This window comes from Pseudomonas sp. H2_A10, assembly GCF_054680085.1.
On record NZ_CP162821.1, the window covers coordinates 4,742,963 to 4,973,648 of the forward strand.

Sequence of the window (230,686 nt, forward strand, 5' to 3'; positions counted from 1 at the left end):
CAAGGTGGGTGACCCACGCGAACCCGAGGTGCAGATGGGGCCGGTGGCCAAGAAAGCGCAGTTCGACCGCGTCAACCGCTACATTCAGTTGGGCATCGATCAAGGCGCGACGCTGTTGGCCGGCGGGGTCTCCCCTCCTGGGCAAGGCTGGTTCGTGCGACCGACGATCTTCGCCGACGCGCGCAACGACATGGCCATCGCCCAGGACGAAATCTTCGGGCCCGTCGGTACGGTGATCACGTTCGACAGCGAAGAAGAGGCCGTGGCACTGGCCAACGACTCCGCCTACGGCCTGGCGGCCACGGTCTGGACCACCGACCTGGCGCGCGCGCACCGCGTGGCCGCGCAGGTCAAGGCCGGCGCCATCGGCGTCAACTGCTGGAGCCCGCTGGACGCCAACCTGCCATGGGGCGGCGTCAAGGCCAGTGGTCTTGGTCGTGAAGGCGGGTTGAGCGGCGCGCTGGCCTATACCGAGGAAAAAGTCATTACCGTGCTGCTGCCCGACTGACCCTATACCGCCCCAGCCACTCTGCGGCCCTGTGCCCGCGGGGTGGCCACCCAACCGTGCATTCCTCACGCCGTTGAGGATCAATGGAGAGCCCACGATGAACCCAATAGATCAACCGACAATAGATCGGTATCCGACCTCCCTGCGCGCATTGCACTGGGTACGTGCCGTGCTCGTCCTGGGCCTGCTCTGGGCAGGCTGGCACATGACCGGCCTGAATGATGAAGTGGCGAGCAAATACGAGTTCTATTACCCCTGGCACAAGTCCTTCGGCGTGCTCACGTTTTTGCTGATACTCACCCAGATCGTCCTGCGCTGGCGGGCGCCGAGCATTCCCCAACCACTGGAAACACTGGCCCCGTACGAACGGGTGTTGTCCAGGCTCACACAACGTGTGATGTATGCGCTGTTGGTGATCGTGCCGCTGATGGGCTACTCCATGTCGAGTACATACACCATGAGTGACGGGGTGTTCTTTTTCGGCGTGAACCTGCCGGAGCTGCTGGCCAAGAACGACGATTGGTTTGTCGTCTTCCAATGGCTGCACAAAGTGCTCGCCTACACCCTGCTAGGGCTGATCACGCTGCATGTGGTGGGCGCCCTCAAGCACCGCTTTTACGACCCAGACCCTCGCAACGATGTGCTGCGCCGCATGCTCTGATCGGCACGCCTATTGCGTTCGCGAACTCGAGGGAGCCGGACGCAAGCATGCCGGTGTACCGCTTTGAATCGCCGGCATTGGCACCCGCACGTCTTGATCATCGACGCGCATCAAGCGACTCAGCTGAGCGCTGCATCGATTACCGCGCACGTCCAAGGTGACTTCGTATTCAGCGTAGGCTTGTGGGGTTAAATCGAGTTGCAGACCGCACGACCAGTTGTATCCGTCGGTGCTGAGAAAGATATAACCCGGGATGCGCGGCCTGACCTTGATTTCCAGAAAGCCTCGGGCTTTGGCCGGTGGCGCAATGATCATGTCTGCACGGCGTGGGGTGTCAGGCACGTATAGGGTGTTGAGCTCGCCCGTCGCACCCTCGCAGCGCTGGTCGTCAAGGTAATAGAGTTTTGCGTTAGAGGTATTGGCAACGAATCGCAGTTTCGCCGCGTCGGGCTCTACGGCGTCAACGTAGGTGTTCCTGGCTGCACACCCAGCCAGCAATGTGGAAAACAACGCGGCGACGCCAATGGCGGCGGTGAGCCGAAGCGAAAAAAACGGCATGGGTTTCATCCTTGAGGCGCTAAAGCGAACGCGTGATGCTACGGAAGGGCATTAGCGCTGTCCACTTAAGCTATCAAGGCCGCAGGCGCAGGCATTGCAGCAAAGGACTACAAACCAAACGGAAACGGCCGACTGGAACGCGTACAAAAAAAGACTTCTTACTAAACGCCCACCACCCCAACAGGTGGGCCGATAACAATAAAAAGAGGTCTGTGCCATGAACGTATCCACGAGTCCCGTGCGCGTCGCCGTTGTGCAATTCGATCCGCAAGTCGGTACGCAAAACCGCCCCGCCAACCTGAACACCAGCCTGAGCCTGGCCCTGGAAGCGGTGAATAACGGCGCCAATCTGATTGTGCTGCCGGAGCTGGCCAATACCGGTTACCTGTCCTCGTTGCTGGGGGTGCTGGTGTGGCGTCAGCAATGGCGCAAACGGGGCTGGTACCCGACCTATGTGCCCTTGGTGTCGGTGGTACCTGCGGTGGTATTGGCCTATGGCGGCAGCATGACGGTGATTGTGAGCAGTGCGCTGCTGGGGGCGCTGGTTGCTCCGCCGCTGGCGTGCTCGATTGCCGGACGGCTGCCGAGTTATCTGCATCCGTATATTGGGAATGTACTGTCGATGGCGATCAGCACGGTGTTGATCGTGCCAACCATCGGCTATTGGCTCGCCCAGTGACCCGCTGACGGGCTCGCCCATTTTCACCTCCGCCGGTCGCGTGCGCTGCCCTGTTTGAGTGGCAGCGCATCCAGGCCGGTATCACCGGCTCATTTACCCCCCGTCACATCCAGGAACGTCCCGGTGACGAATGACGCCTCGGCGCCGGCCAGCCATAAAATGGCCTGTGCCACTTCCTCCGGTTGGCCACCCCGCCCCATGGGGATCGAGTCCTTGACGCGATCGACCCGCCCCGGCTCGCCGCCGCTGGCATGCATGTCGGTATAGATGTGCCCAGGGCGAACACCGTTGACGCGTATCCCCTCCCGGGCCACCTCCTTGGCCAAGCCTATGGTAAATGTCTCCAAGGCGCCCTTTGATGCCGCATAGTCGATGTATTCATTGGGGCTGCCGAGGCGCGCCGAGGCCGAAGACACATTGATCACCACGCCGCCCGGGCCGTTGTGGCGGTAAGACATGCGCTTCACCGCCTGCTGGGCACAGAGTATCGGCCCAATGGAGTTGACCGCGAATATGCGCTGCATCCGCTCGAAGCCCAGGTCCTCCAGGCGTGACTGCTTCTCCAGCATCCCGGCGTTGTTGACCAGTACGTCGATGCGCCCGAACGAGCGGTCGATGGCGGCAAACAAATCGGCCACCTGTCGAGGGTCCGCACTGTCGGCGCGGACGGCCAATGCCCTGCGCCCCATTGCTTCGACCTGCGCCGCCACCGCCAACGCCGCCGGCTCGTTGGCAACATAGCTGATCGCCACGTCATAGCCCTTTGCGGCGGCCAGCCGGGCGGTCGCCGCCCCCACTCCGCGCCCTCCCCCGGTGATAAGCATCAGCGGAGCCTGCAAGACGTTAACCATGGAAAATCCCCCAGAGCAGTGGGCTGCATCAGCCGATGATGATGGCGCCGCTGACGATCACGACGCACGCCAGGATCCGGCGAACGGTGAGCGTCTCGCCGAGAAACAGGTAACCGATCAGTAGCGCAAACAGCACGCTGGTTTCGCGCAATGCCGATACCGCGCCCAACGGCGCCTCGTTCATGGCGTAGATCACCACGCCATAGGCGAGCAGCGAGACCAGCCCGCCGACCACGGCGGTCACGGTGCCGGGCCGTACGGAAAACAGGCTGCGGGCGTCGCGCAGGCCGATGTACACCAATGGCATCAGCACGCCCCACAACGCGCACATCCACACCGTGTACGCCAGCGGCGCGCCGGAAAGCCTGGCCCCCATGCCATCGACGACGCTGTAGGCCGCGATAAAGCAGCCCGTGCCCAGCGCATACGGCAAACTGGGCACCGACAGGCTGCGCCCCCTGAAGGCCAGCGAAATAATCCCGCCTGACACCAGGGCAATCCCGAGCAACTGGCCGGGAGCGATGCTTTCCCCGGCAAAGGCCGCCGCCCCCAGAGTGACCAGCACTGGCGAGGACCCACGCGAAATCGGATAGACCTGCCCCAAATCGCCGACCCGGTAACTGCGCACCAGGAACAGGTTGTAGCCCACATGCAACAACCCCGAAAGCAGCGCATAGCCCCAGCTTTCAGGCGCGGGGGCGCCATGAATGCGGCGGCGACCACACAGGCAATGGCGATGGCGATGCACATCACCGTCATCGACCAAAGCCGATCGGCACCGCCGCGCAGCAACGCATTCCAGCTGGCATGCAGGAGCGCGGCAAACAGAACGAGGACAACGAGATGGATAGGCATGCGCCATCTTAGGCAACCCAGCCCCCGGACAACAGAGAAGTCTCCTCATCGCAGCATGAATAGATGCTCATGCATCATTCATCCGCCCGCCGCACTTTCAGCGCCTCGCCGATCAACCATTGGCGAAAGCTGACCACGTGCGGCTGCGACTCCAGGCCCTTGGGGCACACAAAATAGTAGGCAAGCGGCGATGGGAACGGCACATCGAACAGTCGCACCAGACGGCCATCGCTGATTTCGTTCTCGACATGCCCGCTGCGCACCAACGCGACGCCCTGGCCGAGCAAGGCGGCCTCGACCGTCATGTTGGTATCGCCGAACCTGACGCTCTCCTTGAGCGGCGAAAACACCAGCCCGACCGCTTGAAACCACACCTCCCATTTCGGCACCAGCTCGGCGCCATCCCGGGTCAGCAGCGGAAACTGCAACAGTTCGGCGGGGCTGCAGGGTGTGCCGAGGCGCTGCAGCAGTTCGGGACTGGCCACGGGAAATACCTGCTCGCCGAACAGAAACTGCGCATGCAGGCCAGGGTAATTGCCCTTGCCGAGCCGGATCGCGACATCTGCCTGGGCATCGGAGAAGTGGATGATTTTGTCGGTGGTGTCCAGCGAGACCAACAGTTCGGGGTGTTGGCGAGAGAGACTCGGCAAGCGAGGCAGCAGCCATTTCAAGGCGAACGAATAGGTGGTGCTGACGCTCAGCCGCACCCGGCCTTTTTGCTCGCGCAGGTCAGCCAACGTCGCTTCCAGGCTCATGAAAAACTCGCGCACGATAGGCGCCAGCGTGGCCCCCGCTGCCGTGAGGCGTAACGCCTTGCCCCGTTCAAACAACTGCAACCCCCACAGCGCCTCAAGGTGCTTGAGCTGGTGGCTGACCGCGCTCTGGGTCACATGCAGCTCCTGGGCGGCAGCCGTAAAGGTCGGGTGCCGGGTGGCGACTTCAAAGGCGCGCAGTGTCGCGGTCGGCGGCAGGTCTTTCATGGGTAGGGCATCCGGCGAGTGGTAAGGGCAATTGCACACATGAGCATTGGCTCATAGTAGAGCAGATCCGTCACCTATCGCCGTTGGCGAGAGACGCGCACCGCCGGCAGGCACCGGTTTGTTTTAGGGGACACGGGGATGAGCAGCGTTGGCGTATTGCTCCAGCAGCCAGGCCAAGTCCTGGTAACAGATCGCCAAATCAGGCGCCCCAAGCCTTCTCATCGACCTTGCTGTGCGGCGCGCCTGCGCGGCGCTGATCGCCGGGTCGTAAGCATATCGAGCCATCCGCCGAGCGCCGGTTTGCGCGCATTGGGCCACCGGCGATCCAGGGGCAATGCCGCTCGCTTCACGCTGTAGCCGGCTCAATTGCTTACTCAGTTGCAGCGACAGGTAGCCCGCCTGGTCATCGTGCTGGTGATCGGCGCCCAGCACTGTTGTGAGCGCGACGATCCGGTGGTGTTGTGTGGCTTGCCATCTAGAGTGATCGACAGCACCCGCCTGGCGAAGTAGCCGACGGGTGTCCTGATGGAGCGAACGCCTCAATGCCTGAATATGTTTAGCCGGGTCCTTGGGCAATATCTGGAACGCCAACAGGCAGATAAGCATGGCCGCGAACCAGGCCAGCGACTGGTTCGCGAAACCGGCGAAATCATAGAGGGCGGTATCACCGGTACTCACCAAGGTGTTAAACCCGATCAGGTAGGCAACGCCTTGCAGGGCGCTGCGTGGTTGGCTCGTCGCGTGAATCCCGAACGACCAGAACATCGCCAATAGCAAAAATAACAGCGGGAACCCGTTGATCTGCGGCATCAGCAGGAACTTGCACAGCGCTGCCGCCAAAACCGCATAGAGCGTGCCGCGTATAAAGCTGGCAATGCCTTGGGCGGGTGCGGGCGCCGTTGCCAACAGCGTGCAGCACGGGCCAAGGACCGCCAGCAGTGTGGGCCCTTGATCCCAGCCGCTGATATACCAGACCCCACCGGCGGCCAGCGTGGCGAGCAGCGCCCGGATGCCGTTTCGCGCCGCATCGGCGTAGTTGCGGTGATAGCCCACGGCGCGCACCCGCTGTGGGCGCGCGTGATCGAGGCTGGAGAAATTCAGCAGGGCCTCGCTCAGGTCCGTCAATTGCTCGTACAGGCGTTCACCGGGCAAGCGTGAATCAGGGTTTGAGTCAGCCAGAGCCTGCGCCAAGCCACGCAGTTGTCCCACCGTATCGGCCGCGGCCAGAAAGTCGCAGCGGGGGTCGAGCATCCGCTCACTCAACTGTTGTAGCGCGGTGCTTATTTGAGCCCGCGACGTGAGGTCGATGCCGGGGTATGGGTCGCCCGCCTGCACGTCGAGCACAGCGGAGCGCAGATGCGCCAGGCCTGCCTGAATCGCCAACTGCCGGGAGCGAATCAGCGACGACTCGCCCCGTGCGAGCCCCAGTTGGTCGTCCACCTTGCCAATCTGCATCGCGAGCGGGCGACCTTGCTTTGCCCGTTCCGCAGGCTGCTCGCCAGACAGTCTCGCGGCAATCAGCCGGGCACTGCGGGCACAGACGTCGACCAGCGAGCGTCGAACTGCATGCTCCATCGTTTTGGCGCTGAACAGCGTGACGACCAGGCTCAGGCTCAGCACCCCTAACGCCACCGCCGTGCCACGGGTGATGATGTGGTCGAACCCCTGCTCAGGCGCGACGATGGCCGGGCCCAACGCCAGGCACACCGTATAGCCCGCCACCACGGCCGCCGTGGCCTGGTAATGGCGCAAGACGGTCATTGCCCCCACACACAGGCCCAGCCACAGGCCGATGCCGAGGATGAACAACAACATCTGTTGCGCGAACAACCCTGTCAGCAGCAAGGCCGCGACCAGGCCGATCAGGGTGCCGAGCATCCGGTGGACGCCCTTGCCACGAACCGCCCCCTGGATCGGCTGTACCAGCAGCAGCACGGTGGATGCGCCCGAGAACGGCGAGTCCAGATGCAGCTGGAAGCCGAGCCACAGCGCCAGACCCGCCGCCACGATACTGCGCAGCACGTAAAAAAAGGTGGCGGGCGTCCAGGGCCGGGGGATCGCCGCGAAAAGGCGTGTCGCCATACGCGTCATCACATGAAGGCCTGTAACCATTGCGTGAGCCGCCAGCGCGGCGCGGCGTTGGGCTGTGTCACTTCGACACTGGCGGTCATGCCGGCCGCCAACTCAACGCCGTCCGGTACGTTGTCCAACTCGATGCGCACGGGTACACGCTGTGCCAACCGAATCCAACTGAAGGTAGGGCTCACCGTGGGCAAACCGCTGTCGTTGCGCAGTTCATTGGCGTCGGCGATCCCCCGGCCCATGCTTGCCACATGCCCTTGCAACAGTGCGGCAAACCCCATGAGCTTGATTGACACCGGCGCGCCGATGCGCACGCCCGGCAGCTTGGTCTCCTCAAAATATCCGGTGACCCAGAAACTATGGCCATCGACCACGAACAGGTTGGTAGTGCCGGCCTGCGCATAGTCACCAGGCTGCAGCCGCAGTTGAGTGACGTAGCCGTCTACCGGCGAACGCACCGTCGTGTGGTCCAGGTCGAGCTGCGCCTGGGCTAACTGGCTTGCCGCAGCGTCCAGGCGCGCCTGGGCCACCGCCAAGTCACGCGCCGCATTGTCAATTTCTTCCCGGGCGATGGCGTCGGCCAACTGGGCTCGGCGCTTGAATTGCGCACTGCGCTGCTCGAACACACTGCGCGCCTCTGCGAACTCCGCCGTGCGCAACTGCACCGCCAGCCGATAGGCGCGCGCATCGATGCGATAGAGTAAATCGCCCTTTGCCACCCATTGGTTGTCACTGGCCGACAACCGATCGATCTGGCCGGAAACCTGCGGCGCAATACGGATAACCTGCGCGCTCACCCGCCCGTCCCGCGTCCAGGGCGCCAACACATACGCCCGCCAGAGTTGCAGGCAGAACACCACAGCCAGCAAGCCAAGCGCCAGCGTGGCGGCAGGTTTGAGAATTTTGACGATAACCATGGCCGACCTCGCTCAGCAGTTGACGACCATCGCCGACACGACGATGAGTGAAATAAAAAAACGCGCCAGCGCCGGGTGCCACGCCGCGTCCAGCCAGCGACGGCTCAGGCGGTCGATAAGCGTGTAGACCAGCACCGATACGCCCAGGTAGATCAACAAGGGCGGAAAATAGAGGTTGGCAATGGAGATTTCGCTGAGCATGGCAAGCACCGGATTCGCAGGCTTCTGACATTCGCCCGCATCCAGAAGGGGCTTGCCGGGGATGCTAAGTGATTAGCATCGCTGCCGATATTGAGTAGACTGCCAAAATATAATCAAATCCAGACACGCTTCGATTGCACGCCATGGCCCAGATCCAGCCCTTACCCACCGATCAGCTCGAGTACGACAACCTTGCGCAACCTGCCGTAGCGCTGATGCTCGAAACCCAGCGCAACGACAGTGAGTCCGCCGTACATACGCACCGCAAGGGGCAACTGGTAGTCGCCTATGGCGGCGGCATTGTGTGTACGGGAGAAGATGGCGTGTGGATGGTTCCGTCAGGGTTCGGCGTGTGGATACCGGGGGGCGTTGCTCATAGCAACCGTGTCACGGCCAACGGCCAAGTCTGTTTTTTGTTCGTGGAACCCGGCGCCGCGTCACTGCCGGATCGCTGCCGTACGCTGGCGCTGTCACCGCTGCTACTGGAGCTCATCCGCCACTTGAGCGGCCAGGCCCAGGACTACCCGCCCCACTCTCGCACCGCACGCTTGGCCAGCGTGTTGCTCGAAGAACTTGAACTGGCCCCCACTGAACAGCTCTACCTGCCGTTGCCCGCCTCTACCCCGCTGCGCACCATCGCCCGGGCGCTGGCGCAAGCCCCCTCCGACCGCGCCACCATGGCGAGTTGGGCACAGCAAGTGGCCATGAGTGAACGTTCACTGGCCCGCCTGGTAAAAAGCGAGACCGGCCTGACCTTCGGCCAATGGCGCAAGCAATGGCAGATCATTGTCGCGTTGCAAAGCCTGGCCGAGGGGCTGTCGGTGCAGAGCACCGCTGAAACGCTGGGCTACGAGTCTGTCAGCTCGTTCATCAGCATGTTTAGAAAGACACTGGGCACGTCGCCGGCGCGTTATGTGCGCAATACCCGGCTACGGCAGTGAGCCGGTGTGCATCGATACCGCGGCCACTTTGCAGTCGCCGGGCTTCAGAGGTCAGCTACATTGCATTAAGATGCGCCAGCCAACGCTATTCAGAACCGCGGATTTCAGCCGATATCAAAAGCAATCGGAATTCCTGACCCCGCTGGGGGCTTTCGCAGGTTTGGCACACAAAAGAACTGCAGCGGATGCAAACATATAATTAATAAGGGACACCATGCTGTCGGAAAAACACAACACACTGTTCATTCACATACCCAAGTGCGGCGGAACATCAGTCGAGTCGGCCATCTGGGAAGAACATGAGAAGACTGAAGAAAACCTTTGGATGGGATTTCTTGATCAGTACCACAACAAGTTCCAGACCGGAGGTTTGCAACACCTGAAAGCGATGCAAATCAGGCAGCAGATTGGCCGCGAAAAATTCGACAATCTATTCAAATTCTCAATCGTCCGAAATCCATTCGCTCGAAGTGTTTCGCAATATCTATACATGTCCTCCAGGGCTGACTTGCGAGACTACATAGGCATGGAGGCAGGCGATAGTTTCTTGACGTACCTGCATAAAATCCAAAGAAGAAGCCACGTCCAATGGCAGCAGCAGGTTTCGTTCCTGTATGACTATAAAGGCAACCTTCTGGTTGACCTGGTTATTCCCTTGGAGCAAATAAGTGGTCTTCCCGAGCTCTTGAGAGAAAACACATCAATTAATATAGAGCGCGTCCCGAAGACAAATACCTATACGAAAACGTATGACTACCAAGATTACCTTTGCAATGAATCCGTGGCGCTAATCTCCGATCTGTACCTGGAAGATTTCGAAGCGTTCGGCTATTCCATTACGCCTTGATTTATCAACATAAGTAATACGGCTCTTTACCACTCTATCAAGACACTGTGTACACCTCGAGCGACGCATTGAAGGTAGCAAAACACTTTACGATAGCGTCGGCGGGTCTGGGCGTAGCTTACTCACGACGGAGCACCTTCGTTTAGGTCTCCTATTACGAGAACATAGGGCATTGTGCGCTCTGTATGTGTGACCAATTCTGAAGCACTACCCGCATGCGTTTGTGCTTCACGCTAAGTTAAGATCCGTCAATGCTGCTTATTTCAATGTATGTCGCACAAGACAGCGGGGTTGTGAGCGTTTCGCAAGCGCGGGCTTAAGTACACCGACAGATAGCAACGTCTGTGTTTCTCTTGGGGGCATTTCGTTCAGGCTAGCGTGATGGCTACGGCAGCCCGACGCCCCCAAGCGCGATCAGTTAGCACATCTGTACTGCCAGGTGTTGCCTTGGCAAGACAGGCATGGAATGTTGCAAGCAAATACTGTAGATTTCGGCCCTTCTCGAAAAATTGTTCTTTCAAAAATCGAAGGCGCTTGGGGATATGAGTCATCGGAAGACAGCTACAGCGAGGCTTAATCGTTGGCGGTACAGAGTGTCGATGGTTATAGTTTGTGCAGTTTTTATCGTTAGTTTTATCCCTACGCTGCTGGCGATCTTGCCGTCGCTTACAGAGGGCAATCGGGTCACTTCGACAGTTAGTAGTAATTATCTCAATAAATTTTCGGACTGGTATTCAGCTAAAGTTGAGCCTGTCCAAGAGCTGAGAAAACTGCAGACTTTTCCTAGTACTTGGGTGGGCGGCCCCGTTGACCTTGACAAAAACTACGCGAATTTTGAGAAGTGGTTTTCTGACAACTTAGGTCTGCGTAATCTAATGATTCGGGGAAAGAACGAACTGGACTACCAGCTTTTTCGATCATCGTCCAGGGTGTACTTCGGAAAGGATAATGAAATCTACGGAAGAAACCTCGTTGATCGGCGAATTCCAGCAATGGAAGCAATGTTAAGAACCCAGGCGAATAGAGACATCATTCATCGAGGTATTGTATATTTTTCCGATGAAATGAAAGCGCAAGGGGTTACAGTGATAGTCGTAATGCCGATGCAGAAGCCCTATTTCTATAGTGCAAGGCTTCCTTTTTTTGCTCCGGAGCTCCCAGAAAAAACTAATTTTATGGCGCTGTATAAGGATCTTAGCGTCGACTCCCAGCTGCACATGGTAGATGTCTACGGAATCCTTAACTCGATCAAGGATGATTACCAAATATTCTACACGCAAGATTTTCACTGGACTGAGGCAGCTGCGCTCTCAGTGTCTAAAGACGTGGTCAATCGAATCGCTGCGCTTGAAGGCACCCCTAACCGATGGAATCACGACATAAAGATAGAAGAGAAACCGTACGTCGGCTCTGATGCCAGGTTTTCTGCTCGTCTAGACTCTTCGCGCACGGCTACAGAACCATTTATCGTCCCCGACTGGCCCGTAACTCATCAAAAAATACAGCTCAATCCGAAGGTTACAGGCTTTGAATTTGAGACTGATGATTTAAGTGACAAGGGGCTGCTGCCAGCCACCTGCATGTATGGGAATAGCTTTAGTGATGGGATGGTCCAGTCAGGCATTTCTGAATACTTTCAGAGATTTACCAAAATTGATCGAGAGCGACCACTCTCGGACATCCCTAAACTGGTGAGTGGCAAGTGCAAGTATTTGATTGTCCAGATATTGGATATATCTACTGGGCACTGGATGTCGTTTAAAAAATAGCGTCTGTGCCCATACAAGAAATCACAAAAGAGCCTTTGCATTATGGTCTTCTCATCCCCGGCATTTCTGTTTATCTTTTTCCCTTTGTTTTACGGGATATATTTCCTAGCGCCCAAGTCGCTTAGGAATGGCTTTGTATTGATTGCTAGTTTCGCGTTTTATGCGCTTGGCGCAGGAGCTTTAACGCTAGTAGCGCTGCTATTGTTACTGATTAACTGGATTATCGCAGGTGTAATATCTCGATTGCTTGAGCGCAGCGAAAAAGCCGCACTTGCAAAGATTGTATTCATCATTTCCATCATTACGAATCTTGCGCCCCTCATATTTTTTAAATATCTATTGTTCTTCGCACAGATGGTCAGCGATGTAACCGGCATGCCTGCGCAGTCTGTAGTGGGTGGATGGGAGATTGCACTACCGCTTGGGATATCTTTTTACACGTTTCACTTTATTTCTTATCTGACCGATGTTTATCGTCGTCAAATTTTGCCCGAGAGAAGCCTTCAGAAATTCGCAATTTATATATTTCTGTTCCCTCACCTTATCGCTGGCCCCGTGGTTAGATTTTCTGAGGTCAAGCAACAACTGGATGTGAAACGTCGAGTATTGGTTAGCCGTGATATTTTCTGGGGAATGGTTATTTTCGTAATCGGCCTTGCGAAAAAAATCCTGATAGCCGATCCATTGGGCTCTGTTGTCGATGCTGTGCATGTACCGGGGCATGTGCTTACTACCTATTCAGCATGGCTGGGCGCAGTCTGCTATTCCTTTCAAATTTACTTCGACTTTTCCGGTTACACAGACATGGCCATAGGCATGGCGCGGATGATGGGGTTCAGGTTTCCTCGAAACTTCAATCGACCTTACGCGGCCCAAAGCATCACCGAGTTCTGGCAGCGCTGGCATATGACGCTGTCACGGTGGTTTCGCGACTATGTATATATTCCACTTGGTGGAAACCGTACTACTTCATTCAAGATATACCGTAACTTGTTCGTTGTGTTTGGCCTGTGTGCGCTTTGGCATGGTGCCGCTTATACGTTTCTAATATGGGGTTTCGGGCATGGGTGCCTGATAGCGCTGGAACGTGCAGGCGTATTGAAAATTCACAAGTGGAGAATGGCAAGTTTTCCTGTGTTTGTTTTCGCTACCCTGCTGTGGGTACCGTTCCGAGCGGAAAACGTGTCTCAGATGAATTCATTCTGGCGAGCAATGACAGGCCTGGATTCCACTATCCCCTTTTGGACGGCGGCCGACATGGGCCTGGCCGATATCAAGGTGATCTTCCTGCTTGCGCTTGCTTTTCTGATTTGTCTTGTTGGCGACAAACTGTTCTATCGCTTGAGAAGGCGAAGCTTCAAGATGCCTGTCACTGTGGGAGCCTACGTATTCGTGCTGTATGTGCTCTCTTGCATTTCAGTGGTTGAGCGCGGCTTCAATCCGTTTATCTACTTCAAGTTCTGACTTGGTCTGGCCGCGAGGGAGGGCGGCATGATGCCGGCTCCATCCTGCATTGCATACGGCAACTGCTCCAGTACGTCCCGCAGTGACATATAGGCTCTTGGCCGTTGAGCTGCTTGGCGGTCTCAAACAGGCCTAGTTCCGAACGCATGCCTGCTCTTGTTGAGGAAGACGAAAAATACAAGCTATCACCGCCACCTTAATGCCCAACTCGGCCAGCGCGGCGAGGCCATCGACGGACTTTTCAGAAGTCCGCAGGCCTGAGATAGAGATAGATTTTTTCGACGTTTGCGTGGGGACGCATCTGATTTACTGGCCCAGGAGGGAAGCAGGAACACAGCATCCGGTTGCAGCCAAGTGCGTTGAACGCGGGTTCGTGAAGCGGATACGCGTATCCTGCATGCGTTCAGCTCCTTCCCTTTATTGATTACGACGTGTCTGCGATACTCTGGACAACTCGCCCAAAACCAGCCGCTGACAGAGAGGTGAGCCCCATGTGCGTTGGTTCACTGATGTATTAAGGAACCCTTGCGCCAAGCGCACCCTGTGATAGCACCACTGTCAAGCGGATCTGCATCCGCAGGAATTCAATGCAACGAAGTCTAATTCAGTTCGCTCGCTACCTGCTCGTAGGGGGCCTAACTTATGGCGCAGACCTTAGCGTATTCCTTCTGCTATTTAATATTTTCGGTATGGACTTACTCCTTGCCAATATGATCAGCAAGGTTTTAGCCGGGCTATTCTCGTTCGCGGCACACCGAGCCTTCACTTTTGGCGTGATCGACGCCAAGGGCCGGACGAGGCAAGCGGTACGTTATTTCACGCTCCTGGCGCTGAACATTCCAATTTCAGCCTTGATTCTGTCTGCCATGCTATGGATCACATCGCTGGAAGTCGTCGCCAAAATTCTGTCCGACGTACTTCTTGTGCTCATTAGTTATGCACAATCGAAATTTATAGTTTTCAAAAGGAACGAAATTTCTCATGAGTGACTTATTGGATGATGGCATTCATATTGTCAGGCGTAACAGCTATAGCAATGATCTGATTGCGCAATGGACTCGTTTATTCCAGAGATGCTTCGGAGGCTCCGAGGACAATGCGACCCGCGTGTTTCAGAAGTACTTGCTCAACGACTCGAGAATTTGTTATTCGGTCAAAGAAGGCACCATGGTGGCTGCGTACTGTGGGTTACGACTAAGCCACGAAGACGGCGCCGTTTTTCTTTCGACAGACACGATGTCCGACGGCACCCAAAAAGGGTCGTCGGTGATTCTTGGGAAACGGCTGTATAAATCCTTCGTTGAGGAAGGTATTGATATCGTTTGTGGCTACCCTAATAAGAACATCAGAAGAATACGCGAGAAAGGCCTGGGTTGGACGCTGAATGGAAACTTGTACTTGTACATGGGCATTCCCTTTCTTTGGCGTTTTTTCAAAAAACCGATGAACCAGAATGCTTTATGGAAACTGGCAAGACCCGCCGGTGGTTGGTTCACTAGAAAAAAACCACCCTTGGTCAATCTGCTCGGCAGTGATGGGTTGTACTCCTCCAATCCCGGACTTGTCATTACCTTGTCTGCCTACCGGCCTGGCGTCTTTTTTATCAAAGTTCCAGGTTTTCTTTTCGAACCGAGAAGTTTTGGCTACAAATGCCTTACCGAGCAGACAGAAAAAAACAATGCCTTCTTGGAAAAAATCAAGTACCTCAATATCGACACCATTGATATACCTTGATAGCGGGTACCGACATGAAGCCAAGTTCTATATTTTTGATGGCCCACCAGGACGACGAGTTCGGGGTATTCCATCAAATCGAGCACGAGTTGAAAGCTGGCCGTTGGGTCCGTTGTGTATATGTCACCGATGGGGCTGCCACTGCTGATTCCGACCGTCGAGATCTGGAATCGCGAGCCGTCCTCCAAAAATTAGGGGTTGCAACAACCGACATCCTTTTTGTTGGCCGACAATTGTCAATTGGTGATGGTCAGTTACATCAACATGTTGGCGTATTTGCGGACTGGCTGGATGGTTTCTTTAATGATCATTCAACGCTTCAGTCGTGTTTTGTGCCTGCCTGGGAAGGCGGTCACCCTGATCATGATTTGTTGCACGCTATTGCGGTGGAGTTACTGACGACTCGTGCGACCTCGGTCACCGTCAGGCAGTACTCCCTTTACAATGCTCGAAATTGCAAGGGGCCATTCTTCCGCGTCTTATCACCACTTCCAGAAAATGGGCCCGTTGAACAACAACCTATTGCCTGGAGAGATCGGCTTCGATACATAAGGCTTTGCCTGTCATACCCTTCTCAATGGAAAACTTGGCTGGGCTTATTTCCATTCGTGGGCGGGCATTATCTGTGTCATGGCGTCCAGCGCTTACAAGATGTCAATCGCCAGCGACTGGACCAACCTCCGCACCAGCAACCTCTTTATTACGAACGACGCGGCTTTCTCGATTGGCCTACGATGCAAAAAGCTATTGCTGAGTTGCAGCAAAAATTGTCGGGTTTGAACCCACCGTAAGTGATCGCCCCATTGAGCCGGGGGGTCGAATCCACCCTCTCGGCAGCGGGCATTCGCCTTCAATGGGCCTCATTGCCGGCACCGCATGCCTGCATCAGCAAAAGCACAAAATGTCGCACTTTGCTTTACTGCTTCAAAAAAAAGCGTAGATTGCTTTTTACATGCAGAGAAAGCAGGTCAATTTAGAAATGGCACATTTTGCGACACCCGCTGACGCCGCGTTGCTCGGCTTGGACAGTGAAGACGTCTGGGATACCGAGCGGGCCTTTGCGCACCTCAAGGCGTTGGGCGAGGCGGATACCAAGCGCACCGCAGAACGACGCCTTCACACGCTGGGCCTGCTTCCTAACGAACTGTCAGAGCACGACCTGCGGGACGAACTGGATCGCCCTGCGAACCAACTCATTCTGCATTGGGCTCTCGAACAGGCGCGCAAACGGCGCGACCGTGTGCTCTTTGCCCAACTCTACCCTCTGCCCAGCGGCAAGCCGGCACTGCATGCCAACGATGCCAGGGGCGCACGCTTCTGGGTACCGCTCGCCAGCGCCGAAGATGAAGTCATTCAAAAAGCCTTGGGCGCACTTCAGCAGCACCTGGGCAAACCCATTGCGCTCTTTGCGCATGGTCAGTTGGTCGGCGTAACACGTTCAATGCATCCGAACGCCAACATCCATTTCTGCCCACAAACCTTCAAACCCGTGCTCCCCGCGCACTTGCACCTCCCCAGCCCTCACGCCGAGGTGCAGCGTTTTGCGCACCTCAAACGCCTGGAAGCCGAAAGCATCCACGTTATTCGCGAGGCTGTCGCAGAGGCGCAAAACCCGGCCATGCTGTACTCCATCGGCAAAGACAGCGGCGTCCTGCTGCATTTGGCGCGCAAGGCTTTCCTTCCTTCTGCGCCGCCCTTCCCTTTGCTGCACATCGACACGCGCTGGAAATTCCAGGAGATGTACCTGTTTCGCGATTTCATGGCGCGCGAAACCGGTATGGAGATGCTGGTGCACACCAACGCGCAGGCGATCGAGAAGAACATCAACCCCTTCGACCACGGCTCGGCCCTGCATACCGATATCTGGAAGACAGAGGGCCTCAAACAAGCGCTGGACCATTACAAATTCGATGTGGTTTTTGGTGGTGCCCGTCGCGATGAAGAAAAGTCCCGCGCCAAGGAGCGGTTTTTTTCCTTCCGCAGCGCCACTCACTGCTGGGACCCGAAGAATCAGCGCCCGGAGCTCTGGAACCTGTACAACACCCGTAAAAAACAGGGTGAGAGTATCCGGGTTTTCCCGCTTTCCAACTGGACCGAACTCGACATCTGGCAATACATCTACCAGGAAAAAATCCCGGTTGTACCGCTCTATTTTGCACAGCCTCGGCCAGTGGTGGTGCGGCCCGAAATGACCATGATGGTAGACGATGACCGGTGTCGGCTGTTACCGGGCGAGGACATTCAGATCAAGAAAGTGCGCTTTCGAACGCTGGGCTGCTACCCCCTCACCGGCGCGATAGAGTCTGATGCGCAAACCCTGGAAGACATCCTGCTGGAAGTTGCCAACACCCGACAGTCCGAGCGCCAGGGCCGCGTGATTGATGCCGACAGCGCCGGCTCCATGGAGAAGAAAAAAAGGAGGGATACTTTTGATGCCCACACATTCGACTTCAATACTCATCGTCGGCGGGGGATTCAGTGGCACGCTCACTGCGATTCATCTATTGCACGCCACCGCCGGTCAAAGCCTCTCGATCACGCTGGTCAACCCCGCATCGGCACTGGGTCGTGGCCTTGCCTATCGCAGCAACGACGACAATCAGATTCTGAATGTGCCTGCCGGCAATATGAGCGCGTTTGCCGAGACACCCTCGCACTTCGTCGAGTTCTGCCAGGGCATTGACCCGTCGATCAACCCAGGCAGCTTTGTATCGCGCCGCCTCTACGGACGCTACCTGGAGCAATGCCTGCACACAGCGGTTTCAGCACACCCCGAGCGCTTTCATGCGGTGGAGGGGGAAGTCGACGAGGTTCACGCGCTCCCGGTCAAAGACGGGTTCACGGTCAATCTCGCGTCAGGACACTGCTTTATTGCCGCGCATGTGGTCCTGGCCATGGGGCATCAGTTGCCACGCTTCCCACTGGCACTGGACGAGAAGACGCGTGCTTTCGTGATAGACGCCTGGGACTTCGACAGCATGAACCGGCTTGCGCCCGACGCATCCGTTCTGATTATCGGAACCGGCCACACCGCAGTGGACGCGCTCTTTCATCTGACGCAGCAAGCTCAACCGCGCATGATCACGATGCTTTCACGGCATGGGCTTTTGCCTCAACCTCATCAACTGAACCCCAACCCGCCCCCCGTTGGCCAGTACCCGGAATACCTGGGTGAGGCGCCATTGCGTATGCGCACGCTGCTGCGCCGACTGCGGCAAGAGGTCGCGCGCCACGCCGACTCAGGGGGGACTGGCGTGATGTACTCAACCAGCTTCGCCCCCACACGCCACGGCTCTGGCAAGCACTATCGCTGGTCGAACGGCGGCGGTTCCTACGCCATGCGGTGGCCTTCTGGGACGTGCATCGCCATCGCCTGGCGCCGCAGGCCGCCGACCGCCTGAACGCTCTGCTCCAGACACAGAAGGTGCAGGTGCTGCCGGCACGACTATTGGCCATGCACGTTTGCGCCGCTGGTGAGCTGAGCATTGAACTCAGGCCACGGGGCCAACACGCCGCGCAAACACTTGCGGTGACAGCGATCGTCAATTGCACCGGCCCGAGTATGGCGATTGGCCCGAGATCGCAGCGCTTGTTTCAACAACTGGTCGCAGACCAACTGCTAACCCCTTCCCCTTGCGGCTTGGGCCTCCAGATCAATGACCGATATCAACTCATCGGTGCGCAGGGGCATGCAGTAAAGGGGTTGTGGTACGTGGGCCCGATGCTCAAGGCGCGCCACTGGGAAGCCATCGCCGTACCTGAATTGCGCGTACACGCACAGCAGCTTGCACGGGAACTGGCCAAGCAATTGGCTGCATGTTCCGCGCTGCCTGCTCAACCCGAGTCAGTCTGAATATGCCTACTATCAAATCGCGCCTGCGCAAGCCTCAACCCGCGCCACACACACTGAGCCTGGCTGACCTCTTCGAGCAGCAGCGCCATCAAGACTTGCTGCGCTTCATTACCTGCGGCAACGTGGACGACGGCAAGAGTACGCTGATTGGCCGCCTGCTCTGGGAATCCCGGCACGTCTTCGACGACCAGCTACGTGACCTGCAGATCGACTCCAAACGCCATGGTACGCAGGGCAATGAGCTGGACTTCGCACTCCTCGTCGACGGGCTGACTGCCGAGCGTGAACAAGGTATTACCATCGATGTGGCCTATCGCTTTTTCTCGACGCCTCGGCGCAAGTTCATCGTCGCCGACACCCCGGGGCATGAGCAGTACACCCGTAACATGGTCACAGGCGCCTCAACCGCCGATGTTGCGGTGTTGTTGGTCGATGCTCAACGAGGCGTGCTCACCCAGACTCGACGGCATGCCTACCTGGCGTCGCTGCTAGGTATCCGCCACATCATTTTGGCCATTAACAAGATGGATCTCGTGGCTTACGACCGGCAGGTCTTTGACACAATCCGGGCGACCTTCCAAACGGTGGCCGAATCACTGGGCTTTCAAACCCTGACGGCCATTCCGTTATCGGCGCTCAAGGGCGACAACATCACCACTCGGTCAGCCAACACGCCCTGGTACACGGGCCCAACCTTGATCAGCCACCTGGAAACCATCGAGGCCCCGCGCTCCAGCGGCGATAAAACGGTGTTTCCAGTGCAATGGGTCAACCGCCCCAATGCCGATTTCCGGGGCTTCAGCGGCACACTTGCATCCGGTGAACTGGCCCTGGGTGACCAGGTACGCATTACCGCCTCAGGGCAAACCGCAAAAATCGCGCGGCTTTTAACCGTTGATGGCGACCAGCCCAAAGCCAGTGCTGGGGATGCGATAACGCTGGTGCTGGATCAGGACGTGGACGTCTCTCGTGGGGATGTGATCGCGCGGGCAGATCAGCCGTTGGAAATGACGGATCAATTCGAAGCCACGCTGGTATGGATGGCCGACGAAGCAGGGCTGATCAGCCGGACTTATGATCTGAAGCTCGCCACCCAGTGGGCCGCTGCCAGCATCACCACCTTGAAGTTCCGGGTGAATGTAAACACTCAAGCACACGAAGCGTGCCGACAACTCAGGCTCAATGACATTGTCGTGGCGAACCTGGCCCTCAGTAAGCCGCTGGTATTTGCGCCCTATGCACAATCGCAGACGCTGGGTGGCTTCATCCTGGTCGACCCTTTTACCCAAGCCACCGTGGCCGCCGGCATGATCCGGCACAACCTGCGCCGGGCCCAGAATGTACATCGCCAAGCGTTGAGCATCAGCCGTATAGACCGCGAGCGGCTCAACGGGCATACCGCGAAAGTTATCTGGTTTACCGGCCTTTCCGGCTCCGGTAAGTCAGCCCTTGCCAACGCGCTGGAAAAAGAACTCCACGCTCAAGGCAAGCGCACCTACATATTGGATGGTGACAACGTTCGCCAAGGCCTGAACAAGGACTTGGGGTTTACCGACGCTGATCGGGTAGAGAACATTCGTAGAGTGGCCGAAGTCGCCAAACTGATGATGGATGCCGGCCTGATCGTAATGACAGCCTTCATCAGCCCCTTCAGGGCCGAGCGCGAGATGGCGCGGCAATTGATCGGAGAGGACAACTTCATCGAGGTGTTTGTGGACACGCCACTGGACATCTGTGAGCGACGTGACCCCAAGGGGCTCTACAAAAAAGCGCGAAGCGGTCTGTTGCCGAACATGACGGGTATCAACAGCCCCTACGAAGCGCCCGAACAGCCAGCCCTCAAGCTTGACACGTCGGATCTGGACATCGAGATGACGGTCAAACACTTAATGGCACTGCTGCTCAATAATCGATGAAGCCAACCTGCCGGCCAGGCGCCGGGCAATCAGTTCCAGGGCGGGCACGTCTTCCGACTGCCCGACCTGACTTGCCCCCTGCCCTGCAAATCGCAAGGCAGCTTATACGCGCGGCCCCACATTATTGACGCCGGGTCTGCGAATACTCCGGTGAAGGGGGCGCACGGGAACCGAAGCTACGTCGTAACTGATAAACCCCAGCAGAAACTGTATGCCGGCGATAATCGGCAGCGCCGACATCATTACCGTTCCAGCCGGTGTGGGCACGCCCATCTGGGCGGAACTCACCCAATGGTAGCCACCGTACAAAAGCCCGAAACCCAGAAAGAGCAGGCCCAGCGGCAACTCCAGGGAAGCGACAGACATGTCTCGCAGGTAATAGCTGTAAAAGATTCGCTTGTTGAAGTTGCGCACGTGCTTGACCAGAAACTCGCCGACAATCTTGGAGATTTTCAGATTGCTGACTTCGTCGACATACTTGGCATTCATCGGCACATCCACCACCACCGCGCGGATGGTGTTCAGCCGAAACAGCATGTCCGTTTCGAAAAAGTAACGATGGCTTATTTTTTTGAAAGGCAAGTGCCTGGCCACTGTCACATGAATAGCGGTATAGCCATTGGTGGGATCGAACAGATCCCAATAACCTGACGACAGCTTGGTCATGAACGACAACATTGCATTGCCGAACAAGCGCATACGTGGCATTGCCCGAATTTCTTCCAAATCGAAAAAACGATTGCCCTTGGTGTAATCGGCTTCACCGGCGAGGATCGGCGCAATGAAATCAGGGATCAGGCTCGGGTCCATCTGACCATCACCATCGACCTTCACAATGATTTCCATATTCTCGTCAATGGCGGCTCGATAGCCCGTCATCACCGCACCACCAACGCCCTGATTCTCGGAATGTCGTAGAACAGTCACCCGTTCATCGGTGCAGTTGGCCTCGATGAAATCACCCGAACCATCAGGGCAGCAATCGTCGATAGCATAGATACGCACCACTTCAGGACCGATTCCGCCAATCACGCCAAGAATATGGTTCTTGACCTTATAGCAAGGAATCACCACGGCTACTTTGGGTGGAGAACTATTCGTCATGGTCATAATTTTTCCGTTTGCAAGTACGAGACTGACCGTTAGCCAAGCGTGCGGGCAGCGTGCTCCGCAAGGTGCATCCGCCCTTGCACATCATTGGGTGACTTCATACATTTCCACACCCCACAACTCCGCCATTCGCGGGAAATGCTGTTGGATGTAGGGGCCAAGCGCCGCACGTACTTCTGGCGTCGTACAGCCATCCATAACGATGTGGCTTACTTGGTTTTCCGCCAGGTAACGTGCGAATTGCGCAGTATCGAGCAACTGTGATTGCCGGCTCGCCCAGCTGTAGTTGTGCCACGTCGTGTAAATGGTTCGACCTTTGAAATAGGCGCCATAAGGGCAACCCAGCAGCAATACCGTGGGGGTTTTGCGCAGCGAAGCAGCGAGGATATTGCCCATGTATTGGTGGGCGTTGAGCATTTCTTCGGCGTAATTTGCCGATGTCACTCCACGATAAGGGCTCGGCGATAGCATGTTCATCGCTGGAATATGCATCATCCCGTTAACAAAGCGGCTCGCCGGCAACCCGAACAGATTCGCGGCAAACAGGCAACCGAGGATGATCATCCACAATACGTTTTGTGGCCGCTTGATAACGATATGCAGGTAGTAGGCGATGCTCATCGCCAGCAGGGCCATACCCGGTAAAAAGTAACGCAGATACTGGATCTGGGCACCAACCGCAACCAGGTAGATCACCCCGATACCCAATGGCACCAACGCCAGCAGGTTGCGCCGGCACACCGCAACCAAACTTCCCGCACAGGCCAACAAAAACAAGATTATCAGCCCCATGGAACCATCACTGGATTCCTCGTAGCGGGACGATTCAAAGGTCATTTTCCAGGGCAAGTCCCAGCTGAGGTGACCAGCCCAACGACCATCCAGGAAGTTGATAGGATCCCAGTAGGGTGATTTGAACACGCCGTTAAAGAACGGAAAGAGTGGGTTGCCGGTCTTCAGCCACGCCACCACGTAAAAAAACAGTGCCAGCGCCAATGCAGCCAAAAGGATCAGCGACAAACGAAGCCGATCGGTGGTCTTGCCGATCTCGCGCCAATTGACCACCAGCACCGCCAGGATCACTGGCGCCAGCAGCAAGCCGAACGTCTTGGTCGCACTGGCGCCTGCCGCGCACAGAGCCGCCAACAACGCCAACTCGATGGATTTGTGACGCAGCGAAGACGTTAACAGGACCGCCGATGCGAGGATGAAACCACACAGGGTCACCTCGATGAACAACCCCGAAACCTCACGCACGAACATCGGCACAAAGGCCAACACCGCCGCCATGGCCACGCCGGTGGGGCGCAAACGGAAACCGCCGCCCGTAGCGACGAGCGCCAGCATGACGAGAAATTGCAGTACAAGCTCAACCTTGACCGCCTCGACGTTCCCGGCAATGAACATTGCGCTGAAATTAAGCTGAGGCGCGAGTGGCATGACCGCAAATACGTACTCACGGACGTCGTAACCCCACATGCCCTTACTTTGCATCTCACGGGCGATGCGCATATGCATCGTCATCGCGTCCCCGTCAAACCCGGGATGCACGGACGCCACAATTAACAGCATGATGGACAGAAGCAGGAAGAACCGCGGAACTTTCCAGCCCCCCACCGCTCTCAATTGCCTTGGACGAGAAACGAGAAGCTCGCGCAGCACACGCACGACCTCGCCACGCCCAATCGGAGAAAGCAGCAACAGCGCGCCCATCAGCGCGCCTTCCATGAAACGTGTATTGATCGGGAAAAAACTGAGTGCGGCGAGGATGAGCAAAAACATCGCTTTTCCCACCCAGAATGCCAGCGCTATACGCGCCAGGTCCGAGCGGGCAAGCTGCGCGCGTGCCTTCAGCCCAATAAGCTGATACCCCAACGCGGCGGCAACGAAGCTTGCGGCCAATGCCCATAACGTTGCGACCGGCCCCGCCATCAGGACAAACGCTGCAAGTACCGCCACTACGCCATTGACCGGATGAGGCCGAAAGGTAGCGACAAATGCAACGAGGGTGAGCACCACTACGATGGTTGCGGCGTTGCGTACCTCATAGATATTGCCCCAAAGCGCGGTCAGAGCGCTCGCAGGCTTACCGGTAAGGAACACGATGAGAACTACGCACATTAAACAGGCCAGCAGGACCTGGAGCCCCAGCGGAAAAGTCCCGTTTGCGCGCCACCAGGGAGCCTTGGCACTCAGCTTATTTCGGATAGAACTCACGTACTCGCATTCCTTTATATTCACGGGACATTGGGTAACGTCCACGCCAAAGCATCCATTGACGATATCGGCTGACAGGACGGTACCGCGCACCCACTTCTGCGACCCTTGCCGCTTGGGATAAACCGGGCGCCGACCAGATCATTCAACGGTTCAACAAGCCAATCAGCGAGCGACGTGGCTAATACGCAAGCCCACGAAATGCTTCCCTGACTCTTGCCTGGAAATTGGCACGCGCGAAGCGCTCGATGGACTTTTGCGCTCGTTCACCGATTTGCGCCAGCATTTCAGGCGAAGCGTTAACCAACATCCCCATTTGAGTCGCCAGCATTTCGTAAGTCGAATAACGAAACCCAAGATCCTCACTGGCGACGATTTCCCGCTGGTCGGCCGCGTCGAATACTACCGGAACACAGGCACAAGCCATAGCCTCGCAGGTGGTCATGCCAAAGTGCTCGAAGCGCTCCGGAAATTGTTCGACGCGCTCTCCCCAGCCAGCACCGTGCCAATATATCGACGCCTTGCGATAGTAGGTCAGCAGATCAGCAAAAGGCAGGTCGGGAAGAATATCAATGGGGTGGCCCGCGCACAGTTCCGTGAGGCGATCAAAGTAATCAAGATGCATCTGGTGCTCACGATGCCGAGAGCCAACAAATACCAGGCGCCAGCCGTCTGGAATGACGCCTTCCTGCCGCAGGCGAATAAATGCGCTCGCGATCTCGTGGTGCTTCTTGTTATGGCCCCCGGCAAAAAAACGCCCGACGGTAAGAATGATTTTTTCTTTTGCAGGCGGACCGTCGAGGCCAAAGAGTTTAGTGTCGATCGGCGGCTGCAATTCGGTGGAGGGCAATTGCCAGCGCCGATCAATCCACTCCGACGTGAAATTCGATATGGATATGATCCGGTCATAAGCTCGCAGCGCATCACGCGGACTGTGTCGTTTAAGAGCCCCTTCACTTCCCCATTTGAGCGAGCGCGTGTCGATACAAGCGCCCAACTGTCGAGAGTCGGATGAAAGCGCCAGTTCGCTCATCACGACCGGCTTGCAAAAAATCGAAAGAAGACGGCTATGGCGCTTATCATTCGGCTTGCAGGGCACGTGCAGGATATTGCCTTCCATGTGCCAAGGCAGCTCTTCGCCATCCAGTCGAATCATTTCAATACCGTTGTAGGCCTCTGGCCACAGAGGAATCCTGACAGGGCGGGACTGTGCGCCAGCCACCATCAAAATAGCCTCGGCACTGATCCAGGCACGCCCATCAGGCTCAACGTCATACACCCCGGCAACTGGCGTAATGACGTCACCTCGCCGACGGCCGATACGCAGTAAGTCTCTCTTGCTGCCGCGCACAAGTTCGCGAACCCATTGCACGGCTCGCCCACGCATCGACGACAAGGCATCGACACGATGTGGAAAATAACAAATCAATGCCGACTTCTTCGCGCGCGGCATCAGCGATGATGAGTAAGTGCTGTTGACGAATAAATCGTAATGCGAAGAACGGGGCGACAATCGCTCGCATGGCTCGTTCGGCCATTCCCGCATGGTGCATCGGGACAGATCCAAGTGAAGCCTTGACTCCAGACGGCTCCAGTCCACAGGTTCAATCGATATCAACTCAACTTCGTGATCTCTGGACAATATTTCAGCTACCGAACCCGTGTAGTTTTCGCCGCCACCAAACGTATTCCAGTATCGATTGTAAATGCCGATTTTCATTAGCGATCCTTTCGCATTAGTACCCGCAGACGCTTCCCTAAAATAGCGGGAAGCATCAACGTCGCTTTCAGAAGTGCCTTGAACTCGATTTGCTGAGGCGTCATCTCATTCAATGACCTTCCGCGCCACGACAATAAGCCGAGACGTCTATTAACTCGAACTGCCCGCACAAGCACACGGATAAACCGAGCGGTTTGTACCACCAAGTGGCTCGCCCCGGCATTTTTAAAAACGTTAAGCCAGTAATTACGCGTCACGTGGTAGCGAAAAACCGGCGACCACTCACCACTGCTTCCCGCATGAATGTGACGAACCACCGAACGGGGCTCATACAGAAGCTTCCAGCCCGCCTTGCGAATGCGCCAGGAAAGGTCGGCATCTTCGTAATACATGAAGAAGCGCTCGTCGAATCCGCCATGGTCGATAAACAGCTTGCGGGGTATCAGCACACTGCAACCGCAAAAAGCCTCCAGCTCCCGAGGCTGATCAAATTGCCCGGCATCGGGCTGATTGATCCCGATATCCGCAGCATTCCCTCGGCCATCAAGGGCGCTGCCCGCATTGTTGACAACCCACTCGGCGTTATTTGCCACATCGGCGGGGACATCGAACTGGAACTGCGCGAACCCTTCATGCACGAGACAAGTGCCGAGCGAATGCCCGTCGCATTCAACTTCCAGGCAAACGCCTTCAGGCCGTCCAACGGCAGTCGCTACGACACTCAGCGTCAGTGGCCCGCCCAGTTGCGCCTCTCCTACAGGTAGCATCAACTCGGCCGTCTCGCCGGTCCAACGCACGACCCGGCCCTCGGGCCAGCGCTCCTCGTGATAAAAACCCTGGCCGACGATAGGCTTTATGTAGGCAACGCCCACAAATGCAGTTTCCGATAGATCGACCGCCACCCCGAGCATCCGCCCATCGTCACCGCCTGGCGATTGAGTCGGCGCACGCAGCTTGATCTTCAGGAACCGTTTGAAATAAACAATTTTAGGAGATACGGCACCCACCTTCTCTCCCGCTGCGGTGCCTTGCGTCCAAGTAGCCACGAGCCCTTCAAGCCACGTGTCGGAAACCACCGTATCGTTGTTGATCAACGCCAACAACGGAGAGGTGGCGGCACTCACGCCCAGATTGTTACCGCCTGCAAACCCGAGGTTGACTTCGCTACGCACAACCTTGACCGAGGGAAACTCCTCACGCAGAAACTCTACAGAGCCGTCATGAGAGGCGTTGTCGACCACAATAATTTCTGCAGGCAGATAGGTCTGGCGCAGGAGGCTCGCGATCAGCTCGCGCAAGAACGCTTTACCGTTGTAGTTGACCGTTACCACGCTGACGTTGGGCGAAATCCGCTTCATCATTTCGGTACGCCGCGCCTCGACGTAGGCAAAATGTTCTTGTCGCGCCGACCAGACTTTATCCTTGTCCTGAAGGATCAGATCCCGCTCATGTGAAATTCGCTGAACCTCTGCGACATGTTCCGTTGCTACCTGCCCGAGGCGCTCGGACCATATCCGATCCTTTTCCGTCAGCATTACATCGCGCTCGTGCGCCAACCGCTGAATCTGCGCGACATGATCAATTTCTATCTGCTCGACACGCTCCGCTAGCGTCTCATCCTTGGCGATCACAATTTGCTGGGCCAGCGCGGCATGATCAGCCACCACCTGCTCGACCCGGGCCGCCCAGATACGGTCCTTCTCCTGCAACTGTTCATCACATTCGGCGACACGCCGCTCCAGCCTTACGGCCAGCCCCTTGCTGTCGCGCAGCGACGAGGTCAGTCGGTCGACAATACTCTGGCTCAACGGCCCCAAGGCATTCAGCAGCACTTCTGTATCAAGTACCGAGACGATCGAATAGATTTCGAGGGCATCCAAACTGATGCGCCCCTTCTCCACCCACGTCGTAACGTCCAGCGCCACTACCGTGGCGGACGAAAGGTGAGCTTCGTCGATATTGCGCGAGCAACTCAAGCCGACATAGAGCAGCTCACCCACTACGCAGATACCCCGCGTATACCCGTCCAGGACTGCGGCGCGTACAAGCTTGCCGTCCGACGAGTACTCACGGATTTCCTTGGTCTCGGAGTTCGCAAGCAACAGGTTGTTGCCGTAAGGAACCAGGCTGTGGGGTTGCGACAGGCCCTCGATATATTTTTGCCCAGAGAACAAATCCTGAACAAACCCGGCGCCCTGGGTGTTGCCTTTATATCCACGGGTTGTTTCAGACATTCCGAAGGCGGAAAAGACGATGGTGTCTTTCCAGCGGTCAAGCAGTTCAGGTGCCAGGAGTCGGGCTGCTCAGAAAACGTCCAGCGCTGCGTCTCGATGCCTGCCTCGTTGAAGCAGACAACTTCGTTTCCGGTGGTGCCAACGACGTAGCACAGCTCGCCATCAAACAGGACGTCATGCACGTCATCGACCAACTTCGCGTCACCTGTCAGCGACCAATTGCGATGGCCTGTCAACGACAACCCGGCGGGCTGAAGCCCCAGCAGAACGGAAGCCCCGCTGACATCAAGGCCGGTGCAACCCGCAGAGTCCAGACGGTTTGCCTTCCCCCCATGAACCAAGAAAAGTCCACCGTCATTCGGGCACGAAACCAGCAAACCATCAAACAAGCTATGCATTCATTTCCACCGAACATTCAAAGCCAAAATCGATCAGTTCCGTTGCTCGATTATCGACGACAGGCAATACACGGAAGGCGACCACATCAACCTTGCGATGCAGCACCATTTCTTCTTTCGAATCATCGCAACCGAACACACCCGCATTCAGGAAAAACACGCCGGGGTTCAAATGACATTTAAAGGAGTACTCGACCGATATCCGGGTGCCCGGCTCGACCACTAAAATCGCGTCGGTGGGCCTCGAGGCAGATAATCCACCGCCCAAGGGCATTCCGCTGGATGACCTGATCGACATCCCAAAACGGACATTGGTCACAAGCTGGTCGAAGGATACGTCGTAACGGAAAAGGTAGGTGCGCCCCCGCACCAGCCCATTTACCTGGACGCCTTCAGGGGTAAAGATCCGCGTATCGCCGATCGTCGCCCCACGGGATTCGAACACGATCGTACTCTGGGGTACGAACTCAGGATCAAAGGACTCTTGATCGGCGTCGGCGCTCTCGCTGACGCAAGCGCTGCCCGTCACGACCGGCGCGTCACCTTCCTGCTCGGCGCCGATCGGATCATGGCGATTGGCACGCATTGCCTCACGAAGCTCTTCTCGCGTAGCCGCCGGCGCATAAAGGAGTTTTTGGTAGCTACCGACAATACGTTTCGGCTCTCCGACCGCGAGCAGCTCCCCAGAGTCCAACAGGATAGCGCGGTCACATAAGCCCACGACTGTTGATGCGGAGTGAGAAACGAATAGAATCGTCGCCCCCGAGCTTCGTATGGTTTCTATGCGTGAGAAACATTTGCGCTGAAACAACTCGTCGCCAACCGACAGCGCCTCGTCAACGATAAGAATGTCCGGGTCAACGTTGATGGCTACCGCAAACGCCAACCGTACGATCATTCCGCTTGAATAGCTTCTGATCGGTTGCTCGATAAACGTCCCGATTTCGGCAAAAGCCGCGATATCGTCAAAGCGCTGATCGGTTTCCTCTTTGCTGAGGCCCAATATCGCCGCGTTCAGATAGACGTTCTCACGCCCGGTAAACTCCGGATTGAAACCCGCCCCCAACTCCAGTAACGCGGCAACTCGCCCCTGGGTTTGAATGCTGCCGTCAGTCGGGTTGAGCGTGCCGCAGATCATTTGCAGGAGCGTCGACTTGCCACTGCCATTACGGCCGACTATTCCGACGGTTTCTCCTTTTTTTACCTCAAAATTCACCCCTCTGAGCGCCCAGAACTCTCGATAATACTGGCGCGAACGCATACCGAGCGTGCGCTGTACGGGAGGGAGCACAAACTGCCTGAGCCGGTCGCGAGGCTGGTCGTAGATGTGGTAGCACTTGCTAAGGTTCTCGACCTTAATGGCAACTTCAGAGGACATCAGCAAACCCCTTGCGTGTTTTCTGGAACCAGGCAAAGCCCAACCAGGCAACAAGGCAGGTAGCCGCCAAATAGGCCGCCAAGAGGGCAAAGTCCGGCGACGCTCCGAAGTAAAGTACCGCCCTGGTCTGCTCGATGACGGTAGTGAGCGGATTGAGGTAGAGCAGATAGCGATAGGTTTGCGGCAGTGCCGTGACTGGATAAAAAATCGGACTTAAAAACATCAGCGACATCGTGACCACGCCAATGAGCTGCGAGACATCCCGCAGATACACGCCAAGCGATGCCAGCGCCCAACTCAGCCCCATGATCAACAACGCCAGCGGTAGCAGGATGAGCGGCAGATAAAGCACGGTCAGGTGAGGCGGCCCGATCAGGATCACATAGGCCAGCAACCACACCACCAAGCTGACGCCCATGTGAAACAGCGCCGACAGCAGCGTGACGAAGGGCAGGATTTCCAGCGGAAACACCACTTTCTTGACGTAGTTGACGTTGGAAAGAATAAGGCCCGGCGCGCGATTTATGCACTCGGAGAACAGGTTGAAGACCATCAACCCGGCAAACAACACCAAGGCAAATTCAGCTTTTGAATCACTGCCGCTGCTCCATCGGGCCTTGAACACCACGCTGAAAACAAAGGTGTACACAACTAGCATGAACACGGGATTGAAGAACGACCAGAGTAACCCCAAGGCCGACCCGCGGTACCGCCCGAGCACTTCTCGCTTGGCTGAAGCCCAGATAAGTTGTCGGTAGCGCCATAAGTTGACCAGCATTGCCGTAGGACCCGCAGAATGCACTTGCATCAGGCTATGTACTCCCTGATCGTTACAGGCACATTGCCATCACCCGACATCTCGGTAAAAAAAATCGCGGGGCTTTTTTGACCGCTTAAAAAGATGCTGCCGTTGTGTTTCATGCTGATCCTTAACCTAATAATCTTGCATCATTCAGGGCTATGGCGTTCCCAGCGAAGCTCGCCGCAGAGCTTACCAGCAGCAAACACAAAGCTGTTGGACGCCATGCCGGCTTGTTGCAGAAAATGGGAATACTTTGCCGCGGCACAGTGCCGCTCGATTTCAGGAGTAAGGTTTTCGCCAATGATGCATCTGGCAGAGGTCTCACCACGAGCCTGGCTGGCATGCCCACGCAAAGCGCTGCCGCAGGTTAATCGAGCAGCAAATGGCTTTCCGTGAAGACACTACTCATGATTGCCATTGATTAAATTTTCCCGAAGACGGCTGCCGTGATAAGCCCGATATTTCCGAGCAACGTTTGACGGTAAATACCCGTGCGTTTCAGACAAATCAAACGTGGGATCAAACTCATTTTGCGGGCTGCCATAAAGCGGTGAAGTATTTTCCGGTTTTCGGGAGTGAGTCGATGCTCGAGTGCGCTCAAGATGACAATATTGCTATCGCCCCACTGTTTAAAACGCCCCTGAAACAACATGCGAATACGCTTGAAGCGAGACATCCAGCCAGAGTTGGTGCCCACCAGGTTACAACCATGTTGACGGTAACGCAGAGTCGGCTCGGGGTCGTAAAAAACCTGGCCACCACAGCCCGTCACTAACATATATGCCCACCAGTCATGGGTGACGACCGGTCTGTGTTCCCCGGCCTCACGCAGGAGCTGCCTGGCACAGTTATTGAACACCATGGTGTTACCACCACCGATGTTTTGCATCAGCGCATTGGCGAAACTGGGAGGTTTGGAAAAGAGTGGCGAAAAGCCGATTTCATGGTTGTCGGCATCAACCAACCGGGTGCGGGAGCAATATAAGCCAGGTACATCTGCGGGTAAGGTTTGCAACCACTGCACTGAGCGGGCCAGCTTATCCGCCTCCCAAATATCGTCCTGATCGGAATAGGCGTAAAAATCCGCTTGGATGGTGTCATTACACGTCAGCGAGACAAAGTTGGCGGCAAAGCCCTCCGCCGGCCCAGAGAACACATGCAACGAACCTTCAGGCCACTTTTGCTGGTACGCCGCAAGAATCCCTCGCGTGTCATCCTTTGAACCGTCATCGGAGGCCCAAACGCTCCAATTGGAGTGAGATTGGGTCTCGAAAGAAGCCAATTGCTCAGCCAGATAGCGTTGCCCCTGGTAGGTACAGAGCAAAATAGCAACTGTGGGCAAAGCTGTGCGCGCACCCGTCCTGGAATCCAAGTCGGAATTAGGTTGCTCACCTGAAGGGTTTGAGTCGCAGTTCAATTGATCTGCCAAATTAAACTGAAGCATCCATTTATCCGCCTTAGCCGCTTGATTTCATACCGACAATGCACCTTCCGTGGCCCTTTAAACCCATCAAAGTCCAACACTTACCCCCCAATACGAAAAGGCGCATGAGCTTACCTTTACATATACGGTCAGGCAACCGCGCACTTTCCCACCCGCTCCAAAGCAGCGTCCCATGTCAAACGCCGCTCTTCTCGCAGCCTAAGCCGCTGTAATACGAGGAAATACTTTATGCAGACACCGCCCGATCAAATAAGTTGCGCATGGTTTCCGGTGTTTGTGCGATGAGAGTAGACGCACGCCGCAATGGGGCGCCGGCGCGGTCCGCGCCGGCCTCTCATCACCTGCGCGCCGCATCAAGCATTCAACCCGATCCAGCCATGAAAGCCCACGTACAGGTCAACACCGATGATCAACGCACTGGACAAGTATGGCGCCCGGCGAGCCACGGTACCCAACCATGGCCAACGGCTGGAAGCCTGCCTGGCACCCACCGCCGCCGCAGCGCCGACCGTAACCAAGGTGAGCGCCAATCCGATGCTGAAACACAGGACCAGCATGCCCCCCAGGGCAACCTCTTTAACCTGCAGACACAGCAACAGCACGGTGATGGCTGCCGGGCAAGGAATCAGGCCGCCCGTCAGGCCGAACATGACGATCTGGCCGGTCGTGACTTCGCGGCGGGTGAAGCGCTTGCGGATATCGTTGGCATGGGCACGTTCATGCGCATCCTGATAGCCATCAGTCGACAGCTCCAGTCCGGCATGCGCATGGTCATGCTCCTGGTATTCCAAATCGTAGTCGTGGGAGTGGCCCGCATGCCCAAGACTCAAGCGTGCGCTGAACTCATGAGGCTCCGGGACATCGATGGCAGACTCCAGGTAGCCGTCGCGCTCTACGAAAGAGAACGATTGCCTGGCGCCGTCCGGACGGGTTGTCATCAGGCGAACATCGGCGGCGCCCCACGCATGGCCGGTCAACGTTGTCAGGCGCCAGCGCGGCGGAACGCCGTCTTCGAAGATCGCCAATTCAACACGGCCATGGCCAGTATCGATCCGGTGGGTCTCATCATGAGGGTCATGGGAATGACCAGCGCCCTGCTCGGACATAAACATCCGCTCACCACGCCAGGTGCGCCACAGCATCCAAAGCGCAATCCCGATGATCAGTGCCGCAGACGCAAGCTGGAAGTAAGGTTCGGTGGTTTGCGCGTCCAGCCCCTTGCCCAGGTACATGCCACCGATGGCGACCAACCAGACCACGGCCGTGTGCGACAACGTCGCGGCCAGCCCCAGTAAAACCGCCTGTTTGACCGAGCCACGGATGGCCACGATGAACGCGGCCATCATGGTTTTCGAATGGCCCGGCTCCAGGCCGTGCAGCGCCCCCAGCAAAATAGCGCTGGGGAAATACAACCAGGCGTTAGCCCCGCCTTGTTGCAGCAGTTCAGCAAAATTAGGCATGTCGGCTCAAAGGTACTTAGTGATTTGTTTGAACGCTTCCAACGGACCGCGCTCGCCGGTGCCCAGCGCCGAAACGGTATCTTCCAGGCAATGATCGATGTGGTCCTGGATCAACGTGCGCTTGGCCTGGCACACCGCTTTTTCCACCGCGTGCAGCTGCTGGGCGATGTCCACGCATTCACGACCTTCTTCGATCATGGTGATGATGCTGCGTAGATGGCCGTCCGCGCGCTTCAGGCGCTTGATGATCGCCTCATGACTTTGATGGGTATGTGGGTGGCTGTGTTCGTGCTCACTCATGACTTGACCCTCGGGAATCAGTGAATTGCGCCGGCATCCTATCCCCCCTGGGGGGATATGGTCAAACCGATCATCGTTGACCTGGCAGGTTTCTATCGCTGCTCCCGATCGCGCCGCGCGATGACGTTTATTGCCGACCGGGCTATGCTGATGCGCCATCCGCCCGGCTGGCCTGGCTTGCAAGGAATGCGTCATGGAGTTCGTGGTTCATAGCTATTGCCTGAAAGGCGCACGCCAGGAGCTTTTGCTGCCGCCTGTCACCCTGATACCGGCCTCCCTGACCTTGACCGTCGCCGAGCTTATTCGCCTGACCGTTACCGAACAGATTGCCGCGCTGTCGGTGCAGCACTGGCTGGAACACCTGTCGGTGCGCGAAGTGCTCGACCGCCAATACCTGAGCGAGCACGACATTCGCCAGCAAGCCGGTGCCGGCGCGATTGCGATGCCTCAGGCCAGCGCGCCTGCGCAGTTGGATGTCGGTGTTGAGGTCGAGCGCGCCTTGAAAGGGTTTGAAACCCGTGCGTTTCGCGTTCTGCATAACGGCGTCATGCTGCAACGGCTTGATGAGTCGATCCAATTGGGCCCACCTTCCACCCTCGCATTTATCCGTCTGGTGCCGCTGATTGGCGGTTGATCCTCGTCGCTCACTTTCTCGGATACCCATCATGCACTCACGCCGCCCTGCGCCCGACCAAGCCACCCGCCTCGCTGCGCTGCGAGCATTTTGTGACAGAGCGCTGGATGACTATCCCGAACTCAGCCGATATGACGAATTCGAACTGGACTTCTGGGACGGCATCGACTTCCTGCGCATCGCCGATGACTGGGTCAGGCACCAGCCCAAGGATGGGCCCAAAGCCCTGGCTGATGGTTTTGTGTTCCCTACCGTCTGGGACGACCTGGAGGATCGCCGCGATCAACAGCGCTATGGCCTGCAATATCGAGTCTGTGATGCGTGGGTCACGGCGCATCCGGACGCCTACGCGCTGGAGCAGATCTGCGCGCGACTGCGGCACATGCTGCAATTTGCCTTCGAAGACAGCGACTACCCACTGCCCACTGACGAAGACGGCCCCGCCTATTACCGCAGGCGCCCGGACCAGGCCTGGGCCTTTCCTGACGTTCAAGCTTGCATCAACCGCCTGAGCAACTACCCGCCAACCGCAGCCTGGCAGGCGTTCGCCGAATGGTTGCTGGACGGCGACTGGAACCGCGAGCAGCCCCCTTCAACGCCAGACGAGGAGCCTACGAAAGTCGCCGACGCGTATCCCTACGTGCACCAGGAAATCGAGCGCATCGCGCTGGGCCTGCTCGAAGCCGGCCGCCTCGATTACCCGCGCTTCGTGCGGGCGGCCACTACCTGGGGGCGCGCCATGATGTTCTACACAGACGACACCGGGCTGGACAGCGATGATGTGGACATGGATCGGTACGCCGATGACGTGCTCGACGATGACGAATCATCCCACAGCGATGCCCCCACTACGCGAGCACCCGCAGCCAGCCATCCTGAGCTGGCACGCTTCACCGTTCGCTATATCGAGGACGCCTTGGCTGGGTTGCCCGATAACGCCCAGAAGCTGGCCGACACGTTCCGTTCGGTTGAGGTGTATCAGGCCCGCTGGCTGCTGCAGGCCCTGGCGGTCGTCGAACGACTGCGCATGACGCCGGAGGATTTTTTCGAGCGTTGGGCCGATACCGCCGCAGTGCTCGAGCGCTTCCTGTTGCTTCAGGCATTGCCCAAGCCCTCGTCGGCGGAGCTGCTCGCGGCACTCGGCGGGTTTTCAAGAAACAGCCTGCTGACCGCCCTGCCCTATGCCGGGCAAGCCAGCCGAGTGGTACTCGACGCTCTCGGCTGGAGTGACCTGCAAGCCTTCCAGCGTGAATACCTGAGCATTGCCCTGGCACCTCAGTCCGACTGGGGCACCGACCTGCCCAATACGCTAGATGAAACCGTGGGCGTGGTGGACCGTTACCTGCTGGACAAGGCGCTGGCCGAAGCCGACCCAAACCACCTGCGCGAGTACCTCGCGGCACTCGCCCCCTCGCCCTGGGCGTTTCCCGAGACGCGAATACTGCTCGACGCCTACCAGGGCATCGGCCGAGCGGCGCTGGAAAAGAAGTTGACCCGCCACGCACAGGCGGCAATGCGCATCTACGGCGTGCTGCCCGTCACGGAGGCGGACGATGTACGCCAACGCTATCTGACATTCAAGAAACTGCATAAAGACGTGCGTAAATACGGCGCCGAACGGCAGGCCAACTCCCATGCGGCGATACAGGCTGGCCTGGAAAACCTCGCACGCGTCGCCGGTTACCCCTCGGCAATCCGCCTGGAATGGGCCATGGAAGCGCAGATCGCCGAAGCCGCCGTAACGGCCGCCCACATCGATGGCTACGACATCACCCTGCTTATTGACGGTTTGTCGCCCACGCTGCACATCGGCAAAGCCGGAAAAACGCTGAAAACCGCACCGCCTGCGATTCGCAAACACACCGCCTTCATCGCGCTCAAGATGCAGCAAACCGGGCTCAAGGAGCAGATCGCGCGCTTGTGCCGCACCCTCGAAGCGATGATGAGCAGCGGCGAAACCCTGGCGCTCGAAGACCTCAAACCCCTGTTGAACATGCCGGCGGTTCGCCTGCTGATGGAACAACTGATCGTGCAGGCCGACGACACTGTGCTGGGCTGGCTCGATAGCACAACGCTGACGGTGACTGACCTTGAGGGCCGCCAACATCTCGCGAAAAAGAACCTGCGTATTGCTCACCCTTTCCATCTGTTCACCGCAGGCCAACTCTCGGCCTGGCAAAAAGAAGTGATCACCCATCGCCGCGTGCAGCCGTTCAAACAGGCCTTTCGCGAGTTGTACTTGTTGACGCCTGCCGAGCGAGACAGCGGCCTGTGGACCCACCGTTTTGCCGGCCATCGCCTCAAAAGCAAAGTCGCCGCCCGGCTGCTGCAGGTCCGTAACTGGTCGACCTCAAGCGTCGAAGACATCTATTACGAGAGCAAGGAGCACGGCATTTACGCCCTGTTCAACTTTTTGGACACGGGCCATTACCTCTCGGAAACCGAGCACGTCACCTTCGACACGATCGCGTTCTACCGCGACCATAAAGCTATCCCCCTTGAGCAAGTGCCGCCGCTGTTGTTCTCGGAAGTCATGCGTGACGCCGACCTGCTGGTCTCCGTGGCCCACGCCGCAGACGACTACAGCAGCAGCAACGAAACCCTGCAACGCCGCGCCGAACTGGTCGGCGAATTGATTCAGGGGCTAGGGTTGAGAAACGTTAAATGCGCAGGGCATTTTCTGTACATCACCGGGCAGCGCGCGAACTATCGCATTCATCTGGGCAGCGCAGCCATCCATATCGAGCCCGGCAATTACCTGTGCATCGTGCCCGTCGGCAGCGGCGTCAAGGAGTTCTACCTGCCGTTTGCCGACACCGATCAGAAAATGGCCGAGGTGCTGAGCAAGATGTTTCTGTTACTGGACGACATGAACATCACCGACAGCCTGATACTGGAGCAGATACAACGCCGCGAGTGAGTCGGTTTTTATCCCTGACTCAGCGAAGCATCCAGGGGAATAACCAGGGTAAACGTCGCGCCCTGCCCGGCGCCGTCGCTGTGTACAGTCAAGCGCCCCCCCATTTCCTGTGCCGCGAGTGCGCAGCTGTGCAGACCAAAGCCGTGACCGTCTTTGCGAGTGGTGAAGCCATGCGAAAAAATCCGCGCCAGGTGCTCCGGGGTAATTCCGCTGCCGTTGTCGGCCACTGAAATGCGCAGTGCTGATGCGTCATCCAGGCACGCTTGGAGCGTGACGCTCGGGCTACGATCGACCACGCCCTCCAACGCGTGCTTGGCATTGCCGATCAGGTTCACCAAAATCAGCAGCACCCGGTGCCGGTCCAGCGAGAGCAGGGGCAACTCGGCAATCGCCTTAACCACCGCTACCCCCTGGCGCTCCAGTGAGCCGGCACTCATGCGCAAGGCATCATCGATTAGCGCCGTGACCGAGACTGCCTCCACGACACTGACAGCAACGGCGTAGGACTGCTGGGCCGCAACTATGGTTTTGATGTGGTCGATGCCCTTGGTGAGTTGCCCGAGCTCTTGGACAATGCCTTGCTGCTCTGCCGTCACCGCCTGCGCCAGCTTGACCAGGTAATCGGGCAGCATCTTGCCTTTGGGGTCTTGGGTGAGAAAGTCGCCCAGGTCGTTGGCGTGCTCGCTCATCAACTGAGCCACCCTGCTCAAGCCCTGGGCTTTCGAAGCGCGCAACTGGTTGCTGACCAGGTCTGCCGAGACGTTCACGCTGTTAAGAACGTTGCCGACGTTATGCAGCACCGCCGTGGCGATTTCGGCCATGCCCGCCTGGCGGGACTTTGCGTGCAGTTCGGTTTGTACCTGGCTCATGCGTAGCGCCGCGCGGACGCGAGCCTTGAGTTCCAGCGGCGAGAAGGGTTTGGCGAGGTAGTCATCGGCGCCACTTTCCAACCCGGTTACGCAGGCATCACTACCGCCGCGGGCGGTCACCAGGATCACGGGCAAATGGGCAAAACCCGCGCTGGCTTTGATCCTGGCGGTCAGGCCGAAGCCGTCGAGCAGCGGCATCATCACATCCGAAACGACGACATCGATGGGTCGACGCTGCAGGAGTGCCCACGCCTGTTCGCCATCCGTGGCGGTGGCGACGAGGTAGTCGTCGTGCAACAGCTCGCGCAGATAGCTGAGCATTTCCGGGCTGTCGTCGACCACCAGCACTCTGGATCGCGAGGCGTGTTCCGGCAGCTGCTCGTCGTCTGCGTCATGCGTCGAACCGTCCTGGCGGCCGTCGTCGAAACGCAGCTGGCGCTGCTCGGCCGAGCCTGTCGCGCTCGGTGAAGACTGCTCGCGCAGCGTGCCGGCGTCGGTCGGCACGGTGTTTTTCTCAACCCCCAGCGCCAGTCGAACGAAGAAACACGAGCCGCGTCCGGGTTCGCTGTTGACGCCGACTTCGCCCCCCATCAATTCGACCAGATCCTTGACCAGCGCCAGGCCGATGCCTGTGCCGCTGTAGTGGCGCGTGGCGGAATTATCGATCTGGGAAAAACGCTGGAACAGCAGCGGCAGTTTGTCGGCAGCAATGCCAATCCCCGAGTCTTGCACCGCCAGCTCAAATCGCTCGCCATCGATCGGCGTGACTGCCACGTGCACCGTGCCGCCAGCGGGGGTGAACTTGATGGCATTGCTCACCAGGTTGAGCAGGATCTTCTCGAAGTGCCGGGGGTCCAGGAACACCGTGCCCAGCGAGGGATCGATGCTGCACGTCAAGGTGCAGCCTTTGCTCTCGGCCACCAGAGCGGCATCCTCGGCCAACACGCCCACTGCTTTGTTCAAGTCGACGGGCGCTGGGCACACTTCGAACTTGCCCGCTTCGGCCTTGGAGAAATCGAGGATGTCGTTCACCCGGTTCATCAAGCGCAGCGCATTGCGCTGGGCGCGCTCGATCTGTACTCGCCAGTCTGCGGGCGGGGTGGCCGCCGCCGAAAGCTGCTCCAGAGGCGCGAGAATGAGCGTCAAGGGGGTGCGCAATTCGTGGCTGACGGTGGCCACGAAATCGCTTTTCGCCTGGTTGGCCGTATCGGCCTGGTTGCGCGCCTCAATAAGCTCGACGGCCTGCGCCTCCAGCACCTCGGTCTGGTGATGCAGGGTGTCGGTGCGCTCGGCGACCATGCGCTCCAAAGAGGCCTGGACTTGCTGTCGTTCGGCTTCGGCCTCGGCCTCCAGCACGCGGATGCGCAGGGCAGTTTCCTGGAACACCCGAACGGCGCGGGTCATGATGCCAATCTCATCACCGCGCCCGGCGCTGGCGATTTCGGCGTGCAGGTCGCCCGCCGCAAGCCGGCGCATGACCGAGGCCAGGGCCACAATGGGCTGCGCGATAAATCGTGAGGTGCTCCAGGCAATGGCGCCGGCCAGCAGGATAGCGACGGCGACCGCAATGATCGTCGCCAGCATGCCGCGATCATTGTGGACCAAGGCGTCGGAGCGCGCTTGGCCCGCAAAACGAGCAACCAACAGGCCCGCGCTGCGTGCTTCATTGCGAACCTGGTCGCGCGCGTCGCTCAAGGCGTTGCTCGCTTGATGGAACCTGGCGAATGCCGCCCGATAGCCGGCAATCTGTTCGCTGACCGTCAGCGGCGTCGCCGTGGCTTGCAGCCCCACGGAGGATGGAAGCACCCGAGAGAGACGGGATAGCTCGTCCAGGAGGGTGACGACGGATTTGGCGACCTCGGCCGACGGTGACAGACGAAACGACAAGGTCTGCGCCTCCAAGGTCGCCACGCGCTCGGCGAAACGCTTGGATAGCGCGGCGGCATTGTGCAGCAAGCCGGTGGCCGCCTGAATATCGCTGGCGTCGTGGGCGACGTCGCCATCCACATCATCCAACATCGTCTCGAGGCGTCCCGCCACATCTGCGACGGCGGCCAGATGCCGCAAGGCTTCGCCCCCTCGCAGCCTGGGCGCCTCGCCAAGGCGCTCAACCGCCACGCCAGCCGCCGCGAGCGCTGCGGCCAACTGGTCGAGGGCCTCGCTCTGCTGCGGCGCCCCCATCACCTCGCGCAATTGTTCGACCACGGGCTGGAGCGCGACGCTAGCGCTATGCGCCGCAGCGGCGGCTGCCGCATCCCCGGTCACCAGCACCCTGGCGACATTGGCGGTAATGATCCGTTCGCCGTTGCGCAGGACATTGAGGATGCGGTGGGCACTGTCGATGTCGCTCACCCGCGCCTTGTGCTCAACGGCGCGAGCGTCGAGCCCCTTCAACCCATCGGCGATGCCCTGTTCGACCAGGGTCGTTGCCTCTCGCATCCGGCCGTAATGGGCGGTCATGTTCTCGGTTTCGCCATCCATGGTCAGGCTCGCCACGCGCAAGGCCGTGATCGCTGCGGCGAGCCGCTCCAGGCTGCCGTTGAGCGACTGCGCTTCGGCCACCGGAATAGCGGTGAGCCCGGCGATAGCCGTCGCAACCATGCCTTCGGCCTGGGCCAGGCTTTGCTGGTCGCGGGTGGCGATGAAGTTTTCCACGCGACCGGTGGCCGCGTTGACCGACGCCAGAATTTCTGCGGAATGGCTGGCAGAATCCACCGCGCGCACCATGCCTCGCAGCCCGTAGAGGTTCACTAGCGAAACCGCCAGCATCAGGAACACCAATGCGGCGACCGCCAGGCCAATTTTGACGGCAATGGGCCGGTCCACGACCGGTTTGAATGTCAACATGGCGCCCCGCATCCTCGCTCCCTGCCCGCCATTACTGCTTCATCACCTCCGGCAAAGGCGCCGGCGGCGCCGTATGGTTGATGGCCGCGTCGATCATTGCCGCAACGGAAGCCTGGCTGTAGAACGGATTGGCGGCCCCCCCCACCGGCATGTCGGCAAGCCAGGCGTCCAAGTCTTTCGCATCGATACGCACCAGAGGCACCTCGACGAATTTGGGCACCTGCTTGCCCGCCAGAACCTGCTGGGCGACCCAGAACCCCACTTGGGAGACACTGGGGGAAGCCGAAACAGAGACGGTCTCGTAGCCATTGGCGTCGCGTTCCTGTTTCCACAGGGCAAGTTCATCCTGACGGTTACCCATCACGATGATCGGCAATGGTCGGCCCGCCGCCTTGAACGCCATCGCCGCGCCATACCCGTCGCCCCCCTGGGTCGCGACGGCATCAATGCCGGGCAGCGACGGCAGCGCCAGCGCCACCTCCTTGCGCGCCACAGCGCCTGTCCAGTTCCCGTACACGGTCTTGGCGAACTTCAGGCCCGGATACTCACTGGCGGCCTGGCGAATGCCGTCGCTGATATTTTTATCGGTGGCATCACCAGCAATGCCGCGGATCTCCAGCAGCGTGCCGTTACCCTTGAGGCGCTTGGCAATGTAATCAACTTCTATGCGGCCCATGGCGGACCAGTTGTAGTCCACGGTATAGACGCAGCCTTCGGTGACCAGGCTGGCCATGACCACCACCACGATGCCGGCGTTACACGCATCGCGGATCACCCCATCGAGCGCCGTGTCGGACGCGGCCAGGATGACGATGGCGTCGACGCCCCTGACGATCAAGTCCTGGATATGGGCCGCTTGTTCCGACGCCGAATTATTGGCACTGACCACCGGCGCCTCACGGATCAAACCCTCCTTTTGCGCTTGCGCTGCTATCTCCTGCCAATTGCGCACCATCACCTTACGAAAATCGCTGCCCGCGTATGAATTGCTGAAGGCAATGCTATGGCTTGCGGTCGGGCCGCCGGCGATACCGCTGTCGGCAGCGTGGGCCGGACTGGCGGCAATCATCAGCAACCCGCCCATGCAGGCGGCGAAGCGCCAGAGGATTGTGTAGATCGGGTCAGCCTTCATACCGATCTCCATCGTGCCTGGGATTGACTGCCTGTGGGTGAGGCCACTGCGGCGCTGCCGGCCAACGCTTCTTCGGCGGGCCGGACGGCTCATGAGGCCATTGCGACAATAGAACCGGGTATGAAGAACCAGACACGTACAGACTCCTTTCCTTGGCGGACGACAACTCAAACCAGTACATGGCCTGCAGTGGCGATTAGCATAGTCTTAACATGCCCACTGCGCGCAGACCCTGCGGATTTTGGGGGTCGGTGCTGGCGTGCCATGCATTCTGGAACTGCGTTTTTACACAGCATGGGCCGGAAAGACCTGTAGGCATGGGCGAAAGCAATTTTCAGGCACAAAAAAAAGCCACTCATCTGAGTGGCTTTTTTTCTGAATCTTGGAGCGGGAAACGAGACTCTTATCTGGCGTCCGACTCGTTGAAATCTAAGGGGTTTCTTTTCTTGCCGGGGCGGAAAAGACTTGATTCTGGACTTGTTTTCAGGGTGTATCAAGAGCAAAAAAAGATGACTCCAAGCCATGCTAGCGAGCTCTACCTACAGCCACTCGGAAGAGCAGTCGTCCGGCCGACGGTATCAATTGCGTAGGACCAATTCGAGACGAGTCCTAAAGCGAGCACGAAGCGGCAGGCCGGAGGACTCCACATTCCGGCTCTGCCTGTAGTGAGCGGCGTTAACTACTGTGCAGCGTGTTTGAGGTACCAGTGCTGTGTCGCATCCAAAGAAGCCGCAAAAACTCCAAGGATTTCATTTATATCCTTCTCCGTTGAGATCAACGGAGGACAGAATGCCAATGCATCTCCCATGACTCGGTTGATCATTCCGCGCTCCTGGGCCTGAGAGGACAGATACCGCCCGAGTCTGCCAACAGCCTCAAAAGGCTCTTTTGTGTGCCGGTCGGCTACCAACTCAACGGCAGCAATCAACCCCACACCACGAACCTCCCCAACCATTGAATGATCAGCAAACTGCTGAAGCCCTTTGCGAAGGATAATCCCCATTTCAGCAGCATGCTGAACCAGGCCCTCCTCTTCGATAATTTTAAGATTCTCTAGGGCGACTGCAGTAGCTACCGGGTGCCCGCTACCAGTGAAGCCATGACCTAAGGTGCCAATCGACTGGCTCTGGTCGGCAATACCTTGGTAAACGGCATCGTTAATCAATATGGCTGCAATGGGCTGATAGGAGGACGACAGCTGTTTGGATACAACCATGACGTCTGGTTTGATATCAAAAGTTTCGCAACCGAACATATTGCCGGTTCGACCGAAACCGCAGATGACCTCGTCCGCGACAATCAAGACGTCATGCTTGCGGCACACCTTCTGGATCTTTTCCCAGTAAGTTTTCGGCGGAACGATCACCCCCCCTGCGCCCATCAGCGGTTCGCCATAAAACGCTGCGACCGTCTCAGGGCCTTCCTTGATGATCAGATCATCCAGTTCTCGGGCGAGGCGATCGGCGAACTGCTCTTCTGTTTCACCCGCTCGACCATATCGGTAAAAGTGCGGGCAGCTGACATGCAGGAAGCCCGGCAGGGGAACGTCAAAACCGCGCTGATTTGCCGGCAGCCCAGTGAGGCTCGCACTTATGGTAGTGGTACCGTGATATGCGTTCTGCCGACTGATGAACTTTTTCTTGGCGGGGTTGCCCAGAGCATTGTTCCGGTACCACAAAAGCTTAACTACCGTGTCGTTTGCCTCAGAGCCGGAGTTGGTGAAAAACACTTTGCTCATCGGCACCGGAGCCATCTCCACCAATTTTTCGGCGAGCTCAATGCTGGGACGGTGTGCCTTACTGGAAAACACGTGATAGAACGGTAGTGTACGTAGTTGCTTTTCGGCAGCCTCTATCAGCCGTTGGTTGCTGAAACCAAGCGCTACACTCCATAGCCCTGACATCGCCTCGATGTATCGCTTATTTTGGTTGTCATATACATGAACTCCTTCTCCACGCTCGATGATGAGGGGGCCATCCGCTTCATGAAGTCGAGCATCCGTATAAGGGTGGAGGTGATTTTCAACATCTTTTTGTGCAAGCAAATCCGTCATGATTTTACCTCGAAGTGAAAGAGGATTCGTTAAACCAAGGGCTGTGTAGAAACCCAAATTAAATACCCAGGCAACCGCACCAGGCTCCACAGCTACAACAGCTAACTGTCGCCAATAGCCATGGAGTAAAAAGCGGCATAAACACCGTAATCGGTGTCCGGACTTACTTGACCAATTCAGGCTCGCCTACAGGTTGTGCGCTAAACCTGTGGGCGAGCCCGCTCGGGGAAAGGACTTTAGGGTTGTTGCCAAAAATCCGGATCAGAAGTAATAACCGATGTTCATGTACAACTGGTTTTCCCACTGATCACTACCACCAGCCCCCAGACTCTGGGTGAGGCTGCTGCCACCGATGACCGGATCATTCTTGCCGTACAACCATTCCGTGGCGATCCACAGTTTGCTGAGGGAGAACGAGGTGCCGAAAATCATCCGTTGCGAGGTCTTGAAATCGTCTGCGGATTTATCGAAGGCGCTGTAGTTGGCGTACAGCTGCACACCGCTGATCTGATCGAACAGGTACTTGCCGCCAACGTCGTAGCTCACATCCGCCACGTACAAGTTGCCGCGACTGGCGACGTTGTAAGTGGCGTCGTAACCGCCGAAAGTCACCAGTTCATCAGTGCCGGGGTTGCGCGGTGACATCTGCTGTCGCGCAGCTTGCAGTTGCACGCCCCATGGTCCGTTTTTACCGATGTAGTGCACCGCCACGGCATTGCGCCGGCCGTCGTTGTTGGTGTCGCGGTTCTCCAGGGATGAGGTCAGGCCAGAAATCCCGACTTCGGACTTCCACGGCCCCAGGTCCAGCGCCTTGGCCACCCGCAGTACCAAGGTGTTGCGTTCCTGGTTGTTGCTGCTGTCGATGACATAGCTGTCCGCTTCAGAGACAACGCTGGAGTAGGTTTCCCCCTTACTCGTACCTTTGCCCTGCGAGGCCGGGCGAAGGTAGTACCCAGCCTGGATGTTCCAGTCACCGCTTTGCTGGATGTACTTTGCGCCCAGTTCTTCCAAGTCTTCCAGCCCCACGACGTTGCCCAGGGTTTGATAAAACGTGCTGCCGAAGTACGGCTGCAAACCGAACGGTACTTGGTTCAGGCCGACTTGGACCTGCTGGTCGGGGTTGAACTTGTAGCCGATCCAGGCGAACTCGGCGAACTGGACGTCCCCGACGTTTTCTGTGTACTGGTAAGGGTAGGCTCGGCCGTAGAAACGGTACTTGACCTGGCCGATCCAAGTGTCGGAGTTATACTTGGCGGAAAGGATCACGGTATCAAAGTTGAACTTCTGGATATCGCGATCCGGGTCATAGTCCCAACGCGCCCGGACAGCGCCACCGAGATCGAGATTGTCGGTGACCTGGACCGCCTGCGCGTGGATGGAAAGTGCACCCGACAGCGCCAGCGGGATCAATGAGCGCAAGGCCCGAGTGGTGTTCAATTTCATGGTCGCTCCGTCTTTAAGTTTTATTTTTGGCAACAACCATCCCGGCCACGGCAAAGCGCGGTCTGGATGAAATAGGTATGGCCCGCCGAGACTGAAGCTGGAACAGCGTCCAGGTGCTAGCGGGCTAAACGCTGTTTAAGAAGCCGCAGTCGTTTAAACTTCGGCGTCAGTTGCGTTGAAGTTCTTCAACTACAGCGGCACAAGCACGGAAGGTATCCAACGTCCACTCCGGATTGATGAAGTCCGGCCAGCTGGAAAGCTTTACGATCGCCACTTCAGCAGCCGGATCCCAATAGATACTCTGACCAAATACTCCGCGCGCCGAGTAGGTGCCTTGCTCACTGTCCAATACCCAGCACTGATTACTGTAAGCCGCGGTCGGAAAGTGCTTGGTGTAGTAGCCGTATAGGACTTCAAAAGCGGGTGTGGAACCACGTCCGCATGCACGCACAAACGTCTCTGGGACGATCTGCTGGCTATTGAAATGTCCACCCTGCAAATACATCTGGGCAAAACGCCCGAGATCACGCAGCGTGGCGCTCATCCCGCCGTCGGCCAATGCAGTTCCAACACAATCGAGGGTGATATTCGCGTCTTGCTCTGCCCCTAGTCTTGACCAGATCTCCCGACTCAGCAAAACGGGGAGCCGCTCGCCGCAGGCCCGCTCACAGACCCAGGCCAACATGTCGGTATCCACCGAGCGATACTCGAAGAACTGATCATGCTCACGATCTTTACTCAGCGATTTCAACAAACCGTAAATGCTGTCAGGAGACTCTCGCTCTCCCCGTTCACGCCAACCCGAGGCGATATCCAACTGGATGAATTCAGCATCTGGATCGGTGTAGTCCTCCCTGAATCTCACGCCCGTTCGCATATCCAGCAGATCCTGCACGCGGGCGTCGCCGTAGCCGCTTGCCGACAGCTCGGGCACATAGTGGCTGACATGCGCTTGGGGATCGATTTTGCCCTGGCCTATCAACCTGCCGACCAGGCTGCCGACGACGGTCTTGGATACCGATTGCAACAGATGCAACGTGTGCGGCTGCATACCGTTGAAATACTGCTCGGAAACCACCTTGCCTTGATGCAGCACCAAGAAACCATCGGTGTAGCTATCGGTGAGGAAGGTCGCCAGATCGGTTTGTCCGCCGTCGACCCGCTGGAACGTGACATTGTCCAGGGAGCGTTCATTGCGCTTGAATTCACTGACCGGTCCGGGACCGCGATGAATGGCTGCCACCGGAAACAGCTGGCTCATATGCTGGAAAGACCAACGGTTATACGGCGGACTGTCCCAATTATGCTGACGGACTTGCTTTTCCTGGGGTGGCGGATAGCCCTGCATCAGCCTTAGGTCCTGATAACCAATACCAGGAGCGGTCATGTCGTTTTTATTGTACATAGGGGTCAGTTCTCATCGTTCAGAGGGTGGTGGCAAGAAAAGCGGTGGCCGTGATCCTCGATCTCGGCTGGCACCTCTCGGCGACAACGATCGCTAGCCCTCGGGCAACGGGGCGCGAAATGGCACCCGGTAGGCCTGTTCAAGGGGCTCGGGATCTCGCCGCTGAGGATTTGCAACTGGTCACGGCGTTCCGGGTCGATGGAGGGCACTGAATCGAGCAGAGCACGGGTGTAGGGATGACGCGGTCGACCGAACACCTGCCCCACAGGCCCGGCCTCGACGATGCGCCCCAAGTACATCACCAGCACCTGCTGCGCCAGGTACTCGACCGTCGCGAGATCGTGGCTGATAAACAGGTAGCTCAGTCCATTATCGGTCTGCAGCGTCTTGAGCAATTGCAGCACTTGGGCCTGGACCGACACGTCGAGCGCCGCCGTAGGCTCATCAAGGATCAGCAGTTTAGACTCCAGCGCCAAGGCCCGGGCGATAGCGATACGCTGCAACTGGCCTCCAGAAAATTCATGGGGATAGCGCTCCATGTGTTCCTCGCCCATTCCAACATTTCCCAACAGCGAAAGGATGCGCGCGTGCAAGGCGCTGCCGCGTAAACCAAAGGCAACCTTCAGCGGCTCGGCAACAATCGCCTTGATTGTCATTTTTGGATTCAGCGAGGCGTAGGGATTCTGGAACACCATGCTCAAGCTTCTGCCCCGCGCCCTGGCATCAGTCGGCAGCGGCCGACCTTCGACCAGAATCTGCCCACTGTCGGCTGGCAGCAGACCGAGCAAGGTCGCGGCAACCGTACTTTTGCCACAACCGGATTCCCCCACCAGCGCGACCGTCTCACCGGCCTGCACCTCCAGGCTGATGTGGTCGATGGCGGTCACCAGGCCGTCACGGCTGGCGTAGGTCTTGTGAAGCTGAGTGACGCTCAGCAGTACGGGCTGTTTGTTGTTATTCATAGCCGTTTTACCTTTCAAAGAAGCCTCACACCTTGACCAACGTGTTGTGGCAAGCCGCCCAGTGGTCCTTGCCGATCTCCACCCTCGGTGCAGCCTGGACGCATCCCCCGGTGGCGCGTTCACAACGCGGGTTAAAGGCACAGCCAGGCGGGGGTGCCGCCATGTTCGGCACCTGCCCAGGGATGAAGCCCAGGGGCTGAGACCCCTGCCCCAACCTTGGCACGGTGCCCATCAATTTCAGGGTGTAAGGATGCGCAGGTCGCTTGAACACCTGGCCCACCGGACCGCTCTCCACCACTTCGCCGGCGTACATCACGGCCACCCGATCACAGAGCGAAGCCACCACGCCAAGGTTGTGGGTGATAAACAGAATCGCCAGGTCCTGCTCCTGCGCCAGTTTGCGCAACAGGGCGATGATCTGTGCCTGCACGGTGACGTCCAGCGCCGTGGTCGGTTCATCGGCGATCAGCAGTTTTGGTCGACAAGCCAGCGCCATCGCAATCACCACGCGCTGCAACTGGCCGCCAGACATCTGGTGCGGATACTTGGCTAACGTCAGAGAAGGATCGGGCATACTCACCGCTTCCAGCGAGCTCAGCGCCTCAGCGCGGACTTGTGACTTACTCAATTGCCGATGGCAGCCGATGACATCGAACATCTGCCGGCCGACCGTGAAGAACGGGTTGAGCGCTTTCATCGGATTCTGGAAGATCATCGCAGCACCGCCGCCGCGCAAATCCGCCAACTGCGATGCCGACGCACCGTTGACCTGCTGTCCGGCGACCTTGACACTGCCGCCCAGCCGAGCGGCCTCAGGCATCAATCCCAAGCAGGACATGGCCGTCATGGACTTGCCCGAGCCCGACTCCCCGACCAACCCGAGGATCTCACCGCGCCTGACCTTGAGGTCGATGCCGCGTACGGCCTTCACGGTTTTGAACAAACCTGGGAAAGACACCGTCAGCCCTTCCACTTCCAGCACCAGGTCTTGAGCTGCATCGTTATTCGAAGCGGCGAGCTGTTCGAGCGTAGAAGGTTGCAAGGATTCGTTAATCATCAGCGCGTCCCCTTCTTTGGATCGAGCACATCGCGCAGCCCATCACCCACCAGGTTGACGGCCAGCACCAGGACAAAAATCGCCACGCCGGGAAACAGCACCGTCCAGGGATTTTCGAGCAATTGCGAGCGCGACGCCGCGGCCATCAGCCCCCACTCCACCATGGGCGGTTTGGCCCCCAGCCCGATAAAGCTCAGCGAGGCAGCAGCGAGAATGGTGTAGCCAAAGTCCATGGAGCCCTGCACGATCAACGGTGTGGTGGAATTGGGCAGTACATGGCGAAGCAAGATGCGGCAGTGACTGACGCCCATGGAACGAGCGGCATGGATATAGGTCTCCGAGCGAACCCGTACTACCGCGCCACGCATGATCCTCGCGTACCAAGGGAACCACGAGATTGCGAGCGCCAGCATGGCGTTGGTCAAGCCCGATCCCAGCGCAGCGGTAATAGCGATCGGCAACAACAGCGGTGGAAAGGCCAGAAACACGTCTGAGACGCGCATCAGCAGCGTATCGATTCGACCGCCGAAGTAGCCGGAAACAAGCCCGATCGGAATTCCGATCAGCATCGCGATCAACGTCACGCTCACTCCAATGATCAGCGAGGTGCGTGCGCCATAAAGCACCCGAGAAAGAATGTCGCGACCAAACTCGTCCGTGCCCATCCAGTGTGCCCAGTTGGGCGCCATTAATTTTTGGGAAAAGACAATCTTGTTCGGTTCATAAGGCGCGAGCCAGGGGGCGAAGATGGCCGCCAGGATGATCAGCAGCAATAACAGCGCGCCGAATACAAACAACTTGTTATCGCAGGCAAACGCCAGGGCCTTGATGCGCCATGAGGGGGCTCGCGAGGGCATGGCCAGGGATACGTCTTGGATACTCATTGGACTCGCAACCTCGGATCAACAAGGTGATACAACAGATCAACAATCAGGTTGATCGACAGATAGGTCGTGGCCAGCACCAGGGTGGCCCCCATCACGGCGGGAAAATCATTCTGGGCAATCGAAAACACCACGAAGCCGCCCAGACCGGGCCAATCGAAAACGAATTCGACAACGACTGCGCCTCCAAGCAGGTAGCCGAAGGTCAGGCCCACCACGGTCAGGAGCGGGATCATTGTCGCCTTCAAGGCATAGGCATAATGGATACGCCACTTGGGTACGCCGTAAGAAACGGCCGTACGGATGTACTCTTCGGAGAGCACCTCGACCATCATGTTGCGCGTGATACGGGTGACAGTGGCTAACGTCACGACCACCAGGGTGAGCACCGGTAGCGCCAGGTGTTTGATGGAGCTCCAAAGTGCTCCGAAATTGCCGGCCAGCAGCGTGTCGATCAAGTAAAAACCGGTCACACGCTCGAAGGGGCTATCGAGGAGAATGGAGGCATCGATACGTCCTTGCAGGGGCAACCAATTGAGCTTGCCGTAGAACAGCAATTGCAAGCCCATGGCCAGGATGAATACGGGAAATGCCGTCCCGGCAATGGACCCCGCTCGTGACACATTGTCGACCACTGAGTTCTGCCGCGCCGCCGAGATGACACCGATAGGCACCCCGAGCAGCACCACCCAGAACATCGCAAGGAATGTCAGTTCAAACGTCGCGCCTACCCGCCTGATGACCTCCTCCGCCACCGGCCGCCCGGTGCGCAAACTGGTGCCAAAATCACCCTGGAGAAGATCGCCAATGTAATTGAAGTATTGGATAGGCAGAGGTTTATCCAACCCCAGTTTTTCCCGCGCGACGGCTATCTGCTCCGTCGTGGGATGGTTCCCCAGCATCATCTCTACCGGAGAACCGGGAAGAGCTCGGCTCAAAACGAAGGTGATAGTCAACACACCCAAAAGAATGAAGAACATGACTATCAATCGCTGAGCTATATACTTCGCCATTTATACTACCTTTTGTGGCTAATAAACTTGACCCTGACTTCTTACGCCCAGCATAAATCCTCAAAAGCGAATTAACTTTTGAGGAATGACCAAGCCAATCAACCAACTATCGGATTACAGGGCAAATTAGGCATTACACCTATAACTTCATCGAGAACAACTCAGCATTCAACGATTTAAGTTGTAGTAGAGAATCGCCTCATAAGCCGGATTCAGGCTCTTTTCTATGCCCTTGATGTCTTTGCGGGAAACACGTATCTGCTGCACGTCTGCGTACCAGATCGCCGGGGCGTCCTTCGCCAGTATCTGCTGGGCCTGCTGGTACTTTTCAGTGGACTGAGCCCGATCACTGCCTTCTAACGCCGCCGCCTCTTCGATCAACTGATCAAAACTTGGATTGCTGTAATGAGACAGATTGAACAGCGTCGTTTTCTCTGTATGAAATTCACTGAATAGCCAATCACTCGGCGTCGGATACGTCGGCCACCAAGCCATGGATTGCAGGTTGGGAGCAGTTTCCAGCTTCTTCGCCTTATCCCAGATCACACCCCACTCTCCGGGGCGTAATTCCACTTCCACGCCAACCTGAGACGCCGTTGCCTGGAACAGCTCAGCGGCGTTTGCATAGATGCCACTGATGTACTGCATCGAGACCTTCCAGTCCTGCTTGGGCACACCAGAGGCTTCCAATAATTGTCGGGCTTTCTCCAGATCGTAAGAAGCCATGGGCACGCTGGCATGCCCCCAGATGCTACTGGGCAAAGGTCCCTTGGGGACACTGCCGTAGCCATGCAGAATATCGTTGGTGACACCTTCATAGTCCCAGAGATATTGCAGCGCCTGACGAAATGCCACGTTATCCGTAGGGTACTTCTGGGTATTGATCAAGAACTGGAAGTTCTTCCACGAAGGCGCGGTGCTCACCTTGATGGCGGGGTTCTCTCCCAACACCTTGAGCTGATCAAGAGGGATATCCCAAGCGACACCGGCCTCGCCATTCTTGATCATCTGGGTACGAGTCGAGGCTTCGGACACGACTTTCACGATGACCCGATCGAATTGCCCTTCTTTCCAGCCCCCCCAGTAGCCATCGAAACGTTCAAGCACCACTTGCTGGCCCTGTTCGACCTGCCCAAGCCTATAGGGACCGGTACCGATAGCGTTGGGAGCCATCATCCAGTCATGCCCCTTATCCACCGCCGCCGGGGCAATGATATAAGCAGCGTATTGACCTGCCGCGATCAGATTGGCCGGAGTGGGATTCTGGAACTTGAGCACCACGGTGTCATCAGCGACGACCTCGATGGAATCCAGCGCTTTCCATACATACGCAGCGCCTTGTTTTAGCGCTTTGACGTAGTCAATGGATTTTTTGACCGCCGCGGCGTTGAAGGGCGAACCGTCATGAAATTTAACACCGTGCCGCAGCTTGAAGGCCCAGGTCTTGCCGTTGTCGCTGCTTTCCCAAGACGTGGCGAGCCCAGGGGAAAATTCCTCGGCACTGCCGGGCGCGTTATAGACGAGAAGTGTCTCGTAGATATTGCCCAGCACTCGCACCTCTTCCGAAAAAGCCGAGGCCGGGTCCCAATCCTTGAAAGAGGCCCGATCAGCGACAACCAAGGTATTGTTTGCCGCACACACCAAGCCACTGGTCAACGGTGCAGAAACGGACAGCACCATCAACCCTGCCATCAATGTTCTTTTGAAGTTCATCGGTGTTCCTCTTATTTTTATGATGGGCGCAGCGGGTCACTTGCACAAACAGGCAGTAATCCAACTGGAATAAACGACAAGACGGGCCGTTCGTAAAACTGCCTGTTAAGCGGTGTGACCCATTATTCATCTGCCTCACGGCCAGCTCAATTTCGCGAGCGCTAAAAAAATAACGCCTGATGACGCTTGAAAGCGTCACCTAGCGTCTATTTTTAAAGCTGAGTCAGAACAACGGCGGAACGAGGTTGAACTCACCCTCGGATGGGCGAATCAGCAGCCGCGCCCTCACCTCGCTGGGGATTTCAGGGGAATCAATCGGGAAGCAGCTGCAACTGGAGAGTGCGTTACGCAGATCAATCGACTCGCCCAGATGTTCAAACACAATCTGAGCACCAAAAGGACGGCGAAAATTGTCGCCCGATACGCCGAGCACCAAGCCATTGAGAAAGCGGAAACGACTGCGATAGGAGGGGTAAAGCGCCGACCAGATATAGCCTCGAGACGATAGGTACTCACGCTCGACGATGTAAATCAAATCGGATGAAGCAAAGCAGAACCCCCGATATTTATTGATGCCAAAACTCTTCAGTTGGTCATCACCTAACCTCATTCGTTCGTAGGTTTTGCTGAGGATCTTGTTGCCGGAACGGGACAAGCGGGTAATCGACTTAATGACTTCGCCAGACCCGGAGGGCGACATCAAATAGACAAAGTAGTAACCCTGATACTTCGACAGCGCCTGTGCGGAGCTTGGAAAAAAATCGGCCGGTACCGCGCTGTCCGGCTCGCGCGCCGCGCGCTGCCTGCTGAGCAAAGCCCGGAAGGACTCATGTTCGGAGAAGATCTCGTCCTCATCTACCCCAAAAAAGGCGCATATCTTACGAAGGGTGAAGAGCGAGGGAGCCGCCTGCGCGCCCAAGTATTTGTTGAACTGCTGGCGGTTGATATCGAGGGAGCGGCACACCATCGCCACCGACTTATAGTACCCGCAGAGAAGGCGCAGGTTTTGACTGAAATCCTGCATCGACCGGGGTGAATTGGAACTCACCATTAAAATATTCCTAACGCCACCATTGACAACACACTGGACTGATCGTCGCTTGGATCAGGGCCTCAGAGCTTGGCCTTGCCAACCCGTGATTCGTCCGAGCATCAGCCCGACCATAGCGCCTGGTCGGAGGAGTATCCAACAAATACACGCCACGGTGTTTGTTTGATCACGTTGAGAATGCTCCAACTGACAACAAAGCAGTAAACCGTCGTCAGTAACACGCCTTTGCTTTGCGTCACGCCCCCTGGTCTGCATCGTCCCGCCTTTGACCATGTTTTTGCGCGATACCTACCAGCACGAATACCGATTGGTTTGCGGGATATCCACGGCCTTATATTTGGGTGTTGAAAAACAATCAGATGAATAACGACGCACTAAAGTGCATTTAAGTCAAAGATCCGTTAACCCTGCCAATAGCGAGAACGCCTCATGATCAAAATCCTAGCCGCTGTACGCAGAAAACCAGGAATGACGCATGCCGAGTTTATAAACTATGTAGAGCACACCCACGGAGAAATCGCTAAAGCCAAACCGTTAGGCGTCAAACGGTACGTGCAGAACCATGTCATCGACGCGGCTTTCGGGGTTGACGCCGACAGTGCCTACGCACAGTCCTTCCACAAAGACTCCATTACGGAGCTGTTTTTTGAAGACGTGCCAGGCTTGATTCGCACCTTCAGCGATCCCTATACCCAGCAAACCGTGGGCCCTGATGCAAAGAACTTCGCTGACCTTTCCGAGCAGCTCGCTCAATTGATGGATGAAGCGGAGACGGCTAGCACCGCTACAGCGCCTCTCCCATGGAAAGTGATGATCCTGCTGAAGAAAAATCCATCCATGGCGCTCGATCGTTTTTTCGACGCTTGGGACGCAGCTCACGAGAGCATTACCCGCGAACAGCCCGACTTCCAGAACGCCCTACGCCGGTATGTTCGCTCCCGGTATCTGCCCGAGGGTGACAAGGTGACGGCCTATTTCGGGCCAAACATCGCCGTATACGAAGGCGCCTCTAGCCTGTGGTTTGAAAATGAAGCGGATTTTTCGACCTTTCGGCAGTATCAGCGAGCGCTGTTTCAAAAACTTGCCGAGGACGGCGTGGCGCTGACGTCGGCGTCTTTTTTCGCTTACGTCAAAGAGGTCGTTATTTTCGATCACTGCTCCTAACGACCAGAAGCGCGACCCTTCTCATCCAGCAGGGTCGCAATCAATCAGATAGGCTCAGCCAGCGTCGCAGTGGACTCACGCATGATCTGCGCATGCTCTTCCTTGTCCCCGCCACTTTTCTCTATCTCGCACAGACGCGCGGAGTTCTCGACCACGAGTTGGCAACGCTCCCAGCGCCGCGTTTCGAACCGGCTCAGGGCCGTCTGTAGATTGCTATTGCCGAGCAACTCTTCGGCAAGCACGATGGCGCTCTCAATACCGATGCCAGCCCCGGAAGCCAGGTGCGGTGTGGTGGCATGCACCGTGTCTCCGATCAGCACGATTCGGCCCTTGTGCCAGGGCAACGGCACCAACAGATTGGACAGCGGACGATAGTCGATATTGGCGTCCGCCTCGTACAGTTGCGGCACCAGCGTTTGCAGGATCGGGGCTGGGAACTCACTCAACAGGCGCGCCATTTCACCCGGCCAACTGGCCGGGTCGATCCACTCGGAAAACTCGCGGCTTTCCATGAGGAACATGTACATGTGCGTTTCGGAGATTGGATTGACGCCAACCTTGGTGCTACCCAGCCAATGAGTGGGGCGCACGATTTCCGGCGGACGCTTCAGCACCGCGCGCCAGACGCTCTGATGAATGGGTTTTGGCGAGGGTGCTTCCGGGAAAAACTCCTTTCGCGTGCGCGAATGCACGCCGTCAGCGGCGACGACCAGGTCATAGCGTTCAGTGGTCCCGTCGGTGAAAGACACATCAATGCCATCATCAAGCTCGATGACGCTGTCGTAGGTGATGCCCAGGCGCACACGGGTCCCCACTTCCCGCGTCCTGTCGGCAAATATTCGAGCCAGTACCGGGCGCAGGATGCCGCCACCACAGGGAATCGGCTTATCGCTGACCGGCGGTCGAAGCGCCAATTGCACGATCAGGTCGCCCACCGGTGAAAACACATCGAAATTGGTCGACAGGTACCCTTCCCCGGCGACCCTTTCCAAAATCCCAACCGTATCAAGCGCTCGCAGCGTGGGCCCACTGAGCGTAATCCCCGCTCCCAAAGGACACCACAATGGATCGATTTCGACGAGGTCCACTTCGATGCCCTGGCGGGCGAGCTGGATAGCCGCGGTCATACCGGAGAACCCTCCCCCGATCACCAGGACCTTGTTGACTGCTGCAATCATCACGCTCTCCTAATTATTCTTATTCACTCGGGCAGACATTGCATGGCGCACCAACGAGCGCTGCGGCGTCATTGCGTCAATGCCGCAGCAACATGGAATGCCGACGAAAAATGCCGGATCAGCCACGAGACTATCGAATCGGCTATCAGGGCTGAAATCGCTTTGCACAATCCGAGGTATCGCTGGCGGCGATGGGTCGCGCAGGTAAGCCGGGGGCATTGCTCGGAGTGCCTGTCTTTGCGGCAGAACAAATACAAAAGCCGATGAACGACGGCTCACACGAACCGCCGTCCACCGGCCTTTAACGACGGTTGTTTACACGCTTTCCAAGCCATCCCAGCAGAGGTATTTAACCTCTAGGAACTCGTCTATTCCCAGGTGAGATCCCTCTCGCCCAAGACCGCTCTGCTTCACGCCACCGAAAGGTGCGACCTCATTCGAGATCAGGCCACAGTTGATGCCCACCATGCCCGACTCGATGCGCGCGGCGTTGCGCCAGATACGCGCCGCGTCACGGCTGAACAGATACGCGGCCAGGCCAAACTCGCTGTCGTTGGCCATGGCAATGGCTTGGTCATCGGTGTCGAAACGCACCAGCGGCATGACCGGGCCGAAGATCTCCTCACGAGCAACCCGCATCCCATGGGTCACATCAGCCAACAAGGTGGGCTCGAAGAAACACCCGCCCAGCGCATGGGGCTTGCCGCCAGACAGCAGTCGAGCGCCTTGGGCCAGCGCATCATCAACCAGCGCCTGGGATTTCCGTACCGCCGCGTCATCGATCAGCGGCCCGACCTGTACACCCGGCTCCAGACCATTTCCCACTTTCAGGCGTGCCATGCGCTCAACAATGCGCTCGGCCAATGCGTCATAAACCCCGGACTGCACCAGCACCCGATTCGCGCCGATACAGGACTGCCCACCGTTGCGAAACTTGGCCAGCATCACACCGTCAGCCGCCGCATCCAGATCAGCATCGTCGAAGACAATGAACGGGGCGTTGCCGCCCAACTCCATGGAACATTTCTTGACCGTCTGCGCCGCTTGCGTCAGCAGCAGCCGGCCCACTTCCGTGGACCCCGTGAAGGTGAGCTTGCGCACCAGCGGGTTGGACGTGAGCTCACCGGCAATGTCGCGGGTGTCATTGCCGGTAATCACACTGAAAACACCCGCCGGTACCCCCGCGCGCAGGGCGAGCTCGGCGAGTGCCAGCGCGGTCAGCGGTGTCTGGCTGGCCGGTTTCACCACCATCGTGCAACCGGCCGCGAGGGCCGGAGCGGCCTTGCGAGTGATCATCGCAGCGGGGAAATTCCAGGGCGTGATCGCGGCGCAAACCCCGATGGGTTCACGCAGGACCACAATGCGCTGAGTGTCCTTTACGCCCGGAATCAGATCACCGCGCACCCGTGTAGCTTCCTCGCCAAACCAGCGCACAAAAGACGCCGCGTAATCGACTTCACCCCGCGCCTCCTCCAGGGGCTTGCCCTCCTCCAAGGTAATCAGCGTGGCAATGTCCTCCCGATGTTCAACCATCAGCTCATACCAACGGCGCAACACCTCGCCACGGCGTTTGGCCGTCAGGCGACGCCATGGGCCAAAGGCCTCATGCGCCGCGTCGATGGCGTGCCGGACTTCAGTTTCACGGCAGCGCGGCAACTCGGCCAGTACCGTTTGGTCCACCGGATTACGCAGCGTGTAGTGACCGTGCGGCGTCTCGGCCAGCCACTCACCGGCGATATAGGCACCGTCACGCCACAGCGTAGGATCCTTAAGTAAATGCTTCACTGTGCAATCCTCCCGATCAGCACGGATGACGCCCGATCATGAAGGCGCTGTCAGGATCCGAAGTCACCGGCAACCCCGACGCGACCAACCCTTGACGCAGCGACTTCATGAAGCGATCCGGCACACGCATCGCCGGGGCACGCAATGGACCGCCATTGAAGCCGGCGAGCCAATCCTGGTATTTCCACATCGTGCGGTTGAGCACACCGGTACCGCCGGCATAGCTTTGCGCGGCGGCGCCGTTGGCGCTGCGGGCCGGATTGACCTTCCAGTACAGTTCCATCGCCTCTTCAAAGCGGCCCGTGCGGGCCAGTTCGAACGCTTTCGGGTAGTAGTCGCTCATCCAGGCGGTGTTGCTGGTGCCGGAAAACTGCAACTTCATCAGGCTCATCAAGGGGATTGCGTCGCCTTCGATCGGGCAACTGATCACCACCTGGTCACGGAAGTGGTAATACATCTCGCAAATGCCCGCCGGCAGCGGGAACCCTTGCTCGGACTTGATGGCCGCGATATTCGGGCAATCGGCCAACAGCCGACTGACCAACTCCAAGGACATCCCTGCCGGATGCACGCGCTCAAAGCCCCAGAGCGGAATCGGGAAGAGCATGACGGCGAGGTCCGTCGCGTCACAGAACGACTTGGTGTAGGCGTAGATTTCCTGCTCGCTGGTCGGCCAGAACTGTGGTGGATAGGAGAGTAGGACGATGTCCGCACCGGCATTCTCGGCGAGCTTCACCGCCTCGATATTCTCGGCAAGCGTGCCAAAGGCCGCATGGAAAAACAGGATCAGGTCTTTCCCTGACTCACGGGCCCAGGCAGTGAACTGGGCATTCTCCTGGATAGAAATCGCCAGCTCGCTGCACAGCAACGTAGCACTGTAGCCCAGGCCAACCGTATGTTCGATGTCGTGGCGTATGCCACGCTCATTGAGACGCTTCAAATCAGCACTGAAACTTGGGATGGTGACAGCCGAGCAGCCCACCAGGTTTTCCCGCGCCCAGGCACGGGCATCCGCTTTCTTGTATGTGGCCATGATGATGTTCCTTTGCACAGTGAAGGGAGTTATTTCGAGACAGGGACAATGCTGGCGGGCAACTCGATGCCGAGGCCTTGTTGCCGGGCGCGCTCGTACAGCGCTTGGGCGATGACGACGTCCTGCAGCGCCGAGCCAACAGACTTGTAGAGAACGATGTCGCTTGCGTGCTGGCGCGGTATGACACGGCCCGCGACGAGGTCCGACAGCGCGACCAATTTGTCGGCGACATAAACGCCGGCACTGATCGCCGCAATGGCGTCACCGGTATCGTGAAGCACCTCTTGCGGCATATCGGCGACGATGCAGACGGCTCGCTCCATCGTGACCGGGTCAACTTCCCGTTGCTCAGGCAAGGTGGAACCCAACGACACAACCGTGGCCCCCGGGCAAAGCCAGGCGCCTTGCAGGACCGGAGATTCGTCACGACTGCGGGCGGCACAAATCACCACGTCGCAATCCTGCACAGCTTCTTGCGCGCTGTTCACCGCTTGGATCTCCAGCCCTGGCCTGAAGCTCTCGGCAAAACGCTCGCGGCTAGCGGGCGTTGGACTGAATACCCGGACATGCGCCACATCGCGCACGGACTTGAGGCAGTCCAATGCGCCACGGGCCTCAAACCCCGAGCCAATCACCCCCACCCGCAGCGCGCGCTTGGGCGCCAGTAAATCGACTGCCAGCGCAGCGGTTGCCGCGGTGCGCAAACCTGTCACCCGGTTGCCGTCGATCAGGGCACTGAGCGCCATGGTTTTCTGATCGAACAACGCAATCAGGTAGCTGGCGCAGCGCGCCCGCATGGAGGCTGCGATCAACTTGCAGCCCATATGGCCGCCAGCCGGAGGTACGGCAGTCAAACTGCGCAGCCAGATGCCATCGCCCCGGGCCATGGAGCGAGGCGGCACCATGGCATCCGATGCAGGGCGTGCATACGCCTCGGCGAGCGCGGCGACGGCGGTGCTCCAGTCGGCGAGCGAGGCCACATCGGCGTCACTGAGAAAAAGCGTCGGGGCAATGACTTGGAGTTCTTGGGCGTGATGCATGGCGCAAACCTCGCAATCGGGGATCAGTCGTTGGTTGACTGACACCCTACGAGGCGCGCCCCCCACCGAATACTGCTGGGGATGCAAAGCAGCTATCGCTTAAATCGATGGCATGGACAGATTGCAAATCAGCCGTCGCACTTCACGGGAAGCACGGGTCAAGGGGCGCCGGGGCGATTCGACCAGCACGACAAAGCGCTCTAACACGGGCTCTATAATGCGCGATGAAATAAGTCGTTGATCCAGCGAGCCCGGCAACACCGAGGCAATCGCATAGCCTCCGCCGGCCGCGACGACTTCGTACTGTAGCTGGACCGAGTCGGCTTCCACAGCCACGCACAGTTCCACGCCTTGCTCCGCAGCCAAATGATCGAGCCTGGCCCTCAGCAGATGCGGCCGCCCAGGCACGACCAATGGCAACCCAGATAGATTTTCCAGTGCAATATCTCGATTGCCGAACAGCGGATCGGCGGCGGGTCCGACCAGGTGCAGCGGTAGCCTGGCCAACAGATGAGCTTGGCCGATGCTCGCCTCGCTCTCGCGCAGCACCAGCGCCATATCCAGACGACCATCGTGCAACTGCTCTTCGAGCTGAGCACTCGCGCCTTCGATCAGGTGCAACCTCACCCCTGGCATCTGGGCACGCACCGCAGCAAAAAGCGTCCCCGCAAACCGACGCACCGCGGAAGGCAACATGCCCACGACCACCTCCCCCACCGGTTTGCCTCGCAGGTTGCGAATGTCATCGGCAAGGCTTTCAGCGTTCGCCAAAAGCGCCGATATACAGGGCAACAACTGCTCGCCAAATTCGGTCAGGACCACCCCGCGCCCGGTACGATGAAACAGCCGCTCCCCACATTGCGATTCAAGCAACGCAATGTTGCGACTCACCATGGACTGCGGCATGTCCAGCAGTACGGCCGCTTTGCTCAGGCTGCCAGCCGCCACGACCCGGACGAACAAGGTCCAGCGCGCATCGATTATTGTCAGAGCGGATGCCGGAGAGGGCGAGGCGTTGTCAGGCCTATCGACGCTCGTCATGTCATCAGCTCCTGGCGGGCCTGATGCAAGTATTCGCGACTGTCTTGAAGGTGCAGGCGCATCGCAGCGCGTGCGCATTCTGTGTCCTGATGGAAGATCGCCTGGTAAATCTGTTCGTGCTCGCTTTGCATCCGCTGCTCATAGTGCAGAGGCTCATCGTGAAACAGGCGCGCAGAATCCAGCCGGCTACGCGGGATGATCACCTCGCCCAGGTTGCGCAATGTGTGGGCGATGTAGTGATTGCCGGTCGCCTGGGCAATACCCAAATGGAACTGAAAATCCAACGCGGCCCGGTCATTGACGCTGACATTGGGCTGCCCGAGCTGATCGAGAAGCGCCCGCAACCCCGCCAACTGATCCGGGCCACGTCGCTGGGCGGCGAGCCCGGCGGCTTCCACCTCAAGACCGATCCGAAATTCCATGATCGCCAGCGAATCATTCAGGATGCCGATCGTCGCAGGGTCGATGAAGGCCTTCAGCGACAGGGTGCTACCGCGCACGAACGTGCCGATACCGTGGCGCGTCTCAACCATTCCAGCGGCCTGTAGACGCGACATGGCCTCGCGCACCACCGTCCTGCTGACCCCATGCTCCAGCATGAGGGCCGACTCGGTGGGCAACTGCTCACCGCCGCGCAGTCGCCCCGCGACAATGTGCTCCGACAGCAGCGCCTCAAGCCCCCGGGACAGGCTGGCGCGCTTTTTTTCACCGGCCGCCGGCGCGTTCATTCCTCGAAAATCGCGACGGCGCGGACGAAGCCGGCCGAGGCGTGCCTGATCTTGTAGGGGAAACACGACACCTGGAAGCCGTGGGCCGGCAGGGATTCCAGGTTGGCCAATTTTTCCATCTGGCCGTAACCGATGTCGCGTCCGGCCTTGTGCCCTTCCCAGATGATCGAGGCGTCGCCCGTGGCGGCGAAGCGTTCGCGGGTGTACTTGAACGGCGCGTCCCAGCTCCAGGCATCGGTGCCGACCACGCGCACGCCGCGTTCCAGCAAGTACAACGTGGCCTCGCGGCCGATGCCTACCCCGGCGTCCAGATACCCTGGCTGACCGAACAGCGCGCCGGCACGGGTGTTGACCAGGACAATGTCCAACGGCTGTAGAACATGGCCAATACGCTCCAGCTCGGCTTGCACTTGGGCGGCGTTGACCACATGGCCATCCGGTAAATGACGAAAGTCCAGCTTCACGCCGGGTTGCAGGCACCAGTCCAACGGCAACTCGTCGATGCCAAACGCCGGCTTGCCACCGTCCGTGGTCGAGGCGTAGTGCCAGGGAGCGTCCATATGCGTACCGCTGTGGGTGGTGATCTGCAGGCGCTCAGCTGCCCAGGATTCGTCACCAGGCAGTTGCGCCTTGGACAAGCCGGGAAACATCGCGGCCATCTCCGGCCAGCCTTGCTGATGGTCCATGTAGTCGATTTTCGGCAGCAACGGCGGCGGATCGGTGTAGGGGTTGTTGTCCAGGGTCACGGACAGGTCCACCAGGCGGCGTTTAGTTGATTGCATGTTCGCTCACTCCAAGTCCCACCCGCCCACGCGCACGACGCGTCGGGGTAGCGGCATTCAAACTGTTACGTATCAAGGCAGCTGCCGAGCCGTCATGGCGAAAGCCAAGGGCACGGGCCAGAGGGGTTTTCATTGCGGGAAAGCTGCCGAATAACGCTTGCAGCCCCGCGTCCGGTGCGAAGCTGATCAGCGCGCGGCGTTCCTGGCCGTAGGCAGCGGCCAGGGCATCGATGACCTGGGCAATGGACAGGCGCAACAGCGGCAGTTGCCAGACGCGTGACGCGCCGAGCTGGGCAGACGGCAGTTCGGCGGCCCGTAGCAGGTTATCCACGCAACACCGCACCGACATCCACCATGCCTGCGCCTGCGGCGACACCGGGCAGCAATAGGGCTGGCCTTCGGCGAAGGCGTGCAGCACGTCGCTCATAAACGCCGAGCGCAGCCCATTGGGTTCACGTGGACGGGCAACGATGCCGGGCAGACGCACGGCGCGACCGTCCACCTCGCCTCGTCGGGCAAGGTCATTGATCGCCATTTCCACCATCGCCTTGTGCGCACCGTAACTCAACTGCGGGTGCGGCACGGCACGCTCATCCATGCGGGCTGGCAGGTCGCCGCCGTACACCGCCACGCTGCTGGCGTACACCAGCACCGGCGCGCCTGGCTGTTCGCGCAACTGGTCAAGCAACTCCAGGCTCGCCTGCAAATTGACCTGATAGCCCAATGAATAATGCTGCTCGGCCGCGCCCCCCGGAATGCTGACCAAGTGAAAAACCACATCGATGCCATCGGCCAAGGCGCGGCGCAATAACGCGGCGTCGGTGACACTGCCGCAATGCCGGCGCAGGCGCTTGTCCTCGGCAAACCCCACCAACTCTTTATCCAGCAGGATCAACGCGCTGATCGAGCGGCCTTGTAACGCATTGGTTTCGAGCAACCGTTTCACCAGCGTCCGCCCAACAAAACCATTGGCCCCGGTAATCATCACGCGCATGGGAGGCCTCCGCGCACGATGCACTGGTCTATCGCCCCGAACACCGACTGACCTTGCAGATCGAGGACCTCCATGCGCACGCGGTCGCCAAAGCGCATGAAGGACGTCCGTGGTACGCCGTGCTCGATCATCTCAACGGCACGACGTTCGGCGATGCAGGCAGCGCCCACAGTGGGGTCAGCATTGGAAACCGTGCCGGAACCGATCAGGCAGCCCGCCCTGAGGCGCCGGGTCAGCGCCGCGTGAGCAATCAACTGATGAAAGCCGAAATGCATGGCACCGCCCTGGGCATGACCGAACCACTGACCGTTCCATTCAACCTTCAACGGCAAGTGCACGCGCCCGTCGCGCCAGGCCTCGCCCAACTCGTCGGGGGTGACCGCCACCGGGGCAAAACTGGACGCGGACTTGGCCTGGATAAAACCGAAGCCGGTCTTCATTTCTCGGGGGGCGAGCGCACGCAGGCTGACGTCGTTGACTTGCACAATGAGCCGAATATGCTCGACGGCGTCTTGCGCCGAGCAGCCCATGGGAACCTCATCGACCAACACCGCAAACTCGCCTTCGAAATCGATACCGTGGGTTTCGCTGGGCAGCTTGATGTCGTCGTGGGCGCCTAGAAAGTCGTCGCCACAGCCCTGATACATCAGCGGCGTATGTTCAACACCTTCGATCGGATCCAGCCCAAAAGCCTTCTGCATGCGCTCGCCATGACTGAGGAAAGACGAGGCGTCCAGCCACTGCCAGGCACGTGGCAGAGGCGCGGCGGCTTGCTGAGGATCGAAGGCGAAGGCACCGGCCAGCGTGCCTTCGTTCAAGGCGTCATACCGCGCGCGTAAAACGCTTTCGACATGCGCCCAGCGCTCAACGGCCTCCTGCAGCGTCGCGGCAATATCGCCGGCATCCACCGCCCAGGCCAGGTCGCGCGACACCACCACCAGGCGACCGTCGCGATTTAGGTTCTTGAGGGTGCTGAGCTTCATGGGTGTTCTCCTTGCAGTTCAGGAGCAAAGCGGCCATCGAGCAGCACAAAGAGCATGCGGGCCATCTGCTCGGTGCGATTGCTCCAGGCGTGGTTGGTGCCGCGCTGCACCACGATGTCGCCGCGTTTGAGATGCACCTCCTCGCCATCGAGCACCAGCCAGACCTCACCCTCGGTGACCACGCCGTAATCCAGCGTTTGGGTGCGATGCATCAGCTTGTGCCTGGAATCCGCCTGCCCCGTGCCGGCATGGGCCTGGCCAATTTCGGCGAAGGCCGCCGCGGCCTCCTCGGCGCTGACCTGGTTCTGCACACTGTCCGGGGGAATATCCACCACGCGGATGACACTGCCCAATGGCGCGGGGCTCAGTTGAAGCGGCTGGTGGGTGGGGTCGTCGCCGTTATCCAGCACGGCCGGGCTGGCGCCGCTGTTCCAGATCTCATGGAAGACCGTGCCGGGCACGGCCTTGAGCGGGAAACTGTTCGGCGTTGGCCCGCTGAGCGCGACCACCGCCTGGCCCTGGGCATCGTGCCCGGTTACCACGCGTTTGAAACCAGGAAGCTGTTGCATATTCGAGTCCTCAATCTGTTGGCGAAACGCGCCAGCGGGTAACGATGAATTCATGAAAAAACCTTAAAGATCGAGTACCAGCCGCGCGCTCTTCGCACGGGAGCAGCAAGGCGTGAACTGGTCGTTGCGGGCTCGCTCGGCATCGGTCAGGAACATGTCACGATGCTCCGGCTCGCCGTCCAGCACGCGCGTGATGCAGGTGCCACAGATGCCCTGTTCGCAAGACAGCGGGATGTCGATGCCAGCCTCCAGCAATACCTGGGCAACGCTGAGCGTGGCCGGCACTTGGAAGCACTGCCCGGTGCTAGCCAGTTGCACCTCGAACCCGCCCGCTTCACCCACCGGGGCAGCGGCGGCGGTAAAGTACTCATGGTGCAGTTGCGCCTCGGCCCAGCCTTGCGCGCGCGCCGTGCCAAGCACGTGGTCCATGAAACCGTTGGGGCCACAGACGTACAGATGACGGTCACTGGCCGGCGTGGACAGGACCCGAGCACTGTCCAGGCGCTGGGCATCCTCGCCATCGTCCATATGAACGTGCACGCAATCGGCGAACGCCGAATGACGCAGGTACTCAATAAAGGCCATGCGCCCGGCCGAGCGGCCGCAATAGTGCAGCTCGAAAGGCGCGCCGATCCGCGCCAGGCGCTCGGCCATGCAAAGGATCGGCGTGATGCCGATACCGCCGGCGAACAGCACGCTGTACCCGGCCCCATGCTCAAGCGGGAACAGATTGCGAGGTTCGCTGATGCGAAGTGGGCTGCCTTCGTGCACCTGCTCGTGCATGGCCTGCGAACCGCCGCGAGACGCCGGGTCGAGTAACACCCCCAGCAGGTAGCGGTGGCGTTCTTGCGGGTGATTGCACAGCGAGTACTGGCGCACCAGGCCATTGGGCAGATGCACGTCGATATGCGAGCCGGCACTGAAAGCCGGCAACATGGAGCCCTCGGCGGGGGCCAGTTCGAAGCTGTAGATGCCTTCGGCTTCGAGGCGCTTGCGAGTGACGATGACTTCAATCATCACTTGGCACCCGCAGGCTGCTCGGCAGCAATCATGCGGTCGAGTACACGCCGCGCCCGGACCGCTCCTGCATCACCGATCAGCAGCACCGGTTTCAAGTCCCAGAACGATGCAGCGCCCATCATGCGCTGCTGCGCCTCGAGCATTGGCAAGTCTTCATCGGCAAAGGGCCGGCTGATCGCGGCCGCCTGCTCATCAGCGAATCGCTCGGCAAATTTGCCCATTGCCTTGGGGAAACAGACTGAGAACCAGTAGTGAGTCGTGGTCTCGGTCTCTGGAGTGAACAGATGCGGAATCGGTGTGGAAACGCCCTTATCTCTTGGGAGACCGGTCGCCACTGCACCGGAAAACAGCAACATGTTCGCAGGCGCATCCCAACGTACATCGATCCAACGATCCACCGGCGTACCTTGGGGGATGTTCCAGGCGGTGTAGAGGAACTCTGGCATAATTTCCGCAACCGTCTGGCGGTTGGACCAAACGGTGTTGTCCTCCTCTTGCACGCTAGTCAATGCACCCTTGACGCCATCGCCACCCAACGTAGACGGATGCAAAAATTCGATATGACTCAGGTCCATGATGTTGTCGGTTTCCAGCACGTAGTTGGCTTTTGCGTGCAGGTAGCGTTTGCCGACATACCAATGGTCTTCATCCATGCAATTGAAATCCGGAATCAGCGCCGCATCGGCCAAGTGAGGATCCCCCATCCAGATCCACAGCAAGCTGTAGCGTTCAACCAGCGGGTAGGCCTTGACCTTAGCCGCCTTGGGAATGGCACCATCGCCGTGGGGGTTATGCACACAGGCGCCACTGCCATCGAATTCCAGGCCGTGGTACGGACAACGCACCGCATCGCCTTTGAGGATGCCCATGCCCAGGGGCGCGAAACGGTGGGGACATCGATCGGCAATGGCTTGGGCATTACCTTGGGTGTCGCGAAAAAACACCACGGGTTCATTGAGCAAGGTTCGTTGGAACAACTCGCCAGCCTTGATCTCGTTTCCCCAGGCGGCCGCGTACCAGACGTTGCGTAGAAAGCTCATCGCAGTTCCTCTTTTTCATAGTTTGATGACCGACTGGCTTGCGTCTCCGCTCGCTCGGCTTCCATCAATCGACGCAGAACACGTCGACAGCGCACGGCCCCTGCATCGACTGGCAGCAACACAGGGTTGAGGCCAAGCAGTTCAACCTCACCAATCTGGCGCTGTTGAGCCTCGACCATGGGTTTGTCTTCACCGGCGAAAATACCGATCAACATCTCCTGGACGAAGGCATTCAACTGCGCATTGTCCTGCTCGAAACTGCGCGTGTTGGCAAAGAAATAATGGGTGTTGGCCGCGTCCTGCGGCGTCATCAGATGCAGGTTCCATGTCACTGGTCCCTCCGCCCTGGGGCGCCCTGGCGCCGTGGCGCCACTGCCGAGCAGCATCAGGCCGGGGGCGTGCCAGATGACTTCGGCCCAGACGTCTGCCCGGCTCGGATCTTCAAGGTGAGCGCCGAAAGCCGGCGGGGGCACATCGTCCGGCGCCCACCAACTGATGCGTACGCGATCGTTGGGCAATTCCTCGATGGTGGCTCGGGTGTGTGACAACGCCCCGCCACCGAGCGTATCCGGGTGCAGGAAATCAACATGGCTCAGGTCCATGATGTTGTCGGACAGCAACTCGTAGTGCGCACGGGTCGGCAAATACCCATGCCCTTTGGCATGGGTGGGCGCCTGCTCGAAAAAGGAAAAATCAGGAATCAAGGCATCGCTGGCCAGGTGACGATCGCCCGGCCAGACCCAGATCGCCCCGTGGCGCTCAACGGCCGCGAAACCGCGAACACAGGCGGCCTTGGGGATGTTTCCTTCGCCATGGGGATTGTGCGTGCATTGGCCACTGCCATCGAAACGCAGGCCGTGGTACGGGCACTGGACGCTGTCGCCGACAACCTTGCCCCTATGCAGCGGGGCAAAACGGTGCGGGCAACGATCGGCGAGCGCCTGGATCACACCGTGGCTATCGCGAAAGAACACAATGGGTTGCTCGACGATGGTTCTGCCCAGCATGCCACCTTGCGCCAGCTCGTCTGCCCATCCAGCGATGTACCAGGTATTGAGCAAATAACTCATGCGGTTCTCCTCGTTGTTCTTATTGTGTTGAAGCGTCGAATGGGCAGGTCAGTGCTCAGGGTCTGCGGCCACCGCCGTGGCAAAAACAGACCCGCTGCCACGCAACCGGAGACAGGCCAGGGCTACCATCAATTGAACGCCCGCGACGATGCCCAAGGCCGCTGGCAAGGCGCCGATTACGCCGCCGGTGATCGCCAGCACCACCAGCGGGCTGGCGAACTCCCCGGCAAAGAACATCGCCGTGAAGCCGCCGGCGGCGCGGCCGCGCTGTTGGAAGTCGACCTGGCTCATGATCCAGGTGAGCAGGGTCGGCATCATCAGGCCGATGCCCAGACCGTTGATCAGGACGGCGATCACCACCAGCCCGTGACTGTCGGCTACCGCCAGCAGCCCGCCACCGATCCCGGCCGCGACGAAGGCCAGGAGCATCTGCCGCTGCGCCGGCACACCGCTCAACAGACGAAAACTCAGGGCGCCGACCAGTACGCCGAACTGACTGGCGCCCATGGTCAGGCCGATCTGCTGCGAACCTTCGACATGCAGCAGGTTAAGCAGGTAACCGACTTGTACCGGCACGATGAACAGGCTCAGGCCCGCCAGGAATGCCAGGGCATACAACGGTGCCAGCGGGCGCCAGGGGAATGCCCTGCCCGCCGTTGTGAGGGTGGCCGCCTGCGCACGCGGCTCCCACAGCAACCATGCCATCAGCGGCAGGAACACCAGCCCCAGCCCATACAGGGCAAACGGGGTACGCCAGCCGTGCTCGCCGAGCACTCCACCGATGGCAATGAAGATCGCCGCCGACAATGAGGTCGCGACCATTTGCAGGGCGAACATGCGTTCACGTCGCGCGCCGCTGTAGTAGTCGCCCATCATCGTGGTGCAGCAGGTCATGATCGCCGCTTCGGCCACACCGATGCCGGCGCGGCTGATCACGATGACCTGCAGCGACTCCAGCCATAGCGGCAGCACGCCGCAGACGGTGTAGAGCACCATCGCACCGATCAACAACGGTTTGCGCCCCAGTCGGTCAGCGATGATTCCGGCCACGGGAGCCAACAACGCAATCATCAACGCCGGCAGCGTCAGGGCAATGGGCACCAGCACGGCCACACCCGGTGTGTCGGCGAAGTGTTGCTGCATAAGCGGCAGGACGGGGGCCAGCAGCACCGCACCGAGCACTGGCAGGCAACTGCCGAGCAACAGCAACAATGATTGTGGCAAACCTGCCTGGCGCTCAACGCTCATCGTGCACCTCCGCAGGTTGCGCCGCGCAAAACGCCATGCCAAAGGCGCTCAGACCGGCGAAGAGGTCAAGCCATAGGGACCGCTGGAACAAATGCACACGAGGCATGGGAACGTCCTTTCTTGTTGTTATGACGCGACGGGATTGGCGTCTTTTATCGTTTGATCGTGCTCTGAAGTCAGGCGTAGCGAGTGCTTCACGCAAGCCCCCTCCTCGGCTACGGCAGGCATCAGCGGCAAGCTCGTCGAATGGCTGGGGTTGGCCTCGGCCGGCCCTGTACTTATCCGCTTGCTCGGCAACAGAAAGTGAGCCAGGGCCGGCAACAGGACCAGCGCGCCCACCATGTTCCAGACGAACATAAAGGCCAGCAGCACGCCCATATCAGCTTGGAACTTGATCGGCGAAAACATCCAGGTCGCTACGCCGATCGCCAGGGTCACACCGGTCAGCATCACCACCTTGCCGGTGGACAGCAGTGCCCGGTAATACGCCTGCGACAGGCTTGTGCCCTGGCGCATATGACCGAGCAGGATGCTCATCACATACAGCGCGTAGTCGACGCCGATGCCCACGCCGAGGGCGATTACCGGCAAGGTCGCGACCTTGACGCCGATGTTCAGCCAGACCATCAACGCCTCACAGAGGATCGACGTAAGCATCAGCGGAATCACCGCGCAAATCGTGGCGCGCCAGGATCGGAAAGTGATCAAGCAGAGCAGGATCACCGCGCCGTAGACCCAGAACAGCATTTCGCGATTGGCCTGCTTGACGACGATGTTGGTCGCGGCCTCGATCCCGGCATTGCCCGCGGCCAGCAGGAACTGGACCTCGTCGGTATTGTTCGCCGCGGCGAATTGTTCGACGTGATCCACCAGACGGTTCAGGGTTTGCGCCTTGTGGTCGGAGAGGTAGACGTACAGCGTCAGCAGGCTGCAATCTTCGTTGTACAGCCCGCGCGGCGCCCCGGCGGTGACCATGTTGAGCATTGCCTGGTTGTTCTGCAGCTCATACCACTTCGGGCTGCCTTCGCTCAGGTCAACCAGCATGCGGCGGTTGAGCAGTGCCAGGGAATTGGTCGAATCCACCCCTGGCAAGGTGCGCAACTGCCAATCGAGGGCATCGACCTTGTTCAGGATGTCATAGCGCGAACAGGCGCTGGCGGGGGTCTTGATCATGACCGCGAACAGATCGCTGCTGGCGCCGTAATGCCGGGTCAGGAATGCATCATCCTGGTTGTAGCGCGAGTCGGCCCGCAGCTCGGGCGCGCCGGCGTCCAGATCACCCACTTTCAGTTGCAGGCTGACGATGAAGCCGAGCGTCGCCAGCGCCAGGCTCAGCGCGATGCACAGCGCCGCCCACCGGCGCTGGGTGAACAGGTCGAGGAAGCGCCAGAACCCGTGGCGATTGTGGCCAGCCAGCTCGGCGTGCTCGCTTTTCAGGCTCAGTTGCGCCGCGCGGCCGCTGACCCCGACATAAGAAAGCAATATCGGCAGCAGGATCAAATTGGTGAAGATCAACACCGCCACGCCGATACTGGCGATCATCGCCAGGTCCTGGATCACCTGGATCTTGATGATCATCAGCACCGCGAAACCGACCGCATCACACAGCAGCGCGGTGAGCCCGGCAAGGAACAGGCGGCGGAAAGTAAAGCGTGCGGCGACCACCCGGTGCATGCCGCGCCCGATGTCCTGCATGATGCCGTTCATCTTCTGTGCGCCGTGGCTCATGCCAATGGCAAACACCAGGAACGGCACCAGCACCGAATAGGGGTCCAGTTGATAATTGAGCAGCGGCAGCAAGCCGAGCTGCCAAACCACCGCCACCAATGAGCAGAACACCACCAACAGAGTGCTGCGAATGCAGCGGGTGTACCAATAAAGCACCACCGTGGTGATCAGGATCGCCACGGCGAAGAACATCAGGATTTGCCGCAGGCCGGCAATCAGGTCACCGACTTTCTTGGCGAAACCGGTGATGCGGATGTCGATGCTGTCGCTCTGGTATTGGCTGCGCAGCGATTCCAACTGTTGCGACAGTTGGCTGTAGTCCAAGGGTTTGCCGTCGGGGGTGCGCTGCAACAGCGGTACCTGGATGATGCTCGAGGCCTGGTCGAACGCCACCAACTGGCCGATTTCGTTGGACAGCTGCACGTTGCGCCGCAATGCCGCAAGGCTCGCTGCGCCGCCATCGTAGTTATCCGGAATGACCGGCCCACCCTCCAGGCCCGCCTCGGTCACCGCCACCCAGCGGGTGGCCGGCGTCCATAGCGACTTCATGTACGCCCGGTCGACACCGGGCAGCAGGTAGATCTTGTCGCTCAACGCCTGCAGGGTCTTGAGGTAGGCGCTGTCGTAGATGTCGCCCTGCTTGTTGACCACCGCAATGCGCACCGCATTACCCAACCCGCTCAACTCCTTCTGGTGCTCAAGGTAGTTGGCGATGTAGGGCTGATGGGTGGGGATCATTTTTTCGAAACTGGCATTGAGTTCAACGCGAGCGGACTGCCAGCCCAGCACCAGCGTGGTCGCCAGGCACAGCAGCAACACCCACAGACGATGGTTGAACAATGCGCGTTCGAGCATCGAACCGGAGCGCGGATCAAAATCATCGAGCGCATTGGCAGGGGGCTGGAAAAACTTACCAGGAGACGTCATAACCTCACTCCGAAGCGGCAGTGGCTGGCCGCGCAAGACGCTGCAGCCCGGTGAAACCGGCAACGATCAGGCTGCCATCGGCGGCCTCGATCACACTTGAAACAGGTTTGCCCAAGGGCGCTCCCAACGGCAGCATCGCCGCGCCGGTCTGCTCGCTGTGGCGAAACAGCATGCCGCCCTGATTGACCAGCAACAGCTGGCCGTCGGCCAAACGGGTGGCATCGTTGAAGGAGATCGGTACGGGCACCGACAGACGCTGGAAACTGACGCCGGCGTCGCGGGAGACAAAGGCATTGCCCTTCAGCCCGGCAACCACCAGCGCGCCATCGTCACGACGTTGCAGCGTGAAATAGCTGCCTTCGTAAGGGCTGTCCAACTGACTGAACGACACGGCGTCATCGTCCGAACGGGCCAGGTAACCTTGCTCGCCAGCCAGGAACCAGCGGGTGCCCTGGTGACTGATCGCGTACAAGTGCATCCCGTTCGGGTTGGCGATATGCCCCATCAGCGAGTGCCAGGTAGCACCGCCATCGGTGGTCTGCAGCGCCACACCGTAGGCGCCGACGATGAGCCCACGGTGCGCGTCGACGAAATCCAATGCCAGAAAGGGTTTGTCCGGACCATCGGCCACCAGACGCTCGGCATTTTGTACCCGCGCCAGGGCGGCATCCGGGTCGGCAGCCGTGGCTTGCTCCGCCTTGGCGGAGTCCAGCTCCAGCTGTGCCACGCGCGCGCCGTCGAGCTGCAGCGTCCAGTGCTCGCCGCCATCCAGCGTCGCCAGCACCACGCCCGCGTGACCGACTGCCCAGCCCTTTTGCGCATCCACGAAGCGCACCGCCGTCAGGCTGACCGAAACCGGTACCCCAGCCTGTTGCCAGCTTTGCCCGTTGTCGTCGGAGAACAGCACCAGGCCGCGCTCGCCCACGGCCACCAGACGTGTGCCGGCACGCGCCAGGTCGATCAACACGCCGTTTTGTGCAACCGGTACCCGCATGGCCGGGGTATTGAGCGGCACGCCCACCGCAGCCGACCCGGCCAGGCACTCGCTCGTGGCGAAGGGCAAATACAGGGCCAGGAGCAACGCGCTCGCCTGATTGATTCTGTTCATAACCTACCTCGGACAAACACTCGTATCCCAAAGGCAGGCGACCGGCCTGCCCTTCACGCTCGGCTCAGGTCTAACGCACGCCGCGCCCCGCCATCGCTGCCGGCGAGAACTCCGAGGCCTTGTAGCGATCCACCGCGCGGTACTGCTCCGGCAACCCTGCATAGAGGTTCTGGATAAACCACGCACCGGACGTCAGGTCATAAAAACCTGAAGAGAGCTGCACCAGCCCCGGCAGGTCGGGCAATACCGACGGCAGCGACCAGAGGGTTTTGGCCAGTTGGCCGCTGGCATCCCAACGATCGCCGAGCAGCGCTTGCCAGGTGTCTTCATCGAGGTAGTAACGGCCCTTGGGCAGCTGGTGACGCTTGCCGGCGGCCACCGTCGATTCAAGCACCCAGACGCGGTGCAATTCCCAGCGCACGTAATCGGGGTTCAGATGGTGCTTGCCCAGCAGGTCCTGCGGCTGGGCAGCGTTTTGCACCTTGTTGGTGTTGTAGGGGACATACATCTCCTGCTTGCCCACCAGCTTCCAGTCGAACCGGTCTGTACGCCCCCCCCACACACTCAACTCATCGAAGGACATGACCCCAGCGGTGGACGGCGTCGGCGTGTCGCAGCAAGCGTTGGGCAGCGTGCGTACCCGGCGTTGGCCGCTCAGGTAGACATGGGCCTGGGATTTGTCACCGTTGATGTTCTCGCGCCCCAGGATTTGCTCGCCGGCACGAATCGCCGGGCCGAGATTGACAAAGTGCACCTGCCAGTAGTCGCCCGAGTAGTTTTCAGGGCCGCCCTCCTGGAAGTAGTAGGGCATTTCCTGGGTCAACAGGCCGTCGCTGGTCATCACCTGGTTGCCGTCGGCCGTCATCAGATAGTGGCGAAAATGCCCCGCCACCGAAGTGCCGCGCCAGTTCAGCACATGGTTCCAGATGGCTTCGGTACCGTTTTGTGGAATCGGAAACGGGATCCCGCCATAGGCGCCATCCGGGATCAGGCCGGCGCTGCTATTGACCAGCTTGGCGCGGGTCGCATTCTTCAGCGTGTTGTCATAAACCCACTGCGGCGCGGCCGCCGTGCGCCGGGTCGGATACACGTCGATGCGATAGGTGTCCGGAAAGCGCTTGAACAGCTCCTTGGTGCCGTCGCTGAGCTTGTCGGCGTACTTGGCCAGGTTCTGGGCGGTGATGCTGAACAAGGGTTTGTCTGCGGCAAACGGATCGCCGCGCTTGCCGCCCGGAACATAAGCCGGATCGACCTTGGTGTAGCCACCGTCCCAGGCCGGAATGCTGCCGTCGGAATTGCCGGCTTTCTCGGCACCGAAGGGCGTCAGGGTCTTGCCCAGCGCGGCCGCTTGTTCGGCGCTGGCGGCCAAGGCCATCGGCGCGGCGGCGACCAGCAGGGTTAAGCACAAGGCCTTTAGAGTGAACTGAATGGTCATGCGCAAATCCTCTTAGAACGTGGTCTTGACGGAGAAAGCCAGGTAGTCCCGGTCCTTCAACGACTGCTTGTAATTGAATTGGTTGGCGGCGTTGAGGCTGGTGTCCTCGGGACCGTAGAAGTGGGTGTAGGTCAGCCCCACGGTCACTTGGTCCAGGTAGGTGGCGGAGACGCCGATGTTCATGTCCCCTCCTCTGTCGGCGCCGAACCCGCTGATCACCGCCGACTTGCCCATGGGGAAATAGCTGATGCCCACCGGCAGGCTGATATCAATGCCTGGGAAGAACTGGCGGTAGGTTGGCGTGTACACCAGCTTCAAGCCCAGGCCGTCATCGGTGGCGTTGGGGTCCAGGGCTGCGCGATTGCGGGTCACGGCCAATAGGCGGTTCCAGGCCACCTCCGCTGTCAGGCTGGCTTCATTGGCGACGAAGGAAGGCCCCAGCGATGCCAGGACGTTGAGGTTGACGTGAGCCGTTCGGCCGACGGCGTACAGAGCGTCATCGTTGTTGTCCGCGTCGACACCCGCCAGGACGGTCTGGGCGTTGGAGACCAGCGGCATGTTCCAGCGCATCGATGCCTCGCCGGCAAAGCTGTACTCGTCCACGGAGGTGGCGAAACTGGCGCCCAGAACCCGGATGTCTTCCGGGTAGACCCAGGAATATTCGCCGATTTGCCCGGTACTGAAGTTCGGCCCGGTGGCATTCGGCTTCAAGTACAACGTGGGCGTTTTTTCGTGATACTGCAGCGCGTACAGGCCGTAATCCGTCGTCCCGGTGTTGTACTTGAGCTGCAGGCCGCCCTGGCCGGAGTTCCTGGCTTTCTTGTCTTTGCCATGGAAAAACGCAGCCGGGCTGTTGGCATTACCGCCCAGGAAATCCGGGAACGGCGCTCCGGTGATCAGCCTTTCATTGCCATCACCGATGGTATCGCTGGTGGAGAAATAGCTGCCGGCGCCCGGCAAGCGGGTGGCTTCCCACTCCAACTGATAGAAGGCGCCCAACGACACATCGTCGGTCAGTTGGTAGGCGGTAGACAGTTGGTTGACCGGCCGGGTGATTTCCTTGAATTGCGTGTTGGGCACCGATTGCGCCTTGACCACGTCCACCGGTGCCATAGCACCGGCAATGCCGTTGCCGCCGAAGAATAGGCTCTCGCCCCAGATCAGACCGTGGCGCCCCGCACGTACCGACAAGGCACGGTCGGCCAGTTCACCGTTCCAGTAGACAAAGGCATCCAGCAGTTCACTATCACCACCGTGCAGTTGACGGGTATCGCTGGTGAATTCATCGAAGCCCACCGAGCGCTGGTTGGCACTGGCCGCGTCGTGATTGTCGTTGCGTTCCTGGTAGACGGTGTCATACCAGGCGGCACCGCTCACACGGGCACCGAAGTTGTGAAAACCGATGTCCAGCTCGGAAAGAATATCCAGGCGATTGGAGATCAACCCCTTGCCGAAGTTGTGATCACCGTCATTCTGGTTCAGGGCCGTTTGCCCCTCGCTGAGTTTGCTGCTGGGCGCCTTCAGGCGCCAGGTCGCGCTGTACTTGAGCGTGTTGTCCCAGCGCAAGCTGAGATCGGGATTGCCGGTGTCGATCTGAAACGCCTGGGCTGCCGAAGCGCCAAGCCCCAGGCTTGCCGCAAGGGTCAGGGTGAAGGGGACGCGCCGCGACGCAGCGAACTTGCGAGTAGCCATCGAAGTAACCCTCTTATTGTTGTTGTATGTCAGCTCTTCTGGTGAAACGGCGCCCGCAGTCGAACCGGGCCAAGCCTGCACAGGCATGAAGCATCTATGGGAGAGTGAGTTTCAGGTTTGTCGGCGCCTCAGATGGGCGCAGCCGTGACGTCGAGAATCCGTCTGCGTTCATGCTTGTCTCACTCTTATTCTTGTTATTCACGCCAGCGTTCTGCCGGGGCAACCCCAGGCTTCACCACCGGCTGTGTTTGCACGCACTCGCTAACGCGTTGTGTTCACTTTCTCGGCAAAGCAGGCGTTTGACTAATCGCATGTAGGGATACGATGTATCAGCAACCGCGATACGTTAATCACGATGCATCGGCCCCCAGCTGACCCGCTTCGAGCACCAGCCAATCAGCCTCGGCACGCCATTTCAGCGCACTCAGGCGTTCCCCCAGGCACGGCCCGTAGACGCACAGGCCTGTGCCGGGAAGAAACCGCGCACCATGGGCGTAACAGACGATCTGGCGGCCATCGGCGCTGAGGAAACGATCCTTGCGGTACTCCAGGCGCACCGCCAAGTGCGGGCAACTGTTGCGATACACCCGCACCTGGTCGTCATGGCGCAGGGCAAATACGCTGTCCTTGCCCGACTCCAGAGGGTCGAACCCGCGAGCCTGCCCTTCGAGCAACTCATCCAGGCGACAGAGAACCATCGCGTCGTGGCTCATGGACGACCTCCGCATTCAGCCCTGCTTGGGCGGCGGGCCGCTCGGGAACCATTTTTCCCGGGACGTGAACAGGAACAGTTGCGAGTTATCCGCCGACAACGGTGCCTGGCGCGCTTGCCAGGCGTCATCGTGCTTGTCCATGTCGGCGTCGTATTCGATGTGACAGCCCAGCGGACTGTTGAAGTACCAGAACCAGTTGGAACCGAAGAGGTGGCGGCCCGGCCCCCAGAAACTGGTCCAGCCCTGCTGCTCGAAGCGCCGCCCGGCCAGCAGCACTTCCGTACCGCTGCCCATGTGGAAGGTGAAGTGCTCGCAGCCTTTCATGTGCGGCGGCGTCTGGATCATGAACAGGCAGTGATGGTCATCGGAACCGGCCGGCCGCATAAACGGGCCGGCGCCGACAAAGGTGTCGGTGGTGACGAAACCCAAGCGTTTGTAAAAAGCCTCGGCCTTAGCTGCATTCGGCACGAAATACACCACGTGGGACAGGGTCCGTGGCAGCGCCTGCATGTCGGGATTGATGCCAGGTTGGTTGACCGGGCGTTGAGGCGCATGGCCCGGCGCATTGGTCAGATCGGCTGGCGCGCTGTACGCACGCCGCACGCTGACCTGGAAAGCAAGGGCAAAGCCCATATCGTCCACACTGTGCACGGAGCCATCGGCACCGCGGGTCACCGGGCGATCGCGCCCCAGCTCATCAGCGATGGCCTCAAGATCAGCCTCGCTGGCCACGCCATACACCGTTTCACGTATCGAAGGCGCCGGCCCGATGGCCGCCGGCAGGCTGGCATCGTCTGCCCGGCGGATAATCACGGCAGTGCCGTCCAGCGCTTCAAAACGGCCCCCCTCGCTGTCGACATCGACAGGAAGCAGGCCGTAGTCACGCAGGCAATCGGTACAGGCTTGAATGTCGTCGACACCAAAAATAAGCGCGTCTAGGCCAATGATGCTCATTGAGTTACCACTCCATTGTCATTATTCAGCGCAGGCCTGGCGTCCCGCTATGGGAGCAGTGCCCGGCGGTACGCTGCCGAGGCGGGTCTTGGAGCCGATAAAGCGCCACGGCCAACCGACTGTGGGCTGATAGTGAAGGGCTAAAAACTCACTGACTAATCGCTTGTCAGGATGTGACCTATCGGCAAATGCGATACCTGGCCGCGAAGCGCAAAGGGCTTGAAAATCGAACACGGACCGCCCGATTCGCCCATTCACGCCTCTTGACGCCGCGATGGGAAGGTCGGAAGGTATTTACAAAATAAATACAAAAATCGAGACCGCCATGCGTTTTAACCACTTGGACCTCAACCTCCTGGTGGCGCTGGATGTGTTACTGGAAGAGCAGAACATCACCCGCGCCGCCGAACGCCTGCATATGACCCAATCCGCCACCAGCGGTGTACTGGGCAGGCTGCGCCTCTACTTCGAAGATGAGCTGCTGGCGCAGGTCGGACGCAAGATGCAGCCCACGCCTTATGCCCGTGAACTGGCGGCGCCGGTGCGCCAGGTGCTGCTGACGATCCAGTCCTCGATCACCGCCAAACCGGTGTTCGACCCCGCCACCAGCAAGCGCCATTTTCGCCTGATCACGTCGGACTATCTGATCAGCGTCCTGTTTGCCCGGGTGATCCAGAAAATCTCCCTGGAAGCGCCGCACATCACCTTCGAACTGCTGGGCCCCGGCGACACGTCCACCGAGATGCTGATGCGCGGTGAGGCCGACATGATGATCGTGCCTGAGCACTACCTCATTGAAGGTCACCCCTCGCAACTGCTGTTTGAGGAAGAGCACGTTTGCGTGGTGTGGGATGGCAACACGTTGGTTGGCGATAGCATCAGCCTCGATCAGTACATCGAGATGGGCCATGTCTCGGTGATTTTTGGGCGCAACCGGCAACTGAGCGTCGAAGAATGGCTGATGGGCCAGTATGGTTTTACGCGCCGCATGGAAGTTGTGACCCACGACTTTAACACCCTGCCGCAGTTGATCGTCGGCACCCAACGCGTCGCCACCATGCTCCAGCGCATGGCCAGGCTATACGCCAATTACCTGCCGCTGCGCATCGTGCAACCCCCGGTGAAAATCCCGGTGATGCGTGAGTTCATGCTCTGGCACCGGACCATGGAGGGGGATCCGATGCACCGCTGGCTGCGGGCAAAAATCAGTCAGATCATCAATGAGCTGGAGCAGTAGTCGACTCTATCTCCATTCGCAATACCTCCCATCCCGACTTGCGATTAGCCAAACTATGGGACTGCCCTTAGCCTGCTTCGAACCGTCAGGTCTAGCGATTCCCGTTCAGAACCTGGCCGCCTGCCTTTGCTTGCACAAGGACAATAACAATCATGTTTCGCTACTTCCCGACCAATTACGTGTGGAATCTTTCAGTCGACCTGGCCATTGAAATGGGCGCCCGTATCGGCGAAATCGAAGAGATGTGCGCGCCACTGCAAGAGGCCGCCAAACAACCGGACGCCGCCGGTAGCAAGGCCTTCCGTGAAACCTGGGCAAACATGGCCGACAAGCTGTGCAGCCTGGCGGAAGAAGACGAAGGCAAGGGGCGGATGCTGTCCGCCGGTGAAAAATATAACCGCGCCGCAACGTATTACCTGAGCTGCGAACGCCTGCAGGCCCATGGCGCCCCAGGCCGCACGGAGCTGTACCAGCGCTTTCTGCAGACGTTCCAGCGCAGTATCGAACTGGCACGAGAAAACTGCGAGCGCGTGGAAATCCCTTACGAAGGCAAACATATTTCCGGCCTGCTGGTGCGTGCCGAAGGTGTCAGCGGCCCGGCGCCGATTCTGGTGCAGGTCAATGGACTCGACTCCACCAAAGAAATGAAATACCGCGTCGGCCTGCCCGCCTGGCTGGCCAAACGTGGCGTGTCGTCGCTGATCATCGACCAGCCCGGGACAGGCGAAGCGCTCCGGCTACATAACCTGACTGCGCGTTTTGACAGCGAACATTGGGCCAGTCGCGTGGTGGATTGGTTGGAAACCCGCGACGACGTCGACGTCAAACGCATTGGTCTGGAAGGTGTGTCGCTTGGGGGCTACTACTGCCCGCGCGCGGTAGCCTTCGAGCCGCGTTTCGCGTGCGGTGTCGTGTGGGGAGCCAACCATGACTGGCGCGACGTGCAGAAACGCCGCTTGGAAAAGGAAGGCAGCTTCCCGGTTCCGCATTACTGGTCGCACGTCTCATGGGTATGGGGCGCCAAGGACACCGACGAATTCATGACCATCGCCGAAGATGTTCATCTGGACGGCATCCTGGATCGCATCAAGGTGCCTTTCCTGGTCACCCACGGTGAAAAGGATTCACAGATTCCCTTGAAGTGGGCACACCGCACCTATGAGCAGTTGGTCAACAGTCCCAAGCGCGAACTGAAAATTTTCACCGAACGCGAGGGTGGCGTGCAGCATTCGAGCTTCGACAACAGTATCAATGCGGGTCACTACATTGCCGACTGGGTGGCTGAAGTCCTCGGTGGTCGCATTGCGTGACGGGCATGACGTGGATGTTCCGTCACGCTGCGAGGGGTTGAGCTGCACGGTGTCACTGCGCAACCGGGCGATGGGCGTCAATGGGTTGGTTTGATCACCCCAATACTGCGCCGACTCATTAATCCGTAGTAGCGCATGCCGGGAACAGCAGACCAACAAGCCACGCCAGATCGATACCCTGCAGTGCGGAGGCAATAGGGCCGACGTAGAGGGAAGTATTCATGAATGGAATTTCCAACACGATGGTCGCGAGGAACACGCCGATAGCAATCCCGTTCACCCGACCGTAAATCCCCGACGGGTCAAAGATATCCGCAATCTTGTATACGCCTTTGCGTAGCGCGTAGTAGTCGACCAGGTTGATTGCCGTCCAAGGGATTAAAAAATAGCTCATGAAAAAGATGAAATTCAGGAAAAATTGAATGAAGTCATCTTGAGCCATGGTGCATAACGCCGTTGCAACAGCACAGATAACGAGCATAAAGCTGGCGCGCACCTTCGGAGTGACCTTGAGCGCAGCAAAACGCTCGATAACGGTAACCGTCGACATGAAGGCTCCATAGAGGTTGAACACGTTGATGGCGATCTGACCATAGAGCACGAAGGCCACGGCCAGCAAGGTGCTCCCCCCCAGAACACCGAGCAAATGGAGGCCAACGTTATCTGAGAAACCTGTGACGCCCTTGGTCAATACCGCACCCAGCAGCATCATCCAGCTTCCACCAATAACCGTGCCCGTGTAGCTGTACCAAAAGACCTGGCGTGCAGAAGTATAGGTAGGTAAATAGCGAGAATAGTCGGCCACATAAGGGGCGTAGGACAGTTGCCAAGTCACCGCAATGCTCACCGAGGCGAGGAAGCTCGCCAAGTTGAAGCCCTGCGCCGTCCATTGGTCCGCGTCGACTGGCAGTGCAAGGGCGAGCAGGGTCGCGATCCCGAAAAAAACAACCGAAACCAACGACAGCACTTTTTGCAGGCGGTGGATGAGCGTGTAGCCAAACAGCGCTACCAGAAAGCAGAGTAAACCAAGCAGCACAATGTTCGCCTCACTGCTGAGGGGGCTTGAGGCGGCGACCGCTTGGGCTGCCAACAAGGTATTACTCACAAAAAAAACCAAGTAAATGAGCATGACGAACAACAGCGGAACAATGGCTCCAAATACCCCAAACTGCGCACGACTCTGAATCATCTGCGGGATGCCCAACCTCGGCCCCTGGGCAGAATGCGAAGCCATGAATACCGCCCCGATCAAGGAACCAAGCAGGATCGATAAAGCGCTCCAGAACAGATTCAGTCCCAGGCTGACCGGCAGCACACCGGCCGCAATCGTGGTGATGTTGGCGTTCGCCCCAAACCACACGAAGAACAGAGAACGGGGTTCGCCGTGACGTTCGGTTTCCGGGATGAAATCGATGCTTCTTTTTTCTACGTTCATCATGCTCTCCGCTCAGTCTTGGCAACGAGGCAGCTTTCCAGGCGCGCAATGGCTTGCATAAACTCTTCCGGCTGGAAGGCAAGGTGGTCTGGTTCCATCGTACGAAGTGAAGGTGCTGGCTCGCCCCTCCAGCGCCGCAACAGCTGTTCGGTAGAAAGCATGTCCAGTCCGTAAAGCCAGTTGGAGAGAATAAACAAGGCCGATTAATGGGCTGCGGAAGTTGTCGCCGTACAAGCGTCGGCCACGAGGCTCAAGTGGAAGTCGTTCTGATAGGCATCGAACAGGCTACTCATCACACAGACGTCAGTCAGCACGCCCATCACCACGAGATGTTTGATGCCGCGCTCCTTCAGCATCGGAGTCAGCCGAGTACCGTGGAAAGCACTGTAGCGTTGCTTATCAATGACAACGTCACCGGTTTGTGGGGCTAACACATCGATGATCTCTATGGCAGATGTGCCAGCGCGATAGCTTGTCGGTTTGCCCTCGGCATCTACGGGCTCGCCCAACGCCAAGCCGAAACCTTGGGCATCGTTGACATGACGGGTGTAGAACAAAGGGATGTTGTTTTTTCGAGCGCGATCAACCAGCGCTGTTGCGTTTTTGATTACTTGATCGAACCGCTCCAGAGGGAAGCCGTCTTCTTTCTGAAGGTCGATCACGAGCAAAGCCGTGTCTTGGGTCATCAGGTTTCTTCCAATTGCAGAGCACCAGGCGATAGCCGCAAGGCTCGCTGATAGCTATGAATAACCAGGCGCAGGCACCGCAATCGCGGGCTACGGAAAGTACGAGAAATATTCTCTAGGAAGGACTATCTGACTATTTGCCAAAAGCCGTTTTGCTTGGCGGCAACGCAGGAGGGAAGACGCTTCAGAGTCACATGGGAAGGCGCAACCGAACGACGTAGAAAGTTCTTCATGGCTCCGCACGGGACTAACGTTGCCCAGCCAAGTAGGCTGATGCACGTTATGCCGGGTCGAAATGCGAAACTGACCATGACGTAGACTCTTGGGGTAAGTCCCATCAGACAAGTAATATGCACGCCATAATATCGGAAGGCTCGGAAAGCGGCGGGATAGAGCGATATCAGAAATATCGTGATGTCTTATGGTATTCGGTATGCCGTAACACCACGCTACGAAACGTAGCACGCAACGCCGAAGTGCATCTTTGTGAACTTCCCGCTACAGGTGGGCAGCTTTGGCCACTTCTGTTCCTGGAGGTTTTGTCAGGCGCCCAGCATTGCGCTTCATACGCCGATAGTGTTTTCACGGGACGGCGCGGCAAAAGTCAAAGGGAGACTTTTCTTTGGACGAAAAAAATGGACCTCTTTTCAGAGATCCATTTTTTAATACTTGGAGCGGGAAACGAGACTCGCATCTGGCGTCCGACTCATTGAAATCTAAGGGGTTTATTTTCTTGCTGAAGCAGAAAAAGACTCAATTTTGGACTTGTTTTGGTAGTGTTTCAAGAGCGAAAAAGGGTTAATTCTAAGCAAGGCTATTGGATTCTGCGCATAGACTGCGGATTCCATGACCATCCGGACATGTAGTGGTCAACTAATCCCGGACACGACGTCAAGTTTTTCCTCGGCCCGCGCTGGCGCCAACCCATCGTTGAATTGGTGAGGCCGAATCCAGTTGTAGCGATGCATCAAAAAATGGCTGATATCGCGCTGTGCTTCCTGCGCAGTTCGATAGCCCGCGGTCGGTATCTATTCTGTTTTCAAGCTGCGAAATACGCGCTCCATCGGTGCGTTATCCCAGCAGTTTCCTCGTCGACTCATGCTCTGGCGCATGCGGTATCGCCACAACCGCTGGCGAAAGAGTCGGCTTGCATATTGCGATCCCTGGTCCGAGTGCAATAGCAGATCGGAAGGCCTGCCACGCTGCTCGTAAGCCATATCCAGCGCTTTGATCACCAGCTCAGCGTCTGGCTTTTCCGACAGCGCCCAGCCCACGATCCGACGCGTACAAAGATCCAGGACGACAGCCAGGTAATGCCACTTTCCTTGCGCCCAAATGTAAGTGATATCGCCGCACCAGACTTGATTGGGCGCTGGCACGTCGAACTCGCGGTTCAATGTGTTCGGGATATCCAGTCTTTCTATTGTTGCTCGCTTGTAGGCATGGGAGCCGGGTTGTTTGCTGACTAAATCAAGCTCGCGCATCAAGCTACGCACTTTGAATCGACCGAGTTGCTCACCGTCTTCACGCATCAGCGACAGGATGCTGCGACTGCCCGAAGAGCTGCGACTTTGCGAGAACAGCTCACTGACGCGACTACGCAATCGAAGCCGTTCAACATCGGGCGTGCGGCGCCGCAGGCACTGGGCGTAGTAACACGAGCGAGTGACGTCAAACACCTTGCACAGCCAATCAACCGGTTCATGGGCGTTCAACTGGTCAATCAGCGCGAACGCTCGTGATCTTCCGACATCAAGAGCGCGGTAGCCTTTTTTAGTATTGATTTCTCTCGCTCAAGCCGAGCAATCCGGGCTTCCAGCTCCTGAATTTTTTGCTGTTCCGGAGTCAGTGCCTTGCTCTGCGGGGTGACGCCTTTATGTTCTTTCTGAATCTGGTCAACCCAGCGGCACAATGCCGATTCACCAACGCCAAGTGAACGGCTGGCTTCGATGTAGCTGTAGTTTTGTTTGAGCACAAGGTCGGCAGCCTCGCGCTTGAATTCTGGAGTAAAGGAGCGGCGTTGTTTGGTCATCTGACACCTCGATCTGGCGAGCATTCTCGCCTAAATGGGTGTCAGGGATTAGTTGACCACTACAGCTCGATGTCGCGGCGACGCTGTCAGGAAAGTCGATTGGGCTAAAATCGTGGGTGCTCCAGACGAAATAATCTTGCGCCACGCGACGCCAGAATAAAGCAGCCAAGAGCCGCTCAAAAAGAGTGGCTGTCTAAAAAGGGTGCCCTCGAGAACGAAGGCACCTCCACCAAGGAGCAGAAGTGGAAACTATTCCAGCCGAACGGATGAAACGCTCTGCCGGGTTCTATCACTGACTGCGTTATTTACGTCATGCATTTCTTTTATCAAGCTAGATCTCGCAAGAAGTACAAAACGTTTGCCAGGCAAAACTCGGCGATCCGACGGTGGGCTATGGAGTGTGTATGGATACAACTTTATCTAAACGGCCTGGAACAAAAGCAGGTGACATTAGCCACCTGTCAGGTATCAAAATGTCGTAGCAAACACCAGCTGGGTGTACACATTTGTATTGTTGTTACCTAACTGCGTCCCCCCCTTCTCTGCGCTCTTGTCTGGCTGGTAGATGCCTAACAACGGCAAAACGGTCAAGTGCTGATTAACCCGCCATTCGGCATACAGGTCGATTTCATGACCATCGGTGTTACGCACGTTACGATCGATGGTGTCGTAATTAAAGTACATGGCTCCGAGGGTCAGGCTTTCCAAAGGATTGACCTTGAACGTAACATTCTGGATACGAGCATTATTGTTGAAGGGGCCGGCATAGTTACTGGCCACTTCACCCTGGAACCATGTGCCGTAGCCCCGACCCGTCCCATAAAACAAGGTGTCATAACCTTCTGAAAAGCGGCTGTAGCGATAGCTGGCGCTCGGCTTCCACGGAGCATCAGCAAAGGTCCACCCTGCTTCCAGATACCAAGCGTCCTCATTCGCCGCATTCGGTTTGTTTTGCCTGGCGTACTCACCCGACAAAAACAGGTTTTCCACGCCCGCATTACCCACTGCGCGCACGCTGTAGGTCTTCATGCCGTCACGCTCAAGCTGCAGGGGCGAAGCGTACTGTTCAGAAATTTTCGTGGTGTTGACGTACGTCAGGCCAACCGTTCCGGCTGCAGCCACGTGTTCCAGCGTACCGACGTACATCTCGGTATTGGCCTGAGAGGGGTTATCGGATTTAAGCCACATCAGATCGCCACGCCAGCCCTCTTTACCGCCAATGCGCAACACGGCTGTCTTATCGAACGCTTTGCGGGCAGCCACGTAGAAAGCACCTCCACGATTGTACTGTCCGTCGCCGAGGCCGCGACCCGCACTGAAGGCATCGCCCTGAATAAGGAAGCCGTCGCCCACTGCAATATTCTGTCGACCGAATGAAAAGTCGATGCCGTCTTTGCCAAGGACTTCAAACAGGTTGCCCGAGCGCCATCCCAGATAAGCATCTTCAATCTTGGTGGTGCGCTCAGATCCATCAGTGTAGCCTGCAGCGTCCCCGTCCCCCCAAGTGGCCGAACTGACCAGTGAGAAGGCACCATAGGCCGTCCCTGCGCCTCGCAATCCCTGATCGCCGCTCATGCCATACTTGACGTAGCCCTCTCTCCATGAGGACGCTCCCTGTGTTAACCGGCCAGAGGCTGGATAACTTTCACGACTGTGGAAAACGCCAAAAACCGCATCCAGGTTAGCATTGAGATGGGTGTCATCTCGGGAAAAAAGCTCGTAAGCGCCCGCGGGAGTTGTTGCATTGAACAGTGCAGCGAGGGTACAAAAGTGAAGCAGGGAATATCGACGCATGGTTGCATTTCCATTTTTTTATTGGATTAAGCGATACACTAAATGGGCTATTCCTCACCTGCATTTAAATATCGCCAGGATTCTGCAGTCGTTGGGGTAGTCAATGCGAGTTACCGATTAATAATTGCGCAGTCTATTTTTAAACATCTGTTGCGTTTTTTTAAATCTTCACCTCCTCGCGATAGCCTGCTTGAATAACTCTCTACCAGGACTGACATGAGCATTATTATCTGTACAACAATCGCATGAGTCTGACGTGCTTTTTCTTTAGAGCATGTGGCAAGTATAGGAAGGGATAAAAACTTAACTATGCTGACCCAACATAAAACACCCGCTTCTACATAGACTGATATTTGAATTTATAACCGACATCCTCAGCAGACGCTGTTCAACCCCGACAAAGTGCCTTCCGATCAAAACGCTTGGCAAGTTTCAGAAGGCACCGCTCTTATAGCCGGCAGAAACAGTGCGACACTCCTCGTCCCCGGCACCCGAGCTGTTAACTTAAAGTATATAACCTATCCCGGCGAGCGCGTCGTCAGCGTTGATCAAACGAATCAACTTACGCTGAATCTTGAAAGTGTCACTGACGCGTTCAAGCTCGTAGACGATGTCCGCGCTGTAATGTTTGAGCGAGTCCTTACGGAACTCGCGCACGTTTTGCGCGCAACGGACCGTCACTTTTTCATCGCTTTCGAACAGCACACGAAAACGTGACAGGGTGCGCACGGTACGCGGCTGCGGGCTGGTGGAAATCGAATCACCTCCGGTCAGACGCTGGATTCGTAACTGACGCATGTGATGATCGTCATAGGCGTAGTTGAGGGTGTTTTCGAAGTCTTCTTCCTTGGGATTGATCGGGATAATGTAAGTACCCTTTTCGTCCCACAGGCTCAACCAGGTGTCGAATTCGCCATGGTCGAGCATGTCGCCTTCAGCCCAGATAAAAGCGGTGACTTGGTTCAGTAATTGCAAGTTCATTTACTTAGTCTCTGCCGTCATCATCTTTTTCCACTGCTGGTAAGCAGCGCGCATGCCGGTCTCGGCGCTTACGTCACTGACCAGCCCGTCTTCGGTCGGTATCTCACCCGGCAGGCCACGGTTCAACATGATCCACAGGTCTTCGCCAGCACTGGCGCCTTTCTGCACACGCTCCCAGGCTTCGGAATCGTCCGGAGTACCAAAGCCCATCGGACCCTGGAAGTGCTCATGCAAACGCAGGCGGTAGCGGTTGGCTATAGCAGGGCCGCCGTCCATGGTGATTACCGAGTGATGAATTTCTGTCTCTGTCACCGATATCGGTTGCAGCGCGCGGAAAAACGCCATGGAACAGGCAACGTTGGGGAACAGGTTAAGATTGAAACCCGAGCCACCGACAGCACGAACAATACGGCGCACTTGCTGCTCTTCGATACCGTCTTCGCGCAATTGCGCAGCAAGCTCCTCGAAGCGCTCCGGAATCGGTTTGTCGAGATCGGCTTCAAGATCCACTAGGTCGGGGATCATCACCATTACGCTGTGCCCGTTACCAAGGTCTTCGACGTAACCCGGCCCTTCAACGAAGTCGAACAGTTTGAGGGTTTGCTCATCAACCGATGCCAGGAATGACTTGTGCACCAGCGGGAAGTGGTAAGCGTCTGTGGTATTTTCCAACTGGATTTTCCAGTTGCCCGGAAAGCGGAAACGGTGCTCGCCTGGGACCTTGATCGGGTAACCGGCGCCCTGCTTCATGAACAGGTCGATCCATTTCTTGGCAGGCCCGAGGAAGTCGACCAGTGGTTCGATGTCATCCTTGAGAGTGGCAAACAGCATGCCCGCATATTCTTCAACACGCAGGCTGACCAGAGGCAGCTCGCCCTTATCCAGGCAATCACCGTAGCTTTCAGGGCTCGGCACACCACGCAGTGAACCATCCAGCGCGTAACTCCAGCCGTGATATGGGCAGACAAAGCTGTTGGTCTTGCCCTTCTTGTGTTCGCATACCGTAGCGCCGCGATGGCGGCAGCGGTTGAGGTGCACATGGACCTGTTTCTTGCGGTCGCGCACCACGATCACCGGCTGCTTACCGATGTAGGTGCTTTTGTAGCTGCCCGCCTCCGGGATCTCGCTGACGTGCGCGACCCAGACCCAGGTACTGTAGAAAATCTTTTCCAGTTCCATGTCAAACAGCTTGGCGTCGGTGTACAACGAGGTGTGCACGCGGTCGTGCTTGATCAAGCTTGCGGGTTCCATATCAAGCCCGACAACGTTAATTAAATCGCTCACAATTAATTACCTTTCTATCGCAATGTGACGAGAGTTATTTTGAAATAACCTTAAGCCCGCACCCACAGCTCATCAACCGCCGACCGCGAGAGGTTTATTGTTTTAAAGACAACAAGCGTCAGCCCACCTGGATCAAGCTAAACGGTGGTGTAGGCATGGCCTATATCATTTGATCCCGGACGAGTCGGCTTTCCTGAAGCGTCCCTTGATTATCCCGTAGAGAAACAAGACAACCAGAAGTAATGGAGTGCCATTGACCCAGGCAGATTCACTGCCCGTCAGCATGCCGTAATTGTCGTAGATGAGATAAACGGCTGTACTAAGCCCAGCCAGTGCGATGAGTGGGCTGAATAACGTTTTAAAATACCGTTTATCGTTGGCTTTTTTGAAGTGAACGACGACCCCCAATGTGACAAATGTCTGAAGCCCTATCAATCCAAGCGTCGACAATGCCACCGTTACGGGAAACAAAAATACAAAGGCGTCATAGCCCAGGGAGGAAGAGACGATAATGGTCAGTGCAACGAGCACGGTCACAAGCAGACTTGCATTGGCTGGAGATTTTTTCGTTTCATGAACATGTGAAAGAACATTCGGCAAGTGCCTGTCTTTGGCCAAAACTTGAACATACCGCGTCGCAGCATTATGCAGTGACAACAAACAGCAAAAGTTGCTGGTGCACAGCATGAGAGAAACAATTGTCGCCATCGTGCTACCCAAACGAGTCGTGAACAAATTAATGACCAACCCGCCCTTCGCTATTGCCGCCTCGTCCTTGATGGAGTCAAACCCAACCTCACCGATGATCAGCCAGATAATGATCAAATAGGCGACGCCTACCAAAACGACCGCCAAACGAGTGGCATGCGGAATGGTTTTTGCTGGCTTCCTGGCTTCCATCGCATAAAGCGCGGCGGACTCAACACCGAGGAATGATGCCAGCGCCACCATGAGCCCAACCCCCAGCCCCGGCAGCATTATTGCGTCTACCGAGATGGCTTGAACCGGGAAGGCGTTAAGACCTTTATCCAAGAATATGGAAATACCCAGTAGAAAAAGCACAAAGAACTCTGCAAGCACCAAAGGCACGAGGATCTTTGCGGCAAAATCAATATTCGCCCGACCCAGGTAACAGATCGCCCCCACGTATAAGACGGTCCATGCTGCCCAGCCGATATCAATACCAAACCCTTGCATGGTCATATTCGTGTAATACCCCGACGCCACGGCAATCGCCGTGGTAATCGCCAGATAAGAGGCTAAGGCAACCCATGCAGCCCCCGCTCCTACGCCCCGCCCAAAGATCACCGTGAGGTACTTGTAAAATGCGCCGGCCCCCGGGATCGCCCGGATTAACTCGCCATACCCTATCGAGAAAAAAATCATCAGAATTCCTGCCAGCAGGAATGCTCCGGCAAGGTCAGCGCCATTACCGTGCTCAAAAGCAATGGGGGCTGCGGTAAGAACGGCCCCTAACGGTCCTGCGGCTGCAATCACCAATAACGCGATTTTATAAGCACTTAGATTACCTTCTAATTGCTGGCCGCCTGCAGGCACATCTGCAGATAGGGGCTCGGATAGCTCTGTCATCCCAATTCTCCACTCTAATTATTTTATGAATAACGGAAATAAATCGATGCAGCAGCGTCCTTGCGGACCAACGCGAGCGCTCCTCAAGCGCAAGCGATACCTGCCCGCTGCCCCTGAAAACCGCAGCCTGGCCATTCTTTATATCGCTCTTCACTCGTTGCCGAGTTCATCAAACTCTTATCTTGCCAAAAGGCGGGTACTCAGAAACTCAAACCAATCACTTGTCTTCGATGACACGATTCATGACGCCTATTCAACGAGGCATCAATGTGCAGTGTATATTCCTGGCCTTGGCAAGCGGATTGAATCTGGTTCAAGCGTATCCTTCTAATTGTCGGCGCGATGTAGATTACGCATCACATGTAGCCGGCTTCATAGCGGTATACGGCCTACCGGTATCCTTGCAGTACTTCGCCGCGAAAACGATGACACCGTAAGCGACATTCGTTGTACAAATTGCAACGCTGCAACCTTTTGAGTGACATCCCTGATCAGGCCCTTGGTCGCCCGAGAAGGAACTGAGTCACTTTTTGCTTGCGCCGCCTGCTGATTGCATCGCCGGACCCGCGTGCTTGCTGCGCTCGATGACGAACGCTGATTTATTCAAAGGAACGCGCCACCAATGGCACACAGACGTGCGTCGTCACCCTTTGCTCCGATGAGTTGCAGGCTGGTTTTAATGGAGGAACCCGGATAGGGAATTGGCACACTCAATGCCGGGTGCCCGCTCAAGTTGAACGGCCTGAGGAAGCGCGTCAGATCGATCACCGATTCACCCTTGCATACATCAACCAATAGCGGTGGCAGACGAGGCAAACTCGGAAGGACGAGTGTATCGAAGCGTTCCAGCAAATGGTCTACTTGTTCGCTGAATGCCATGCGCACCGCATGCGCAGCTTGTACGGCTACGGCATCAGTGTTGGCCGCACGCAGTAACCTCGCCTCAATATCGGCACCCAGTAAAGCCTGGCCGGTGTAATGACCATAAGCAGCCCACGTTTCAGCATTAATGACGGTCAATGCAGCTTCGAATGCCTGATCAAGAAGCGGCAGCGTGACGACTTCCCAGGCCCAGCCGCGACGATTCATCTCGTCCCGTATGGCTTGCTCAATCGCAGGATCGCAAGAGACATTGACTAACCCTATCCGGAATTTCCCGAGAGGCTTATGCGCCGAGAAAGTTGAGTCCATTGAAGTCATCGCAGCCACGAGCGTCTCGAGATCACGAGCCATGGGTCCTACAACATCAAGAGAACTGGAAGCCGGATACACACCGTGACGACTCAAACGACCGAACGATGGCTTGAGACCCAAGACCCCACAGCAGGCAGCCGGCATGCGCACAGAACCTCCTGTATCAGTACCCAATGCCACATCCACACTTCCCTGAGCAACGATGACCGCTGAGCCACTGGAAGAGCCACCAGGTATCCGATCCGGTGCCTGTGGATTAATTGGCGTTCCAGCCCACTCGTTGATACCGGTCACACCGAAAGCCAGCTCATGCAGCACAGTCTTGCCAATGATTTGCCAACCATCGTCGAGAAGCGCCTTCACAACAGTTGCATGGTTTTGGGCTGGCGGGGCGTGTTCGAAAGCACGACTCCCACACCGTGTTGGCCAACCTGCCACATCCAAAGAATCCTTGATGGCGACCGTCCGACCTGGCCCCCCGATGCAACCTTCAATGACCAGCGGGATCACAGTGACGCCCCCCTGGACATTCTCGAGACGAAAGGCATCAACGCGTTCAGTTGAAAAAGAGGAGATGCGCCAGGCGTCTGCCTCCCAGAGAAATTCCACGGTGAGGGCGGCGACAATTGATCCTGATTGGCCAGACTCGTAGCGACTGAGTTGCTGCATTACCCATCGGCCTTTGGCTTGAAAACCATCGACAGCTATCTGCTCACCGGAAAGAAAGTGCATATTTGACAGAAAGTGTGGAGCCGGTGGCAGGTAACTCATGAGCATCTCCACTATCGCTTTGCGTCCGCCTACACGACCAAACTTAAGGGCATACCGAGATCCGACCCCCTGCCAAACTGCGTCCTGGCAGAACAATTGGCCCAGCTCGCTTTCACGTGTTTCAGGCCCGGGAACGTCGCACAAAAACATATACCGATTCAGTAAATAGCGAACCGCAGATTCGGCCTCAAGTACCCGAATACGCTCTTCCAGCAGGGAAATGTCAGAAATGGGGGAAATCATGAAAAGGCTCCTGTCGAATCTGCAAAAACAAGACAAGGAAATTACTGACATAGAAATCGGGCCACAATCACAGCAACCAGGGATCATGTTGCTTTTTAGGCAATGATGTTGATCGGTGCTTGACCGGAATAGCCGCTATACCCTGCTAGCGCAAGCGTTGTCATTACCACAACAAGTGTCGCCTCGAATGTCATCGAGTTCAAAAAAACGAACTGTAGGATAAGCGTGGTCTGTTACCTAGTTTAGCTTGAGCGCCAGAACTCATGCCGAATGCTCCAAGGCTGATTTGGAGCAGTTAAGCGCCGAAAAAAGCGCATAACCGTCATGGCTCACCCGATTATTCGAAGGCCCTGCGATTTGGACCGTTCGATTCAGAATGACAACGGCGTTGAAGGTTAGAGCGCAACCGGTCAGATCACGTCCCCGCTGAGAAAGGTTCGTATCAGCGGCAAGAGCAGTATTTCAAAATGAGCATCAACGACTATGCACAACTTACCAAATATTGATTTCATTTACCTCTCCGAACCGGACATGATTCAGGCGGGCGTCACCAATATGGCAGCCTGCGTTGACACGATGGAAGAAATGTTTTCCCTGATGTACCACGGCGACTACCGGATGGCAGGTCCCAATAACAATTCCCACGGATCTGTGGTGGTATTTCCCGAAGACTCACCTTTTCCGGACATGCCCAAACCTACCCCCGATCGACGCTTCATGGCGATGCCTGCGTACCTTGGCGGTCAATTTCGAACAGCCGGGATGAAATGGTACGGATCCAACATCGCGAATAGAGAGAAGGGCCTCCCCCGCTCCATCCTTCTGTTCATACTCAACGATGCCGATACGGGCGCTCCTCTGGCAATCATGTCAGCGAATCTTCTTTCTGCTTATCGAACAGGCGCCGTGCCTGGCGTAGGCGCCCGCCATCTGGCCAAAAAGAATTCGAAGGTGGTTGGCATCCTGGGTCCAGGTGTGATGGCGAAGACCTCACTTTCGGCATTCGTTGCCGAATGTCCTGAGATTGACACAGTTAAAGTCAAGGGACGCGGCCAAAAAAATATCGATGCGTTTACATCGTGGGTTCGTGAGACTTTTCCGCAGATTGTCAACATTCATGTGGTTGACACCAACGAAGCTGTGGTACGCGACTGTGACATCGTCACATTCTGCAATTCCGGAGCAATTGGTGATGCCTCTGCCTATCCTGTGGTGAAGCGTGAATGGGTAAGCCCTGGTACGTTTCTGTCCATGCCCGCCTTGACGAGTATCGATGAAGGCATGCAGTTACCCGACATCCGCAAGGTTCTGGACAATCCTCCTCTCTACCAGGCATGGCATGAAGAAAATCCCAAGCCAGTGCACAACATCGTGCCAGTAGTGGGCATCCAATTCCTGGATCTGATAGACGAAGGAAAAATGTCACCTGACCAGCTCGAGGATCTGGGCAAGATTGTTGTCGGTGAAGCACCTGGCCGCAAAAACGACGATGAAATCATCATCATGTCGGTCGGCGGTATGCCGGTAGAAGACGTTGCGTGGGGCACCGTGATTTATCGCAACGCCTGCGAAAAAGGCATAGGCGTCAAACTTAATCTCTGGGAAGCCCCAACGCTAAGTTGATCCCGCACGGCCACCGCGCCTTCTGAGTTTTCATTGAATATCGGACACTCCACATGAAAGAAGTTATCGACGTTATTAAAGTTAAAACCGGATCCAAGTTTGAGGAACTGGGTAGCTATTCGCGCCTCATCGCCGTCGGCGATCTGATTTTCGTATCCAATACCGCCGGCCGCAATCCCGCCACAAAGGAAATGCCCGAAGACCCGGCTGAGCAGACCCTTCAAGTCTTGGCCAATATAGAACATGCCCTTTCGGCCGTTGACGCTTCGCTTGGCGATATCGTTGCCGCGCGCGTGTTCATACCGTTTGCGAAGGACATAGATATCGTAATGGCCACCTACGCAGAAAAAATGCGCGGTATTAATCCAACGCTGACGCTGACCAGCCCTCCTCTGGGATCTGAGATATACAAAGTTGAAATTGAAGTCACCGCCTATCGCGGGGTCTCAAAGGCCAATGTCAAAGAAATCACGATTACTCATAACAATACGTGACACTTAGCAGCCTCAGGGCGTAGCGATTCAGTGCACTTTCGATAACGTATACAGTATCAAGGACAAGAAACTTGGCCCCCTCTATCTCTCCCGTTCAGACTTCTGTCGTTCTTCCTGCCGCCACGACAGTGGTGGTGATCGGAGGGGGCATTATCGGACTCACTGCGGCATTGTCGCTGGCAGAACGTGGCATCCCCGTCGCAGTACTTGAAAAGGGCCGAATTGCTGGCGAACAATCTTCGCGAAATCTGGGGTGGATCAGGAAAATGGGGCGGGCCAAACTGGACCTCCCTCTTTCAATCGCCGCAGAAAAACTGTGGGGCACCATGGCACAACGGCTCAATGCCGATGTTGGCTACAGACAGACCGGTATTTTGTATACCGCCAGCTCAGCCGGGGAAATGGCTTCACATCAAGAATGGTTGAACTCAGTCGCTGATGTCTCGCTCGACTCACGCCTGGTCACGGCGAGAGAAATCGCTGATCTTTCTCCAGGGTGCACCGTCGATTGGGCAGGCGGAATTTATACAGCCTCTGATGGCCGAGCAGAACCTACTCTTGCCAGCAGTGCCATCGCACGGGCGGCTATCGCTAAAGGCGTTATCATCGTGGAGAACTGCGCGGTGCGAACGCTATCCATGTCGGCAGGCAGAGTAAGCGGTGTTGTAACCGAGCGGGGGGAAGTGCGTTGCGACAACGTAATCCTTTCCGGCGGCATGTGGTCGAGACGCTTCCTGGCTACCTGCGGTGTTCCCCTCTTGACGTTACCGGTAGTCGCCTCAGTCCTTCGAACGGCTCCTCTGACGATAGAGGGCATGACTGAAGTCGCAGTAGGCACTCCAGATATCTCTTTTCGCAAACACCAGGACGGCGGATACATCATCACGAACCGGGGAGCTTTCATGGTGCCGATCGTACCTGACAGCTTGCTGATCGGGCATCACTACTTTTCCACACTGCGTTCCCAATGGAAAAACATGAATCTTTCCCTGGGACGAGAGTTCATGACAGAACTGGCCCTGTCGCGACGCAGTTCTGACCAAGGTACGTCTGCTTTCGAGCAGAGACGGACAATAGACCCAAAGGTCAATCACGGACTGAATCGGGCTGCATTACGCAATCTCACTGAAGCTTGGCCCGCTTTTAAAAAAGCCACCATAGAGCTCGAATGGGCTGGCATGATCGATGTAACGCCGGACGGCCTCCCAGTGATATCCCCCGTGGATAAAATCCCGGGCTTGACGCTTGCTTCCGGATTCTCAGGGCATGGTTTTGGCACCTCTCCAGCAGCCGGACAACTGATCGCTGATCTCGTCACTGGCGACACACCCATAGTTAATCCCGCACCGTATCACCTCAAGCGCCAGCACAGCTGATCAAGCCAGGAAATCAGGGGTACCTCAGCAATCAAGAGCTCCATAGAACGTTAAACGTGCAACCTGGAACCGCAAATTTCGGCGCAGACAGAAACGCCCTCTTAGATCAAAAAGCTATAAAAATATTGTAGGTCACTGACCAAAAAAACTAGCCCGCAGTATTGCTTCCCGGCATTCGCTAGCATAGATTCGTCAGCATAATAAAAACTTGATGATGCGAACCGTGCGAGGCACCCATGATGAATTCCCAAACTGAGCTTCAAGATCAACGCTTCAAGTATCTGTATTTGAGCTCCAGACTGGGAACCATGCGCGCGGCGGCCGAAGAGCTGGAGCTCGCCGTCTCCTCCATCAGTCGCCAGATTGCGAAACTGGAGTCCGATCTAGGTATTCAGCTCATACAAGAAGGTACTCACAGGATCTGCCTGACCGCCGCTGGTCAGGCTGCAGTTGATTATTATGTTGAGCGTATGGGTCATCACAATCAACTTTTGAAAAAACTCGGCCAACTCAAAGAAGGATATTTAAATAGAACCAGCATTGCGGTGGGCGAAGGACTACTTAGTACTCAGGCCATAGGTGAGCTTTATCAATTTTTCAAAACTAACCGACAATCGCACACTGAGCTGTTGATTGCGCCCTCTCACGAAGTTGAGCGAATGGTCGCTGAAGACGAAGCAGACATAGGGTTGGTGTTTTCCCCTACAAAGACCACCAACATCAATAGGCTCCATTCTTTCGATCAACCCATGAGAGCTATTGTCCACCCCGACCATCCGCTGGCGGGCAGATCGATACTCAGTCTTCAAGACCTGGCTGACGAAGATATTGTTCTACCCCCGCCTGAGTACCGGATCAGAGGAATTATTGATCAGTTGCAAAGTGAAAGCAGCGCTCACTTCCAGCCTTACATTACTTCAAACTCACTGAAGATAATGTTGGACCTCACGCGCAATGGCATAGCCTCGACAATACTCAGTGACTTTCCCGTCATTGATGAGTTATGCAACGGCACATTAAAAGCTATTCCTATCGATTATCACGCATTGAATGTAACACAAGTACAAATTATTTCGCGCCAATCCAGGAAGCTGTCCCCTCTTTCGCGTGATTTGGTGCATTACTTGGCAATGGCGATAAACGCACAGATTCGGCGCATTCGTGACTGCACCAGCAGAAATCCCAATAAGATTTTCTTGGTTCGGAAAAATGCCATAGCTACGGCAGTTGACTAGCCTCTTTTTTCTGAGCGATATTTTCCATGATTCTCCATATGATGGATTTAGCGTCTTGAACTATTCGCTCATAATTCTGCGCATCCGGCCAATCCACCATGTAAAGCACCATAATGCCATCGATGTGTAACAGCACCTGGGTTGCGACCCGCTTGATGGTCTCACGCGATGAATCAGGGTAAACCCTGGTAAGGATTGTCGAAAATTTTCGCCTATTGACTCTGTACAGTTTACGCTGAAAAAGGCGCGCCTCTACATCCCGGAGTGCCATCCCCCAGAGCTCGACGAAGATGGCTGTAACATCCAGTCGCATGAGATCGCTAAACAAATAATCCAACACAGCACACATCTGTTGTTCGGGACTATTATAGGACTCCATCATGATGATTTTATAATTTTTCAGATAGTCATTTACGGTATACCTGACCATCTCCAAAAATAGTTGATCTTTGGTCGGAAAAAAATATTGAAGATGACTCAGCGACATATCGACTTTTTTAGCCACGCTTCTCATACTGAATCCAGCATTTCCCGAGTCGAGAAATACCATCCTTGCCTCGACCAAAATAGCAGTACGTTTCTCTTCAGTCTTTTGATTGTTTTTAGCAACCCTCATTGAGAATTTCCTTTTCACCTAAAAAATTGCAGAAATTATACAACACTCTTAATTCTCCTTAAAGACCATACTTGCTTGTCTTCCATACAGGCCAGATATACCTGTCCGGTCAGATGCACTACTGTTTTACCCGATATCGTCATCGTCTCAGCTTAGTGCAGTCGTGGTCCACGACCTAGGGCACGATCAGCAAAAACCAATCCGCCCTACACGCAAGTGAGACATTGGACGCACCACCTGGATGATTCGCCTTTGTTGCAGCAAGGGCAACAATAGGTACCTCTGCTGTCATTGTCCAACTCGTGACGGTGCGGGATATTAATTTCCTTTATATTCCGCTAGTACGATAGCGGCCCCTGAAACAATAACAATGGGCATTCGATCATGACATTGGCAAATAACTACGAACACCTCACCGCTGGGGCTAAATCCAGGATCGGCAAACGTACCCAAATCTTCATTAATGGTGAGTTCAGGGACCCGCATTCAGAAAAATACTTTTCTATCGCCGATCCTAGTAACGGTCTTGAATTAGGTCAAATCGCACAGGCAGACCAATTTGACGTCGACTTGGCAGTGGCCGCTGCACGCAAGGCATTTGAAGACAGCGCCTGGTCCAGAATGAGACCCTATCAACGTGAAGCTTTGATGCTGCGGCTCGCTGATTTGATTGCGGAAAATGCTCAGGAGCTTTCTGAACTCGAGACGCTCAGCAGTGGCCGCCTTATTCGAAACACTCGCGCATTCGATGCGGACCTGTCGGTTTATACGCTGCGTTATATGGCCGGGTGGTCCACCAAAATATCTGGAAAAACCCTGGATCTGTCCGTTCCTTACTTGCCGGATCAAAAATTCTTTGGTTTCACAAAACGATCGCCACTGGGTGTCGTCGCAGCAATTACCCCGTGGAACGTTCCGCTTTGCCAAGCGGTCTGGAAATTGGCACCTGTTCTTGCAACGGGGTGCACTGTTGTTCTCAAGCCCGCTGAGCAAACCCCGTTCACTACTTTGCGCCTGGCGGAGCTGTGTAATGAAGCTGGCATTCCACCTGGAGTTGTCAATGTCATTACCGGCTCTAGGTCATGAAGTAGGTGCGGCGCTTGTTGAGCACCCTGGCGTGGACAAGATAAGTTTTACAGGCTCGACTGAGACAGGGAAACGAATCGCCGCAATAGCAGCGCCCCTGATGAAAAAATACACGCTTGAACTCGGCGGTAAGTCACCGGTCGTCATCGCCGAAGATGCCGATCTGAACATCGCTATTCCCGGCGCTGCCTGGGCTATTTTCGGCAATCATGGTCAAAACTGCTGCGCAGGTTCTCGGCTGTACGTCCACGAACGCCACTACGCCGAAGTCACTGCGGGAGTCGCTGAAATCGCACGGACCATCAAAATTGGCCCGGGTCTGGATTTAAGTTCGCAGATGGGTCCACTCGTTCATCACGCCCACCGCGACAAGGTGATGAGCATGATCCACCAGGGCCTTGAGTCCGGTGCAGAATTACTGTGTGGGGGCGAAACGATCAACAGCCCTGGCGCTTATATTCAGCCTACCATTTTGACCGACCTTACAAACAACAGCATCACATCCCAAAAGGAGATTTTTGGGCCGGTGCTAACAGCCTTTTCCTTCAAGGACGACCGTGAGGTTATCCAGCGCGCCAATGCGACCTCATTTGGTTTGGGGGCCAGTATCTGGACCAAAAACGTTGATCGGATCACGAGCTTCTTCGGCGGCGTGAAGGCAGGCACTATCTGGATCAATAACCACAATGTGCTGGATCTCAGTCTCCCCTTCGGCGGCATGAAGGATTCAGGCGCAGGTCATGAATTGGGTGAAGAAGGCTTACTCGCCCACACGTCACTCAAGGCCGGTGTTATGCGTGTTTTTGATCAGGCTGAATGAAGATTGGCGAGCTTTTTTAAACCATCAATATGAATTGTCTTCCCGCGTACGTACAGGTATTACCCGATGAATGAACTCCTAAACGTAGTCGTGCTTAAACGAGTGCTGCAAGGTGATGATGTGGTCGTCATCGAGCTGGCGCGGGCAGACCGCGGCAATTTACCGACCTTTGAGGCCGGTGCCCATATTGATGTGCACCTACCCTCAAATGTGATCCGCCAATATTCGTTGTGCGGCGATCCCGCTGACGCAGGCATTTATCGGCTTGGGGTATTGAGAGATCCTCAATCCAGGGGTGGGTCCATTGCAGTCCATCAGGAATTACTTGAAGGCGTAAAGGTAAACATAAGCCTGCCTCGTAACCATTTCCCGCTGGACTTGAATGCCGAACGTTCAATCCTGCTCGGAGGGGGTATTGGCATCACACCGATGCTGGCCATGGCCTATGCGCTTGAAGCCAGGGGCAAGGCGTTTGAAATGCATTATTGCGCACGCTCACGTAGCCGAAGTGCGTTTCTTGAAGAGTTGGAGCTCTCCGGATTTTCCCAAGCTGTCCAGCTGCACTTCGACGATGAACCTGAAAGCCAACTGGACCTCAAACGCGTATTAGGAGGCAGCCAGGACACGGCTCACATCTATACATGTGGACCGGGAGGTTTTATGAAGTGGGTTATCAATAATGCTCTCGAACTCGGCTACCCTGATGCACACATTCACCGCGAATACTTTCAGGCCGACATTGATACCAATGGGTCTGGTTTTGAGGTTGTGGCGGCGCGCAGCGGTAAAACCGTCAATGTCATGACCGGGCAGACCATTTATCAAGCACTGGCTGAAGTAGGTATTGATATCGAAATATCCTGCGAGCAGGGTGTTTGTGGCACATGCCTCTGTGATGTTTTAGAGGGTGAACCAGACCATCGCGATGTGTATCTCACTGCTGATGAAAAAGCGGCGAACGATACGATATTGGTATGCTGTTCACGATCAAAATCTCCACGATTGGTGCTGGACATATAACGTCAAAAGCGGTGCATCGCCGGCGTCATTTGCCTTGGCCGTCCTCAGCAATGTAATGACACACAGGCTATGGCGCAGGGATTGTCATGCGTTGCCGCTCAAGCAAACCCATTGAGCCCACCGGGATTTTTTCTTGCCGTATCGGCGGTTCAAATCCCCCTGTCTTACACATGACTACTGCTTTGCGCCGGTTAGTGTTGGCGCTAGCCATTCGGCAGTTTCAATCCAGCGCTGCCTGACAACGTGCAGCTGAGAATTTTATGCTTAAGAATAACCTTCAGGGTTTATGGAAATATCGAGTGCCGTTGTTGGGCATATTCAGTATCGCGACTGCTCTTGTGCTGGCTTTTGCCTGGGCAGGAGGATTCTTAGGCACCGGCGTTACCACAAAAGAGTTTCTGGGTGACTCCCTAGATAATTTTCCACCAGGCTATCGACGGGCCCACGGTAAGGGTATGTGTTTCAGTGGGACTTTTCATGCGAGCGGCGAGGCCGTCCCTCTGTCGACCTCACGTATTTTTCTACCGGCCAACATCCCCGCCGTCGGGCGTTTTTCAATCGGCACCGTGGACCCGCATGCGGCGGACAATTCGACGGCGACCGTCAGCATGGCACTCATGCTGGTAGGCGACGACAAGTCACAGTGGCGAATGAAGCTCAACAACGAACCCTACTTCGCGACTCGGGATGCCGAGGGTTTCCTGGCGCAGGTCGAGGCCTTTGAACCGGTGGCTGCCACTGGACAACCAGCCCCGGACAAGGTGGCCGCGTTTTTTCAAAAATATCCAGAGGCTCGCAAGTCTGTAGAGCGAGAGGCGAACGCGACTTGGCCGGCCAGTTTTGCAGGAACCGAATATAATTCCATCAACGCCTTCGTACTCATTGCAGCGGATGGAAAACGTCAACCTGTGCGCTGGTCCATGCGCCCTCATGCGGCGGTAGAGATGTTGAGCATAGAGGCTCATGCGCAAGCCAGTCATGACTTCCTGTTTAATGAAATAACTCAGCGTGTGGGTGTAGCACCCTTGTACTGGGATCTGGTATTCCAACTGGCCGAGGCGGGAGATCCGGTGAACGACCCTTCTCAACCATGGCCGAGCAACCGCAAGGAGGTAATCGCTGGGACGTTAGAGGTCAACCAGGTGGTAGAGCAAACTCATGGGGCATGTCGTGACATTAACTTTGACCCGACGCTTGTACCTTCAGGAATAGCGCTTTCAGACGATCCGGTGCTTGCAGCCCGTGCGGGTATTTACTCCCAGTCCTATAACGCCCGATTACGAGAAGTCGGTTTTGGTAAAGCCACTGACGCGGTTGGCAAAAAGGAAATCAAATAATGCATACCCAGCAGAAGCACACCGGTGTGCAAAGTTTCAACTTCGCGGCACGGCTTCTCCATTGGCTCATGGCTGTCCTTATCCTGGCTATGCTATTTATAGGTGTAGGCATGATGGCTTCTCTGAGCCTGCGTCCCTGGCTCATTGATCTTCATAGGCCTCTGGGAATCGCCATTCTTCTTTTGGCTATCCTGCGTCTAGGCAATCGGCTTTTAAGCACCACGCCGCCATTGCCTGCCAGCGTACCGTACTGGCAGGCAATGGCGGCGCATGTTTCGCATCTATTGCTCTACTTGCTGATGCTCTGCCTGCCACTGCTCGGTTGGGCGACGCTCTCTGCCGGAAATTGGCCTGTCACCATGTTCGCGGGCTGGAACCTTCCACCTATTGCTCCTGTCAGCTCCGCGCTTTACGCTTGGTTTCGGGCCGCACATGGGTTATTCGCCTGGGCTCTGTTTCTGCTTGTGTTAGGACATCTTTGCGCAGCGCTGATACATGCTTGGATATACCGCGACGGCGTCTTTTCCAGCATCACGCGTAAGGCTCGTGGTAAATAAATGACGCACATCAACATGGCCACGATCGATCTGAATCTTCTCAGGACTTTTGTGGCTATTTGGGAACACCGCAGCCTGACAATCGCGGCCGAACGCCTACACCTCAGCCAGCCCGCCGTCAGTCACGCACTGCGTCGACTACGCGATGTGTTTGACGATCCGCTGTTCGTACGAACAGCAACGTCGATGGAGCCGACTGACGCAGCTATTCGCCTGCACGGACCCATTGAACATGCGCTGATTATTATTCAAAGCGCATTAATGATGTTTTCGAACTTTGAACCGAAAACAGCGGATCGTACTTTTCGCATCTCCATGTCGGATATGTCGCAACTTTATGTGCTACCGACGGTGATGGAAGTGCTAGCGCGCGAGGCGCCGAAAGTACGCCTGGATGTGCGTCAAATGCCTATAGAGCAACTGGCTATGGCATTGCGCAAAGGTGATGTAGATATCGCGATAGGCTATCTGGTAGAACTTGGTGAAGAGTGCATCCACGAAAACTTGCTAGACGACGAATTCATTTGTCTGTTGCGCGACGGCCATCCTTTTCAGGAAGATGAATTGAGCGTTCTGGACATACTCGCCCTGCGCTATGTTGACGTTTCGAGCAATATTACCGGCCATGGCGTAACCGCCGATGCAGCATTCGGAAAGGCCGGCATTGCGCGCGAAATCGCTCTGAAAGTGCCTAACTTCACGATTGCCCCGAAAATCGTTGCCAACACTGATCTGGCATTGATTCTGCCGCGTGCCATTGCCATGCAGCTAAACCACGACCAGCGCTATCGGCTGCTGAGTCTGCCCATCGAATTGCCAGCCATCTCGGTGGGACTTTATTGCCATAGCCGTTTCCTATCGGATGCCGGGATAACCTGGCTGCGCGGGTTAATCATTAGTCTGTTTGCCTCCGGCAGCCATACTGGAGTTCATATCAAATGAGGCGTGCGAGCATTCTTTATAAACCCTGTAACCCACGAATGGGGAACTGCAATTATTCAGGATCCCGACGTCTGTACGTTGACGGCTGCAGCCCGCCCCAGACGGTGGAAGTTTCTCCCAAAGTAAATCAGACTCTCCCCCTCTTCACGGACCTGAATTTGGTTAATTTCGACAAATAATACCGAATGCGATCCGACTTCCTTGATATCTACTATGTTTCCTTCGAGGCTTGCTAGGGCGTCGTTCAACACCGGTAAGCCCGAGGAGCCTGTCCGCCAATCCTGGCCGGCAAAACGTTCAGCAGGCGGCAGGTCGGTCATGCCAGCAAACTTTCGCGCAACACCCTCCAGATCACCGGTCAGTATATTTACGCACAACGCCCTGTTGCCCAGCAACGCTTCATGAATTGAACTGTTACGGTTGATGCAAACCAATAATGTTGGGGGCGTATCAGTGACCGAACAGACCGCACTCGCAGTTAATCCGAAGCGACCATGGGGGCCATCGGTAGTAATGATATTCACCGCCGCAGACAACAATGACAGCGCTTGCCGAAAATGTTGTTTTGATTGATCGCTAACCATAACCTTCACCTTTTAATTATTGACTTGGTGAATCCATGTTGAGAGGGATTGTTCATTCGGTCAAATTCGCTTTACTCATACGCACTATTGACAGCAGGAATAGCCATCGCCCTTAAACGCCCTCCCCTTTAGAGGCGCATGGCACGACAGTTAATTCCCACGGATTATTTAGCTTATTCATATTCCGAATTTGATTTTTTCTTATCATCCCACGCATTCTGAACGTGTATGCAATCACCCTAGCCAGAGAACAATAAACATGAACAGCAAAAACAATTTCGATGATCGTGACACACGTGAAGGCGCTCCAATCAGCATCAAGGCGATTTCCCTGGATGATGTGATTGCGGAGATTGCCGAGCGTCGCAGCGAGTTTAACCAGCGCTCCCATGTCCCTTTAGACATGATTGAAAAAATGAAAGCAGTGGGTATCTTCCGCGCCAGTACTCCCAAATGTTTCGGTGGCGATGCGCTGCCTCCAGCCGAGTTCCTGCGCATCGTAGAGCGGGTTTCCGAAGCCGACGGTTCGGTCGGTTGGGTGACCGCGTTCGGCTCAGCCAACATCTACCTGGCGGCACTCCCCCCGGCAACCCAAGCATTGATTTATGCCAACGGGCCAGACCAGGTCTATGCTGGCGGCCTTTACCCTCTACAACCTGCCAAAGAGACTGAAAATGGCTGGGAAGTCAGCGGGCACTGGCGGTTTGCTAGTGGGTGCAAAGGTGCCAACTGGATTGGTGTCGGCATCGGTGGCACATCGACCAACGGTGGAGGACCGACGGCAGGCAAACCGCTGACCGCTGTGTTCCCGGCAAGCGAAGTGCAGATCGTCGACAACTGGAATGTTGTCGGGATGCAAGGCACGGGGAGCCATGACCTCAAATTGCACCAAAAGAACGTCCAACGCGAGTGGACTTTCGTGCGGGGCAGTGCCTCCACAATTGACGAGCCCCTCTATCATTACCCGTCTGTTTCCTACCAGGCGCAAGTTCACGCCGCCGTTAACCTTGGGCTGGCACGCGCAGCACTGGACTTGGTGATCGCAATGTCGGGCAGCACCAAGACTGTCACCGGTGCCCCGCGTTTGGGTGATCGCGCTTATTACCGCAGCGAACTGGGTAAGGCAGAGGCGATGCTGCGAAGCGCCCAGGCGTTTTTCTACGAATCCGCCGAAGCTGTATGGGCCTCGCTCATCGCCGGTAATCCGGTGACCCTGCAGCAGACTAACTTATTACGCCTCAGCGCCACCCATGCCGCTCATACCGGAGCGGACGTAGTCATGAAGGCTTATCGACTGGCGGGGACTGCAGCCATCTTCAATGACAATCGTCTGCAATGGATCGTACGCGACTCCATGGTAGTGACACAGCATGCTTTCCTCGGCGAAGCGACTTACGACGGCGCTGGCGCGGTGTTCGCGGGCATCGAACCGACCATCCCCTATCCTTGAGCACCACTATGCACAGCAGCTTCTGTCACGCTGCTGCAGCCTCTAGAGCTGATTCTGTAAGAGAAATATGCAACCTTGTTAGCGAGTCTCTACCAACTGAACGAAAATCGCGTCCAGGTCGTCTGGGTTGAAGATTGTCGCAATCGGGCTGCATCGGGCCGACATCAGTCGATGTATGTAAGTTGGTGAGTGGGCAATATCAGTTTTAATATGCGGCACACAGCTGTTTTCGCTCAAGTGTGTCATCAAGCGACCGATAAAAACTTATGCGCTGGGCCATCCGCCGCTGCTTGCGGGGAGCACATTCCACGCTCTGGGAAAACCATGACAATAAGAACAATGAACATTGCTCCGCGCGCATTTCTGGGGTTCTCCCTCATAGGCGCGCTCATGCTGATTCTCGGCCTCTTCGCCCTGTCTCAGATGAGCAAGATCCGAGCAGCTGGCGACGACATCGCGATAAATGGCGTCCCTAGCTTTCAGACCCTGAATGCTCTAACGGTGACGGGCGTCCGCATGCGGGTTTTATCGCATCGGCTGTTAACTGATCGCGAACCAAATATTCAGAACAGGACCATCGAATTACTTGCGGAACAAAACCAACAACTTAACCAGTCGCAGGCAGCATACGCCAAACTGATTTCATCCCCTGTAGAGCAATCCGACTACAACGACTATATGCGGCTGATGGGTGAATATCGCAAGATTGAAACGCGCCTTGTTACCCTCAGTCGGGCTGGCGATCTGCAGGAGCTAACGCGCGTGCTGAACGCCGAGTCTGCGGCTAACGCTGAGCAGATAAACGTGGCGTTGGGTAAGCTTACTGACTTCAATAACGCCCAGCTGGCTATCATCAATCAATCCGCTGCTGACCAGTACAGCTCTGCGTTCAACTGGGTTGTCGGCCTCCTCATTATTGCCTCGCTGCTGACCATGCTGTTTGCCTGGCTGCTGACCAAGAGCATCACCCAACCTATAGCGTTGGCACTTGAAGCGGCTGAAACCATAGCCGAAGGTAATCTGACCCGACCGATAAAGGTTGATGGCACTGACGAAGCGGGCAGGTTGCTGCTCGCCATGCAAAAAATGCAGGAGAAACTGCGCGATACCTTGATGCGTATTTCCGGATCCGCAACACAACTGGCTTCCGCTGCCGAGGAGCTGAACGTAGTTACCGATGAAAGCGCCCGCGGCCTTGCGCAGCAGGACAACGAAATAGAACAAGCCGCGACTGCAGTCAACGAAATGACCAGCGCCGTCGAAGAAGTGGCGCGTAACGCAGTGAGCACTTCAGAGGCGTCAAAAAACGCGACGGCGTCAGCAGGCGATGGCCGGGATCTAGTTCACGAAACCGTCAACGCTATCGAACGCATGAGCGGGGATGTGCAAAGCACCGCCGATCTGATTGGTAATCTTGCGGAGGAGTCCCGCGACATCGGCAAGGTTCTGGACGTGATTCGTGGCTTGGCGGATCAGACCAACCTGCTGGCGCTGAACGCAGCTATCGAAGCGGCCCGGGCCGGTGAAGCCGGTCGCGGTTTTGCGGTTGTCGCCGATGAAGTACGCGCTTTGACCCATCGCACCCAACAGTCCACAAGCGAAATTGAACGTATGGTTGGCAGCATTCAAGGCGGCACCCAAAAAGCGGTCAGTTCAATGCGTAACAGCACTGACCGTGCTGAATCTACCCTGAGCATCGCGAAAGGCGCAGGCTTGGCGCTGGAAACCATCAACACCGCAGTGATCGAGATCAACGAGCGTAACCTGGTCATCGCCGCCGCTGCGGAAGAACAGGCTGCAGTCGCCCGTGAAGTGGACCGCAACTTGGTCAACATCCGGGACCTGTCGACGCAATCTTCCAACGGCGCCGCCCAGACCAGCGCCGCCAGCGGCGAGTTGACCCGCCTGGCGGTTGACCTGAACAGCATGGTGTCGAGGTTTCGCTTGTAAGAGGTATCGGAGGCCATCTGTTGGATCGAGGCTTGCACGCGCGTACGATGAAGAGGTCTGCCTGATACACCAAGGCGCCTAGTTCGCAGGCAAGTCTGGCTCTCATAGAGTTCAATTTGAACCCTGATCCCGCCCACAAAGTTACGGCCATTGGCGCTAAGTGTCCCGTTGGCGTGTGGGCCACCCGTGGCGCTGGATAACGGCGCCAGGTGGTCCTCTGTGTTGCCTCCAAATTGCCCCGACTACAACGAGATGGCCACCCTCTCCGCCCCATAGCTGGTGCGGAAGGTGACGGCGTCTGTCGATACATCCAGCGCGCCAGGCTCGAACGCAGCGTGATCGATTTGGCCAACCCGTTGCTGCGCACTGAGTCGCTTACCTCGATCGCTTAAAAATGATGTTTCACAGATTCCGCTCATTTCAGCCGCTTCTTGAAAAAACACTTTGAACTGAAGCCTAAAACACTTTCGTGCGCATGCATTGCGCGGAGCGCTGGCAGGTGCTGCCTGGCCACTAAGAAAATAACCGCTTGACCTTGCCTCTCGGTTCTCGTTAACTTCACGCCACTTTCCTACCTTCCGGTAGGAAGTCAATCATGAGTTTGTTATGGAAAAGAGTCATTTCGGCAATCCTTCACTGAAGTTTGCCATTGCCTTGGGGGCCATCGCCGCACTGGGGCCCTCAGCCGTCGATATGTATTTGCCTAGCCTGCCCGAAATGGCGGTTGATTATTCGACCAGTGTTGCCAGCATTCAGCTGACGCTCACGGTCTTTTTATTGGCAATGGGGCTTGGACAATTGCTGTTCGGGCCGGTAGTCGACGCCTTGGGCCGTCGACGTCCACTGATAGCAGGCTTGTTGCTGTTCAGTTTGAGTGCGCTGGCTGCAGGAGCGGCACCAACCCTTGAGTGGCTACTCGTGGCACGATTTGCCCAAGGGATAGGCAGTGCTTTGACGTTGGTGGTCATCATGAGCATGGTGCGTGACGTCACTCAGGGCGTTCAGGCAGCAAAACTTTTTGGCCTGCTGCTGACCATTCAAGGTGTTGCTCCCATCATCGCCCCGGGGTTGGGTGGTTACATTGAGGCGCATTTCGGATGGCGGGCCGTCATGCTGGTACTGGCTGTTCTCGGTGCGCTGGTGGCGGTGAATTCGATGGCTGTTTTGCCTGAAACACTACCAATGCAAAAGCGCGAGCCATTGAATATGAGCCTTGCGATACGCACGTATGCGCGCCTCGCAAAAGACGGTCGTTTTCTAAGGCCAGCTTTAGCGCTGTCAGCCGTGTTCTTCTTTCTCTTTGCCTATGTGGGCGGCGCTACATTTGTTTATCAGAAGGAATACGGACTGCCTGCTGCCCAGTTCGGTACGCTGTTTGGCGCAACCGGCATCGCGATTCTCATAGGGGCCGTCGTGGCTACCAGACTGGTGGGCAAGTACGGTTTGGTCCGCATGGCAACGGCTGGAGCTTTTTGCATCTTTGCAGGTTCTGTCATGGCCTACGGCGCAGCAGTATCTGGTTCTAGTTTGTACTGGCTGGCTGCCGGTGTCGCGGTAGCACTGCTTGGATTGGGGATTGCAGAAACCTCACTGATGACGCTGGTGATGTCTTCGCAAACCACTGCCCTGGGTTCAACGGCTGCATTGCTCGGCGCGTTTCAGCTTGGCATCTCGGCCTTCGCCACACCGTTGACCGGTTGGGCGAGCAGCTATGGCGCCATTGCCTGGTGCGCATTCCTGTTAGTCTGCGCCGTTATGGTGGGTGCGCTGACCTGGGTCAGTGTGCGCGAAGGCAGGGCCGAGCACATCACCGCGTTAAATCACTGAATTAAAAGGTCATCCCGATGAAAGTGCTGAGTCCTTCCGCAAGCAGAATCTGTGATATCGCTCTGGTGCATTTCGCTGAGCGGGGATACGACGCCTCGTCGCTCAATGAAATCGCGGTCGTGGCAGGTATGCGCAAGCCCTCGTTATACGCGCACTTCAAGAGCAAGGATGATCTGTTCAACGCCGTGCTGAATCTGGCGCTGGCGACGGAGAGGCACTATATCGAAGAGATGTTTGCAAGCGTCCCGGCGAATGATGACGAGCCCGGCAAGCTGTACACGGACAATCTTTCAAACCGCTACGAGTCTTCCGCTGCCCTGCGTTTCCTGCTGCGAACGGCATTCTTTCCGCCTTCGGAGTTAAAGGCATCGGTGACAAGTGGCTTTGAAGCCTATCTGGACCGTCTTCGTGAACGCTTTGGCGCAAGCCTTGAGAACAGGTATCCAGCCCTGTCGGCGAACGAGATTTCAATGTTTCAGGATGCTTATATAGCGGTTGTCGACAGCCTTCATGTCGAGTTGATTTACTGTAGTGAAGGCACCTACTGTCGGCGTCTTACCGCTTTGTGGCGCATTCTTGGTGATTCGCTGTCTCTGGCTGTGGGGAAGGTGGCGCATGGATAAATCAACCATTCAAATTTTGCAAAAACATCTAAACGCTATCATCCGCCTTGCTCCCTTGCCCGCCTCCCGTGCTGCCTTTTTAATGAGAAACACACTCAGACAAGCACACTCTTTGCAGTACGGCCATCGCCTCTACGCATCAATGAAATAGCTCTGGCAAGATGGCGTATCAACGCGTGGCTCACTGGGGAAAGCTTGCGGGATGGGCGAACGATGATTCGCATTTCGGTACTGCTCATTGCCTCACATGCTAACGGGATCGCCTTGAACAACCCTGATGTCAGCTCGGAAACCAAGGGCAGTTCTGGCAGCACGGTACTGGCTATCCCTGCGCGGACCAGGTCCAGGATGACCTGTAGTGAGTTGGCGGTAACCACCGGCTCAATCGTAAACGGCTCATCCTTGCAAGCTTGAGTAACCAGCTCCCTAACGCGGTATTTGGGGCCAGGCAAAACCAACGGTGTATTGGCAAGATCTGTTAACGTCAGCACATGCTTTTTTGCCAACGGACTTTCCCTGGACACAATCGCACGGAGCGGCTGCTCGAACGCATACAAACTGCGGAGGGTGGCTGTGCTTGCTGGCGCAAAAGCAAGGCCAATGTGCGCTTCGTCATCTTGGATCATCCGCTGTACCTCAAAAGACGGCGCGATGATGATTTCGATATGAGCATCGGGGTATTGCTTGAAAAAGTTTTGCAGTTCCACGATTGCCTGGGAGCCCAGCAATCCTTCTCCGATGGCAATGATAGTCGTACCTAGAAAACGCCCTCGCAACTCGCTGAGCTGATCCAGCAACGCTTCATGCTGGCTAGCCCTGGCACGGTAATAATCAATCGCAACCTGCCCAGCCTCAGTCAGGCGAATCCGATGAGTGCCCTGCTCTACCAGATCAATGTCTAGTTCCGCCTCTAACTTGGCAATCTGTCGACTGATCGACGAGGGGGCAATGCCTAGCTCGTCAGCCGCTGCACGCATCGATCCGAGTTGATGGCTGAAGAAGAGATATTTGAGTTGTTGGTCCTGGAAGTCCAGTAGGACATTGGATCTCATTACTGTCACCGCTCATCAGGCTACTTTCTGTCCGACTAAGACGCATTTTGAATCCCGGACACGTCTCATCGCTTAGGTGGTTCACGTTTCTCTGCGCCAACCCTCCTGACCATCGAGACGCAGCACGGCCTTTTTGTCGAAGTTCTTGCATGCTCCCAACCAAGTAGGTACTGCCACCCCGTTTATACTCGCTGTCGGCCAAACCGTTATCGAAGTTCGTGCCGTCGCCGCAAATTAGAAAACCATCGCCGACCGTAACCCTCTGGCGGCCGAAGGACACGTCTGGGCCGTCTTTACGCAGTGCCTCGAACCGTTCGCCAGAGCGCAAGCCAGGCACTGATCACCACTGATTCCGTACTTGATATAACCTTCGCGCCTGGTAGACGAACCCTTAGACTTACTGCCGGAGTTCGAGTAGTTCTGCTGGCTGTTAAAGACACCGCACGTGGCTTCGAGGTTAGCGCTGAGGTGAGTATCTTCATCTGAGTAAAGTTCGTAGGCGCTGGTTTGTATGCTGCCAGCGATCAACGCTGCAAGAGTGGAAATACCGATGGCCAAGTTAATCGATTGAGCGTAGCGGGTAGGCGCTTACCAATGAACGCCTACCTTGCGCCCAGTTTTATTAGTCCATATCAGGCTCAAAAATACCCCGTTTCATATAAAATTTAACCCAGATAACGCTACAGATGGTGATGAACGAAAGCATGCCGCCAGTAATGGCATAAACAGAACTCGTCAACGCCGGCGAGGGGGAATTATTGATGGCCACATACAGTATGGCAACAATTGCAAAGATTTGCGGTAAAGGGAAGAACGGAGAGCGGTATGGACGTGGGTGATCCGGCATCCGCTTACGCAAGACAATCACATTCAGATGCGCAATCAAGTAGGCGATAAGGTAACTGGTGCTGGCCGCGATAACAAATAGGATGATCGAGTCAATATCAAGCGATAAGTAAGGAATAACTATCGAAATGCTCAGCACTACGGTGGCTACCCAAGGCACATTATAACGATTAACTTTTTTGAAAATGGGTAGCAACTGATTTTGTTCAGCCATCCCATGCATCATTCTTGGAACGGCTGCCAGTACAGTATTAACAGAACTGGAAGTCGCAGTAAGTGCAACAACGGCTGTAATCACCAAGCCGGTAGAGCTACCAAATACAGCCATGATAAAGTCAACATATGGCATTTTAGCACTAACCAAGGTTTCCGAGTCCATATAAAAGGTTATACCATAGCCAAACCCGACGAATAAGAAAAATATTACGAACAAGGAAAGATGCATGGAGCGAGGAACATTTTTATGTGGATCTTTTACCTCGCCTATCAGCGAGCAAATGTACTCTATGCCGACAAAACACCACATCGAGAGTGCAATGAATCCGATAAAACCGAAGTTAGTCACGCTAGCAAAACTCCAGTCAACCGGAGTACCCGCCAACTCTGGGTGTGGTTGTGCTGTTCCCGTGATAGCAACACATGACACCAGTGCAATTGCGCTCACCATGACTACAACAAGCAGGTTTTGTACTCGTGCAAATACGTCTGTCCCCATTAAATTAGTAATGGTAAGGCCGACCAGAATAAGTAGAGATATTGACTTAGTTGGCACGAAGCCAGGCAGCAATTTGGACACAATAATATCAATCATAAACATCTCAACCGGCACCGCCAGCACGGATACAACAATGTAACCGGCAAAAACGGCAACAATAGCTGGGACATGACCTAGTGCTTTTTGGGTATAGGTAGCCAGTGTTCCTTTTTGAGGAAACATCAGAGAAAGCTCGGCAAAACTCATCGCATTACATTGTGAAATTGCCAACGCTGCCACCATGGCAGCCAGAAATGTCATGGCACCAAAACCAACGCCCTGTGCCGTCGATATCATTGCGCCTTGAGCAACAACCAAGCCGATACAAATTGACATCATCGTGAGTAATCCGAACTTTTTGGATAGTTGCGGATTCGCACCAGCAGCCGTGAGATTGGAACTGGATATCTTCGTAGATTCGCTCATGTTTAGTGTCCATTTATTATTTAAGGGCCAATACTCGATTACTTCAGAGGCGATCAAACCGGTATGGAGCTGGGTCAACGAGTGGGGTCATATGGGTTACGAGGTCTGCTGCCAGTTGCCCAGCAGCGGGGCCGGTACCAAAACCATGACCTGAGAAGCCAGTGGCAATCGTCAGCCCAGGAATGGACTTAATATGGTCAATGACAGGGTTTGAGTCTGGGGTTATATCAATCTGCCCCGCCCAAGCTTCGCAAATGCTTGCGTTTTCAAAAATCGGCCAGGCCTTGCGAAGGTTGCTCAAGGCTTCCTGGATAAGGCTTTCGTTGACAGACGGGTCGAGTGTTCGAACGCGCTCAAACGGTGAGGTTTGGTCTGCACGCCAGCGGCGCTTTAGGGCAAGGTCCTGGAGGAAAGGTTTGCCTAAAGAAACGCGTAAAAAGGAACCTTGCCCACGAAGCAGACTGAGGTACCGGTGGCCAATTAATAAGTGATCCAAGGTTAGATTAGCGTCCAAGGCCGCGCGCTGGGTGATGATGTAACCACCCTCTATGTGTTTTCGAAATGAAAAATCAGGGCCTCCAACGGCAATATCAGTGGGACCCTCCATTGGGGTAGTGCGAAGCACGGAGCATGTGAGAGGAAGAGTTGGGTAACTAACTCCAACATTACCTAGAAAACGGCGAGACCAGGCGCCACCGGCTAATAGCACCTGATCACAGCGAATCTCACCGTGCTCGGTAACGACACCGCTAACTTTCCCACCCGTCGTTGATAGTGTTCTAACGGCACAGTGCTGAATTAAGACTGCCCCTTTTTCGATGGCTGCCTGTGCAAGCGCAGAGGTGGCCAGATGGGGCTCTGCTTTGCCGTCTGAAGGTGTGTAGAGAGCACCCGCCCACTCACCTTTGCCTCTAGGTACACGCTCATTAATCTCGCGTGCGCTAAGCATTTGGGAGTCTAAGGATAAAGACTCCACCGACTTCAACCAGCGTTCATGTAACGCTAAGTGCTCTTGATTTGCTGCAAGAAACATAATACCGGATTGCTGATAACCCACTTCGCGGCCAATGCGCTCAGGCATACCTGCCCATAAGCGATCTGCCGCCAGAGCTAATGGCACATCAGCTGCGTGCCGATTAGTCTTGCGCACCCATCCAAGATTTCGCGAGGATTGCTCGCCTGCAATATGCCCTTTTTCCAGGAGGACAACTGGAATATTTCGCTCGGCTAAGGTCAATGCCGCTGTCACACCAATAATGCCACCTCCGATAATGACGACAGTGGTGGATTTTGGTAATTGATCAGTAGTCCTCACTGACTCGAGAGTTTTCGTCATGACAATTTCCTGAGGTGCCCGCGAGAGTATCTGAAATGCTCAACCGTCGTTACTATAGTTCTACGTTAACTTTATTTAGATTTGACGTACCACGGTACGCTGTAACCTCCACCTCTACTTTGTATACGGTTGAGCCTAATGGTGGGCAAGTGATCGTCGTGGCCGGATTGATGCCTTTGAATTTCTGCGCGATGAATCCCATCACAGCATTTACATGCTCGGGTGATTGGACAAAGACACGAGACATCACGACGTCAGCCAGAAAAGAGCCCAGTGAAGCCAGGATCTTTTCAATAATCCGAAACACTTGCACAGCCTGCTCAACGGCATCCTCAGGAATTTCCTTAGTATCTGGATTACGCCCCGCAGTGAGAGATACATAAATCCAGTTATCTACCGCCACCGCTCGAGAGTAGCTGCCTAGCACTTAAAATTTTGAGCCGGTATTTACTTTTATAATATCTTTCATCATGAGAAACGCCTATGACATTAAATAATAAATTATATTTAACGAAGTACTGGCTCATCCCATAGATTAAGTTTTACCCCAATGCCTTTTTGAACTGCATTGCGGTAAATCACTGTCGCCCAAGCTACGTCCTCAACCGGCATACCGCCAACAGACAAAATGATGATTTCCTCATCGTTTTGGCGCGCGGGTGTTATGCCTGCACAGATGTCACCCAAGTCCTCCAGCGCATCGCGGGAAAGTTTTCCTTCCCCGACCAGATCCATAAATCGCATACCCACTAACGGGATCAGGTTATGGGCCGGCTTGGGTAGTTCTTCATACCACGCATCGTAAAGCCCTGTGTTATCAAGTACTTTGCGTACATCTGCTTGCTCCATGCCGTCGTCCAAACGGCAAAAGGCAGGCATCGCAAGGAAAGCACCCGGCTTAACCCACTCGCGCTTCACCAAGGGATACGTCGATGGATCGCCGACATCACCGGAGTTACAGTAAGTAATGATGTCAGCACCGCGGACTACGTCTTCAACTGTATCGACCACATTGACATTTCTGATTTGAGGAAACACTTCGTTAACCCACTTAACGAACCTATTTAAGTTGTTTTCTCCACGGCCTTTGATATTGATTGTGTCAATTTCTGGGCACGTCGACATAAATGCAGTGACCGATGTTTTGCCCATGACGCCCGGGCCTAACAAGCCAATAACTTTTGAATTTTTCCCCGCAAGGTGACGAGCGCCTACGCCAGGAACCGCCCCAGTTCGATAAGCCGACAACAGATTGGCTGACATATAAGCCAGTGGCGCGCCGGTATCGACATCGTTTAAAATGAACGTCAAAATTGAACGTGGTAAACCTTTTTCGCGATTCGCAACGTTAGAGCCGTACCATTTCACACCACAGGCCTGGAAGTCCCCGCCAAGGTAGGCGGGCATAGCCATTAAGCGACGATCAGGTGTAGGCTTCGGCATGTTGGGAAAGGGAGAATCTGCGGGAAATGTAATTTGTGAGCCATGAGAGTCATTATTAGCACCTGCCATGCGATAATCACCTTGCTGAAGCAGAATAAACATTTGCTCCATGGTGTTCACGCACTCAGCCATGTCCATCACTCCGGCTTTGATCATGTCCTGCTCGGAGAGATAAATGAAATCGATCTTGGCATTATGTTTTGACATAGTTTTTATCCGCAATATTATTATGTTGTAATTGGCATTAATTGAAAATCTGTTCGGATTTTCTTCCAGGCTTACGTCTAGGGGATGTGAGTCACATCTCCCGCACTTTATCGACGTGTCATCCACCCACTCAAAGACGCAAATTGCATTTCCAGTTTCGTAGTGCACCTGGTCATGCCAAGCGAGTAGCTATTCATATAAGGCTGACAGCCGCCTTCGCACTAGGCGGCCATTTTGTCGCTCAAGGAAATCTAAATCTTCCCCATCACTACCCACCCCTTCAGGATCAAGAAAAATTCTTAAACGGACTTGCTTTGAATTTTCCGGCGCAGGGCGATGAAAAATGACCCTGGCGTATTTAACGTCTCAAACAATCCTAAAGTTATTATTTGCCGGGATATTGAATTTTTGCGACATCAAATTGGTCATGCCCAGGCTTCAGCCTGCGTAGGATTGCCTGCTTGATCATCCGATCCCCTTCGACCATCAGCCGGGAGTTGCGCCGCAATCGAGAGCCCGTGACGGCTACTCGGCCCGCGTGGCCCAACACACCGTCATGAAGAACTGGATCCGATCGCACTGCAACTGACCAATGGGCCCACGTAAGCGCTTTGACTTCAGATGCCAAGCGAAGTTATGGGCAAGGTGATGCAGGACGCCATGGCGATGCGGTATGACGTTCAACCCTCAATTCAATAACCGTATTGCACTCAGCTCCCGCAACTGCCACGTATAAAGTCGATTCAAGAAATCAGTCGAGTTTCTTGCCTATAACATTACATTCAAGATAATCAAAAAAACCATGCACTGCACCTGCAACTTCTTTAAATTTTAATTCCATTAAAGGTATCCCGCCTCCCTTTATTTCTGCGCGGGACACGAAACAGGAATTACAATAAGCATCAACTACTACCTGAGCCCGAGAGTATGTTACAGGATCCTCTGTAGCTGCCAGAACCAACACCGGCGCCTTGACAAGGCCAACTCTATTTTCCATATCATATCTTGCAACTGCAAGATGCCCCTCTAAAGGAGTTACCCCAGGAGCAAGCGCATCTCGAATAAATCGATTTAACACATCAGTGTGCCCTGCTGGGTATAAATTCAAACGTTTTCGCCAAAGTTCCATGAGGTGTGAGCCATCCTCTCTCGTTTCAGCTACATCTACGTCCAGCGCCTCCATTGCTTCTCGAAACTCTGCATCAACAATATCACCAGCAGAAAGAACCACAGCGGTCACACGCTCTGGAGCGATAGCCGCCACCTCTGAAGCAACGAACATACCTGTGTGATGCCCAAGTATAGAAAACCTCTCTATATTTAACGCATTAACCAGTGCCAAAACACCTTGGGCATAGTGTTCAACCGTCTGTGGAGCAGCAAATTTTGCAGACTGCCCAAAACCGTACATATCCATAGCTATTGTACGCCAGCGAGTTGCCAACAGCGGTTGGACTTCAGCGAACTCATCCAGTGAGCGCGGTGTTTGATGCAATAAAATCATCACATCACCTGCACCCGACTCCGCGTAATGAAGTTGGCCCAGGTTCGTATCAATATAATTAAATATGCGCTGATCAGTGACGCCCTGAACAGAACAAGAACTTGAAATCGTCATATCGTTAACCGTTTTTATATTGAGACAACCATAAATCCGAGTCGGATTTCCCAAGAAAAGCTTCGTCAATTTGAAAATTTTCACGAACGTCTTCTGCATGTAGCGTAACAACTATGTTACGTCTGAAAACCAGTTGTAATCGATGCGTTACTGAATAGCGCCAATGCCACTTACACGATATATATCTTGAACAAGGCGCACTGAACTGGTGCGTGAACACCCACAATGGATCCTCGACCCCAGTATGGCTTTGTTACAGAACACCCCACTTGTAGAGCCTTTGTTGGTGCTGCGATGTGCCACCATCTGCCAGATAACCTTACCGCCATCATTTTCTGGAAGCTTTTCCAAACCAGTAGGCCTGACGGCCGCCTCCGCCCTTTACGACAGTGCGGCTCGTATCAAGCCAATCAAGCCCTTCCAGGGAGGCACTTGATCGAGCCCGATCAAGAACAACTCGTTACGGATCTGTTTGCGCCTGCCGGAGTGCTCGGCATCAACGAAGGTAACCTGCCTCACAGGAAGGCTCCGCTTTCAGGATCCTGATTGCTTGCCAAGATCAGGAATTTTTAGAGCCCCCTTAGTGATCAAGCTTAGGCGCTGTAGCGATTTTTCGGCTGGAACAAACCTATAACTCTGATATTTTTAAGTATTGAATTTTCACGACATTTGCAAAATTTACTATCAACCAACATGGCACGATACCTGCTTGGACTCAGGTGATCATTTTAATAAGCAGGTGCAGGTTATGTCAGTATCTTCATTGGCTTGTCCCTATTTAAGCATGCACTCCCACCAACCATGGTTTGTGTTGCAAGCCGCTAAAGAATTTTCAGTTTCGATATCGGACAGTCCGTTAATTTCACACTTTTATAGTTTTGAAACAAAATTATCCTCGGCATTCATGCTGTCGGTTCCGGACGGCTGTATCGATATAATATTTGACTGTGATGACACCAATCCTTCTGTAAGCGTACATGGAACAATGCTGCAAGCCGGTTCTGTGGAATTTTGCAAGGGGCGCCGCTATGTTGGCGTGCGGTTTTCACCTGGCTTTGTTCCTGATTTTTTAAATCTTTCTGCGGAAGAGTTGATTGAAGGCTCTTTCGACCTTCTTGACGTTAGCGATAATGCCGAACGTGTCTTTGAGCAGGTAGTGCGTGAGAAAAGCTTTATAACGCAACTCACTTTTCTAAAGCAATTTTTCTTGACGAATACAGCTCCGCGAAAATCATTAAAGCTGACTCTTCCAGTCGTAAATATGATTTGCCAAGCCCAAGGGAATGTGTGTATTAAAAATCTGGAGTCGCTAACGGGCTATACCATTAGAACTTTACAGCGCTCATTTCACGATGATCTGGGAATGACACCAAAAATGTTCTGTCGCATCATTCGCTGCCAGTCCGCGATTTATAAAATTCATCATAATAATATTGGGTTTAGCGATTTAGCATTTGACTTGGGTTTTAGTGATCAACCTCATTTTTTAAGAGAATTCAAACGTTTGGTCAGTGTAACTCCGCTGGACTATAAAAACCGTATACTCAAGGAAAACTTTTTTAGCAGAATGCACTTCTATTAAAGCCATCTGCTTCGCGCAGTAGTTATTTCGCTCCGTTATGTATGCTGCGCTCCCGCTCTCCTTCCGGAGCCAGCCCCGCCATGATGCGACCCGACGCAAAAGTCGAAAAAATGTACCCCTACCCCAAACCGGTGGACTTTTGAAAATCCATCGACGGCCTCGCTGCGCGGGTCGAAATGTTCCGACCGCTTGGGGACGCCGACTTTTTCAACAAAATCGGCCGATTGCTGCCCTTCGCGAAGGGCAGAGATCGGCCAAAGGCAGTCAGTCGGATGTTTCTACGAAGCTAGGCGCTTTGAGCCACGTAACACACAACACGCTAACGAGTGAGTAGAGAGGACCACCAACAGCGAGCGCACGGCCCGCCGTTGCAGAAGTGCGACAGGGCTTATTTTTGCTGCACCACATTCCGGTCTAGGAAAAGGTGGATTTCGCCACTGATCTCGTTCAAGTGTGTTTCCAGCGCGAAGTGCCCGGTGTCGTAGAGATGTACCTCAGTTTTGGGAATATCACGCTTGAACGCGTTCGCTCCTGCCGGGAGAAAAAACGGATCGTTCTTTCCCCAAACAGCCAACATCGGCGGCTGATATTTGCGGAAATACGCCTGGAACTCGGGGTAGCGCTTCACGTTGGTAGCATAGTCTGCGAACAGGTCTAGCTGGATTTCATCGTTACCTGGTCGCGAAACGAACGCGTAATCCAAGGTGTATGTTTCAGGTGCGATACTGTCAGGGTCCGCTACGCCATGCGTGTATTGCCACTTGATTGATTCAGGTTTGAGCAGCTCGCGCAATGCGTTGCGGTTCTCGGCAGTGGGAGCGTTCCAGTAACGTTGAATAGGGTTCCAACCCTCGCTGAGGCCTTCAACGTAAGCGTTGCCGTTTTGGCTGATGATTGCGGTGATTCTATCGGGGTGTGCGACGGCCATCCGCCAGCCTACAGGCGCACCGTAGTCGAAAACTTGAAGCGCGTAGCGCTTCAGCGCAAGCGCTTCAGTAAACCCGTCCATGGTTTTGGCGATGTTGTCGAACGTGTATGAGTACTTCGCCCGATCAGGGCTGTCCGAGAATCCAAAACCCGGGAAGTCAGGGGCAATCACGTGGTAACGGTCCGCCAGCTTCGACATCAAGTCGCGATACATGAAGGATGAGGTAGGGAACCCATGAAGCAACACGATGGTTGGCGCCGATGGGTCGCCCGCTTCCCGATAGAAGATGCGGACCCCTTTTACCTCGACAAAATGGTGTTGGACGTCGCTTGCCCTTTGATGGCTAATGTCCGCCGCTTCGACTCCTGCGCTGACAAGCGCTGCACTGAGGGCCGTTGCCGCTAATAAACTTTTAATGCTCACGCAAATTCCTTGGACACTGAATGAAAAAGATAAGTGGTCTATCAGGCGGTGAGTTCATGGCTTGTCGAGCGTAAGGCGCACCCACTTGATAGGGCTATCTTGCCAGTTTCAATAAAAATGCATAATCCGATAATATCGGGAATCTCTCTACCAAATATTGGAACACTCCATGGACAGATTTGAGGCAATGAAGCTGCTCGTGGCTGCGATTGATGCTGGCAGCCTGACGGCGGCCGGCCGGCTAGCCGACATACCCCTTCCCACCATCAGCAGGAAAATTTCTGACCTGGAGATGCTGATAGGTAGCCGTTTATTGATTCGAACCACGCGCAGGCTCTCGTTGACCGATGCAGGGGTGGCTTATGTGGATGCGGCGCGCCGAATATTGGAGCAGTTGGAGGTGGCCGAACGCGAAGCTGCCGGAGAATTCATTGCCCCCAAAGGCGAGCTGGTCCTGACCGCGCCAATCATGTTCGGTCGGCTGCATGTGCTGCCGATCGTCAACGCGTTTTTAGGGGAGTTTTCCGAAATCAACATTCGGCTCTTGCTTTCAGATCGCAACGCGCACCTCGTTGACGACCACGTGGACATGGCGGTGCGCATCGGAACACTCGCTGATAGCGGCATGATCGCCACTCAGGTGGGGGCCATGAGAACTGTAATTTGTGCTAGTCCTAGGCTGCTGGAAGATTATGGAAGACCTGAATGTCCCGCAGATCTGCAGCATTTTCCAACCGTGCGACTTGACGCCCCTATGCCTTTTCAACACTCCAAACATGGCGTGGCGGAATTAACGAGGCGGATTACCCCGCGCTTATCGGTAACGACCGCTGAAGCCGCAGCACAGGCCGCCATTGATGGCGTTGGAGTCGTTCAGTTATTGCACTACCAAGTCGCGGAAGCGGTCAGCAAGGGACTGCTGGAGATTGTGCTGGATAAATATGAGCCTTTGTCGGCGCCTATCAACCTGATCCACATGTCACCTGGACACATGCCCCTGAAAATGAGGCGTTTTTTGGATTTTGCTGTTCCTCGGTTTCGTCAACGCCTGGATCAGTAAATTCAGCGATGGCGTGCGTCATCATTCAGATGGCATAAGACTTATATCGGGGATGTTGGCGCGAACACGCCGACGAAGTGGGCTAGAGGCCGAAAACCTCTAAGTTGGCAGCAATCGCGGGGATTCGTCATTTTTTCACAAGATAGTTAAGAACAAAATTAAGAGACTGGACCATCAACCACGATTACGATAACGACCAAAGCCGATTTGCCCCCAAGTTCCAGGAATTGTTCATGCCATTCATTGTTACCTGCGTTGTGTCCCTGTTTTTTTGGACTGTTGTTTCAGCAATCACAGGCGCTGCGGAGCCTTGGGACCTAGCTAGTTACTGGACCATCATCTATCCCGCCGCGCTAGTGTTGTCCGTGATCCTTGGAGCCGTTCTAAAAAGCTCACAGTGGTCCGCAGGCGGCATTGTAATGCTCTCTCAGATCCCCGTGGTTTTGGCGACTTCGGGTACATCCCCGTTGCTAGCTGCTGGTATCGTCATTGCGGCCTTTCTCTCAATTCCGGCGATAGCGCTGTCATGGCTCGCCGGCAAATTGCGCTCAGGTAAGAAAGGACGATGGACATCTGCGAAGAAATGAAGGCACCGTTCCAGGAGCACCCGCGACGAATACTGAATACACAATACAGATTGAGCCAGATAAAAAACGGCGGCAAGCTGGACAGTACGACGTAACCACCAACTCGCTCAAATACGACTTTGAGGTCATAACGACTAATGAGACCGCACATGACCGAGAACTGTTGAGCGGCACCACCATGCCGCCCCATAAATGGGGCTCCAGAATGGTGGACACCTTCGTCCGGTCGTCCGGTGAACCTGTGAGGTTGCGTTGCGCGATTGCACTGATCCTGGCGCCTTGGCGAAAGGCGTCTGGCAACGTCACCTTCTCGACCCCTGCCGTTCACGTTAAATAGAAAGCATCGCCCTTAAGTCATCAGTTTTTTTGAACTCGCTGCGCTACATCTCAAAGCCACCGGCGCAAAAGTTGGGCTGCTTCACCCAGCACCACATCTTTGGCCTGCACCAAATAATAGCCCTTGCCAGTCTTTAGTACAGATTCAAAGACAGGTACGAGAAAGCCTAGTTGTACGTCTTCTTCAACCAACCTAGGGCTGGTAAGCACTAAACCTTGATCGCGCCGGGCCGCGTCGATTGCCAGCTCAGACTGGTCAAATTTGAGGCTGCTGGAGAAGCTATCGGGGGACATGCCAACCGATGATAACCATTGAGACCAGTTGGCATGAGACGTCATGCGCGACGGAGAGCGCTTTAAGTAATTGCTTTAGGGAAATAAGCTTAACAGCCTTCGGTAGGAAGCTACTCATTAGCCTGCATCAGTTCCAGAGTGATATGATCTGGCCCGGTCACATATACAACTAGAGTTCCCTTGCGTGGGCCTGCGGGAATCGCTTGAGGCTTGCCTCTTACTTTCCAGCCTGCTTGCTCAATGCGTTCGAGTACGGCGTATATGTCTTGCACTCTCAATGCCAAATGCGCTGAACCAATCGCTGATGCCGTAGGTGGAGTGATACCGTGGCGGTCACCCTGCGAATATTCCAGCAACTCTACTCGGCTGCCATCCGGGCCTTTGACTATTGCCGTTCGCACGCTCGGATCGGCGGTGCCGGTTACTTGCAAAATGAATGATCCGCCCATTTCCGACTGACGCTCAAGAGTGAACCCAAGTCCAATTGTCCAGAAGCGAATGGCTTCTTCCAATGAACTGACTGCGAAGCCAATATGATCGACGGCATGCACCATGTGGTTAGAATTCATCAAATGATCCTTTAAAGATTCACGGGCCAAATAGGGAGGTGAGCTTGCGCATCCAGCTGTTACGGCCAAAACACAGAAAATAAATGTGTGAGAGGTACGCATAATCAGGCCAATCCAAGAGAAGCAACATTTGCGTTTTTTAGACATTGAGTATTCGTCTGACCGGTCTTATTCTCCATTAGGCATTCAGGATATGGCTACCTCGGATATGACATTGGATAACGTAAACCAGCCATGAATCGCGCGCTTATGCCACTGTTGGCGATAGAGCAACGCGACCGGGCGATCCGCGAAACGGCGCCCCACACTCATACGACAGGCCAACTAATCGCAAGCCTTGCCGACCTGCTTTCCGTCAGCACTGACGGCGGCTCATGGGTAGTGCCAGCTACCCATGCCATTTGGATACCTCCCCGTGTCGCACACGCGATGATGTCACATGGCGCTTTTGCAGGAGCGATGGTCTATATCGCGGAGCAAGAGTGCGGGATCCTGCATCAAATGCCATGCACATTTAGGGTCAGCAGTTTGCTGCGCGAAGCGGTAAGCCGCGCTGCATCGTGGGGACAACCACCCCGCAACGAAATGGAGTCGCGGGTTGCAGCAGTCATCTTGGATGAAATTGCTACCTCACCCGCTGAACCCATCGGTCTGACGCACCCCAATGACCCGCGCTTGAGGCGTATCACCGATGCGATACTTGCTCAGCTTGATGACAATAGATCACTTGAGGATTGGGCTGCTTGGTCAGGTATGGCACCTAGAACACTTGCCCGGCGTCTGGTCGCTGAAACCGGTTTTAGTTTTTCTGAATGGCGACAACGTGCGCGCACGTTGCGCGCTATTCAACTATTGGTCGAGGGGATGTCAGTGACGACAACGGCGATTGAGCTTGGCTACGAAAATATTAGTGCTTTCATTGCCATGTTCCGTCGGATAATGGGTGTTACGCCAGGACAATATGTGCGTGCGCAGACACTGATTAGCAAAGAGGCAATTTCTAGATCAAGTTGATGGGTGTAAGAACCGCTGTACCATCCAACCCGATCCTGCACGCTACAGGCTAGACCTTCAACCATGTGCCGGAACAGATGAAGAAAGAAATGCCAGCCACTTCAGGAGTCGCCAGAGCATCAGTTTTCTTTTAACTGGTGGGGCACTCACGCTGCACTCAGCTGGCGCTTGTAACTTCAACCGTGCTAGTTGCGTATTCCCCCCAATACCACCACAAGCACTCTACGAGCTGTTCGTTAGTGCATTGGCTCAGGCATAACGTTAGTGTACGCGAAGTCCATGCTTCGCCTAATTGTGCGGCGCCAAGTGCTAAGGTGCTTTTGTACAGAGCGCTGCGCGCACCACACGATAGCCTTGCGTACCCCGCAATGATGTCCATTGGGAAAAGAGAACAGATTTATTTCTCTGTTCTCAACGTCCGCTTCTGGCCGATTCTGTTGAAAAAGTAGGTCTCCTGTCGATATATAGCGCGCGACCAGCTAAAGCAGGTTGGCTAGAAAGCGCCCCCTTGAGAGCCTAAGAAACCAGTATCATCCGATAGGTGATATCGAGAGCAGAACCATGACAGAGAAAGAGGCATGTGCGATTTTGCAATCACAAGGTTGGGCCTGTGGAAAGGATGAGGTAAGTGACCGCTTTTGCATCAAGTGTTTGGGCGATATCCAAGTCCAGATCATTCCAGCTATAGGGAAGCGCTCGGATCATTTTAGAGTTTCGTTCATGCCCTCCATCTCCTCGACAGAGTTTTCGGATGCTGTCGCGTTCATCTTTGGGGAGGGAGAATATTTTTCACCTGTCATCGTAAGCAACGAAACGCCCCAGAAGCTAGAGACCATTGGCGCTGACGATGTAGTCGAGCTATCTGACAGGGCGTTATCTTGGGCTCAGAATCAAGATATAGATGCGGGCTTGGCGCTCTACAGATCTTTACCTACAGACGCCAAAGGAGCAATGCCACTCAGGCATCTAGCTGCGCTAGCAATTGCGCAAGATGTCGATCAGTTAGAGGATTACAAAAAAAGCTTTAAAACGGGCGAAAGGCTGGGGTTCGTCCCATACATCACCGTTGAAATGATTGAGCGCTCGCTGCTGATTGCGGGGGGAAACGCTCCCACGGCTAACTGATTCCCTGAGTAGCTCCATCGACTGATCTGCGGCAAAATCACTCCATCGGCCAGCGGGAGAGTACGCAGCATGATGGGACAGTTATCGAGTGGGCAGGATCGGCTGTTTTACTCGTTCAACCTTGAAGACCACATCCCAAAAAATCATCTTCTGCGCAGCATTGATCGGTGTCTCGATCTGAGCGACCTGCGCCACTACCTCGCCGATTTCTATAGCCCAATTGGGCGTCCTTCGATTGATCCTGAGCTGATGATCCGCATGCTAGTCGTGGGCTATTGCTATGGCATTCGCTCCGAACGGCGCTTGTGTGAAGAGGTTCATTTGAACTTGGCGTATCGCTGGTTCTGCCGGTTGAGCCTTGAGGATGAAGTACCTAATCACTCTACGTTTTCCAAGAGTCGACACGGCCGTTTCCGGGACAGCGATCTGTTTCGCTGGTTGTTTAATGAAGTGCTGCGTCGCTGCATGGACGCGGGTCTGGTCAAAGGCGAAGGCTTTGCCGTGGACGCCAGCATCATCAAAGCGGATGCTAGTCGGCAACGTGGAGTGCCTGGCGCTGAAGAGATCAACTGGCGCGATCCGTCTCTGAGCACTCGTGCTGTTCGTGAATACCTCGAAGCACTCGATGAGGAGGCGCTCGCTGAAGCTCTTCCCAAGCGCTTATCTCTGACTGATCCTCTAGCCCGTTGGACGGCCGCCCCGGGTGGCCCAGCGTTTTTCGCCTATTCCACGAACTACCTGATTGATGTCGAGCATGGCGTGATCATGGATGTAGAACCGACACCGGCTCATCGAACGGCCGAGGTCGAGAGCACCAAAACCATGATTGATCGAGTCGAAGAGTTGTTCGACATCAAACCGGATCGCTTAATCGGTGACACCGCATACGGCACAGCGCCGATGTTGGCCTGGATGGTGGAAGAGAAAGATATCGAACCGCATGTGCCGGTGTGGGACAAAACCGAGCGTAAGAACGACAGTTTTTCGAGCACCGATTTCCACTGGAATGACGAGGCTGAGGAATACTCCTGCCCGGCCGGCAACCCATTGCGCAGCGAATGGCGAGCCTTCAAGAATGAGCGTTCACACGTCACCAAAGCCAACACCATCATCTTCCGATCCCGGCAGACCGACTGCGCTACGTGTCCTATGAAAGCCAAGTGCTGCCCGAACACTGCGTTCCGAAAGATCGCTCGCAGCGTCCATGAAGCCGCTCGCGATGTGGCTCGGCGCATTGCAGCAACGCCGGCATATCAGCGCTCTCGCCATGAACGTAAAAAGGTCGAAATGTTGTTTGCCCACCTCAAGCGCATCCTGAAATTGGATCGCCTGCGGCTACGTGGCATGAGTGGCGCGAAGGATGAATTCACGCTGGCCGCTGCGGTGCAGAACCTGCGACGGCTGGCCAAATTTTCATCTCAAGGGCCACCAGTCACGGGATAGGTGCGCCTGCACCAAGCAAAAAACCTCAAATTAACCCAATAACAGAGCAGCAAAGGTCACCGAAGGGCCGAAAAACCACTCAACGTGGTGAGTAGGCTCTCCAGTGGTGGTCGTGCCTGAGTTCAGGCGAGCTGAAAATCCGACTTTTTCAACAGAATCGGCCGATTGCTGCCACTGAGTCTCAGCAAGTACTCTCTCGGCCTACCGCCCTTTGGTTTCCATCCCTTCCGCTGCTACGCTCTTGAGTCCTCGATTGGAGTCGAAACAATGCCCACCGAATATTCACTTTCTGATGTTCTCGAGCGGCTGTACCAAAATCAGCTCGCCTTGGAGGCCGCGGTGATGGAGCTGACCTTGAAGGTAGAAGACCAAGGTGCAGCGGAGATTGGTGCCAACGTCCGAGGTGCACTTCACACCATCGGAGAAAATGCCGGACACATCAAGCAGGGCTTGGCTAAGCTGAGAACCCAGGGTCACTGATTTAACGGCCCATGCGATGGCGAGCTTGGCGGTTATTCTGCACAGCATAAAGGCTGGACTCGCCGAAGTGTCAGAACTCCCGCGCGCTGCGCGGCGACAGCGTGAAGATACGGGCGCCCTCAACCTTTCGTTATGAAAAGCGGCGCACCTTGATAATCATGTCCGAAGCTACCTTATGCTTGGGCTTAGCCGCTCGAATAACCTTGTGCTGACCATCGGCCATTGTTTCAACGAGCATGCCATTCCTGATTTCCATCACACTGAGTCCGGCCGCCAGCGTATTGATATAGGCCGCCTTAATCGCGTCTTTCGCCATAGCTGGAATTTTCTCTTCCAGCCGGCTCACCAGTTCATCATTTAACATCTGGTTGACGTCCATACCGAGCTCCGCATTTTAGGCCAGCACGGAGCCAGCCATCATGTTATTGCTGCGTGTTCCGGGACAAGCACCGTCCGCTCCTAGAACGCACAGAAGACCTATTTGTTGACCGTCGATGCTACGCAGACCTGTACGGAGGAATCCATCAATGCCCCCATCAAAGCCCGCCGTCTTCAGCAAGATCTAATGACAGAGGAACGGCAATTCCAGCCTCAGAGAGCGGATTCCAGGGGCCACTGTTCGGTCATTTTGACTCAGCTTTTTCCCGCGATGATAACGACCCCAATCCGCTCTGCCAGATTGAGCACCGTGTCGAACACAGTCGGGTCGCCGGTCAAGCTGCGTGACGCCCCCTGCGGATGGAGTGCGCCGTCAGGAATCCGGTCACCGAAGAGCACCACCGCACGTGCCGAATCATCTTGTCGCGACACCCAAGACAGCCCTTGGGCATCTGGACACTGACGGTGGATTGCCTCGGCCCATTTGCGCGTCGCAGGATATTGATCTTTCTCAGTGTCGATCAATTGTTTGCGCGTGATGCCTAGTTTCCGCAGTGGCACGCTGGACAGATCAACCAGGTGCAGCGGTTGGCTAACCTGGACGGCAGAATGCACCTGTCCAGTCAGCTTGCCTTTGTCGAAGCTCTTAAACCCAGCCGTACGGGGAACGTCGTGGAAGACGGTCTCCATCAAGGCGCAATCGACTGTCGTGCCTCCATACAAGGTGGGAATCGCCCGCCCCTGATCATCCTGGATCGGGCTGAAGCGTGCGTTGCCGTGCACACCAGGATTGAATTGAGCAGGCTGATACTTATCCTGGTGCACACGGTGAAGCACATCGCCTTTGGCGATCACGGTGAAAGTGACGTGCAACGTAGCCGTAGGCACTGGGGTAACGGATGCCGCCAAATCCGTGGGAGGCGTCGCCCTACCCTCACTGAACTCGGTACGCTGCTTAGCCATGGACAATGCCTTGGATTTCATCCTGTGCGGCAGCAAACACCCGATCAGGCGCCGATGCCAACAGGTCCTGAGGTCTTTTGCCTCCCAGAAAACTATTATCGGACCGAAACCAGTAAGCCATCCCCCAGCCGTCCTTGTGGCCAGCGAAAGCCTCAATGATTTTGGCCAGTGCCTTGAACGGCCGATAGCCCGCGTCCGGGTCCAAGCCGTAGCCAGGGAAATAGTCAACCCCACCGTGGCTGATGGCAAAGATCTGCCCCTGCTTTTTCCATTTGTTGGGCTGGGCACTCGGGTTTCTAGTACTCAACTGGGCCACCTGGGCGATGTCTGCGGCGGTCAGCCAGTCACCGCTTTCCAACACCGCTTTGCGGGCCTGTACCAGCATTGCCGCTTCCTTGAGCAAGCGAGGCGAAGGCGGCTTACGCGTCACAAACACCTCGGCCAGTCGCTCCAGCAACTTCGGGTCCTGACGCTCCTGCAGCACCTCGTACATCGAAGAAGCCACATTGGCGAAGTTTTCCGCCAACGCCTCAAATACGCTGAGGTTGACCTGAGCAAAAGACACGACCAGCACTCGGTCCGCATGCGAGCGGCTTAAGCTCGCCCGAGCCTCCTTAGGCGTACCGACCAAAGTGGAGACGCCCGACTGCTCTGTAACGCTCATGGAAATCTCCTCACCAGTTATCTGCGCTATCAAATACTATCATATCTTTGATAACCCCAACCCTGGCCTAGCCTCCATTCATCCGGATACATAGGTAGGATTGAGGGGAGCACGCCATGCCGTCGATCAGCACGGTGACTCTGGGACGAAAAGTCTAAGGATACGATCTTGGCTTTCAGGTGTGGCGAGCGAGCTAAAGACCAGCAATGGTGGATCGAAAGAGTTGGCATAACCCAATTCAGCACTGCTTGAATTCCCGGCGGTCCCGCTCCCCTAAGGGCCGAAATTTGTACCACATCGATCTAAGAAGGTGTTCTCTCCGCCAACAGTTTGGCATTGCGCTCAAGCCGTCGCAGGTCGCGGGGATCGATACCCTTCGCGACCTGCGCCCTGGCGATATCACGCAGAGCGCGAGCATTGCGCAGACCTATTTCAGGATAAGTACCGAGCGAAATACGAGGCTGCTTGCCCGCCCAGGAAAAGCGGAAGTGCCAGCTCTTGGTGCCTTTCGTATTCACGAAAAGTGCGAGGCCATCAAAGTCAGGAAGGGTATAGTTTTTGGCGCGAGGTTTGGCGTGCCGGATCACCGTATTGGTAAGGACCATCGTACTAACTCCCTCATATGAAATGAAGGTGTGTTGTACAGTTTTCAGAGTACCAAGCTGCTCAAAAAACTGATTTACCAAGCGTCGAATTGATGTACTAAAAAATGTACTAAAAAATCGTGGATACTAATGTATCAGAGTAGACTTTACTGGAACGAAGAAAGAGGCCGAGGCCTCTTTCTTTGACTTCTAAATACTTCAATGGAAGTCTATAGAAAAATAATTGGAGCGGGAAACGAGACTCGAACTCGCGACCCCGACCTTGGCAAGGTCGTGCTCTACCAACTGAGCTATTCCCGCTTGGTGATGCGCATTCTATAGAATCCAGCGCACCCGTCAAGCTCTTGATTCAAAAAAGTTTTATTTCTTTTCAACAGTGGTGCGCAGATGCGGCCAGGCGGCGCGCAGGTACTGGAGCATGGACCACAGGGTCAGGCCCGCAGCGACGAGCAGCAAGGCGTAGCCCAGCAGGACCCAGAAGGAGAAGTCAGACGGGTTGGCCAGCAGGATGACCAGCGCAAGCATTTGCGCGGCGGTTTTCCATTTACCCATGTTGGAGACGGCGACGTGGGCACGGGCGCCGATTTCGGCCATCCATTCGCGCAGGGCCGAGACGACGATCTCGCGGCCGATAATCACCGCAGCCGGCAGGGTCAGCCACAGGTTGCCGTGTTCCTGTACCAGTAGCACCAGGGCGACGGCCACCATGAGTTTATCGGCCACCGGATCGAGGAACGCGCCGAAGGGCGTGCTTTGCTCCAGGCGGCGGGCCAGGTAACCGTCAAGCCAGTCGGTGGCGGCCGCAAAGGCGAACACTGAACTGGAGGCCAGGTAGCTCCACTCGTACGGTAAATAGAACAGCAAAATAAAGATCGGGATGAGCAGGACGCGTAGAACGGTGATCAGATTAGGGATATTCATCGGCACAACTGGCTACGAGGTGGAAAGGCATTCTATTCGCTGTGCAGATTCGCATAAATCAACTCAGCAAGCTTTTTACTGATACCGGGTGCTTTGGCTATCTCGTCAATGCTGGCACGGGACAGCTCCTGCAAGCCACCAAAATGTTTAAGCAAGTCACGACGCCGTGTCGGGCCTACCCCCGCCACCCCTTCCAGGGTTGAGGTTCGCCGGGTTTTGCCGCGACGGGCACGGTGGCCGGTAATGGCGAAACGGTGGGCTTCGTCACGAATCTGTTGGATCAAATGCAGTGCCGGGGAGTCGCCCTTCAAAGTGAACTCATGGGCGGCATCATTCAAGTACAACGTCTCGAAACCAGCCTTGCGCGTGGCGCCCTTGGCCACGCCGAGCAGGATCAGGTCGGGCACCGCCAGTTCGTTGAGCACGTCACGGGCCATGGACAACTGGCCCTTGCCGCCATCCACCAGCAGGATATCCGGCAACTTGCCCTCGCCGTCCTTCAATTTGCTGAAGCGCCGCGTGAGTGCCTGATGCATGGCGGCGTAGTCATCGCCGGCGGTGACGCCTTCGATGTTGTAGCGCCGGTAGTCGGACTTGATCGGCCCTTCCGGCCCGAACACCACGCAGGAGGCTACGGTGGCCTCGCCGCTGGAATGGCTGATGTCGTAGCACTCCAGGCGCTGTGGCGGCTCGTCCAGGTTGAGCACTTCGGCAAGGGCATCAAAGCGTGCGGCGACGTGCTGTCGGTTGGCCAGGCGCGCGCTCAGGGCTTGCTCGGCGTTAGTGACGGCCAGTTGCTGCCAGCGGGCGCGCGTGCCACGCACGCGGTGGCTGATGTCCAATTCGCGGCCACGCAACTCGTGGATCGCTTCGATCAACGTGGGGAAGTCTTCATGCACCACGTTGACAATCAGCTCCGACGGCAGGTCGCGCTCGGGGCTGCTGACGTAGTACTGGCCGAGGAACGCGGCCATCACTTCAGCCACGTCTTCGTCGATACCGGTTTGCGGGAAGAAGTTCTTGCTGCCCAACACTCGCCCGCCGCGCACGCTGATCAGGTGCACACAGGCGCCACCTGGATTGACGAAGGCGGCGATCACGTCGACATCGCCGGTGCCGCCTTCCATGCTTTGCTGGTCCTGCACACGACGCAGTAGGGAGATCTGGTCGCGCAACTCAGCGGCCCGCTCGAAATCCAGGGTGCCGGCCGCCTCTTCCATGGCCGCGGAGAGCTCATCGGTCAGCGCATTGCTGCGTCCTTCGAGAAACATCACCGAATGGCGCACATCCTCGGCGTATTCCGCCGGCTCCACCAGGCCCACGCAAGGTGCCTTGCAGCGTTTGATCTGGTATTGCAGGCACGGCCGCGTGCGGTTCTTGTAGAAACTGTCTTCACACTGGCGCACAAAAAAGGTTTTTTGCAACAGGCTCAGGCTTTCACGGATGGCCCCGGCGCTGGGATAAGGGCCAAAGTACTTGCCCTTCGCCTTCTTCGCACCACGGTGAATACTCAGCCGTGGGAAGTTGCCGTCGGATAAAAACACGTAGGGGTAGGATTTATCATCACGCAGCAGGATGTTGTAGGGCGGCCGCCACTCCTTGATCAGCGTCTGCTCAAGCAGTAGCGCTTCGGTTTCGTTGGCGGTGATGGTGGTTTCGACCTGAGCGATACGCGCCACCAGTGCGGCGGTTTTGGGCGCGAGACCGGTCTTGCGAAAGTAGCTCGCCAGGCGGTTTTTCAGGTTTTTGGCTTTGCCGACGTAAAGCAGGCGCGCCTCGCTGTCGAACATGCGGTACACGCCGGGGCGGCCACTGCAGGTTGAGAGGAAGGCACTCGGATCAAACGGCGTAGTCATGTCAGGCGCTGGCGTCCACCATGCCGTGGCGCACCGCGAGCAGGGTCAATTCAACATCACTGCTGATGGCGAGCTTCTCGAAAATGCGATAGCGGTAGGTGTTGACGGTCTTGGGCGACAGGCACAGCTTGTCGGAGATGGATTGGACTTTCTGGCAACCCACAATCATCAGGGCGATCTGGATTTCCCGCTCCGACAGCGCGTCGAATGGCGAGTCGCTGGTGGGTTGGAAAGACTTGATGGCCAATTGCTGGGCAATCTGCGGGCTGATATAGCGCTGGCCGGCGAACACCAGGCGAATGGCCTGCACCATCTCCGCCAAGCCTGCACCCTTGGTCAGGTAACCCGCAGCGCCCGCCTGTAGAAGACGGGTCGGGAACGGGTCTTCTTCGCACACGGTCACCACCACGACTTTGATATCCGGATGGCTGCGCAGCAATTTGGTCGTGGCACCAAGACCGCCGATCCCAGGCATCTTGACGTCCATTAACACCACATCGGGCTTCAACTCCCGGGCCTTGATCAGGGATTCCTCCCCCGACTCGGCCTGGCCGACTACTTGCAGGCCATCGATGTCAGCCAGCATTCGTGTAATGCCTGTACGAACGAGATCATGGTCATCGACTACTAGCACCCTAATCAAGCAGACACCTCGCGAAATGGTCTTATAGGTTGCTGAACACCTTAGCAAAAAACCAAGGCGCAGACCTAGCTGCAAGCGTCATATATATGGAGTTTGGGTAAGCGGCAGCCATCCGCCGGGAGGCAGACGGCTCAATTTGCTGGGCGAAGAGTCAGGAATCCTGGGCTTTCGGCTTGGCCTTTTCATTCACAGCAACGCAATGTTTGGCCAAGGTCGACGTCAGGCGACGGATCGCATCCTGGTCTTCCTTGAACATCGCACGGTAATCGCCGAGCACCTTTTCTTCGATCTGGCTCAGGTTTTCCAGTTGGATGGGCGTGGCCGTGCCGGTCAACACGTACAACACATCCACACCTCGTTCAGCGACGCGAGACAAATAGTCCGCTTTAGGCGCGCGCCCGCCACTTTCGTATTTCCCTTGTGCGTTGGCTTCAACGCCGCCGATCTCGCCGAAACTTTTTTGCGACAAGCCAAGTCGCTCTCTTTCTTGCCTCAAACGCGAACCGATTCCACTCATTTGGATGTATTACCCTGTCTGGCACACCCCAAGAGGTGACACACTCATCTCTTTATTAAACAAACTTGAACGGTTTTGAACTATGCCCGGAATCCGTACTGCCGCACAAGCCAAGGCCTGGCTGGAACATCAAGGAAAGTCAGTTCAAGCGTTCGCCCGTGAGCATGGCGTTGATCCGGCTACCACCTATCAAGTGCTCGCGGGGCGCAAAAAGGGACGGCGTGGAGAGGCCCATAAGGTCCCGGTCCTTCTGGGCATGAAAGAAGGGATCATCCTTGCTGAGGCTGATGGCCAAAACAATGATCAGGAAGTCGGCTCCTGAGAGCTGTATGCGCTTATTCGGCCTGTGCGCAGGGTTTAGCTTGAGCGGCAGACACGCTCCATTCGCCAGAAGTAGTCTTCTTCACCAACGTTACTGAACCCCATGCGCTCATAGAGCAGCTTCGCCGGGTTCGTCTTGAATACCGTCAGGCGCAACAGGCCAAGCGCCTGCGCCTTGAGCGCCATCTGCTGCAATACCCAGCTCCCTGCGCCACCCCCACGATACGCTTCGAGCATATGCAACTCGCGGATATACAGCGCGCGGCTGTCGCGGCTCAGGCTGACAAATCCCAAAACGACGTCGCCCCGGCAAATCAGCCAGTTTTCCCGACCGGCCCAGGCGGTATCGAAGCCATCGTTGGACCACCACAACCCGTACTCTACGTAGTAACGGGTCATGGCCTCGTGGGTCAGCGTTCGCGCAAAGGGCAGGTCCTGGTCCGTCGCAGCGCGTAGATAAAATGCCATTTACAGGGCGACCACTTCGCTGGCCCAACGCTCGCCATCGCGACGGGCGATCAGCAGCGCCTCACCCAGCCCTGGCACAGCGGCAAGCAAACCGCCATCGGTGCCCCAGATCGCACTGCGACCGGCACACGCCCAACCGCCCGACGGGCCGCCATGGTTGGCCATCAACACCAACAGGGCATGTTCAGCTGCGTAGCCTCGGAGCAGCGCACTGTCCGTTGCGTACCCTCCCTCACTGATCAACACTCCGGTGGCATACACCGTAGCGCCCGCTTGCGCTGCAGCAAGCGGATGGCTGGCATGGGAAAAGTCTGCACACACTGCCAGTGCAACCTGCTCCCCCTCGAATTCAAGGGCCGCACCGCCCTGCCCTCGGACAAACGCGGTCTCTTCGCCGTCGTGCAAATGCTGCTTGGTGTAGACCGCCAGGGAGCCATCCGCACCCAGTACCAGTGCAGCAATAAACACACCCACCTCCGGCGCCAGTCGAATCGGCATCCCCACCACCGCCGTCAGTCGCAGTTCTTGCGCCATTTCGCGCAGGGGCGCCAGCACCCGGTCCTCTGGCGCAATCGCCAGTGCAGCGGCCAGCGCCGGCTCATAGCCTGTCAACGACAACTCCGGGAACACCAGCAGTTGCACACCCTCGGCCGCCGCCGCCCGCATACACGCCAAGTGGCGTTGGATATTGGCCCGCACATCGCCCGCAATGGAGATGGATTGAGCTGCAGCAACAGTGAAGGCAGTCATGGTCGCGTCCAAGCAATCGGTAACTAAGTATGACCAGCATATCGACACTCACCCCATAGCCGTAAGTCCCTTCACGCAATAGAAATTACTGATTGAATCTCCCCGCGTGCCTCTAGTAAGCTCCCCGCATCATTTGGAGACACACCATGTTGCAACTCACCCACACTCAGGTTTGCCCTGCCGCCAGCGCCCCGCGCTCGGTGTCGGCCAGCCGTGTGAACGGTTCGAGCGCAGCTGTCAGCTTTTATTTTGGGTATTGGTTTAGCCACTGGCGCGCCTGATACCTGAAATCGGCGCCCACCATTCAAGGGGTCGCCTGCCAGAGAAATCTAACCCCCGGTCGGCTCCCCGACCGGGGGTTTTGTTTTTCCAGGCCCCTGAACATTTTGTTTGATCAAGAACACTTAAAAGGACTCACGACATGAACTACGCCACCTATTACCGCTACGACACCTCCACTGCATGGCGATTTAGCCAGCTCCGCTCGGGACAGCCTGCCGCCTCCGATCGGTCACCTATTGGTGGCAAGCCAACACACCAGGCCAGTACGGCCAATTGTCGAACACCCCAGTAGGCCAAGCGCGCGGGAACAACCCGCCGCTTGCCCAGGAAGCCTTGAATATGAACTCGTCCATCGCCGCTCTGCCCGTTTCGAACCTGATCAGCGCCAATGAAGCCCTGACCCAGCGCCTGCCCAGCTCTCTTGAGCTCAAGCATCAGTTGCCCCTCAGCCCGTTCCTCAATGAACAGATCCACGCCCATCGCCAGGCCGTGCGCGCCATCCTCAAGGGTGAAGATTCACGCTTGCTGGTGATTGTCGGCCCGTGCTCGATCCACGACCCGGAATCGGCCATGGAATACGCTCGCAACCTGAAGAAACTGGCACTCGACGTCAGCGACCAGATGCTGCTGGTGATCCGCGCCTACGTCGAAAAACCGCGCACCACTATCGGCTGGAAAGGCCTGGCCTACGATCCGCACCTGGATGGCAGTGACGACATGGCCGCCGGCTTGACGCTGTCCCGCGAGCTCATGCGCGAAATGCTGCGCCTGGGCCTGCCGGTCGCCACCGAGCTGTTGCAGCCCATGGCCGCCGGCTACTTCGATGACCTGCTCAGTTGGGTCGCCATTGGCGCACGCACCACCGAATCGCAAATCCACCGCGAAATGGCCAGCGGCCTGGGCATGCCCGTGGGCTTCAAGAACGGCACCGACGGCGGCGTCTCAATCGCCTGTGACGCGATGCGCTCGGCGTCGCACCCGCACCGCCACTTCGGCGTCGACAGCCAGGGCCACCCGGCGATCATCCAGACCCCGGGCAACCCCGACACACATCTGGTGCTGCGCGGCGGTCACCGTGGGCCGAACTATGATGCAAAGAGCGTGGCGCAGATCAAGCAGGACCTGGCCACGTCCAAGGTCACGCCGCGGATCATGATCGACTGCAGCCATGCCAACAGCGGCAAAGACCCGTTGCGCCAACCGGCGGTGTTCAACGACGTGCTCGAACAACGCCTGCAAGGCGATACTTCGCTGATCGGCATGATGCTTGAGAGCCACCTGTTCGAAGGCTGCCAACCGTTGAGCCCCTCGATGAAATACGGCGTGTCGGTGACCGACGGCTGCCTGGGCTGGGCAGGTACCGAGCAGCTGTTGCGCAGTGCCGCCGAGCGCTTGCGGGCTCAGGGCTGATGGCCAGGGAAACCGAGCTTGAGCGCGGCCATCGCTGGCTCAGCCCCAAGGCCATCGCACCGACGCGGGACTAAACCCCGGCCACGGGCCTGCGGGATAATTCCCGCAGCCACGGCAACACCCGCAGGCCCTTGGTGGCCTCGGGTGGGTCGATGATGTCCATGAAGTGTTCAAGGGTGACGTTGTCCGGCACGCCGGGCAGGCGTACCAGCACCGCCGGCGTTGCACCGGCAGGCTTGCCCAGGTCCAGATGGTCGTAGACCAGCACGTGGCGGACCTGGGGTTGCGGCTCACAGGCATTGACCGCCAAGCCCGCATTGATGATCAGCACATCAAAACGCTCAGCGGGGATGGCGGTGAGTATCTGGACTTCTTCAAAGGTTTGTACCGGGACAATCCGGTGGTACCCCAACTGGTTGAGCATTTTTTCGATGTGCAGTCGTTGCAGGTGCTGTTCATCGGCAATCAGGATAGACAGTGCTTTGTTCGGCATGGCAAACCCCTGGGCTGGCAGCGCTCGTCAGTAAGAGGCGATCATTTTCCAGACATATCCCGCAGACAAAATCAGCGATGTTCCCCCTTCGCGTAGGACTTATCCCAAAATCGCCAAATGGCTATCTACTGCCGTCAAGCCCGATTGCATTGCCGAAGCAGGCTGTGATGCACCTGCGCAATGGCCACGCCCAACGCCTCAACCGAAACGCCCAACGCCTCGGCATCCCGCCGTTCACATACACCCTCCAAGGCCTCGCAGCAAACCACCAGCCCCTCGGCCTTAACCATGCGCGCGCCGCCTTTTACCCGATGGGCCAAGTCATGCAGCTTGGCAAAGCTCACCGGGTTTTGCAGGGTCGGCAACAACGCGCCGTCCTCTTCCAGGCTGGCGAGCAAGGGCACCAGCAATTCGTCGAGCGCGGCCGTGTCCTCCCCGGTCAGCGCAATCAGCAGGCTTAAATCAATGACCGATTCAGCGGTGGCCGTGGCGGTCGTGCGCGATGCCAAGGCCAAGCGCAAGTCCTCAAGCCCGGTCGGTTTGAACAGACAGCCATCCATGCCCGCCTGGCGGCAGCGCTCAGCCTCCTCTGACTGGGCGTTGGCGGTAAAGCCCAGCAACAGGCAAGGAATCAGGCCGCGCTTGCGCTCTTGCGCGCGAATATCACGCGCCAACGCATAACCGTCCTTGAGGGGCATATTGCAATCGGTGATCACCCCATCAAACTGCCCGGCCTGCCACAGGGCAAGCCCTTGAATGCCGTCCTGCGCCGTGACGATGCGATGCCCCAGGAAACTCAATTGCCGCTCCAGCAACAGGCGGTTGGCGGGGTAGTCATCGACCACCAGGATGCTTAACGCACGAGCCGGCGGAAGAGACGGAACGGTCAGGGCCGCCGGCGTTGCCGTGGTCAGCGCCAATGTCAACATCAGATCCACCCGCGTGCCCTTGCCCAGCACGCTGCTCAGGTGCAACTGGCCACCCATCATCTCGCACAGGTTGCGGCTGATCACCAAACCAAGGCCTGAGCCGCTGCGCGCCGATTGTTCATTGTTGCTGCCCTGGATAAACGGATTGAACAAACGCTGCTGATCTTCAGCGCTTATGCCCATCCCGGTGTCTTCCACCCAGACCCGCAGGCTCAGATGGTCGTCGGACAATGCCGGTACGCCCTGGGCGCGCAGGCGTATCTGGCCGGTGGCGGTGAACTTGATCGCATTACCCAGCACATTGAAAATCACTTGTTTAAAGCGCAGCGGGTCGATCAACACCAGGCGGTCGATCAAGGGGTCCAATTCCACTTGCAGGACCAGCCCCTTGTCCCGCGCCAGCCCCTCGAACACTCGCGCCACCGAGGCCAGCAGCTCATGCACATTGGCCGCCTCCAGGCTCAGGGACAAGTGGCCGGATTCGATCCGCGCAATGTCGAGAATATCGCCGATCAACTCCAGCATGCTCCGGGACGCCACCGACGCCACCTCCAGCGCATCGCGGTCTGCGCGCCCTTGCTCGGCATTTTTCAGGGCCAGCTCAATCATGCCGATCACCGCGTTCATGGGCGTGCGGATCTCGTGGCTCATGGTCGCCAGGAAGGTCGTCTTGGCACGGTTTGCGGCGTCGGCCTCCTCCTTGGCCTCCTGCAACTGGCCCAACAAGCGCTGGCGCTCACTCACGTCCACCCAGCCGGCGATCATGCCCACCACTTTCTCGTCGCCATCGCGGTACGGCAACATCCACTGATAAATAGTCAGCACATCGCCATTGGGCACTTTGAGAATGCGGTCATGAATCTGCGGCTCGCCCTGTTCCATCAGACGCAAGTAGTCGGCATGGAACGACCGGGCCTGGGGCGGGTTGCCGGTATCGGTTTGCACCACGGTCTTGCCGATGACGTCTTCTAACTTGAAACCAAAGACGTCCAGGTAAGCGTTGTTGCAAGCCATCAATCGGCCCAGGCGATCACGCACGTAAATCGGGTGGGGCGTGCCGTCGATCAGCACGCTCATAAAGCGCATCTGGTCGCTCAAGGCCCGTTCGGCCTGGGCGCGCTTGCGGATCAGGTTACGCAGGTAAAGCACCCAGCCCAGGGTGATCAGCAGCAACAGTGCGGCCAAGCCAAAGCCCTGGATAATAACGTTGCGGTGACGCGTCCAGTAGCTGTCCTCGATGAGGATCTCGCTGCGCCAATGGTTGGTCAGTTCGTCCATCTCTTCGGGCGTTATGCTCAACAGTGCTTTGTCGAGGATCGAGTACAACTCCAATTGGCCGCGGTTGACACCAAACGCAATCCGCGCAGGCTCCGTACCCACCGTGCTGGTGATGCGCAGGCGGTCCCGATAGTTACGCGCAATCATGTAGCGTGCGCTGATCAGCGACAACAGCGCGGCCTCGGCCCGCCCTTTGGCAACCGACTCCAGGGCCTGCTCAGGATTCTCGACGTCGACAAACCCGATGTCTGGATAATCCCGGGCGATCTGCGCGGCAAGGCTATTGCTGCGAATGAGCGAAAGCCGTTTGCCAGCCATGTCTTCCAGGGTGATCAGGCGGTCATTGTCGGCACGCACCACCAGAACGTAGGGGTTGGACAGGTAAGGCCGGGTAAAGCGCATCTTGTCGGCACGCTCGACGCTCGGCGTGATCGCCGCCACCATATCTACCCGGCCGGCGTCCACATCATCCAGTTGCCGAGGCAGTGAACTGCCGCGTACCACCTCGAACTTCAACCCGGTGCGCAAGCTGATCTGCGACAGCACTTCGGCGCTCAGCCCTTCGAATTGCTCTTGTTCATTGAAGTACGACAGCGGTACCAATTTATCGAGCACAGCCACCCTCACCCAGGGGTGCTTCTCCAGCCAGCGCTGTTCGCTGTTACTCAAGCGCAGCCGCCCGGCCTCCAGGAAACCACTGCTGCCGGCGCTCCAGCGACGCAGGATTTCCATCTGTTGGTTGACCGGCACCACCGCCAGTGCGGCATTGAAAATATTCAACAGACGCGCATCGCCCTTGGCGAACGCGAAACCGAAGGGGTTGACCTCCAGCGCGGAAAAATCCGCCATGCGCACGTTGTTCAAATAGTTCTTGTTGATCAGGTAGCGAGTGCTGATGGCGTCGCCCAGGTAGACATCCGCCTGGCCGAATGCAACGGAGCCGATGGCTTCGAAGGTCGAGCCAAACAACTGCAACCGCGCTTTGGGATAAAACGCCTGGACAGTATTGGGCTGCATGTAGTGGTAGAGCATCGCAACGCGCTTGCCCGAAAGATCAGCTTTCAGCGCGTGATTTTCGCCGGCGCGGGTCACTAAGACGGGCTGATCGTTGGCGTAGGAGCGCGACAGCAGCAATTGCGGATCGGCTGCCTCATAACCGTTGGACGACCCCACGAAATCCACGGCACCGGTCTTGAGGGCTTCGATGACTTCGTCACGGGTATCGTATCGGCGCACCTCAATCGTGACATTCAGCGCCTGCCCGATCAGCGCGGCGTAATCGGCGGTAATGCCTTCCAGCTCGTTGCTGTTGCTCAGGTCAAAGGGCGCATAATCGGGCGCCGACACGCCCATCGACAGCGTGCGGCGCTGGCGTAGCCAACGCCAGTCAGCTTCGTCCAGCGTCAATGAAGGGTTTGCCAGGGTGGAATGCCCCAGCAGGCGCAGGCTCTGTGGTTCATCAAGGGCCACCGCCGCACCGGGCAACAGCCCCAGCAGCACGATGGCCATGCATTTCAGCCGCCGCGAAGTGGCCATTTCAGATCAAATGATTACGCTGGGCAAACTTGGACAGGTGTACCACCGACGACATGCGTAACTTCTCCTTAAGCCGCGTCTTGTAGGTACTGATGGTCTTGTGGCTCAACAGCATGTCCTCGGCGATATCCTTGTTACCCAGGCCCAAAGCCAGTTTTTGCAGCACAGTCAATTCGCGGTCGGACAACGCGTCCACCAACTCCTGCTCGGTAGATTGCAGATCATCGCGGCGCACCGAACTGGTAGGCAGGCTGGGGAAGCAACTGTAGCCGGAGCGGATCGCCCGGATTGCCTTTTGCAACTCATCGAGTTCTCCAGTCTTGGCGACAAACCCCATCGCTCCGGCGCGCATGCAGCGGGTGGAAAAAAACACCGCCAAGTACGAGGTCAGCACCAGGATCTTACAGGGCAGTTCCAGCGCCTTGATCCGACTGATCACCTCCAACCCGCCGAGCTTGGGCATTGCCAGGTCGAGGATGACCAGATCCGGCCGCTCTTCGCGTGCAACCTGCATGGCGTCGGCACCGTTACCCGCCTCGAAAATCGTATCGAAGCCTTCCTGCTTCAACAGATGCTTCACGGTGGCGCGTATAAAAGGATGATCGTCCACAATTAAAGCTTTATTGCTCATAAGACTCCCCTAGGAAGATCAGTACGCTTACATATCACGCGAGGCCCAACTACCTGTGAAAAGTAACAGTTCCGATAAACGGCACTGATTACGCTGCGCAACGCCTCAGGCAGTAAAAGCCCCTCATCTTGAAATCACAGTCACCACGTAACGCCGCACCTTGACTGCTGAGCAGGCGCAAGCGCGCAAACCTTAACAACGGCATGCCGTTTTGGATGAAGGGATAGTCTCGCGTAGTAGTAGGACTTTTCCTCGGCACAGTCAGCCTGCGCCCAGGCAGCTATTCGGTGGTACTGGGGCTCCAGAAGGCCTGTACCACCAAGGTTGATCTGGAGATCCGCGCCACCAGCGCATCCAGCTCGTCACCATCTACTGAGGTCACCGCCAATGTGGCTTCGATCTCCACTTCCTCGGTACCGAAGGGCCGCACATCGACATCGCTGGCCGGGTAGTTACAACGCGCCAACTCGGCTTCCAGCAATGCCAACACTGCGGTTTGCTGGGTCCGTCGCGCAATCACATAGAGGATGTTGGTGACCTCCGCCGACACCACATCCAGCGGTTGGCGGTTGATGTTATTGACGATGGGCCGCAGCAGGGTGTTGGCCGCCAGCACAAACAGCGTGCCCAGCAGCGCTTCAAGCACCAGATCGGCACCGGCGCATGCCCCTACCGCCGCCGACGCCCAGAGCGTGGCGGCGGTGTTGAGCCCGCGCACATTGCCTTCTTCACGCATGATCACGCCGGCCCCCAGAAAACCGATGCCCGACACCACGTAGGCGACCACGCGCACCGCGCCTTCCGCGCCACCGAGGCGGCTGGCCATGTCGACAAAAATCGCCGCGCCCACCGCCACCAGCACATTGGTGCGCAAGCCCGCCGTGCGCTGGCGGTACTGGCGTTCGAACCCGATCAGCCCGCCAAGGATAAACGCGGCGGTCAGGCTGACCAGGGTGTCGATGAGGGAGTCGAGGTTAATGTTGTTGATTGCTTGCATAAGCACTTTCCCTGTATGCCGCCGCCGACCCCTGCGGGGGCCGGGGGCATTTGAGCTGAGGTTGTTACTGCCAGCCGAATGTGCGGATGTAGTAGCCCTTCACGGCCTGGGTAAGCGCCATGTACGCCAGCAAAATCACCGGCAGGAACACGAAGTACAGCGACGGCAACGCCTGCAGTTTGAAGTAATGCGCCAGCGGCCCCATCGGCAGGAAAATCCCTACGGCCATGATCACGCCGGTCATCACCATCAACGGCATCGCCGCACGGCTTTGCAGGAACGGGATTTTCGGGGTACGGATCATGTGCACGATCAGCGTCTGGGTCAGCAGCCCCACCACGAACCAGCCCGACTGGAACAGCGTCTGATGGTCTGGTGTGTTGGCATCGAACACGTACCACATGAGTGCGAACGTAGTGATGTCAAAGATCGAACTGATCGGCCCGAAAAACAGCATGAAACGGCCCACATCCCCAGGCTGCCAGCGTTGCGGCTTGGCCAGCATTTCGTCGTCGACGTTATCGAACGGAATCGCGATCTGGGAAATGTCATACAACAGGTTTTGCACCAGCAGGTGCATCGGCAGCATCGGCAAAAACGGGATAAACGCACTGGCCACCAACACCGAGAACACGTTGCCGAAGTTGGAACTGGCGGTCATCTTGATGTACTTGAGCATATTGGCGAAGGTGCGCCGGCCTTCCAGCACGCCCTCTTCCAGGATCATCAGGCTCTTTTCCAGCAGGATGATGTCGGCCGCCTCCTTGGCGATGTCCACCGCGCTGTCCACCGAAATACCGATATCGGCCGTGCGCAATGCCGGCGCATCGTTGATCCCGTCGCCCATAAAGCCCACCACATGCCCGTTGGCCTTGAGCAGGCGCACGATGCGTTCCTTGTGGCTGGGCGTCAGCTTGGCGAACACATTGGTGGTCTCGACGGCCTTGGCCAGTTCAGCGTCGGTCATGTCCTCGATGTCGTTGCCCATCAACAGGCCCTGTTGCTCCAGGCCCACTTCGCGGCAGATCTTGGCGGTCACCAGTTCGTTGTCGCCGGTCAGTACCTTCACCGCTACGCCATGGGCTTTGAGGGCTTTGAGCGCCGGCGCGGTGCTTTCCTTGGGCGGATCAAGAAAGGCCACGTAGCCGATCAGCGTCAGGTTGTTTTCATCCGCCAGGCTGTAGGTATCGCGCCCCGGCGGCATCGGTTGTGCGGCCACGGCCACCACGCGCAGGCCTTCTTCGTTGAACGCCGCGGTCACTTGGCGAATACGCGCCAGCAATGGCTCGGTCAGCGCCTCGCTGGTGTCGCCATGGCGCACGGTGTTGCACACCGACAGGACTTCTTCCACGGCGCCCTTGCAGATCAACAGATGCGGCAGGCCTTGCTCGGCCACTACCACCGACATGCGCCGGCGATTGAAGTCGAACGGGATCTCATCGACCTTATGGAAGGCGGTACCGACCTTCAGCTCCCGATGTACCTCCACATGCTCCAGCACCGCCACGTCCAGCAAGTTTTTCAGGCCGGTCTGGTAGTAGCTGTTCAGGTAGGCCATTTCCAATACGTCGTCGGACTCTTCACCCCACACGTCCACATGGCGTGCCAGGAAAATCTTGTCCTGGGTCAGGGTGCCGGTCTTGTCGGTGCACAGCACGTCCATCGCGCCGAAGTTCTGGATCGCGTCCAGGCGCTTGACGATGACCTTTTTGCGCGACAGAAACACCGCGCCCTTGGCCAGCGTCGAGGTCACAATCATCGGCAGCATTTCCGGGGTCAGGCCCACGGCGATCGATAGCGCGAACAACAGCGCTTCGGTCCAGTCGCCCTTGGTGAAACCGTTGATGAACAGCACCAGCGGCGCCATCACAAACATAAAGCGAATCAGCAGCCAGCTGACCTTGTTCACGCCATGCTGGAACGACGTGGTGGCGCGGTCGGTGGCTGTCACACGCTGGGCCAGTGCGCCGAAATAGGTGCTGTTGCCGGTGGTCAGAATCACCGCCGTCGCCGCACCGGACACCACGTTGGTGCCCATGAACAGGATGTTTTCCAGGTCCAATGGGTTACGGGTGTTGGCGTCCTGCTGCTGGGCAAATTTTTCCACCGGCATCGATTCGCCCGTCATTGCGGCCTGGCTGACAAACAGGTCCTTGGCGCTGAGCACGCGGCAATCGGCGGGGATCATGTCGCCGGCCGACAGCACGATCAGGTCGCCCGGTACCAACTGTTTGATCGGCAGCTCTATGCGCTTGGCGCCATCGCGGCGTAGCACGGTGGCCGTATTGCTGACCATGGCTTTGAGCGCATCGGCCGCTTTGTTGGACTTGGCTTCCTGCCAGAAACGCAGCAGCGTCGAGAGCACCACCATGGAGAAGATCACGGTGGCGGCCTTCATGTCTTCGGTCAGCCAGGAGATCACCGCCAACAAGGTCAACAGCAGGTTGAACGGGTTTTTATAGCAATGCCACAGGTGCGCCCACCATGGCAGCGGCTGCTCGTGCTCGACTTCATTGAGACCGTATTGCACGCGCAGGGCGTCGGCCTCTGGAGCACTCAGGCCCTCGACATGGCTGCCCAACGTACCGAGCAACTGCACGGTGTTGTGGTTGGCCGCGGCCACCAGGGTTTGCGCCAAGGTCGGCGGCACTTCGCGGCTGACGCTGGCGTCGGCCACGGTGTCGAGCATGGCCAGGCGGCGGAAGTGCCGGGCGATGTGCCGGGTCCGCAGAAAACCGGCAAAGAACTCTTTCAACAGGGTGAGGTTCATGGTGTAACTCCTGCGCGAGGAAAAAACCGTCGTGCAGGTACCGCCACGCCGCGCCGCGCCTGTCACACAGGCACAGCCGGCTCGGCCCGCCCACCGTAAAAGGCAGGCGCGTCCGTAACATCCCGAGGTTATCGGGGTGCTGGTCAGCGTCGATGAGAGGGGATCAGGCAGGTGCCAGGACTGGCCGCTGCCGGGATGCCGCTTCTCGCTTTTTTGGCGAGACAACGGCATCGAATAAATGCGCGTTACCTTGCCAAGCCTGTGCCGGTTAACGAAACCGGCCGACTACTGTCACTCGAACAAGTACCCACTGAGGGTCTCCGCTATTGATGAAAACGCGCGAAGCTTACGCCCCGACTTCAGGAGAGTAAACCGTAGGAAAGTTTCCCAATGGTGAATAAGAAGATTCTTCAGGATGGGTTCAGGAACCGGCTTCTGCACATGCAGAAGATCAAATGTGGGAGCTGGCTTGTCGAATCGTCGCACCGCTGCGATAGCCATAGGTATCTGCACAATTTTAAAATTGAAAAACCTCCCTGTGGTGAGCGGGCTTGCCCCGCGCTGGGCTGCGCAGCGGCCCTAAAACCTGCACCTCGGTTAACCTGACACACAGCGGTGACCTTATTGGGGCCGCTTCGCAGCCCGGCGCGGGGCAAGCCCGCTCACCACAACAGTCCATTCGCCATAGATTTTTTGCTCACTGGGAGTTGTGTAGATTCCTATGCCGCTATGGTGTGCCTGGTCGATCCCGCTCAACCAACGCCAGGTAGTCCTCAACGCTCCCACCCGCCAACGCCTTGACCTGAATCGATACCCTGTTCACCTGACGACCCATCGCAATCCCATCCCGTGTACGCACCTGCACATACCCAAGTTTGGGCCAGAAGCGCTCGGCCCTGGTGTTACCCACCACCACCGTCAAGCGCAGCCACTGGGCGCCATTCTCTAATGCCCAACGCTCAAGCTCCGCATGCAGCCGCTGCGCAAAGCCAGTGCCATGCCTGCCCGAGTCCACCAGCAACAACCCGATATGCCATACGCCCTGCGCGAGCAAATCCGCCGCAATATTCACCACGGCGACCAAGCGATCATCAGCGTCTCGATAGCCCAGCCAGTACATCCGGCTGCACGTCCACCCGGCCGGCAACGCCCCCTGCAACTCGTCGCGCGCTTCGGTCGGCGTGGCAGGCTCACCGTTGACCGCGATGAAGTAATCCGGCGCCTGCTCGAAAAACCGCTGCAGCTCGGCTGCGTCGCCGGCATTCAGCTCATCCACCCGAAGCCCCTCAAGAGAGCAAGTGATATCCATATCTCGCGCCTCTCTCAATCATCCCGCGTCAGCACTTCCAACAGCTCAATCTCGAAATGCAGGTCACTGTGGGGCGTAATATGCGCGCCCATCGACCGCTCGCCATAAGCCAGATGCGCCGGCACGAACAACCTGCGTACCCCGCCCACCCGCATGCCCATCAAGCCCTGGTCCCAGCCTTTAATGACGCGCCCGGTGCCGATCACACACTGGAACGGCTTACCCCTTTCCCAGGACGAATCGAACACCGTGCCATCTTCCAGCGTGCCGGTGTATTGAGTGGTGATCAGCGCGCCCTTGACCACGGCTTTGCCGGTGCCCATGCGGGTGTCAGTGATCTGCAGTTCGTCGTGGCTCATGGGGTTCTCGTTGAAGGCGTAAAGGCTGGGGTTTTCCCAGAATCGGTGGAGTTTGGCAAGTGTAGGAACAGTTGGAGCCGTATCGCTTCCCTCGCACCTACGAAAGAACACGACTTGCCCTCACAAAAAATCACCCTCTGCTTATTCTCGATCAAATCGCCTAAGTTCAATCTATAAAGAGATCATCATCTTTACCGAGGTATATCAAAATGACCATTGGCTCAAACTTCAATTACCCTGCTGATATTGCACAACAGCTGCATAGGAAAAAGCGCTCCACCCCCAACAAATGGAGAGCCGTATTCCCCAACCCACCGGACTTATGTTTTGACTACCGCGAACTGATGGAACAAATAAATGGCGTTGCCAAAGCCACTGCACCCCATCATAAAATTTGCATTATTGGAGCAGGCATTACAGGATTGACAACCGCACGTGAACTTTATAGATGTGGTTTCACAAACATTACTTTACTTGAAAAATCGAAGCGCGTAGGCGGCCGCCACCTTACCGCACTCGGGCACAACAACACCAACACTATAGGCAAGCCTCCTTTTGAAATGGGCGCAATGAGAATGCCATTTTTCAACACATCAAACGAACCACCCAAAAACGGTAGATCGTTGATGGCCTATTATGCGACACAATTTGAATTAAGGCATTCAGACTTTCCAAACCCAGGCAGTCCCGCAGTTCGATCAACTGGAATATACCTGCGAGAAGGAAGCATTGACGATAACAGTGAACCGACCATGCTTGTGTGGAAAAACACCGATGGAAAAACGGCACCTCCCGGACAGACACTGGGTAAAGTCTTTGCAAAATGGAAAACTTTTGCCGAGCGTATGACTCTGAGCGTCGCCGAGCATTACGGTTCCGAACAGTGGGAAGACATGTGGGCCTCCATAGTAAAAAAATACGAACGTATCTCCTTCCGTGACTTAGTCAAGATGCCAAGCATTGATAGATGGAGCCAAAATGATCCTGGAAATTTTGGCGGAATGGGTATGACTGCGCAGGAATCTGCTGTTTTCTACTCTATCGGTATTGGAGATGGCAGTTGGGGAGCCTTCTATGACGTTTGCTCTCTGTATCCACTGCGCACTGCAATATTCGGATTCAGCAGTCATTTGCAGTTAATTCACGGACGCGTTGATGCGCACGGAAACCCTATGGCCTCACCGTACTTAAACGCTAAAAAAGTTTTGGATTCAAGAGGACTTAGCTTCAACAAACCTAACTACGTAGGCCTTGGATCCCTGGCCGAATCGCTGCTCTTTATAAAAGCAGAAGAAACGCCTCTGTCATTGTACGAGCACCTTGTTAAAAGCCGCTCAGGTCTACTGACTGATAGCGCAGCAACAAAACTGGAAAGGCTCAACAATGGAAAAATTCGCGTCTATTATGAGTGGAATACCACATCAAAAAGCGCAAAAAATCTAGAGTTCATAGACTGCGATTCGGTTGTAATGACGCTGCCCTCCTGGTTAATAGAAACCCAAATATCAATTGAGAATTTCAGTCAGGACGTCCTCCCATTCAAAATCATAGAAGCCTACAAGACAGCCCACTGGGAAACGAGCTGCAAAGTTTACGCCCCTCTAAAAAAGTCATTTTTGTCAGACAACAAAAACATTCCCCAAACCATTGTAACCGATAGTTTGATCCATGACGTATACACCTACCGCTATAACGACAACACCACTTATGATTGCATTCTCCTTAGCTACACCTGGGAAGATGACGCCACCAAACTTTCTTTATTCAGCGATGCGGAGCTTGTTAAGAAATGCGTCGACGAACTTGATAGAATACTTTTGAAGTCAACCAATATAAAAGAAAAAATCTCACCCTATATTGCGCAAAAACAGGCAATTGTTCAGCGATGGATGAATGATAAAAACTCACTTGGCTGCGCGAAGCTCTATCGAGCAGGCACTTATTACGACGCGGTGAGCCTAATGAAATACAACCGAGACTACTCTCACACTTCAGGACTCTATCTCTGTGGCGAATCTTTCTCCGTTGATGCGGGCTGGACTGAACCGTGCTTCAGAGGGGCCATTGATACGGTGATAAATATATGCAGTAAGACCCGCGCCATTTTCAACGGCGGCTTTACGATGCGGGACTACCCTGAGTATCAGACTGACGCCTAAGAGAAGCAGGCTACAAAACGATAGGAAGCATCCGACTTTTCATTAAACACTTTGTCACTTCTTATAAACATTCAACCACCGCGCTGAATAACGATAAGAGGTCACTTCCATGAGCGAATCAATAAGTCCCGTCCGCGTAGCTGTCATTCAACTCGACCCCCAAGTTGGCATGACCAACCGGACCGATAATCTGCATCAAAGCCTTGCGCTTGCGACCGAAGCCGCAATCGGCGGCGCCAACCTGATTGTGTTGCCTGAACTCGCGAACTGCGGCTATTTCTTCAGTAACCGACAAGAGGCCTTCGATCATGCCGAAGCGGTTCCGGAGGGTGCCAGCGTAAGAGCTTGGGTGGATTTTGCTTGCAAGCATAAGGTGTATCTGGCGGCAGGCCTCAACGAGATCGATGGTCAGCAACTATTCAATACCGCCGTCTTGTTAGGACCAGAAGGGTTTATCGGAAAATACCGAAAAGCCCATTTATGGAATATGGAAAAGCTCTGGTTTACTCCTGGTGATACGGGATTTCCGGTGTTTGAGACGCCGATTGGACGCATCGGTTTATTGATCTGCTGGGACATCTGGTTCCCGGAAGTGCCGCGCATTCTTAGCCAACAAGGCGCCGATATTATTTGTAGCCTGAACAACTGGGTGTGGACCCCACCACCATTGTTCGATGAGGCGGGAAAATGCATGGCCTCGTACCTGACGATGACCGCCGCACATGTAAATAATGTGTTTATTGCCGCTGCCAGTCGCATTGGTGAGGAACGTGACGCGCGCTATCTCGGTTGTTCTTTGATTGCCGGGACGAACGGTTGGCCGATCGGCGCAATCGCTTCAGCCAATCGCCAGGAGATACTGTTTGCCGATATCGATATCACCAGTGCCCGCAGCGCGCCGATATGGAACAGCCTGAACGACCTACAACGTGACCGACGCAACGACCTTTACGATCAGATGCTTGGATATTCCCGGCACCCTGCCCTACCGCGCTGAACGGAGGGCAAATAAATGGAAACGTCAGTCAACAAAACAGTATCTGTCCGTTCACGAGCGGATATCACAGTCCTCATCTCAGGCTTGATAAGCGTCTTGCTCGTGATTTGGGTTTCAACCAACTATGGAGGTTCTTGGCCGGGGTACAGCGAGATGGTGACGAGCCTCCCCGATCCCGCCGCTTGGCTGCGCTGGGTACTGGGAGACATCAGCGAAGTGGCTTTTTACAAACACGAACTCGCCTCCCTTGGCCTGCTATCCGGCGCCTATTTGGCTTGGTGGGCAAGCAAACGAGGAAAAGCCTGGCAAGGCTTTCCCATTTCCTACGGCACAGGGCTGTGGCCTTGGCTTATAACCAGCTCGCTGTTAGGGCTGATACTGAGCAACTTGCTGTGGGGCTGGAGCGTCACCGCTGAAACTTGGCAACCGACATTCGCGGCGTTCGTTTCACTCCCGGCGGCGATGGTATTGATGTTCGGTGGCGGTTGGAAGGTTGCATTCAATGGTGCGGTATTAGGAGCACTGCTTGTTACCCCAACCTGCTTATTGATCGTCAATTACGTATGCGTACCACTGGGATTGCCGGTAGTTATCGGCAATGTATCGGGCATGGCAATCGGAAGTGTCATTGCGTTTTTGCTTTGCCGGCGTTTACCCGTTTTGGTGCGTTGCGACTACATCACACCGACCAAACCCATACCCGCTAAACCACCTACCTACAATCTGTTATGGAGCATACGGCGCGTGCTAGCGGACTTTTCAGAAGCACCGTTCTTCGGTAATGAACTCGCAAGTCTAGGTTTATTGGCGGGAGTGTTGTTGGCATATGTACTGAATCCCTTGAGCCCAGGCTATGGTTCAGGCCTCATCCTGCCTCTCGTCGGAGCACAAGCCCTGACGTCAGCGATAGGCGTCGTGATCTGGCGACAACAATGGATCAAACGTGGCTGGTATCCTACCTATGTGCCTCTAGTCTCCGTCGTACCCGCTGCGGTGTTGACCTACGGCGGGAGTTGGGCGGTGGTAGGCGCAAGCGCATTGCTCGGTGCACTGATCGCACCACCGTTAGCGTGCACCCTCGCCGGGCGCTTACCAGCACACATCCATCCGTACATCGGCAATGTAATTTCGATGGCTCTGAGCACGCTGATTATCGTGCCGTTGGTGGGCCGGTTAGCCACATAGTGATGGCTGGCTTTGTAGTAGCAGGTCTAAGGATCAAGCTCATCCAGCAAGGTCTTGCCACCCTGCAGCAGCCCTAACGCCTGCACCACATCGTTGACGGCGCCCACAGTGCCCAGGTCTTCTGGGCTGACGGCGCCGTCGACCAATGCCTTCAAGGCCTTCAAGAACGCAACTCTGCCCCAATCGACCCTGTCGGACTTGCTCAACTTTGGCGAGATACGCTGCAACGCGGCCGTTATTTCTCTTGTCAGGTAATCGTTAAACTCAGGCTTGTTCACGGTCAGCTTCCTTCTTCAATCGCGGTCGGACAGCAACAGCCTACGAATCCCACAACGCCTTGCCTACTGTCAGACTTAACAGGTCTATACCAGTCAGCACGGCGGCACAGAGGGTCGGCCCTGGCTCAAATGCCCCCTCTAACCGGGTGCATTTCATACTTCCCACAAGCGCATTTCTTTGCACTATCCAGCCCCTGGGCTGTCGGAGTTTGCATGCGCTTTTTCCAGGGAGACACCATGAGCCAGGACGTCCTTGCCAAAGAAACCAACCGTCGCCAACTGCAGCAGATCATCTCCGGGCTGTCCGACGGGGTGATTCTGGCCGAGGTCGACCAGACCATTCTCTGGGCCAACGAAGCTGCGCTGGCCATGCATGGGGTGGGCGACGTGATGGGGCTGGGCGCCAGCGGGCAGCAGTATGTCGAACGCTTCACCCTGCGCTACCGCAATAACCATCCCGTGCAACCGGACAATTACCCGTTGGCCCGCGCAGCGGCGGGTGACGAGTTCAGCGACGTGGTGGTGGAAGTCACCCCCACCGCCGACCCGGACAAAACCTGGGTGCATCGTCTGCGCAGCCTGGTGATCAATGATTCTCGCGGCGAGCCGGAGTTGCTGGTGCTGATCCTCAGCGACGCCACCGAATGGGCCAGCGCCGAGCAGCGTTTCGAGAAAACCTTCAACGCCAACCCGGCGCCCGCGGTGATCTGCCGCTTGAGCGACCTGCGTTATATCAAGGTGAATCAGGGCTTTCTGGAAATGACCGGCTACAACCGCGACCAGGTCATCGGCAAATCGGTCTATGAGCTGGACGTATTGGAACAGGCCGAGCGCAAGGACCTGGCCATCCAGCGCCTGGGCGAAGGCTCGACCATCCCGCAGATGCAGGCGGAACTCAGACTGCCCGAAGGCGGCAGCAAACTGGTGATCGTGGCCGGCCAGCCGTTGGACATGAACGAAGAAGACTGCATGCTGTTTTCATTCATGGACCTGGAGCCGCGCCGCAAGGCAGAGATTGCCCTGCGCCAGAGCGAGGAGCGCTTCGCCAAGTCGTTCCGCCTCACGCCGGTTCCCACCCTGGTGTGCAACGCCGCCAACCGCCAGGTGGTGGACGTCAACGAAGCGTTCATGAGCATCACCGGCTATATCAGCGAAGAACTGATCGGCAAATCCATCGAAGACATCGACTTTATCGACAACGCCGCAGTGGGTGCGCAGCTGTTCGCCACCCTGGAAAAAGCCGGCAACCTCGACGGCCAGGACCTCAAGGTGCGTAAGAAGGGCCATGAGGTGATCGACTGCGTGGTGTCGGCCGACACGGTGATCATCCAGGACGTACCGTGCTACCTGTTGGTGCTGATGAATATTACCGAGCGCAAACGCTCGGAACTGGAGCTGGTGGCGGCGATCGAGGAAGTGATGCAGGACGCCTCCTGGTTCAGCCAGACCCTGATCGAAAAACTGGCCAACGCCAAGAGCGTCAACAGCCCCAATGCGCCCAACGTCAGCTACACCGACCTCACTGCCCGTGAGCGTGACGTGCTGGGCCTGATCTGCGAGGGGCTGGCCGACAAGGAGATCGCCTCGCGCCTGAAACTGGCGCCCAACACCGTGCGTAACCATGTGGCCACGGTGTACTCGAAGCTGGGGGTGCACAGCCGTAGTGCAGCCATCGTATGGGCCCGGGAACGCGGGCTGTTTGCGGGGGAATTACGGTTAAAAAACCAGCGTTGACAGTGCAAATGCACTAGTAGGGCTAGTGCGAATTCGCCTTATGGTGCTTGCGGGCAATCAATAACCTTTAAAGCATGAACCTATGCTTTGAAGGAACCCGCATGTTTACCCTCGCCCAACTGCGAAATTGCATCGAAGAAGGTTTGTCGCCCCTGACCTGCGAATTTACGCTGTGCCGGGATGCGTCCTTGACCCTCAAGGTCTACGACGCCGAAACCGGCCGGGTGGACCTGGTGGTCACCGGGATCAGCACCAACCGGCTGCAGACGCCGCAGGAAGTGGAAAAGATGGTTGAAGAGTTGCGCTACGAACTGCACAGCAACAACGTAGGCAAACTCACGCTGGAGGATTGGCCTTCAACGACGCCCCGATGAAATAGAACACCCCACCGCCGATGATAAAGGCACCCAGCATGTAGAACATGGAGTGCGCCGGCAGGCTGGCCAATACCAGCCCACACAACACCGGCCCCAATGCCGCGCCAAGGTTGGACAGATTCTGCGCCCCGTAGTACATGCCCCGCAGGTGGTCCGGGGCGATTCGGTCGATAAACATGTACTCGGCCGGGAACACGATAATCTCCCCTACCGTGAACACCGCCATCGCCAGCACCCACCACAGCACGCTGGTGGACAACGCAAAACCAATCAACCCCAGCATGAACATGCTCAAGCCGACAATCAGCCACTGGCTCAGATAACGATGGGAGATACGCTTGCCAATCAGGTATTGCAGGGCGATCACCAGCACGGCGTTGGTGGTGAGCACGGCACTGATCACGGTGTAGGTGTATTCGGCGGTGGTGGTGGTCACCAGGTATTGCGACAGGTATGCCGTGAACTGTCCGAACACCACCGCACTGAGCAGGCCGCCGAGGGTGAAGCACACCAGACGGTGGTCCTTGAGCAGCACACCGCCCACCGCCAGGAATGACACCGGTTTTTGTGCGACATCCACACGGGTCAGCGTGCGGTCGCCCCAATGCCAGTACAGCAGGAAGAACCCCGCCCCCAACAGCGCCGACAGCATAAATGGCAAGCTGATATCCAGCTTGGCCACCATCGCCCCGAAAAACGGCCCTACCGCATAACCGATATTGGTCAGGGTGTATTTGATGGAAAACACTTCGCTGCGTGCGTCTTCAGGCAACAGGCTGGCAAACCCGGCCTTTACCGCGATGTCGATGACCGCGTAGGCCAGGTTGATCAGAATCAGGCAGCTATAAAACGCCCAGATGGTCTGCGCCAGCAGCGTGCCGATAAACCCCAGCACAAACAGCAGGCTCATGCCGAGCAGCAAACGATAGTTGTTGATGCGGTCAACAAGAAAACCACCATAGACACTCAACAACGAACCGACGATCAGCGAACTGCCGATCACCAGGCCGACCTGGCTGATATCCAAGGCAAAGTGACGGGTGAGGTAGATCACCAGGTACGGAAACGTGATCGCCTTGGCCAGCGTCAGCAGCAACGTGGCACACAGCAACAGGTTTACGGTGCGAGGGTAATTTCTAAGGGTGGCAAGCATCCTGCTCTCATTCTTCCAGAGGTAACGCGACCATAGAGGCCGGTTACCTTAACGCAAGAACAGCCAAAAAGGAGGTCACTTTTTAACAGGCGTGATCTCCAGAATGGTGCCGTTGGTGGTTTTGAGCAGCACGTATTTATCGCCCACGCGGGCCCACTGGCTTTCTTCTTCCGGCTGTTTGAGGCCGCGTTTTTTCCAGTCGCTGATGGCCGACTCCTTGCGCATCAGAATATCCGGAGCACGGTCGCCCTCTCTTAAATCACGGGCGTTGATGTTGGAAGGCTGCACGGTTTCCTGGGGAGTATCACCGGCCTGCACCACAAAGCTGGCGGTGGACAGGCTGGCAGCGACTAAAACGCAGGCAAGCAGGGATTTGGACGTCATGGGTACTCCTTCAATGAATGGCGCGTACCCAGGTTCCGACCGCAGGCGCGCGCAATCATTCACCGAATGAAATCGGCCTGGTATCGCGCGCTATGTTTGTGCCACTCCAGATTCCCTGCCACCCATGCCTTAAGCCCCATGAGGTAGCGTTGCAGCAGCGGGGTTGCGTCCGTCAATAGCGCACGCTCAACTGCTTCGTATTGATGCATCACGTCGTCATGGATATCGGCAATCCTGTTGATCGCTTCCTGAAGGGAGCAGTGGTGTTGTGCCGCCAGCAGATACGGCAGTTTGAACGTGCCAACCTCGTTCAGGTGCTCCTTGTAGGCCGAGTACAAATCGTTGACCAAGGTAGTAGCAAGGGACGCCAGGGCCGTGACACGGTGCACCTGCGGTTGCGAATACAGATTGGCCGGGACTTCATAACCGCCGACGGGGTCGATCAAGACCAGGCACGGCCAGAAGCTGTTGATATGCCGACTGGCAAGGTACTCGGCGACAGTCGGCCGGGTGCCATACACACGCCAGGCTCCCTCGGCGGCCATCGCTACAAACATTGCAATACTGATTTGGCGCACCCTGGCAACTTGGGACGGTGTGCAAAACTGGCTGACGCGCCGCATATACGCGCGCAGGCCAATCAGCACCGGATCGCAGTTGAGCTGAATGTCCAGTTGAGCATCAAAAGGCGCAGGCAGGTAAGCGGGGTCCATGGCGGCAATCGCAAACGATAAGCGCGGCGCGACTTGGCGGGGATCGCAGCCAAGTGAACGGTCGTCGCAATAATGGTCGTCGACGGCAAACAATGCCGCCAGGCATTGGCCCTGGAGCAGCAGCCGGTCGGGATCATCGGTATCCACATGGCACAACATGGCGTAGCGACCAAAATCCGAGGCGCGAATTTTGTCCCGTTTGCCGGGAAAAATACCGATATGTTCGATCCATTTCATAAGCCGCTCATTCACCTCCCGCCCCAATGCTTCGTCGATGCGGATGGGAGAGGGGCAATGAAGCGCCCGCACCGTAAAGGGCGGAATAACCGACGTTGGGTCAGCAGAACACTCGTTCATAGCAATATGCCTTTATCTTTGCGACTGGGCAGTACTGCTGACCCGACTGCGTGAAGGATGTGTATGAAAACTAGCGAATAACCTCTCGTTTCTCCATGGCGCGAATAGAACAATTGGCTCTATTAAGGTCAGCTCGAACAAACTGCGTGCGCCCGGCACGTCCGCCACCGTTCACCTGCTAACCTTGCGCCAGCCCTATTCTCGAGTCTGACAATAATGAAAACCGCCCTGACCCGAACCAAACTCCTCGCCAGTTCCTTGGTGGTTATCGCCATACTCGGTGGCGCGACCTATTACCTGGTTGACCGTCACGTTGTCACAGGCTTGGTCAGCGGCCCCGACTACAGTGAAGAACAGCTCAATGAAGGGGCGGTGGACGACCTACATAGCCTGACACTGGAGCAAGCGAAAAAACGCCTGAACTACCTGGTGATGGATGCACGCGACAGCATCAACCAGATCGCAATGATCGAGAGCATGCGCCTGGAGATTTCGCCGGTAGCCGACACCGCCGCGTCGTCCGGCGAGAAAAAACAGCTGCGCTATGACGAGCCTTTCGTGCCCTTCCCCGCTGCCGAGCTGAAAACGGCGCTGGAAGCGCTCGCGCAGAAGATGCCTGCGTTCGAGCAGTTGTTCTTCGACAACCAGTCGGGGCTGAAACTGAATGTGGAGCCGATCCGCGAGGTGCTCAAGCGTGGCGCCCTGCCCGACCAGCGCGAGGAAGAACGTTATGCGGTACAAACCGTGTACTTTCGCGACGGGACGCAACAACACTTTGCCGCTGTTGGGGTCGACAACGCAGAGGAGCAGGACACGTCCAAAGTCGAACTCAAGGTCAATAAGCCGGTGGAGCGCGTCAGTGTCACTCTCACGTACCCGAGCTACCCCGGCGTCAAAAAAATCGTGCTGGACGCGAAACATCCGAAAGTCACCGGCGACGACGGTGAGGTCTACCAGTTGACTGCCCTGGCTGACGATCGCGCGTCCCTGCTGCTGGCCCCCCCCAAGAACAAGAGCTACGTGATCGAGGGTCTCAGCGCCGACGGCAAGACGCTCTACAGCGGCGGTAACAGCAGCAACTCCTCACCTACCGCCGAGCAAAAGGCCAACCTGCGCGCGTACTATGACGAACTGCTGCGCATGCAGGACAATTTCTCGCGCTATACCACCAGCGCCGCGCTGCAGGAACACCTGGAGCAATTCGTCAAAGGCCTGCCGGATAGCGCCGGCGCCCTGACCAACGTGCACGCCACCTACCAGTTCGAAGACACCCCGGCGAGCATCGTCATCTACCTGCTGGACCCCGCCCAACCGCAAACCCTGGCGCTGGAGATGCACAACAGCGTGCCAGCCCAGGCTCGCTATATCGCTTACGACAACGCCACGCAAAAAAGCGGCTTTATCGACAACCACGGGCAATGGGTGGTCAAGCCGCGCTTTGAGCGCATCGAGTACAGCCCGATGCCTGGTGTGTTCAACATGCAGGTGGGCCGCACACCGCAGAAAGATGGTTGGAGCCAGTTGCTGTTCAAATACTTTGCGTTCGTGCCCGGCGGGCATACGTTGAAGGAATTGCCGTTCGAGATTATCGAGAAACCTATCAACGCGGACCTGATGATCGTCGAACGCGAAACCAACGGCCCTTATGGCGTGTACGACGTGAAGAAACAGCAGGTGGTGGTGCCGATGAAATACGTCAATGTCGAGGTAGTCGGCGACCTGTTCATTGGCCGGCCCGGGCTGAAGACCTACGGGGGCGATTCGTCCTATGGCGTGTGGAACCTGGCCGGCAAGGAACTGCTGGCGCCGCGGTTCTCCAACATCGAAGTCATCGGTGACTTCCTCTACAGCACCTCCGATGACGGTCGCCAGAAAGACATCTACACCCTGCAATTGCAAAAGCTCAACCCACCCGGCAGCACGGCCATCGGGGCGTTTATCCAAGGCCAGCCGCAACTGCTGCAAGACCGCAAGAGCGGGAAGTACCGCTTCATCAACCCAGAAGGCAAAAGCGTGCCCATCAGCCTGCCCTATGACGAAGTCGAACCGTTCTCCAACGGCATGGCCGTGGTCAAAAAGGGTGAACACTACGGCGCGCTCGATCTCACCGGCAAGCTGCGCGTGCCCCTCAAATACACCCGACTCAACCCCTTCCAGAAAAACCTCGCCTCGGCGGAAATGGATGGTTTCAGGGGCCTGGTACTGATCGACAAAAACAACACCCTGGTGAAAAAGCTTGGCTCGTACACCACCTACAGCCTACCCACCAACAGCAACGACGCGACTTACAGCATCTGGGACGCGAAAAACGAAAACCGGGTGAATGTGTTCAATGCCGACGGGGAGCAGGTGGACAGCTACGAACGCGAGTAACCACCGCTGCGGTGAGGGAGCAAGCTCCCTCGCCACCCGGAGTCAACGACCTGGCTCGCCATTGCCAGCATGAAATTAATCCTGTATTTTTTCATGAAATTTTTAGACGTAAATTTCATGACACCACAAGAAGAACTCGCTACCCTCGCGGCCTTGATCCACGATCTGCGCAAGCACAAGAAGCTGACCCTGGCCCAACTTGCCGAAAAAATCGAACGTTCGGTGGGCTTTGTGTCCCAGGTCGAACGTGGCCTGTCGCGCCCCACCGTGGCCGATCTCACCGCCATCAGCCACGCCCTTGATGTGCCCACCACGTATTTCTACAGCCAGCCCAAACCCAAGGCGGTCGACTGGATCACCCGCCCCAACGAGCGGCGCACGCTGTATTACGCCAACGGCATCACCGACATCCTGGTCTCCCCCAGCATGAACGGTGCCTTTTCCATGCTCGACAGCCTGCTGGCACCCGGCGCCAACAGCGGTGAACAGCCCATGAGCGACCGCGCCGAGCAAGCCGGTTTTGTGCTGGAGGGCGAGTTGACGCTGTGGGTGGAGGATGAGGCCGATGCGGTCACCCTCGGCCCTGGCGACAGTTTTCACCTGGCCAGTTTTGCGCATTGCCGCTATGCCAACCTGACCGACCTGCCCGCCCGCGTGCTGTGGGTCTACAACTAGGAGCAACACCCGTGAAAAGCCATTCCCCCGCGTTGCTCGCCGAAGTACGGACCTTTCGCCAGCAGCATCCCGACGTGCGTTATGTCGACCTGATCGCCCTGGATATACCCGGACACTTCTACGGCAAGCGTTACCCCATCGAGATGCTGGAAAAGGTCGCCGCCGGCAGCCCGTTGAAACTGCCGCAGAACGCAGTGCTGCTCGGGGCTCAGGGTGGCTTGTTCAACATCGGCGATTACTGCTTCAACGACGGTGACCCCGACGCCAACCGCCGCCTGGTGCCGGGAACGCTCAAGCCAGTGAGCTGGGAATCGCAACCCTTGGGGCAAATGTTGATCACCTCCGACGGCACCGAAGCGCCTATCGAATTCGAACCTCGGGAAGTGCTGGCCAAGGTGCTCGAGCGCCTGCGCCACAAAGGTATTCATCCGGTGGTCGCGTTTGAGCTGGAGTTCTACCTGTTCGACAAAAAACTCGACCACGGCCTGCCGCAGTTCGCCCGCGACCCACTGAGCGACGATGCCGATGACCAGCCCAACCTGCATATCGAACGGCTGTCGCGTTTCAGCGAGGTGCTCAATGACATGGCGCAGACAGCCAGGGACCAGGGCATCGACATCACGGTGATCACCGCCGAACTCGGCCCGGGCCAGTTCGAGATCAACTTCGGCCACCAGGACGACAGCCTGCGCGCCGCCGACTGGGCCGCACTGTTCTGCCGCAGCACCCGTGGCGTGGCGCTCAAGCAGGGTTACCGAGCCAGTTTCATGGCCAAGCCGTACCTGCAATTTCCGGGCAGTGGCATGCACGTGCATGTGAGTCTCTATGACGGTGCGGGCAATAACCTGCTGGCGGCCCACCAACAGCAACCGCTGCGCCATGCCGTGGCCGGATGCCTGGAATTGCTGCCGCACTGCATGCCGATCTTCGCGCCCAACCACAACGCCTTCCGCCGCCTGGGCGGCACCGTGAACGCCGCCACCCGCGCCTGCTGGGGGTTTGAAGACCGTGATGCGTGCGTTCGCATCCCCGAGTCCGACCCGCGTAACTTGCGTATCGAACATCGCCTGGCCAGTGCCGACGCGAACCCGTACCTGGTGCTGGCGGCGATCCTTGTTGGCCTGGAACATGGCCTTGAAGCCAGGCAGGAACCCATCGCGCCCCTGAACGAGGACCGCACCAGCGGCGCCGACTTCCCCGTGGAAATGCTCGACGCCGTGCGCGCCATGCAACATCAACCTGTGTTGCGCGATAAGCTTGGCGCCGAATTTGTCGACGTGTACTGCGAGAACAAACGCCAGGATCACCTGGCCTTTCAACAAGAAATCAATGCGCGCGAATACCGCTGGTTTCTCTGACGATGGCACTCCCATGACTGCCCACAGCGCCCCGGCTCTCAAGGAAGTCGTTAACGGCGTGCCACTTTCCCAGCCGGTTTTATCGGTCAGGCCTCGCCCAGCAACAGCTTTTGCTCGCGCGCGCACAACTCCACCACGTAATCCCACAACACGCGCAGGCGCACCGACTTGTGCAGCTCCCGGCGCGAACTGATCCAGTAGCTGCGCTGGATGCCCTCCTCGGGCAGCAATGCCACCAGGTCCGGGTCGCCGGCGGCCATGAAGCAGGGCAGCACCGCGATGCCCAACCCCGAGCGTGCCGCCTGTTGCTGGGCGATGACGCTGGTGCTGTGGAACACCACTTTGGGGTTGCGGCAGAAACTGCTGAGGAACTTCAATTCCTGGCTGAAGAGCAGGTCGTCCACATAATCAATCCACGAATGAGCCGCGAGATCTTCGCGCTTTTCAATCGGCGGATTGCGCTCCAGGTAGGCACGGCTGGCGTAAAGGGAGAGGCGGTAATCGGTAAGCTTGCGCGTGACCAGTTGATCGACGCTGGGGCGTTCGAGGTGGATGCTGATTTCCGCTTCGCGGTTGAGGATGCTCACAAAGCGCGGCACCGCCACCAGCTCCACTTCCAACCCCGGGTAGCGTTCGAACAGCCCACTCATGCGCCCGGCCAGAAACATCACACCCAGGCCTTCGGCCACGCCGAGGCGGATCTTGCCCAAGGGCGCGGCGCAATGGGTGAGTTCGTCTTCGGCCAACAGCGCGACGTTTTCCATGGCTTCGGCGTGTTTGAGCAGGGCTTCGCCGGAGGGGGTCAATTCGTAGCCTTGGGCGTGCTGCACGAACAACGCCGTGCCGAGGCTTTTTTCAATGGCCTCGATATGCCGCGCCACGGTGGCATGGGTGGTCTTCAAACGTTGCGCGGCGGTGAGCAGGCGGCCGCTGCGCTGCAACTCAAGAAAGAACCGCAGGTCATTCCAGTCGAACATGTCGCCTCCATTCCATCAGCCTGGGCAGCGCTGTTTAAAAACGCACAGCAGCTGGGTAAAAACTAACATTTTTAAGACGAAAACTAACAACTAGGATGGGGCCAATAAGAAAAACAAGCGAGACCTCAGATGCCCATTGCAGCTGCTGAATATGATTACGTGGTAGTAGGCGCCGGCCCCGCAGGCTGCCTGCTGGCCAATCGACTGTCCGCCAACCCCGCCCACCGCGTGCTGCTGCTCGAAGCCGGTGGTCGCGACAATTACCCCTGGATCCATATCCCCGTCGGCTACCTGTTCTGCATCGGTAACCCGCGCACCGACTGGTGCTTCAAGACCGAAGCCCAGGAAGGCCTGCAAGGGCGTGCGCTGAGTTACCCAAGGGGCAAAGTGCTGGGCGGCTGCTCGTCCATCAACGGCATGATTTATATGCGCGGCCAGGCCCGGGACTACGACGGCTGGGCGGCCGAAGGCAACTCCGGCTGGGCCTGGAAAGACGTGTTGCCGCTGTTCAAGCAAAGCGAAAACCACTTTGCCGGCAGCTCGGAGTTCCACAGCGACGGCGGTGAATGGCGGGTCGAGCAACAGCGATTATCGTGGCCGATCCTTGATGCCTTCCGTGAAGCGGCGGCGCAGAGCGGTATCGCGCCTATCAATGACTTCAACCAGGGCGACAACGAGGGCTGCGGCTACTTCCAGGTCAACCAGAAAGCCGGGGTGCGCTGGAACGCGGCCAAGGCGTTTCTCAAGCCGATCCGCCAACGGCCCAACCTCACCGTGCTGACTGGCGTGGAAGTAGACCGCGTACTGCTGGAAAACGGCCGCGCCTCAGCCGTGGTCGGGCGCCAGCACGGCCAGCAGGTGCAGTGGAAGGCGCGCAAGGAAATCGTACTCTGCGCCGGCGCCGTCGGTTCGCCAGGCATTCTGCAACGCTCGGGCATCGGCCCCGCCGGCGTGCTCAAGCCGCTGGGCATCGAGGTGCTGCACGACCTGCCCGGCGTCGGCGGTAACCTGCAGGACCACCTGCAACTGCGCCTGATCTACAAGCTGGAAAACGCCCGCACCCTGAACCAGATCGCCGGCTCCGTATGGGGCAAGATGGGCATGGGCCTGCGCTACCTGTATGACCGCAGCGGCCCGCTGTCGATGGCGCCCAGCCAGCTCGGTGCATTTGCCCGTTCCGGCCCGGAGCAGACCTCGGCCAACCTTGAATACCATGTGCAACCCCTGTCCCTGGAGCGTTTTGGCGAGCCGTTGCACGGGTTCCCGGCGTTCACCGCCTCGGTGTGTGACCTGCGCCCGCAGAGCCGTGGACGTATCGATATCCGTTCGGCCAACCCGGCGGATGCGCCGCTGATCCGGCCCAACTACCTCAGCCATCCCGAAGACCTGCGCGTGGCCGCCGATGCGATTCGCCTGACCCGACGCATCGTCGCCGCCCCGGCCCTGGGCCAGTTCAACCCGGTCGAATATCTACCGGGCGATTCACTGCAGACCGAAGCCCAACTGCACGAAGCCGCGGCGCGTATCGGCACGACAATCTTTCACCCGGTGGGCACCTGCCGCATGGGCAGCGACAAAGACGCGGTGGTCGATGCGCAATTGCGCGTGCATGGCGTACCCGGCCTGCGCATCGCCGATGCCTCGATCATGCCGCGTATCACCTCCGGCAACACCTGTTCACCGACGCTGATGATCGCGGAGAAAGCCGCGCAACTGATCCTTTCGCCGCCTACAAGGAGCCTCGCCCCGGAGAAAGAACTGATTCATGCAATCTGAATAGCGGCGCCGTACCCGGCGCCGACAGTGGAACAACAATAAATAATCACTGTGAGGGCTACCCGATGTCAGAACACGCTCAAACCCTGGGCTCGACGCGCGACGCGAGCACCAGCAACGACTCCAAGAAAGTCATCTTCGCCTCGTCCCTGGGGACGGTGTTCGAGTGGTATGACTTTTTCCTCTACGGCGCCCTGGCGGCGGTGATCAGCAAGCAATTCTTCGCCGGGGTCAACGACACCACAGCGTTTATCTTTGCCTTGATGGCCTTTGCGGCCGGCTTTGTGGTGCGCCCATTCGGCGCGTTGGTGTTCGGCCGCCTGGGCGACATGATCGGGCGCAAGTACACCTTCCTCGTCACCATCATCCTGATGGGCGTGGCGACCTTCTGTGTCGGACTGTTGCCCAATTACGCGAGCATCGGCATCGCAGCCCCGATCATCCTGATCGTGCTGCGCATGCTGCAAGGCCTGGCGCTGGGCGGCGAGTACGGCGGCGCGGCCACCTATGTGGCGGAACACGCGCCGGCCGGCAAGCGCGGCTTGCACACCAGCTGGATTCAATCCACCGCGACCATCGGCCTGCTGCTGTCGCTGCTGGTGGTGCTGGCCTGCCGTTACTTCACCGGTGACCAGTTCGAGGTGTGGGGCTGGCGGATTCCGTTCCTGTTCTCCATCGTGCTGCTGGGCATTTCCACCTGGATCCGCATGAGCCTGCATGAGTCGCCTGCGTTCCTGAAAATGAAAGAGGAAGGCAAGGCCAGCAAGGCGCCGATCCGTGAGTCGTTCGGCAAATGGGAAAACCTCAAGGTGGTGCTGATCGCGCTGTTCAGCATCAACGGCGGGCAAGCCGTGACCTTCTACGCGGCGCAGTTTTATGTGCTGTTCTTCCTCACACAGTTCCTGAAGATGGACCCGGCGCTGGCCAACATGCTGCTGATCATCAGCGTGGTGATTGGTGCACCGTTCTTCATCTTGTTTGGCTGGCTGTCGGACAAAGTCGGGCGCAAGCCGGTGCTGATGCTCGGCCTGCTGCTGGCAACCGTGCTGTACTTCCCGATCTTCAAAAGCCTGGCGCACTACACCAACCCGGCGATGGACCAGGCCAGCCGCCAGGCACCGATCACCGTGCTCGCCGACCCCGCCACCTGCACCTTCCAGTTCGACCCGGTGGGCAAGGCGCGTTTTGACAGCCCATGCGACAAGGTCAAGACCTTCCTGGTCAAACAAGGCCTGCCGTACAGCAGCGTCGCCGCACCTGCCGGCAGCCCGGTGCAGGTGAGCATCGGTGAGGTGCGCATCGACGGCTTTGACGAACAAGCACTGCGTGGCGCCGTGACCCTGGCCGGCTACCCGAGTTCGGCGGATGTGGCGCAGGTCAACAAAGTGATGGTGGTGGTGCTGATCGTCGCACTGATCCTGATTGCGGCCATGTGCTACGGCCCGCTCGCGGCGTTGATGGTGGAGCTGTTCCCGACGCGTATCCGCTACACCTCGATGTCGCTGCCCTACCACATCGGTAACGGCTGGTTTGGCGGGTTCCTGCCGACCGTGTCGTTTGCGCTGGTGGTGTATACCGGGGATATCTTCTACGGCTTGTGGTACCCGGTGGTGATTACCGGGGTGAGCCTGATTGTGGGGTTGTTCTGCCTCAAAGAAACCCGGCATGTGGATATCGATAAGAACTGATTCGACACACACCGCGACCTCTGTGGGAGGGGAGCAAGCCCCCTCTCACATTAAAAGTTCAACCAGCCACACACATTGCTGTACATCCATACAGATAATAGTTGCCGAATCGGCCTTGACTGCGCATCCTGCACAGCATCAACCCGATCTGATGTGACGACCATGCGGCTGTACCTCTGTGAAAAACCCTCCCAGGCCAAGGACATCGCGGCCGTGCTCGGTGCCAGCCGACGCGGCGACGGCTGCTGGCTGGGCAATGGGGTCACCGTCACCTGGTGCATCGGCCACCTGCTGGAAACCGCCCCGCCCGATGCCTACGACGCCAAGTACAAACGCTGGGTGCTGGCCGACCTGCCGATCGTCCCGGAAAAATGGAAAATGCAGGTCAAGCCCAAGACCGCCAGCCAGTTCAAGGCCGTCAAGCGCTTGCTGGGGGAGGCCCAGGAACTGGTGATCGCCACGGACGCCGACCGCGAGGGCGAGATGATCGCCCGCGAGCTGGTGGAGCATTGCCGCTATCGCGGGCCGATTCAGCGCCTGTGGCTGTCGGCGCTGGACGATGCCTCCATTCGCAAGGCCCTGGCGGCGCTCAAGCCCGGCGCGCAAACGTTCAGCCTGTATCACTCGGCCCTGGGCCGCTCGCGCGCCGACTGGCTGATCGGCATGAACATGAGCCGCCTGTTTACCCTGCTTGGACGTCAATCCGGCTATCAAGGTGTGTTGCCGGTGGGCCGGGTGCAAACGCCGACCTTACGCCTGGTGGTGGACCGCGACCGCAGCATCGCCGATTTCGTACCGGTGGCTTACTGGGCCATCGATGTGGACCTGCGCCACGCGCGCATGACCTTCACCGCGCAATGGCGCGCAGCCGAGGACGCCTGCGACGATCAAGGTCGCTGCCTCAACCCGCGACTGGCCCGCGAAGCCGCCGATGCAATGAGCAATGCCGCCAGCGCCCGGCTGCTGAAACTGCGCACCGAACGCATGCGTGAAGTGGCGCCCCTGCCCTTCGATCTCGGCACGCTGCAGGAGATCTGCTCCAAGAAGCTCGGCCTCGGCGCCCAGGAAACCCTGGATATCGCCCAGTCGCTCTACGAAACCCACAAAGCCATCACCTACCCGCGCAGTGACTGCGGCTACCTGCCATTGAGCCAGCACAGCGAGGCCCCGAAGATTCTTGCCGCGCTGGGCCGCGCCGACCCGGCGGTGGCCGAGCTGATGCCCCATGTCGATCCGCAGCGTCGCTCACGGGCCTGGAACGACGCCAAGGTCAGCGCCCACCACGGCATCATCCCCACCGGGGCCGGCAAGGATGTGGGGCAGCTCACCGGCAAGCATCGGGCGGTGTATACGCTGATTCGCGCGCGGTACCTGGCGCAGTTCCTGCCCAACCATGAGTACGATCGCACCCAGGCGGATTTCGACTGCGCCGGTTTTGCGTTGCGAGCGGTGGGCAAGGTGGTGATCGAACCGGGCTGGAAGCGCGCCTTGCCCGAGGCCCTGGCGCCGATCAAGGGCCGCGAGGCACCGGCACCGCAAGCCTTGCCGACGCTGGTGCAGGGCCAGGATTATGCGGTAGCCAAGGTCAACCTCAAGGACCTGTGGACCCAACCGCCCAAGCCCTTTACCGAAGGCGACCTGATCAAGGCAATGAAAAACGTCGCCAAACTGGTGGAAGACCCCCTGCTCAAGCAGAAACTCAAGGACACCACCGGTATCGGTACCGAAGCTACTCGCGCCGGAATTATCCAGGGGCTGCTCGACCGTGGGTACCTGGTAAAAAACGGCAAGGCGCTGTCGGCCACCCCGGCGGCATTCAGCCTGATCGACGCGGTACCCCGCGCCATCGCCGACCCTGGCACCACCGCCATCTGGGAACAGGCGCTGGATATGGTGCAAAGCGGTGAAATGAGCCTGGAAGAGTTCGTCGCCAAGCAAGCGGCCTGGATGAGCAAGCAGGTGGCGCGCTGCAATGGCATGCGCATGACCATCACCGGCCCCGCCAGTCCGGCGGGCAAAGGCGCCACGCCATGGAAAAACAAGCGCAAAACCGCATCACGCAAAGCAGCGGCCAGCCCCAAGCGCGGTAAAAAACCGGTTATTGCAGGGTAAACGTACAAAAAAACCGGTAAATGACGTTTTTCGACGGGTTTAACGCCGCTTTAGATCTTGCCCCGACGCAGGCGGTCTAGGATTCTGTAGGTGACCCGCTGACGTCCCAATAACAACTCCGGAGTGGCTGCCATGAAAACCGTCGCACAATTGCTCAAAGCCAAGGACCAAAAAAACCAGGACGTCCACACCATCAAATGGGATCACACCGTGTTTGAAGCGCTGGTGCGCATGTCGGAGAAAAACGTCGGTGCCTTGCCGGTGGTCAAGGATGACGTGGTGGTGGGCATCATCAGCGAACGTGACTACGCGCGCAAAATCATGCTCAAGGGCCTGTCGTCGGTCACCACCAAGGTCCACGAAGTGATGAGTTCGCCAGTGATCACCGTCGATACCCATAAAAGTGTCGAAGAGTGCATGAACATCATGACCGACAGTCACCTGCGCCACCTGCCCGTGGTCGAAGACGGCAAACTGCTGGGCCTGCTCTCCATCGGTGACCTGGTCAAGGAAGCCATCGCGGAACAGGCTGACCTGATCAAGCAACTGGAGCAGTACATCCGCGGCGAATAGGAGAAACCATGCTCGATACCCTGGCACATCAGGAAGACCATCTCGATACCTTGTACCGAGCCATGGCCGATCGACGCTTTCTGGTGTTGACGGGGGCAGGCATCAGCACATCATCGGGAATCCCCGACTACCGCGACAGCGAAGGGGTGCGTCGAGGCAAGGCGCCGATGATGTACCAGGAATTCCTGGCCACCGCGCAAGCACGACGACGTTACTGGGCGCGGGCGATGCTCGGCTGGCCGCGAGTACGCATCGCCCAGCCGAACAATGCCCATAGGGCGCTCGCGAACCTGCAACAGCGCCAGCGCATCACCGGCCTTGTTACCCAGAACGTCGACACCCTGCATGATCAAGCCGGCAGCCATGATGTGATCGAGTTGCACGGTAGCCTGCACCGCGTGCTTTGCCTGGATTGCGGGCAGTGCAGCCAGCGCGATGTGATCCAGCGAATGATGGAGCTTGATAACCCCTACCTGGCCGGCGTCGATGCCGTGCAGGCACCCGATGGCGATACCCTGCTCGACCCGGCGTTTGAAGAGCGCTTCCAGGTCCCACACTGCCCCCACTGCGGCGGCCAACGCTTGAAGCCGGATGTGGTGTTTTTCGGCGAGAACGTCGCCCCACCGACGGCGGCGAAGGCAATGGCTGCAGTGGAGTGTGCAGAAGGACTGCTGGTGGTGGGCTCGTCGCTGATGGCTTATTCGGCGTTTCGCCTGTGCAAGGCCATGGTCGAGCAAGGCAAGCCGGTGATCGCTATCAACCTGGGCAAGACCCGTGGGGATGAACTGTTGCAGGTGAAAATCCAAGCCTCTTGCGAGGCGCTGTTGCCGCTGCTTGCAGAGCGACTCGGATAGGGCAAACAACACACGGCAATGAGGGGCTTGCGTGGAGTTTCCCCCTCGTTCAAGCGACCAACCGTTCCAAAAAATGACGCCAAGGTCACGTTTCCACGCATCCCACCGCCCCGCCTGAAGTTTATGTAGTGCGCAAAAATAATCACTACATAACCGTTGACGTAACCTTTTTGTCCTTGCATGATCTAGACGTCTCCCGCATCGGGAGCGTTGGTAACAGATGTTTTGAAAGCGCTCGTCTGACCGCCGAGCTGTTTTTTCCGGATGTGCACTGCCCACAAGGCAGATTGATGAAGCTGACCGGTTCCGAAAGGAACGGGTACAAGAAGCTCAAAGGCTGCTTGTCTTCGTTATGAATGCATTGCGTAGCAGTTCATCAGCAAAACTACATGCATCAGGTTCAAGACCCTGCCCGTATTCGGCAGACCGTCACTGACGCCCGGCGTTTAACGCCGGAGACAACTAAGCAGTTTTAACGGAATCAACTGATAGATCGCCAACTGGTCAAGGGGCTTACACATGAATCTGAACAATCAACCTACTATCGATGAATTGGCTGAGATGTTCGCAGCGCAGAAAGATACACTCGACGATCATATTCTGTGGGTAGGAAAATCGGGCGAAGTGCAAATTGACTGCCTGGCGCCCCATACCGAAGAAGCCGAGTTTGACCGCAATCACCGTGAGCTGGCGGCGCGCCTGAAGATGTACCGCCGCGGCCAGGGTTATGTCGGCAAGAAGGCCGCAGCCGATCGCAACTTTATCGAGCAGGTATTCGACACACTTAACCATGCTTGGGACTCTTTCAAAGACAGCTCGCAAGTTAAAGTGATCGATCGTTACTACTAACTAAATCTCGACCTCAAGTGGGAGTTGGCTTGCCAACTCCCACTTGTGTTTGTTGGCACTTTTCAAAAAGTTGGAAACCTGCCTTGTTCCGCCTCACTGCGAAAAATATCGAATAACACCTGCGCCGCCGCCGACAGTTCATGCCCCGGCTTGGTCAACACGCCAATCGGTCGTTCGATCACCGGGCCATTCAATGTAATGCAATGGGCCCCCGCCTCCTCCATCTGCTGCGCGCATAACGCCGGCACGGCACTTACGCCCAGGCCGCTGGCAACCATCTTACCCACCGTTGCCAATTGATGGCTTTCCAGGGCCACGGGCAGTTTCATCTGCAAGGCACCCAAGTGCTCCTCCAGCATGACCCGCACGGTGGACGGCCGCTGCAAGGTGATGAAAGGCTGTTCCAGCAAGGTTTTCCAGGCGATCTCGTCACATTGCGCCAACGGCGAGTCACCCGGCACCACAGCGATGAAACGGTCCAGGTACAGCGGCGTAAACGCTAATGAAGACCCCTCTGCCGGCTCAAACGCAACGCCCAGCTCCACCTGGCGGTCGCGGACCATCTCCAGCACCTGCTCGTTGATCAGGTCATGCACCGTCACATTCACCTGAGGGTAACGCGCACGGAATATCTTCAGGATCGGCGGCAGTAAATTGCCTGCGAACGACGGCATCGCCGCCACCGTGACGCGCCCACGCTGCAAGGTAAAGCGCTGGCGCAGCTCATCTTCGGCATTGTCCCAGTCGGCAATCAATCGACGCGCCAACGGCAACAAGGATTCACCTTCGGGAGTCAGCGCCACGTTGCGGGTGTTACGGCTAAACAGGCGACCGCCCAGCCCTTCCTCCAGCCCCTTGATGGTCAGGCTCAGCGCCGACTGGGACAGGTGCAGGCGCTCGCAGGCAGCGGCAAAACTCAGGCTCTGGGCCACGGCCAGGAAGGCACGCATTTGTTTAACCGTCATGGCGCTGCTCCGAAAGGGATGGACTATGCTGTTTTCTAAATCAATCGACCTAAAAAAACAACTTAACAAATCAATGCGTCGGCGCAACACTCGGCTCATTGGCTGGCCCACACATAATAAATAGAGGTGCATGCACATGGCAGGTTTCGACAAACGCGTGGCGTCCTACGAGGAAGCACTGGCAGGCCTGGAAGACGGCATGACCGTGCTTGCCGGCGGTTTTGGCCTATGCGGCATTCCGGAAAACCTCATCAATGAGATCAAGCGCAAAGGCACCCGCGACCTGACAGTGGTTTCCAACAACTGCGGCGTCGACGGTTTTGGCCTGGGCGTGCTGCTGGAGCAAAAGCAGATCAGCAAAGTGATTGCCTCCTACGTGGGTGAAAACGCCCTGTTCGAGAAGCAATTGCTCAGCGGCGAAATCGAAGTAGTCCTCACCCCCCAAGGCACCCTGGCGGAAAAAATGCGCGCAGGCGGTGCCGGCATTCCGGCCTTCTTCACCGCCACCGGCGTCGGCACCCCCGTCGCCGAAGGTAAGGAAACCCGCGAATTCAACGGCCGCCCCTACCTGATGGAAGAGTCCATTACGGGCGACTTCGCCATCGTCAAAGGCTGGAAAGCCGACCACTTCGGCAACGTCATCTACCGCCACACCGCCCAGAACTTCAACCCACTGGCCGCCACCGCCGGCAAGATCACCGTGGTCGAAGTCGAGGAAATCGTCGAACCGGGCGAGCTGGACCCGGCGCAGATCCATACCCCTGGCATCTACGTCGACCGGATCATCTGCGGCACATTCGAAAAGCGCATCGAACAGCGCACCGTGCGCAAATAATCTGCCCCAGCCCGAACAATAAGGACTCATAAAATGGCTCTTACCCGCGAACAAATGGCTCAACGCGTCGCCCGCGAAATGCAGGACGGCTTTTACGTGAACCTCGGTATCGGCATTCCGACCCTGGTGGCCAACTACATCCCCGAAGGCATGGAAGTGATGCTGCAATCGGAAAATGGCCTGCTCGGCATGGGTCCGTTTCCGACCGAAGAAACCATTGATGCGGACATGATCAACGCCGGCAAACAAACCGTGACCGCGCGTATCGGCGCGTCGATCTTCTCCTCCGCCGAGTCCTTCGCAATGATTCGCGGCGGCCATGTCGACCTCACCGTGCTCGGTGCGTTTGAAGTGGACGTGCACGGCAACATCGCCTCGTGGATGATCCCCGGCAAGCTGGTGAAGGGCATGGGCGGCGCCATGGACCTGGTGGCCGGCGCGGAAAATATCATCGTGATCATGACCCATGCCTCCAAGGACGGTGAATCCAAGTTGCTCAGCCAATGCAGCCTGCCGCTGACCGGTGCCAACTGCATCAAGCGGGTACTGACGGACCTTGCGTACCTGGAGATCGAAAATGGCGCTTTTGTCCTCAAGGAACGCGCACCTGGCGTCAGCGTTGAAGAGATTGTGAGCAAGACCGCCGGTAAACTGATCGTCCCGGACCACGTTCCAGAAATGCACTTCCAGTGAGGACAGATTCCATGCAAGACGTCGTGATTGTTGCTGCCACCCGCACCGCCGTGGGCAGCTTCCAGGGTTCGCTGGCGAATATTCCGGCACCGGAACTGGGCGCCGCCGTCATCCGTCGCCTGCTGGAACAGACCGGTCTGGACCCGGCCCAGGTCGACGAAGTGATCCTCGGCCAGGTGCTCACCGCAGGCAGCGGCCAGAACCCGGCGCGCCAGGCCTCGATCCTCGCCGACCTGCCCCACGCCGTGCCGAGCCTGACCCTGAACAAAGTCTGCGGTTCGGGCCTCAAGGCGCTGCACCTCGGTGCCCAGGCGATCCGTTGCGGCGACGCCGACGTGATCATCGCCGGCGGCATGGAGAACATGAGCCTGGCACCGTACGTACTGCCCGCTGCGCGCACCGGTTTGCGCATGGGCCACGCCAAGATGGTCGACAGCATGATCACCGACGGCCTGTGGGATGCATTCAACGATTACCACATGGGCATCACCGCCGAGAACCTGGTGGACAAGTACGGCATCAGCCGCGAAGCCCAGGATGCCTTTGCCGCCGCTTCTCAGCAAAAGGCCAGCGCGGCAATCGAAGCCGGACGCTTTGTCGACGAAATCACGCCGATCCTGATCCCGCAGCGCAAGGGCGACCCCGTAGCTTTCGCGGTGGACGAACAACCTCGCGCCGGTACCACCGCCGAATCGCTGGGCAAGCTCAAGCCGGCATTCAAGAAAGACGGCAGCGTAACCGCCGGCAACGCCTCCAGCCTCAATGACGGCGCGGCCGCCGTGTTGCTGATGAGCGCCGACAAAGCCAAGTCCCTGGGGCTGCCCGTCCTGGCCCGCATCGCCAGCTATGCCAACGCAGGCGTCGACCCGGCCATCATGGGCATCGGCCCGGTTTCGGCCACCCGTCGATGCCTGGACAAGGCCGGCTGGACGCTCAGTGAATTGGACCTGATCGAAGCCAACGAAGCCTTCGCCGCGCAATCACTGGCGGTGGGCAAAGAGCTGGAGTGGGATGCCGACAAGGTCAACGTCAATGGCGGCGCCATCGCCATCGGCCACCCGATCGGTGCCTCGGGCTGCCGCGTGCTGGTGACCCTGCTGCATGAAATGATCAAGCGCGATGCCAAGAAAGGCTTGGCAACGTTGTGCATCGGTGGCGGCCAAGGCGTCGCCCTGGCCCTTGAACGCAGCTGATTCAAAGAGCAACACTGGAAAGGCCCGGTTCCACGAAAACCGGGCCTTTCCTTTATCCGGTAGACCTGAAAAAACGCCGTTCAAATGTGGGAGCAAGCCCCCTCCCACACCCGATCTTCGTTACCTGTGAGATTGAGGCACCGCAAACACCGCATTCGCCCGTGCCACCACCTTCTCCCCTACCTGCAGGCTCACCGTGGCAAACGCCATTTGGCGCCCGCGCTTGTGATGCTCCAACCGCACCACGACCCACTCCCCCACCTGCACCGCCCCCAGGTAATCCACGGTCATGCTCGCTGTAATCAATCGCAACGGCGGCTCGCTGGAAAACGCCATGGCGTAGCCCATGCCGATATCCGCCAGCGTCGCCAACACCCCGCCATGCACGGTGCCGCGCCCATTGGCATGGCGATTGTCGGCGCGCAGGCCGATTTCTAATCCCAGGCCTTCGCCCCGGCAGTATGCCGGGCCAAGCAGATCTAGCAGTGGGCTGCTGCGGGGCAACGAAACAAACCCTTCGGGCACAGTGTGAGTGATCATGATGCGTTCTTCCTTGATGTCAGGCTCAAGATGTACGCCTGCTCCCGAACCCCGGCCACCACCATCAGGCGTGCAAATCTTGCGCGATACTTTGCGTTAATCCGCCGGACCCGCTTTAATCGCCGCCAATTTCCCCCGCACATCTTAAGGATCCGCAATGCGCCATCTGGACGGCAACCCGCTTCGCGTCCCGCTATTGATCTTGCTGACCGGCCTGGCGCTGGGCGGCTGCTCGCCCAAGGAGCACTCCCGCGCCGCCGCCATCAGTGGCGAACAAGGCCGGGCCGGCGCACAACTGGCCTACGAACACGAACTGACCTTGGCCCTGCCCGGCGCCCTGCTCGCGCCGCGCATGCAGGCCACCCGTGAGGCCTGCGAAACGGCGCGGTTCGGCGCCTGCAATATCCTGGGCATCACCGAAGACAGCAACGGCGGCGAGATCATCCTGCGCATCGCCCCCAACGGCGTAGAACCAATGGTCGCCCTGGCCGCTGAAGGCGGTAAGCTCGGCCAGCGCATCACGACCGCCGAGGATCTGGCCGACGCCGTCGACGATGTACGCCGCCGCCAGGACCGCCTGCAAACCCAGCAACAACGCCTCGATGAACTGGCCAAGCGCAAAGACATCACCGTCAGCGACCTGATCGCCCTGAGCAAGGAACAGGCCGGCATCGAAAACGATCTGCAAGCGCTGGCCCAGGTCGCCGTGAGGTCAGCAACGTCGTCTCGACACTAACCGTGTGACCCTGAACTTCCGTTCTTCGGACGGCGCAAACCAAGCCTCCCGCTTCAGCCGGATGTTCAGCAACCTGGGCACGAATATGGTCGAAGGCACGGCTGACGCGCTGGAACGCGCCAGTTACATACTGCCCTTTGTAGTCCTGGCGTTCCCGGTGGTCTGGTTGTGGGTGTGGCTGTGGCGCAAGTTTGTGCGCCGCCGCACGTAGTCAGCGCTTCATACAGCGCTGATAGCGCTCATCGACGCGCTTGGCAAACCAGGCCGTGGTGAGGTTGCGGGTGATCTTCGGGCTCTTGAGCACAATGCCCGGCAGGATCGCCCGTGGCATCGGCGCGCCGTTGGCCTTGTCGGCCAGGGCAAACACGCGTTTGTAGAGGGTGGTGTCTTCAAAATCCAACCGCTCGCCCTGCTCCAGTTGGCTGCGAATGCTGGGGTTACGCATGTCCAGCCTGGCGCCCAGGGAACGTACCGCCAGTTCGGTGGTGCCGGGCAGCAATGAGCCATAACGGATCAAGTCGCCATCCAGCGCCAGCTCAGTGCCCGAAGCCCGGCTGACCGCCGCCTGGAACGCGGCATTGCGACTCGCGTACCAGCCGGCATTGAAGTCGGCGAAGCGGTACAGCGGCTGGTCGTAGTTCACCGGATAACCCAGCAAGTGGGCGATGCCGAAGTACATGCCGCCACGCCGGGTGAAAACCTCCCGACGAATCGTGCCGTCCACCGTGTAGGGATAACCCCGCGCCTGTTGCTGCGCAAAGTCGATGCTGACCTGCATCGGGCCGGCGGTATGCACCGGGTTGAAGCCGCCAAACAGGGTGTTGCCCAAGGGCACCATGCTGATGAAGTCATCGAAGATGCCGCTGAGGTCTTTCTCGGTGCGCGCCGCGTTCAAACGGTCGGCGTAGGACTTGCCGCTGGGCGACTTCAGCTGCAGCGCGCTGCGCACCACAAAGGCCGGCACATGCACCTTGCCGGCCCGGCGCAGGATTTCGTCCTGGGCAATCTTGCCCATGTTCGGCACGGGTGGGTCGACCTGAAACGTCGACTCCTGCTCGGTTACCGCCAGCACGGCGCAGATGTTCTCGGTGCTGGGGTAGATCTTCTGGGTATCGAAGGCAGTGTAGATGTCCTGGGCCCAGCCATTGCGATCCGCTACCTTGGCCGGCAGCAAGCGCACGATCTGCGCCTTCACCTCGGCCTCGCTGCGCTCCGGCTGCTGCGGGCCGCGTGAAGTGGAACAACCGGCCAACACCAGCCAGGGGGTGAGGCACAGGATCAGGCGGCGTAGGGACATTGGGCTTCCTTGAAGGCGATGGGCCGGGCGTTGCGATATGGACCGGTAAGTCTGGCGTGGGTTCGCCAGGTTGCCGGGAACGTTCGGCCTGCGCCATCCCGCGCGGACACGCTTTTCCTCCGGTCGCACAGATACTGTGATTGACCCTACCGGTAACTTGAAGCTGTAGGACTGCTTAACCTGTAATCCAGCTCCTACGACGGCCCCCGCATTTACCCGAAGTTTTGGCGAAACCTCCTAGCCGTCCTGGCGAACAGCGCCGACTTCTTTACCTGATAAACCTCTCCAAAGTCTCTCGCCTGATCATTCAGTGCGAGGGACCGCCATGTACCTATCCGTTAATGCCCTGCCCACCAGGGCTGCCTCTTGATTCCGGTTATTGCCAGCTTCGTTCTGGCGCCCATGGATGCCGACGCGCCGGATGTTGAACGCGTCCTGCGTGACTTGCGTAATTGCCTGAACACCTTCGACGACTGGACCGAAAGCTTTTGGAGTGGCTCGGCGCTTGAGGTGGAGCAGGTTTTCAAAGTCGGCGAAGAGGTTGCGTTGATCGCGCCGGTCTCTTCCAGAAAACCCAGCACAGTGGTCGCCACGTGTGATGCTCAGGGGTCGATGACCCTGGTGCATCTGTTTGAAAGCACGCGCTTCGTGCCTATCGGCAACACGCCGGTAATGCTGCAGGCCATCGCCCGGGATGGCAGCCCGACGGGACCGCCCATCCATCGAACCATCGGCCCCGGCGGCACGCTTGAAATCCAGGAATGTACCCGCGACCAACAATACCAAATTACGTTTTATCCCGACGTTTCCACGGATCACGTCAAGGCGCTGTATGCCTCCTATCAATCGGTGATCGCCGGGCTGGAAACGGGCCTGCGCGATGAGTGGGCGAAGACCTTCAAGCCCCAGTGGGACGAGTTTGCCGACGCCCCGTCTTTGCAACGCAGCGCAATGCAAGGCGCGGCGTTTTCCAGCGGTTTGGCTCAGGCGCTCTACAACCTGTGGGACAACATCACGCAGGTGTATGAGCTGTTATCGGATCTACAGGCCAACAGCGAAAAGTTGTTGGCGTACATCTCTCAGGCCGACCTCGATGAACTGCTGACGCTCGGCAGCGACGCCATTGCCCACGCGTTGCTGGTGCTGAGTGATGAGCCGCTGTTGTTCATTTTTATCTCGGCGATGGTCAGCTGGATACGCCTGCTGCCGCCGCCGCAGATGTTCGAATTGCTCGGCGAGATCACCGGCGAGGTCTTGATCAATCTACTGCTGATGTGGGCGACGGCAGGCACGGGCGTGACGCTGCGCCTGGGTGCTCAGGCGCTGGGGGCCATCAAGTCCGCACGGGTCCGGGGGTTGTTGGAGCTGCTGGCCAGGCACCTTGTGAGGCCAGGGTTGGAACCGCATGTCGCAGCGGCCAGGCCATTGCTGCTGGGCAGCGCGCCAACGCCGATCAAGACGATTCCGGTTGCGCCGTTGAAGGCTGGGGAGCAGGTGGTTTCGAACCCTGTTCCGTTGGTTCGTAACAAGTCCCAGCAGACGGTATTGGTTCGGCAGGAGCATGTCGATGATGTGCCGGTCGTGGCTACGAATCCCAAGGGTGACGCGGCGACTTCGGCGGACAAAACAGCGACCAATGGCTGCCCGGTGTCGATGGTCACTGGGGAGGAATTGCTCACCCTCACCGATGGTGTTTTAGATGGGATATTGCCGTTTGAGTGGACCCGTTTGTACCGCACCAGCGCGGTGGAAGTGGATGTTGGGCTGGGGTTTGGCTGGAGTCATTCGCTGGCGCAGCGGCTTTCTGTTTCGGGCGATTCGGTGGTGTGGACCGACCATGAAAACCGCACTGTTTCGTTTCCACTGCCGACTGTTGCGCGACCGGCGATCACCAACAGCCTGGCTGAAGCGGCGATTTATTTGGGATCTTCGCCGGATGAGTTAGTGCTGGCCCAGGCCTCGCGGTTTTATCACTTTCGTGACGGGGTGCTGGTCTCGATCAGCGATGCGTATGACAACCGCCTGCGGATTTCGCGGGATGTGGTGGGGCGTATTGCACGGCTGGATAACGGCGTCGGGCGCTCGTTGTGTTTGCGCTATGAACTGGGCCGCATGGTGGCGGTGGATTACCAGGTTCAGCGGGCCAAGGGGTATGAGCCTTACGAATGGATCACGGAACAGAACGTTGTTTCCTACGCCTATGACGACGCGGGACGACTGCTTTCGGCAACCAACGCCGTCGGCGAAAGCGAGGTTTATCGGTACGACGAGCAGCACGTCATTCTGGAGCGGGGCTTGGCCGGCGGGGCGAGTTTCTTCTGGGAATGGGAACGCTCTGGCAAGGCGGCGCGGTGTGTCCGGCACTGGGCCAGTTTTTCGCAGATGGATACGCGGTATGTCTGGGAGGACAACGGCCGCGTGGTCGTGCATAACGCCGATGGCAGTCAGGAAGTGTATGTCCACGATGACCGCGCACGGCTGGTGCAGCGCATTGATCCGGACGGCGCTCAGCACTTCAAATCCTACGACGCCAAAGGCCGGCTGACGGTCGAGCAGGATCCGCTCGGGGCGGTGACGGCGTATCAGTACGACGATGCCGGACGCTTGGTGGCGGTGTTTCCGGGAGAGGACGCGCCGACGTCCTACGAGCATGACAATGGCTTCGTACGGGTTGTAAGACGTGGTGAAGCGGTCTGGAAGTACGAGCGTAACGATCAGGGCGACGTGACGCGTAGGACCGATCCCGATGGTGAGGTGACGGACTACAGCTACAACAAATACGGGCAACTGACGGGGGTTTGGTATCCCGACCACAGTTGTCATCGGCTGGTGTGGAATGAACGCGGTCAGCTCCTTGAAGAGCAACTGCCCAATGGCGACACCAAGCGCTATCGCTACGATGATCTGGGCCGCCAGATTGCCCGCGAGGATGAACAGGGCGCGCTGACCGGGTATCAATGGGACAGCGTTGGTCGGTTAACGCGTGTTGTACTGCCGGGCGGCGCAACCCGCGAATACAGCTACAACCCCTACGGAAAAATCACCGCCGAACGCGACGAACGCGGCCACGTCACCCGCTACGAATACGCCGATGGCCTGCACCTGATCAGCCGCCGCCTCAACGCCGATGGCAGCCAGGTCAACTACCGCTACGACAACGCCCGACTGCTGCTCACCGAAATCGAAAACGAAGTCGGCGAAACCTACCGGCTCAACTACCACCCCAACGGCCTGATCCAGCAGGAAATCGGCTTCGACGGCCAGCGCACCGCCTACGTCTACGACCTTAACGGCAACCTTCAGGAAAAAACCGAACACGGCGACGATAGCAGTCAGCTAGTTACCGTTTACCAGCGCGATCACGCCGGCCGCCTTGTACGAAAAACCCTGCCCGACGGCAATACCGTTGATTACGCCTACGACCGCCAAGGCAACCTCCTCAGCGTCGACGACGGCCACTGGGCGCTGGCCTACGAGTACGACACACAAAACCGCCTGACCGCCGAGCATCAAGGCTGGGGCACCTTGCGTTATGGCTACGACGTCTGCGGTCAACTGCAACACCTGCGCTTGCCGGACAACAATCGACTGACCTTCAACCATGCCAAAGGCGGCCAACTCGCCACCGTTGAGTTGAACGGCACACTGCTGACTTCCCACCTTTTCAAAGCCGGTCAAGAGCACCAACGCCAACAAGGTCAACTGCTCAGCCACTACCACTACGACGACCAGCACCGCCTGCACGCCCACAGCGTCACGCAGCAGGAAAACCACCTCTACCAACGCCACTACGACTACGACAAAGCCGGCAACCTCACTCGCCTGAACGACACCCGCAAAGGCGAACACCACTACCGCTACGACCCACTAGGCCGCCTCACCCGCGCCGACCACTCGCAGGACCTGCAGGAACGTTTCGGCCACAACCCGGCCGGCAACCTGCTGATGCACGACCGTCCCGGCCCGGACATCGTGGCGGGCAACCGCCTGATGATCCAGGGCGACCGGCATTACGACTATGACGCCTTCGGCAACCTCATCCGCGAACGGCGCGGCCGCGGGCATGCGTTAGTCACCGAGTACCGCTACGACTGCCAGCACCGGCTGATCGGCATTACCCAGCCCAACGGCCAAACCGCCAGCTACCGCTATGACCCGTTTGGGCGGCGCATCAGCAAAACCGTCGATGGCATAACGACCGAGTTTTTCTGGCAAGGCGACAAACTGATCGCCGAACACCATGCGGATCGGCATCGCAGTTTTATCTATGAACCGGACAGCTTTCGGCCGCTGGCGCTGCTGGAAGGCTTCGGCCCAGACGAAACCCAGCCCTACCACTACCAACTCGACCACCTCGGCACGCCCCAGGAACTCACCACTCCAGACGGCGAAATCGTCTGGTCCGCCCACTACCGCGCCTACGGCCAAATCAGCCGTCTCGACGTAAAAAAAGTCGACAACCCGCTGCGTTTCCAAGGCCAATACTTCGATTCGGAAAGCGGACTGCACTACAACCGCCATCGCTACTACAATCCGGATGTTGGTCGTTACCTGACGCCAGATCCGGCGAAGCTGGCGGGTGGGATCAATGCCTACCAATACGCGCCCAACCCTACGGCATGGGTGGATCCGCTAGGCTTGAGTAAATGTCCTGCGAATGATGGGTGTAAACCCACCAAGCACGCGACAAACCCGGCGGAAAACGTCAAAGTCAATGAGGGTGATGTAGAGGCACCCAAAGGCTTTGATACTAAACTATCCAGAAATGGAGCATTTAGAAGGGCGAAAGCGATTGGCGGGATTCCCAAACATCAACATCCTGAACGCACATATGGTGATCCCCTTACCGATCAAACTCGCCATACAAAAAGCCGGGTCTACGAATTCAAATTAAACGGCAAAATAGTTGAAATTCGCGAACATTCCTTAGGTCACAAAAAAGGCAATCACGGCCCACACTTCAATACCAAAACAATCGTCGATGACAAAAAAGCGCCACTCACAATTGGCGATGACTCCCACACATATTTCAAGAGATAAATTTATGAAAACAGCATTCATCCAAGAAATCGGCATCAGACCTTGGGACCAACTATACCCAACCAATGAATGCGCATACTCTACGATATCTTTGATAAGTCAAGATTATAAAAATGTTTGGACCTCATGGTGCGAACTCGCTTCACTACTAGTATTTGAATGGCCAAAAATCATAACTTGGTACACTTTTGGATTCCCACACGAAAGTAAAACTCAGGAATACCTGTCTTTAAGAGAGCATGCAAAATCTTCATCATCAATTGATATTCTTAAAAAAAACGATGCAACCTCCATTTACTCAGGAATAGAGTACCTTAACCCGATCCTGCATCAAATAGACCCTTCAAAACTCACCAGCTATCGATATTGCGTAACACTTATGCAGAAAAAAAATAGTGACATTGACGACTTGTGGCGCAGACTGAGCCATTTAGACCTTCTCTCAAAAACTGATGACTTCAAATTGATACTTTCAGACGAAAGCTCGCTAGCTTTTAGATTTTTCGATGCGGAAACACACGGAATCGCACAGCTCATATGTCATGTCGAGCATGCAGACAACATTATTGAAAAAATTCGCACTTTAAATATAGAGAGAATCGAAAAAAAAGATGTGTACGACTACCTCCATAGCTAGACAAAAACAGATTAAATAATTTAACACTGAAACTCATATAAAGCTGTTAAATAGGAAAAGCATCAATAAGAAAGCCTTTTCCAACAGAGCGGCGCGAATTAAAGACACCAAACAAAGCCACAGAAAAATATAGACGAACCACTACTGCCAAGACGATGAAGATCCAAACCCTGAAAAATTTGATAATCGAGTATTTAGCGCAAGTAAAAAAAGCGACAGACTTGCTTGAGCAATCATTTGGAACCAAAACATTCTTAGATTATGGCATTCAAAAAATATCCCGCAACAAGGTTCAGTCACAGAAGACGTAACCTACGAGCTGCATGGGATTGGTTGCAGTGTTTATCTATCTGAAATATGTGTCGACTTCGATCACGGCCCGGATGAACGGATCGATGGTTTTGGCTCTTGGAGGTTGTATATGTACGCATGCGAAGTGCCAAGCAAGTACAAGAAATACACTAATAGTGGGGCTGCGGCGCAGCCCAGCACGAGCAAGCTTGCTCACCACAAACGCTTGCTCACTAAAGGGTTAGCAAAGGCTTTAGATCCCCGCCAACGCCAAATCCAGCGCAAAGTAGGTAAAAATCAAATCCGCACCCGCCCGTTTGATCGAGCCCAGGGTCTCGCGAACCACGCGGTCCTCATCAATCGCCCCCGCCTGGGCGCCGAACTTGATCATCGCGTATTCACCGCTTACCTGATATGCCGCCACCGGCAGGCGTGAGGCTTCGCGGATGTCGCGGATGATGTCCAGATAGGCACCGGCCGGTTTGACCATCAGGGCGTCCGCGCCTTCCTGTTCGTCGAGCAGCGATTCGCGCACGGCTTCGCGGCGGTTCATCGGGTTCATCTGGTAGCTTTTGCGGTCGCCCTTGAGTGCGCTGCCGCCGGCTTCGCGGAAGGGGCCGTAGAGGGCCGACGCGAATTTGGTCGAGTAGGCCATGATCGGGATGTGGGTGAAACCGGCGTCGTCCAAGGCGCGGCGGATGGCCTGGACCTGGCCGTCCATGGCGGCAGACGGTGCGATCACGTCGGCACCGGCACGGGCGGCGGCCACGGCTTGTTTGCCGAGGTTGACCAAGGTCGCATCGTTGTCGACATGGGCGCCGTGCATGACGCCGCAGTGGCCGTGGTCGGTGTATTCGCAAAAACAGGTATCGGACATCACGATCATTTCCGGCACAGCGTCCTTGATGATTGAGGACATGCGCGAGACCAGGCCGCGTTCTTTCCAGGTGTCGCTGCCGCTGGCGTCCAGGTGGTGGGACACCCCAAACGTCATCACCGACTTGATGCCGGCGCGGGCATAGCGCTCGATCTCGCCGGCCAGTTTTTTCTCAGGGATGCGCTGCACGCCCGGCATGCTGGTGATCGGCACGAAGTCGTCGATTTCTTCTTCGACGAAAATCGGCAGCACCAGGTCGTTGAGGGTGAACTCGGTTTCCTGGAACAAACCACGCAGCTCCGGAGAGCGGCGCAGGCGGCGTGGGCGGGCTTGGGGGAACTGGCTGGTCATGGTTTTCCTGGGCAAGACAAAAAACTGTGGGCAAAAGCTTATGCCCCAGCCCCCCGTAGCACAAACGCCCAGGGGCCAACAGTGTATTGCGCGGCCCGTAATAATTCATTGATCTAGAGCTGTAGACGCCCTTCAATACACACCGCGACGGCACCACCGACCCAGATATTTTCGCCTTGGCGTTCAATGCGAATACGCCCCGCGCGCCCCAATACCGTGCCTTGGCTGACCACATAGTGCTCAGGCGCCAGTTCCTCACCCAGCAGCCATTGCGCAACGCCGGCATTCAGGCTACCGGTGGCGGGGTCTTCCGGGGCGCCGTCACCGGCGATAAACCCGCGCACTTCAAATTGCGCGTCCACGTCGTCGTGCGCCGGGTTGCAAGGGCCGATCACGCCTACCGCGAGGCCAAGCAATCGGGCGTAGTCAGGTTGCACGTCGAGTACCGCCTGGCGATCGGCCAGCATCACCGCCAGCCAACCAGCGCCGTTGTCCACCCATTGGCTGCGCACGATTGCCTGCGGCGCAAGGTTCAGCCCCTGGCGCACGCGCTCCAGCACGTCGTCTTGCACCGGGCCTGAGCGCAACAAGGGCGGCGCAATAAACGCCAGCTCGTCGCCTTGACGGCGGATATGCACCAGGCCGACTTCGCACTCCTGGATGATGACTTCGCCTTTGGGCACGCCGCCCGCTTTCAGCCACGCGTGGCAACTGCCCAGTGTCGGATGCCCGGCGAAGGGCAGTTCCTGCACAGTGGTGAAAATTCTTACCCGATAGTCAGCCCTTGGATCGCGCGGTGTCAGCAAAAACGTGGTTTCGCTGAGGTTGGTCCAATTGGCGAAGTCGGCCATCTGCTGGTCGCTGAGGCTGTCCGCCCCAAGCACCACCGCCAGCGGGTTGCCTTTGAGCGGTACGCTGCTGAAGACATCCAGTTGCTTGAAATCGAAGGTCGGCATGCTTCAGCTCGGAATATTCAGGCCACGGATCACCGCCGGTCGAGCGATAAACCCATCCAGCGCGCGCAGTACATTGGGGAAGTCGGCGATGCCCACCAGATCGCCCGATTCGTAGAAGCCGATCAGGTTGCGGATCCAGGGGAAAGTGGCGATATCGGCGATGCTGTAGTCATCGCCCATGATCCAGGTGCGCCCCAGCAGACGTTTTTCCAGCACTTGCAGCAGGCGGCGCGATTCGGCGGCGTAGCGGTCGCGCGGGCGTTTGTCTTCGTAGGCTTTGCCGGCAAATTTGTTGAAGAACCCCAGTTGGCCAAACATCGGACCGATGCCGCCCATCTGGAACATCAGCCACTGAATCGTTTCATAACGTGTCGCCGGATCTTCGGAGAGCAACTGGCTGGTTTTCTCGGCCAGGTAGATCAGGATCGCGCCGGACTCAAACAGCGCCAGCGGCCGGCCGGACGGGCCATTGGGGTCGATGATCGCGGGAATTTTGTTGTTGGGGTTCAGGGACAGAAACTCGGGGGACAACTGGTCCTGCGTGTCGAAGCTGACCTTGTGCGCCTCATAAGGCAGGCCCAATTCTTCAAGCATGATCGAAACCTTGACGCCGTTGGGCGTGGGCAGCGAGTACAGCTGCAGGCGCTCAGGGTGTTGGGCAGGCCATTTGCCGTGGATCGGAAAGTCAGCGAGTGAGTTCATCGGGCGGTCCCTGGGGCAGAAAGTACCCATCATAGTCATCTGGACGCTGTCCTGCATGGGTCATCAATACGCAATATCCGCTGGCTATTATCCCGCGAGGGCGAACCAATACGCCCTCGCGCACTCTTAAGAGCGCTCACGGTGAATGGAGGCACCTCGCTATTTCGACAGGGAACACCGCAAGACGCCCCCGGCGTCATCGGGGCCAGGCTTGTCCGCCTTAACGTGACGCACGAAGACTCGAACCGACCATGAAGATCAAGCCTCTGCGCCTTGTGCAACGCCTTAGCCACTACGCCTACATCATGCTGCCGCTGCTGCTGGTCAGCGGCGCCATGGTCGCCGCCCTCGACGCCCGTGAAAGCCGCGCCCAGCCCGTGGACGGCGTGCAAACCCTGGTATTCCTGCGCCACGGTGAAAAACCCGCCGGCGGCCTGGGCCAGCTCAATTGCCAGGGCCTGAACCGCGCAATGAACCTGGCGACGGTATTGCCGGAAAAATTCGGCAAGGCCGATTTCGTTTTCGCCGCCAACCCGACGCGCAATGTCGAGGAAGGTGAGCTGGACAACTCCTACAGCTACATTCGCCCCTTGATGACCATCAGCCCCAGCGCCATCAAGTTGGGCCTGCCGGTGAATATCAAGTTCTCGGCAAACGACACCAGCGACCTGGCTGATGAACTGGTCGAAGACAAATATCACAATGCCACCATCTACACGGCCTGGTCACACGGCTATCTGCCGGAGTTGATCAACAAAGTGGCAAGTGAAGCCTCCGGTGAAAAACACACCATCACCGACGACTGGTCCGGCAGCGACTACGACACCTTGTATGTACTGACACTGACCTGGCACAACGGCAAGGCCTCGCTGCTGAGCCGCAACTACAAACAAGGCTTGAACGACGGCGAACAGACCTGCCCGGAACCTACACAGGTGAGTGCTGACAGCTGAGAGCGTATGATGCGCCGCTATTGACTCATCTACGGATCATCACCATGTCCAACCCTGCCTCCATCCAGCCCGCCCGGGGCTGGTCATTCTGGTGCAAACCCGCGCTGTTCCTGCTGGTCGCCTGCGTCGGCCTCTACTACGTGAAATGGTCGCCCTACTACTTCAAAGCGTTTGTGGCGGCGGATAACCACAGCATCGGCGCCTCGATTCTCAATGATCAGCAAAGTTCGCCCCTGGCGGCGGCGCTGGCCTACGCCCAGGTTTACTTCCTGGCGATCTGGAAAGCGGCTGTGCTGGCGGTAATCCTCGGTTCCTTGCTGCAAGTGCTGATCCCCCGCGACTGGCTGCTGCGCCTGTTCGGCCGTGCCGGGCTGGGCTCGACCGTGCGTGGCGGGCTGTTCGCCTTGCCGGGCATGATGTGCAGTTGCTGCGCGGCACCGGTGGCGGCGGGCATGCGGCGCCAACAGGTCTCGGTGGGTGCGGCGCTGGCGTTCTGGATCGCCAACCCGGTGCTCAATCCGGCCACCCTGGTGTTCATGGGCTTTGTGCTGGGCTGGGGCTTTACCGCGTTGCGGCTGGTGGCGGGCATCGTGCTGGTGGTGGGCGTTTCGCTGGTGGCGCAGCGCATCGCACGCCCGGACCAAGTGCCGGAAGCGGCGCTGGATGCTGTGGCCGAAGTCAGCGCCGCAGAGTCCAAACCGTTCCTGACCCGCTGGTTGCGCACGCTGTGGCAACTGTTCTGGAGCACCATCCCTATCTACATCCTCGCGGTGCTGGTGCTGGGCGCGGCGCGGGTGTGGTTGTTCCCCCACGTGGACGGGGCCATGGCCAACAGCCTGGTATGGCTGGTGCCGCTGGCGATTGTCGGCACGCTGTTTGTGATTCCTACAGCAGCCGAGATCCCTATCGTACAAACCATGATGACCCTGGGCATGGGCGCCGGCCCGGCCGTGGCCTTGCTGATGACCCTGCCGAGCGTGAGCCTGCCGTCACTGCTGATGCTGCGCAAGGATTTCGATGCGCGGGTACTGGTGACGGTGGCCGGGTTGACCATGCTGGTGGGGGTGGTATGTGGGCTGATCGGCGCCGCTATCCTTTAATCAAGGCGCGCTCGCGCAGGTAAGCAATCACGGCGCCCTGCTCTCCCGCAAACTCGATACGTGCGCCTTTGCTTTCGCGCTGGAAGGCGTACATCGGGTCGTAGTACTCGCGCAATAACCCTTCGATCCAGCCGCGATGCAGCTCCACGGCGCCGCTGCGCGCCTGTTCCGCCAGGGCGTCCTGCATGATCGCGTGCAACCGCTGGAAGCGTTCGCCGCCCAAACGCTTGTGGATATTGGCCAAGCTCTGGGTCAGGCGTTCGGCAAACAACGCGTAGCCGTTTTCGCCAAACACCGCGATAAACTCGGCGCACAGGTTGATCACATAATCGCGCAGGATGCGCTCGACGCGCCCTTCAACGCTGTCTTCCAGCCATACCATCGCAAAGCCCTGCATGCCCTTGTGCAGTGGCAATGGCAGAGCGCAGCTGCCGATCATGCGGCTCTCGTCCTCGACCACGAAGCGTTCGATACCCGCCGCGCGTTTTTTCAGCAGGTCCACTGCCAGGCGGTTTTCGAAGTCGATGTTGGACGGCTGCGTCGTGGCACGCTTGCCGAAGCTGGAACCGCGATGGTTGGCGTGGCCTTCCAGGTCCAAGGCGTTGTTCAACTGGGTGAGCACCTCGGTCTTGCCGGTGCCGGTCATACCGCCCAGCAATACGAAGTCACACTGGGCCGTAGCCTGCTCGATGGTCTCCACCAGGAACGTACGCATGGCCTTGTAGCCACCGCCGACGCGCGGGTAGTCGATGCCGGCTTCGGTTTTCAGCCATTGCTGCACGATCTGCGAACGCAGCCCGCCGCGAAAGCAATACAGGTACCCGTTGGGGTTGGCCTGGGCAAACTGCGCCCACTGCTCGATACGTTCAGCCTTAGTGGCACCGGATACCAACTGATGCCCAAGCACGATGGCCGCTTGCTGGCCCTGTTGCTTGTAGCAGGTGCCGACCCGCCGACGCTCGTCATCGGTCATCAGCGGCAGGTTGACCACGCCGGGGAACGCGCCCTTGGTGAACTCGACCGGCGCGCGGGTATCCATCATCGGCCGGTCGTTGAGGAAGATGTCGCGGTAATCGGTGATGTCAGCCATCAAGCCACCTCTACCGCGTTGCTCTGTCGCTCAACCAGTACGCCAATCGGCTCCAGGCTCAGGCCCAGTTCGGCGGCCACCGCCTGGAATTGCGCGTCGCCCTCCGGGGTGACGGCGATCAACAGGCCGCCGCTGGTCTGAGGGTCGCACAGCACACGTTTGTGCAACTCCTGCAAACGCCCCAGTTTGCTGGCGTAGCTGTCGAAGTTGCGCAAGGTGCCACCGGGTACGCAGCCTTGTTCCAGGTAGTACTCGACCCCTGGCAGGCGTGGGACTCTTTCATACTCGATACGCGCAGTCAGGCCGCTGCCGTCAGCCATTTCTACCAGGTGGCCCAACAGGCCGAAGCCGGTGACGTCGGTCATCGCGGTCACGCCAGGCAGTTTGCCGAAGCGGCTGCCCGGGGTGTTGAGGGTGCACATCCAGTCACGCGCCAGGCCGATATCCGCCTCGCGCAACTTGCCCTTCTTTTCGGCGGTGGTGAGGATGCCGATGCCCAAGGGCTTGGTCAGGTAAAGCTTGCAGCCTGCAGTGGCGGTGTCGTTGCGCTTCATATGGCGCTTTTGCACGATGCCGGTCACGGCCAGGCCGAAGATCGGCTCCGGCGTGTCGATCGAATGCCCGCCCGCCAGGGGGATACCGGCGGCGTCGCACACCGCGCGACCGCCACGGATCACTTCCCGGGCGATTTGCGGCGCCAGTATGTTCACTGGCCAGCCAAGAATGGCGATGGCCATCAAGGGGTCACCGCCCATGGCATAGATGTCGCTGATGGCGTTGGTGGCGGCGATACGGCCGAAATCGAAGGGATCATCGACAATCGGCATGAAAAAGTCGGTGGTGGAGACCACGCCGCGCTCGTCGTCGATGGCGTATACCGCTGCATCGTCGCGCGAAGCGTTGCCGACCCACAGGTTGGGATCAAGGTTCTGGGCGCCGCTGCCGGCGAGGATCACTTCCAGGACCTGTGGCGAAATCTTGCAGCCACATCCCGCGCCGTGGCTGTACTGGGTAAGGCGAATCGGCTCGTTCATGGTGGACCTCAAGCTATCAAGTGCGCCGATTCTACCAGACAGCAAAAAGCCGGCTGGGCTCTTGTGAGCACAGCCGGCCTGTTTGTTTCAGCGGTTACTGGCGGGCAGCGAGCAAACGCTTGTGGCGGTTGCGCCGTGCAATGTTCAAGCACTCGATGGCCGCCGAGAAGGCCATGGCCGCATACACGTAGCCTTTAGGCACATGGGCTCCGAAGCCTTCGGCGATCAGCGTCATGCCGATCATGATCAGGAAGCCCAGGGCCAGCATCACCACGGTCGGGTTGTCGTTGATGAACTTGGCCAACGGTTCAGCCGCCACCAGCATCACGATCACCGAGGTCACCACGGCAATGATCATGATCGGCAAGTGTTCGGTCATGCCTACCGCCGTGATGATGCTGTCGATGGAGAACACCAGGTCGAGCAGCAGGATCTGCCCGATGGCCGCCGCGAAACCGATGGCCACGGTGTTACCCACTGTGGCTTTCTCTTCGGGCTCCGGGTCCATGCTGTGATGGATTTCGGTGGTGGCCTTCCATACCAGGAACAAGCCGCCGGCGATCAGGATCATGTCCTTCCACGAGAACGCTTGGCCGAACACTTCAAACACCGGCGCCGTCAGTTGCACGATAAACGCGATGGTGCTCAACAGACCCAGGCGCAATATCAACGCCATGCTGATACCGATGCGCCGTGCCTTGGCCCGGTGCTGCTCGGGCAATTTGTTGGTGAGAATCGAGATAAAGATCAGGTTATCGATGCCCAGCACGATTTCCATGACGATCAAGGTAGCCAGTGCAACCCAGGCGGTCGGGCTGGCGGCCAGTTGTAAAAGGTAATCCATGGTTCAGTCCTGACGTTGTGCTGGGAAATTAGGCTTCTTTGCTGTTCGATTCAGACGCTTGTTCTTGCTGATCGTCCTTTTTTTGCGGCGTGATCAAGCCTTGCGTCGCTTCACTCAATGCCTGCTCGGCGGCCTTGTGGGTGTCATCGATGGCTTGCTTGGCCGACTCAGTGGCTTTGCCCAGCACCTGTTGCGCACTTTTCTCGACCTGGTCGCAACCGCTGGTCATCACCAATGAAAGCGCAAGCAACGACGCCGCGCCCAGGGAATTGAGTGTCATGTTGTATTCCTCGTTAGAACCATTGGGTCCAAATAGTGGCCCCGCGATAGCGAGGCATTCTATGCAGGCGAACACTTCAGGAAAATTCGTATTTTTTTCGCTTATACTTCGGTTTTTACGAAGTGACCGCACCCATGCTCAATTACCGACAGTTGCATTACTTCTGGGTTGTGGCCAAGACCGGCAGCATCGTGCGCGCCTGTGAGCAACTGAACCTCACACCCCAGACCATCAGCGGGCAAATCAGCCTGCTGGAGCAAACCTTCGGTATCGCGCTGTTTCAACGGGTCGGCCGCCAGCTTGAACTCACAGAAGCCGGGCGCCAGGCCCTGCCCTACGCCGAGCAGATGTTCCAGACCGGCAATGAGTTGGAAGCCATGCTGCGCGCGCAACCCAATGAACAGCAGATTGTGTTTCGCGTCGGCGTCGCGGATGTGGTGCCCAAGTCCATCGTTTACCGGCTGATCGCACCGACCATGGAGTTGAGCGAGCCGATCCGTATCACCTGTCGCGAAGACAAACTCGAACGGTTATTGGCCGACCTGGCGATCCAGCGCCTGGACCTGGTGATTTCCGACAGCCCCATGCCAACGCACCTGGACATCAAGGGCTACAGCCAGAAGCTGGGCGAATGCGGCATCAGTTTTTTCGCCACCCAGGCACTGGCTGACCGCCATCGCGGCGATTTCCCACAATGCCTGCAAGGCGCGCCGTTGCTGATCCCAGGCGCAGAGACCGTGGTACGCAGCCGTTTGCAGCGCTGGTTCGCCGAGCAGCAGATCCAACCGAAAATCATCGGTGAATTCGACGACAGCGCCCTGATGCAAGCGTTTGGCCAATCCGGCAGCGGGATTTTTATCGCCCCCAGCGTGATTGCCGATGAAGTGGTGCGCCAGTACGGCGTGGCACTGATTGGCCAGACCGATGCGGTCACCGAGTCGTTCTATGCGATCTCGGTGGAGCGCAAGGTCAAGCATCCCGGCATTGTGGCGATTACCGAGGGCGCACGGCGCGAGTTGTTTACCGCCCTGCCCTGACCGGTCAGGCGCTGGACGCGACCGGTTGTCTGGCAGTCATCAACCATAGCGCCAGCAGGATCGACACCAGGATAAACCCGGATGCGGCAAACCCCAGGCTGCCCAGGCCAAAAGTGTCGATCACATGCCCGCCGACCAACGCCCCCAGACCAATGCCCAGGTTGCCCCCGGCAATGCTCAGCGACGCGGCAAAGGCCGGGGCATGGGGCGCGGCCTTCATCAGTCGCACATGGCTGACCAGAAACATCGCGGCCTGGGTCACGCCCCACACGGCCATTGCCGCCGCCAGGCCGGCGCTGGAGTGAATCGCCGGCACCAGCGCCACCATGCCCGCGATCATGAACCCGCAGAACACCATGGACGCAGCCCGGCCTGGGCGCGGGTGACCGAATGCCGCACAGGTCGGGCCGTTAGCAGCGGCATGCTAGACTCCGCGCCCTGTTTCTTACAGAACATTCCGCCCGTACTGCTGCGTCCTATTAAAAAAACTAGAGACAACTGTTTATGACTGCTGCCCCCACCCTGTTACAACGACTGATGCGCGTCAGCCTGGTCACCCAAATCGTCATCGGCCTGATCGCCGGGATTCTGCTGGCCCTGCTCCTGCCCGAGGCCGCCAGGGCTACCGGTTTTATTGGCAAGGTGTTTGTTACGGCGTTGAAAGCTGTGGCGCCGATCCTGGTGTTTGTGTTGGTGATGGCGTCGATTGCCAACCATAAGCACGGCCAGGAAACCCATATCAAACCGATTCTGTTCCTGTACTTGCTAGGCACCTTTGCCGCAGCCGTCGTGGCGGTGGTTGCCAGCATGTGGTTTCCGTCGTCGCTGGTACTCGCCAGCCATGACGTCACCGTCAGCGCGCCGGGCGGCATCGGCGAGGTGCTGCAAAGCCTGCTGCTGAGCGTGGTGGACAACCCGGTGAGCGCACTGATGAACGCCAACTTCATCGGCATCCTGGCCTGGGCCATCGGTATGGGCATCGCCATTCGCCATGCGGGCGCTGCCACCCGCACCGTGCTGGACGATTTGTCCAACGGCGTGACCCTGATCGTACGTGTGGTGATCCGCTTTGCGCCGCTGGGTATCTTCGGCCTGGTCGCGTCGACCCTGGCCACCTCCGGCTTCGGCGCGCTGCTCGGCTACGCGCACCTGCTGGTGGTACTGATCGGTTGCATGCTGTTCGTGGCACTGGTGGTCAACCCGGCGATCGTGTTCTGGAAGCTGCGTCGCAATCCCTACCCACTGGTGCTGATGTGCCTGCGTGAAAGCGGTATTACCGCGTTCTTCACCCGCAGTTCGGCGGCGAACATCCCGGTGAACCTGGCCTTGAGCAAGCGCCTGGGCCTGCATGAAGACACTTATTCAGTGTCGATTCCACTGGGGGCCACCATCAACATGGCCGGGGCCGCGATCACCATCACGGTATTGACGCTGGCGGCCGTGCACACCCTGGGCATCAACGTTGACCTGCCCACCGCCGTGCTGCTGAGTGTGGTCGCCGCCGTTTGTGCCTGCGGCGCCTCGGGCGTGGCCGGCGGCTCGCTGCTGCTGATCCCCCTGGCCTGCAGCCTGTTCGGTATTCCAAGTGAAATCGCCATGCAGGTCGTGGCTGTCGGTTTCATCATCGGTGTGTTGCAGGATTCTGCGGAAACCGCACTCAACTCCTCCACCGACGTGCTGTTCACCGCTGCCGCGTGCCTGGGCAAGGAAGAACAACCGGCCTGAATAATCCCCCGATAAAAGCCCGGTACGTTCCCGCCAAGAAACGACCGGGCGTTTTGGTTTTACGGGCCGTCAGGCACTGGAACTTTCAACGCGAAACCCCTCAAGCGGCACGCCATACCTTTTCTTGCTTTTAGGATCGTATGCGAACCACTTACCCAGCACCTCGTCAAATTTTGCGGTGATTTTTGATGTATCGCCGAGGGTGTAGGTGCCTACCGCAATACCCTCCTGTTTATCCTGATAAGCCCGATTTACACCGCGGTTGGTGGAGACTGCCTTCCAAGAAAAAGTGCCTTTGCCCAGCAATGACTGATGCAGTGGCAACCCCCTGCTGACAATTGCCTTGCCTCCCGCAAACGGATTGGCCGCACTGACGGCTGCGCGTGCCAGTATGCCGCCGGCCTTTTTCACCTGGCCCCCCAGGCCTGCAATTTTACCGGCGGCGAAATAGCCACCTAACGCAAAGCCAAAAACGTCGAAGCCCAAAAATGCGAGCCCGCCGCTGACGTCGCCTTTTTGGAAACGATCGATGGCCGATGCAAAAGGCACCAAGGCTCGGGTGACTGCCTGGATTTTTTCAAACTCCGTCACTTCACTGTCAAAGGTGGTAAAGCCCCTCGCCGCCTTGACCAGCTCATTGCGCTCGCCTGGTTTGAAGAGGTTATTGAGGACCGTATCAGCAATATATTGGGTCCTTGCAGAGTTGAAGGTCTGCACGAGCGCTGGAGATTCGTCCCGCGCTTTGCGTTGCTCAGCCTCAGCCCCCTGCGCCTTGATTTCCCGTATCGACTTGTTGCGCCCCAAATGCACCCACTCACCTTGTCGACCTGGCTTAAGATCGGGCGACAGATCCGTTCGCTTACGCACAAACCCTTGCTGGGGATTCACCTCGTACACGGTTTTACGCCCTTGGTAGGTTGTCACGAACAGGAGCGAGCGGTTGTCGTCGGGCTGCCGACTCTCGTAGGAAAACTGTTCGACCCGGTTTGCAAAGTGGCTGGTACGCGTCACATCTTCTTCGGCATAGACACTCAATTCACCGTATTCCAAGGCTTTCTTATCATCCTCAGGCAGTAGCGACATTAAATGTTTGATCGCAACGTCCGCGCCCCCCTTAAGCCCGGCGTAGTAATCCGTGACGTTTTTTTCGAACACTTCGTTAATCGGCGCAAGACGGTAGAACGCCTCTGAAATTTGCTCAAAAGGGACGGTTGAGTCCTGCGAATACCCGCGTGTGTGTTTGGGCCTGTCGAGATAGAGGTCCAGCATCGAATAAGGTCCGAGCAAATCCCGTTCCCTCTCAGCAGGCATCAGTACTTTTTTTTCGAAGTCTATGTCGCCGTAGGCCTTGAAGTGCGCCTTTAGAGTTGCGAGCGCCAACTCTTTTCGGGTGGCTAACTGCTTACGGGACGCTTGCGAGGCTTTTTTCAACGTATCGAAGCGCTCACCGGCCAGGGCACTGGCACGTTCGATCTCTTCGGCCGAGTAATTATTGTCAGGCCGCTTCTCGATGGCACCGTCCGCCACCGCCCAATGGATCAACCCCTCCCGCCCAGCCAATGCCTCGACGTTTTTTTCTTCGGCAGAAATCGGACCAAGGTCGTCCTTGAGCAATTGCTCGTAGGATTTACCTGCCGTGGAGCCGGGGGCACGGTATTCGGCCTTGGCGACAATAGACTTCAGGCTGACCCAGGCAGGCGAGCCATAAGACACGTCATCCGGAATATCCTTGACCAGTAATTCGGGCGCATGGTGTGACAACAGCAGGTAGGCGGCAACCGGAGCATTTTTGCCGTAAGACCGACGCAGATGTTCAGTCAGACCATGAGCGACCACAGACAGTGGCTTACCCCAATGCTCACGTTGCGACAGGTCGAACCCAGCCAGCCTGTTCTTTTCTTCCGGGTGCCAGAACGCCTGCGGATTCAAGCCGATCTGCAAAGCGGAGAGCGCCCACTCCTGCGCGCTGCCAGCCCCCTGAAACTGGGCTCGCAGCGCTTCACCCAGCGCCTGTGCGGCGGGGGTTTTCAACAGTTTCGTTATCGCATCGCGCGGATTTTGCAGATCCGCCTCGGACCAGTTGACGGTTTGACTCAGAAACCCGAACGCCGTTTGGCTCAACTTCAGCGACTTGAACTCGGGCAATTCAAATGTGTTGTAGTTAACCGCGTCGTAAATTCGCTGCTGTTGTGCCCGATCAAGCGGAATGGGCCACGACAACCCGCCGCCCAGATCACCGTGCGGCGGTCGGGAGACCTGACGACGGAACAGCACTTGGCCCATGTTTTTAAGTTCGGCCAGATCGACGGGGCGATCCCAACCTTGCCCCTCCATGAATTGTAAAAGGCTCACGGACTGCCCCGCCTTCGGCTGGTTATCCACGTGAAACCCGGAACGCGGGTCCAGCTTGAACGGTTGATTTCGCAAAAAAGTCGCCAACCCCTCTGCATGGTCGTAGGGCGCGCGGCTTCGGCGCGAGTGAATAATCGCCTGCTCATCGAGATAGGCCGGTGCCTTGACTATCGCCGCCACCAACGCATCCCTGAACCTGAGCAGGTCGCGTTTATCGGCAATAAGGCTTTTATGGGCGTTGAGTGCCTGTTCGGACCTCGCTTCTCCCGCACCCGCGGTCGCAAATCCGCCGTGCTGTTGCAGTTGCTGAGCACGCTGACCATCTTTGAGCGGGTCGTCGTGGAACGTTTCGCCATAGAACTGCGCCACCATGGAAACCGGCACACTGTCGGCATACACGGCCTTGCGCGTAATCCCGTTGGGCGCCAAAGCGTGAGCGGCAGTCAGAATCGCTTGGGATACCTGCGCCCACCCCGAGTCGTCATCGAGAGAGAACCTGCATTGCTCGCCGTTTTTATTCCACGCCTGCAGCTCCCCCGGTTGAGGGACGGAGCGTCACCAAGGATAGGTGAAGTCCGTTCGCGTTAAACCATGTCAAAAAGTCTTTGTCTTCTAACGCCGCACGTAATTGCGCGCGCCACTGGCCGAAGCTGGAGTTAAGCGCAATGTCCGTGATGTCCCCAGCGCGCCAAGGAGGCAGTGTGCTTTCTTCGAGGGCCTTTGCGTATTTGGCCGCCAATTCACTGTTGCCCTGATCGCGTAATGAGGACCGATGGGCGCCCGCCTGCGTCGATGAGCCGTCTTGCGCCACCTCGCGCCGGCTGCGCGTCTTTGGCTCAAGTGGGTTATTCGGGGCTGGTTGCGGTAGGACACAAGCTTGCGAAGGTGCGGCAGCGGGCGCCGACTGGAGGGTATTTATCATTAAGCCTTTCGCCTCTAAAGCGTTAGATGAGTGAAGTGGGTACCTCCCTTGAGTGTGTCCGCTGACGCATCGGTTGCCCGCAATTGTGTAACGCCCTGCGAACAGCAGCAGGTCAAACACCCGCACACAAAAAAGCCCGGAATCGCCCATTCAAGGGCGGTTCCGGGCTTTTTCAGCGCCTGGGTTTAGAAAGCGCCCATGTAATCACGCTTGCCCACTTCCACGCCATTGTGACGCAGCAAGGCGTAGGTGGTAGTGACATGGAAGAAGAACTGCGGCAGGCCGTAGGTCAGCAGGTAGGATTGGCCGCTGAAGCGCTTCTCTTTAGGCGTGCCCTGGCGAGTGATGATCTCGATGCCTTCCTTGCCGTCGATCTGTGCTGGCGTGATGGTATCGACGAATGCCAGGACCTTGGCGATCAGCGCTTGCAGCTCGGCGAAGGTCACTTCGTTGTCTTCGTATTTCGGCACTTCGATTTCAGCCAGGCGGGCGGATACGCCCTTGGCGAAGTCGACGGCGATCTGCACCTGGCGCACCAGCGGGAACATGTCGGGGAACAGGCGCGCCTGCAGCAAGGCATTAGGCTCGATGTTTTTGGCGCCCGCGTGGGCTTCGGCTTTGTTCAGCACATCGCTCAGGGCGTTGAGCATCTGCTTGAAGACTGGGACGGAGGCGGCGTACAGGGAAATAGTCATGACAGTCTCATCGGTAATGGCAGGGTAGGAACCAGCGGCGATTATAGCCATGCCTGCCGCTTGTCTTTTATTTTTTCAGGATTAGGCTAGTGGGCTTCACAGCATAGGGAACGCGCGATGACCGCCGAGCACGACACCGACACCCCTGAGCCGCGCCTGAACAGCACGGAAATCCGCGTCCTGGGCTGCCTGATCGAAAAACAGGCGACCCATCCGGAAACCTACCCCCTGACCCTTAACGCGCTGGTACTGGCCTCGCAACCAGAAAACCAGCCGCGAGCCGGTGATGAACCTCAGCCAAGGCCAGGTTGGCCAAAGCCTGCGTGTACTCGAAGGCCAAGGCTTTACCCGCCTGGTGATGGGCAGCCGCGCCGATCGCTGGGAACATCGCGTGGACAAGGCACTGGAGCTGGTGCCGGCGCAGGTCATCCTGATTGGGCTGCTGTTTTTGCGCGGCCCGCAGACCGTCAACGAGCTGCTGACCCGCAGCGGGCGCATGCATGATTTCGAAGATGCCGAGCAAGTGGTTCATCAGCTCGAACGCCTGATCGCGCGCGGGCTGGCGCTGCTGGTACCGCGCCAGGCGGGGCAGCGGGAAGACCGCTACACCCATGCGCTGGGCGACCCGGCGGATATCGAGGCGATTATCGCGGCGCGAGCAAGCCCGGTGGAGCGCGGGGCTGGAGTGTCTGTGGACCGGATTGAAGAACTGGAAGCACGCATTGCGGCGCTGGAAGAACGCCTGGCGCAGTTGGAACAGGCGTAATACAGGCAAAATGGGCGGTGCGACGATTCGAATTGCTCCGATAGCGGTGTTTCAGACATATGAGCATTGACTGACCCTCTGCTATCGGGAGCAAGCCCCCTCCCACATTTGATCACCAGTGCCCTTCAGCTTCGGGCAAATGCCACGGCTTTTTCGAACTGTGCCTGGGTTGGTCGCACACCGGTGTAAAGCACAAACTGCTCCAGCGCCTGGATCGCAATCACTTCCAGCCCGGTAATCACCCGCTTGCCCTTGGCCCGCCCCCGCACAATCAACGGTGTTTCGGCGGGGATTGCCACCACATCGAACACTGTTTCGGCTTTATCGATAGCATCGGCCTCGAACGCCAACGCATCGGCCTCAGGCCCACCGGTCATGCCAATCGGTGTCACGTTGACCAACATCCGTGGGCGCAACCCGCCAAGGTCGGCCTGCCATTCATACCCCAGGTTCTGCGCCAATCGGCGCCCCGCCGCCTCGTTGCGCGCCACGATCACACCGTTGGCATAACCGCCGTCACGCAAGGCACTGGCCACGGCCTTGGCCATGCCGCCGCTGCCGCGCAGGGCGAAGGTCGAGTCCTTGGGCACCGCATGCGTCTTGAGCAGTTGCTCGACCGCAATGTAGTCCGTGTTATAGGCCTTGAGGTGGCCGTTGGTGTTGACGATGGTGTTCAGTGAGTCAATCGCTTGAACCGAAGCGTCGAGTTCGTCCACTAAGGCAATGGCAGCCTCTTTGAACGGCATGGACACCCCGCAACCCCGAACCCCCAAAGCCCGGATACCGCCGATCGCGCCGGGCAAATCCTGGCTGCTGAAGGCCTTATAGTAAAAATTCAGACCCAGCTGTTCATACAGGTGGTTATGAAATCGCAGGCCGAAATTGCCAGGGCGGGCGGACAGCGACATGCACAGTTGGGTGTCCTTGTTGGGGTGCATCTGCATGGAAAACTCCTTTGAGTAAGCAAATCGGTACAGACCTTACACAACCTTTACTTAGCGGCTGTGCTGTTTTTCAGAAATACGTTGTCTTAAAAGTATCCCCGCGACGTTACTTGAGTCTATTGACTGCAGACCACAAGCGCAGGGGCTAATCGAGGAATGACCATGAATCGTAAAATCCCCAAGATCGCCTTGCTTATCGGTGCACTCGCCATGGCAGGCCAAGCCTCCGCCCACGGCGGTGGATGGGCGGGTCCGGCCGCCTTGGGTGCGTTGGTCGGCGCCGCCGTGGTGGGCTCCGTGGTTGCCAGCCAACCTCGTGAGGTGTACGTGCAACAGCCCGTGTATGTACAACCGCAGCCGGTGTACGCCGCGCCACCGCCGGTGTACTACGCCCCGCCACCACCGGTGTATGTACAACAGCAGGTCTATTACCGCCCGGCGCCGGTTTATTACGGCCCGCCACATGGCTACTACTATGGCCCTCCTCACGGCTACTACCGTCGCGGCTGGTAAACCCCTGGTGTCACGTGCGAAACAGGCCTCGCCCCCGTGCGAGGCCTTTTTTTGCGCGCAAAGTCCGGATTTATCGCGTCAAGGTCGCTATAAGGACAATGGTGCCGACGCCAATCCCACAGGATAAGGCCCAAAGTCTACTTGCTCGACAGGGGCCAGCGCTGTCATGTTTGTGTCACGCCGCACTCCCACTATCGATCCTGTCCACTCAATAACAACAAGGACGACTGACCATGCCCACACAAAACCCGCACCGCACCGCTGGCCTCTGCACGTCCAGCAAGGTTTACAGCGCACTCACCGAACTCAAGCACTTGGAAGGCCACCGCAGCGCGAAATTCCTGGCGTTGCTGGCAGAAAACCTGGTGCGCAAGGGCCTGCTCAACGAGCAGGAAGTGGTGAGCATGCTCGATCAGGTGGTCGACTGACACGTTGCGTTGATGTCGACTATCGAGCCAGGTGATTTTTCCTTGGCCGCCTGGCCTCGTAAGGTGACCTCCATAGCGATTGGAGGTATCTATGCCCACTGTTCAAATCATGTCTGTCATCGGCAGCGCCGTCCCCGCCCCGCTTCGCGCGTTGGGAGTGCTTGCCTGCTGGTACCTGGTAAGCGACGGCGAGGCCATCAGTGGCCCCCTCACGTCGCTGTCCGCCGCCGAAAAACAGCTGCAGCAAGCGTCGAGCTTCAGGCTTGACGCCTGAGACTCAAGGCAGTGGCAGCTTGACCCGCGGCTTGCTTTCGACAAACAGCGCCCAACTGGACATGAACAGCGCCGCCACCAGCGGCCCGATCACGAACCCGTTGAGGCCGAACACCGATAAACCGCCCAGGGTCGAGATAAGGATCAAGTAGTCCGGCATCTTGGTGTCTTTGCCCACCAGGATCGGACGCAGCACGTTATCCACCAGCCCGATCACAAACACGCCAAACAGGCCCAGCACCACGCCCTGCCAGATCGAACCGCTGAGCAGGAAGTACGCGGCCACCGGCCCCCACACCAGCCCAGCCCCCACCGCCGGCAGCAGCGACAGAAACGCCATCAACACCGCCCAGAGCAACGCGCTGGGAATGTCCAGGAACCAGAAGATCAAACCGCCCAGCGCGCCCTGGGTCACGGCTACCAGCACGTTGCCCTTGACCGTGGCGCGCACTACCCGGTTGAACTTGAGCTGTAGACGACGCTTCTGTGGTTCGGCCAGCGGTACCGCCGTGCGCACTTTGCGCACCAGTTCCGGGCCGTCGCGCAGCAGGAAGAACAGCAAATACAGCATGATGAAAAAGCTCACCAGGAAATCAAACGTCCCCTGGCCGAAGCTGAACGCCTGGGTGGCAAAGAACTGGCTGCCCTGCATCGCGCTCTTGACGATCTTCTCACGCAGCCCTTCCAGGTTGCCCATGCCAAAGCGGTCCAGCAGATGCTGGAAGTACGGCGGCAGAAAGTGCTTGAACTGCTCGATATAACCGGCCACGTCGAGCTTGCCGCTCTCGATGTTCTTGTAGAGCGCCGCGCCCTCTTGCACCAGCAAGGCGCTGGTGATGATCACCGGCAGAATCGCAATCACCAGGCACACCATCAAGGTGGTCAGGGACAACAGGTTGCGGTTCCAGCCGAGGCGTTGCTGCAGGCGGCGCTGCATCGGCGCAAAGATGATGCCCAGGATCACCGCCCAGAACACCGCGCCGTAAAACGGCAGCAATATCCAGATAAACGCGATAGTCACCAGGACCAGCAACAACAGCAGGGTCTTGAATTGCAGAGTGGTTTGATTCATGTCCGGTCCATGTCAGAAAGCTCGGCGCGCGTGCGCCCTGCTGCTTAGTCCGTTGCAAATCCTGTGAGTGCCATCTTTGTTGCGGTAAGCGTAGACCCAGATCAATAACCCCTTCGGCGCCGCCCGGTACCCTCGCGCCCTTTTGCGGTCCGATTTGCCATGCCTCTGCTCCTTAGCCCTGAACTGTTGGCCCCCGCCGGCACCCTGAAAAACATGCGCTACGCCTTCGCCTACGGTGCCGATGCGGTATACGCCGGCCAGCCGCGCTACAGCTTGCGCGTGCGCAATAACGAGTTCGACCACGCCAACCTGGCCCTCGGCATCGACGAAGCCCATGCGCAAGGCAAGCGCTTTTACGTGGTGGTGAACATCGCGCCGCACAATGCCAAGCTCAAGACCTTTCTCAAAGACCTGGCCCCGGTGATCGCCATGGGCCCGGATGCGCTGATCATGTCCGACCCGGGGCTGATCATGCTGGTGCGCCGACACTTCCCACAGATGCCGATTCACTTGTCGGTACAGGCCAATACCGTGAACTGGGCCAGCGTCGAGTTCTGGCAGCAGCAAGGGATTTGCCGGGTGATCCTGTCGCGGGAGCTGTCCCTGGAAGAGATCGGCGAAATCCGCCAGCAGGTGCCGGCCATGGAGCTGGAGGTGTTTGTGCATGGCGCCTTGTGCATGGCCTATTCCGGCCGCTGCCTGCTGTCGGGGTATATGAACAAGCGCGACGCCAACCAAGGCAGTTGCACCAACGCCTGCCGCTGGAAATACCAGGCCACGCCGGCGGTGGAAAACACCACGGGGGAGATCGTCCAGGCGTATCAGCCGACCCTGGGGATTGGCACGCCGACCGACCAGGTGTTTGTGCTGCAGGAAGCCAACCGCCCCGACGAGCACATGCCCGCCTTCGAAGACGAGCACGGCACCTACATCATGAACGCCAAGGATTTGCGCGCGGTGCAGCATGTTGAGCGTTTGACCCACATGGGCGTGCATTCGCTGAAGATCGAAGGTCGCACCAAGTCGCACTTCTATTGCGCGCGCACCACCCAGGTGTATCGCCGGGCCATCGATGACGCCGTGGCCGGTCGCGCGTTCGACCGCAACTTGATGACAGACCTCGAATCCCTGGCCCAACGCGGCTACACCGAAGGCTTCCTGCGCCGCCATGTGCACGACGAGTACCAGAACTACCAGAACGGCAGCTCGGTGTCCGAGCGCCAGCAGTTTGTCGGCGAGTTAACCGGCGAGCGCCGGGGCGAATTGGCCGAGGTCAAGGTGAAGAACCGTTTTGCCGTGGGGGATCACTTGGAATTGATGACGCCCGCCGGCAACCTCCACTTTGACCTGGACACCTTGCACAACAGCAAGGGCCAAGCCATTGACGTGGCGCCGGGGGACGGGCACACGGTGTACGTGCACGTTCCGGCGCAGATGGACCTGCGTTTTGGCCTGCTGATGCGTGACGTGTAAACACTGTTGGGGCGAGCAAGCTTCCTCGCCACAGGGTCAGATCTTGAATTGCCCCACCAGTTGTCCGAGCCGCTGGCCAAGGTCGGCCAGGCTGCGCGAGGTCTGCGCGCTCAACTGCGTCTCATCGGCCACGTTGTCCACCGCCACGGCAATCTGATGCACGCTGCGGTTGATCTCTTCGGCGACGGCGGTCTGCTCTTCGGCGGCGCTGGCAATTTGCGCGTTCATCGAGTTGATGGTGCCGATCAACTGGGCCATGGTGTCCAGCGACGCCCCAGCTTGGTTGGCCTGGGCGGAGGTGCCGTCGCCGGCATCACTGGAGCGGCGCATCGCGTCCACGGCGGCCACCGTGCCGGTTTGCAGGCGGTCGATCATGCCCTGGATTTCCTGGGTGCTGGTCTGCGTGCGGCTGGCCAGGGCGCGCACTTCGTCGGCGACCACCGCAAAACCACGGCCGGCCTCCCCTGCCCGCGCGGCCTCGATCGCCGCGTTGAGGGCCAACAGGTTGGTCTGTTCGGCAATCGAACGGATCACGCTGAGCACACTGACAATCGATGACACATCCTGCTGCAAGCTGTCGAGGGACACGCCGCTGCTGCGGATGTCATTCACCAGCGCATGGATCTGCGCAATGCTGCCGTCCACCACGCGCTTGGCGGCCTGGCCTTCGGCGTCGGTCTGTTGTGCCGCCACGGAGGCGCCTTGCGCACTGCGCGCAACTTCCTGGGCCGCAGACGACATCTGGTTAATGGCGGTGGCCACTTGGTCGGTTTCGTGACGCTGGCGCTCCATGGCCTGCTCGGAACGCTGGCCTGGTCGGACACCTGGCTGACCAGCCCGGTCAGTTGCGCGGTCATGTCAGTGATCTGGCGTACCAGGCCGTGGATCTTGTCGACAAACCGGTTGAACGCCCCCGCGAGGTCGCCCAACTCATCCTGGCTGGTGATCGCCAGGCGGCGGGTCAAATCGCCCTCACCGGCGGCGATGTCATCCAGGTTGGCTTTCATCAAGTGCAACGGACGCAGGATGGTATTGGCCAGCACCATGCCCACGGCGGCAATCACCAGCAACACCACCACGGCCACGCCGAGGATGCTCAGCAACACACCCTCCATGCGTTTTTCCACCTTGGCTTCGACCACCGCCACCTGGGCTTCGATGCCATCGAGGTTCACCGAGGTACCGATGACCATGTCCCATTTAGGCAGGTATTCGGTGTAGCCCATCTTGGGCACCAGTTCGGTCTGGCCAGGCTGGGTCGAGCTGTATTGCAGGTAGTGAGTGCCGTCCTTGCCGACCTTGACCAGGTCGCGGTTGACGTACACACCGTTGGGGTCGCGATTGTCCTTGAAGCTCTTGCCCACGCCGTCCGGGCTGTTGCCCTTGAACAGGCGAATGGTCTCGGAGTCGTAGCCGAAGAAGTAACCGTCCTTGCCGTAGCTGGTGTTGGAGAGCAACTTCACCACCTCTGCCCGCGCCGCCGTATCACCGGGAGCGGCGGCGTCGTAGAGCGGTTTGACAGTGCTCATGGCCACTTCCACATAACTTTGCAGGGTGGCCTTGGCGTTGTTGAGCAGGCGCTCGCGGGTTTCAGCCACCTCGTTGCGTGCCTGGCCCTGGAGAATCCACACGGTGGTCAGGCTGATCACCAGGGCAAACAGCAACACCGGGACGACGGCGAGGGACAGGACTTTGGCCTTCAGACTCAGACGCATGACTTTTCTCTCTTATTAAGCGGCTTGAGAGGTTATCGGCCAATTACCCTGATTCTGTAGGACAACACGCATTTGTGGTCATGGGCGAGCAATGAGGTTACAGGGTCATGGCGGCCAACCAGCCAAATGCCAGCAACGGCAGGTTGTAGTGCAGGAAGGTCGGCACCACGGTGTCCCAGATATGGTGGTGCTGGCCGTCAATATTCAGCCCGGAGGTAGGGCCGAGGGTGGAGTCCGACGCCGGCGAGCCCGCATCGCCCAGCGCACCGGCCGTACCGACGATGCACACGATGGCCATCGGGCTGAAGCCCAGTTGCACGCACAGCGGCACAAAAATCGCGGCGAGGATCGGCACCGTGGAAAACGACGAGCCGATCCCCATGGTCACCAACAGGCCCACCAACAGCATCAGCAAGGCGCCGACACCACGGCTATGGCCGATAAACGCCGCCGAGGCTTGCACCAGCGAACGCACGTCACCGGTGGCCTTGAGCACTTCGGCAAACCCTGAGGCGGCGATCATGATGAAGCCGATCATGGCCATCATCTTCATGCCTTCGGTGAACAGGTCGTCGGTATCGCGCCAGCGCACGATGCCCGACACCGAGAAGATCAGGAACCCGGCAAGGGCGCCGATGATCATCGAGTCCAGCCACAGTTGAATGATGAATGCCGAAGCAATCGCCAGACCGGCCACCAGGAGGGTCAGCGGGTTGTACTGCACCGCCACTTGCTCGACCCGCTCGATTTTCTCCAGGTCGTACACGCGTTTTTTGCGGTAGCTGATAAACACCGCCACCAGCAGGCCGGCCACCATGCCCAAGGCCGGCAGGCTCATGGCGTGGGTCACGTTGACCTGGCTGATGTCCACGCCGCTGCCGGCGACGTTGGCCAGCAGGATCTGGTTGAGGAAGATATTGCCGAAGCCCACCGGCAGGAACATATAGGGGGTGATCAGGCCGAAGGTCATTACGCAGGCGATCAGGCGGCGGTCCAGTTGCAGTTTGGTCAGCACGTACAGCAGCGGCGGCACCAACAGCGGAATAAACGCGATGTGGATCGGCAGAATGTTCTGCGAGGCAATCGCAACCACCCACAACAGGCCGATCAACAGCCATTTGACGTGGCTGCCACCCGTGGCGTCCTGGCGGTCGACCAGCAACAGGGCCTTGTCCGCCAGCGAATGAGCCAGGCCGGACTTGGCAATAGCCACCGCGAAAGCGCCGAGCAGTGCGTAGGACAACGCCACGGTCGCGCCCCCACCCAAGCCGCCATTGAAGGCCTTGAGCGTGGCCTCGATGCCCAGGCCACCGGCCAGACCACCCACCAGGGCGCCGACAATAATGGCAATGACTACATGCACGCGGGACAGGCTGAGCACCAGCATGGTGCCGACCGCGGCGATGACTGCGTTAATCATGGTTACCTCAAGCAGAAACATAAAAGACAGGCATGCCCGCGCCCAGATGGCCATTGACTGGCAACCCGCTCGCAGACTTTAAGGAGGTCTTATTAGAGGGCGCGCACTTTGCAGCAGGCGGGCGCGCATGTCAAAAAGCGGCGCCGCTTTCGGGTTTGGATTGATCGCTTGAATAAACAAAACTGTCGATCGCCACGGCTGAGCCAGGCGTTGAACCGTCTGGCAAATCCGCCGCAGGGCTTGAGGGAGCAATTTTGGATTGAATGCCTTTACACATCGTGGGAACGAAGACTTTTCCCACAGCTTGATGGGGGCATGTCAGGCGTGGCGCTTGGGCAGTTCGATCAGCACCTTGAGCCCACCCAATTCACTGTCCTGCAATTGCAACACGCCACCCCACACCTCGACGATATCCCGCACGATGCCCAACCCAAGCCCGTGGCCCTCAGTCTGCTCGTCCAGCCGCGCGCCACGACTGAACACCTGGTCCCGTTGGGCTTCGGGGATGCCGGGGCCGTCGTCTTCCACCGTCAGCAGGTAAACGTGCCCGGTATCGCTGACGCTCAGGCGAATTTCGGCGTCCGCCCACTTACAGGCGTTGTCCAGCAGGTTGCCGAGCAGCTCCAGCAGGTCTTCGCGGTCCCAAGGCAGATACAGGCCAGGGGCGGCGTGGTAGCTGAGGTCCAGGTGTTCGCCGTGGATCATGTTCAGGGTGGCGAGCAAGCCAGGCAGTTCTTTTTCGCAGTCGAACAACGCCCCCGGCAGGGTTTCGCCGGCCAGCCGTGCGCGGTTGAGTTCACGGTTGAGGCGTTGCTGCACTTGTTCCAGTTGGTCGCGCAGCAGTTGGCTCAGTTCGGGGCGGTCCTTGAGCGCCTCGCTTGACGCTGCGCTCAATAACACGGCCAACGGGGTTTTCAGCGCATGCCCCAGGTTACCCAGGGCATTGCGGGAGCGCTTGAGGCTGTCTTCGGTGTGGGCCAGCAGGTGGTTGATCTGCGCGACCAGCGGCTCCAGCTCCTGTGGCACCTGGGTGTCGAGTTGCGAGCGTTGGCCCTGTTGCAACTGAGCGATCTGGTTGCGTGCGTTTTCCAGCGGGCGCAGGGCGCGACGCACCGTGAGCCGTTGCAGGATCAACACCAACAGCAGCGCCGCCAGGCCCAGCACCAGGCCGATCTGACGCATCAGCTGGAAACTTTCCCGCACCGGTGTGTAGTCCTGAGCCACGCTGATGGAAATCGAGTGGCCAAAGCGCTTGTAGTCCGAACGCAGCACCAGCAGTTGTTGGCCTTCGGGGCCCAGTTGCAGGTTGCCCTTGAGCCCGGCTTCGGGCAGTTGGGGCAATTCCTGGTCCCACAGCGAACGAGAACGCCAGTGCACATCGGCAAAGTCGATACGAAAGTAATGCCCGGAAAACGGCCGTTGATAGGCCGGCGACAGACGCTGCTCATCCAACTGCACGCCGTTGGGCCCACGCACCAGCGCCACCAACAGGTTTTCCGCGTCGTTACGCAGCCCGGCTTCCAGGTAACGCTGCAAACCGGCCTCGAACAACCACAGGCTGGTTTGCGCCAGCACCACACCGACGACCACCATCACGCTGATCAGGCCCAGGCTCAGGCGTCGCTGAATCGACCTCATGCGGGGTTGGCGCCAAACCGGTAACCCTGGCCACGCCGGGTTTCGATCACGCTGCGGCCCAACTTGCGGCGCAGGTGGTTGACGTGGACTTCCAGCACATTGGAATCGCGTTCGGTCTCGCCATCATACAAATGCTCGGCCAGGTGGCTTTTCGACAGGATCTGCTCGGGGTGCAGCATGAAATAGCGCAGCAGGCGAAATTCCGCGGCGGTGAGCTGGATCTCTTCGCCGCCGCGCAACACGCATTGGCGGCCTTCATCCAAGTGCAGGCCGGCGGCTTGCAGGGTGGGTTGGTTGGCCTGGCCGTGGGACCGGCGCAACAGCGCCTGGATGCGCAGGTGCAGCTCTTCAGGGTGAAAGGGTTTGCTCAGGTAATCGTCGGCACCGGCCTTGAGCCCTTCGATACGCTCGGCCCAGGAGTCGCGGGCGGTGAGCACGAGCACCGGAGTGGCGAGCGCGGCGGCGCGCCATTGCGCCAGCACTTCGAGGCCAGGCAAACCGGGCAGGCCAAGGTCGAGGATGATCAGATCATAGGGTTCGCTGCGGCCCTGGTAAGCGGCGTCGCGCCCGTCAGCCAGCCAGTCCACGGCATAGCCCTGGCGCTGCAAGCCGGCCAGCAGTTCATCGGCCAGGGGTACATTGTCTTCTACCAGCAGCAGGCGCATCAGTCTTCCTCATCTTTAATCAGCGCACCGGTGGTAGCGTCAAGTTTGATCTCGCGCACCACACCCTCGGTGGTCACCAGCTCCACTTCATAAGCATATTGGCCGTGTTTTTTCTCAAGCTCGGCCTCTAGCATACGGGAGCCCGGATAGCGCGCCATGGCCTGCTGCAACAGCTGCTCCAGCGGCAGGATCACGCCCTGCTGGCGCAACGCGAGGGCTTCGTCCTGGTTGAGGTCGCGGGCCTGCAAACTTGAGCAGAACACCACAAGCACCAGTGCCACCCGACTGCCGGTGCGTAAATTTACCTTCATTACGTATCCTGATGATTCTTGAGAACCTGCCCGGTGAGCGCGTCCAATTCAACGTCCCATTCGATACCGTTGCGATCTTGCAGCTCGACCTCATAAACGTACTTGCCGTAGGCCTCATCCAGGTCGGTGTCCAGCAGCGTAGAACCGGGGTGCAGGGCCAGGGCCGTGGCTTCCAGTTGGTCAAAGGCGACAATTGTAACAGTGCCGGGTACGACCAGTGGTTTGTCCGGGTCCACGGCTCCGGCCTGGGGCGCCGCACAGGCGATGATAACGGCGGCGACCAGAGCGGTGAGGCGTTTCATGATAAATCTCCGTTACGCGATGTTATTCCTACACACGCCACGGTAACGGCTGCAACTTAACTGAAACTGAATTGCCACCATGGCAATTGCGCGTAGGCCTTTTCCCACAACCCGCGAGATTTCCTATACTGCCCCCTCGCTTCAATCGAGACCGGTATGACAGCCATCCACATCAAGTTTCCCGCCCTGACCCTCAAGGCCGGCAAACGCGCCCTCGCGCGCATCCGCGAACAGGGCCTTGCGCCTGCCGACGTCGGCATTCTGCCCGGTGCGGCCGGTGGCCCCAAGGCGCTGGGTATCCAGGGTCTGGACCTGGCGCTGTTCGGCGACTGGCTGCCGCGCGCGCCACGGGAACGGGCGCTGATCGGTGCGTCCATCGGCTCCTGGCGCTTTGCCAGTGCCTGCCTGCCCGACCCGGTACAAGGCCTGTTGGACCTCGGCCGGCTGTACAACGAGCAGCGCTTTGCCAAAGGCGTGACCATGGCCGACGTCAGCCAGAGCTGCCGGCGCATGCTCGACGACCTGCTGGCCGGCCGCGATGCGCGGGTGCTGGACAACCCCGACTATCGCCTGAACATCATGGTAGTCAAAAGCCACGGCCTGCTCGCCGATGACCATCGCGGGCGCCTGGGCCTGGGCCTGTCCTCGGTGATCGCCGATAACCTGCGTGGCCGCGCGCGGCTGTCGCGGCATTTCGAACGGCTGATCATCCATGACCCGCGCCAGCCGCCACCGGTGCATCCGCTGCAGGATTTTCCGTCGCGCTTTGTCGAATTGGATGCAGGCAACCTGCGCCAGGCATTGCTGGCCTCCGGCTCGATCCCCATGGTGATGCAAGGCGTACGCGACCTGCCTGGCGCCGGCAGCGGCACTTACCGCGACGGCGGCCTGCTGGACTACCACCTCGACCTGCCCTACCACGGCGACGATATTGTGCTGTACCCGCACTTCACCGACCGGGTCGTCCCCGGCTGGTTCGACAAGGGCCTGCCGTGGCGACGCAGCAATCAACAGGGCTTGCAGGATGTGTTGCTGCTGGCGCCGTCCAGGGACTACTTGGCCCGCCTGCCCCACGGCAAACTGCCGGACCGCAGCGACTTCAAGCGCTTCGTGGGCGATGACGCGAGCCGCAACACATACTGGCAAACCGCGATGAGCGAGAGCCGGCGGCTGGGGGATGAGTTCCTACAGTTGGCCGATAACGGCGGGCTGGGCGAGCGCTTGCAGGCGCTTTGACCGAGCGGTATGCGCGGCGAGGGATCAAGCTGTTAAACTCGCCGGCTGCCAGATACCTGACCGAGCTGAAAATACTGTGGAAATCTTCAAGGAATTTACATTCGAATCCGCCCACCGCCTGCCGCACGTGCCGGACGGCCATAAATGCGGGCGCCTGCATGGGCATTCGTTCAAGGTGGCTATCCACCTGAGCGGCGACCTGGATCCCTATACCGGCTGGATTCGCGACTTCTCGGAGATCAAGGCGATTTTCAAGCCGCTCTATGAACGCCTCGACCACAACTACCTCAATGACATCCCCGGCCTGGAAAACCCGACCAGCGAAGTGCTGGCCAAGTGGATCTGGAACGAACTCAAACCCCTGTTGCCGGAACTCAGCGCAATTCGCATCCACGAGACCTGCACCAGTGGCTGTATTTATCGCGGCGAATAAGCCTGCGATGTGTGTAAAAAACCACCCTTGCGGTGGTTTTTTTCGGCCTAGATGATTTACCACGCAGCCACCGTTTGACTGATCCATTTTGTATCACCCCTGCACCGCTTTCGTGCCCGACTGGGCAGCGCGAACACTCCCTCCGGCATTTCTTGCCTGTTTGGCTATAAATACTGTGCACGCTGCACAACTCACACCGTGCGCCCGTCACTGCTGCTGATTTGGCACGGGCGGTGCAATAGGCCTGCGTCACTCATTCAGGGAGCACGGCACATGACGCAGCAAGAACCGGGCAACGATTACCCTTTAAGCGAAGTCCCCATGCATGCGCGCAAAGGCCTGGCATCCACCGCCATGGTGCTGCTGGGCTTTACGTTTTTTACCGCGACCATGTTTGCCGGCGGCAAGCTGGGGGTGGCGTTCAGCTTTATCGACATGCTCGGCGTGGTGGCCTTGGGCAACCTGCTGTTGGGTATTTACGCGGCGGGCCTGGGTTATATCGCGTTCAAGAGCGGCTTGAACTCCGTATTGATGGGGCGCTTGTGCTTTGGCGAAGTCGGCAGCAAGCTCAGTGACTTGATCCTCGGCTTCACCCAGATCGGCTGGTACGCCTGGGGCACCGCCACGGCTGCCGTGGTGCTGGGTAAGTACTTCGAACTGAGCCAGGGCAACGTGCTGGTGTTGATGCTGGTGTTTGGCCTGGTATTTTGCGCCACGGCTTACGTGGGCTATCGCGGGCTGGAGATTCTTTCCTACATCGCGGTGCCAGCCATGGGGCTGCTGCTGTTTCTGTCGATGTGGGTCGCCACGGCCAAAGTCGGCGGTTGGGACGGCCTGCTGGCGGTGACGCCAACCGCTGAATTGGATTTGTCCACGGCGATCACCCTGGTGTTCGGCACCTTCGTCAGCGGCGCGACCCAGGCCACCAACTGGACGCGGTTTTCGCGCTCGGCCAGGGTCGCGGTGCTGGCCAGCCTGATCGGTTTCTTTATCGGCAACGGCCTGATGGTGCTGATCGGGGCCTACGGCGCCATCGTCTATCAACAACCGGATGTGGTCGAGGTGTTGCTGCTGCAAGGCTTTGCGCTGGCGGCGATGGCCATGTTGCTGCTCAATATCTGGAGTACCCAGGACAACACCATCTACAACTTCGCCGTGGCCGGCTGCAACCTGTTGCGCACCCAACGCCGCAAGACCGTGACCCTGGCCGGCGCGGTGATCGGCACCCTGCTGGCGCTGCTTGGCATGTACGACATGCTGGTGCCGTACCTGATCCTGCTGGGCACGGTGATACCACCGATTGGCGGGGTGATCATGGCCGACTTTTTCTACCGCTATCGTGGCCAATACCCGCGCCTGGCCGAGGCTCGCCTGCCGGCGTTCAACTGGCCGGGGCTGGCGGCCTATGCCGTGGGCACCGTGCTGGCATTCAACTCGCCCTGGGTCGCGCCGCTGGTAGGGATCGCAGCCGCGTCGCTTACCTACATCGTGCTGACGGCCGTACTACGTGTGCGTGCGCCATTGGCTGACGCTCAAGCATGAGCCTGACCGTCGCCGATGTGCTGGCCCTGCCTGGCCTTGAATCCATGCGCCTGCGCGCCGGCGAGGCAGGCCTGGACAACCCTGTGCGCTGGCCCTACGTGGCGGAAAACAGCGGGATCGCCGAGTGGGTGCTGGGCAGCGAGCTGGTGTTTGTCACCGGCATCAATCACCCACGGGATGAAGCGAACTTGCTGCAATTGCTGCAAGAAGCCTGTCAGCGCAAGGTGGCCGGGCTGGTGATTCTCACCGGGCCGGCGTATATCCAGGCGATACCCCAGCGGCTGCTGGATGCCGCGCACGCAGCGGGCATGCCGCTGATCGAGCAACCCTACTCGTTGAAAATGGTGCTGGTAACCCAAGCCATCGGCTCGGCGCTGATCCAGTTCGAGCAGTTGGGGCGTTCGCGCCATGATGTGTTGGAACGCTTGCTGACCGGTGACTTTCAATCCCTGGAAGTGCTGCTGCACAGGGCCGCGCAACTGGGTATGTCCCTCAACGGGCATTGGCAGGTGGTGCAATTGCAATTGGAGGGCAGCGAGTCGCTGTTTGCCCAGAACGATACACAACAGGTCGAAGCGCACCTGGCTCAGCAACACGACGGCATCAGTCGCCGCCTACGTCAGTGGTCGGCGGGGTTGCCGTTATTGGGCCGGGCCGGGAATTGGACACTGCTGCTGCCGGCCCCCGACGCGGTTGCGGCCCTGGCTAACCGCCAACAATTGGCCACCTGGTTGAAGCCGCTGAACCTGCGCCTGGCGCCGCTTAAATTGTTTACCGGCCTCAGCGCCGCCGCGCACCCACCTGCGCGCCTGGCCCAGGCCCAGGATGAAGCGCGCCAGGCGTTGGCCGCCGCGCGGCGTTTCAGCGAACGCGCCGGGCTGTGCGTGTACGACGAACTGGGCGTGCTCAAGTTACTCAGCGGCGTGCGTGATCGCGCCCTGCTCGACCACTTTCTCAATGAACGCTTGGGCCCGTTATTGCGCCACGACTTGCACCATGGCCCCAGCCTGATGCCGACTCTGGAAGCCTGGTTTCACGAGAATGGTAACCTGATGGCCGCCGCCCAGCGCCTGGCCCTGCACCGCAACACTGTGACGCACCGCGTCCAGCGCATCGAAGCCCTGTGCGGGCTGACGCTGGATAACGCCTATGACCGCCTGGACATCGGCATCGCCCTGATGATCTGGCGGCTGTCTGCCTGATTGTTTTTAGCCAAGAGGAACTTGCCCATGCACATCATCAACGCCCGCCTGCGCAACCATGAAGGCCTGCATGATCTGCACCTGGAAAACGGCCGGATCGCCAGCATCACGCCACAAACCAGGGCGCCGATTTTAACCGCCGATGATGTGGACGCGGCCGGCAATCTGGTGATCCCGCCATTCGTCGAACCGCATATCCACCTCGATGCCACGCTCACCGCCGGCGAACCGCGCTGGAACATGAGCGGCACACTGTTCGAAGGGATCGAGTGCTGGGGCGAACGCAAAGCCACCATCACCCAGCAAGACACCAAGACCCGCGCCAAGCAGACCATCCAGGCGCTTGCCGCCCACGGCATCCAACATGTACGCACGCATGTCGACGTCACCGACCCGGACCTTACGGCGCTCAAAGCCATGCTGCAAGTGCGTGAAGAAAGCACGCACCTGATCGACCTGCAAATCGTCGCGTTTCCCCAGGAAGGCATCGAGTCGTTCCACCATGGCCGCGAACTGATGGAAGAAGCCATTCGCCTGGGCGCCGACGTGATTGGTGGCATCCCTCACTTTGAATACACTCGCGACCAAGGCGTGAGTTCGGTGAAGTTCCTGATGGACCTGGCCGAACGCACCGGTTGCTTGGTGGACGTGCATTGCGACGAAACCGACGACCCGCACTCGCGCTTCCTCGAGGTGCTGGCCGAAGAGGCCCGAAGCCGCGACATGGGCGCCCTTGTCACCGCCAGCCACACCACGGCCATGGGTTCTTACGACAATGCTTATTGCGCCAAACTGTTCCGCCTGCTGGGACATTCCGGCATCAGCTTCGTGTCGTGCCCGACCGAAAGCATCCACCTGCAAGGCCGTTTCGACAGCTTCCCGAAACGCCGTGGCGTGACCCGCGTCAACGAGCTGCTCGAAGCCGGCATGAATGTTTGCTTCGGCCAGGACTCCATCGTCGATCCCTGGTACCCCCTGGGCAACGGCAACATCCTGCGGGTGCTCGAAGCCGGTTTACACATTTGCCATATGCTCGGCTACCGCAACCTGCAAAGCGCCCTCGACCTGGTGACCGATAACAGCGCCAAGGCGATGGCCCTGGGTGATCGTTATGGCCTGGAACCCGGACGGCCAGCCAATTTGCTGATCCTCTCGGCGCACAGCGACTACGAGGTGATTCGCAGCCAGGGCCTGCCGCTATACTCGATTCGCAACGGCAAAGTACTGATGAAACGCCAGCCGGCCCAGGTTGAGTTTATGTAACCACCGTGATCAGACGATGGAGTCGATATCCAACGTTTGTGCCCTGCCCCGATCGCTATCCGTCACGGGCGGAATGCTGGCGATTGGGGACAGTGCTCGGTTTTCACGATGGCTGAACCAACGCATGAGGCTCGGTTGCAAGTGCGCGGCGTGAGCATGGCTGCCGTAGACATCGCGCGCCCCAAGACGACGCCACCGCAGGCTTTGCAGGCGCTGGCGACTGAGGTGCAGTCGTTCGATTTCGGCATTCAACGGCTCATGATGTTCATAAGCCCGGTCATTGGCCGGTCGATGCCGAGTCAATTCTCGCCGCTTGTCTTGCAGTTGCTTGCGCATGGTCGCGAGGGCATGGTCGAGCAACTCAAACTCTCTTTCGGTCACCAGCGGGACGTTGCTGTCCAGGGTCTGTTGCCAGCGCCGCAATGTGGCCCAGGCAGCCGGGATGTAGCTGGCGGTCATGAAGTGCTGCTTGTATTGCACCAACTGCCTGATCAACCCGTCGCGCTCAGGCATATCGCCGCGCGCATGCAACGCCCGATTACGACCGGCCTCTTCAATGGACTCACATCCGGGCCTCCACAACACCGATGAATGCGTGCCATCCGGCAGCATGATCGGCATGAAATGCTGTTGTTCACCATGGTGTTGGTAGGGGTTGCCGCCGAAACGCACCAGGTCGGCGGCGAACAACAGGCCTCCGGCGGCGGGAGCGCTGAATAACGTGACGGCGCCAGGGATCCAGAGCTTGGCGGTGGTGTTCATCCAGGGCGCCGGGACGCTGGGAACGGGGTCGTTGTGGTTGACGATACGGTGGTGGACCAGAGCGGATGCGCCGACAGTGAATTCGGAGTCGGCGGCACGCGGGGCGCCGTAGGTGTAGAGGAGGATGTTGTAGTTGGCCTCCGGTATTCTGCGCAGACCTTCTGCCAACAGCAACGCAATGGCACCGCCGAGGCTGTGGCCACAGATGACTATTCGTTGGGCTGTGTAAAATTGGTTGAGGTATCGCAGCACAAAATCACGCATCGCCCGATAAGCCTGATAGAACCCCTCGTGAGCCTTACCGACGCCTTCGGTAAAAGGTGTCTGATGAGCGTTGGCATCGCGCAATCCGTCGCTTGGGCTGGCAGTACCACGCACGGCTATCAGGATGACCTCATCGTGGTGAGTAATGAACGCCTGGGTGTCGGTACCGTCTTTTTCGTCATCAAAGAAGTGCAGGCGCGAAGGGTATTCCTGTTGTTCCTCAAGCTCTGGACGATTTTGTGGATACAACTCGGGATCGAAGGGCAAAATTTCAAAACGCCTGGAGTAAGGAACGTCTTCGTAGAGCGGATAAAAACGCTGAGTTTGTTCAGGATCAATCCGCCAGGCCTCGTCGTACCCCGAAAGCTGTTCGGCAAAGAGATTTCCAACGCTCGGGCCCAGTGGAAAATGAACTTTATCCAAAGGCTTCTCTGGTGGCTCCTGGCCGAAATTGCAGTAACTCAATGCTGCGAATAATGCCAAATGATACAAGTTCAAGGCGCAGAATTTGTCTTCAGTGGAAAGTAGCGGACGTAACGAACGCAGCGGCCGTACTTCCAGAGCGGTGTGGTTGTTGGGGAATAAGACGATGCCCGATAACGTTGACTGGGGTGGGCCGAAGCCCAGGTCGGCCAGCATTTTCAGGGCATGCCGTGGGGGCTGGTGAGTCCGGGGCGCGATGGGAGGCAAGTGTGCGACATGCCTGACCAGATCGCGTACTTCGACCTGATAGAACCGATTGGCCTGCTGTCGAGCGGGATTACTTTCAACGCGCCGACCATCCGCCGCAGCAAATCGAGTTCTTTCTGCGCGATACTGAAGTTCTGTAATAGGAAGCTTATAAGTGGAGCGCGTCATTAAGTACTCATAGGGTTGCGCCGTCCCTGAATAAAGATCGTCAAAAACCAGAACCACCGGGCCACAGTAACTATCCGTTAGTTTGGCAAAGCCGTCCCCATTCAAGCGTCCTTTATAGTGTTGCCCAACACTGTCGTAGAGGGTGTACGGCAGCCCCCCATATGAAGAGCCTGCTCCGAACTCATCAACCAAACAAAAACTGATCCAATGCCCTCGCAACGAGCAGGCAGGTTTTATATCACTGAAAAAAGGTTGCTTCCGTGCGTCAAGCTTCATGAATTTCTCCTTTTTACTTGCAGGATGGATAAACCTCGCAGGTGCGACCATCCGGCATTTTTATAGGTTTAAAGTCGGTGACATTACCGTTGCAGAAAGCGTACGGGTCTTCGAAGCTTTTCCCTTTGCAGCGCTTCCAACCATCCGGAACGGCTACCCAGTTATCGTCGATAGCGGGCGCCTCCTCATCAATTACCCTCAGCGCCATCCTGAGGGTTTTCCCCGCTAGCTGATCTCGTTGCGCCAAACCACCAATGGGTGTTTTTTGCAGTTGGCCCAAGGCGTCCAGCGAATTGCATTTAAGAAGTTTTATGATTGCCTGCTTGGGCCCCACCGTCCGAAATAACCACTGACACTGCCCAGGCAACTGCTGAACACCTGAATCTGGCATTTCCGATGAATGGATATCGGAGCGATCCAAAATTGCGATACTGCCCAGATCCCCGTCAAGATCTGAATCGCGACTCCCCCACTTCGCATATACATCGAACTCCACCCCTCGCAATACCAACGGGCATCCATTGACAGTTTCCGTCAGCGGCAGTTGATAACTCAGCCGATGGGCCACTGGTGTGTAATCGGTAAAAAATACCTTGCGCTCAGGCCTCTTGCCTCGACGCTGTGGCAAGGTGCACGTTTCCCCGGTCGCTGGTCGGTAATTGGCGGCAGTTTTGAGTTTAAAATTCGCCGGCAAATCCACCTCCAGCGTGAAGCTGTCAACCGGCCGCCCCACGCACCCAAAAAGCCCGGTGATACCCAGTGCAAACAGCACGCCTAAAACTTGTCTATTCATCCTTGTTCTCCATCAAACACCACTGCCGCACCACTCGTTCGAAATGATCTTCGGGGGTTTCGCCAACCTTTGGCTGCCAGCAAATCACACTGCTGCGCGTAGCCTCTTCCAACCTGCGTACGACTAAAAATTCCAATTGTTCGGGCCGGGTCCATTGCCAGGCGCGAGCCTGTTCCAACACGTGGGTCAACCAGACTTTGGGGTCTTGAGACTCGACCAGCACAACCAGGTCTTCACTGTGTTCAGCCAGCAGGTAGCGCAGGATATTGGCGTGCAGAATGGCGCCGGCGTTTGGGTTGGGCGTGTTCAGCCAAGGGGCGGGATCGGGCACCGGGTACTCGTCTGGAGCGGGATTATCGGCAGTGTGCCAGCGGTCTTCGTGCCAGTAGCACACGCTGAGCAATGGGCCGAGGAAGGCCGGCCGATGCTCCAATGGCAAATAAGCCACTGCACGTGCCAGCGTGCGATTGTCGTGAAAGCGGTACAGCGACTGGTTACCTGGCGACCCGAGCAGCATCCGGTTACGCCAGTGGCGAGTCACGGCCGTCAAGTCAGCGGTTGGCAGGCTGCCCAGCCAGCCCCAATTCGTTTCCGGCTGCGTTAACAGATCACGCAGCGCCGCTTCGTTCACCTGATCCAGCAGCAGGATCACCGGGCCCGCCATGACCATTTCCGCCAGCGGCGTTTGCGCGTAAACGTTGCAATACCCTGATAACTCGCGGGTGGCCATCATGGGTTGGCGTGCCGCGTTATCGCCCTCAAGCACCAGGCACAGCCAGCGTCCCGCCTGTTGTTGTTGGGCCATCCATTGGTTTGGAAGGTTGTTCATCAGGCTACCCTTTCACTGAGCTCGCACAGCCCTTCGCGGCAGCGCTCACAAACAGGGCAGAAGTCCGCGCCCAGTTGCCTGGCCAAGGTCATGATGGCGCCTTGTGCGGCGGCGACTTTCGGCCCCTCGACCGCCGATGGAACACTTGTTGATGAGGTTGCACACGGCGCACCGCCGAGGGTGATAGGGCGACTGCAAAAAATACCCCCCGCCTGGATAACCAGGTGCTCTCCACCGGCCATGAAGCTCAGTTGTGCGCCTGCGTCGATCACCAGCCGGGCACCGGCCTTGAGGTGAATCTGCTGGCCGGCTTCAACCTCCACGGTCTGCCCCACATACGTACGGCTGTCGCCCTGCACATCCAGGTGATCGTTAGCCCCCAGAACCACCGTGCGATCTCCGCTGACATGGCGATGCTCGTCGTTTTCCAGGTGAACCGTGCTCAAGCCGCGAATGATTTCCCGCCGCGCCCCCGCCACCTCCAGGCGGCTGTCATGGCCCACCTGTTGTTCCAAGTCTCGTTGGGCCCTCAAGTAGATGAGCTCTTCACCGTGGCGGTCTTCCAGGTACAACTCATTGCAACCATCGCCGCCCAAGGTGCTGCGGCTACGCAGGACGCTGCGGGTCTTGTGCTGCGGCAAGGGGTAGGTGGGAAGATGCGAGGCATTGGGTAGGCATCCGTTGATCAACGGTTGGTCCGGGTCGCCTTCCAGGAATGTCACCAACACTTCCATGCCCACCCGCGGGATCACCGTTGCGCCAAACCCGTCACCGGCCCAACTGGACGCCACCCGTATCCAGCAACTGCTTTTGTCATCGGACTTGTCCAGCCGGTCCCAGTGAAAGCGCACCTTGACCCGGCCATACGCGTCGCAATGCACCTCTTCACCGGCAGGCCCGGTTACCGTTGCGGTCTGGCTGCCATTGATGGTCGGCTTGGGGTGGTTGAGGGGCGGTCGATAGGTCGCGCGCCAGGGTGTCGCCTTGAAGCGATTGCGATACCCCTGGAACCCTTCAACCTCACCTGTCGCCTCCTCCAGCACCTGGGGCTGATACCCCTCGTGACGTACCGAGGTAATCAACCACAGGTCATTGCAGGATGGGTCCGGGTGATCGCGCAATTCCAGGAAATGCCCGCTGCGCAGCGCCGGGAGATCGCTTCTGCCCAATGCTCGATGGCGGTCGCTCTGATGGCGCTCGAGCCCCCTGCGAGCCAGGCGCCCGCCCCTTGCACGGCCCTTGAAACCTGCGGGGTAGTGGTAGTCTTCAAGAGGCTGTATCGAAGCGTCGCCTGCCGTGTCCTGCAAGCGCAGGGAAGGATGCTCGAAATCATGATCGCGTCGCACCGTTTGCCGGCTGCGCGTGGCCAGGCGCACATCGAAACGCTGGATAACCTGCGTTTCGGCCGCCGGCCCTCCGACAGGTGAGTAACGCTGCAAGGGCAAGCGGCGAAATACGGTCTGGTCATCGCCAAACACCAGTACATGCGCGTCGTCGCTGTGGCGGAAGTGGTAATGAATACCCTCCTCCGCGCACAGCCGTTGGATGAAATGCAGATCGGTTTCCGCGTATTGCACGCAAAACGTACGCGGCGGATAAACCACCGGCCTCAGTTCGAACACGTAGGCGTCGGCCAGGATGCCGTGGTGTTCAAGGACTGCCGCGATGATCTGGGGCACGCTGCGTTGCTGGAAAATCCGCTGGTCACGCCGATGAGCCAGGTTGGCCAGGCGCGGTGCCAGCGTCAGGCGATACCGGGTGAGTCGGCGCCCGGGGTCATCGCGGCCGATCGCGTAAACCTGCCCGTGCAGCCCCTCTGCCCCTTCGCCAAAATCGAGATAGGCGGGTTGATGAAGCAGTGCTTCCAGGTCCAGGCTGGGGTTCTCACTGAGCACCTGCACCTGAATGAAAAACGGTTGATCGATGACCTCGTGGCCTTTAAACGCAAGCACCTGAAAGTCTGTCTCTATTCCTGGAACGATAAAGTTGAAACGTGACGAAACAAACGCGTTAACCATCCGTTGTTACCCGCCATCTTTTTTATTGCTGAATTGAAATACTTCCCCTCGGCCATACAGCGAATGAATGACCGAGAAAAAGCACCTGAGCGCACTGAAGCTTAGCGATTTCAGGTAAAAATCGGCCGCTTAAAAATAAAAAAGAAGTTTCGTACAACGGAGATAGAAGTATCTTTTACAAAATAATAAAACGAGGCATTAACTAATTTTTAAATATAAGAAACACCCTACAAAAACTTACAACTAAATATCTAACTCATTACGAAACAGCTGACACCCAGCCAAGGTATCAGCCGCACATAAAACCTCATGCCTGACGGCGGGCAGTCCCGAACAGACTGACGTTTAGCAATGTGTCGGCCTGCGTATGCAAGCGCACCGGCGCGGTGCCACCTGGCATCACCACCGCAACTTCGCCGCCCTCGACCCAGCCCGCACGCCACGCTGCAACAGCCACTGCGCTGGCGCTGGTTCCGGAAGACGCGGTAGGCCCCTCTCCCCGTTCGAACACGCGTGCGACAACCCGGTTACCGGATTGCCTGGCGGCCCACTGCAAATTGATCCCGGCTGCACAAGGTTGGCCGGCTCCCGCCGGAGGCGCAAAGGCAATCGCCCGCAGTGGTTCGAACAGGGTTGGCTGGTGCATCTGCAGGTTCTCCGGCAATGCTGAAAGCTGTTCGACCAAGGTGACACAGTGAGGATTACCCACCCGCACAAACTGGCTGTGAGCCCAGTGCGGATTGATCGCCGCCAGCGCATTCACACGGTTCAGTTCGGTGCCGCCCAGAAAGGCTGGATCAACCCCTTGCGCGCCCACGGCAGACGGCCCGAACGCGGGCAAACCCAGGTCCAGCCAGAACCCGTCGACCTGCTCATATACCGCCGGTTCAACCCGAGTCGCCACCGGCGATGCCGCGTCGGCCTTGTCATGATGGACCCGCAGTTCACAGGCTGCAGTCATCAAACCCTGGTCGGTGAGCGCCTGGGCAAAAATCGTCAAACCGTTACCGCTGCGCTCGGCCAGGGTGCCGTCGGTGTTGACGATCAACAGGTCAAACGGCGGCTCGGTCTGAAAAGGCCCGACCAACAAACCATCACAGCGATGCACCTTGGCGCCGACCGGGCGCACCCCCCAACCGCATTCGGAGGCAATGGCCGACTCGGCCCACACGCTGCGGGCAGCTGCGGCCAGAGAAGCACTTTCGGGCACCTTGATGCCTCGGCTCCTTAGAAAGACTGGGCTGACCACCCCATAAATGTTGCCTCGTGCGTCATAGAACAGGGTCATGGCGCTGCCCGCCTGAAAACTTTCATCGGTTCGTCCGTTCGGTTGCCTACATGCTGGCCAAGCAGCGTATTACACAACGCGGTTTTTTTGTGAAGCGGCCTGGAAGGTGGCAATCCACCGTAAGACCCCCGGGGTTCACCGACTCTCGCGGGGATTACGCACCTTCCAGAACGCCTCCTGCGAACTCGACCACCTCTATGTGATGCTCAAGGCCAATCGCGTTCCCGGTTTGTACAAATAAAATTCATCGACAGTCATCCCAAGGGAACCCTGGCTCGCTCGCCAAGGCCTGATGTGCAAGGATGTCGCGCCGGACATCGTTCGTTGAACGCAAAACCAAGGACTTTTCATGACTGCCATTCCCACCTCAGCGCCCGTGGTTCCCGGGCGGCTGGAGCAAATGTCGACGCGTATCGCATTTTTCATCGCCGGCTTCGGCATTGCTGCCTGGGCCCCGCTGGTGCCGTATGCCAAAGCGCGTGCGCAACTGAATGAGGGCACGCTGGGCCTGCTGCTGTTGTGCCTGGGTGTAGGTTCGATCATCGCGATGCCCGCGGCAGGCGCATTGGCCTCACGTTACGGCTGCCGGCGTGTACTGACCGCCGGTACGATCATGATCTGCCTGGCCTTGCCGATGCTGGCGACGGTCAGTTCGGTTCCGTTGCTGATCGCCAGCTTGTTCCTGTTCGGCGCGGGCCTGGGCACGGTGGACTCCACAGTGAACTTGCAGGCGGTGATCGTTGAACGGGCCAGCGGCAAGACCATGATGTCGGGCTTCCACGGGTTGTTCAGCCTGGGCGGTATTGTCGGCGCGGCAGGGGTTGCCGGGTTGCTGGGGCTGGGCATGTCACCGTTGCAGGCAACCTTCGTCGTGATCATCGTCATGGCCGTTGCGCTGCTCGAGGCCGGGCCGCATTTGCTGCCCTACGGCAGTGAAAGTTCGGGCCCGGCGTTTGCGATTCCCCATGGCGTGGTGCTGTTTATAGGGTGCCTGTGTTTCATCGTGTTTTTGGCCGAAGGGGCGGTGTTGGACTGGAGCGCGGTGTTCCTCAGTGCCGAACGCGGGCTTGATGAGGCCTACGCAGGCCTCGGTTATGCGGCTTTTGCACTGACCATGACCGCAGGAAGGCTGACCGGTGACGCCATCGTGCGGCGCCTTGGCGCGACTCGGGTGATCATGATCGGCGGTGCACTGGCAACTGCCGGCTTGTTACTGGCGACCTTGTTACCAGCGTGGGAAACCGCGCTGCTGGGTTATGCACTGGTTGGCGCCGGCTGCTCGAATATCGTGCCGGTGCTCTACACCGCCGTCGGCAAGCAAACCGTCATGCCGGAACATATTGCAGTGCCCGCCATCACCACCTTGGGGTATGCCGGAATTCTCGCAGGCCCCGCGGTGATCGGCTTTGTCGCCCACGGTAGCAGCCTGAGCACGGCCTTCGTACTGATCGCAGTGTTGCTGGCGGGTGTGGCCATCAGTGGCAAAATTCTCAGGGTGTAAGCCTGGCCATCAGCGCGCCTTGTGAGCCTCGTCCTGCTCCAGCCAGCGGTCGAGGCTTTTGTTGCTGAGCCAGCCGTCCTTTTGCGGTGGACCAAACAATCGACCCGCATTTGCACGCTCCAGTGCGGGGAGTAAACCGGGGCGCTCAAGAATGTTCTTTGCCGTGTAGACGCAGAACTCGCTGTATTTGGGCCTGGGCATACCGGTGGACGGGTCCAGCACCGGGGCGCCCTCTCGGTCAACAGCATAAGGGTCCTGCATGACGGCCTTGAGCGCGGCAATTTCGACGTACTGATGATGCTCGAAGAGAAACGTCCGATCGTGTGCCTTGTCTCTCAATTGCTCAAACTGACCTTGCAGCGCGTGGACCACCTGGGCGTTGCTGCTGGCATGAAACGGATCCTGGCTGAACACGTTTGGCGAGCTGTTGCCCTGCAGGGCTCGGGCCGCGGCCCTGAGACTGTCCCGTGTGATATCACCGTCGCGGCTCACGATTGCATCGTTGAGCCGCGGACGCTTGAGAATTTCGCAGACCACTTGGATCGTTCGATCCAGCGCTTCACTTTCACCCGTAGGTGCGGCGGTAATCCGTTGTAATGACGACTGGGTCAAACGCCCGTCGTTCAGGAACGGGTGCAGCAGGCCAAAGGCTTTTTCAAGGGCCGTGGTCAATTGGTTGTCGGTGGACGTTGCACCCGGCGGGGAAAGATTGGCCCGCTCAGCAGGCAAGTTCTGCAACGCCCGGTGGTGCAGCACCGACAAGGTCCCGCGCAGCAGCTGCGGCCTGCGTGGTTCGAAGGCCGGGCGCTCAGGGCCGTCGTCGAGCCAGGTTTCAGTGGCGGTGACCGGTGCTGGCGCCGTGGGTCGTAACGCTGGCCCGTCGAGGGCCAGGGGTCGAACGTGAGGTAATGCACCCTCGATTGTCATGGGTTTCTCTCCAACTTTTCCGATACATACCTGCCCGATGATCGCCACCGCGGCGGCCAAAAAAATCGAATGGACTCCACCCAGGCAAGCCCCTCATAAGTGGTTGGGTGGGGACGCCGGTTCCAGATGATCGACGGATACCCATGACAGCATGTAAAAACGTGGCGAGCAGGTCAGGTGGCTGCCACTGTCAGCGACGCCACCAGGCCGTGAGGCTGCTGATCAGCCCGGTGTGTTTGGGTGGCCGCCCATCGTCACTTGCGATGTGTTCAATGGCGAGCATGGCCCGGGAAAAGTCATCCGCGACAGGTGCCTGGAATTTGCGTTGGCCCTCGAAGGTCTTCATTCGTCGGGCTTCGACGGTATGCACATTCGACACGATCGGTAGCTCCTGTTCAGCACGGTCAATGGTGGACACAACCGGTTCGGCAATGTGGGCACCGCGAAAGCATTCATGGCAGCCGTGCTGGGAATGAAACGAGGTTGAAGTCATTGCTTGGCCCTCACTCGGGATCTGGAACGCGACCGACTGATCAAAGCCGATGGATATCACCTATGTGGCGAACCGGCGTAAGCAGTTCCTGACACAACAAAGGCAGGCGCCGCCCTGGGGTTGCGGCGCCTGGGTTGCGGTCAGCGAGACAGCAACAGAAGCGCTTTGCGGCTGATTCGACCGTCATTATCACGCCCGGCGAGGTTGTCCATGGTTTTCAAGACATCACCGCGTCTGAGGATTTCCCGGGCCAACTGGATCAGGTGACTCTTGGGCGAGTCGCCCGTCAGGCTCTGGCCCGCCAGCGCTCGCAGATCGCTGAGTTTCAGGTCTCGCCCCCACCCCCTGCCCTTCAAGGCATCGAAATGTTCAAGCATCTCCTGGGCCAGTTGCTTGTCTGAGTTGTATTTGAAGAAGTTCGTGTCGCTGATGACCATGCCCAGTTTTTGCCGGTTGATCAGGCCATCCAACGCCCCCGTGGAGCGATGCCGGTCGATGGCATCCACCAGCTCCGGGCGCCGCAGCAACTCTTTGGCCAAGCGGATGTTCTGATTCATGACGGGGTCATGTGACCAGCCTTTTTTGGCCATTTCGCGAATGCTGTTGACGCTGACATAACCGGCGTTCCCGCGATCCTTGAAGGCGTCGAAGTTGTCCAGCAACTGCTGGGCCAACTGCTCTCTGCTCTTGTTTGCGTACCCAGGATCAATGCCGTACGAGGGCGACGGGTAAGGCCTGCCGCCAACCGGATGTGGCCTGGCGGGGGCGCAATCACCCGGCATCGGCCTGGGTGGCGCACTGCCGCAACCCGGATGCACAGGCGGGCGCTGCCCACCCCACCATTGGCTCATCCAATGGCTGAATTGATGCATAACGCTCGTCGGCGCAGGAGTGCCGTGGGGATGTGCGCTGTGACCGGCATGGCCGTGATGCAGTGCCGGCGCTGGATGCCTGCCGAATACCGGGCCGCTCGGATTTGCCAGGGGGGAGAAGTTGACGTTTGCGGCGTGTTGACCATTGAAGGACAACGTGGACAACCCAGGACGGCTGGCTTTGGCCTCGGGCTGTGCAGTGGCGTTGGCCTGCACACGCTCAGGGGGCAAGGGGTTGGATACAGGTGTATCGAGAGACGATACCGACATGGCTTTCTCCATTACAGTGGGCGCGATTTTCAGCTACCCCTGTGTGGCGTTTGTGTCGGAATCGGTTCCTGATCCCACGCTGATACGCGGTGTGGGGCTGTAGGAAACAGGCAAAAAAAATCGCAGCCCGTTGTGGCGCTGCGATTTTCCCAAGGGTTATAGGTCAGAAGCCTACGCTGGCCTGTACAAAGAACGTACGAGGCTCGCCCAGGTACAACCCGGCGTTGTTGTCGCTGGAACGGGTGTAGTGCTGCTGGTCAAATAGGTTTTTCACCCCTACCCCAACCTTCAGATTCGATAGCTGCTGGCCAAAGTCATAGCCACTGCGCACGTTGACGGAGACATACCCCTGGATATCACCGAACTGGCCGTCCGCCGTGCCTTGGGTGACGTAGGTGCTGGTGGTGCCCGGCGCCCGCTGGCCGGATTGGGCGTATACATCCAGGTTATGGGTCCAATGATTGACGTCGTAGCGCACGCCCAGGGTCGCCACTTCACGCGAATACAGCGGCAGGTCGCGGCCTTTAAATGGCACATCGCCTTCGGCCGTGGCCTTGGTATAGGTGAAGCCGGCATTGGCGGTCAGGCCGTTGAGGCGTGGGTCCAGGTTCGACAAATCATAGTGTGCCGACGCTTCGATACCGGTGTGCTTGGTGGCACCGAGGTTGGTCCAGCCCACGTCGTTGCTGACGTATTGCAGCTCATCCGAGAAGTCGATGTAGAAGAAGGTCAGTTCACCGCCCCATACGCTGTCGTTATAGCGGGTGCCGACCTCGTAGGTCTTGGCTTTTTCCGGGTTCAGGCCGTTGGCGGTCTGGTCGCCGGTGCCGCCCTGCCCCAACTGGAAGTATTGCAGGCTGCCAAACGAGGTCTCGTAGTTGGCGAACAGTTTCCAGGCGTCGGACAGGTGATACATGACGCTCAAGGCCGGCAACGGTTCGTTGTTGTGAATCTCGCGGTGTTTTTCCTGGGTACGGGTGCCGTTCAAGGCGACCACGGGGCGGTCATGCCATTCGGTGCGGATATCTTCGAAGCGGATGCCGGGGGTGATGGTCCACTTGCCGATGTCCACTTTGTTATCGATATAGAACGCGTTGGCCTCGGTGCCGCCCGTGCGATCCTGATACACATGGCCGTTGCTCTGACCGCCTGGTGTCGGCACGTTGTTGACCAGGTTCAGGCTGGTGGCCTGCTCGTGCATGCCTTCTTTGAGGTAGCGATAACCGACGCTGACTTCCTGGGTGCTGGGGCCTACGTCAAATACATGGGACACGCGCGGCTCGATGCCGAAGGTGTAATAGGTACGCGGGTAGGAGCCGAGGGTTTTACCGTCGCGGTTGGCGATGTTGCTGCCACGGAAGCTGTCGGAGTAATAGGTCAGCACTTCAGCCTGGGTCCGGTCGTCGATCTGGCGGATGTACTTGAAGGACACGTCTTTGCGGCGCCCGCTGAAGTTGTCCCAGTCGCGCACCGATTGGTACGGGTTGGCGTCGAACTGCCGCTGGGTCAAGCCACCCGGCATGTCGGCGCTGGCGTCGTAGTAGTGCACGTTCAGCGAAAAATCGTCTTGATCGGTCGGCGCCCAGTGGGTCTTGAAGATCACGTCGTCTATATCGTTGGCGTTGTTGCTGTTGCGGTAGCCATTGCCATTGACCCCGGAGTACAGCAGCGCCACGCCGATGCCGTTGTCTGCGGTGCCACCGATAAAGGCGTTGTCGACATGCTTCCAGCCACCGTGGGCGGAGGTTTGCAGCGTGGTGCCGACTTCACCGGAAAATTTCTCGGGGATCGCGCGAGTGACGAAGTTGATCACACCGCCGACGTTTTGTGGCCCGTAACGCACGGAACCGGCTCCACGCACCACGTCGATGCTGTCCAGGTTGCCCGCGGAAATCGGCGCCATCGACAGTTGCGGTTGGCCATACGGCGCAAACGCAGCCGGCACGCCGTCGATCAATACGGTTGAGCGTGGCGACAAGCGAGACGTCAGCCCGCGTACACCGACATTGAGCGAAATATCGCTGCCACCGGTACCGTTGGACTCTTGCACCTGCACGCCAGGCACGCGGCGCAGCACGTCGCCGACGTTCATCGCGCCCTGCTCCACCATGGCTTCGCGGCGGATCACCGTGCGTGCGCCGGGGTGGTTCTGCACCAGCTCGGCGTTGGCATCGCCGAGCCAGTCGCCCACCACTTTGATGTCGGTGGCCCCCAACTCCAGGGGCGAGCCGACGTCACCGCTGCCACTGCTCAGTGGGCGCAAGGTCACGGAGCCGGCGTCGATCTGGTAATCCAGGCCACTGCCTTGCAGCAATTGGTGCAAGGCTTGTTCGGGTGAAAGATTGCCGTCTACCGCAGGCGCCTGTTTGCCCGCAACCATGTCCGGGCTGAAGAACACTTGCAGGGATGTCTGTTGGCCCAGTTGGCTCAGTGCCGCGCCGAGGGGTTGGGCCTGGATATGGATAACGTCGCCAGCAAAGGCGCAAGGCATCGCGGCACTGACCGCAAGGGCCAGGGCCAGCGGGACCCAGCAAGCGGTTTTATTGTTGTGAACGGCAGTTTTTTTCACGTTGAGCCTAGTCCTGTGAGCGCAAAAGTAAGCGGCTGTTAATGCAAACCAGTTGCAGTTGCAGGAGAAGACGAAGAGCTCGGAAAAAACCTGAATGTCAGCGTGAAATTATTTCCTGGCTGCCATCCGGCAGTGCTCGCACCGCGACAGGCAGGATGTGCGGCAAGGCCTTGAGCAAGGCGTCGGTGTCGTTGGCCTTGAATACGCTGGTTAACCGCAGGTTGCCCACGCCAGGCGTACTGACCCGCAGGGGTTGCTCGCGATAACGCGACACCTCACGCGCCACGTCCGCCAGCCTTGCGTTGGTGAACACCAGTTTGCCGCTACGCCAGGCTGTCAGTTCCTCGGTATTTACCATGTAGGCCCCCGCCACCAAGCCTTTTGCGTCCACCTGCGTGCCCAGGCCCGCCGTCAGTGTGACCACGTCGTTTGGCGAACGGCCCTGTACCTTCACCGTACCCGCTTCGACCGCCACGCGGGTCTGGTCTTCATCGCGGCGCACATCGAAGCGTGTGCCGGTCACGGTTACCTGCCCGGTCCCGGCGGCGACCACAAAAGGTCGGCTGGTGTCATGTTCGACGCTGAACAGCGCTTCGCCCTGTTTGAGTTCCACAGAGCGCCGGGCTTTTTCGTAATGCACCGTGACCACGCTGCGGCTGTTCAAATCCATCACCGAGCCATCGGGCAACGCCACCTGGCGATGCTCGCCCAGGCGCGTGCTGAATTCGGCGCTGTACGGCTTGGGGTGTTCGAGCCCGCTGAACAGGCCCAACCCCAGCGCCACGGCAACTAAGCTGGCCGCGACGGCATAACGCAACGCCGCACGACGTTTGGGGCGCTCGGCCGGGGCTTCGCACAATGCCTGCAAACGGGCCTTAGGCAGCAGGTCAGCGGCACGCCACATGCCTTGCAACACGTCGAACTCGTATTGGTTCTGGGGCTGCTCCGCACGCCAGGCGTCGAAGCGCTGGCGCTCGTCGGGGCTCAGCTCGCCCTCTTGCAGGCGTACAAACCACTGCGCGGCTTCGTCGCGGGCACGGCTATCCATCATGGAAGGTCCTGTTTCAGAGCGAGCTTGGGTCATGGGGCCATCGCGTCCAAGCGATCACGCAGATGCCGCAGGGTGCGGATCATATACTTTTCCACCATATTCTTGGACAAACCCAGGCGTTCGGCGATTTCCTGCTGAGTGAGGCCCTCGATTTTCTGCCAGATAAACACCTTGCGACAGGTGAGCGGCAACTCGGCCAACGCCCTTTCAACGGAGTCTGCCAGTTGGATCGCATGCATGAACTGCTCGGGGTCGCCACTATTAAGCGGGCTCTGGTCAAGGGCCTCCAGCGCAATTGCCTCGCGCCGGTCTTCGCGGCGGTAGGCGTCCACCGCGATATTTCGCGCGGTCTGGTGCAGATAGGCGCGCGGTTGCACCACTTCGGTGGAGGCGGACTCGAGCACCCGCACGAAGGTGTCATGGGCAATGTCTTCGGCCTGCTGGCGGTTTTTCAGGCGGCGCGTCCAGGTCCCGATCAACTCTTCGTAGTGCTCGAAAAAGCCTGTTCTGCGGGGCGGCTGGGGGATCATTGCGGGAGGCACCGGGGAGGCGGGCGTGAATAGTAATGCTTCCTATTAAGTGGGGCAATTGCTACCCGTCGAGCCCGACCCGGTGATGTAACTACAACGCCTGTTTAAGGCGACTCAACTTCTCCCGGCTACCACACACACTCATCTGGCACCATTTGCGCAGCTTGTTCTTGGAGCTATCGAGGAAGATCCAATCGCAGTCGGTGGCGGTGCAGATCTTGAGTTCGCGAAGGTCGCCCGACACCAGCAATTGCGTCGCATCGATTGCCAGGCGCCCGATCAGCAGGGCCGTCAGTTCCTGGGCATTGGTACAAGGTTTCCATGCCCAGGCCGGCATGCCGTTCACCGAGTGCAGCACGCGCCAGGTGACGCCTTGCTGGAAGGTCAGGTTGATCTGCTGCAAGACCTCAGCGGGCGCGGCCTGGCCCAGGGACAACGGATGAAACACCGCGTACAGGCATTCCCTGAACGCAATCACGGCATCCAGGTCCGGCTGGTACGAGATGGGCGAGTCAAACACCATTGAGCTGTAGGCATCGAACTCCTGGGCAGAGACCAGCGAGGCATGCTGGGCCCATTCAAAGAAGAACTGAAAGCTGGTGAGGCGTTCTTCCATCACCTTGAGTGCAGTGCCAGGGCGCCGGCCATTGGTGGTATTGATAAAGTCCAATACCCGGG

General features: G+C 57.8%; 189 protein-coding genes, 1 tRNA gene and 19 pseudogenes (2 of these 209 cut by a window edge). 82 read left to right on the forward strand and 127 right to left on the reverse strand.

The genetic code is table 11. The features are described from left to right. Together AB4O23_RS21950 and AB4O23_RS21955 are read left to right on the forward strand one after the other, a co-directional pair. On the forward strand, window positions 1–508 hold the end of the coding sequence (locus AB4O23_RS21950; RefSeq protein ID WP_460060547.1) for an aldehyde dehydrogenase family protein. Its footprint begins 947 nt before the window's first position; only the last 508 of its 1,455 coding nucleotides appear in the window; its start codon lies off the left edge, out of view; it ends in the stop codon at window positions 506–508. 97 nt (window positions 509–605) lie between these two features. Then, the gene (locus AB4O23_RS21955) at window positions 606–1,169 is read left to right on the forward strand and encodes a cytochrome b (protein WP_026067199.1); all 564 of its coding nucleotides are present in this window, start codon (window positions 606–608) and stop codon (window positions 1,167–1,169) included. 9 nt (window positions 1,170–1,178) lie between these two features. Here AB4O23_RS21955 and AB4O23_RS21960 read toward each other — a convergent pair whose 3' ends face one another. Further along, a complete protein-coding gene (locus tag AB4O23_RS21960) occupies window positions 1,179–1,727 on the reverse strand; it encodes a hypothetical protein (protein ID WP_065878607.1) in 549 nt (182 codons plus the stop codon). Between the two features lie 217 nt (window positions 1,728–1,944). Here AB4O23_RS21960 and AB4O23_RS21965 point away from each other — a divergent pair. Further along, window positions 1,945–2,121 (forward strand): annotated as a pseudogene (locus tag AB4O23_RS21965) (nitrilase-related carbon-nitrogen hydrolase); the annotation flags it as partial. A gap of 374 nt (window positions 2,122–2,495) precedes the next feature. Here AB4O23_RS21965 and AB4O23_RS21970 read toward each other — a convergent pair. The 6 genes and pseudogenes from AB4O23_RS21970 to AB4O23_RS21995 form a co-directional block, all read right to left on the reverse strand. After that, a complete protein-coding gene (locus tag AB4O23_RS21970) occupies window positions 2,496–3,257 on the reverse strand; it encodes an SDR family oxidoreductase (RefSeq protein WP_065878611.1) in 762 nt (253 codons plus the stop codon). A 28-nt stretch (window positions 3,258–3,285) separates the two neighbouring features. Then, window positions 3,286–4,112, reverse strand: a pseudogene (locus AB4O23_RS21975) (EamA family transporter). Window positions 4,113–4,186: 74 nt separating this feature from the next. Beyond that, window positions 4,187–5,092 (reverse strand): transcriptional regulator GcvA, encoded by a 906-nt coding sequence (gene gcvA, locus AB4O23_RS21980; protein WP_017526961.1) that lies wholly within the window; start codon window positions 5,090–5,092, stop codon window positions 4,187–4,189. 123 nt (window positions 5,093–5,215) lie between these two features. Further along, window positions 5,216–7,183, reverse strand: a complete 1,968-nt coding sequence (locus AB4O23_RS21985) for an FUSC family protein (protein WP_065878613.1) — start codon at window positions 7,181–7,183, stop codon at window positions 5,216–5,218. Continuing rightward, entirely contained in the window at window positions 7,183–8,091 is a 909-nt protein-coding gene (locus AB4O23_RS21990) for an efflux RND transporter periplasmic adaptor subunit (RefSeq protein ID WP_065878615.1), read from the reverse strand. Before AB4O23_RS21990 ends, AB4O23_RS21985 begins: the two co-directional genes overlap by 1 nt. Window positions 8,092–8,103: 12 nt before the next feature. Then, complete coding sequence (locus tag AB4O23_RS21995; protein WP_065878617.1) at window positions 8,104–8,292, reverse strand: DUF1656 domain-containing protein; 189 nt, start codon at window positions 8,290–8,292, stop codon at window positions 8,104–8,106. A gap of 143 nt (window positions 8,293–8,435) precedes the next feature. Here AB4O23_RS21995 and AB4O23_RS22000 point away from each other — a divergent pair, with 143 nt between their 5' ends. The 11 genes and pseudogenes from AB4O23_RS22000 to cysN all read left to right on the forward strand — a co-directional run bounded on the left by AB4O23_RS22000 (window position 8,436) and on the right by cysN (window position 20,816). Beyond that, entirely contained in the window at window positions 8,436–9,233 is a 798-nt protein-coding gene (locus AB4O23_RS22000; protein WP_017526957.1) for an AraC family transcriptional regulator, read from the forward strand. Between the two features lie 214 nt (window positions 9,234–9,447). Then, the gene (locus AB4O23_RS22005) at window positions 9,448–10,080 is read left to right on the forward strand and encodes a sulfotransferase family 2 domain-containing protein (protein WP_065878619.1); all 633 of its coding nucleotides are present in this window, start codon (window positions 9,448–9,450) and stop codon (window positions 10,078–10,080) included. 599 nt (window positions 10,081–10,679) lie between these two features. Then, window positions 10,680–11,849: an alginate O-acetyltransferase AlgX-related protein gene (locus tag AB4O23_RS22010; protein WP_065878621.1), complete on the forward strand. Its 1,170-nt coding sequence runs from the start codon at window positions 10,680–10,682 to the stop codon at window positions 11,847–11,849. Between the two features lie 42 nt (window positions 11,850–11,891). Beyond that, entirely contained in the window at window positions 11,892–13,313 is a 1,422-nt protein-coding gene (locus tag AB4O23_RS22015) for an MBOAT family O-acyltransferase (protein WP_065878624.1), read from the forward strand. A gap of 587 nt (window positions 13,314–13,900) precedes the next feature. Continuing rightward, complete coding sequence (locus AB4O23_RS22020) at window positions 13,901–14,302, forward strand: GtrA family protein (RefSeq protein ID WP_017526953.1); 402 nt, start codon at window positions 13,901–13,903, stop codon at window positions 14,300–14,302. After that, window positions 14,295–15,047, forward strand: a complete 753-nt coding sequence (locus tag AB4O23_RS22025) for a glycosyltransferase family A protein (RefSeq protein WP_017526952.1) — start codon at window positions 14,295–14,297, stop codon at window positions 15,045–15,047. Before AB4O23_RS22020 ends, AB4O23_RS22025 begins: the two co-directional genes overlap by 8 nt. Window positions 15,048–15,061: 14 nt before the next feature. Further along, window positions 15,062–15,838, forward strand: a complete 777-nt coding sequence (locus tag AB4O23_RS22030) for a PIG-L deacetylase family protein (protein WP_116079670.1) — start codon at window positions 15,062–15,064, stop codon at window positions 15,836–15,838. Window positions 15,839–16,488: 650 nt separating this feature from the next. Next, window positions 16,489–17,415: pseudogene (gene cysD, locus AB4O23_RS22035) on the forward strand (sulfate adenylyltransferase subunit CysD); the annotation flags it as partial. A 64-nt stretch (window positions 17,416–17,479) separates the two neighbouring features. Then, a complete protein-coding gene (locus AB4O23_RS22040) occupies window positions 17,480–18,448 on the forward strand; it encodes an FAD/NAD(P)-binding protein (RefSeq protein ID WP_460138621.1) in 969 nt (322 codons plus the stop codon). After that, window positions 18,406–18,900 carry a hypothetical protein gene (locus AB4O23_RS22045; protein WP_460089652.1) on the forward strand — a complete coding sequence of 165 codons (495 nt, stop codon included), beginning with the start codon at window positions 18,406–18,408 and terminating at the stop codon, window positions 18,898–18,900. Before AB4O23_RS22040 ends, AB4O23_RS22045 begins: the two co-directional genes overlap by 43 nt. Window positions 18,901–18,902: 2 nt before the next feature. Further along, window positions 18,903–20,816, forward strand: coding sequence for a sulfate adenylyltransferase subunit CysN (gene cysN / locus AB4O23_RS22050; RefSeq protein WP_017526948.1), 1,914 nt, complete (start codon window positions 18,903–18,905; stop codon window positions 20,814–20,816). Window positions 20,817–20,918: 102 nt separating this feature from the next. On the opposite strand, the gene AB4O23_RS22055 is transcribed toward cysN, so the two are convergent. The 9 genes from AB4O23_RS22055 to AB4O23_RS22095 all read right to left on the reverse strand — a co-directional run bounded on the left by AB4O23_RS22055 (window position 20,919) and on the right by AB4O23_RS22095 (window position 33,879). Continuing rightward, window positions 20,919–21,926 carry a glycosyltransferase family 2 protein gene (locus AB4O23_RS22055; protein ID WP_017526947.1) on the reverse strand — a complete coding sequence of 336 codons (1,008 nt, stop codon included), beginning with the start codon at window positions 21,924–21,926 and terminating at the stop codon, window positions 20,919–20,921. A gap of 84 nt (window positions 21,927–22,010) precedes the next feature. After that, window positions 22,011–24,143, reverse strand: coding sequence for a hypothetical protein (locus AB4O23_RS22060; RefSeq protein WP_223496281.1), 2,133 nt, complete (start codon window positions 24,141–24,143; stop codon window positions 22,011–22,013). A gap of 181 nt (window positions 24,144–24,324) precedes the next feature. Further along, a complete protein-coding gene (locus AB4O23_RS22065) occupies window positions 24,325–25,863 on the reverse strand; it encodes a glycosyltransferase family 4 protein (RefSeq protein ID WP_460060559.1) in 1,539 nt (512 codons plus the stop codon). Continuing rightward, the gene (locus AB4O23_RS22070) at window positions 25,863–28,097 is read right to left on the reverse strand and encodes a glycosyltransferase (RefSeq protein WP_460150257.1); all 2,235 of its coding nucleotides are present in this window, start codon (window positions 28,095–28,097) and stop codon (window positions 25,863–25,865) included. The genes AB4O23_RS22065 and AB4O23_RS22070 overlap by 1 nt, the downstream gene beginning before the upstream one ends. Window positions 28,098–28,487: 390 nt before the next feature. Then, complete coding sequence (locus tag AB4O23_RS22075; RefSeq protein WP_017526943.1) at window positions 28,488–29,873, reverse strand: ABC transporter ATP-binding protein; 1,386 nt, start codon at window positions 29,871–29,873, stop codon at window positions 28,488–28,490. Beyond that, window positions 29,863–30,681 carry an ABC transporter permease gene (locus tag AB4O23_RS22080; protein ID WP_460150259.1) on the reverse strand — a complete coding sequence of 273 codons (819 nt, stop codon included), beginning with the start codon at window positions 30,679–30,681 and terminating at the stop codon, window positions 29,863–29,865. The genes AB4O23_RS22075 and AB4O23_RS22080 overlap by 11 nt, the downstream gene beginning before the upstream one ends. A 415-nt stretch (window positions 30,682–31,096) precedes the next feature. Further along, on the reverse strand, window positions 31,097–32,119 hold the full coding sequence (locus AB4O23_RS22085; protein WP_017526940.1) for a glycosyltransferase family 2 protein: 1,023 nt from the start codon (window positions 32,117–32,119) through the stop codon (window positions 31,097–31,099). Window positions 32,120–32,472: 353 nt separating this feature from the next. Next, window positions 32,473–33,579: a nickel/cobalt efflux protein RcnA gene (locus tag AB4O23_RS22090; protein WP_460150261.1), complete on the reverse strand. Its 1,107-nt coding sequence runs from the start codon at window positions 33,577–33,579 to the stop codon at window positions 32,473–32,475. Window positions 33,580–33,585: 6 nt separating this feature from the next. Further along, a complete protein-coding gene (locus AB4O23_RS22095) occupies window positions 33,586–33,879 on the reverse strand; it encodes a metal-sensing transcriptional repressor (protein WP_017526938.1) in 294 nt (97 codons plus the stop codon). 193 nt (window positions 33,880–34,072) lie between these two features. On the opposite strand from AB4O23_RS22095, the gene AB4O23_RS22100 reads away from it, so the two are divergent. Both AB4O23_RS22100 and AB4O23_RS22105 read left to right on the forward strand, forming a co-directional pair. Further along, window positions 34,073–34,513 carry a hypothetical protein gene (locus tag AB4O23_RS22100; protein WP_065878629.1) on the forward strand — a complete coding sequence of 147 codons (441 nt, stop codon included), beginning with the start codon at window positions 34,073–34,075 and terminating at the stop codon, window positions 34,511–34,513. Window positions 34,514–34,544: 31 nt separating this feature from the next. Continuing rightward, window positions 34,545–37,433 (forward strand): DUF4132 domain-containing protein, encoded by a 2,889-nt coding sequence (locus AB4O23_RS22105; protein WP_065878631.1) that lies wholly within the window; start codon window positions 34,545–34,547, stop codon window positions 37,431–37,433. A gap of 8 nt (window positions 37,434–37,441) precedes the next feature. On the opposite strand, the gene AB4O23_RS22110 is transcribed toward AB4O23_RS22105, so the two are convergent. The 13 genes and pseudogenes from AB4O23_RS22110 to AB4O23_RS22170 all read right to left on the reverse strand — a co-directional run bounded on the left by AB4O23_RS22110 (window position 37,442) and on the right by AB4O23_RS22170 (window position 53,862). After that, window positions 37,442–38,302, reverse strand: a complete 861-nt coding sequence (locus AB4O23_RS22110; protein WP_370737732.1) for a sensor histidine kinase — start codon at window positions 38,300–38,302, stop codon at window positions 37,442–37,444. Then, window positions 38,303–38,893, reverse strand: a pseudogene (locus tag AB4O23_RS22115) (response regulator transcription factor); the annotation flags it as partial. Beyond that, window positions 38,885–41,161 (reverse strand): annotated as a pseudogene (locus AB4O23_RS22120) (sensor histidine kinase); the annotation flags it as partial. The pseudogenes AB4O23_RS22115 and AB4O23_RS22120, both read right to left, overlap by 9 nt. A gap of 19 nt (window positions 41,162–41,180) precedes the next feature. After that, entirely contained in the window at window positions 41,181–42,281 is a 1,101-nt protein-coding gene (locus AB4O23_RS22125; RefSeq protein ID WP_460069164.1) for a substrate-binding domain-containing protein, read from the reverse strand. A 679-nt stretch (window positions 42,282–42,960) separates the two neighbouring features. After that, complete coding sequence (locus AB4O23_RS22130) at window positions 42,961–44,334, reverse strand: aspartate aminotransferase family protein (protein WP_042727875.1); 1,374 nt, start codon at window positions 44,332–44,334, stop codon at window positions 42,961–42,963. 261 nt (window positions 44,335–44,595) lie between these two features. Then, entirely contained in the window at window positions 44,596–45,777 is a 1,182-nt protein-coding gene (locus AB4O23_RS22135; protein WP_137220214.1) for a hypothetical protein, read from the reverse strand. Window positions 45,778–45,943: 166 nt separating this feature from the next. Beyond that, complete coding sequence (locus AB4O23_RS22140; protein ID WP_052497342.1) at window positions 45,944–47,182, reverse strand: serine hydrolase domain-containing protein; 1,239 nt, start codon at window positions 47,180–47,182, stop codon at window positions 45,944–45,946. 5 nt (window positions 47,183–47,187) lie between these two features. After that, window positions 47,188–48,144 carry an ABC transporter ATP-binding protein gene (locus AB4O23_RS22145; protein WP_135196835.1) on the reverse strand — a complete coding sequence of 319 codons (957 nt, stop codon included), beginning with the start codon at window positions 48,142–48,144 and terminating at the stop codon, window positions 47,188–47,190. Between the two features lie 25 nt (window positions 48,145–48,169). Further along, complete coding sequence (locus AB4O23_RS22150; RefSeq protein ID WP_135196836.1) at window positions 48,170–49,201, reverse strand: ABC transporter ATP-binding protein; 1,032 nt, start codon at window positions 49,199–49,201, stop codon at window positions 48,170–48,172. Next, window positions 49,201–50,085 carry an ABC transporter permease gene (locus tag AB4O23_RS22155; protein ID WP_460150263.1) on the reverse strand — a complete coding sequence of 295 codons (885 nt, stop codon included), beginning with the start codon at window positions 50,083–50,085 and terminating at the stop codon, window positions 49,201–49,203. Before AB4O23_RS22155 ends, AB4O23_RS22150 begins: the two co-directional genes overlap by 1 nt. Beyond that, window positions 50,082–51,065, reverse strand: a complete 984-nt coding sequence (locus AB4O23_RS22160) for an ABC transporter permease (RefSeq protein ID WP_241665018.1) — start codon at window positions 51,063–51,065, stop codon at window positions 50,082–50,084. The genes AB4O23_RS22155 and AB4O23_RS22160 overlap by 4 nt, the downstream gene beginning before the upstream one ends. A gap of 201 nt (window positions 51,066–51,266) precedes the next feature. Continuing rightward, window positions 51,267–52,811 carry an ABC transporter substrate-binding protein gene (locus AB4O23_RS22165; protein ID WP_042727881.1) on the reverse strand — a complete coding sequence of 515 codons (1,545 nt, stop codon included), beginning with the start codon at window positions 52,809–52,811 and terminating at the stop codon, window positions 51,267–51,269. Window positions 52,812–53,034: 223 nt separating this feature from the next. After that, complete coding sequence (locus AB4O23_RS22170; RefSeq protein WP_042727882.1) at window positions 53,035–53,862, reverse strand: helix-turn-helix domain-containing protein; 828 nt, start codon at window positions 53,860–53,862, stop codon at window positions 53,035–53,037. Window positions 53,863–54,291: 429 nt separating this feature from the next. Between AB4O23_RS22170 and AB4O23_RS22175 the strand changes: the two genes are divergently transcribed. After that, window positions 54,292–55,026: an EthD domain-containing protein gene (locus tag AB4O23_RS22175; protein WP_042727883.1), complete on the forward strand. Its 735-nt coding sequence runs from the start codon at window positions 54,292–54,294 to the stop codon at window positions 55,024–55,026. A gap of 44 nt (window positions 55,027–55,070) precedes the next feature. Here the strand turns inward: AB4O23_RS22175 and AB4O23_RS22180 are convergent, their stop codons facing one another. The 20 genes from AB4O23_RS22180 to AB4O23_RS22275 form a co-directional block, all read right to left on the reverse strand. Further along, the gene (locus AB4O23_RS22180; protein ID WP_460060591.1) at window positions 55,071–56,204 is read right to left on the reverse strand and encodes an FAD-dependent oxidoreductase; all 1,134 of its coding nucleotides are present in this window, start codon (window positions 56,202–56,204) and stop codon (window positions 55,071–55,073) included. 315 nt (window positions 56,205–56,519) lie between these two features. Further along, window positions 56,520–57,989 carry an NAD-dependent succinate-semialdehyde dehydrogenase gene (locus tag AB4O23_RS22185; RefSeq protein WP_042727884.1) on the reverse strand — a complete coding sequence of 490 codons (1,470 nt, stop codon included), beginning with the start codon at window positions 57,987–57,989 and terminating at the stop codon, window positions 56,520–56,522. Window positions 57,990–58,005: 16 nt separating this feature from the next. Then, window positions 58,006–59,022 (reverse strand): dihydrodipicolinate synthase family protein, encoded by a 1,017-nt coding sequence (locus tag AB4O23_RS22190; RefSeq protein WP_042727885.1) that lies wholly within the window; start codon window positions 59,020–59,022, stop codon window positions 58,006–58,008. Between the two features lie 29 nt (window positions 59,023–59,051). After that, the gene (locus AB4O23_RS22195; RefSeq protein ID WP_065947812.1) at window positions 59,052–60,062 is read right to left on the reverse strand and encodes an ornithine cyclodeaminase family protein; all 1,011 of its coding nucleotides are present in this window, start codon (window positions 60,060–60,062) and stop codon (window positions 59,052–59,054) included. Between the two features lie 99 nt (window positions 60,063–60,161). Continuing rightward, window positions 60,162–61,103 (reverse strand): LysR family transcriptional regulator, encoded by a 942-nt coding sequence (locus tag AB4O23_RS22200; RefSeq protein WP_368949462.1) that lies wholly within the window; start codon window positions 61,101–61,103, stop codon window positions 60,162–60,164. Continuing rightward, a complete protein-coding gene (locus tag AB4O23_RS22205; protein WP_042727888.1) occupies window positions 61,100–61,831 on the reverse strand; it encodes a FadR/GntR family transcriptional regulator in 732 nt (243 codons plus the stop codon). Before AB4O23_RS22205 ends, AB4O23_RS22200 begins: the two co-directional genes overlap by 4 nt. Continuing rightward, window positions 61,828–62,613, reverse strand: coding sequence for a cyclase family protein (locus AB4O23_RS22210; protein WP_003173143.1), 786 nt, complete (start codon window positions 62,611–62,613; stop codon window positions 61,828–61,830). Before AB4O23_RS22210 ends, AB4O23_RS22205 begins: the two co-directional genes overlap by 4 nt. Next, window positions 62,600–63,607, reverse strand: coding sequence for an NAD-dependent epimerase/dehydratase family protein (locus tag AB4O23_RS22215; protein ID WP_042727889.1), 1,008 nt, complete (start codon window positions 63,605–63,607; stop codon window positions 62,600–62,602). Before AB4O23_RS22215 ends, AB4O23_RS22210 begins: the two co-directional genes overlap by 14 nt. Then, on the reverse strand, window positions 63,598–64,590 hold the full coding sequence (locus tag AB4O23_RS22220; protein WP_223496311.1) for a fumarylacetoacetate hydrolase family protein: 993 nt from the start codon (window positions 64,588–64,590) through the stop codon (window positions 63,598–63,600). Before AB4O23_RS22220 ends, AB4O23_RS22215 begins: the two co-directional genes overlap by 10 nt. Further along, a complete protein-coding gene (locus tag AB4O23_RS22225) occupies window positions 64,587–65,159 on the reverse strand; it encodes a cupin domain-containing protein (RefSeq protein WP_042727891.1) in 573 nt (190 codons plus the stop codon). Before AB4O23_RS22225 ends, AB4O23_RS22220 begins: the two co-directional genes overlap by 4 nt. A 63-nt stretch (window positions 65,160–65,222) precedes the next feature. Then, window positions 65,223–66,176 carry a PDR/VanB family oxidoreductase gene (locus tag AB4O23_RS22230; protein WP_042727892.1) on the reverse strand — a complete coding sequence of 318 codons (954 nt, stop codon included), beginning with the start codon at window positions 66,174–66,176 and terminating at the stop codon, window positions 65,223–65,225. After that, window positions 66,176–67,219, reverse strand: a complete 1,044-nt coding sequence (locus AB4O23_RS22235) for an aromatic ring-hydroxylating dioxygenase subunit alpha (protein WP_042727893.1) — start codon at window positions 67,217–67,219, stop codon at window positions 66,176–66,178. The genes AB4O23_RS22230 and AB4O23_RS22235 overlap by 1 nt, the downstream gene beginning before the upstream one ends. Next, window positions 67,216–68,289: an aromatic ring-hydroxylating dioxygenase subunit alpha gene (locus AB4O23_RS22240; RefSeq protein WP_003173136.1), complete on the reverse strand. Its 1,074-nt coding sequence runs from the start codon at window positions 68,287–68,289 to the stop codon at window positions 67,216–67,218. The genes AB4O23_RS22235 and AB4O23_RS22240 overlap by 4 nt, the downstream gene beginning before the upstream one ends. Window positions 68,290–68,337: 48 nt before the next feature. Continuing rightward, complete coding sequence (locus tag AB4O23_RS22245) at window positions 68,338–69,537, reverse strand: MFS transporter (RefSeq protein WP_042727895.1); 1,200 nt, start codon at window positions 69,535–69,537, stop codon at window positions 68,338–68,340. Between the two features lie 126 nt (window positions 69,538–69,663). Then, window positions 69,664–72,192: an efflux RND transporter permease subunit gene (locus AB4O23_RS22250; RefSeq protein ID WP_460116662.1), complete on the reverse strand. Its 2,529-nt coding sequence runs from the start codon at window positions 72,190–72,192 to the stop codon at window positions 69,664–69,666. Between the two features lie 4 nt (window positions 72,193–72,196). After that, a complete protein-coding gene (locus AB4O23_RS22255; protein WP_042727897.1) occupies window positions 72,197–73,300 on the reverse strand; it encodes a WD40/YVTN/BNR-like repeat-containing protein in 1,104 nt (367 codons plus the stop codon). Window positions 73,301–73,370: 70 nt separating this feature from the next. After that, the gene (locus AB4O23_RS22260) at window positions 73,371–74,735 is read right to left on the reverse strand and encodes a DUF1329 domain-containing protein (RefSeq protein WP_042727898.1); all 1,365 of its coding nucleotides are present in this window, start codon (window positions 74,733–74,735) and stop codon (window positions 73,371–73,373) included. Between the two features lie 12 nt (window positions 74,736–74,747). After that, window positions 74,748–76,427, reverse strand: coding sequence for a DUF1302 domain-containing protein (locus tag AB4O23_RS22265; RefSeq protein ID WP_460060604.1), 1,680 nt, complete (start codon window positions 76,425–76,427; stop codon window positions 74,748–74,750). A gap of 350 nt (window positions 76,428–76,777) precedes the next feature. Next, window positions 76,778–77,140 carry a Rieske (2Fe-2S) protein gene (locus AB4O23_RS22270; protein WP_042727900.1) on the reverse strand — a complete coding sequence of 121 codons (363 nt, stop codon included), beginning with the start codon at window positions 77,138–77,140 and terminating at the stop codon, window positions 76,778–76,780. A gap of 15 nt (window positions 77,141–77,155) precedes the next feature. Continuing rightward, on the reverse strand, window positions 77,156–78,094 hold the full coding sequence (locus tag AB4O23_RS22275; RefSeq protein WP_042727901.1) for a VOC family protein: 939 nt from the start codon (window positions 78,092–78,094) through the stop codon (window positions 77,156–77,158). A 325-nt stretch (window positions 78,095–78,419) separates the two neighbouring features. Here AB4O23_RS22275 and AB4O23_RS22280 point away from each other — a divergent pair, with 325 nt between their 5' ends. Both AB4O23_RS22280 and AB4O23_RS22285 read left to right on the forward strand, forming a co-directional pair. Then, window positions 78,420–79,331 (forward strand): LysR family transcriptional regulator, encoded by a 912-nt coding sequence (locus AB4O23_RS22280; RefSeq protein ID WP_003173128.1) that lies wholly within the window; start codon window positions 78,420–78,422, stop codon window positions 79,329–79,331. Between the two features lie 152 nt (window positions 79,332–79,483). Continuing rightward, window positions 79,484–80,641: an alpha/beta hydrolase family protein gene (locus AB4O23_RS22285; RefSeq protein ID WP_042727902.1), complete on the forward strand. Its 1,158-nt coding sequence runs from the start codon at window positions 79,484–79,486 to the stop codon at window positions 80,639–80,641. A gap of 77 nt (window positions 80,642–80,718) precedes the next feature. On the opposite strand, the pseudogene AB4O23_RS22290 reads toward AB4O23_RS22285, so the two are convergent. From AB4O23_RS22290 to AB4O23_RS22330, 9 genes and pseudogenes are all read right to left on the reverse strand, one after another. Further along, a pseudogene (locus AB4O23_RS22290) lies at window positions 80,719–82,076 on the reverse strand (purine-cytosine permease family protein). A 203-nt stretch (window positions 82,077–82,279) separates the two neighbouring features. Beyond that, complete coding sequence (locus tag AB4O23_RS22295) at window positions 82,280–82,762, reverse strand: cysteine hydrolase family protein (RefSeq protein WP_317617126.1); 483 nt, start codon at window positions 82,760–82,762, stop codon at window positions 82,280–82,282. 869 nt (window positions 82,763–83,631) lie between these two features. Further along, window positions 83,632–84,794: pseudogene (locus AB4O23_RS22300) on the reverse strand (IS3 family transposase). Between the two features lie 468 nt (window positions 84,795–85,262). Then, on the reverse strand, window positions 85,263–86,588 hold the full coding sequence (locus AB4O23_RS22305; RefSeq protein WP_068936471.1) for an alginate export family protein: 1,326 nt from the start codon (window positions 86,586–86,588) through the stop codon (window positions 85,263–85,265). Between the two features lie 504 nt (window positions 86,589–87,092). After that, complete coding sequence (locus AB4O23_RS22310) at window positions 87,093–87,569, reverse strand: aromatic-ring-hydroxylating dioxygenase subunit beta (RefSeq protein WP_065876918.1); 477 nt, start codon at window positions 87,567–87,569, stop codon at window positions 87,093–87,095. Then, window positions 87,570–88,853, reverse strand: coding sequence for an aromatic ring-hydroxylating oxygenase subunit alpha (locus tag AB4O23_RS22315; protein ID WP_065873523.1), 1,284 nt, complete (start codon window positions 88,851–88,853; stop codon window positions 87,570–87,572). Window positions 88,854–89,018: 165 nt separating this feature from the next. Then, on the reverse strand, window positions 89,019–90,443 hold the full coding sequence (locus tag AB4O23_RS22320) for an APC family permease (RefSeq protein ID WP_460089639.1): 1,425 nt from the start codon (window positions 90,441–90,443) through the stop codon (window positions 89,019–89,021). Between the two features lie 603 nt (window positions 90,444–91,046). Beyond that, complete coding sequence (locus AB4O23_RS22325) at window positions 91,047–92,147, reverse strand: amidase (RefSeq protein WP_065876917.1); 1,101 nt, start codon at window positions 92,145–92,147, stop codon at window positions 91,047–91,049. Between the two features lie 117 nt (window positions 92,148–92,264). Beyond that, window positions 92,265–92,738: pseudogene (locus AB4O23_RS22330) on the reverse strand (nuclear transport factor 2 family protein); the annotation flags it as partial. Window positions 92,739–93,134: 396 nt separating this feature from the next. Between AB4O23_RS22330 and AB4O23_RS22335 the strand changes: the two are divergent. The 4 genes from AB4O23_RS22335 to AB4O23_RS22350 all read left to right on the forward strand — a co-directional run bounded on the left by AB4O23_RS22335 (window position 93,135) and on the right by AB4O23_RS22350 (window position 97,379). After that, window positions 93,135–94,274 (forward strand): tyramine oxidase subunit B, encoded by a 1,140-nt coding sequence (locus AB4O23_RS22335; protein WP_065876915.1) that lies wholly within the window; start codon window positions 93,135–93,137, stop codon window positions 94,272–94,274. Window positions 94,275–94,327: 53 nt separating this feature from the next. Next, window positions 94,328–94,768 (forward strand): Rid family hydrolase, encoded by a 441-nt coding sequence (locus AB4O23_RS22340; protein ID WP_003232737.1) that lies wholly within the window; start codon window positions 94,328–94,330, stop codon window positions 94,766–94,768. Between the two features lie 71 nt (window positions 94,769–94,839). Then, entirely contained in the window at window positions 94,840–96,144 is a 1,305-nt protein-coding gene (locus tag AB4O23_RS22345; RefSeq protein ID WP_065876914.1) for an NAD(P)/FAD-dependent oxidoreductase, read from the forward strand. A 236-nt stretch (window positions 96,145–96,380) separates the two neighbouring features. After that, complete coding sequence (locus tag AB4O23_RS22350; protein WP_256095393.1) at window positions 96,381–97,379, forward strand: LysR family transcriptional regulator; 999 nt, start codon at window positions 96,381–96,383, stop codon at window positions 97,377–97,379. Here AB4O23_RS22350 and AB4O23_RS22355 read toward each other — a convergent pair. Continuing rightward, complete coding sequence (locus AB4O23_RS22355; RefSeq protein WP_065876912.1) at window positions 97,363–97,995, reverse strand: TetR/AcrR family transcriptional regulator; 633 nt, start codon at window positions 97,993–97,995, stop codon at window positions 97,363–97,365. The genes AB4O23_RS22350 and AB4O23_RS22355 overlap by 17 nt on opposite strands. Before the next feature lie 384 nt (window positions 97,996–98,379). Here AB4O23_RS22355 and AB4O23_RS22360 point away from each other — a divergent pair, with 384 nt between their 5' ends. The 6 genes from AB4O23_RS22360 to AB4O23_RS22385 all read left to right on the forward strand — a co-directional run bounded on the left by AB4O23_RS22360 (window position 98,380) and on the right by AB4O23_RS22385 (window position 103,757). Further along, window positions 98,380–99,081 (forward strand): aldehyde dehydrogenase family protein, encoded by a 702-nt coding sequence (locus tag AB4O23_RS22360; RefSeq protein ID WP_460060618.1) that lies wholly within the window; start codon window positions 98,380–98,382, stop codon window positions 99,079–99,081. Continuing rightward, window positions 99,026–99,901 (forward strand): aldehyde dehydrogenase family protein, encoded by an 876-nt coding sequence (locus AB4O23_RS22365; RefSeq protein WP_460060621.1) that lies wholly within the window; start codon window positions 99,026–99,028, stop codon window positions 99,899–99,901. The genes AB4O23_RS22360 and AB4O23_RS22365 overlap by 56 nt, the downstream gene beginning before the upstream one ends. A gap of 66 nt (window positions 99,902–99,967) precedes the next feature. Then, window positions 99,968–100,921 carry a PDR/VanB family oxidoreductase gene (locus tag AB4O23_RS22370; RefSeq protein WP_015372132.1) on the forward strand — a complete coding sequence of 318 codons (954 nt, stop codon included), beginning with the start codon at window positions 99,968–99,970 and terminating at the stop codon, window positions 100,919–100,921. A 260-nt stretch (window positions 100,922–101,181) separates the two neighbouring features. Beyond that, window positions 101,182–102,258 (forward strand): catalase family peroxidase, encoded by a 1,077-nt coding sequence (locus tag AB4O23_RS22375; protein WP_065876910.1) that lies wholly within the window; start codon window positions 101,182–101,184, stop codon window positions 102,256–102,258. After that, on the forward strand, window positions 102,258–102,815 hold the full coding sequence (locus AB4O23_RS22380; protein WP_056858398.1) for a cytochrome b: 558 nt from the start codon (window positions 102,258–102,260) through the stop codon (window positions 102,813–102,815). Before AB4O23_RS22375 ends, AB4O23_RS22380 begins: the two co-directional genes overlap by 1 nt. Beyond that, window positions 102,816–103,757, forward strand: a complete 942-nt coding sequence (locus tag AB4O23_RS22385) for a LysR family transcriptional regulator (protein WP_065876909.1) — start codon at window positions 102,816–102,818, stop codon at window positions 103,755–103,757. A gap of 56 nt (window positions 103,758–103,813) precedes the next feature. On the opposite strand, the gene AB4O23_RS22390 is transcribed toward AB4O23_RS22385, so the two are convergent. Then, window positions 103,814–104,341 (reverse strand): flavin reductase, encoded by a 528-nt coding sequence (locus tag AB4O23_RS22390; protein WP_065876908.1) that lies wholly within the window; start codon window positions 104,339–104,341, stop codon window positions 103,814–103,816. A 259-nt stretch (window positions 104,342–104,600) separates the two neighbouring features. Here AB4O23_RS22390 and AB4O23_RS22395 point away from each other — a divergent pair, with 259 nt between their 5' ends. From AB4O23_RS22395 to AB4O23_RS22420, 6 genes and pseudogenes are all read left to right on the forward strand, one after another. Next, window positions 104,601–105,791, forward strand: coding sequence for an acyl-CoA dehydrogenase family protein (locus AB4O23_RS22395; protein WP_460150265.1), 1,191 nt, complete (start codon window positions 104,601–104,603; stop codon window positions 105,789–105,791). Window positions 105,792–106,181: 390 nt separating this feature from the next. Further along, window positions 106,182–106,604, forward strand: a pseudogene (locus AB4O23_RS22400) (MCP four helix bundle domain-containing protein); the annotation flags it as partial. 42 nt (window positions 106,605–106,646) lie between these two features. Beyond that, a pseudogene (locus tag AB4O23_RS22405) lies at window positions 106,647–107,741 on the forward strand (methyl-accepting chemotaxis protein); the annotation flags it as partial. 284 nt (window positions 107,742–108,025) lie between these two features. Next, a pseudogene (locus AB4O23_RS22410) lies at window positions 108,026–108,274 on the forward strand (hypothetical protein); the annotation flags it as partial. A gap of 73 nt (window positions 108,275–108,347) precedes the next feature. Further along, a complete protein-coding gene (locus AB4O23_RS22415; protein ID WP_460069139.1) occupies window positions 108,348–109,568 on the forward strand; it encodes a multidrug effflux MFS transporter in 1,221 nt (406 codons plus the stop codon). A gap of 17 nt (window positions 109,569–109,585) precedes the next feature. Next, window positions 109,586–110,191 carry a TetR/AcrR family transcriptional regulator gene (locus AB4O23_RS22420; RefSeq protein ID WP_065876906.1) on the forward strand — a complete coding sequence of 202 codons (606 nt, stop codon included), beginning with the start codon at window positions 109,586–109,588 and terminating at the stop codon, window positions 110,189–110,191. Window positions 110,192–110,286: 95 nt separating this feature from the next. On the opposite strand, the gene AB4O23_RS22425 is transcribed toward AB4O23_RS22420, so the two are convergent. The 5 genes from AB4O23_RS22425 to AB4O23_RS22445 all read right to left on the reverse strand — a co-directional run bounded on the left by AB4O23_RS22425 (window position 110,287) and on the right by AB4O23_RS22445 (window position 116,255). Beyond that, window positions 110,287–111,243 carry a LysR family transcriptional regulator gene (locus tag AB4O23_RS22425; protein WP_083221603.1) on the reverse strand — a complete coding sequence of 319 codons (957 nt, stop codon included), beginning with the start codon at window positions 111,241–111,243 and terminating at the stop codon, window positions 110,287–110,289. A 622-nt stretch (window positions 111,244–111,865) separates the two neighbouring features. Next, window positions 111,866–113,269, reverse strand: a complete 1,404-nt coding sequence (locus tag AB4O23_RS22430) for an APC family permease (protein WP_065876905.1) — start codon at window positions 113,267–113,269, stop codon at window positions 111,866–111,868. Window positions 113,270–113,312: 43 nt separating this feature from the next. After that, window positions 113,313–114,605 (reverse strand): NAD(P)/FAD-dependent oxidoreductase, encoded by a 1,293-nt coding sequence (locus AB4O23_RS22435; protein ID WP_056858391.1) that lies wholly within the window; start codon window positions 114,603–114,605, stop codon window positions 113,313–113,315. A 52-nt stretch (window positions 114,606–114,657) separates the two neighbouring features. Then, a complete protein-coding gene (locus AB4O23_RS22440) occupies window positions 114,658–115,032 on the reverse strand; it encodes a Rid family hydrolase (protein ID WP_256095395.1) in 375 nt (124 codons plus the stop codon). A gap of 80 nt (window positions 115,033–115,112) precedes the next feature. Beyond that, a complete protein-coding gene (locus AB4O23_RS22445) occupies window positions 115,113–116,255 on the reverse strand; it encodes a tyramine oxidase subunit B (RefSeq protein ID WP_460060634.1) in 1,143 nt (380 codons plus the stop codon). Between the two features lie 384 nt (window positions 116,256–116,639). On the opposite strand from AB4O23_RS22445, the pseudogene AB4O23_RS22450 reads away from it, so the two are divergent. After that, window positions 116,640–116,802, forward strand: a pseudogene (locus AB4O23_RS22450) (helix-turn-helix domain-containing protein); the annotation flags it as partial. Window positions 116,803–116,804: 2 nt separating this feature from the next. Next, window positions 116,805–116,954 (forward strand): annotated as a pseudogene (locus AB4O23_RS22455) (IS30 family transposase); the annotation flags it as partial. A gap of 52 nt (window positions 116,955–117,006) precedes the next feature. On the opposite strand, the gene AB4O23_RS22460 reads toward AB4O23_RS22455, so the two are convergent. Continuing rightward, a complete protein-coding gene (locus tag AB4O23_RS22460; protein WP_175404177.1) occupies window positions 117,007–117,957 on the reverse strand; it encodes an alpha/beta fold hydrolase in 951 nt (316 codons plus the stop codon). A 292-nt stretch (window positions 117,958–118,249) separates the two neighbouring features. Further along, window positions 118,250–118,392, reverse strand: a pseudogene (locus AB4O23_RS22465) (IS5/IS1182 family transposase); the annotation flags it as partial. Window positions 118,393–118,621: 229 nt separating this feature from the next. On the opposite strand from AB4O23_RS22465, the gene AB4O23_RS22470 reads away from it, so the two are divergent. Next, window positions 118,622–119,455, forward strand: a complete 834-nt coding sequence (locus AB4O23_RS22470; protein ID WP_065876904.1) for a helix-turn-helix domain-containing protein — start codon at window positions 118,622–118,624, stop codon at window positions 119,453–119,455. Between the two features lie 388 nt (window positions 119,456–119,843). Here the strand turns inward: AB4O23_RS22470 and AB4O23_RS22475 are convergent, their stop codons facing one another. Next, window positions 119,844–120,806 (reverse strand): alpha/beta fold hydrolase, encoded by a 963-nt coding sequence (locus AB4O23_RS22475; RefSeq protein ID WP_065876903.1) that lies wholly within the window; start codon window positions 120,804–120,806, stop codon window positions 119,844–119,846. Window positions 120,807–120,975: 169 nt separating this feature from the next. On the opposite strand from AB4O23_RS22475, the gene AB4O23_RS22480 reads away from it, so the two are divergent. Further along, entirely contained in the window at window positions 120,976–121,866 is an 891-nt protein-coding gene (locus tag AB4O23_RS22480) for a LysR family transcriptional regulator (RefSeq protein ID WP_065876902.1), read from the forward strand. A gap of 233 nt (window positions 121,867–122,099) precedes the next feature. Next, on the forward strand, window positions 122,100–122,453 hold the full coding sequence (locus tag AB4O23_RS22485) for a hypothetical protein (protein WP_065876901.1): 354 nt from the start codon (window positions 122,100–122,102) through the stop codon (window positions 122,451–122,453). Between the two features lie 387 nt (window positions 122,454–122,840). On the opposite strand, the gene AB4O23_RS22490 is transcribed toward AB4O23_RS22485, so the two are convergent. Next, the gene (locus AB4O23_RS22490; RefSeq protein WP_178076783.1) at window positions 122,841–123,083 is read right to left on the reverse strand and encodes a type 2 periplasmic-binding domain-containing protein; all 243 of its coding nucleotides are present in this window, start codon (window positions 123,081–123,083) and stop codon (window positions 122,841–122,843) included. 110 nt (window positions 123,084–123,193) lie between these two features. Then, window positions 123,194–123,799: a VOC family protein gene (locus AB4O23_RS22495; protein ID WP_240035891.1), complete on the reverse strand. Its 606-nt coding sequence runs from the start codon at window positions 123,797–123,799 to the stop codon at window positions 123,194–123,196. 87 nt (window positions 123,800–123,886) lie between these two features. On the opposite strand from AB4O23_RS22495, the gene AB4O23_RS22500 reads away from it, so the two are divergent. The 4 genes from AB4O23_RS22500 to AB4O23_RS22515 all read left to right on the forward strand — a co-directional run bounded on the left by AB4O23_RS22500 (window position 123,887) and on the right by AB4O23_RS22515 (window position 127,714). Next, on the forward strand, window positions 123,887–124,666 hold the full coding sequence (locus tag AB4O23_RS22500) for a helix-turn-helix domain-containing protein (RefSeq protein ID WP_460106226.1): 780 nt from the start codon (window positions 123,887–123,889) through the stop codon (window positions 124,664–124,666). Between the two features lie 561 nt (window positions 124,667–125,227). Next, a complete protein-coding gene (locus AB4O23_RS22505; RefSeq protein WP_065876950.1) occupies window positions 125,228–125,791 on the forward strand; it encodes a DUF6990 domain-containing protein in 564 nt (187 codons plus the stop codon). Window positions 125,792–125,860: 69 nt separating this feature from the next. Next, entirely contained in the window at window positions 125,861–127,234 is a 1,374-nt protein-coding gene (locus tag AB4O23_RS22510; RefSeq protein ID WP_065876951.1) for an IS1182 family transposase, read from the forward strand. Window positions 127,235–127,501: 267 nt separating this feature from the next. After that, the gene (locus tag AB4O23_RS22515) at window positions 127,502–127,714 is read left to right on the forward strand and encodes a hypothetical protein (RefSeq protein WP_039011490.1); all 213 of its coding nucleotides are present in this window, start codon (window positions 127,502–127,504) and stop codon (window positions 127,712–127,714) included. Window positions 127,715–127,844: 130 nt separating this feature from the next. Here AB4O23_RS22515 and AB4O23_RS22520 read toward each other — a convergent pair whose 3' ends face one another. From AB4O23_RS22520 to AB4O23_RS22560, 9 genes and pseudogenes are all read right to left on the reverse strand, one after another. Continuing rightward, window positions 127,845–128,093 carry a hypothetical protein gene (locus tag AB4O23_RS22520; protein ID WP_065878056.1) on the reverse strand — a complete coding sequence of 83 codons (249 nt, stop codon included), beginning with the start codon at window positions 128,091–128,093 and terminating at the stop codon, window positions 127,845–127,847. 254 nt (window positions 128,094–128,347) lie between these two features. Next, window positions 128,348–129,055: an RES family NAD+ phosphorylase gene (locus AB4O23_RS22525; RefSeq protein WP_065878055.1), complete on the reverse strand. Its 708-nt coding sequence runs from the start codon at window positions 129,053–129,055 to the stop codon at window positions 128,348–128,350. After that, the gene (locus tag AB4O23_RS22530; protein WP_065878052.1) at window positions 129,048–129,719 is read right to left on the reverse strand and encodes a hypothetical protein; all 672 of its coding nucleotides are present in this window, start codon (window positions 129,717–129,719) and stop codon (window positions 129,048–129,050) included. Before AB4O23_RS22530 ends, AB4O23_RS22525 begins: the two co-directional genes overlap by 8 nt. Window positions 129,720–130,036: 317 nt before the next feature. Next, window positions 130,037–130,324, reverse strand: a pseudogene (locus tag AB4O23_RS22535) (Arm DNA-binding domain-containing protein); the annotation flags it as partial. Window positions 130,325–130,548: 224 nt separating this feature from the next. Next, window positions 130,549–130,624 (reverse strand) — tRNA-Gly (locus AB4O23_RS22540). A gap of 60 nt (window positions 130,625–130,684) precedes the next feature. Continuing rightward, window positions 130,685–131,245 (reverse strand): CDP-diacylglycerol--glycerol-3-phosphate 3-phosphatidyltransferase, encoded by a 561-nt coding sequence (gene pgsA, locus AB4O23_RS22545; protein ID WP_017530524.1) that lies wholly within the window; start codon window positions 131,243–131,245, stop codon window positions 130,685–130,687. Between the two features lie 32 nt (window positions 131,246–131,277). After that, the gene (gene uvrC, locus AB4O23_RS22550) at window positions 131,278–133,101 is read right to left on the reverse strand and encodes an excinuclease ABC subunit UvrC (protein ID WP_017530523.1); all 1,824 of its coding nucleotides are present in this window, start codon (window positions 133,099–133,101) and stop codon (window positions 131,278–131,280) included. A gap of 1 nt (window position 133,102) precedes the next feature. After that, window positions 133,103–133,744, reverse strand: a complete 642-nt coding sequence (gacA, locus tag AB4O23_RS22555) for a response regulator transcription factor GacA (RefSeq protein WP_017530522.1) — start codon at window positions 133,742–133,744, stop codon at window positions 133,103–133,105. A gap of 151 nt (window positions 133,745–133,895) precedes the next feature. Next, entirely contained in the window at window positions 133,896–134,261 is a 366-nt protein-coding gene (locus AB4O23_RS22560; RefSeq protein ID WP_017530521.1) for a helix-turn-helix domain-containing protein, read from the reverse strand. Between the two features lie 82 nt (window positions 134,262–134,343). Between AB4O23_RS22560 and AB4O23_RS22565 the strand changes: the two genes are divergently transcribed. Next, window positions 134,344–134,583 (forward strand): DNA-binding protein, encoded by a 240-nt coding sequence (locus AB4O23_RS22565; protein WP_065879546.1) that lies wholly within the window; start codon window positions 134,344–134,346, stop codon window positions 134,581–134,583. 35 nt (window positions 134,584–134,618) lie between these two features. On the opposite strand, the gene AB4O23_RS22570 is transcribed toward AB4O23_RS22565, so the two are convergent. Further along, the gene (locus tag AB4O23_RS22570) at window positions 134,619–135,050 is read right to left on the reverse strand and encodes a GNAT family N-acetyltransferase (RefSeq protein ID WP_017530519.1); all 432 of its coding nucleotides are present in this window, start codon (window positions 135,048–135,050) and stop codon (window positions 134,619–134,621) included. Beyond that, a complete protein-coding gene (locus tag AB4O23_RS22575) occupies window positions 135,051–135,800 on the reverse strand; it encodes a carbon-nitrogen hydrolase family protein (protein ID WP_460060650.1) in 750 nt (249 codons plus the stop codon). Window positions 135,801–136,421: 621 nt separating this feature from the next. On the opposite strand from AB4O23_RS22575, the gene AB4O23_RS22580 reads away from it, so the two are divergent. Then, entirely contained in the window at window positions 136,422–137,492 is a 1,071-nt protein-coding gene (locus AB4O23_RS22580; protein WP_065878637.1) for a 3-deoxy-7-phosphoheptulonate synthase, read from the forward strand. 70 nt (window positions 137,493–137,562) lie between these two features. On the opposite strand, the gene AB4O23_RS22585 is transcribed toward AB4O23_RS22580, so the two are convergent. The 7 genes from AB4O23_RS22585 to AB4O23_RS22615 all read right to left on the reverse strand — a co-directional run bounded on the left by AB4O23_RS22585 (window position 137,563) and on the right by AB4O23_RS22615 (window position 147,794). After that, entirely contained in the window at window positions 137,563–137,985 is a 423-nt protein-coding gene (locus tag AB4O23_RS22585) for an ANTAR domain-containing protein (RefSeq protein WP_065878639.1), read from the reverse strand. A 134-nt stretch (window positions 137,986–138,119) separates the two neighbouring features. Further along, window positions 138,120–141,728, reverse strand: coding sequence for a transporter substrate-binding domain-containing protein (locus AB4O23_RS22590; protein ID WP_135196840.1), 3,609 nt, complete (start codon window positions 141,726–141,728; stop codon window positions 138,120–138,122). A gap of 1 nt (window position 141,729) precedes the next feature. Then, entirely contained in the window at window positions 141,730–142,359 is a 630-nt protein-coding gene (locus AB4O23_RS22595) for a response regulator transcription factor (protein ID WP_017530514.1), read from the reverse strand. A gap of 280 nt (window positions 142,360–142,639) precedes the next feature. After that, window positions 142,640–143,356 (reverse strand): MgtC/SapB family protein, encoded by a 717-nt coding sequence (locus AB4O23_RS22600; RefSeq protein ID WP_017530513.1) that lies wholly within the window; start codon window positions 143,354–143,356, stop codon window positions 142,640–142,642. Window positions 143,357–143,420: 64 nt separating this feature from the next. Further along, window positions 143,421–146,126, reverse strand: coding sequence for a magnesium-translocating P-type ATPase (gene mgtA / locus AB4O23_RS22605; RefSeq protein WP_068934559.1), 2,706 nt, complete (start codon window positions 146,124–146,126; stop codon window positions 143,421–143,423). A gap of 727 nt (window positions 146,127–146,853) precedes the next feature. Continuing rightward, the gene (locus AB4O23_RS22610) at window positions 146,854–147,435 is read right to left on the reverse strand and encodes a GNAT family N-acetyltransferase (RefSeq protein ID WP_065878645.1); all 582 of its coding nucleotides are present in this window, start codon (window positions 147,433–147,435) and stop codon (window positions 146,854–146,856) included. A gap of 14 nt (window positions 147,436–147,449) precedes the next feature. After that, window positions 147,450–147,794: an FKBP-type peptidyl-prolyl cis-trans isomerase gene (locus AB4O23_RS22615; RefSeq protein ID WP_065878646.1), complete on the reverse strand. Its 345-nt coding sequence runs from the start codon at window positions 147,792–147,794 to the stop codon at window positions 147,450–147,452. 209 nt (window positions 147,795–148,003) lie between these two features. Between AB4O23_RS22615 and AB4O23_RS22620 the strand changes: the two genes are divergently transcribed. The 3 genes from AB4O23_RS22620 to AB4O23_RS22630 all read left to right on the forward strand — a co-directional run bounded on the left by AB4O23_RS22620 (window position 148,004) and on the right by AB4O23_RS22630 (window position 152,135). Beyond that, entirely contained in the window at window positions 148,004–149,953 is a 1,950-nt protein-coding gene (locus AB4O23_RS22620) for a flavin monoamine oxidase family protein (RefSeq protein ID WP_135196842.1), read from the forward strand. 109 nt (window positions 149,954–150,062) lie between these two features. Continuing rightward, the gene (locus tag AB4O23_RS22625) at window positions 150,063–150,950 is read left to right on the forward strand and encodes a nitrilase family protein (protein WP_078824225.1); all 888 of its coding nucleotides are present in this window, start codon (window positions 150,063–150,065) and stop codon (window positions 150,948–150,950) included. A gap of 15 nt (window positions 150,951–150,965) precedes the next feature. Beyond that, entirely contained in the window at window positions 150,966–152,135 is a 1,170-nt protein-coding gene (locus AB4O23_RS22630) for a hypothetical protein (protein WP_175404209.1), read from the forward strand. Window positions 152,136–152,161: 26 nt separating this feature from the next. Here the strand turns inward: AB4O23_RS22630 and AB4O23_RS22635 are convergent, their stop codons facing one another. Beyond that, window positions 152,162–152,413, reverse strand: a complete 252-nt coding sequence (locus tag AB4O23_RS22635) for a hypothetical protein (protein WP_065878652.1) — start codon at window positions 152,411–152,413, stop codon at window positions 152,162–152,164. A gap of 237 nt (window positions 152,414–152,650) precedes the next feature. Here AB4O23_RS22635 and AB4O23_RS22640 point away from each other — a divergent pair, with 237 nt between their 5' ends. After that, window positions 152,651–154,147, forward strand: coding sequence for a PAS domain S-box protein (locus AB4O23_RS22640; RefSeq protein WP_217856082.1), 1,497 nt, complete (start codon window positions 152,651–152,653; stop codon window positions 154,145–154,147). Between the two features lie 101 nt (window positions 154,148–154,248). After that, window positions 154,249–154,521, forward strand: a complete 273-nt coding sequence (locus AB4O23_RS22645) for a DUF1652 domain-containing protein (RefSeq protein ID WP_017530507.1) — start codon at window positions 154,249–154,251, stop codon at window positions 154,519–154,521. On the opposite strand, the gene AB4O23_RS22650 is transcribed toward AB4O23_RS22645, so the two are convergent. From AB4O23_RS22650 to AB4O23_RS22660, 3 genes are all read right to left on the reverse strand, one after another. Continuing rightward, on the reverse strand, window positions 154,484–155,677 hold the full coding sequence (locus tag AB4O23_RS22650; RefSeq protein ID WP_065878656.1) for an MFS transporter: 1,194 nt from the start codon (window positions 155,675–155,677) through the stop codon (window positions 154,484–154,486). The two genes, AB4O23_RS22645 and AB4O23_RS22650, sit on opposite strands and share 38 nt — an antisense overlap. A gap of 75 nt (window positions 155,678–155,752) precedes the next feature. Then, window positions 155,753–156,061: an RcnB family protein gene (locus AB4O23_RS22655; RefSeq protein WP_065878658.1), complete on the reverse strand. Its 309-nt coding sequence runs from the start codon at window positions 156,059–156,061 to the stop codon at window positions 155,753–155,755. A gap of 59 nt (window positions 156,062–156,120) precedes the next feature. Further along, a complete protein-coding gene (locus AB4O23_RS22660; protein ID WP_065878661.1) occupies window positions 156,121–157,131 on the reverse strand; it encodes a terpene synthase family protein in 1,011 nt (336 codons plus the stop codon). Between the two features lie 216 nt (window positions 157,132–157,347). Here AB4O23_RS22660 and AB4O23_RS22665 point away from each other — a divergent pair, with 216 nt between their 5' ends. From AB4O23_RS22665 to AB4O23_RS22675, 3 genes are all read left to right on the forward strand, one after another. Next, entirely contained in the window at window positions 157,348–159,504 is a 2,157-nt protein-coding gene (locus tag AB4O23_RS22665; protein ID WP_460060662.1) for a WG repeat-containing protein, read from the forward strand. 117 nt (window positions 159,505–159,621) lie between these two features. Then, window positions 159,622–160,179 carry a helix-turn-helix domain-containing protein gene (locus AB4O23_RS22670; RefSeq protein WP_017530503.1) on the forward strand — a complete coding sequence of 186 codons (558 nt, stop codon included), beginning with the start codon at window positions 159,622–159,624 and terminating at the stop codon, window positions 160,177–160,179. Between the two features lie 11 nt (window positions 160,180–160,190). Continuing rightward, a complete protein-coding gene (locus tag AB4O23_RS22675) occupies window positions 160,191–161,537 on the forward strand; it encodes a glutamine synthetase family protein (RefSeq protein WP_065878668.1) in 1,347 nt (448 codons plus the stop codon). 86 nt (window positions 161,538–161,623) lie between these two features. Here AB4O23_RS22675 and AB4O23_RS22680 read toward each other — a convergent pair whose 3' ends face one another. After that, window positions 161,624–162,514, reverse strand: coding sequence for a LysR family transcriptional regulator (locus AB4O23_RS22680; protein ID WP_017530501.1), 891 nt, complete (start codon window positions 162,512–162,514; stop codon window positions 161,624–161,626). Window positions 162,515–162,643: 129 nt separating this feature from the next. On the opposite strand from AB4O23_RS22680, the gene AB4O23_RS22685 reads away from it, so the two are divergent. From AB4O23_RS22685 to AB4O23_RS22710, 6 genes are all read left to right on the forward strand, one after another. Continuing rightward, a complete protein-coding gene (locus tag AB4O23_RS22685) occupies window positions 162,644–164,290 on the forward strand; it encodes a GMC family oxidoreductase (protein ID WP_017530500.1) in 1,647 nt (548 codons plus the stop codon). Window positions 164,291–164,355: 65 nt separating this feature from the next. Next, on the forward strand, window positions 164,356–165,978 hold the full coding sequence (locus AB4O23_RS22690) for an MFS transporter (protein ID WP_017530499.1): 1,623 nt from the start codon (window positions 164,356–164,358) through the stop codon (window positions 165,976–165,978). A gap of 162 nt (window positions 165,979–166,140) precedes the next feature. Further along, window positions 166,141–168,090 carry a DNA topoisomerase III gene (locus tag AB4O23_RS22695; RefSeq protein WP_460084445.1) on the forward strand — a complete coding sequence of 650 codons (1,950 nt, stop codon included), beginning with the start codon at window positions 166,141–166,143 and terminating at the stop codon, window positions 168,088–168,090. Between the two features lie 132 nt (window positions 168,091–168,222). Then, entirely contained in the window at window positions 168,223–168,663 is a 441-nt protein-coding gene (locus AB4O23_RS22700; RefSeq protein ID WP_065878672.1) for a CBS domain-containing protein, read from the forward strand. Between the two features lie 8 nt (window positions 168,664–168,671). Continuing rightward, the gene (locus AB4O23_RS22705) at window positions 168,672–169,517 is read left to right on the forward strand and encodes an NAD-dependent protein deacetylase (protein ID WP_017530496.1); all 846 of its coding nucleotides are present in this window, start codon (window positions 168,672–168,674) and stop codon (window positions 169,515–169,517) included. A gap of 519 nt (window positions 169,518–170,036) precedes the next feature. Further along, entirely contained in the window at window positions 170,037–170,366 is a 330-nt protein-coding gene (locus AB4O23_RS22710) for a hypothetical protein (protein ID WP_017530495.1), read from the forward strand. 62 nt (window positions 170,367–170,428) lie between these two features. On the opposite strand, the gene AB4O23_RS22715 is transcribed toward AB4O23_RS22710, so the two are convergent. Then, a complete protein-coding gene (locus AB4O23_RS22715) occupies window positions 170,429–171,331 on the reverse strand; it encodes a LysR family transcriptional regulator (RefSeq protein ID WP_017530494.1) in 903 nt (300 codons plus the stop codon). A gap of 136 nt (window positions 171,332–171,467) precedes the next feature. On the opposite strand from AB4O23_RS22715, the gene AB4O23_RS22720 reads away from it, so the two are divergent. Genes AB4O23_RS22720 through AB4O23_RS22730 form a run of 3 tightly spaced genes read left to right on the forward strand, consistent with a single transcriptional unit; the run spans window position 171,468 to window position 174,052 of the window. Further along, on the forward strand, window positions 171,468–172,166 hold the full coding sequence (locus AB4O23_RS22720) for a CoA transferase subunit A (RefSeq protein WP_003173073.1): 699 nt from the start codon (window positions 171,468–171,470) through the stop codon (window positions 172,164–172,166). 33 nt (window positions 172,167–172,199) lie between these two features. Next, on the forward strand, window positions 172,200–172,859 hold the full coding sequence (locus tag AB4O23_RS22725) for a CoA transferase subunit B (RefSeq protein ID WP_032886654.1): 660 nt from the start codon (window positions 172,200–172,202) through the stop codon (window positions 172,857–172,859). 11 nt (window positions 172,860–172,870) lie between these two features. Continuing rightward, the gene (locus AB4O23_RS22730) at window positions 172,871–174,052 is read left to right on the forward strand and encodes an acetyl-CoA C-acetyltransferase (protein ID WP_460060673.1); all 1,182 of its coding nucleotides are present in this window, start codon (window positions 172,871–172,873) and stop codon (window positions 174,050–174,052) included. Window positions 174,053–174,172: 120 nt separating this feature from the next. Here AB4O23_RS22730 and AB4O23_RS22735 read toward each other — a convergent pair whose 3' ends face one another. Then, a complete protein-coding gene (locus tag AB4O23_RS22735; protein WP_460060677.1) occupies window positions 174,173–174,592 on the reverse strand; it encodes a PaaI family thioesterase in 420 nt (139 codons plus the stop codon). Between the two features lie 157 nt (window positions 174,593–174,749). Between AB4O23_RS22735 and AB4O23_RS22740 the strand changes: the two are divergent. Beyond that, window positions 174,750–175,539, forward strand: a pseudogene (locus tag AB4O23_RS22740) (DUF4349 domain-containing protein). On the opposite strand, the gene AB4O23_RS22745 reads toward AB4O23_RS22740, so the two are convergent. Then, window positions 175,540–176,625 carry a DUF1615 domain-containing protein gene (locus AB4O23_RS22745; protein ID WP_460060685.1) on the reverse strand — a complete coding sequence of 362 codons (1,086 nt, stop codon included), beginning with the start codon at window positions 176,623–176,625 and terminating at the stop codon, window positions 175,540–175,542. A gap of 366 nt (window positions 176,626–176,991) precedes the next feature. Between AB4O23_RS22745 and AB4O23_RS22750 the strand changes: the two genes are divergently transcribed. From AB4O23_RS22750 to AB4O23_RS22760, 3 genes and pseudogenes are all read left to right on the forward strand, one after another. Further along, entirely contained in the window at window positions 176,992–181,665 is a 4,674-nt protein-coding gene (locus AB4O23_RS22750) for an RHS repeat-associated core domain-containing protein (protein ID WP_460084442.1), read from the forward strand. 4 nt (window positions 181,666–181,669) lie between these two features. Then, the gene (locus tag AB4O23_RS22755; protein WP_460060691.1) at window positions 181,670–182,302 is read left to right on the forward strand and encodes a hypothetical protein; all 633 of its coding nucleotides are present in this window, start codon (window positions 181,670–181,672) and stop codon (window positions 182,300–182,302) included. A 277-nt stretch (window positions 182,303–182,579) separates the two neighbouring features. Further along, window positions 182,580–182,711, forward strand: a pseudogene (locus AB4O23_RS22760) (DUF6896 domain-containing protein); the annotation flags it as partial. 135 nt (window positions 182,712–182,846) lie between these two features. Here the strand turns inward: AB4O23_RS22760 and hemB are convergent. From hemB to AB4O23_RS22775, 3 genes are all read right to left on the reverse strand, one after another. Then, window positions 182,847–183,821, reverse strand: a complete 975-nt coding sequence (gene hemB / locus AB4O23_RS22765; protein ID WP_068931633.1) for a porphobilinogen synthase — start codon at window positions 183,819–183,821, stop codon at window positions 182,847–182,849. Between the two features lie 113 nt (window positions 183,822–183,934). Beyond that, window positions 183,935–184,777 (reverse strand): PhzF family phenazine biosynthesis protein, encoded by an 843-nt coding sequence (locus AB4O23_RS22770; RefSeq protein ID WP_068931632.1) that lies wholly within the window; start codon window positions 184,775–184,777, stop codon window positions 183,935–183,937. A gap of 3 nt (window positions 184,778–184,780) precedes the next feature. Continuing rightward, window positions 184,781–185,479, reverse strand: a complete 699-nt coding sequence (locus AB4O23_RS22775; RefSeq protein WP_460069117.1) for a glutathione S-transferase N-terminal domain-containing protein — start codon at window positions 185,477–185,479, stop codon at window positions 184,781–184,783. 251 nt (window positions 185,480–185,730) lie between these two features. On the opposite strand from AB4O23_RS22775, the gene AB4O23_RS22780 reads away from it, so the two are divergent. Both AB4O23_RS22780 and AB4O23_RS22785 read left to right on the forward strand, forming a co-directional pair. Then, complete coding sequence (locus AB4O23_RS22780) at window positions 185,731–186,432, forward strand: hypothetical protein (protein WP_017526771.1); 702 nt, start codon at window positions 185,731–185,733, stop codon at window positions 186,430–186,432. Between the two features lie 44 nt (window positions 186,433–186,476). Further along, window positions 186,477–187,532 carry a permease gene (locus AB4O23_RS22785; protein ID WP_068931631.1) on the forward strand — a complete coding sequence of 352 codons (1,056 nt, stop codon included), beginning with the start codon at window positions 186,477–186,479 and terminating at the stop codon, window positions 187,530–187,532. On the opposite strand, the gene mnmH is transcribed toward AB4O23_RS22785, so the two are convergent. The 4 genes from mnmH to AB4O23_RS22805 form a co-directional block, all read right to left on the reverse strand. Next, complete coding sequence (mnmH, locus tag AB4O23_RS22790; RefSeq protein ID WP_026067177.1) at window positions 187,522–188,625, reverse strand: tRNA 2-selenouridine(34) synthase MnmH; 1,104 nt, start codon at window positions 188,623–188,625, stop codon at window positions 187,522–187,524. The two genes, AB4O23_RS22785 and mnmH, sit on opposite strands and share 11 nt — an antisense overlap. Next, complete coding sequence (selD, locus tag AB4O23_RS22795; protein WP_065876545.1) at window positions 188,622–189,656, reverse strand: selenide, water dikinase SelD; 1,035 nt, start codon at window positions 189,654–189,656, stop codon at window positions 188,622–188,624. Before selD ends, mnmH begins: the two co-directional genes overlap by 4 nt. Window positions 189,657–189,750: 94 nt before the next feature. Beyond that, window positions 189,751–190,500, reverse strand: coding sequence for a TerC family protein (locus tag AB4O23_RS22800; protein ID WP_017526767.1), 750 nt, complete (start codon window positions 190,498–190,500; stop codon window positions 189,751–189,753). Between the two features lie 28 nt (window positions 190,501–190,528). Then, the gene (locus tag AB4O23_RS22805) at window positions 190,529–190,780 is read right to left on the reverse strand and encodes a hypothetical protein (protein WP_017526766.1); all 252 of its coding nucleotides are present in this window, start codon (window positions 190,778–190,780) and stop codon (window positions 190,529–190,531) included. A gap of 134 nt (window positions 190,781–190,914) precedes the next feature. On the opposite strand from AB4O23_RS22805, the gene nhaR reads away from it, so the two are divergent. Continuing rightward, the gene (gene nhaR, locus AB4O23_RS22810) at window positions 190,915–191,817 is read left to right on the forward strand and encodes a transcriptional activator NhaR (protein WP_017526765.1); all 903 of its coding nucleotides are present in this window, start codon (window positions 190,915–190,917) and stop codon (window positions 191,815–191,817) included. A gap of 4 nt (window positions 191,818–191,821) precedes the next feature. On the opposite strand, the pseudogene AB4O23_RS22815 reads toward nhaR, so the two are convergent. Then, a pseudogene (locus tag AB4O23_RS22815) lies at window positions 191,822–192,181 on the reverse strand (MFS transporter); the annotation flags it as partial. A gap of 140 nt (window positions 192,182–192,321) precedes the next feature. Here AB4O23_RS22815 and sstT point away from each other — a divergent pair. Beyond that, window positions 192,322–193,542 carry a serine/threonine transporter SstT gene (sstT, locus tag AB4O23_RS22820; RefSeq protein ID WP_065876544.1) on the forward strand — a complete coding sequence of 407 codons (1,221 nt, stop codon included), beginning with the start codon at window positions 192,322–192,324 and terminating at the stop codon, window positions 193,540–193,542. 69 nt (window positions 193,543–193,611) lie between these two features. On the opposite strand, the gene AB4O23_RS22825 is transcribed toward sstT, so the two are convergent. Together AB4O23_RS22825 and AB4O23_RS22830 are read right to left on the reverse strand one after the other, a co-directional pair. Continuing rightward, window positions 193,612–196,293, reverse strand: a complete 2,682-nt coding sequence (locus AB4O23_RS22825; protein ID WP_460060700.1) for a hypothetical protein — start codon at window positions 196,291–196,293, stop codon at window positions 193,612–193,614. Window positions 196,294–197,001: 708 nt separating this feature from the next. Beyond that, window positions 197,002–197,511: a DUF1993 domain-containing protein gene (locus AB4O23_RS22830; RefSeq protein WP_065876542.1), complete on the reverse strand. Its 510-nt coding sequence runs from the start codon at window positions 197,509–197,511 to the stop codon at window positions 197,002–197,004. Window positions 197,512–197,628: 117 nt separating this feature from the next. On the opposite strand from AB4O23_RS22830, the pseudogene AB4O23_RS22835 reads away from it, so the two are divergent. After that, a pseudogene (locus tag AB4O23_RS22835) lies at window positions 197,629–198,277 on the forward strand (YceH family protein). A 125-nt stretch (window positions 198,278–198,402) separates the two neighbouring features. Here AB4O23_RS22835 and AB4O23_RS22840 read toward each other — a convergent pair. Then, on the reverse strand, window positions 198,403–199,221 hold the full coding sequence (locus AB4O23_RS22840; RefSeq protein WP_065876540.1) for a shikimate 5-dehydrogenase: 819 nt from the start codon (window positions 199,219–199,221) through the stop codon (window positions 198,403–198,405). A 156-nt stretch (window positions 199,222–199,377) separates the two neighbouring features. Here AB4O23_RS22840 and AB4O23_RS22845 point away from each other — a divergent pair, with 156 nt between their 5' ends. The 3 genes from AB4O23_RS22845 to AB4O23_RS22855 all read left to right on the forward strand — a co-directional run bounded on the left by AB4O23_RS22845 (window position 199,378) and on the right by AB4O23_RS22855 (window position 200,436). Continuing rightward, window positions 199,378–199,734, forward strand: coding sequence for a hypothetical protein (locus tag AB4O23_RS22845; protein ID WP_017526758.1), 357 nt, complete (start codon window positions 199,378–199,380; stop codon window positions 199,732–199,734). A 233-nt stretch (window positions 199,735–199,967) separates the two neighbouring features. Next, window positions 199,968–200,162 carry a hypothetical protein gene (locus AB4O23_RS22850; protein ID WP_003173044.1) on the forward strand — a complete coding sequence of 65 codons (195 nt, stop codon included), beginning with the start codon at window positions 199,968–199,970 and terminating at the stop codon, window positions 200,160–200,162. A 91-nt stretch (window positions 200,163–200,253) separates the two neighbouring features. Then, entirely contained in the window at window positions 200,254–200,436 is a 183-nt protein-coding gene (locus tag AB4O23_RS22855) for a hypothetical protein (protein ID WP_017526757.1), read from the forward strand. A 3-nt stretch (window positions 200,437–200,439) separates the two neighbouring features. Here AB4O23_RS22855 and AB4O23_RS22860 read toward each other — a convergent pair whose 3' ends face one another. Beyond that, window positions 200,440–201,507 carry an AI-2E family transporter gene (locus tag AB4O23_RS22860; protein ID WP_065876538.1) on the reverse strand — a complete coding sequence of 356 codons (1,068 nt, stop codon included), beginning with the start codon at window positions 201,505–201,507 and terminating at the stop codon, window positions 200,440–200,442. Window positions 201,508–201,666: 159 nt separating this feature from the next. Between AB4O23_RS22860 and trhP the strand changes: the two genes are divergently transcribed. Then, window positions 201,667–202,980, forward strand: a complete 1,314-nt coding sequence (trhP, locus tag AB4O23_RS22865; protein WP_017526755.1) for a prephenate-dependent tRNA uridine(34) hydroxylase TrhP — start codon at window positions 201,667–201,669, stop codon at window positions 202,978–202,980. 36 nt (window positions 202,981–203,016) lie between these two features. Here the strand turns inward: trhP and AB4O23_RS22870 are convergent, their stop codons facing one another. The 7 genes from AB4O23_RS22870 to AB4O23_RS22900 all read right to left on the reverse strand — a co-directional run bounded on the left by AB4O23_RS22870 (window position 203,017) and on the right by AB4O23_RS22900 (window position 209,031). After that, window positions 203,017–203,673 (reverse strand): methyl-accepting chemotaxis protein, encoded by a 657-nt coding sequence (locus AB4O23_RS22870; protein WP_460060708.1) that lies wholly within the window; start codon window positions 203,671–203,673, stop codon window positions 203,017–203,019. After that, complete coding sequence (locus AB4O23_RS22875; protein WP_460060711.1) at window positions 203,589–204,695, reverse strand: cache domain-containing protein; 1,107 nt, start codon at window positions 204,693–204,695, stop codon at window positions 203,589–203,591. The genes AB4O23_RS22870 and AB4O23_RS22875 overlap by 85 nt, the downstream gene beginning before the upstream one ends. 97 nt (window positions 204,696–204,792) lie before the next feature. Next, window positions 204,793–206,112, reverse strand: coding sequence for a Na+/H+ antiporter family protein (locus AB4O23_RS22880; RefSeq protein WP_460064029.1), 1,320 nt, complete (start codon window positions 206,110–206,112; stop codon window positions 204,793–204,795). Window positions 206,113–206,433: 321 nt separating this feature from the next. Then, window positions 206,434–207,753, reverse strand: coding sequence for a sensor histidine kinase (locus AB4O23_RS22885; RefSeq protein WP_065876536.1), 1,320 nt, complete (start codon window positions 207,751–207,753; stop codon window positions 206,434–206,436). Then, window positions 207,750–208,418, reverse strand: a complete 669-nt coding sequence (locus tag AB4O23_RS22890) for a response regulator transcription factor (protein WP_017526751.1) — start codon at window positions 208,416–208,418, stop codon at window positions 207,750–207,752. The genes AB4O23_RS22885 and AB4O23_RS22890 overlap by 4 nt, the downstream gene beginning before the upstream one ends. Continuing rightward, window positions 208,418–208,729, reverse strand: coding sequence for a PepSY domain-containing protein (locus AB4O23_RS22895; RefSeq protein ID WP_017526750.1), 312 nt, complete (start codon window positions 208,727–208,729; stop codon window positions 208,418–208,420). Before AB4O23_RS22895 ends, AB4O23_RS22890 begins: the two co-directional genes overlap by 1 nt. Then, window positions 208,729–209,031: a PepSY domain-containing protein gene (locus AB4O23_RS22900; RefSeq protein WP_017526749.1), complete on the reverse strand. Its 303-nt coding sequence runs from the start codon at window positions 209,029–209,031 to the stop codon at window positions 208,729–208,731. Before AB4O23_RS22900 ends, AB4O23_RS22895 begins: the two co-directional genes overlap by 1 nt. A gap of 156 nt (window positions 209,032–209,187) precedes the next feature. Between AB4O23_RS22900 and AB4O23_RS22905 the strand changes: the two genes are divergently transcribed. The 5 genes from AB4O23_RS22905 (at window position 209,188) to codA (ending at window position 214,707) form a co-directional block, all read left to right on the forward strand. Beyond that, window positions 209,188–210,267, forward strand: a complete 1,080-nt coding sequence (locus AB4O23_RS22905; protein ID WP_065876535.1) for a patatin-like phospholipase domain-containing protein — start codon at window positions 209,188–209,190, stop codon at window positions 210,265–210,267. A 76-nt stretch (window positions 210,268–210,343) separates the two neighbouring features. Then, on the forward strand, window positions 210,344–210,700 hold the full coding sequence (gene queD / locus AB4O23_RS22910; RefSeq protein WP_017526747.1) for a 6-carboxytetrahydropterin synthase QueD: 357 nt from the start codon (window positions 210,344–210,346) through the stop codon (window positions 210,698–210,700). 273 nt (window positions 210,701–210,973) lie between these two features. Continuing rightward, complete coding sequence (gene codB / locus AB4O23_RS22915; RefSeq protein ID WP_017526746.1) at window positions 210,974–212,242, forward strand: cytosine permease; 1,269 nt, start codon at window positions 210,974–210,976, stop codon at window positions 212,240–212,242. After that, window positions 212,239–213,444, forward strand: coding sequence for a PucR family transcriptional regulator (locus AB4O23_RS22920; RefSeq protein ID WP_017526745.1), 1,206 nt, complete (start codon window positions 212,239–212,241; stop codon window positions 213,442–213,444). Before codB ends, AB4O23_RS22920 begins: the two co-directional genes overlap by 4 nt. Window positions 213,445–213,471: 27 nt before the next feature. Further along, window positions 213,472–214,707: a cytosine deaminase gene (codA, locus tag AB4O23_RS22925; protein WP_017526744.1), complete on the forward strand. Its 1,236-nt coding sequence runs from the start codon at window positions 213,472–213,474 to the stop codon at window positions 214,705–214,707. 9 nt (window positions 214,708–214,716) lie between these two features. Here the strand turns inward: codA and AB4O23_RS22930 are convergent, their stop codons facing one another. The 5 genes from AB4O23_RS22930 to AB4O23_RS22950 all read right to left on the reverse strand — a co-directional run bounded on the left by AB4O23_RS22930 (window position 214,717) and on the right by AB4O23_RS22950 (window position 221,795). Next, window positions 214,717–216,867: a lipase family protein gene (locus AB4O23_RS22930; protein WP_460116640.1), complete on the reverse strand. Its 2,151-nt coding sequence runs from the start codon at window positions 216,865–216,867 to the stop codon at window positions 214,717–214,719. Window positions 216,868–216,880: 13 nt separating this feature from the next. Next, complete coding sequence (locus AB4O23_RS22935; RefSeq protein ID WP_217856066.1) at window positions 216,881–217,660, reverse strand: hypothetical protein; 780 nt, start codon at window positions 217,658–217,660, stop codon at window positions 216,881–216,883. Next, window positions 217,653–218,489: a DUF4123 domain-containing protein gene (locus AB4O23_RS22940; RefSeq protein ID WP_065876532.1), complete on the reverse strand. Its 837-nt coding sequence runs from the start codon at window positions 218,487–218,489 to the stop codon at window positions 217,653–217,655. The genes AB4O23_RS22935 and AB4O23_RS22940 overlap by 8 nt, the downstream gene beginning before the upstream one ends. Then, window positions 218,489–220,507, reverse strand: a complete 2,019-nt coding sequence (tssI, locus tag AB4O23_RS22945) for a type VI secretion system tip protein TssI/VgrG (RefSeq protein ID WP_460150268.1) — start codon at window positions 220,505–220,507, stop codon at window positions 218,489–218,491. Before tssI ends, AB4O23_RS22940 begins: the two co-directional genes overlap by 1 nt. Window positions 220,508–220,814: 307 nt before the next feature. Then, the gene (locus AB4O23_RS22950; protein WP_017526739.1) at window positions 220,815–221,795 is read right to left on the reverse strand and encodes a diaminopimelate epimerase; all 981 of its coding nucleotides are present in this window, start codon (window positions 221,793–221,795) and stop codon (window positions 220,815–220,817) included. Between the two features lie 349 nt (window positions 221,796–222,144). Here AB4O23_RS22950 and AB4O23_RS22955 point away from each other — a divergent pair, with 349 nt between their 5' ends. Next, window positions 222,145–223,296: an MFS transporter gene (locus AB4O23_RS22955; RefSeq protein WP_460150270.1), complete on the forward strand. Its 1,152-nt coding sequence runs from the start codon at window positions 222,145–222,147 to the stop codon at window positions 223,294–223,296. A 9-nt stretch (window positions 223,297–223,305) separates the two neighbouring features. On the opposite strand, the gene AB4O23_RS22960 is transcribed toward AB4O23_RS22955, so the two are convergent. The 7 genes from AB4O23_RS22960 to AB4O23_RS22990 all read right to left on the reverse strand — a co-directional run. Beyond that, window positions 223,306–224,283 (reverse strand): type III secretion protein, encoded by a 978-nt coding sequence (locus tag AB4O23_RS22960; RefSeq protein ID WP_223496899.1) that lies wholly within the window; start codon window positions 224,281–224,283, stop codon window positions 223,306–223,308. Between the two features lie 130 nt (window positions 224,284–224,413). Further along, window positions 224,414–224,716 carry a type III secretion protein gene (locus AB4O23_RS22965; RefSeq protein WP_267864581.1) on the reverse strand — a complete coding sequence of 101 codons (303 nt, stop codon included), beginning with the start codon at window positions 224,714–224,716 and terminating at the stop codon, window positions 224,414–224,416. Window positions 224,717–224,856: 140 nt separating this feature from the next. Next, complete coding sequence (locus tag AB4O23_RS22970) at window positions 224,857–225,858, reverse strand: type III secretion effector protein (RefSeq protein ID WP_116079848.1); 1,002 nt, start codon at window positions 225,856–225,858, stop codon at window positions 224,857–224,859. A gap of 163 nt (window positions 225,859–226,021) precedes the next feature. Then, complete coding sequence (locus AB4O23_RS22975) at window positions 226,022–228,427, reverse strand: TonB-dependent siderophore receptor (RefSeq protein ID WP_460084432.1); 2,406 nt, start codon at window positions 228,425–228,427, stop codon at window positions 226,022–226,024. 97 nt (window positions 228,428–228,524) lie between these two features. Further along, window positions 228,525–229,478, reverse strand: coding sequence for a FecR family protein (locus AB4O23_RS22980; RefSeq protein WP_460069106.1), 954 nt, complete (start codon window positions 229,476–229,478; stop codon window positions 228,525–228,527). Window positions 229,479–229,507: 29 nt separating this feature from the next. Beyond that, on the reverse strand, window positions 229,508–230,008 hold the full coding sequence (locus AB4O23_RS22985; RefSeq protein ID WP_065876526.1) for a sigma-70 family RNA polymerase sigma factor: 501 nt from the start codon (window positions 230,006–230,008) through the stop codon (window positions 229,508–229,510). Between the two features lie 91 nt (window positions 230,009–230,099). Then, window positions 230,100–230,686, reverse strand: partial view of a CGNR zinc finger domain-containing protein gene (locus tag AB4O23_RS22990; RefSeq protein WP_017526731.1) — the 3' portion only. 49 nt of this gene lie beyond the right edge of the window; 587 of the gene's 636 nt are visible here — the last part of the coding sequence; its start codon lies off the right edge, out of view — the gene reads right to left on this strand; it ends in the stop codon at window positions 230,100–230,102.

Coding starts and splice junctions, on each gene's coding strand:
- AB4O23_RS22565 (WP_065879546.1), top strand. CDS start 134,344: ATGCCCGGAATCCGTACTGCCGCACAAGCCAAGGCCTGGCTGGAACAT.
- AB4O23_RS22615 (WP_065878646.1), bottom strand. CDS start 147,794: ATGAGCCACGACGAACTGCAGATCACTGACACCCGCATGGGCACCGGC.
- AB4O23_RS22940 (WP_065876532.1), bottom strand. CDS start 218,489: ATGAACAACCTTCCAAACCAATGGATGGCCCAACAACAACAGGCGGGA.
- AB4O23_RS22445 (WP_460060634.1), bottom strand. CDS start 116,255: ATGTCAAAACATAATGCCAAGATCGATTTCATTTATCTCTCCGAGCAG.
- codA (WP_017526744.1), top strand. CDS start 213,472: ATGCACATCATCAACGCCCGCCTGCGCAACCATGAAGGCCTGCATGAT.
- AB4O23_RS21955 (WP_026067199.1), top strand. CDS start 606: ATGAACCCAATAGATCAACCGACAATAGATCGGTATCCGACCTCCCTG.
- AB4O23_RS22885 (WP_065876536.1), bottom strand. CDS start 207,753: ATGAGGTCGATTCAGCGACGCCTGAGCCTGGGCCTGATCAGCGTGATG.
- AB4O23_RS22125 (WP_460069164.1), bottom strand. CDS start 42,281: ATGAAGGCTGACCCGATCTACACAATCCTCTGGCGCTTCGCCGCCTGC.
- AB4O23_RS22965 (WP_267864581.1), bottom strand. CDS start 224,716: ATGACTTCAACCTCGTTTCATTCCCAGCACGGCTGCCATGAATGCTTT.
- AB4O23_RS22130 (WP_042727875.1), bottom strand. CDS start 44,334: ATGACGGATTTGCTTGCACAAAAAGATGTTGAAAATCACCTCCACCCT.
- AB4O23_RS22930 (WP_460116640.1), bottom strand. CDS start 216,867: ATGAAGCTTGACGCACGGAAGCAACCTTTTTTCAGTGATATAAAACCT.
- AB4O23_RS22730 (WP_460060673.1), top strand. CDS start 172,871: ATGCAAGACGTCGTGATTGTTGCTGCCACCCGCACCGCCGTGGGCAGC.
- sstT (WP_065876544.1), top strand. CDS start 192,322: ATGACTGCTGCCCCCACCCTGTTACAACGACTGATGCGCGTCAGCCTG.
- AB4O23_RS22230 (WP_042727892.1), bottom strand. CDS start 66,176: ATGATTGAAGTCATCGTCACTCGCAAGCGCCTCGAAGCCGAAGGCATC.
- AB4O23_RS22170 (WP_042727882.1), bottom strand. CDS start 53,862: ATGGTGAGTTCCAATTCACCCCGGTCGATGCAGGATTTCAGTCAAAAC.
- AB4O23_RS22140 (WP_052497342.1), bottom strand. CDS start 47,182: ATGTACAATAAAAACGACATGACCGCTCCTGGTATTGGTTATCAGGAC.
- AB4O23_RS22275 (WP_042727901.1), bottom strand. CDS start 78,094: ATGAGCATCATTGGCCTAGACGCGCTTATTTTTGGTGTCGACGACATT.
- AB4O23_RS22295 (WP_317617126.1), bottom strand. CDS start 82,762: ATGACCCAAGACACGGCTTTGCTCGTGATCGACCTTCAGAAAGAAGAC.
- AB4O23_RS22570 (WP_017530519.1), bottom strand. CDS start 135,050: ATGGCATTTTATCTACGCGCTGCGACGGACCAGGACCTGCCCTTTGCG.
- AB4O23_RS22025 (WP_017526952.1), top strand. CDS start 14,295: ATGAGTGACTTATTGGATGATGGCATTCATATTGTCAGGCGTAACAGC.
- AB4O23_RS22775 (WP_460069117.1), bottom strand. CDS start 185,479: ATGAACTCACTCGCTGACTTTCCGATCCACGGCAAATGGCCTGCCCAA.
- AB4O23_RS22020 (WP_017526953.1), top strand. CDS start 13,901: ATGCAACGAAGTCTAATTCAGTTCGCTCGCTACCTGCTCGTAGGGGGC.
- pgsA (WP_017530524.1), bottom strand. CDS start 131,245: ATGAATATCCCTAATCTGATCACCGTTCTACGCGTCCTGCTCATCCCG.
- AB4O23_RS22370 (WP_015372132.1), top strand. CDS start 99,968: ATGAATGAACTCCTAAACGTAGTCGTGCTTAAACGAGTGCTGCAAGGT.
- AB4O23_RS22800 (WP_017526767.1), bottom strand. CDS start 190,500: ATGGATTACCTTTTACAACTGGCCGCCAGCCCGACCGCCTGGGTTGCA.
- AB4O23_RS22670 (WP_017530503.1), top strand. CDS start 159,622: ATGACACCACAAGAAGAACTCGCTACCCTCGCGGCCTTGATCCACGAT.
- AB4O23_RS22180 (WP_460060591.1), bottom strand. CDS start 56,204: ATGATTGCAGCAGTCAACAAGGTCCTGGTGATCGGGGGAGGGTTCTCC.
- AB4O23_RS22240 (WP_003173136.1), bottom strand. CDS start 68,289: ATGAGTTATTTGCTCAATACCTGGTACATCGCTGGATGGGCAGACGAG.
- AB4O23_RS22695 (WP_460084445.1), top strand. CDS start 166,141: ATGCGGCTGTACCTCTGTGAAAAACCCTCCCAGGCCAAGGACATCGCG.
- AB4O23_RS22135 (WP_137220214.1), bottom strand. CDS start 45,777: ATGAAATTGAACACCACTCGGGCCTTGCGCTCATTGATCCCGCTGGCG.
- AB4O23_RS22935 (WP_217856066.1), bottom strand. CDS start 217,660: ATGAATAGACAAGTTTTAGGCGTGCTGTTTGCACTGGGTATCACCGGG.
- nhaR (WP_017526765.1), top strand. CDS start 190,915: ATGCTCAATTACCGACAGTTGCATTACTTCTGGGTTGTGGCCAAGACC.
- AB4O23_RS22600 (WP_017530513.1), bottom strand. CDS start 143,356: ATGCAAGCAATCAACAACATTAACCTCGACTCCCTCATCGACACCCTG.
- mgtA (WP_068934559.1), bottom strand. CDS start 146,126: ATGAACCTCACCCTGTTGAAAGAGTTCTTTGCCGGTTTTCTGCGGACC.
- AB4O23_RS21970 (WP_065878611.1), bottom strand. CDS start 3,257: ATGGTTAACGTCTTGCAGGCTCCGCTGATGCTTATCACCGGGGGAGGG.
- AB4O23_RS22080 (WP_460150259.1), bottom strand. CDS start 30,681: ATGCAAGTGCATTCTGCGGGTCCTACGGCAATGCTGGTCAACTTATGG.
- AB4O23_RS22525 (WP_065878055.1), bottom strand. CDS start 129,055: ATGGCTAAGCAGCGTACCGAGTTCAGTGAGGGTAGGGCGACGCCTCCC.
- AB4O23_RS22155 (WP_460150263.1), bottom strand. CDS start 50,085: ATGAGTATCCAAGACGTATCCCTGGCCATGCCCTCGCGAGCCCCCTCA.
- AB4O23_RS22280 (WP_003173128.1), top strand. CDS start 78,420: ATGCGTTTTAACCACTTGGACCTCAACCTCCTGGTGGCGCTGGATGTG.
- AB4O23_RS22205 (WP_042727888.1), bottom strand. CDS start 61,831: ATGAACGCGCCGGCGGCCGGTGAAAAAAAGCGCGCCAGCCTGTCCCGG.
- AB4O23_RS22700 (WP_065878672.1), top strand. CDS start 168,223: ATGAAAACCGTCGCACAATTGCTCAAAGCCAAGGACCAAAAAAACCAG.
- AB4O23_RS22895 (WP_017526750.1), bottom strand. CDS start 208,729: ATGAAGGTAAATTTACGCACCGGCAGTCGGGTGGCACTGGTGCTTGTG.
- AB4O23_RS22415 (WP_460069139.1), top strand. CDS start 108,348: ATGGAAAAGAGTCATTTCGGCAATCCTTCACTGAAGTTTGCCATTGCC.
- AB4O23_RS22590 (WP_135196840.1), bottom strand. CDS start 141,728: ATGGCCACTTCGCGGCGGCTGAAATGCATGGCCATCGTGCTGCTGGGG.
- AB4O23_RS22005 (WP_065878619.1), top strand. CDS start 9,448: ATGCTGTCGGAAAAACACAACACACTGTTCATTCACATACCCAAGTGC.
- AB4O23_RS22255 (WP_042727897.1), bottom strand. CDS start 73,300: ATGAACAGAATCAATCAGGCGAGCGCGTTGCTCCTGGCCCTGTATTTG.
- AB4O23_RS22770 (WP_068931632.1), bottom strand. CDS start 184,777: ATGCCGACCTTCGATTTCAAGCAACTGGATGTCTTCAGCAGCGTACCG.
- codB (WP_017526746.1), top strand. CDS start 210,974: ATGACGCAGCAAGAACCGGGCAACGATTACCCTTTAAGCGAAGTCCCC.
- AB4O23_RS22860 (WP_065876538.1), bottom strand. CDS start 201,507: ATGAATCAAACCACTCTGCAATTCAAGACCCTGCTGTTGTTGCTGGTC.
- AB4O23_RS22190 (WP_042727885.1), bottom strand. CDS start 59,022: ATGGCCACATACAAGAAAGCGGATGCCCGTGCCTGGGCGCGGGAAAAC.
- AB4O23_RS22355 (WP_065876912.1), bottom strand. CDS start 97,995: ATGAGGGTTGCTAAAAACAATCAAAAGACTGAAGAGAAACGTACTGCT.
- AB4O23_RS22350 (WP_256095393.1), top strand. CDS start 96,381: ATGATGAATTCCCAAACTGAGCTTCAAGATCAACGCTTCAAGTATCTG.
- AB4O23_RS22055 (WP_017526947.1), bottom strand. CDS start 21,926: ATGACCATGACGAATAGTTCTCCACCCAAAGTAGCCGTGGTGATTCCT.
- AB4O23_RS22905 (WP_065876535.1), top strand. CDS start 209,188: ATGACAGCCATCCACATCAAGTTTCCCGCCCTGACCCTCAAGGCCGGC.
- AB4O23_RS22855 (WP_017526757.1), top strand. CDS start 200,254: ATGCCCACTGTTCAAATCATGTCTGTCATCGGCAGCGCCGTCCCCGCC.
- AB4O23_RS22360 (WP_460060618.1), top strand. CDS start 98,380: ATGACATTGGCAAATAACTACGAACACCTCACCGCTGGGGCTAAATCC.
- AB4O23_RS22715 (WP_017530494.1), bottom strand. CDS start 171,331: ATGACGGTTAAACAAATGCGTGCCTTCCTGGCCGTGGCCCAGAGCCTG.
- uvrC (WP_017530523.1), bottom strand. CDS start 133,101: ATGACTACGCCGTTTGATCCGAGTGCCTTCCTCTCAACCTGCAGTGGC.
- AB4O23_RS22270 (WP_042727900.1), bottom strand. CDS start 77,140: ATGAGCCACGACGCGATGGTTCTCTGTCGCCTGGATGAGTTGCTCGAA.
- AB4O23_RS22175 (WP_042727883.1), top strand. CDS start 54,292: ATGATCAAAATCCTAGCCGCTGTACGCAGAAAACCAGGAATGACGCAT.
- AB4O23_RS22970 (WP_116079848.1), bottom strand. CDS start 225,858: ATGTCGGTATCGTCTCTCGATACACCTGTATCCAACCCCTTGCCCCCT.
- AB4O23_RS22150 (WP_135196836.1), bottom strand. CDS start 49,201: ATGATTAACGAATCCTTGCAACCTTCTACGCTCGAACAGCTCGCCGCT.
- AB4O23_RS22430 (WP_065876905.1), bottom strand. CDS start 113,269: ATGAGCGAATCTACGAAGATATCCAGTTCCAATCTCACGGCTGCTGGT.
- AB4O23_RS22090 (WP_460150261.1), bottom strand. CDS start 33,579: ATGCCTAATTTTGCTGAACTGCTGCAACAAGGCGGGGCTAACGCCTGG.
- AB4O23_RS22735 (WP_460060677.1), bottom strand. CDS start 174,592: ATGATCACTCACACTGTGCCCGAAGGGTTTGTTTCGTTGCCCCGCAGC.
- AB4O23_RS22785 (WP_068931631.1), top strand. CDS start 186,477: ATGTCCAACCCTGCCTCCATCCAGCCCGCCCGGGGCTGGTCATTCTGG.
- AB4O23_RS22235 (WP_042727893.1), bottom strand. CDS start 67,219: ATGAGCTTTCTACGCAACGTCTGGTACGCGGCCGCCTGGGGAAACGAG.
- AB4O23_RS22875 (WP_460060711.1), bottom strand. CDS start 204,695: ATGCGTCTGAGTCTGAAGGCCAAAGTCCTGTCCCTCGCCGTCGTCCCG.
- AB4O23_RS22420 (WP_065876906.1), top strand. CDS start 109,586: ATGAAAGTGCTGAGTCCTTCCGCAAGCAGAATCTGTGATATCGCTCTG.
- AB4O23_RS22845 (WP_017526758.1), top strand. CDS start 199,378: ATGACCATGAATCGTAAAATCCCCAAGATCGCCTTGCTTATCGGTGCA.
- AB4O23_RS22745 (WP_460060685.1), bottom strand. CDS start 176,625: ATGTCCCTACGCCGCCTGATCCTGTGCCTCACCCCCTGGCTGGTGTTG.
- AB4O23_RS22165 (WP_042727881.1), bottom strand. CDS start 52,811: ATGAACTTCAAAAGAACATTGATGGCAGGGTTGATGGTGCTGTCCGTT.
- AB4O23_RS22665 (WP_460060662.1), top strand. CDS start 157,348: ATGAAAACCGCCCTGACCCGAACCAAACTCCTCGCCAGTTCCTTGGTG.
- AB4O23_RS22680 (WP_017530501.1), bottom strand. CDS start 162,514: ATGTTCGACTGGAATGACCTGCGGTTCTTTCTTGAGTTGCAGCGCAGC.
- selD (WP_065876545.1), bottom strand. CDS start 189,656: ATGAACGAGCCGATTCGCCTTACCCAGTACAGCCACGGCGCGGGATGT.
- AB4O23_RS22395 (WP_460150265.1), top strand. CDS start 104,601: ATGAACAGCAAAAACAATTTCGATGATCGTGACACACGTGAAGGCGCT.
- AB4O23_RS22685 (WP_017530500.1), top strand. CDS start 162,644: ATGCCCATTGCAGCTGCTGAATATGATTACGTGGTAGTAGGCGCCGGC.
- AB4O23_RS22070 (WP_460150257.1), bottom strand. CDS start 28,097: ATGTCTGAAACAACCCGTGGATATAAAGGCAACACCCAGGGCGCCGGG.
- AB4O23_RS22780 (WP_017526771.1), top strand. CDS start 185,731: ATGAAGATCAAGCCTCTGCGCCTTGTGCAACGCCTTAGCCACTACGCC.
- AB4O23_RS22110 (WP_370737732.1), bottom strand. CDS start 38,302: ATGAGCCAGGTACAAACCGAACTGCACGCAAAGTCCCGCCAGGCGGGC.
- AB4O23_RS22585 (WP_065878639.1), bottom strand. CDS start 137,985: ATGCCGAACAAAGCACTGTCTATCCTGATTGCCGATGAACAGCACCTG.
- AB4O23_RS22040 (WP_460138621.1), top strand. CDS start 17,480: ATGCCCACACATTCGACTTCAATACTCATCGTCGGCGGGGGATTCAGT.
- AB4O23_RS22285 (WP_042727902.1), top strand. CDS start 79,484: ATGTTTCGCTACTTCCCGACCAATTACGTGTGGAATCTTTCAGTCGAC.
- AB4O23_RS22105 (WP_065878631.1), top strand. CDS start 34,545: ATGCACTCACGCCGCCCTGCGCCCGACCAAGCCACCCGCCTCGCTGCG.
- AB4O23_RS22200 (WP_368949462.1), bottom strand. CDS start 61,103: ATGACGAGCGTCGATAGGCCTGACAACGCCTCGCCCTCTCCGGCATCC.
- AB4O23_RS22650 (WP_065878656.1), bottom strand. CDS start 155,677: ATGCTTGCCACCCTTAGAAATTACCCTCGCACCGTAAACCTGTTGCTG.
- AB4O23_RS22520 (WP_065878056.1), bottom strand. CDS start 128,093: ATGGACGTCAACCAGATGTTAAATGATGAACTGGTGAGCCGGCTGGAA.
- AB4O23_RS22505 (WP_065876950.1), top strand. CDS start 125,228: ATGACAGAGAAAGAGGCATGTGCGATTTTGCAATCACAAGGTTGGGCC.
- gcvA (WP_017526961.1), bottom strand. CDS start 5,092: ATGAAAGACCTGCCGCCGACCGCGACACTGCGCGCCTTTGAAGTCGCC.
- AB4O23_RS22265 (WP_460060604.1), bottom strand. CDS start 76,427: ATGGCTACTCGCAAGTTCGCTGCGTCGCGGCGCGTCCCCTTCACCCTG.
- AB4O23_RS22195 (WP_065947812.1), bottom strand. CDS start 60,062: ATGCATCACGCCCAAGAACTCCAAGTCATTGCCCCGACGCTTTTTCTC.
- AB4O23_RS22485 (WP_065876901.1), top strand. CDS start 122,100: ATGCCATTCATTGTTACCTGCGTTGTGTCCCTGTTTTTTTGGACTGTT.
- AB4O23_RS22305 (WP_068936471.1), bottom strand. CDS start 86,588: ATGCGTCGATATTCCCTGCTTCACTTTTGTACCCTCGCTGCACTGTTC.
- AB4O23_RS22380 (WP_056858398.1), top strand. CDS start 102,258: ATGCATACCCAGCAGAAGCACACCGGTGTGCAAAGTTTCAACTTCGCG.
- AB4O23_RS22215 (WP_042727889.1), bottom strand. CDS start 63,607: ATGCGCGTGATGATTACCGGGGCCAATGGTTTTGTTGGGCGGACGCTG.
- AB4O23_RS22470 (WP_065876904.1), top strand. CDS start 118,622: ATGTCAGTATCTTCATTGGCTTGTCCCTATTTAAGCATGCACTCCCAC.
- AB4O23_RS22720 (WP_003173073.1), top strand. CDS start 171,468: ATGGCAGGTTTCGACAAACGCGTGGCGTCCTACGAGGAAGCACTGGCA.
- AB4O23_RS22015 (WP_065878624.1), top strand. CDS start 11,892: ATGGTCTTCTCATCCCCGGCATTTCTGTTTATCTTTTTCCCTTTGTTT.
- AB4O23_RS22985 (WP_065876526.1), bottom strand. CDS start 230,008: ATGATCCCCCAGCCGCCCCGCAGAACAGGCTTTTTCGAGCACTACGAA.
- AB4O23_RS22710 (WP_017530495.1), top strand. CDS start 170,037: ATGAATCTGAACAATCAACCTACTATCGATGAATTGGCTGAGATGTTC.
- AB4O23_RS22210 (WP_003173143.1), bottom strand. CDS start 62,613: ATGCAATCAACTAAACGCCGCCTGGTGGACCTGTCCGTGACCCTGGAC.
- AB4O23_RS22595 (WP_017530514.1), bottom strand. CDS start 142,359: ATGAGCAATAAAGCTTTAATTGTGGACGATCATCCTTTTATACGCGCC.
- AB4O23_RS22500 (WP_460106226.1), top strand. CDS start 123,887: ATGAATCGCGCGCTTATGCCACTGTTGGCGATAGAGCAACGCGACCGG.
- AB4O23_RS22480 (WP_065876902.1), top strand. CDS start 120,976: ATGGACAGATTTGAGGCAATGAAGCTGCTCGTGGCTGCGATTGATGCT.
- AB4O23_RS22375 (WP_065876910.1), top strand. CDS start 101,182: ATGCTTAAGAATAACCTTCAGGGTTTATGGAAATATCGAGTGCCGTTG.
- AB4O23_RS22065 (WP_460060559.1), bottom strand. CDS start 25,863: ATGAAAATCGGCATTTACAATCGATACTGGAATACGTTTGGTGGCGGC.
- AB4O23_RS22690 (WP_017530499.1), top strand. CDS start 164,356: ATGTCAGAACACGCTCAAACCCTGGGCTCGACGCGCGACGCGAGCACC.
- AB4O23_RS21995 (WP_065878617.1), bottom strand. CDS start 8,292: ATGCTCAGCGAAATCTCCATTGCCAACCTCTATTTTCCGCCCTTGTTG.
- AB4O23_RS22225 (WP_042727891.1), bottom strand. CDS start 65,159: ATGCAACAGCTTCCTGGTTTCAAACGCGTGGTAACCGGGCACGATGCC.
- AB4O23_RS22920 (WP_017526745.1), top strand. CDS start 212,239: ATGAGCCTGACCGTCGCCGATGTGCTGGCCCTGCCTGGCCTTGAATCC.
- AB4O23_RS22805 (WP_017526766.1), bottom strand. CDS start 190,780: ATGACACTCAATTCCCTGGGCGCGGCGTCGTTGCTTGCGCTTTCATTG.
- AB4O23_RS22095 (WP_017526938.1), bottom strand. CDS start 33,879: ATGAGTGAGCACGAACACAGCCACCCACATACCCATCAAAGTCATGAG.
- trhP (WP_017526755.1), top strand. CDS start 201,667: ATGCCTCTGCTCCTTAGCCCTGAACTGTTGGCCCCCGCCGGCACCCTG.
- AB4O23_RS22085 (WP_017526940.1), bottom strand. CDS start 32,119: ATGCTTCAGTTTAATTTGGCAGATCAATTGAACTGCGACTCAAACCCT.
- hemB (WP_068931633.1), bottom strand. CDS start 183,821: ATGACCAGCCAGTTCCCCCAAGCCCGCCCACGCCGCCTGCGCCGCTCT.
- AB4O23_RS22435 (WP_056858391.1), bottom strand. CDS start 114,605: ATGACGAAAACTCTCGAGTCAGTGAGGACTACTGATCAATTACCAAAA.
- AB4O23_RS22620 (WP_135196842.1), top strand. CDS start 148,004: ATGACCATTGGCTCAAACTTCAATTACCCTGCTGATATTGCACAACAG.
- AB4O23_RS22580 (WP_065878637.1), top strand. CDS start 136,422: ATGAACTCGTCCATCGCCGCTCTGCCCGTTTCGAACCTGATCAGCGCC.
- AB4O23_RS22575 (WP_460060650.1), bottom strand. CDS start 135,800: ATGACTGCCTTCACTGTTGCTGCAGCTCAATCCATCTCCATTGCGGGC.
- AB4O23_RS22250 (WP_460116662.1), bottom strand. CDS start 72,192: ATGACGTCTCCTGGTAAGTTTTTCCAGCCCCCTGCCAATGCGCTCGAT.
- AB4O23_RS22645 (WP_017530507.1), top strand. CDS start 154,249: ATGTTTACCCTCGCCCAACTGCGAAATTGCATCGAAGAAGGTTTGTCG.
- AB4O23_RS22705 (WP_017530496.1), top strand. CDS start 168,672: ATGCTCGATACCCTGGCACATCAGGAAGACCATCTCGATACCTTGTAC.
- AB4O23_RS22830 (WP_065876542.1), bottom strand. CDS start 197,511: ATGACTATTTCCCTGTACGCCGCCTCCGTCCCAGTCTTCAAGCAGATG.
- AB4O23_RS22100 (WP_065878629.1), top strand. CDS start 34,073: ATGGAGTTCGTGGTTCATAGCTATTGCCTGAAAGGCGCACGCCAGGAG.
- AB4O23_RS22755 (WP_460060691.1), top strand. CDS start 181,670: ATGAAAACAGCATTCATCCAAGAAATCGGCATCAGACCTTGGGACCAA.
- AB4O23_RS22725 (WP_032886654.1), top strand. CDS start 172,200: ATGGCTCTTACCCGCGAACAAATGGCTCAACGCGTCGCCCGCGAAATG.
- AB4O23_RS22310 (WP_065876918.1), bottom strand. CDS start 87,569: ATGAACTTGCAATTACTGAACCAAGTCACCGCTTTTATCTGGGCTGAA.
- AB4O23_RS22625 (WP_078824225.1), top strand. CDS start 150,063: ATGAGCGAATCAATAAGTCCCGTCCGCGTAGCTGTCATTCAACTCGAC.
- AB4O23_RS22530 (WP_065878052.1), bottom strand. CDS start 129,719: ATGAGCGTTACAGAGCAGTCGGGCGTCTCCACTTTGGTCGGTACGCCT.
- AB4O23_RS22660 (WP_065878661.1), bottom strand. CDS start 157,131: ATGAACGAGTGTTCTGCTGACCCAACGTCGGTTATTCCGCCCTTTACG.
- AB4O23_RS22160 (WP_241665018.1), bottom strand. CDS start 51,065: ATGTTCTTCATTCTTTTGGGTGTGTTGACTATCACCTTCGTTTTGAGC.
- AB4O23_RS22655 (WP_065878658.1), bottom strand. CDS start 156,061: ATGACGTCCAAATCCCTGCTTGCCTGCGTTTTAGTCGCTGCCAGCCTG.
- AB4O23_RS22610 (WP_065878645.1), bottom strand. CDS start 147,435: ATGGATATCACTTGCTCTCTTGAGGGGCTTCGGGTGGATGAGCTGAAT.
- AB4O23_RS22980 (WP_460069106.1), bottom strand. CDS start 229,478: ATGATGGATAGCCGTGCCCGCGACGAAGCCGCGCAGTGGTTTGTACGC.
- AB4O23_RS22495 (WP_240035891.1), bottom strand. CDS start 123,799: ATGTCTAAAAAACGCAAATGTTGCTTCTCTTGGATTGGCCTGATTATG.
- AB4O23_RS22335 (WP_065876915.1), top strand. CDS start 93,135: ATGCACAACTTACCAAATATTGATTTCATTTACCTCTCCGAACCGGAC.
- cysN (WP_017526948.1), top strand. CDS start 18,903: ATGCCTACTATCAAATCGCGCCTGCGCAAGCCTCAACCCGCGCCACAC.
- AB4O23_RS22840 (WP_065876540.1), bottom strand. CDS start 199,221: ATGCAGATGCACCCCAACAAGGACACCCAACTGTGCATGTCGCTGTCC.
- AB4O23_RS21990 (WP_065878615.1), bottom strand. CDS start 8,091: ATGGTTATCGTCAAAATTCTCAAACCTGCCGCCACGCTGGCGCTTGGC.
- AB4O23_RS22320 (WP_460089639.1), bottom strand. CDS start 90,443: ATGACAGAGCTATCCGAGCCCCTATCTGCAGATGTGCCTGCAGGCGGC.
- AB4O23_RS22560 (WP_017530521.1), bottom strand. CDS start 134,261: ATGAGTGGAATCGGTTCGCGTTTGAGGCAAGAAAGAGAGCGACTTGGC.
- AB4O23_RS22245 (WP_042727895.1), bottom strand. CDS start 69,537: ATGAGCGTTGAGCGCCAGGCAGGTTTGCCACAATCATTGTTGCTGTTG.
- AB4O23_RS22490 (WP_178076783.1), bottom strand. CDS start 123,083: ATGTCCCCCGATAGCTTCTCCAGCAGCCTCAAATTTGACCAGTCTGAG.
- AB4O23_RS22075 (WP_017526943.1), bottom strand. CDS start 29,873: ATGTCCTCTGAAGTTGCCATTAAGGTCGAGAACCTTAGCAAGTGCTAC.
- AB4O23_RS22365 (WP_460060621.1), top strand. CDS start 99,026: ATGAAGCTGGCATTCCACCTGGAGTTGTCAATGTCATTACCGGCTCTA.
- AB4O23_RS22000 (WP_017526957.1), top strand. CDS start 8,436: ATGGCCCAGATCCAGCCCTTACCCACCGATCAGCTCGAGTACGACAAC.
- AB4O23_RS22425 (WP_083221603.1), bottom strand. CDS start 111,243: ATGAGATCCAATGTCCTACTGGACTTCCAGGACCAACAACTCAAATAT.
- AB4O23_RS22260 (WP_042727898.1), bottom strand. CDS start 74,735: ATGACCATTCAGTTCACTCTAAAGGCCTTGTGCTTAACCCTGCTGGTC.
- AB4O23_RS22900 (WP_017526749.1), bottom strand. CDS start 209,031: ATGAAACGCCTCACCGCTCTGGTCGCCGCCGTTATCATCGCCTGTGCG.
- AB4O23_RS22515 (WP_039011490.1), top strand. CDS start 127,502: ATGCCCACCGAATATTCACTTTCTGATGTTCTCGAGCGGCTGTACCAA.
- AB4O23_RS22030 (WP_116079670.1), top strand. CDS start 15,062: ATGAAGCCAAGTTCTATATTTTTGATGGCCCACCAGGACGACGAGTTC.
- AB4O23_RS21985 (WP_065878613.1), bottom strand. CDS start 7,183: ATGACGCGTATGGCGACACGCCTTTTCGCGGCGATCCCCCGGCCCTGG.
- AB4O23_RS22640 (WP_217856082.1), top strand. CDS start 152,651: ATGAGCCAGGACGTCCTTGCCAAAGAAACCAACCGTCGCCAACTGCAG.
- AB4O23_RS22850 (WP_003173044.1), top strand. CDS start 199,968: ATGCCCACACAAAACCCGCACCGCACCGCTGGCCTCTGCACGTCCAGC.
- AB4O23_RS22340 (WP_003232737.1), top strand. CDS start 94,328: ATGAAAGAAGTTATCGACGTTATTAAAGTTAAAACCGGATCCAAGTTT.
- AB4O23_RS22510 (WP_065876951.1), top strand. CDS start 125,861: ATGATGGGACAGTTATCGAGTGGGCAGGATCGGCTGTTTTACTCGTTC.
- AB4O23_RS22390 (WP_065876908.1), bottom strand. CDS start 104,341: ATGGTTAGCGATCAATCAAAACAACATTTTCGGCAAGCGCTGTCATTG.
- AB4O23_RS22010 (WP_065878621.1), top strand. CDS start 10,680: ATGGTTATAGTTTGTGCAGTTTTTATCGTTAGTTTTATCCCTACGCTG.
- AB4O23_RS22145 (WP_135196835.1), bottom strand. CDS start 48,144: ATGAATAACAACAAACAGCCCGTACTGCTGAGCGTCACTCAGCTTCAC.
- AB4O23_RS22630 (WP_175404209.1), top strand. CDS start 150,966: ATGGAAACGTCAGTCAACAAAACAGTATCTGTCCGTTCACGAGCGGAT.
- AB4O23_RS21960 (WP_065878607.1), bottom strand. CDS start 1,727: ATGCCGTTTTTTTCGCTTCGGCTCACCGCCGCCATTGGCGTCGCCGCG.
- AB4O23_RS22950 (WP_017526739.1), bottom strand. CDS start 221,795: ATGACCCTGTTCTATGACGCACGAGGCAACATTTATGGGGTGGTCAGC.
- tssI (WP_460150268.1), bottom strand. CDS start 220,507: ATGGTTAACGCGTTTGTTTCGTCACGTTTCAACTTTATCGTTCCAGGA.
- AB4O23_RS22955 (WP_460150270.1), top strand. CDS start 222,145: ATGACTGCCATTCCCACCTCAGCGCCCGTGGTTCCCGGGCGGCTGGAG.
- AB4O23_RS22220 (WP_223496311.1), bottom strand. CDS start 64,590: ATGAAGCTCAGCACCCTCAAGAACCTAAATCGCGACGGTCGCCTGGTG.
- AB4O23_RS22890 (WP_017526751.1), bottom strand. CDS start 208,418: ATGCGCCTGCTGCTGGTAGAAGACAATGTACCCCTGGCCGATGAACTG.
- AB4O23_RS22385 (WP_065876909.1), top strand. CDS start 102,816: ATGACGCACATCAACATGGCCACGATCGATCTGAATCTTCTCAGGACT.